Genomic DNA, 230686 nt, shown 5'->3' with positions numbered 1-230686 from the left:
CGGGCGAAGCCCCGCTCAACGCGTTTTACCCTTGATCCCGATGACACGCCGTACCGCTCCCCCGCCCTCCCCGCTCCCCCAGCGCGACGGGGTGGACCCGATGCGTGTGCGCCTGCCCGGCGAGGGCGGCTGGGCCACCGTGCGGGAGCATCTGGTGGAGCGGCTCAGTGGCGCGGGCGCCGGAGTCGTCGAGGGGATGTTCAGCCGGGGGCTGGTCGTCGGCGCGGACGGCGAGCCCGTGGCGCCGGACGCCTCGTACGTGCCGGGCATGTACGTGTGGTTCCACCGGGAGCTGCCGTACGAGGTGCCCGTGCCGTTCCCTCTGGAGATCGTGCACCGCGACGAGCACATCGTCGTCGTGGACAAACCGCACTTCCTCGCCACGACCCCCCGCGGCAGCCACATCACCGAGACCGCCCTCGCCCGGCTGCGCAGAGAGCTCGGCGTCCCGGAGCTCGGCGCCGCGCACCGGCTCGACCGGCTCACCGCGGGGCTGGTGCTGTTCACCGTACGGCCCGAGGAGCGGGGTGCGTACCAGACGCTGTTCCGGGACCGGCAGGTGCGGAAGGTGTACGAGGCCGTCGCGCCGTACGACCCGGCTCTCGCTCTTCCCCGGACCGTGCGGAGCCGGATCGTGAAGGACCGCGGGGTGCTGGCCGCCTATGAGGTCGAGGGCGAGCCGAATGCCGTCAGCCGGGTCGAACTCGTGGACCGGCGCGATGAGTTGGGCCTGTACCGGCTGACCCCGGCCACCGGCCGGACGCATCAGCTGCGCGTCCACATGAACGCCCTCGGCGTGCCCATCCTCGGCGATCCGCTCTATCCGGTCGTCGCCGCCCCCGTGCCGGCCGGCGAGTTCCGGCGACCGCTCCAACTGCTGGCGCGGGCGCTGGAGTTCACCGATCCGGTCACGGGTGTGGCGCACCGGTTCCGGAGCGCTCGGGTGCTGGAGGCCTGGGCCGGCCTCGGCGACCGGGCCGGTCAGTAACCGCGCCACCAGCGCAGGAAGCGGCGCCAGGCACCCATCGGGCGGGCCGGTTCGGGCGCGGGCACGGACTGCGGCGGGGCGGCGGGCGCCGGCTGCGGTTCGGCGGCCGCGGGCTGCGGCTGGGCCGTGCCGACCTGCCAGCTCGGCCGCTGCTCCGGCACGGGGGCATGGGCCGGCTTCTGCATGATGTCCTGCTGCGGCTTGGGCGCGAACCGGACCGGCAGTTCCACGAGGTGGCGTGAGGAGATCGACTGCCGCCACTCCAACTCGTCCTCGTCGCAGTCGAGCTGGACGTCGGGCAACCGCATCAGCAGTGCGTCCACACCGGTGTCGGCGATACCACGGGCGATGTCCTGGCCGGGGCATTCGTGGGGGCCGCCGCCGAAGGCGAGGTGCGAGCGGTTGCCCTGCATGTTGGCTTGGAGGTCGGGGCGCACGCGCGGGTCGACGTTGCCCGGTGCGATGCCGAAGAGGAGACCGTCACCCTTGCGGATGCGCTGGCCGCCCAACTCGGTGTCCTGCTTGGCGTAGTAGGCGAAGACGGTGCTGAACGGCGGCTCGTCCCACAGGGACTGCTCGACCGCCTGCGGGACCGTCATCTGACCGCCGTTGAGCTGGGCGCGGAAGCCGGGGTTGGTCAGTACGGCGCGCAGGACGTTGCCGATGAGGTTGACCGTCGCCTCGTAGGCCGCCATGAGGACGAGCCAGAGGTGGGTGGTGACCTCCTCGTCGGTGAGGTTCGCCGGGTGCAGGACGAGGTGGCTGGCGAAGTCGTCGTCGGGCTGCTTGCGGCGACGGGCGGCGAGGCCCTGGAGGACGCCCATGACGTACGCCTGGCTGGCGTTGGCGGTCTCGGTGCCCTTGAGCAGGTCGCGGGTGGCCTGGACGAGCCGGTCGTTGTACTCCTCCGGCATGCCGAAGATCTCGCACATGATGGCCATGGGCAGGTGCTCGGCGAACTGGCCGATCAGATCGGCCTCGCCCACTTCGCAGAACTCGTTGGCCAGGCGCTGGGTGTAGCGGTTGATGTGGCGGCGGATCGAGCGGTAGTTGATCGTCGACATGGCGCCCGTGACGGCGCCGCGCAGGCGCAGGTGCTCGTCGCCCTCGGCGTAGGAGCAGATGGGGGCCCAGGCGATGTGCGGCATCATCGGGTGGTCGGGCTTGACCATGCCCTCGATCTGCGGGGTCCAGATGCGGCTGTCCCGGCAGAAGTGCGAGGGCGTGCCGACCATGTGGAGGTTCTCGGCGTGGCCGAGCACGATCCACATCGGCACGTCGTCGTGGAGGAGCACGGGCGCCACCGGGCCGTGTTCCTCGCGGAGTTGCTCGTAGAGGCCTTCGAGGTCCTCCGCCTCGGGGCCGTACAGCCGGTGCAGTCCGCCGGGGCCGCGGCCGTGGGCGGGGCAGCCGGGGGGCGGGCCGGTCGTGGGGTCCGCACCGGTCAGGGAGTGGGATTCAGGCGTCACTGGGGTCGCTCCGAAGTGGATCCGGTTGCTGGGGAGTTGAGGTCGGGGCTCACCGCGGGCTCAGGTGAGCTGACCCGTCAGTGCGAGCGAGTGCAGGAAGCGCATCAGGGTCATCAGGGTGTCGCGGCTGGAGGCCCGGCGGCGCGCGTCGCACTCCACGATGGGGATCTCCGGGGCAAGGTCGAGCGCGCTGCGCAGGTCCGCGACGGGGTAACGGGGCCCGTCCGGGAAGGTGTTGACGGCGACGACGAAGGGCACGCCGCGCTCCTCCAGACGTCCTATGACGTCGAAGCTGACTTCGAGCCGGCGGGTGTCGACCAGCACCACCGCGCCCAGCGCGCCCTCGAACAGGCCGTTCCACAGGAACCAGAAGCGTTCCTGGCCCGGGGTGCCGAACAGGTACAGCACGAGCTGGTCGGTGATGCTGATACGGCCGAAGTCCATGGCCACGGTGGTGGCGGTCTTGGTCTCGGAGCCGTAGTTGTCGTCGACCCCGATGCCGGCCTGGGTCATGGTCTCCTCGGTGGTCAGCGGCCTGATCTCGCTGACCGAGCCGACCATCGTCGTCTTGCCGACTCCGAATCCGCCCACGATCACGATCTTCACCGCGGCCTGGGCCGTGTGCGGCAGATGATCCTCTTTGCGTGGTCCGGGGATGGTGTCAGAGCCTTTGAAGTCCATGCATCACCGCTTCGAGAAGGGAACGGTCGGGGAGCGACTGGCGGACGATCGGGGCGCGTGCCGTCACCAGTTCGGCCGTCAGCATCTCGGTGAGCAGCGCGGTCATCACACTGAACGGCAGGCTCAGATAGGCCGAGAGCTCGGCGACCGAGATCGGGGCCGTGCTGAGCCGGAGGATCGCCGTCTGCTCCGGGGTGGCGGAGGGCGGCGGGTCGGCGCGCGCCACGATTAACGCGACGAGGTCGAGGTCGGCTCGCTTCCCGTCCGGTCCGGCGACCACATAGAGCCGTTCCGGGGGGCGCTTTCCGTTGCCCTCGCCCGTGGGTTGGGGGGGCGGTTCTTCCGGCGTCTGGTTCGGGTATCGCCGTCGGCGTTGCGGAGGAGTCATACGGTCTGCCCGTTCCGCCGGGGCGGACTGGTGAGGTGGGCGCCGATTCTGACGACGAGGTCGCGCATGCGGTTGCTCATCAGACCGGGTTCGGCGACCACGTCGGACAGGACCGCGAGATAGGCGTTGGCGCCCGCGGCCATCAGATAGAAGTAGCCGCCGTTGATCTCGATGATGACCATCTTCATCCGGCCGTCGCTGTCCGGGATCTCGTGGGCGACGGCGTGGGCGAGGCTCTGGAGCCCCGCGCAGGCCGCGGCGACACGGTCGGCGGCGTCCGGGTCGCCGCCGTAGCGCGCGATGCGCAGGCCGTCGGCGGAGAGCACCACGATCATCTCGATGCCTGGTACCCCGTCGGCGAGATCCTTGAGCATCCAGTCGAAGTTGGCGCGCTGCTGGATCACGTGTGGTCCCTCTCGTCGTCGGCCTCGGTGCGGGCCGGCTCGGTGGTCTGCTGGGTGGGTGCGCTCGGGTCGGGGTCGCCCTTGAGTCCGTTCCAGAAGGCCTCCACCCACAGTCCGGGCTCGGGTTCCTTCTTGTCCGGCTCGGGGGCGGGGGCGGGCGTCGACCAGATGGTCGGCCTGCCCTCCCGCTCGGCCTTCTCGATGGCGGCCTGTTCGGCGATCCGCTGGCTGAGCGGGGTCTTGACCCGGCTGCGGCGCTGCGGCAGCCCGCCCGCGGTCCACTCGGTGACCACGGGGACGTCGTCCTCCATGGAGACACCGGCGGGGATGCGCGGGCTGGTGGGACGGCGCCGCTTCGGTGCGCGCTTGGGACCTTCGAGCGCACCTTCGGTCTTCGGCACGGCGCCGGCGCCGATGCCGTGGGCGAGTCCGGGGGCCGGATCGCTGGTCATCATCTCGCGCGGCACGATCAGCACGGCGCGGACGCCGCCGTAGGCCGAGGAGCGCAGCGAGACCTGCATGTTGAACTGGGTGCAGAGCCGGCCGACGACGGCCAGGCCCAGGCGTGGGGAATCGCCCAGGTCCTGGAGGTCGACACCGGCCTTGGCGCTCTCCAGCATGCCTTCGGCCCGGTTGCGGGCCTCCTCGCTGAAGCTGACTCCGGCGTCCTCGATCTCGACGGCGACGCCGGTCTGCACCTCGGTGGCGGTGACGTGGACCTTGGTCTGCGGCGGTGAGTAGCGCGTGGCGTTGTCCAGGAGTTCCGCGACGGCGTGGATGACCGGTTCGACGGAGATGCCGCGGATGTTGACCTGGGCGATGGAGACCAGCTTGATGCGGCGGTACTCGAGGATGCGGGACATGCCGCCGCGCAGCACGCTGTACAGGGGGACGGGGTCGGGCCACTGACGGCTGGGACGGCCGCCGCCGAGGACGGAGATGGAGTCGGCGAGGCGGCCGATCAGCGCGGTGCCGTGGTCGATGCGCAGCAGGTCGTCGAAGACCTCGGGGTTGCGGCCGTGGTCCTCCTCCATCTCGCGGAGTTCGTTGTTCTGCTGGTGCACGATCGCCTGCACGCGGCGGGCGATGGAGACGAAGGAGCGCTGGGTGGAGTCGCGGAGGGCTTCCTCGCGGTCGATGATGTCGAGCAGGGTCTTGATCAACATCATCTGCGGCTCGGGGAGTTCGCGGTAGGAGGGGTCGATCTCGCCGATGCGGCGAATCACCTCACCGGGCGAATTTCCGGATCGCAACCGGTGGATCGTGGCGGGCACGATCTCCTTGGCGAGCCGGTGCATCTCGCCCTCGTGGGCGGCGACCCGTTGATGCAGATACGCAGTGTCACGGGCATGTTCGGCCCGCAGCTTGCGCAGGGCCCGGCCACGGCGCACCACTTCGGAAGCCGTCGCGAGCACCAGGAGCATCCCGACGGTGCCGCACACGGCGACGGCCGTCCGGGCGGGCTCCGTGACAACGGCGGCTGCGGCTCCGGTGGCCGCGGCCATCGCTATCGCGGGCAGCAACAGCACGCGCGCGTAGGGAAGTTCACGGCGTACGGGTGGGGATTGAACACTCACCATGTAAGGCCCTCGGAAACAAATCGGCTTGGATGCGCATACATAGGGAACAAGCGCACGAATACATCTCAACTCGGTGCGCCGCGGGCGAGCTTAGTCCGACCGGATCATCGCTGTGTCATATTCAGCAAGCACCTGAAATGGGGTCCGGAGAAGGAGTACCCTCGACTCCATTTACACGCTGCGACTCCACTCGCACACGGTGCGTCACGGCGTACAGGCATGCGAAAAGCACTCACCGTGACGGGTGAAAGCACCCCCGGCCCGGCCCTCGTCCGGCCGGGCCTCAGATGCCGGCGATCCTCAGCGCCGCGTCCGCGGTGGCTTCCGCAAACACCGACACCGGCCGGTCGGGGTCGGAGCGGTGGACCAGGATGACGCCCTCGATCAGCCCGAAGACCAGATCCGTGCGCAGATCGAGCTCACTCTTGGCGAGCGCACCGCCGACCTCGGTCGCGGCCAGCAACTGCCGGTAGGCGTCCTTGAGTTCGGCGCGCACCGCATGGAAGCCGGCGAAGCGCTCGGCGCGCACCTCGGGCAGCAGATAGAGGCCGCCGAGGTTGTGCGTGCCCCCGCACAGCAGCTCCACGTCCGCACGGCACAGCTCCCACAGCCGGTCCTCGGCCGCGGTCGTGTCATCGGCGAGGAGTTCACGGGCGTAGCCGAGCGACGGGGTGACGGTGGACTCCAGGAGCCGGGCGAGCAGCTCCTCCTTGCCGGAGACGTAGTGGTACATCGACGCCTGGCGCATGCCCGCGCGTTCGGCGACGGCCCGGGTGGTGGTGGCCGCGTAGCCGCGGGTGGTGAACAACTCGGCGGCGGCGGCGAGCAGTTCGTCGCGCGGTTCGAGCCCGCTGTCCGGCCGCTGTGCGGCCCGCGGTCTGCCGACCCGCCGTCCACCTGTCGTTCCCATACGTCGATCCTCGCACAGCGTGTCTTGCGGTGATCTTCAAAAGCCGTCGGTCAGGACGGGTGAGGCGGCGGTAACCGGTCCGCAACGCCCGGGCAACCCGTACGACCCGCCCCGCTCCTAATTTCTGTCGCACGACAGAAATAGCACCGGAGCCGGAGGTCCCGCGATGGCGACAGAGACCACTTACGGAGCCCGCGATCACGCCCGCGCCCAGGAGGGCGCGCGGGCGGAGGCGATGCCCGTCGTCCCGGCGGCCGACTGGCCCGAGCCGCCCTGCGAGGCGGGGCACCTGGTGTGGGCCGAGACGGTGGCGGGCGGCAACTACACGCACCGCGTGCTGGCCCGCGGCACCGAACTGCGTCTGACCGACCTCAGCGGCGACGCCTGCGCGCATCTGCTGCTCTACGCGGCGGACCGGCCCTGGGAGCGGCTGAACGTCGCCGACACGGTGAAGGTCCAGTGGAACGCCTACCTCGGCGAGGGCGTGCTGCTCCTGTCCGACCAGGGCCGCGTGCTCGCCTCGGTGGTCGCCGACACCTCCGGGCGCCACGACGCGCTGTGCGGCACCTCCACCCTCGTACGGAACACCCGGCGGTACGGCGACGGCACCCCGCAGTCCCCCTCCCCGGCCGGACGGGAGCTGTTCAAGCTGGCGGCCGCGAAGAACGGGCTGGCGCCGCGTGATCTGCCGCCCTCGCTCTCCTTCTTCCAGGGCGTGGAGATCCGCGAGGACGGCGCCCTGGACTTCACCGGGTCGACGGGCCCGGGCGGGAGCGTGACCCTGCGCACCGAGCAGGACGTCATCGTCCTCGTCGCCAACGTGCCGCACCCGGCCGACCCACGCCCCGACTACCTCAGCACCCCGCTGGAGGTGCTCGCCTGGCGGGCCGCCGCGACCCGGCCGGCCGACCCGCTGTGGAACGCCACCCCGGAAGGCCGCCGCGCCTTCCTCAACACCGCCGAATTCCTCGCCGCGAGGGGGCTCGTATGACGTCCGTGGTTCCTGTGAGGACCGTCGTTCCCGCCCGGGCCGCCTGGTCCGCCGTCGTCCGCGCCGGGCAGACCCTCACCATCGCCGATCTGCACGGCAACCAGGCCGTCGACTTCCTCGTCTACGACGCCCACGACACCTCGGTCCGCTACAGCGCGCCCGACACCATCCACGCCCAGGGGAACGTCTTCCTCACCACGGGCAGTGTGCTGATGTCGAACGAGCACACCCCGCTGATGACGGTGGTCGACGACGAGGTGGGCCGCCACGACACGGTGGGCGGCGCCTGCTCCAAGGAGTCCAACACCCTCCGCTACGGCCACCACACCTGGTCGCAGCACGCGTGCGTGGACAACTTCCTCGCCGAGGGCGCGCGTCACGGCCTCGGCAAGCGGGACCTGGTCTCCAACATCAACTGGTACATGAACGTGCCGGTCGAGAAGGACGGCACCCTCGGCATCGTCGACGGCATCTCGGCGCCGGGGCTGAAGCTCACCCTGCGGGCGGAGACCGATGTGCTGGTGCTGGTCTCCAACTGCCCCCAGATCAACAACCCCTGCAACGGCTTCGAGCCGACGGCGGTGGAGATGACGATCGGGGCCGCCGGATGAGCTTCGACACGCTGCTGGTCGCCAACCGGGGCGAGATCGCGGTCCGGATCATCCGTACGGCACGGGAGCTGGGCCTGCGCACGGTCGCCGTGTACTCCGACCCCGACCGCTCGGCGGCCCACGTCCGGCTCGCGGACACGGCCGTGCGCCTCGGGCCCGCGCCCGCGAAGGAGTCGTATCTCGACGCCGACCTGGTCCTGAAGGCGGCGAAGGACACCGGCGCGGGCGCCATCCACCCCGGGTACGGATTCCTCTCGGAGGACGCCGACTTCGCGCGGCGCTGCGAGGAGGCCGGGATCGTGTTCGTGGGGCCGACGCCGGAGCAGCTGGAGCTGTTCGGCGCCAAGCACACGGCACGGGCGGCGGCCGAGGCGGCGGGGGTGCCGCTTGCACCGGGGACGGGGTTGCTGGGATCGGTGGCGGAGGCGCTGTCCGAAGCCTCCCGCATCGGCTATCCCGTCATGCTCAAGGCGACCGGCGGAGGCGGCGGCATCGGTATGTCGGCATGCCGGTCCGCCGGGGAACTGACGGACGCCTGGGAGCGGGTGCAGCGGGTCGCGGCCGCCTCCTTCTCCTCCGCGGGTGTCTTCCTGGAGCGCCTCGTCGAGCAGGCCCGCCATGTCGAGGTACAGGTCTTCGGCGACGGCGAGGGCCGGGTGGTCACCTTCGGCGACCGCGACTGCTCCCTCCAGCGCCGCAACCAGAAGGTGCTGGAGGAGGCACCGGCCCCGGGACTGCCCGACCGTGTGCGGGACCGACTCGCGTCGAGCGCCCGTGACTTGTGCGCCCGTGTCGGCTACCGCTCCGCCGGGACCGTCGAGTTCGTCTACGACGCCGCCCGCGAGGAGGCGTACTTCCTTGAGGTCAACACCCGCCTGCAGGTGGAGCATCCGGTCACCGAGGAGATCTACGGCGTCGATCTGGTCGCCTGGATGCTGCGGCTGGCCCGCGGCGAGCGCGACGTCGTCCGCGACCCCGGCACCCCGCGCGGCCACGCAGTCGAGGCCCGCGTGTACGCCGAGGACCCCTCCCGCGAACACCGGCCCAGCGCGGGCCTGTTGACGCGGGTCGAGTTCCCGCCCGGGGTGCGGATCGACGGCTGGGTGGAGACCGGCACCGAGGTGACGACGTCGTACGATCCGATGCTCGCGAAGGTCATCGCGTACGGCTCGGATCGTGCCCACGCGCTGGAGCGGCTGGACCGGGCGCTGGCCCGTACCCGGGTCGACGGGATCGAGACGAACCTGGGGCTGGTCAGGGCGGCGCTCGCGGACGCGCGGTTCGCGGCGGCTGTGCACTCGACGGCGACCCTCGCCGAGGTGCACGACCCGACGCCCCGGATCGAGGTCGTCTCCGGCGGCACCCTCACCACCGTGCAGGACTGGCCCGGCCGTACCGGCTACTGGCAGGTCGGTGTGCCGCCGTGCGGTCCGATGGACGACCGGTCGTTCCGGCTGGGCAATCTGGCGGTGGGCAACCACGAGGGGGCGCCGGGCCTCGAATGCACCCTCCAGGGGCCGTCGTTGAGGTTCAGCCACGCCACGACCGTGTGTGTGACGGGTGCGCCCGCCCCGGTCACCGTGGACGGCACACCGGTCGCCCGGTGGGAGCCGGTGACGGTGCCCGCCGGGGCCGTACTGGAGATCGGCCCGCCTGCCGAACACGGTCTGCGGACCTATGTGCTGTTCGCGGGCGGCCTCGACGTCCCCGCCTTCCTCGGCAGCGCGAGCACCTTCACGCTGGGCCGGTTCGGCGGACACGGCGGGCGGGCGCTGCGGACGGGGGACGTGCTGCACGGGGGTGCGCGGGCCGCGGGCACCCCGGTCACGGACCGGCCCTCGTTCGGCTCGGCCTGGCACATAGGCGCCGTCGAAGGGCCCCACGCGGCACCGGAGTTCTTCACCGAGGACGACATCCGCGACTTCTACGCCGCCGAATGGAAGGTCCACTTCAACTCCGCCCGTACCGGTGTCCGGCTGGTCGGCCCCAAGCCGCGCTGGGCGCGCACGGACGGCGGGGAGGCGGGCCTGCACCCCTCCAACATCCACGACACCCCCTACTCCGTCGGCGCGGTCGACTACACGGGCGACATGCCGGTGCTGCTGGGCCCGGACGGGCCCTCGCTCGGCGGGTTCGTGTGCCCGGCGACGGTGATCAGCGGCGAGCGCTGGAAGCTGGGCCAGCTGCGGCCGGGCGACACGGTCCGGTTCGTGCCGGTGGACGTGGACGGTGCGCCTCGGGAGGTGATCGTCGACGGCGGGGTGCTCGCGCGCGACGGCGATGTGACGTACCGCCGCAGCGGTGACGACAACCTGCTGGTCGAGTTCGGGCCGATGCAGCTGGACCTGGCGCTGCGCATGCGTGTCCACGCGCTGATGGAGTCGGTGGCCGAGGCGTGTCTGCCCGGGGTCACGGACCTCACGCCCGGTATCCGCTCGCTCCAGATCCAGGCGGACCCCCAACGGCTGCCGCAGCGCGAACTGCTCACCGCGGTACGGGAGATCGTCGGGACGCTGCCCCCGACGGACGAACTCGTCGTCCCCTCCCGGACCGTCCATCTCCCCCTCTCCTGGGACGACCCGGCGACCCGCGAGGCGATCGCCCGCTACATGGCGGGGGTGCGGGACGACGCGCCCTGGTGTCCCTGGAACATCGAGTTCATCCGCCGGGTCAACGGGCTGGAGTCGGTGCACGACGTCCACACCACGGTCTTCGACGCCGAGTACCTCGTACTCGGCCTGGGAGACGTGTACTTGGGAGCCCCTGTGGCCACCCCGCTCGACCCACGGCACCGCCTCGTGACCACCAAGTACAACCCGGCCCGCACCTGGACCGCCGAGAACTCCGTCGGCATCGGCGGCGCCTATCTGTGTATCTACGGCATGGAAGGGCCCGGCGGCTACCAGTTCGTGGGCCGTACGACGCAGGTGTGGTCGGGGTGGCAGCAGCGCGGCGCGTTCGAGCCGGGGTCGCCCTGGCTGCTCAGGTTCTTCGACCGGATCAGGTGGTATCCGGTGGACGCCGACGAACTCCTGGAACTGCGGGCCGACATCACCTCCGGGCGGTTCGTGCCGCGGATCGAGGAGGGGACCTTCTCGCTCGCCGAGTACCAGGCGTTCCTCGCCGAGAACGCCGAGTCCATCGGTGAGTTCAGGGCCCGGCAGCGGGCAGCCTTCGCGGCCGAGCGGGACGCCTGGGAGGCGGCGGGCGAGTTCGCCCGCGCGGAGGCGGTGTCGGCTCCGGCCGTCACCCCGGAGTCCGTCGAGGTGCCGGCCGGGGGCCGGATCGTCGAGGCCGAATTCGCGGCCTCCGTCTGGCAGTTGAACGTCGAGCCGGGCGACGAGGTGACCGCCGGTCAGCCGCTGCTGGCGCTGGAGGCGATGAAGATGGAGTCCAGGGTGCCCGCACCGATGGCCGGCGTGGTGGCTCGGATCCTGGCGAGGCCGGGCGACCAGGTGGAGGCGGGGACGGCGTTGCTCGTGCTCGCGCCCGTGGACCGAACGTCCGTGAACTGAGAGAGGTGCACATGCTGTCGAGAATCCGTGCCGCCTACGCGCGCATCGAGGCCGTGGACCGCCCCGAGATCTGGATCGACCTGCGCCCCGAGGACGAGGTCGAGGCGGAGGCACGTGCGGTGGCGGCGCGTGTGGCCGCCGGTGAGCACCTCCCCCTCGCCGGGCGCCTCCTGGCCGTCAAGGGCAACATCGACGTCGCCGGGCTGCCCACGACCGCGGGATGTCCGGCGTACGCCTACCGCCCCGAGGCCGACGCCCCGGTCGTGGCGCGGCTCAGGGCGGCGGGTGCGATCGTCCTGGGGACCACGAACCTGGACCAGTTCGCGACCGGCCTGGTGGGGACGCGCTCGCCGCACGGAGCGGTGCGCAACGCCTACGACCCCGAGTACATCAGCGGCGGCTCCAGCTCCGGCTCGGCCGTCGCGGTGGCCCTCGGGATCGTCGACCTCGCGCTCGGCACCGACACCGCGGGCTCGGGCCGGGTGCCGGCCGCCTTCAACGGCATCGTCGGCCTCAAGCCCACCCGCGGCCTGGTGCCGACGGCCGGGGTCGTCCCGGCCTGCGCCTCCATCGACTGCGTGACGGTCTTCGCCCGCACGCTCCCGGAGGCCGAGCAGGCGTTGTCCCACATGACGTCCGGCACGCTCCCCTCCCTCCCGGGTCGCCCGCCCGGCCCCTGGCGGATCGCGGTACCGGCGCGGGAGCAACTCGGCGAGCTGGACGAGGGCTGGGCGGAGGCGTACGAGGCGGCGATCGAGCAGCTCGTGACAGCGGGGGCGTCGGTGCGCGAGATCGACCTCACGCCCTTCACCGAGGCCGCGGCGATGCTGTACGAGGGCGCGTTCGTCGCCGAGCGCTACACGGCAGTGGGGAGCTTTGTCGACAAGCTGATCGAGGAAGGAAGTGCGGATCTAGACCCCACCGTCGCCGGCATCATCACCCGAGCCCGCGGCATCCCGGCCCACCAGCTCTACGCCGACCACGACCGACTGGCCGCCCTGCGCACCCGCGCCCTCGCCGGACTCGCCGACGCGGACGCCCTGTTGCTGCCCACCACGCCGGGCCACCCCACCCTCGCCGAGGTCGCCGCCGACCCGCTGGGCGTCAACGCCCGGATGGGCCGGTTCACCAACTCCACGAACCTCTTCGACCTGGCGGCGGTCGCCGTCCCCGCCAGCGAGGTGAGCGGCCTGCCGTTCGGTGTGATGCTGATCGGCCCGGCGTTCACGGACGAGCGGCTGGCGCGGATCGCGGGGCTGCTGCGGCCCGAAACCCGGATCGCGGTCGTGGGCGCGCACCTCACGGGCCAGCCCCTCAACCCGCAACTCCTCTCCCTGGGCGCCCGGTTGGAACGTACGACCACCACGGCCGATGCCTACCGACTGCACGCCCTGGCGACGACTCCGCCCAAGCCCGGTCTGGTCCGGGTCGGTCCGGACGGGGGCGGTGCCGCGATCGAGGCGGAGGTGTGGCGGCTGCCGGCGGAGGGGCTGGGCCGTCTGCTGGCGGCGCTGCCCCGGCCGATGGCGCTGGGGAGTGTGGAACTGGCGGACGGTGAGCGCGTCCCCGGCTTCCTGTGCGAGCCCGCCGCGCTCGTGGACGCCGAGGACATCACGTCGTACGGCGGCTGGCGGGCGTATCTGCAAGGCGATCCTGCTCCGCGACAGCCTTGACGGACGCCCCAACACAACCGCAATCGGCGCTTAAGCCCCGCCCGTCACCATCGGGTCCCCGTCAGCGACTCGGGAGGGGACGGACCGATGGCAGAGCGGCCCACTGGTCGGACGCAACCGCGAGCGCGTGACGGGGGTGGGAGGTACTGGGGCCGGGCCGTGACGGCCCGGCCCCGACTGCTGCTCCTGCTCGTCCTGGCCCTCACCGCCGCTGCCGCCGTGCTCGGCGGTAGCGCGGCGGACCGGATGAGCAGCGGCGGCTCGCAGATCCCGGGGGCGGAGTCGACGTACGCCACACGGGTGTTGGAGGAGCAGCGGCCCGCCTCGCAGCCGAATCTGCTGCTGATGGTCTCGGCGCGGGAGGGTGACGTCGACGGGCCCCAGGTGACCGCCGATGCGAAGGAGTTGGCGGCGCGGCTCGGGGCCGAGAAGTCGGTCGGCGGTGTCGTCTCGTACTGGGACGGCAAGGAGCGGGGGCTGCGCGCGAAGGACGGCGGCGAGGCGCTGATCACCGCGCGTATCGCCGGTGACGAGGACACGGTGGACGCCGTGCTGGAGCGCATCCTGCCCTCGTACGAGGGGCGGCACGGGTCGGTCGAGGTGCGGGTCGGCGGTCCGGCGGCCGTGCGGCACGCCTCGCAGGAAGTGATCGAGGAAGACCTGATCCGGGCGGAGATGATCGCCCTGCCCGTCACCCTCGTGCTGCTGGTGCTGGTCTTCGGCAGTGTCGTGGCCGCGCTGCTGCCGCTGCTCGTCGGGATCATGGCGATCCTCGGCACCAATGCCGTGCTGCGGGTGCTCACCGAGTTCACCGAGGTGTCGGTCTACGCCCAGAACCTCACCACCGCGCTCGGCCTCGGACTCGCCATCGACTACGCCCTGTTCATCGTGCGGCGCCACCGCGAGGAGGTCGCGACGGGCGCCGATCCGCGCACGGCGGTGGCGACGACCCTGCGGACCGCCGGGCGCACGGTGCTGTTCTCGGCCCTGACGGTCGCGGTGTCGCTGGCGTCGATGTTCGCCTTCGAGCAGTACTTCCTGCGGTCGTTCGCGTACGCCGGGATCGCGGTGGTCCTCATCGCGGCGGCGGCTTCGCTGATCGCGCTGCCCGCGCTGCTGGTCCTGCTGGGGCGGCGGGTCGACGCTCTCGACGCACGGAAGCTGCTGCCGCGGCGCGTCAAGGAGCGCCGTCGGGAGCCGGGAGCGGGCTGGGCGGCGCTCGCCCGGCTGGTGATGCGCCGGGCGCCGTTCTTCGCGATCGGCACGGTGGCGGTACTCGTCGCACTCGGACTGCCCTTCAAGGACGTGCAGTTCGGCACGGCCGACGACCGGCAGCTCCCCGCCGCCACGACCGCGCACGTGGTCCAGCAGGAGATCCGTGAGGAGTTCCCCGGCAGTCCCGGCAGCGCGCTCGCGGTACTGACGGAGGGCCACCGGGTCTCGGCGGGGACACTCGCCGACTTCAGCCGCACGGTGTCCCGACTCCCGGACGTGGTACGGGTCTCCGGCCCCGGCGGGCTGTACGTGGACGGCGCCCGGGTCCGTGCGGCCACACCCGCCGAGGCGGCTCAGGCGAGCGGCGGCACAGGATATGTGACGGTGCTGCCCAAGGGCGAGGCCACCTCGGCGTCTTCACTCGATCTGGTGACTGACATTCGGTCAATTCCGGTGCCGTTCAAGGCTTCTGTTACAGGCGCCGCCGCCGTCCTGGCCGACACCCAGCACGGCACCGCCGAACGGCTGCCCTGGGCGCTGGGCGCCATCGCGGTGACCACCCTGCTGCTGATCTTCCTGCTGACCGGCAGTCTGGTGCTGCCGCTGCTGGCGGTCCTGCTCAACGCCCTCAGTCTGACGGCCATGTTCGGGGCCGTGGTGTGGGTCTTCCAGGAGGGGCATCTGTCGGGGCTGCTCGGCTTCACCCCGACCGGGGACATCGAGACCGCGCTGCCGGTGCTGATGTTCTGCGTGGCCTTCGGACTCTCCATGGACTACGGGGTTTTCCTGGTCTCGCGGATCCAGGAGGAGTACGAGCGCTCGGGCGACCACCGCGCGGCCGTGGAGTTCGGCATCCGGCGCACCGGGGGTCTGATCACGGCGGCCGCGGTGATCCTGGGCTTCGTGATGGTGGCGATCGGGACCTCCCGGGTAACCAACATCAAGATGCTCGGCCTGGGGGTGGGGCTGGCCGTGCTGATGGACGCCATGGTCGTGCGCAGCCTGCTGGTGCCGGCGGTGCTGCGGCTGACGGGGCGCGCCACCTGGTGGGCGCCCGGTGTGCTCCGGCGCCTTCACCGTCGTATCGGAATCTCCGAATCGGAGCCCGCCACTGTGTCTGCCGTGGTTCCCGAGGAGCGCGGAGCCCAGGAGTCGCTCATCGGTTCCCATTCGGTGGAGCGCGCCTAGCGGAGCTCATGGCTGCTTTGCGGTGGCCTTCACCCAGAGGAATCAGAACGGTCATATGGGGCAGTTAGACTCCCGGGCTCGCGGGGTACTGCTGCCGTCCGGCCGACCTCTGGGGGGAATGTTGATTCGGATTCTGCTGGCGGAGGATGTGGGGATGGTTCGGGGCGCGTTGGTGGCGCTGCTGAATCTGGAACCCGATTTCGACGTCGTCGCGGAAGTGGCGGCGGGCGATGCCGTCGTGGGCGCGGCGCTGGCCGCCAGGCCCGATGTGGCGGTCATCGACATCCACCTTCCGAAGCTCGACGGCATCAGCGCCGCCGCCGAGCTCCGGGAGGCGCTGCCGGAGTGCCGCACCGTGATCATCACCAGCCTCGGCAAGCCGGGCACCCTGCGCCGGGCGCTGACCCAGAAGGTCACCGGGTTCGTCCTCAAGGACGCGCCCGCGGGCCGGCTGGCCGAGGCGGTGCGCCAAGTCGCCGCCGGGGAGCGGGTGTTCGACAACGAGTTGGCGCTGGCCGCCCTGGACACCGGGGACAGCCCGCTCACGGACCGCGAGACGGAGATCCTGCGGCGCGCCTCGCGCGGCGCGGAGGCGACGGAGATCGCGGCCGGGCTCCATCTGTCGGTGGGGACGGTGCGCAACTATCTGACGTCGGCGGTGACCAAGCTGGGGGCGCGCAACCGGCTGGACGCGGTGCGGATCGCGCAGGACGCGGGGTGGCTGATGTGAGGGCACGCCGTCCAGGCGTGAACTCGGGGGAACTTCACAGGACTTGAAGGGGGCCGGGCGCGCCGTCGAGTGCGGCGGTGGCGCCTCGGCCACCCCCGCTGCGAACTCGGGCGCGTTTCACATCTCTTGAACGGCGGCCGGTGCCGACGGCGCCTCGGCCACCACGCGGTACCAGCCGCGCTCGTCGGTGCCCACGACGAGCCGGCCACCGACGGCGGCCAGCCGCTCGGCGAGATTGCCGAGCCCACCGCCTCCACCCCCGCCCTGGCAGGAGCGCCCTGAGCTCTTCCGCACGCCGTCGTTGGACAGGGTGAACCGGATGAATCCGTCCCCCCGGTCACGCACCTCGATACGGCACTCGGTGGCCTTGCTGTGCCGGATCACATTGGTGACGCCCTCGCGCAGCACGGTCGCGAGCACGGTGCCCACCGGGTCCGGCACCGCACACCGCACATCGACACTGGCCCGGATGTCGGCGGCCGCGAGCAGCGAACGCGCGGACTCCGCCTCGACGGCGAAGGACAGTTCGCGGTGGCCGCGGGCCACGGCACGCACATCGCCGAGGGCCTGCTGGGCCACGTCCCGCGCACTGTCGAGCTCCGCCAGCGCACGGTCGGGCTCGCTGCGCACCAGCCGATGGGCGAGGTCGGTCTTGAGCGCGATCGCCGAGAGGCTGTAGCCGAGGAGGTCGTGCAGATCCCGGGCGAAGCGGTTGCGCTCCTGCGCGACGGCCCGCCAGGCGAACGGCTCCCGGGCGGCACGGGCGCGCACGACGAGTTCGGCGAGCCGGGTCGTGCCGTACAGGGCGAGCCCCACGGCCGCCGTCGCGGCCCCGTCGAACGCCCAGTCCCGCCAGTCGAGCCGGAGAAGCGCACCGGTCGCACACGCGCCGCCGACGACGACCAGGCCCGGCAGGGGTCCGAGCGCGAGCATCAGTGATCCGGCGAGAAAGCCGAACATACCGGGCCAGCTGAAGCCGGAGACGACGGGCGGGAGCAGCGCGAGCAGCGTCTGCGGCGCGAGGACCAGGGTGCCGAAGCGCTCACGCAGCTCCCTTGCCGCACAGACGAGTTGAAGCCCGCTCGCGCCGGCCAGACAGACCAGCGCAACCGCCGCGGCGCCCGCGTCGGGACGCCGGGCCAGAATGCCCAGCACCCCGAGGACGAGGAACCCGCCCAGCACCGGAAGCAGCGCCCTGAAGGCGGTGAGTTCCGGCCGGTCAGCGGCATCCGACATCCACTCACCCCCCTGGTCCGGGATGCTAGGCGAGGCCGGACCCGGTTCGCCGCATGCATGCGAACAACCACACAACGTGATGAATTCATGGACAGCTCGTGTCCCGAACACTTCTCCAGGTTCCCGTCAGACTGCCATCGTCTGTACAGCGGGACGTAAGCAGTGCATAAGCGGCAATCGAGTCCAGGGGGACGCGAGAAATGGAGATCGCCGTACTCGGACCGCTCGTGGCACGTCAGGAGCAGACCTCCGTCGTGCCGAGCGCAGCGAAACCACGGCAGGCACTGGCCCTGTTGGCACTCAACTCCGGCCGGGAGGTGAGCGTCCGCGCCCTGACCGACGAACTGTGGGGAGACCGGCCACCGCGCAGCGCCGCCGCCACCCTGCACACCTACGTCAAGCAGCTCCGCCGTCTGATCGCGGCCGCCCTCGGCCCCGAACCGGCCCGCGGCCCGAGGGACGTCCTGCTGCGCCGCCACAGCGGCTATGTCCTGGAGGCACCGCCGGACGACACGGACGCCGCCCGCTTCGAACGGCTCGCCAGGAGGGGACGAGCCGCACTGGAGACGGGCGACGCCACCACCGCCTCGGCTCGCCTCGATGAGGCGCTACGGCTGTGGCGGGGCCCGGCGTTGGCCGATGTGACCCCGGGCCGGGTGCTGGAGGCGGAGGTCCTGCGCCTGGAGGAACTCCGCCTCACCGCCCTGGAGGACCGCATCGCGGCGGACCTCCGACTGGGCCGGCACGACGTCCTGCTGGGCGAGTTGACCGGCCTGACCGCCCGTTTCCCCCTGCACGAACGCCTGCACGGCCAGCTCATGGTGGCCCTGTGCCGCAGCGGCCGGACCTGGCAGGCGCTGGAGGTGTACGGACGGTTGCGGGCGGCCTTCGTGGCGGACCTCGGCCTGGAGCCGTCACCGCAGCTGAGGCGGCTCCATCAGGCGGTGCTGGAGGGCGACCCGGCGCTGGAGCCGACGATGACCTCCGCGCCGGTCGTCCTCGCCGACCGCGGCACGCTCCGGTGAACGCCCCCTGCCGGCTCCTCTGCTTCCCGTACGCCGGTGCCGGTGGCTCGGTCTACGCCCGCTGGCAGCGCGGCCTCACGGAGCGGGGCTGCGTCGTGGAGGTGGTGCCGGTACGGCTGCCGGGCCGGGAGAGCCGCGCGCGGGAGCCCCGGTTCACCGAACTCGACACGCTGGTGCGTGCGTTGGACGCCGAGCTGGACGATGTGATGTCGCACCCTCACCTGGTGTACGGCCACAGCATGGGCGCCCTGGTGGGTTACGCCCTCGCCCTGCGCCGCCAGTCCCGCGGCGCGCCCCTCCCCCGCGCCCTGCTCCTCGGCGCCCACCGCGCCCCGCACCTCCCGGCCCCGCACATCGCCGAGGCCCACGCCCCGGATCCCGAACTGGCCGCCGCCCTGGCCCGGTTGGGCGGTCTGCCCCCGTTGCTCCTGGACCACCCGGAGTGGCTCCGCGCGCTGCTGCCCGTGGTCCGGGACGACCTGAGAGTGTGCGCGGACGTGGACTCCGTACGGCCGGACGCGGTGCGGGTGCCGCTGCATCTGTTCGCCGGGGAGGACGACGCCCTGGTGCGGGTGGCGGAGGTGATCGCCTGGCGCCGGTTCGCGGGACGGGGGTTCGAGGTGCGGACGGTGCCGGGCGGGCACTTCTTCCTGCGGTCGCACGAGGGGGCGGTGCTGGACGAGGTGGCCGCGCTGGTGCGGCGGTACGACCGTGTCATGCCGGACGCCGACGGGCCCCGCGCAGCAGTCCGAGCGTGGTCATACCGCTGAGGACGGCGAGCGGTACGTTCGCCCAGAACACCCAGCGCCATGAGTCGCCCGGTACGGCCGAACCGAGCAGGAGACCCACACCGAGCCCTCCGAGGATCACGGCACTCCAGGCGGGTCGGACTCGTACCGGCATCAGCATCAGCGCCACGGCGGTGAGCGCGGCGGCACCGGCACCTTGTACGCCACGAAGGGCGAGGAAGCCGTGCGGCGTGGTGACCAGGTGGGTGCCGATCACGACGGAGGACTGGACGAACATCCACAGCCCGCCGAGCAGGACGAGGAAGGGCCCGATGCGCCCGCACAGCCACCGGAACGGCAGCAGGAGAACGCCTAGCGCGAGGACGTAGACGATGACGGCCCAGGGAAGTGCGGTGGCAGAAACCCCCATGGCCGTCCGGAACCCCGGTCCGACAGTCGCGACGCTGCTACCGGCGAGGGCCACCACGAACTGGTTGAGCAGGAGAGCGACGGCGAGGATCGCGCCCCGGGAGGGACGCGGGGCTGTGACATGTGCGGCCCCACCGGCCCGCAGATCAACCACTACATCCCCACCTGCATCTTCGCGACCTGCTCCCCAGGCTCCTGCAACTGGAAGTACGCCCCGGCCAGCACCTTCCGCACCAGCCACGGACTACTGCTCACCACCCGGTAGAGCGACCGCCGCCAGGCCGCCCCCACAGCCCCGTCCAACGTGAAGAGCCGCTCCTGCCGAAGCTGAAGCGCACGGGACCGAGCAACAGACGCCTCCCGCTCCCGCTGGAACATCTCGGACGCCGAGAGCAGCGCCCCCGTCGACCCGCCCTCCCCCATCGCCTTCTCCACCAGCGGGGCGAGCGTCACCGCGTCGATGATCGCGTGGTTGACGCCCTGCCCCAGAATCGGCGTGAGGGTATGCGCCGCGTCGCCGATCAGCGTCAGCCCGGGCACCGCCCACCGAGGCACCACCGTCGTGAAGATGTCGAGCATCGACGTGTCGGACCAGCTCCGCACCTCGTCCCGCACGGCCCCCGAGAGTTCCGGCGCCAGCAGATCGAGCCGCTCGTACAGTGCCCCGAGCCCCTGCTGCCGCATCTCCCGCAGCCCGCCCTTGGGGATGTTGAACCCGACCCGCACGCTGTCGGGCCGTGTCGGAATGAACAGCCCGTGCTGATCGCCCCGGATCCGTACCCGGTAGGTGCGGTCGTCCCAGTCTCCGTACGGAAAGGGCAGCTTGAGCCAGATGACGTCCCGCTCCAGCGGAACCTTCCGGTACTCGATCCCCGCCATCTCCCGCACCTTGCTGAACCGTCCGTCCGCGGCGACGGTCAGCATCGCGCGAACCTCGGTCTCCCCCTCGGGCGTTCGGGCCCGCACCCCGGCGACCGCGCCCTCCCCGTCGTACAACAGCCCGGTCGCCGTGGCCCCTTGGAGGAGCCGGAAGCCGGTGAGTCCGGCACCGGCTTCCGCGAGTGCCGCGAGCAGCGTGGGCTGGGGCAGCTCGACGGGGAACGGGTGCGGATACCGGAAGTCCGAGAACTCCGCCCGGAACACGGTGTGTCCGGAGTCGGAGATCTCCATCCGGTGCATCTGGACGTACCCCCCGTCCAGCCGGTCGAGCAGCCCGAGCCGGTCGAGGAGCCAGACCGAGTCCGGGGAGACGGACTCGCCCCGGAAGCTGCGATTGAAGTGACCGCTCGCCTCCAGCACGACGACGGGCACGGACCGCCGGGCCAGTTCGAGCGCGAGGGTGAGCCCTGCGGGACCACCGCCGACCACGCACACGGACGTCTGAATCGTCATGCCGCGATGCTGTCCGCCGCCCCTTAAGCGCGCCTTGCACAAGACGGGCTTAAGGCGCACTCCGCAGGCTCCCGGCCATGACGAACGCCCTCCTCGACCGCCTGCGCTCCCTGCGCCGGTACGACCCCGAGGTGCCCGCCCTTCTCGCGGAACTCGCCGCCGGACCGGACCCGTTCGGTGCCCTGCAGTCGGCCGGCCGGATCCTCGCCCGCCCGGACGAAGAGCCCGCCGGGGAGCCGGCCGGGGAGCCGGAGCCGGTACGGGTCACCGTCGGCGGCAGCGGCACACTGGACGGCCTGACCGCCTCCCTGACCGCCGAGTTCGCCCGCCACGGACTGCGACTCGATGCACGGCAAGGGGACTTCGGCGCCTGGGAGCGCGACCTGCTCACCACGGACGGTCCCGTCTACGCGCCCGACACCGCCCTCTCCCTGTGTGTCCTGGACTCCTCGACGGTCTTCGACACCCTGCCCCGCCCCTGGACGGTCACCGATGTCGCCGAGGCGACGGCCGACCTGCTCGCCCGGCTCGACGCCCACGCGGCCCGGCACGGCGACCACGCCCGGGGGATGCTCGTCCTCAACACCCTCCCGCTGCTCCGCTCGGACGCCCACCAACTCGTCGACCTGCGCGCCCGTACCGAACTCGCGGCGCTCTGGCGGGACTTCAACGCGGGTCTCCTCCGGCTCGTCGGACGCCACCCCCGCACCCACGTCGTCGATCTGGACCCGCTCGTCGCCGAGGGCGGCCCGGTCCGCGACGCCCGGCTGTCGGCCTACGCCAAGGCCCGCCTCGGCTCCGAACTGCTCGCCCGGTACGCCCGCGAGATCGGCCACCTGACCCGCACCCTGCGCGGCCGCACCCGCAAGGTCCTCGTCCTGGACGCCGACCAGACCCTCTGGGACGGGGTGCTCGGCGACGTCGGCCCCGAGGGGATCGCCGCCGCCGGGACCGTGCGAGGAGAGGCGTTCGCCGGGTTCCAGCGGGTGGTCGGACAGCTCGCCGCCCAGGGCGTGCTGCTCGCCGTGTGCTCGAAGAACGACCGGGCACCGCTGCTGGCCGTGCTGCGCGAGCACCCGGACATGACCTTGCGGGAGCCCGACTTCGTACAGGTGCAGGCGAATTGGGGCCCCAAGAGCGAAGGGCTACGGCAGATCGCCGAGCGGCTCGGCCTCGGCATCGACAGCCTCGTCCTCGCCGACGACTCCGCCTTCGAACGCGGCCAGGTGGCCTCCGCCCTGCCCGGCGTGGCCCTCGTCCCCCTGGACGACGAGCCCGCGCTGCACACCGAACGCCTGCTGGCGGACGGCTGGTTCGACACACCCCAGCTGACCGACGCCGACCTGCAACGGGCCGACCGGTACCGCAGCGAGGGGGACCGTCATCGGCTCCGGGAGAGCGCGCGGTCGTACGAGGAGTATCTGGCGCGGCTCGACGTGGTCGTCGACGTCGCGCCCCTGCGGCCGGGCGAGGTGGCCCGGGTCGCCCAGCTGACCCAGCGGACCAACCAGTTCAACCTCACCACCCGACGGATGACCGGCCCGGAGGTGAGCGAGTACGCCGGGCGGGTCCTGACCGTCACCACCCGCGACAAGTTCGGCGACAACGGCCTGGTCGGCGCCGTGTTCCTGCGCGGCGCACCGGACGGCTGGCACCTGGACAACGTCCTGCTCAGCTGCCGGGTCTTCGGCCGGGGCATCGAACAGGCCGTGTTCGCGGCCCTGTTGGAGCACGCCAAGGCCTCCGGCGCCCCCGCCGTGCACGGCACCTACCGCCCGACGGCGAGGAACGGCCGGGTGCGGGACCTCTACCCCTCGCTCGGCTTCCTGCCCGAGCCGGCCCAGGCGCCGGGTCCGGAGCGCGCCTTCCGCCACCCCCTCCTCGACCTCCCCGAGGTCCCGTCGCACATCACGCTGAAGGGGACGTACCAGTGAGCAGCAGGACCTTCACCGAGGTCATCCTGGAGAACATGGCCGCCCACGCGGCCAAGGACGCCCTGATCCACCTCCAGGACGACACCGCCGAGCACGTCACGTACGCCGCCCTCGACACCCGGGCCCGCCGTATCGCCGTCTGGCTGCGCGCCCGCGGCGCGGTGGGCCGCCAGGTGCTGCTCCTCCACCCCTCGGGCACCGCCTTCACCGCGGCCTTCCTGGGCTGTCTGTACGCCGGTGCCGTCGCCGTCCCCGCCCCGGTCCCCACCGATCAGGGCCGCGGTCTGGCCCGGGTCACCGGCATCCTGCGCGACGCCGAGGCGGTCGCGGTGCTGACGTCCCCCGAGCTGGCCCCCGCCCTGGAGGCGTGGCTGGCCGCGGAGAACATGCCGCACGTCCACTGTCTGGGCACCGACGGCGAGGGCGACTTCGCCGACCCGGCGGACTGGCGGCCACCGGCCACCGGCCCGGGCGATCTCGCGTTCCTGCAGTACACCTCGGGCTCGACCAGCGACCCCAAGGGTGTGATGGTCACCCACGCCAATCTGCTCGCCAACGAGGCGGCCATCCAGGCGTGGACGGGGACCGGCCCGGACACCGTCGGCGGCGGCTGGCTGCCGCACTACCACGACCTCGGGCTCATCGGCCATATCCTCCAGCCCCTCTACGCGGGCGGCACCGCGGTCCTGATGCCGCCGACCGCGTTCCTCAAACGCCCGCACCGCTGGCTGAAGATGATCGACGACTACCGGCTGAGCGGCAGCGGCGGCCCCAACTTCGCCTTCGACCTGTGCGTACGCCGGGTCACCGACGAGCAGTTGGCCACCCTGGACCTGTCCGGCTGGCGGGTGGCCCCCAACGGGGCCGAGCCCGTGCGCGCCGACACCCTCCAGGCCTTCGCCGACCGCTTCGCCCCGGCCGGCTTCCGGCCCGAGACCTTCTTCCCCTGCTACGGCATGGCGGAGACGACCCTGCTGGTGACAGGCTGCCGCCCCAAGGCCCCGCCGGTGACCAGGCAGGTGGACGCCACCGCCCTGGAGCTGGGCGAGCTGGCCCCGCCCGTCGAGGGCTCCTCGGTGCGGACCCTCGCCGGCAGCGGCACGGTCCGCGACTGCGAGATCCGCGTCACCGACCCGGCCACGGGAGCCGACCGGCCCCCGGGAGCCGTCGGCGAGATCTGGGTCCGCGGCCCGAGCGTCACCCCCGGCTACTTCCGCAACCCGCGGGCCACGGCCGAGAGCCGCTCCCCCGACGGCTGGCTCCGCACCGGCGACCTCGGTGTCCTCGACGGCGGTGAGCTCTTCGTCACCGGCCGGCTCAAGGAGGTCATCATCCTCGCCGGGCGCAATGTGTACCCGCACGACGTGGAGCGCACCGTGCAGTCCGCGGACCGCTCGCTCGCCGCCGGCACGGGCGCCGCGTTCGCCGTGCAGAGCGCGGCGGGCGAACACCTGGTCGTCGTACAGGAGGTGCGGGCCGCGGCCGTCCCGGACGGCGATCTCCGCGCGGTCGCCACGGCGGTCCAGTTGCAGATAGGCCGTCAGTTCTCGGTCGCGGCGGGCAATGTGGTGCTCGTCCGCCCCGGCACGGTCCGCCGCACCACCAGCGGCAAGGTCCAACGCACCCTGATGCGAAGGCTGTTCCTCGAAGGCGCCCTCGTCCCGCTGTACGAGGTGCTCGAACCGGCGGTACGCGAGCTGGTCAGCGACGCGGCCGACCGGGCGCTGGCGCGGGTGAGCCCGGCATGACGATGGAGCACTCCCCGTACCGTCTCGCCGAGGAGCTGGAGCTCTACCTCGGCGACCCCGCCGACCCGCGCTCCCCCTTCTCCGACGCGGCCTCGGCCTCCCTCGACGCGCGCGAGGAGTTCCCGGCGGAGATCTGCCGGCTGCTGGACGACTGGGGGCTGCCCGACTACTACGTGCCCGCCCCGGTCGGCGGCCGGCTGCGCGACTACGAGCACGCCCTCCAGCTGCTGCGGACGGTGGCCCGACGGGACCTGACCGTGGCCGTCGCGCACGGCAAGACCTACCTCGGCGCGGTCTGCGTCTGGATCGCGGGCAGCGCCGAACAGGCGGCCCGGCTCGGCGCGGACATCCGCGCAGGGGTCCCGGTCGCCCTCGGTCTGACCGAGCGCGCGCACGGCAGCGACCTGCTCGCCGGGGAGGTGGAGGCGGTACCGGACGGGCCCGGGGCGTGGCGGGTGAGCGGTGAGAAGTGGCTGATCAACAACGCCACCCGGGGCAGTGTCCTGACCCTCCTCGCACGCACCGGCCCGGACGGCGGACCGCGCGGCTTCAGCGTCCTGCTCGCCGACAAACGCGAGCTGCCGCCCGGCAGTTACCGCCACCTCCCGAAGATCCCCACCCACGGCATCCGCGGCGCCGACATCTCCGGCATCGCCCTGCACCGCGCCCGCCTGCCCCGGACCACGGTCGTCGGCACCGAGGGCGGCGGCATCGAAACCGTCCTCAAGGCCCTGCAGCTGACCCGCACCATGTGCGCCTCCCTCTCCCTCGGCGCCGCCGACCACGGCCTCAGCCTCGCCCTCGGCTTCGCGGCCGAACGCCGCCTGTACGGCCGCCCGCTCGCCGAACTCCCCCAGGCGCGGCACGTCCTGGCCTCCGCGGCGGCCGACGTCCTCACCCACGAGGCGCTCTCCCTGGTCGCCGCCCGCCTGGTCCACACCGCGACCGGCGAGCTGAGCGTGGTCTCCGCCGTCACCAAGTACCTGGTGCCGACCGGCACGGAGGAGCTGCTGCGCGAACTGGCCGCCCTCCTCGGGGCGCGCGCCTTCCTCGCCGGGGCGGACCACTACGGCCTGTTCGAGAAGGTCGAACGCGATCACCGCATCGTCTCCCTCTTCGACGGCAACACCCTGGTCAACCTCAACTCCCTGGTGAACCAGTTCCGTTCACTGGTACGGCACTGGGGGCGGGGCCAGGCGGACGAACCGGTCGCGGCCTGCGACCTCTCCGTCCCGCTGCCGGAGTTCGACGCGAGGGGTCTCTCCCTGCTGTCCCGGTACGGGAGTTCGGTGCTCGGCGCGCTCCCCGCCTGGGTGGCCCGGGCGGAGTCCCACCCCGCCCTCGCCGCTGCCGCCCGGCGTCTGCTGACGGTCACCGAGAAGGTCCACGAGGAGATGGCGGCGCCCTGGGACCTGGCCGCCGGGGTCCCGTACGAGGCCTTCGAGACGGCGCGGCGCTACTGCCTGTGCTTCGCGGGCGCCGCCTGTCTTGGCCTGTGGCTGCACAACCGGCTGGTGGCGACCGACGGGGTGTGGCGCGACGGCGTCTGGCTGCGGGCGGCGCTCGACCGGCTGCTGGTGCGGCTCGGCGAGCAGCAGGGCCCGGCCGACCCGGAGGCGTACGAGCGACTGCTGGACGAGGCGTACGAGGCAGGGCGGACGGACCGGCTGTTCTCGCTGCTGCGGCTCGGTCTGGCGAGGGAGACGGTATGAACCGCGTCCAGGAACTGATCGGCCTGTTCGGCGATCCGGACGACCCGGCGAACCCGGTGGGCCGGTCGGCGCTGCTGGCGGCCGACGAGCGAGGCGAGTTGAGCGCGGCGGGCGAGGATCTCCTCGACCGCTTCGGGTTCGGCGCCGAGTTCGTCCCCACCGAACTCGGTGGCCGGCTCGACCGGTTGGACTCGCTGGTGCGGGTCGCCCGTGAGGTGTTCCGGCGCGATGTCGGACTGGGGCTGGGCTACGGCGTCACGTCCTTCATGGCCGCCGTGAACATATGGGCGGGCGGCTCGCCCCAACAGCGCAAGCACCTCGCCGGGTTGCTGCTCGACGGGGCCAAGGTGTCGGTGGCGTACCACGAGCTGGCGCACGGCAACGACTTCCTGCGCAACGAGTTCACGGCCCGTCGGATCCCGGGCGGCTATGTCCTCGACGGCACCAAGCAGGTCATCAACAACGCCGACCGCGCGGCCGCGTGGGTGCTGTTCGCCCGCACCGACCCGGCCCCGGGAGCGCGCAGCCACTCCGTGCTGCTCACCGGCCCCGAGGACTGCGGGGAAGGGCTGGCCTTCCTCCCCCGTTACCGCACCGCGGGCGTACGCGGCTGCCATCTGACCGGCCTGGACTTCCGCGACTGTGCGATCCCGGCCGGTGCGCTGGTCGGCGAGGAGGGCCACGGCGCCGAACTCGCCCTGCGCTCCTTCCAGATCACCCGCAGCGCCCTGCCGGGCATGGCGGTCGGCACGGTCGACACCTGTCTGCGCACGGTCCTGCGCTTCGCCCTCGGCCGCCGCCTGTACCGGGGCCGCGTCCTGGACCTCCCGCACGCCGCCACGACCCTGACCGGCGCCTTCACCGACCTCCTCCTCTGCGACAGCCTGGCGCTGGCCGCCGCGAGAGCGGTGCATCTGCTGCCGGGCCAGTCGAGCGTGACGGGCGCGGCGGTGAAGTACCTGGTCCCGAGGCTGCTGGGCCGCACCGCGGGCGACCTCTCGGTGATCCTCGGCGCCCGCTTCTACGTCCGCGAGGGCGAGCACGCGATCTTCGGCAAGCATCTGCGCGACCTGCCCGTCCTCAGCCTCGGCCACGCCGGATCCACCGCCTGCCTCGCCACCCTGATCCCCCAACTCCCGCGCCTGGCAAGGAATCCCGGTCCGCCGGCCCCGAACGACCTCTTCACACCGGGCGGCACACTCACCCCGGGCATCCCGTACGAGGCGCTCACACTGGCGGCCGACGGGGACGCCCTGGGCGGCGTACTGGATGCCGTGCCGGAGGTCCCGGACGCGTGCACGGCGGCGCTGCTGAGGCAGTTGGCCGAGGAGCTGGCCGTCGTACGGGCTGAGGCCCTCGCGCTGCCGCCGGCCGAACGCACACCGCTGGCCGGTCCGGCGTCCTTCCGGCTCGCCGACCGCTACGCGCAGTTGCTCGCCGCGGCGGCCGCAGCCGGGGTGTGGCGGGCGGCGTCCGACGGGTTCCTCGCGGACCCGGCGTGGCTCGCGGCCGCGCTGCACCGGACGGCGGCCCGCCTCGGACTGCGCCCCGCTCCACCGCCTACCGGCCTCACGGCCCGGGTGCGTGCGGAACTCCTGCGCCGCTACGACGAGCACCGGTCCTTCGACCTGTACGACCTCTCCCTGGACGGCTGACACCGATGGAGCATCCGATGACCGTGCCGAGCACCCACACCGAGCGGACGCTGACCGACTGGCTGGCGCAGCGCGTCGCCGAGTATCTGCGCACCCCGCCGTCCGAGATAGACCCGGCGGTGCCGCTCGCCCAGTACGGCCTGGACTCGGTGGCCGCGCTCAGTCTGTGCGGCGATGTCGAGGACGCGTTCGGGGTGCAGATCGATCCGACGGCGGCCTGGGACTATCCGACGGTCCGGGCGCTGGCCGGTCACCTGCTGAGCCGGCTGGAGGCGACCCCGTGACGGCGGACGCCATCGCGATCACGGGCATCGACTGCCGGTTCCCGGCGGCCGAAGGGCCTGGCGGCTACTGGGAGTTGCTGATGCGCTCCGGTGACACGGCCCGTCCGGTGCCGGCCGACCGGTGGGCGGCCTCGGACTTCCCGTGCGAGGCGGGCTTCCTCTCCGACCCGGACGTCTTCGACCACGAGTTCTTCTCCCTCTCGCCTCGCGAGGCCGGTTCCATGGACCCGCAGCAGCGGCTGATGCTGCACTGCGCGTGGCGGGCGGTCGAGGACGCGGGCATCGCCCCGCACCGACTGGCGGGGACACCGACCGGGGTGTTCGTCGGCGTGATGGGCAGCGAGTGGGCGCAGTTGACGCTCACGGACCTGTCCGGCATCACGGCCCAGATCGGCTCCGGCAACGGCTACTGCATGATCGCCAACCGGGTCTCGTACCACCTCGACCTCAAGGGCCCGTCCCTGGCGGTGGACACGGCGTGCTCGTCCTCGCTGGTGGCGGTGCATCTGGCGGCGAACTCGCTGCTGGCGGGCGAGTGCGACTGGGCGATAGCGGGCGGCGTCAACCTGGCCCTCACCCCCGCGCTCGGCATCTTCTACACCCAGGCGGGGCTGGCGGCGCCCGACGGCCGCTGCAAGCCGTTCAGCGCGGACGCGGACGGCATCGGGCGCGGCGAGGGCGTCGGGGCGGTGGTGCTGCGCCGGTACGCGGACGCGGTCGCCGACGGGCAGCCCGTGTACGCGGTCCTCCGCGGCACCGCCGTCAACCAGGACGGCCGCAGCAACGGCATCACCGCGCCGAACCGCTGGTGCCAGGAGGCGGTGGTGTCCTCGGCGTACCGTCGCGCCGGGGTCGAACCGTCGGACGTGACCTTCACGGAGGGCCACGGCACCGGCACGATCCTGGGCGACATGATCGAGACGAAGGCCCTGGGCGCCCTCCACTCCGGCCGCCCCCGCCCCATGGCCCTCGGCTCGGTCAAGGGCAACCTCGGCCACACGGAGGGCGCCGCCGGCATCGCGGGCCTCATCAAGGTCGCCCTCGCCCTCCACCACCGCACGGTCCCGGCCAGCCGCTTCTCGGCCCGTGAGAACCCCGCCCTGAACCTGCCCGACCAGGGGCTACGACTGCTGAAGGCACCGCTGCGACTGGGGGCCGGACCGGTGGTGGCGGGGCTGAGCAGCTTCGGGCTGGGCGGCACGAACGCGCACGCGGTGCTGGAGTCGGCGCCCCGAGGCCCGCACGCGCGCGCGGGCAAGGCGAGCCGTCCGAGCGACACCCGGGAAGGCTCCGCTCACGAAGGCACGCCCCTCGGCATCCCCGCCGACCGGAACCCCACCGACACACCTCCACCCCGCCCCTCCGGCCTGGGCACCCCGCTCTTCACCCTCACCGCCCCCTCCGAAGCCGCCCTGCGCCGCAACCTGCTCGCCCAGGCCGACTCGATCACCCGCCGCCGCACCCCCCTCGGCCCCCTCTGCTGGAGCTCCCACCGCATCAAGTCCGGCCACACCCACCGCTGCGCGGTCCCCGCCACCGACCCCACCGACCTGGCCGCGCGCCTGCGCACCGCCGCCGAGGCACCGGCACTTGCGGCCCCGCCCACCGAACCCCCCTTCACCGCCTGGCTGTTCACCGGCCAGGGCGCCCAGTACCCGGGCATGGCGGCCCGCCTGTACCGCGAATCCCCCCTGTTCCGGCACCACTTCGACGCCGTCGACACCGTGCTGCTCCCGCACACCGGCGGCCGCGTCCGCGACCTGCTGCTCGGCGCCGACCCGGCCGTCCACCGCACCGGCTGGGCCCAACCCGCCCTGTTCGCCGTCGGATACGCCCTCGGCGCGAGCCTCACCGAGCTGGGCGTACGTCCGGACCTGCTGCTCGGGCACAGCGTCGGAGAGTTCGCCGCCGCCGTACTGGCCGGGGCCCTCCCGCTGGAAGGGGCCGCACAACTCGTCGCCGTACGCGGTGCGTTGATGCAGGAGCTCCCCGAGGGCGGCGGCATGATCGCCGTACGGTCCCCGGCCGAGCCGCTGCGGGAGTACGTCGACCACGAGCCCCTGGTCGGTTACGCGGCGCTCAACGGGCCGGCCTCCACCGTGCTGTCGGGAGACCTGGCGGCGCTCGGGCGCATCGCCGAGGCACTGGAGCACCGCGGGACCCGGGTACGCCGCCTGGAGGTCTCGCACGCTTTCCACTCACCCCTCATGCGTCCCGTCCTCGAACCCTTCCACCGACTCGCCGAGCAGATCGGCGGCGGGGTCCCCGGTCTCCCCGTCTACTCCACCCTGCGCGGCAAGCTCCTGGAGTCCGAGCCGATGGACGCCACGTACTGGACGGAACACATCAGCGCCTCCGTCCTGTTCGCGGACGCGGCCGCACAACTCCTGGACGAGGGCCCGACCCATCTCGTCGAACTGGGCCCGAAGCCCGTACTCACCGCGCTGGCCCGCCAGTTGACATCGCACCGCCCCCATCCGGTGCACCCGCTCCCCGGCGAGCAAGCGGGCGCCCGAGACCTCGCCGAGGCCCTCGCCACCCTCTACCGGGCGGGCCTCGATCCCGACTGGGAGGCGGTCCACCCACCACAGGACCGTGTCCTGACCCGACTGACGCCGTACGCCTTCGCCACCGACCACCGCTTCTGGCACCGGGGTCTCCCCACGCCTCCGCCCGCACAACGTCCCAAGACGCCGGACCAGACCCGGCCCGCCGCTGCCACCGCCACCGACACCGCCGTCCTCGAAGCCGTGGCCCACGTCGGCGGCTACCACCCCGCCGACCTCTCCCCCGACGCCCGCCTCTACGAGGACCTCGGCCTCGACTCGGTCGCCGTGATGGAACTCAAGGCCCGTATCGAGCAAAGCCTCCCCGCCCTCGGCGAACTCCCGGTCCAGGAGCTGCTGTCCCGCCTCTCCACGCTCGGCGACCTCATCGCGTACGTGACGGAGCACCACATACAGGAACACCACGTACAGCAGCACCACATACAGGAGCCCACCCCATGACGCCCCCCGTCCCCCACATCGCCGCCGCCGGCTCCGCCCTCCCCGGCGACCCGGTCGACAACACCGCGCTCTCGGCCGCCCTGGGCATCAGCGCCGAGTGGATCGAGGTGTACATCGGCACCCAGACCCGCCACTTCGCCCGTGACCTGCTGACCGGCGAGATCCGGCACTCCCTGGCCGACCTGTGCGCACGGGCCGCGGCCCAGGCCATGGAGCGCTGCGCGGCCGAGCCCGCCGACATCGAGTTCCTGGTGCTGGGCACGGCCACCCCCGACCACCTGATGCCGACCACCGCGAGCCGGGTCGCCGACCTGCTCGGTCTCGACCAACTCCCCACCTACCAGCTCCAGTCGGGCTGCGCCGGCGCCGTACAGGCCCTCGACCTCGCCCGGCTCCTGATCACGGGCGGCGGATACCGCTGCGGCCTCGCCATCGGCGGTGACGTCTGCACCAAGCACCTGGACGTGGACCGGGACATGTCGGCGGCCGCACCCGGCGACCTCGTCAACGCCGTGCTGTTCGGAGACGGCGCCGGCGCCGCCGTACTCACCGCGGACCCTCAGGGCCCGGCCCTCCTGCGCACCCTCAACCGCTGCACCGGCCTCGGCCGTGAACCCGGTCAGATCATCGACTGGTTCGGCCTCGCCGACCGCCACGAGGACCGACAGGCGCTCACCGAGGACTACAAGGCGATCGAGGAGAACATCCCCGTCATGGCGGTGGAGATCCTCTGGGAGCTCCTCGACGACCTCGACTGGTCCCCGGACGACCTCGACTTCCTCCTCCCGCCGCAGCTCTCCGGCCGGATGACCCGCCTCATCACCGAGCAGCTGGCCGTGCCCTCCGCCCGGCCGATCTCCTGCGTCGACCGCACCGGCAACAACGGCAACGCCCTGCCCTTCCTCCAGATCGAGCAGCTGCTGCCCCAGATGTCCGGCGGCCAGAGGGCGCTGGCCGTGGCGGTCGAGTCCAGCAAGTGGATCAAGTCCGGATTCGCCCTGCAGAAACCCTGAGCCGACCCGCATCCCACCCCCGACACCGAGAGGCCGACATGACCTCCCCGACCCTGCCCTCCACCGACTTCCACCACCTGGTCCGAACCGAACTCGGACTCCCCCTCACCGACGCCCAGTTCGCCGCCGACTTCGACGAACTCCCCGACTGGGACTCCCTGCTGCTCCTCAAACTGGTCGTCCTCCTCGAACGCGCCACCGGCCGGCGCATCGCGGTCTCCCGCCTCCTGGAGGCCCGCAGCCTCCAGGAGATCTACGACGAGGTGGTGACCCCGTGACCCCCAGGAAACCCCCGGCCCACACCACCCACCCCGTCCGGGACCGCCGCCACACCCTGCACTTCCTGGAGTTCGCCGCCGCCCAGCGCCCGGTGTTCCTCGACACCGACATCGACATGACCCAGGCCCACGCCCACCGCGACCGCGCCGACCGCCACTACTCCACCGTCACCTACGTCCTGCATGCGACGGGCCGGGTACTGGCCCGCCACCCGGAGGCCAACGCGGTCCTCGGCCGAGGCCACCGCATCCTCCGTTTCCCGCAGGTGACAGCCAAGCTGGCGCTGGACGCCCGGGTCCCCGAAGGCGACCGCATCGTGCTGTCGGCGCTCTTCCCCGCGCTGGAGTCCGCCTCCCTGGACGACATCCAGGACGGCGTCGACCGCTACCGCGAGGCCCCGGACGTCACCGCCCTCCCCGAGTTCCGCGGTGCCCGCACCCTCGCCCGCCTCCCTGCCCGGCTGGGCCGGCTGGCCTTCGGCGCGGCCCTGCGCAGCGCCCGCCGCCGCCCCGCCCTGCTCGGCACGGTCTCCGTGAGCTCCCTGGGCCACCGCCCCGTGGACGGCTTCCACTCCACGGGCGGCACGGCCCTCACCCTCACCTGCGGCCGTACGGCGCCCCGCCCGGTCGTCCGCGACGGCGACCGGATCGAGGTGGCCCCGCTGATGCGGCTGGGCCTCGCCTTCGACCACCGGGTCCTGGACGGCGCCGCAGCGGCGGACGTACTGGCCGACCTCAAGTCGGCCCTGGAGGAGGACTGGCAGGCCGCGTCCCGTACCGGCCACCTCCGTGAGATCAAGGCCGAGCAGTCGACCGGGCAGGAGGCGAACCCATGGACCACCTCGGCGAGTTGAAGTCGTACGCCCTGCTGCACGCCCGCAACCAGGGCATGACCGCCAAGGCCGCGGCCCAGACCCTGGCCCGGATCCACAACGACGACGAGGGCGACGAGGCCTCCTGGGCCAGGGTGTGGTCGGCCCAGGGCGACACCCTCGCGGCCCGTGGCCGCCTCCTGGACGCCTGCCGCTGCTACGCCCTGGCCCGCTTTCCGCACCCGGCCGGGGACCCGGAACGCGGCCGCGCCCAGCAGGCGGGCGTGGCCGCGTTCGACAAGTGGCGAGGAGCGCGCCGCCGAGGCATCGTCCGCCTCGAACTCGACCACCCGGAGGGCCCGTTGGCCTGCTGGGCGGCAGGCCTGGACCGCGGCCGCCCCCTCCTCGTCCTGATGGGCGGCATAGTCAGCGTGAAGGAGCAATGGGCGCCCCTGCTGCCCAAACTGACACGCCTCGGCTATGCCGCGGTCGTGACGGAGATGCCGGGCGTGGGCGAGAACCCCCTGCGCTACACGGCCGACTCCTGGCGCCTGCTGCCCTGGATCATGGACCGGCTGTCCTCCCGCGCCCGGACCACCGACACCACGCTCCTCTGTCTGAGCTTCAGCGGCCACATGGCCCTGCGCGCCGCCGCCGAGGACGACCGCGTCGGCCGCGTCCTGACCGTGGGCGCCCCGGTCGCCCACTTCTTCACCGACGACGACTGGTGGCCCCGCGTCCCCACGATCACCGCGACGACCCTGCGCAGTCTGACGGGCGCGACGGACATCGCCGAACTGCGCTCACTGCTCAAGGAGTTCCCTCTGGACCCGGCGCAACTCCACGGCGTACGGGCCGCTGTGCGGTATGTGGCGAGCGCCCGGGACGAGATCATCCCGCCCCAGGAGCAGACCCTGCTGCGCACCGCGCTCCCCGACGTACGGATCAAGCTGTTCGACGATGTGCACGGCTCACCGGACCATGCCGGTGCCCTGCGCCGCTGGCTGGTCCTGAACCTGCTCCGCCCAGCACGTGGTCGTGCAGCCGCGTGAGCGCCGGGCCGGGCCCGATCCCGAGCTCCTCGTGCAGGGATCGCCGCACCGCCCGGTAGGCCCGCAACGCGTCGGAGGCCCGCCCGGACCGGTGCAGCGCCACGATGAGCTGGCAGTGCAGCCGCTCCCGCAAGGGATGCTCCACGGCCAGCTCCATCAGCTCCCCGGTGAGTTCGTCGTGCCGCCCGAGCTTGAGATCGGCCCCGATCCGCTGCTCCAGCACCCCGAGCCGCTGCTCCTCCAGGCGAGTGGCGGCGGACCGCAGCACGACCCCCTGCGGAATCCCGGACAGCGCGGGCCCGCTCCACAGACCGAGCGCCTGCCCCAAGGTCCGCGAAGCATCGGCATACCGCTCCTCCCGCACCTCGGCGCGCCCCCGCTCGCTCAACTCCTCGAACAGCCGCAGATCCAGCTCCCCCGGCTCGACGTGCAGCAGATACCCGGGGGCCCTGCTGACAAGGGGCCGCCCGGCCCCGCTCTCCGCGAGGGCTTTACGCACATGGCAGACGTACACATGCAGCGTGCTGGACGCGGTACGGGGCGGCTCATCGGGCCACAACTCGTCGATGAGCGCCTCACTGGAGACGACGGTGCCGCCCCGCACCAGCAGCGTGGCGAGCACGGCCCGGGGTTTGGCAGCGGCGGGCGTGCGCGGGTGAAGACGCACGGGGCCCAGAACACGGAATCGCATGGTGCAGCTCCCCTCGTATGGAACTGCACCAACCCAACCCAACCCCGCTGAAGAAGCGCGGGAGCCCTGTAGGAGAGGCGAACTGCAACGGGCCCAAAGGGGCGCGGGGAACTGCGCGACCAGCCACAATCCACCCGCACCCGCCAACGATTCCGTCACCCCACAGACGAGTAGGCCACAACCCCTCGCAGCAACTGATCAACCGCCTTGCGCGCATTCTTCGCCACGGTCGCCCCCTCCCCACCAGAAACAGGAGCCGCCGCGGAAATCTGCCCCAGCACGTCGATCACCTGCTTGCACCACCGCACGAAGTCCCCCGCCGGCATCTCCGCCTCACGCAACACCTCGTCGAGCCCCTTCCCGGAGGCCCACATGTACGCGGACCAGGCGAACCCGAGATCCGGCTCCCGCTGCCCCACACCCTCGCTCTGGGTGATCCGGAAGTCCTCCTCAAGGGCATCGAGCCGCCCCCAGATCCGCACCATCTCCCCGAGCGCGGCCTTGGCCTTGCCGGACGGCAGCTTCGGCGCCATCGCGTCGTCACCGACCCGCGCCTCGTACACCAACGCCGAGACACAAGCCGCGAGTTCCGCAGGAGCAAGCCCCTCCCACACACCAGCCCGCAGACACTCACTGGCAAGGAGATCGAGCTCGCCGTAGAGCCGGGCGAGCCGCTTCCCGTGCTCGGTGACCTCGTCACCCCGCAGATAGTCCAGCTCGGTCAGCAGCGCCACGATCCTGTCGAAGGTCCGCGCGATGGTATTGGTACGGCCCTCGATGCGCCGCTCCAGCTGCGAGGTGTCCCGCAGCAGCCGGTGATACCGCTCGGCCCACCGCGCGTGGTCCTCGCGCTCGTCGCACCCATGACAGGGATGCGCCCGGATAGCGGTCCGCAGCCGGGCGATCTCGCGGTCGTCCGCCGCCTGCGCCCGCTTCTTGCGGGCCCGCTCGGGCGGAATGTGCCCCGCCTTGGTGCGCAGCGCGGACGCGAGATCCCGACGGGACTGCGGCGACCGCGGGTTGAAGGACTTGGGGATCCGCATCCGCTCCAGCGGCTCGACCGGCACCGGGAAGTCCATCGACGCCAGCCGCTTGACCTGCCGCTCGGCGGTCAGCACCAGCGGCCGCGGCCCGTCATGGTGCTCGAACCCACGGTGTCCGTTGGAGCGCCCGGCGGGCAGCCCCGGATCGAGGACCAGCGCGAGCCCGGCGTACTTGCCCGTCGGCACATGGATGACGTCACCCGGCTTGAGCTTCTCCAGCGCCGTGGCCGCCTCGGCCCGCCGCTGGTTCGCCCCCTGCCGCGCCAGCTCGGTCTCGCGGTCCTTCAACTCCCGCCGCAGCCGCGCGTACTCGTCGAAGTCGCCGAGGTGGCAGGTCATGGACTCCTTGTAGCCCTCGAGCCCTTCCTCGTTGCGCTGCACCTGCCGCGAGATCCCGACCACGGACTTGTCGGCCTGGAACTGCGCGAAGGAGGTCTCCAGCAGCTCCCGCGACCGATGCCGCCCGAACTGCTCCACGAGGTTGACCGCCATGTTGTACGACGGCTTGAAGCTGGACCGCAGCGGATACGTACGCGTACCGGCCAGTCCGGCCAGATGCTCAGGGCTGCTCCCGCGCTGCCACAGCACCACGGCATGACCCTCGACATCGATACCGCGCCGCCCCGCACGCCCGGTCAACTGCGTGTACTCACCGGGTGTGATGTCCGCATGCTGCTCGCCGTTCCACTTGACGAGCTTCTCCAACACCACCGACCGCGCGGGCATGTTGATACCCAACGCGAGTGTCTCGGTCGCGAACACGGCCTTCACCAGCCCGCGGACGAACAGCTCCTCGACGACCTCCTTGAAGGTCGGCAGCATGCCCGCGTGGTGGGCGGCGATCCCGCGCTCCAGCCCCTCAAGCCACTCGTAGTACCCGAGCACATGCAGGTCTTCAGTCGGAATGGCGGCCGTGCGTTCCTCGACGAGGGCACGCACCTTCCCCCTCGCCTCGTCGTCGTTGAGCCGCAGCCCCGCGTACAGACACTGCTGTACGGCGGCCTCGCAGGCGGCACGGCTGAAGATGAAGGTGATGGCCGGCAGCAGCCCCTCGGCGTCCAGCCGCTCGATGACCTCGGGCCGCCCCGGGGTCCACACCCGCGACCGCTGTCTGCGCTCGCGCTCCCGGTCGGCCTCGCGCATCGCACGGCCGCGTCTGCGGTCCTGGTACGAGGGGCGCTGCGCCTCCATCCGCGCGAGCCGGGTGAGGTCGGGGTTGACGGCCTTCTTCTGGCCCTCGCCCTCCTCGAACAGGTCGTACATCCGCCGCCCGGCGAGCACATGCTGGAACAGCGGCACGGGCCGGTGCTCGGAGACGATCACCTGGGTGTCGCCGCGGACGGTGTCGAGCCAGTCGCCGAACTCCTCGGCGTTGGACACGGTCGCCGACAGCGAGACCAGGGTGACCGATTCGGGGAGATGGATGATCACCTCTTCCCATACGGCGCCCCGGAAGCGGTCGGAGAGGTAGTGCACCTCGTCCATGACGACATAGCCGAGCCCGAGGAGGGTCTGCGAGCCCGCGTACAGCATGTTCCGCAGCACCTCGGTGGTCATCACGACCACCGGGGCCTCGGAGTTGACGCTGTTGTCGCCGGTGAGCAGACCGACCTTCTCGGCGCCGTAACGGCGGCACAGGTCGGCGTACTTCTGGTTCGACAGCGCCTTGATGGGTGTCGTGTAGAAGCACTTCTTGCCCTGTTGCAGGGCAAGGTGGACGGCGAACTCGCCCACGATGGTCTTGCCGGAGCCGGTGGGGGCGGCCACCAGCACGCCCTTCCCCGCTTCGAGCGCCTGGCAGGCCTCGATCTGGAAGGGGTCGAGACCGAAGTCGTACATCTCGCGGAAGTCGGCGAGCGCGGTGGCCTGCTCGGCTGCGCGCTTTCGGGCAGCCGCGTATCGCTCGGCCGGTGAGAGGTCCTCTGTCATCGTGCTTTCGAGCGTACCGGGCCCCACTGACAACAGGACGATCATTATCCGGATCCCGTCTTGTCAAACTCCGGGTCCGTGCACTTCAGAGCCCCGCGACCCGCACCGCGCCCGGGATGCAACGCGCGGTCAGCGGCAGCGGCCCGAGCGGCTCCCCGTCCGCGTACCCGGTGATGTGTTCTCCCGGGGGATACCCCCGGACCCCCGCCTCCGTGCTGAGCTCGACCTTCGCGGCCCGGTGCACGCTGACCTTGGCGTGCTCGACGTGCGTGCCCCGGTACACGCTGGGAAACACCCTGAGCAGCGTGGCCCGGCTGCAGTCCCCGACCACGGTGATGTCGAACAGGCCGTCGGTGAGGTCGGCCCCGGGACAGATCCGCATGCCTCCGCCGTACGACGATCCGTTGCCGACGGCGACGAGGGTCGCCTCGATCTCCTGGACCTCGCCGTCGTCGAGCCGGAGCCGGTACGGGAAGGGCTTGAACGCGGCCAGCTCGGCGATCATCGCGATGTCGTACTTGAGGCGTCCCGCGGGCCGGCGCATCCGGTTGCCCCGGTCGTTGACGCGGGAGTCGAAGCCGGAGGCGAGGACGGTGCCGAACCAGCGGCCGCCGGCCTGTCCGAGGTCGATGTCGCGCAGGTCGCCGCCCTTGAGGGCCGCGGCGATCCGCCGTCCCGCGGTGGCCGGGTCCCGTACGGGCAGGCCCAGGGCGCGGGCGAGGTCGTTGCCGGTGCCGACGGCGACCAGGCCGAGCGGGGTGGAGGTGCCGGCGACGGCCTGGAGGGCCAGGTTGGCCATGCCGTCGCCGCCGACGGCGATCAGGGCACCCGTGCCGTCCGCGACGGCGGCACGCGCGCGCGTGAGGGCGTCGTCGGCGTTCTCCCCGAGGACCGTCCGCACGGAGAAGCCGGCCGCCCGCAGAGCGGAAGCGGCCGGCTGCGCCGCGTGGGCGCCCCGGCCGCGCCCCGCGGTGGGGTTGACGAAGAGGGTGATCTCGCTGGTCACGTCACTGACCCTACGAGCCGCTTCCCGATCTTCAGGTCACGTCGTCATAACCGTTGACCCGGTCCGTTCCCGACGACTGCTCGGGCAGTGCCCGGGCGGCGGAGACGGTCTCGACCTCGCCGATGTCCTCGGGGGTCAGGTCCAGGTCGGAGGCCTCGTCGTCGGCGGGGCCCGCGGCGTCGCGGCGACGTCGGCGCTTGTCGTTGAGCAGTGAGAACAGCGTCGCGCCGAAGTACAGGACCCAGATGGGACCGGCGAGCGCGAGCATGCTCAGCGGGTCCGTGCTCGGCGTGGCCACGGCGGCGAACACGGTGATACCCATGATCATTCCGCGCCACCAGCCGAGCATCCGCTTGCCGGTGATCATGCCGGTGAGGTTGAGCATGACCAGGAGCAGCGGCAGCTCGAAGGAGAGGCCGAAGACGATCACCATGCGGGTGACGAGCTGGAGCAGATCGTCCAGCGGCAGCAGGTTGTCGATGTCGCCGCTCGGTGTGAAGTCGATCAGTACCTTCGCGGTGGTGGGGAGCACCGAGTACGCGAAGTAGCCGCCGCCGACGAACAGCGGGGCGCCCGTGAAGACGAAGGCGTAGGCGTACTTCTTCTCGTGCCGGTGCAGACCCGGGGCGACGAACGCCCAGAGCTGGTACAGCCAGATCGGCGAGGCGATCACGATACCGGCCATCAGCGAGACCTGGAGAGCCAGGTTGAAGGGCGCGAGCAGGCCGTTGATCGTGATCCGGGCGCACTTCTCACTGGTCTCGGACGAGCTGGCGAGCTGCTCGAAGGTCTTGTCGCAGCCGATCGAGTCGAGGATCGGCTTCGTCAAGAAGTTGATGATGTCGTTGTAGAAGAAGGCTGCGACGACCGTCACGAGGACGATGGCCAGCAGCGCCTTCGCGAGCCGGTTGCGGAGCTCACGAAGGTGCTCCGCGAGGGGCATCCGCCCCTCGGGATCCTTCTCCTCTTTGCGGGCAGACTTCAGCAACCCACGTTCCCATCTCGTGCGGCGGGCCGGAGGTCACCGGCCCTGTGTCAGCGCTTGGTCGTGTCCGTCGGCTCGGTGACCGGGCGGGAGCTGGTCACATCACCGGGGGCGGCCTGGATGGTGCGCTGGACCTGGGGCTGCTGGTCGTCCTGCGGAGGGGCGGACGCGGCGGTCGTGTTGTCCTGGCCCTCGGACTTCATCGCCTTCGCCTCGCTCTTGAGGATGCGGGCGGACTTGCCGAGCGAGCGCGCCATGTCGGGAAGCTTCTTCGCGCCGAACAGCAGGATGATGACGACGAGGATGAGAATGATCTCGGGGGCGCCGAGCCTTCCGAACATAAGTCTTTACCTTCTCACCGAGGCGGCTGGGGTGGGGTGCTGTCCGACCGGTCGGACAGGTGTCCGAACGATCGTGTTGTCAGCGATCGTAACGCTCAGGGGTGAACGTGAGGCAATCCCCGTGCGTACTCCCGGTCCGCGACCCGGGCCTCGTTCTCCGGTCCGCGACCTGCAGCGTACCCGGCCAGGAGCCCGGGGTGACAGGGCGAAGTGACCCAAAACGCTTGCGGCGCAGGACTCACACGCGGTGCACAGCGGGTCTCACAGGGCGTCCACAGCGCGGGCGGTGCTCACGGCGGCCCGCTCCAGGTCCTCCGCGGCCCTGCTGATGCGCTGCGCCGAGTCGGAGACCTGGCGTCCGAGACGCTGCGCCTCCACGAAGACACGCACGGCGAGCACACCGAGAACGGTGAGACCCACAAAACCCACAGCGATCGCGAACATCGGCCAGAACATGCTGCCGAGCCTAGAGGGTCGAGTGCAGCCGCAAGGTCCTGACCCCGCCGCCGGTCAGCAGCTCCACGATCCGCTCCCCGGCCGGCTTGCGGACGGACGCTCCGCAGTCGGGGCAGGTGAAGGAGTAGAAGGTGGTCTTGCTGCTGGCTCCGATGGCCAGCCGCAGCGCCCCGGCGGCGAGCTCGAAGCGGCCCCGGCAGTCGGGGCAGCCCGCCCGGAACACCATCGGCGACACGCTTCGCATCCCGGCGAACGCGGACGCCACCGACATCTCCTGCACTCCAGGGGTCGCCGACTCGCTCAAAGCTCTTGCTCCTGCCTGTCGCCCTGCCCGCCGTACCGGCCTTCGTGCTGCCCGTCGTCGTCCGTGTGAGTTCGGTGTGAACCCTGCCGGGCTCGCGAGGAGCCCTGTGCCTCGACCCCGTCGTACGCCGCCAGCGCCTCGCGGGCCGCCTGCCGGGCGCTGTCCGCCAGCTCGGGCGGCGAGACGATCCGCCCGTCGCGGCCGAGCCGCAGCGCCAGACGCCGCAGGGACGCCGGGTCGGGGGTGCGCAGGGTAATACGCAGCCCGCCGTCGGGAAGCTCATCCGCACTGTCGTGCGGGTAGTATTCGGCGACCCAGCGCCCGCCCGGACCGACCTCGACGACGACCTCAGGGTCCTCGGCGGCCGGCTGCACCAGCGCCTCCGAGAGGTCCCGCAGCTCGATCTCGGGCGGCGCGGACTGCTCGTCCAGGATCTTGATCTCGGCGACCCGGTCGAGCCGGAAGGTGCGGCGCGCCTCGGAGCGGCGGCACCACGCCTCGACGTAGGTGTGGCCGACGCTGACCAGGCGGATCGGGTCGATCTCGCGCTCGGTGACCTCGTCACGGGCGGGCGAGTAGTAGCGGATCCACAGGCGGCGCCGCTCCGAGATGGCCCGGTCGACGTCCGCGAAGACCCCGCCCTCGGACTCGAAGGTCACCGACAGCCGCGCACTGGCGCCCGCCTGCTCGCCGGCCGCCGCCTCCACCTTCGCCGTGGCCCGCAGCAGCGCCTGCCGGTCGCCCTCGCGCAGCCCGGGCAGCGTCGAGACGGCCCGGGCGGCGACGAGCAGCGCGGTCGCCTCGTCGGCGGCGAGCCGCAGCGGCTCGGCGACGTCATCGGGGTTGTGCCACCAGATCCGCTCACCGTCGGTGTCGATGTCGAGGAGATCCCCGCCGCGGAAGCTGGTGCCGCACATGGGCAGCACATCGAGGTCGGAGACCAGTTCGTCCTCGGTGATCCCGAAGGCCCGGGCGACGTCCTCCACGCGGGCGCCGGGCCGCTCCTTGAGATACGTCACCAGGGACAGCATCCGCCGGGTCTGGTCGATGGCGTTGACGGGCCTGACCGGTTTGCCTGCCACTGTGTTTCCCGCTCCCCCTCAGCCCTTGGCCACGGCACGCAGCCGGTCCACCACATCGGCCCGCAGCTCCGCGGGCTCCAGGACCACTACGTCGGGCCCGAACTCCACCAGCCAGGCGTCCAGGCCATGGCCGTACGGGATCTCCAACTCGTCCCAGCCGTCGCCCAGTTCCCGCACCTCGGTGGCCTTCGCCCGTAGCGGGTAGCCCGCGTCCGTGCGCAGCCGGATCAGCGCGCTGCGGTCCGCGGTCTCCCCCGCCCAGCTCGCGACGGTCTCGCGGACGGTGACGACGTCGGGCACCTCGGCGGTGAAGCGGGTGCCGCGCGAGCGCACCTTGCCGGTGATCCGGGACAGCCGGAAGACCCGCTCGGCGTCCCGGTCGCGGTCCCAGCCGGCCAGATACCAGTGGCCGCGCCAGCACTCCAGCGCCCACGGCTCGACATGCCGGGTCTCCGGGCGGGCGGCGGTGGCCTTGCGGTACTCGAAGACCACCGGGCGGCGGTCGCGGCAGGCCAGCATCAGCGGCTCGAACGCGGCCTCGTGCACAGGGATCCGGGGTTCGAGGGCGCCATGGGCCTCGTACGGGTCCACGTCCTCGGGCAGTCCGGCCGCGCGCAGCTTCTGCAGGGCGCCGCTGGCCGCACCCGCGAGGCGGGCCTGCTGCCACACCTTGGCGGCGAGACCGAGGGCCGCGGCCTCCTCGGCGTCGAGCGTGATGGGCGGCAGCCGGTTGCTGTCCCGGCGGGCGAGATAACCGACCTCGCCGTCCAGGTTCTCCACGGTCTCGATGACGAGGCCGAGTTCGCGCAGATCGTCCTTGTCGCGCTCGAACATCCGGTTGAAGGAGTCGTCGCTGTTGGCTTCGAGGTAGGCCTCGATGGACTCACGCAGCTCACGCTTGCTGAGCGGCCTGCGCGTCCCCAGCAGACACAGCGCCAGGTTCATCAGCCGCTCGGCCTTGGCAATGGCCATCGACGCCCTTCGCCTCCCTATGGTGCTTACGGACGATGACCGTACCGCCCTGAGGTGGCGCGGCAAAAGCCGAGGGCCCATGCCTGGACAGGCATGGGCCCCAGCCGATCGAGAGTGATCGTACGACGATCAGACGCCGAGCAGGTCGACGACGAAGATCAGCGTCTCGCCGGCCTTGATCGCCGGGGTCGGGCTCTGGTTGCCGTAGGCGAGGTGCGCCGGGATGGTCAGCTGGCGGCGGCCACCGACCTTCATGCCCTGCACGCCCTGGTCCCAGCCCTTGATGACACGGCCGCCACCGAGCGGGAAGCGGAACGGCGTACCGCGGTTCCAGCTGGCGTCGAACTCCTCGCCGGTGCTGAAGGAGACACCCACGTAGTGCACGGTGACGGTCTGACCCGCCTGGGCCACCTCGCCGTCGCCCTCCCAGATGTCCTTGATCTCGAGGTCGGCCGGGGGCGCGCCCTCGGGGAAGTCGATCTCGGGCTTGTCGATGCTCACGTCACTAGCTCCTGCTTGTTCACGGAAAGGCAACAGGGACAGTCTTACACCCCTGACGGGTCACATCTTCGCCAGGATGTCGACGCTGAAGACGAGCGTCGAGTCCTTCTTGATGCCGCTGCCCTGCGGCGGGCTGTCGCCGTAGCCGAGGGACGGCGGGATGACGATGAGGACCCGGCTACCCACCTTCTTGCCCGTCAGTCCCTGCGACCAGCCCTTGACGACCTGCGTCAGCGAGAACGACGTCAGCGCCTTGCGGCTGTACGTCGAGTCGAACTCCTTGCCGGTGTCCCACAGCACACCCTTGTACTGGACGAGCACGCTGTCCTGGGCGCCGACCTCCTCACCGTCACCCTCGAGGACGTAGTCCGCCACCAGCTTGGTGGGCGCGTCCGACTTGGGAATGTCGATGGAGGGCGCCTTGCCGTCGGTGTTGGTGCCCACCTTCGGCAGGCCGGTGTCGTCCTGCGCGACCGTCTTGCCGTCGGCCGAGCTCTTGGCGTTGAAGGTGTTCTGGATGTCGACGACGAAGACCAGGGTGTCGGTGCCCTTGATGCCCGCCTGCGCGTTGCCCGTGCTGCCGTATCCCCACGCGGGCGGGGTGGCGAACAGGACGCGGCTGCCGGTCTTCTTGCCCGCCAGGGCGTAGCGCCAGCTGTCGATGATGCTGCTCTGGGCGAGCTGGATGATCAGCGGGGTCTTGCGGTCGTAGGAGTTGTCGAAGACCTTCGCCGTGCTCCAGATCTGGCCGAGGTAGTTGGCCTGGATGAAGTCGTTCTCCGCGACGGTCCGGCCGCTGCCCGCGATGACCGTCTTCACCGCGAGGTCCTTCGACGGCTCACCGCTGCCCTTGGCGACCGTCGGCTTCTCGTCGAACTTCGCGCCCGCGGTGATCGCCGGCAGCGGACCGTCCACGATCTTCGGCGCCGGCGCGCCGGACGTGGCCGAGGCGGAGGGCGAGGGGCTGTCGCTCGCCTCCGCCGAGCTGGACCCGTCGTCGTCGCCACACGCGGCGAGCGTGGCCATTCCTGCGGGTACGGCAATCAAGAGTGAGCGTCGGCGCACGGTGGGGGCCTCGTAATCGGTCGATCTTGTGGATGGCGTGCGCGCAACTCTACGGCGTGAGAAGGGCGCCGTACGGATAACGTACGGCGCCCGTGTGGCGTTCCGGCACTCGCGCGGAACGCATTGCTCACATGCCGGCGATCAGCTTCTCCACGCGATCGTCGACGGAACGGAACGGGTCCTTGCACAACACGGTGCGCTGTGCCTGGTCGTTGAGCTTGAGGTGCACCCAGTCGACCGTGAAGTCCCGGCGCTGTTCCTGGGCCCGGCGGATGAAGTCACCGCGAAGACGGGCCCGAGTGGTCTGCGGGGGCACGGACTTGCCCTCGAAGATCTTCAAGTCGTTGCAGATACGGGCGGCTTGGCCCTTCCTCTCCAGCAGGTAGTAGAGCCCCCTGCGACGGTGGATGTCGTGATACGCGAGGTCTATCTGTGCGACCCGCGGGTGGGACATGGTCATGTTGTGCTTGGCCCGGTACCGCTCGATGAGCTTGTACTTCATGACCCAGTCGATCTCGGTGCCGATCCGGTCGAGGTCCTCGGCCTCGATCGCGTCCAGCGTGCGGCCCCACAGCTCCAGGACCTGCTCGACGGTGCCGGTGCGGATACCGCGGCGCTCCACGAAGTCCACGGCCTTCTCGTAGTACTCGCGCTGCACCTCCAGCGCGGAGGCCTCCCGGCCGCTGGCCAGACGCACCTTGCGCCGGCCGGTGATGTCATGGCTGACCTCACGGATCGCCCGGATCGGGTTCTCCAGGGTCAGGTCACGCATCACGGTGCCCGCCTCGATCATGCGCAGCACCAGGTCGGTCGCGCCGACCTTCAGCAGCATGGTCGTCTCGGACATGTTCGAGTCGCCCACGATGACGTGGAGACGGCGGTAGCGCTCGGCGTCCGCGTGCGGTTCGTCACGCGTGTTGATGATCGGGCGCGAGCGGGTCGTCGCCGAGGAGACGCCCTCCCAGATGTGCTCCGCCCGCTGGCTGACGCAGTAGACCGCGCCACGCGGCGTCTGCAGCACCTTGCCGGCACCACACAGAAGCTGTCGCGTGACGAGGAACGGAATGAGGATGTCCGCGAGCCGGGAGAACTCCCCGTGGCGTGCGACGAGATAGTTCTCGTGACAGCCGTAGGAGTTGCCCGCCGAGTCGGTGTTGTTCTTGAAGAGGTAGACGTCGCCCGCGATTCCTTCCTCGTGCAGGCGTCGTTCGGCGTCCACCAGGAGTCCTTCGAGAATGCGCTCGCCTGCTTTGTCGTGCGTGACCAGTTCCGTCACGTTGTCACATTCGGGAGTCGCGTATTCCGGATGTGACCCGACATCGAGATAGAGGCGGGCGCCGTTTCGCAGAAAGACATTGCTGCTGCGGCCCCATGACACGACACGGCGGAAGAGGTACCGCGCCACCTCGTCGGGAGACAGGCGGCGCTGTCCCCTGAACGTACATGTGACGCCGTACTCGTTCTCCAGCCCGAAAATGCGGCGGTCCATGAGTGAACATTACGCCCGATCCCCTGTGCTGAAACGGGGTTCGACGCCACGGTTTGGATCATTTTCCGATGAAGCCGCAACCACCCCCCGCCCACCGGGAGCTGCGAGGACCCGCCCGGTGGCCAGCAGAACCAGCAGCGAGACACCCCCGGCGACACCCGGCACGGCGAACCCCCACAGCGCCCCTCCGGCCTCTACGACCGGCCCCGCAAGGCCCGTTCCGACCGACGCGCCCACGGTGAACGTCGTCACCAGCCAGGAGAACGCCTCGGTGACCGTGCCGCGCGGCGCGTGCCGGTCCACCAGCACGAAGGCACAGGCGATGGCGGGCGCCAGGAACACCCCGGCGACCACCGTGAGTAGCACCATCGCCACCACCCCGGGCATCAGCATCAGCGGCAGGTAACACACCGCCAGAAGGGCCACCAGCACCTGCAGTCGGCGGGCCGGCTCACCGGTCCACTGCCGCGCCCCGTACACGGTTCCCCCGACGAGGGCGCCCAGACCGATCGCGGCCATCAGCCAGCCGTACACCGCGTCACCGCCGTGGTCGTCGGCGTACGGCACCGAGGCGACCGTGATGGAGCCCAGCGCGATGCCGACGAAGATGAACGCCCCGAGCATCGCCAGCAGCCCGGGCGAGCGCAGCGCGCCGAGCCAGTGCGCCTCGCGCGGTGCCGAGCGCCACGCGCGCGACGGCGCCGAGACGACCACGGAGAGCGCGCCGAGCACACCGATGACGTTCAGCACGAGCAGCGCGGCCTGCGCGGACCACAGCGAGGTGCACAACGTCACCAGCAACGGCCCCACGGTGAACATCACCTCCTGCGCCACGGCGTCCATCGCGTACGCCGTGTGCACCCGCTCCTCCTTGCCCAGCACGCCCGGCCACAACGCCCGCAGACCGCCCTCCAGCGGCGGCGTGAACAGCCCGGCGACAGCCACGGCCCCGTAGGCCGCCGCGAGCGCCCCGGGGCCCGTGAAGGCGAACAGAGCCATCGCGAGAGCGGAGACGACCGCGGCGGGCAGCTGGACCCGCGGCTGCCCGTACAGATCCACCAGCCGGCCCAGCACCGGCTGCCCGACGGCATTGGCCACGCCGTAGACCGCCGCCAGCGCCCCGGCAAGGCTGTACGAGCCGCCCTCCGCACGGACGAACAGCACGATCGCGATCGCGGCGGTGGCATTCGGCAGCCTGCCCACCAGAGTGCCGACGAGCAGCCTGGTCGCATACCGCGTCCGGAGGATCTCCAGGTATCCCGCAGCCATGTCCCGCCTCCGAGTCATACGTATAACGTCCTCTGTCATACGTACCATGTGCGCTGTTCGCAGGTCCAGACGAAAGAGCAGGTCCACGGTGGCACGCAACAGCACGCGCCCGACCAGCCGGGACGTCGCGCTCGCAGCCGGGGTGTCCCAGGCGGCCGTCTCGCTGGTGCTGGGCGACAAATGGCGCGGCAGAGTCTCCGAGACCACCGCCGAGCGGGTCCGGGAAGCCGCCCGCGAGCTCGGCTACCGACCCAACCTCGCCGCCCGCAACCTCCGCCTGGGCCACACCCGCACCGTCCTGCTCGTCGTCCCGGCCCTCACCACGGAATTCTTCGCCGGCGTCTACACCGGCGCCGCACGCGTCGCAGCCGACCACGGCTTCGGCGTCGTCCTGTACCCCTCCCCCGAGGGCATCGGCCCGGCCCGGGACCCCTTCGCCTCCGCCCAGGCCGCCCTGGACGGCGTCATCGCCTCATCCATGGCCGCCGACGCCCTCACCGCGATCCGCGGCGACCAACTCCCCCTCGTCATGCTCGACAGCGACCCCACAGGCAGCCTCGGCGCCGCGACCGTCAACCTCGACATCGCCGACGGCGTCCGGCAGACCGCCGAGCACCTGCTCGGCCTCGGCCACCGACACCTCCTGCACCTCGCCGCGGACGTCGCGTCCTGGACCTTCGAGGTCCGCGCCCGCGAACTGCACACGCGTGTGAACGCCGTCCCCGGCACCACCCTGACGACGGCCCGCGCCCCCATCTCCATCGAAGGCGCCCAGCACGCCACCGAGACCGCCCTCTCCGCCCCCGGCCCCCGCCCGACCGCCGTGATCTGCGACGACGACAAACTCGCCGCAGGCGCCTACAAAGCCGCCCGGCGCCTCGGCCTCCGCATTCCCGAAGACCTCTCCGTCACCGGCCTCGACGACCTCGCCCTCGCCACCGCCATCGACCCCGAACTGACCACCGTGCGCCTCGACGCGGAACTCTTCGGCGAGCGCGGCATGCAAGCCCTGCTGGCCGTCCTGGACAACCGCGAACCGGAAGGCGACGACATCCCCGTCGAACTCGTCGTACGGGGCTCCACAGCCCCGCCCAGAGCCTCCTGAACGCCCTGTGCCCCGGCCGAACAGTCGGCCGGGGCACACAGAAAGGCGGGATGAGACGCGGGACTACTCCCCCTCGTCGGAGCTCTCCGCCTCGGTGGCGGCACCGTCGGTCTCCAGCAGCCGCGACAGCTGACGGCCCACGATCCGCTTGAACTTCCGCTGCTGAGGACGCGTACGGTCCAGCACCGCAACCTCCAGACGCTCCGCGGGAATCTCCCGCTGCGTGCCATTGGTGTCCCGGGACAGCGCCTGGACGGCCAGCTTCAGAGCCTCCGCGAGACTCATGCCGTCCTCATGACGCTGATCGAGATACCCGCTGATCTGCTCGGCATTGCCACCGACCGCGACCGAACCGTGCTCGTCCACGATCGAACCGTCATGCGGCAGCCGATAGATCTGATCACCGTCAGGCGTCTCCCCGACCTCAGCCACGACCAGCTCCACCTCGTACGGCTTCTCGGCCGCCGAAGAGAAGATCGTGCCCAACGTCTGGGCATACACATTCGCCAGACCACGCGCAGTCACGTCATCACGGTCGTACGTGTACCCACGAAGATCGGCATACCGCACGCCACCGATCCGCAGATTCTCGTACTCGTTGTACTTACCGGCGGCCGCGAAACCGATCCGGTCATAGATCTCGCTGAACTTGTGCAGCGCACGGGACGGGTTCTCGCCGACGAACACGATGCCGTCGGCATACTGCAGCACGACCAGGCTGCGACCGCGAGCGATGCCCTTACGGGCGTACTCCGCCCGGTCGGCCATGGCCTGCTGGGGGGAGACATAGAACGGCGTCGACACCGGTTATCCGTCCCTTTCTGTAGAAGTCACTGCGATCACCTCAACAAGAACAGAGCGCCCGCCGCCTACAGCAGCGCGGCCCGCGGACCGTCGGGCTGCTCCAGACGCCGCTCCAGAATCGAACGAGCGATCTCGGACGACTCCTCGTCGGAGATCCGACGGAAACCGTCCTCGGTGATCACGGTGACGATCGGATAGATCCGGCGGGCGACATCAGGACCACCGGTCGCCGAGTCGTCGTCAGCCGCGTCATACAGCGCCTGCACCACGAGCGTCGTCGCCTGCTCCGCGGTCAGATCGTCACGGAACAACTTCTTCATGGCACCACGCGCGAAGATCGAACCAGAACCGGTCGCCGCGTAGTTCAACTCCTCGGAACGCCCACCCGTGACGTCGTACGAGAAGATCCGCCCGCGCTCCCGATCCACGTCATAGCCGGCGAAGAGCGGCACCACGGCCAGCCCCTGCATGGCCATACCGAGGTTCGACCGAATCATGGTCGACAGCCGGTTCGCCTTGCCCTCCAGCGAGAGCTGCGCCCCTTCGACCTTCTCGAAGTGCTCCAGCTCCAGCTGGAACAGCTTCACCATCTCCACGGCGAGACCGGCGGTACCGGCGATCCCGACGGCCGAGTACTCGTCGGCGGGGAAGACCTTCTCGATGTCCCGCTGCGCGATGACATTCCCCATGGTCGCCCGCCGGTCACCGGCGAGCACGACACCGCCCGGGAAGGTCACGGCCACGATCGTGGTGCCGTGCGGCGCCTCGATCACGCCCTGCGTGGGGGGCAGTTGACGCTTACCGGGCAGCAACTCCGGCTGGTGCTCGGAGAGAAAGTCCATGAAGGACGACGACCCAGGCGTCAGGAAGGCAGCTGGTAGACGCCCGGTGCTACGAGTGTTGGCTTCCACGCGATTCCTTCCACGTATGTTGCAGCCCGCCTTATGACGTCGGGCCGATCCTTGAACTGCCCCAGCGCAGCGTTGCAGCTGAAGCACAGTACGCCTCGGACCCTACCCGTCTCGTGGCAGTGATCCACATGCTCGGGCAACGCCGCCAAACATATGCAGCAGACGCCCCCTTGAGAGGCGATCAACTCGTCCCGCTCGCCTTCGGTCATGCCGTACTGCCGCTTCAGATGATCCTGCCTGCCCTGGACCGCCCGGCAAGCTTTGGAGCGCGTCGACAGACCGTCAGAGGCCGTGGCATTGCGGTGCCACACACTGTGCGGCTTGACCTCGCCGCATGTCCGGCAGAGCTTGTGCCCAGCCGGGACCTCCACCTGCTCCCGAACCGACTTGCCCATGGCCTCCCGGCGCCGCCGGTAATGCGCGGCGCTGTACTCCGCCACACACTCCCGACAGTGCACCTGGAGGCCATCACGCCGATTCTCGTCCCGCGCGAATGCAGCAAGCGGCAGATCTCGCCGACACTTCCTGCACTGCTTGGCGTCCCGCTCCTCAACCACCCTGATCCCCCGCCACCTTCAATTCGAAGGCAAAGTGGCCAAATGAACTTTACTGTCCACCTTTTTGCACGAAGGAGCGCACGAAATCCTCGGCATTTTCCTCGAGTACATCATCGATTTCATCGAGAACCGAGTCCACGTCATCGCTCAGCTTCTCGTGCCGCTCCTTGAGGTCCTCCGAGCCCTGCGCCTCCGCAGTCTGCTCCTCGGCCTCTTCGGTGGAGCGTGTGGCCTTCTGCTGGCCGCCGCCGGTGTCCTTGGTTGCCATAACCCTCACCCCGCTCGTTTCGCCCGACATGGTCGCCAGGTCGGCTATCCGCCGATCGGTGATGATCAGACCCTACAAGCCGGGTCTGACATCGGCCCCGTAGTTTCCTCAACGTACGGGAGCCATCTCGATGATTCCCGGGCGCCGGGGTTTCCACCCTGTCCGGCGCCCTCGATCCGGGTACCCGCTCAGCCGCCGGACAGGACCCTGACCAGGTCTTCCGCGGTGCGACAGCGGTCCAGGAGCTCCTTGACGTGATTACGCGTTCCGCGAAGCGGTTCCAGGGTTGGAACGCGCTGGAGGGAGTCCCGGCCCGGGAGGTCGAAGATCACCGAGTCCCAGGAGGCCGCGGCGACGTCGTCGGCGTACTGCTCCAGGCAGCGGCCCCGGAAGTACGCACGGGTGTCCTCCGGCGGCTTCGTACGGGCCCGCTCGACGTCGGTCTCGTCCAGGAGGCGCTTGATGCGGCCGCGGGCCGCCAGACGGTTGTAGAGGCCCTTCTCGGCCCGTACGTCCGCGTACTGGAGGTCGAGGAGGTGCAGCTTGGCCGCGTCCCAGTCGAGGCCGTCGCGGCGCCGGTAGCCCTCCATGAGTTCGCGCTTGGCGACCCAGTCGAGTTCGCCTGCGAGGCTCATCGGGTCGTTCTCCAGGCGGTTGAGAGTGTCCTCCCAGCGGGCCAGGACGTCCTTGGTCTGGTCGTCGGCGTCGGAGCCGAAGCGTTCCTCGACGTATTTGCGGGACAGTTCGTAGTACTCCATCTGCAGCTGGACCGCGGTGAGTGTCCGGCCGCTGCGGAGTGTGACCAGGCGCTGGAGTGTGGGGTCGTGGGAGACCTGGTGGAGGGTGCGGACGGGCTGGTCCACGGCCAGGTCGACGGCGATGAAGCCGTCCTCGATCATCGACAGGACCAGGGCGGTCGTGCCGAGTTTCAGGTAGGTCGAGATCTCGGAGAGGTTCGCGTCGCCGATGATCACGTGGAGGCGGCGGTACTTCTCCGCGTCCGCGTGGGGCTCGTCCCGTGTGTTGATGATGGGGCGCTTGAGGGTCGTCTCCAGGCCTACCTCGACTTCGAAGTAGTCCGCGCGCTGGCTGATCTGGAAGCCGTGTTCGTGGCCGTCCTGGCCGATGCCTACGCGGCCGGCGCCGGTGACGACCTGGCGGGAGACGAAGAAGGGCGTGAGGTGGCGCACGATGTCCGAGAAGGGGGTCTCCCGCTTCATCAGGTAGTTCTCGTGTGTGCCGTAGGAGGCGCCCTTGTTGTCGGTGTTGTTCTTGTAGAGGTGGATGGGCTGGGCGCCGGGGAGCTGTGCGGCTCGTTCGGCGGCTTCGGCCATGATGCGTTCGCCGGCCTTGTCCCAGAGGACGGCGTCGCGGGGGTTGGTGACCTCGGGGGCGCTGTATTCGGGGTGTGCGTGGTCGACGTAGAGGCGTGCGCCGTTGGTGAGGATGACGTTGGCGAGGCCGATGTCCTCGTCGGTGAGCTGGCTGGAGTCGGCGGCCTCGCGGGCGAGGTCGAAGCCTCGCGCGTCCCGCAGCGGGTTCTCCTCCTCGAAGTCCCAGCGGGCCCGGCGGGCCCGGTGCATCGCCGCCGCGTAGGCGTTGACGATCTGGGACGAGGTGAGCATGGCATTGGCGTTGGGGTGGCCGGGGACGGAGATCCCGTACTCCGTCTCGATGCCCATTACTCGCCGTACGGTCATGCGGCCCTCCTTGCCCGGCGGCGCCCTCGGTCGGGGGCGGCGCTCAAGTACCGCTGGCGCTCCGGTGCGTGTGCGGTGCCCGTCCCCGCACTGCGCGACTCGGCGGTACCGAAGAGCCTAGAACGGCTTTGCGCTGGTGGGGAGATCATTTGCGTCATTGCCTTGCACGCCTTTTGTTCCGGTTAGTTGCCTGAAAAACAGTCGGCTGCGGGTACCCGGTGAGGGCACCCGCAGCCGCCCTGTTTTTACAGGTACTGGCCGGTGTTGGCCACCGTGTCGATGGAGCGTCCGGTGTCGGCGCCCTGCTTTCCGGTGATGAGGGTACGGATGTAGACGATCCGTTCGCCCTTCTTTCCGGAGATGCGGGCCCAGTCGTCCGGGTTGGTGGTGTTGGGCAGGTCCTCGTTCTCCTTGAACTCGTCCACGCATGCCTGGAGGAGGTGGGAGACGCGAAGGCCCTTGGAGTTGTGGTCGAGGAAGTCCTTGATCGCCATTTTCTTGGCGCGGCCCACGATGTTCTCGATCATGGCGCCGGAGTTGAAGTCCTTGAAGTAGAGGACTTCCTTGTCGCCGTTGGCGTAGGTGACTTCCAGGAAGCGGTTTTCCTCGGATTCGGCGTACATGTGCTCGACGGCCGTCTGGATCATGCTTTCGACGGTGGTCGTCTTGCTGCCGCCGTGCTCGCCGAGGTCGTCGGAGTGCAGCGGGAGGCGTTCGGTGAGGTACTTGCCGAAGATGTCCTTGGCGGCCTCGGCGTCGGGACGTTCGATCTTGATCTTCACGTCCAGGCGGCCGGGGCGCAGGATGGCGGGGTCGATCATGTCCTCGCGGTTGGAGGCGCCGATGACGACCACGTTCTGCAGGCCTTCGACACCGTCGATCTCGGCGAGGAGCTGGGGGACGATGGTGTTCTCCACGTCCGAGCTGACGCCGGATCCGCGGGTGCGGAAGAGGGATTCCATCTCGTCGAAGAAGACGATGACGGGTGTGCCCTCGGAGGCCTTCTCGCGTGCACGCTGGAAGACGAGGCGGATCTGCCGCTCGGTCTCGCCGACGTACTTGTTGAGGAGTTCGGGCCCCTTGATGTTGAGGAAGAAGCTCTTGCCCTGGGCCTGGCCGGTGACCTCGGCGACCTTCTTGGCCAGCGAGTTGGCGACGGCCTTGGCGATGAGCGTCTTGCCGCATCCGGGGGGTCCGTAGAGCAGGACGCCCTTGGGCGGGCGGAGTTCGTGCTCCTTGAACAGGTCCGGGTAGAGGTACGGGAGCTCGACGGCGTCGCGGATGGCCTCGATCTGGCCGCCGAGTCCGCCGATCTGCTCGTATCCGATGTCGGGGACTTCTTCGAGGACGAGTTCTTCGACCTCGCTCTTGGGAACGACTTCGTAGACGTAGCCGGAGCGGGGTTCGAGCAGGAGGGCGTCGCCGGGGCGGATGGTGATGTCCAGCAGTGGCTCGGCGAGCCGCACCACCCTTTCCTCGTCGGTGTGCCCCTGTACGAGGGCGCGTTCGCCGTCCTCGAGGATCTCCTTGAGGGTGACGATGTCGCCGACGCTCTCGAACTCCATGGCCTCGACCACGTTGAGTGCTTCGTTGAGCATCAGTTCCTGGCCGCGCCGGAGCTCTTCGAGTTCGACGCTTGGGCTGACGTTCACGCGGAGTTTGCGGCCTCCGGTGAAGATGTCGGCGGTGCCGTCCTCGTTGGCCTGCAGGAAGACTCCGAAGCCGGCCGGGGGCTGTGCGAGCCGGTCGACTTCCTCCTTGAGGGCCACGATCTGGTCGCGGGCCTCGCGGAGTGTGTTGGCGAGTCGCTCGTTCTGGGCGGACACGCCGGCCAGGTTGGTCTGCAGCTCGACGATCCGCTCTTCGAGAATCCTCGTGTGCCGCGGAGAGTCGGCGAGCTTGCGTCGCAGGACGGCGATCTCCTGCTCAAGGTAGGCAATCTGCCCGGCCGGGTCGTCGGACCCTCGTCCCGGGCGGATGCCGCGGTTCATGTCGTCGTCGTGGGCTGCCACGGTCCTCACCTCCTCCAAGGGGAGCTGGACGCTTCCAGACCCTACCTGGGTGGGTGTCGATTGAAACCCCTAGATCACAAAGAGTGTCAAGGTGTGTCGTCGGTCACCCTGCGCCATCCCTCACGCCGTGTGGATACCCAGTCAACGTGATTAAGAAGCCGACTGTTCCAAGGCAGGAGTGCTCGAAATCTTCCGCGGCGGGCGTGAGTTGCCCGCAGCGCCGCCGGTCGGGGGCATGTCGGGGGCGGGGCGCAGGGGCATGTACTTGTTCGAGCGGCTCTGCATCGGCCCCCGACCGGGTCCTGAGCGCGTCCGGTGCGGGCTGACGGAGCGTGTGCGGGTGAGCACGTTCCGGGCGGGCTTGGCGGGCGGGGAGGCGCGGGTAGGGTCGAGGTGACCGACATGGGGAACGACGGGAGCGATGAGCGTGCAGCAGGAAGCCGTGGTCGACGGTGGGGCTCTGGAGGTCTGGATCGATCAGGATCTCTGTACCGGCGACGGCATCTGTGTGCAGTACGCGCCGGAGGTCTTCGAGCTGGACATCGACGGGCTGGCCTATGTGAAGGGTCCGGACGACGAGCTGCTCCAGGACAAGGGCGCCACGACGCCCGTGCCGCTGCCGCTGCTCACGGACGTGGTGGACTCGGCCAGGGAGTGCCCGGGTGAGTGCATCCATGTGCGCCGGGTCGCGGACCGGGTCGAGGTGTACGGGCCCGAGGCCGGCTGATCCGGCGGGCGGGCGCCGGGTGCGCCCGCCTCAGACGCTCTGGGCGCCCGCGGGGGTGGAGCGGACGAACGCGCCGTTCTTCCACTGCCACTTCGCGCTGCTGTCGACGTCGGGGCAGCAGCGGGGCACGGAGTCGGAGGAGTAGCCGATCATGTCGGCGGTGACCGTGGCGTCGGAGACGGTGAGTGTCCTGACGGTGATCTGGTCCTTGGGGGCGATCAGGGTGGCCACGACGCGGGGGGCTTTGGCGTCGGCGGCCTGGGTGAGGACGTAGACGGCGTCGGGCGGGGTGCCCATGGGGGCGTCGCAGTGGACGACGGCCACGGTTTCGGGCCTGCTGTCGCCGTCGAGGTCTCCGGATGCCTTCTTGACCACGAGCGCCTTGACGGGGCCGCAGTCGATCGGGAAGTCGACGTCGGCGGGGTTCGGGGCGGTGGCGGTCGCGGGGGCGTGCTGCGACCGGGGGCCGGCGGCCTGGGCGGCGGTGGCCGGATGCGGTTGGAGGACCGAGGAGAGGGCCACGACGCCTGCGACTGCCGTGGCGGTGGCGACCCAGTGGATCGGACGGGTGTGGGTGTGAGCGAGTTCCGGAACTGCGGATTGCTGCACTAGGGGTGACTCCCGGGAGGGCTGGTGCCGGTGGGGGTGGCCAGCATGGTGCCACACGTCACAGGGCAGCGGAACGGCGGGGTCACCGCGTCGTCTCGCGGCCTTGCGTTTTCTGGCGTGGTGTCAATGAAGTGGTGTCAATGAAAAGGCGCCGTGGTGGAGTTCCCGAAAGGTTTCGGGAACTCCACCACGGCGCGGTTGCGTTGTACGCGGCACGGGGCCGCCTCAGCGGCCGGTGCCTCCGTCGGCGTTGGGGCCGGCGTAGTCCTCGCCGTAGGCGCCCTTGGCGGGGCGGCGGCGGCGCATGGGCGGCTCGACGCCGTCGGCGAGGCGGCGGGCGGTGAGCAGGAAGCCGGTGTGGCCGATCATCCGGTGGTCCGGGCGGACGGCGAGGCCCTCGATGTGCCAGTTGCGGATCATCGTCTCCCAGGCGGTCGGCTCGTTGAAGGAGCCGATCTCGCGGATGGACTCGACGGTCCGGGCGAGCTGGGTGGTGGTGGCGACGTAGCAGCACAGGATGCCGCCGGGGACGAGGGCCTTGGAGACGGCCTCCAGGCACTCCCAGGGGGCGAGCATGTCGAGGATGACGCGGTCGACGTCGGTGTCGGACAGGTTGTCCTGGAGGTCGCCGACGGTGAGCTGCCAGGCGGGGTGGGGGCCGCCGAAGTAGCGCTCGACGTTCTGCTGGGCGATCTCCGCGAAGTCCTCGCGGCGCTCGTAGCTGTGCAGCATGCCCTGGTCGCCGATGGCGCGCAGCAGGAAGCTGCTGAGCGAGCCGGAGCCGACGCCGGCTTCGACGACGCGTGCGCCGGGGAAGATGTCGGCGAAGGCGAGGATCTGCCCCGCGTCCTTGGGGTAGACCACGGCGGCGCCGCGGGGCATGGACAGGACGTAGTCGGGGAGCAGGGGGCGCAGCGCGAGGTAGGCGACGTTACCGGTGGTGCGGACAACGCTGCCCTCGGGAGCGCCGATCAGCTCGTCGTGGGGGAAGGAACCCTTGTGGGTGTGGAAGTTCTTTCCCTCTTCGAGCGTGAACGTGTAGTGGCGGCCCTTGGGGTCGGTCAGCTGAACCTGGTCCCCGACCTTGAAGGGCCCGCGCCTGCGGGCGGCACCGGTCGGTTCGGACATGTGAACAGACTACCGGGGTTTGTGGAGGCCGCCGACCACTAGGACGGTCTGGCCATGGCCTTCACGAAGGCGCGCTCGACGTCCGCGGCGGACAGGACTCCGTAGATCTCGCCGGTGTCCTCGACCACCAGGTATTCGGTGGCGGGGGTGGCACGGAGGGCGTCCAGGAGGTCCTCGCCGGCGAGTTCGGCGGAGACGCGCATGCCGTCGGTGAGGTCCTGGGCGAGGCCGCTGACGGCGACCCAGGGGCGGCGGTGTTCGGGGACGCCGACGATGGCGGCCTCGCGGACGAGGGAGAGGGGTTCGCCGTCGGCGTCGACGACGACGAGGGCGCGGGCGCCGGCTTCGTTGGCGCGGCGCAGGGCCTCGGAGAGGGGGGTGTCGGTCTCGACGGGGACGGCGCGGCGGGTGAGGTTGCGGGCGCGCAGCTCCGGGAGGTGTTCGCGGAGGCGGGCCATGCGGAGGCTGTTGCCGGCGCCGGTCCAGATGATCGCGGCGAGGATCGCGGCGAGCAGGGCGTCCATGACGGTGTCCATGCCGACGTTGTCCTCGGCGTTGGAGCCGAGCGCCCCGGACTGGGTGAGCAGCGGGAGGCCGATGAGGACGGAGACGGCGAGGGCGCGGCCGACCCAGGCGGCGGCGATGGTGCCGCTCATGGGCTTGCCGGTGATCTTCCAGACGACGGCGCGGAGCATGCGGCCGCCGTCGAGGGGCAGGCCGGGCAGGAGGTTGAAGGCGGCCACGATGAGGTTGGAGATCATCAGGCCGGCCAGCAGGACGCCGGGGACGGTGCCGGGTTCGACGGGCTGCAGGGCGAGGTAGAAGAGGCCGGCGAGGACGAGGGAGAGCAGCGGGCCGACGAAGGCCAGGACGAACTCGCGTCCCGGTGTCTCGGCTTCCTTCTCGATCTCGGAGACGCCGCCGAAGAACTGGAGCTGGATGCGGCGTACGGGGAGTTTGAAGCGCAGGGCGGCGACGGTGTGGGCCAGTTCGTGCACGAGCACGGAGGCGTAGAAGGCGACCGCGAAGAAGAGGGACACGAGGTAGCGGGCGACGCCGAGTTCGGGCAGGACCCGTTCCAGCTGGCCGCCGAACACCCAGGTGATCAGCGCCGCGACGAGGAACCAGCTGGGCGCGACGTACACGGGCACACCGAAGGGCCGCCCCATGAGCAGTCCACCGCCGGGCTCCTTGGGGCGCTGGGGCGGACGACGGCCCTTGACCACGCCGGACTGGGCGAAGGGGCGGTCGGCGTGGGGGTCGGCAGCGGCAGGCGGGAGCGCCGACGGGGTGTCGCCGGCCCGGGAGCCCTGACCGCCGTCACCGGAGCCCGCCCTCTCACCCGTACTGGATGTGCCGCTCCCCGTGGCGCTGTCGGACACCTCGCCCGACGCCGCCCGACCGGACCGCCCGTCACCGCCGTCCACGTCGCGCGACTGCCCGGGGGCGATGTCCCCGACGTGCCCGGGTGAGGCGCCCGCGGAGGGCTGGCCCGGCGCGGAGTCCGCAGCAGGCTGATCCGACCCTGCACCCACAGCGGGCACGTCCGACACCGCGGCCGCCGACGGCTGGCCCGGCGTGGTCGCCTCGGACCGGGCGGGCTCATCCGTCAGCGGGCCGGTCGGGTCGGTCTCCCGCCTCGGTGTGCCCGGGTGCGCCGCGTCGTCGGCTTCGGGGGTCTGCTCGTCCGTCTGGTCGGTCGCTTCGGGCTCCCGGTCCTGCGGCGCGGGTGCCCGGCGCGAGGCGTCGGTCTTCCGGGCCGGGGCGTCATCCGGTCGGTCGGGCGTGCGGGTGTCCCGGTCGGTGGGTTCCCCGAGGGCGGGGTCCGTGGCCGGGGCCGCTGGACCTGCGTGGTGCTGGGCCGACTCGTCGGTGCCGGACCGCGGCTGCCCGCTCCCGCCGCTCTCGTCCACGATGTCCCCTCGTTCAAAGCGTCTTCCGCGCCTGCCGGCGGAAGGGTCTGGGGTCGATGGTATGCGGCGGTCGCGGCGCGTTACGCCCCGGCACCCCCTCTGTTTTCTCTGTTGTCGCAGGGGCTCGGCCGCGGGTGGGTCACTGTCAGTGGCGGGCCGTAAGGTCTGTGGTCATGGAGACGAGCACAGAGGGCACGGCCGAGGCCTCCGGCAGCGGGGTCGCGGAAGTGGATCCACCGGTCACGCCGGCCGTACCGGTGGTAGCGGTCGCACCGGTCGTGGGCGAGCAGGCTGCGGCGACGCAGGACCCGGCACCGGCTGCCGAGCCGACCGTCGCCATAGCGCCCGCCTCGCTGTCTCCCTCGCGTGCCAGTGACTTCATGCAGTGCCCGCTGCTGTACCGGTTCCGGGTGATCGACCGGCTGCCGGAGAAGCCGAGTGAGGCGGCGACCAGGGGCACCTTGGTGCACGCGGTGCTGGAGCGACTCTTCGACGCGCCCGCGGCCGAGCGGACGCCGCCGCGGGCCAAGTCGCTCATCCCCGGCCAGTGGGACCGGCTGCGCGAGACCCGGCCGGAGGTCGTCGAGCTGTTCGCGGACGATCCGGAGGGCGAGCGGCTGGCGCGATGGCTGGGTGAGGCCGAGCAGCTCGTCGAACGGTGGTTCAACCTGGAGGACCCGACCCGGCTCGAACCGGCCGAGCGGGAGCTGTTCGTGGAGGCCGTGCTGGAGTCGGGGCTGAAGCTGCGCGGCATCATCGACCGCGTCGACGTGGCGCCGACAGGCGAGGTGCGGATCGTCGACTACAAGACGGGCAAGGCGCCGCGGCCGGAGTATGCCGAGGGTGCCCTGTTCCAGATGAAGTTCTACGCCCTGGTGGTGTGGCGGTTGAAGAACGTGATCCCGCGCCGTCTCCAGCTCGTCTACCTGGGCAGTGGTGACGTTCTGACGTACGACCCGGTCCTCGCCGACCTGGAGCGGGTCGAGCGGAAGCTGCTGGCGCTGTGGGAGGCGATCCGGGAGGCGACGGAGACGGGCGACTGGCGGCCGCGCCCCACGAAGCTGTGCGGCTGGTGCGACCACCAGGCGCACTGCCCGGAGTTCGGCGGTACTCCCCCGCCCTATCCGCTGCCGGTGAGGGCGGCCGAGTCCGGTGACCCGGCGCAGGGCAGAATGGGGCCGGGCTAGCGAAGGAGACTCACGTGGCCATCCGCGTCCTACTGGTCGACGACCAGCCGCTGCTGCGTACCGGCTTCCGGATGATCCTGGAGGCGGAGCAGGACATCGCTGTCGTCGGTGAGGCCGGGGACGGCCTCCAGGCGCTCGACCAGGTGCGGGCGTTGCAGCCCGACGTGGTGCTCATGGACATCCGTATGCCGCGGATGGACGGTGTCGAGGCGACCCGGCAGATCACCGGCCCCGGCCGGGACGGCCCGGCGAAGGTGCTGGTGCTGACCACGTTCGACCTCGACGAGTACGTGGTGGAGGCGTTGAAGGCGGGGGCCAGCGGGTTCCTGCTGAAGGACGCGCCGGCCAACGAGCTCGTGCAGGCGATCCGTGTGGTGGCGGCCGGTGAGGCGATGCTCGCGCCGAGCATCACGCGCCGGCTGCTCGACAAGTACGCCACGCATCTGCCCTCCGGCGACGAGCCCGTCCCGGACACCCTGCACACGCTCACCGACCGCGAGGTCGAGGTGCTGAAGCTGGTGGCGCGCGGGCTGTCGAACGCCGAGATCGCCGCCGACCTGTTCGTCAGCGAGACCACCGTGAAGACGCACGTGGGTCATGTGCTGACGAAGCTGGGGCTGCGGGACCGGGTGCAGGCCGCGGTGTACGCGTACGAGAGCGGGCTGGTGCGTCCCGGCGCGCAGTAGGCCTTACGACGCGCAGAGGGCGCTCCTTCACCGAGGTGAAGGAGCGCCCTCTGCGCGTGAGCCGTCTGCGGGTGAGCCGTCAGCCGGCAGCTGTCGCTGTCAGCCCTTGCTGATCTCCCAGAAGCGGAAGACGGTCGAGGCGTCGAGGCAGTACTCGAGGCCGTACACGTCGTCGCGGACGACGGCGTACTGCTTGGCCTGCCAGATCGGGATGATCGGGACGTCCTCGGCGACGGCGTCCTGGAGGCGGCCGTAGTCGTCGTCGGTGGCGGAGCGGTCGCTCTGGGCGGCGGTGCGCGGGATGAGCGTGTGGGTGATCATGCCGTTGGTGTAGTTGTTGCTCAGCACGTTGCCCTTGCCGAAGAAGGGCGCGGTGAAGTTGTCGGGGTCCGGGTAGTCGGGGACCCAGCCCTTGACGTAGACGCCGTACTTGCCGTCGGCTATGTCCTTCTCGTACTGCTCGAAGTCGACGGACTTGACGTCGGCGTCGAACAGGCCGCTCTTGTTGAGCTGTCCGGCGATGGCCTTGAGCTCCTGGTCGGTGGCGGGGCCGTAGCGGGTCGGGGTGGACCAGAGGGTCAGCTTGACCTTGCCGGTGATGCCGTCGGCCTCCAGCGCCGCGGCGGCCTTGGCCTTGGAGGGGCTGGCGCCGTAGGTGTCGAAGAAGGCCGTGTTGTGGCCCGCGATACCGGCCGGGATGATCGAGTACAGCGGGGTGGCGGTGCCCTGGTAGACCTCGCTCATGAGGGCTTCGCGGTCGAGGAGATGGGCGATGGCCTTGCGGACGCCGGGCTGTCCGGTGACCGGGTCGTCCATGTTGAAGACCAGGTGCTGGACCTCGGCGCTGGTGCCGTCGACGATCTCGACGCCGGCGTCGTTGCCGGCGGCCTCGATGTCGGCGATGTCGCTCGCGCTGAGGCCTCGGTAGGCAATGTCGATCTTGTTGTCGGTGAGGGCCTTCTTCAGCTCGTCCTGGTCGCCGTGGAAGAACTTCAGGGTGACGCGGCTGTTCTGGACGTCGGCGGTGCCCTCGTAGTTCTCGTTGACGGTGAAGACGGCCTCGTCGTCGCCGAACGACTCCAGCTTGTAGGGGCCGGAGCCGACCGCCTCGCCGTCCTCGCGCAGCCCGCTGTCGTCGTACTGGCGGTGGTCCACGATGGAGCCGGCGCCGGAGGCGATCTTGCTGGGGAAGGTGGCGTCGGGGGTGTTGAGCTGGAAGACGACCGTCTTCTCGTCCGGCGTCTCGACCTTGTCCAGCATGGGGAACATGATCGCGGGACCGGCGTCGTCGTTGATCTTCAGCATGCGGTCGAAGGAGAACTTCACGTCCTTGGACGTGAGCGAGTCACCGTTGCTGAATTTCAGGTCGTCCTTCAGCGTGCACTTGTAGACCTTGGTCTCGGTGTCGCTGAACTCGCAGTTCTCTGCGGCCTCGGGGACCGGCTCCGTGCCGCCCTTGGGGAAGCTCAGCAGCGACTGGAAGACATTGTTGAACAACAGCCAGGAGCCGGGGTCGTAGCCTGACGCGGGGTCGGTGGCCAGGACGTCGTCGGACATTCCCATGACGATGCCGGAGCCGTCGCTCCCCGAGTCTCCGCCCTCCGTGCCGCAGCCGGTCAGCAGGCCGGAGGCCAGTCCCGCCATGATGGGCAGGACCGGCCACTGGTTACGCATATTCACTTGCGAGTGCCTTCTCGTCGGTAGGTGAATCCCGGAGCCGTCCCGGGCCCGGGGAAGGACGGATCAGCCGGATCAGCCGCTCACGCCACGGCCGAGCTCCCACAGCTGAAGGGTGGAGGAGGAGTTGAGGGCGTAGGCGGTGCCGGTGATGTCGTCGCGGGCGGCGACGTACTGCTTGCCCTGCCACAGCGGCAGCACGGGGACGTCCTGGGCCACGATGTCCTGGATGTCGGTCAGGCTGGCGGAGGCGGACTGCCGGTCGGCCTCGCGGCGGGACTCCGGGATCAGGGTGTTGCGGATCTTGCTGTTGGCGTAGGGCGAGCCGAGGAAGTTGTCCTTGTCGAGGAAGGGCGCGAGGTAGTTGTCGGCGTCGGGGAAGTCCGGGAACCAGCCCATGCCGTAGACGTCGTACTCGCCCTTCTGCTCGGCGGGGCGGAAGGTCTCCCAGGGCGAGCCCTCGATGCCGACGTCGAACAGGCCGCTGCCGTTGAGCTGCTTCTGCAGCTGCTCGAACTCCTGCTTGGTGGCCGAGCCGTAGTGGTCGGTCGTGTAGTGCAGGGTGAGCTTGACCGGGGTGGTGATGTCCGCGCCGGCCAGCAGCGCCTTCGCCTTGGCGACGCTCGGGTCGCCGTACTTGTTGAAGAACGAGTTGGAGTGGCCGATGATGCTCGCCGGCACCAGCGAGTACAGCGGTTCGGCCCCGGTGCCGTAGACCTTGGAGACGAGCTCGCTGCGGTTGACCAGCTGGGCCATGGCCTGGCGCACGGCCTTGGTCTTCACGGTGTCGGCGTCCGTGTTGAAGGCGAGGTAGCGGATCTCCAGACCCGGCATCTCGACGAGGTCGATGTCGCCGTCGGAGGACGCGGAGAGCTTCTCGATCTGCTCCGGCGACATGTTGCGGGACATGACGTCGATGTCGCCGTCGTCGAGGGCCTTGCCCATGGCGTCGGCGTCCGCGAAGGAGCGCAGGGTGACCTTGTCGTTGTTCACCTTCAGCGTCCCCTTGTAGTTGGGGTTCTTGGTGAACACGGCGTCGACGAGCTCGGTGCCGTTCTTGACCTCGGACTGGAGCGTGTAGGGGCCCGAGCCGTCGACGTCGAAGCCGTCGCGCAGGCTGCCCCGCTGGTAGTCGTCCGGGTTGACGATGCCGGCGACCGGGGTGGACAGCTTGTACGGGAACGTGGCGTCGGCCGTCTTGAGGTGGAAGATCACCGCTCGGTCGCCCTTGGTCTCGACGGTGTCGATGGTGGACAGCAGGGCGAACACACCGCTGTCGGCCTTGAGGGAACGGGCGCGGTCGATGGAGTACTTGACGTCCGCGGCGGTGACGGCGTCGCCGTTCGCGAACTTCAGGTCCTTGCGCAGGGTGCAGCTGTAGCGCTCGTTGCCGGTGTCGGTGAAGGTGCAGCTCTCGGCGGCCTCGGGCACGGGCTCGCCCTCGCCGCGCGGCTGGATCATCAGGGTCTGCACGGTCTGGCGCAGGATGTTCCAGGTGCCCACGTCGTAGGCGTACGCCGGGTCGAGGGGCGCGGGAGCGGCCTTCGTGGCGGTGAACCGGTCCGTGGTGCCGACGACGATCGCGTCCCCGCCGCTGCCGCTGTCGGACCCGCCGCACGCGGCGAGCACCGGCGCGAGCAGGCCGATGACGGCCGGCAGCACCAAAGTCTTGCGGTTCATGCTCGAGTTTCTCCAGAGCTGTCAGGTCCGTGTATCCGGCATGCATGGGTGGTGCGGCGGATCACGGGGGTTGCGGCGATGTTCTCGCGACGAGATTAGTCCGCGCTCGCAGGGCGGTTCGCAGGCACCGGAGTTGAAGTGCCATCACGCAGCGAAACCGGGCGTGGACAGTCCGAAAACCCGACAGCGGAAGGATTCGTGCAGGGTCCCATCAATCGGGACACAAGGGCACGTCCCAGCCCTGTGAACCGGCGCGATCGGCACAGGCCGCGTCACCTGTCGATCCCTCGCAAAGTGGGGAACGTCACATTCTCAACAGCGTGCTGCGGTACCGGAATTCAGCCATCCACCAACGATCGAATTCCCTTGTTCGCGGACCCGGGAATTCCCCGGTTATAGGCGTCGCACGCTGGGTGAACGCTCAGCGCATTTCCGTCATCAGGCCGCGCAGAAATGCCAGGTCGACCTCCTCAAGCGAGGTCACGACGGTGCGCCGGACGGCCGGGGCGATGGGCGCCACGGAGGGCACCGCCACGACATGGCAGCCCGCGGCCTCGGCCGCCGCGACGCCGGTCGCGGTGTCCTCGACGACCGCGCATCTGGCCGGATCCACGCCGAGACCCGCGGCGGCGAACAGATACGGGTCGGGGTGGGGCTTGGTGCGGGCCACCTCGTCGCCGGCGACGGTGAGCGCGAAGTGCTGGGGCCCCAGCGAGGTGAGCACCCGGTCGATGATGCGCCGGTGCGAGGCGGAGACCAGGGCTGTGGGGACCTCGTACTCGGCGAGTTCGGCCAGCAGCCGGGCGGCGCCGGGCATGAGCGGCAGGGCGCGGTCGATGCGGTCCTCGAAGCCCTCGTTGAGCAGCACGGTGAGTTCGGCGAGGGTGATGTCGGCGCCGGTGGCCTCGATGAGGAAGCCCGCACTGCGGGTCATGGGGCCGCCGACCACGACATGGCGCCAGGAGTCGTCGAGGGTGTGGCCGAGGCCGGCGAAGATCTCGACCTCGACGTCCCACCAGAAGCCCTCGGTGTCCACGAGGGTGCCGTCCATGTCGAGGAGCACCGCCTGCAGGGCTGAGCCTTCGGCCGTACGGGTTCCTAGCGCGGGGACCGTGCTGGTCATCCTGGCGCACCTCCTTGAGGGACGATCAGGCCGGTTCCCGCGCGGGGAACCGGCCTGCAGTGGACCGTCCAGTGTACGGCTGTCGCGGAGGAAGCGCCTTGTTTATCCGACGTGCTCCGGGGCACATCTCAAGTACCGCCCGGGGCCGTCTTGAGCTGCGCTTTTCTCTGTCTCCAGCGGTTTTCGAAGCGTGTGCCTCAGCGGGCGTTGAAGTACTTCGCCTCCGGGTGGTGGATCACGATCGCGTCCGTGGACTGCTCCGGGTGGAGCTGGAACTCCTCGGACAGCTGGACGCCGATGCGCTCCGGCTGGAGCAGGTCGGCGATCTTGGCGCGGTCCTCCAGGTTGGGGCAGGCGCCGTAGCCGAGGGAGAAGCGGGCGCCGCGGTACTTCAGGGCGAACATGTCCTCGATGTCGCTGGGGTCCTCGCCGGAGAAGCCCAGTTCCGAACGCACGCGCGCGTGCCAGTACTCGGCGAGTGCCTCGGCCAACTGGACGGACAGGCCGTGCAGTTCGAGGTAGTCGCGGTAGGAGTTCGACTCGAAGAGCTTCGCCGTCTCCTCGCCGATCCGGGATCCGACGGTGACGACCTGGAGGCCCACGACGTCCGTCTCCCCCGACTCCTCCGGGCGGAAGAAGTCGGCCAGACAGAGCCGGCGGCCGCGGCGCTGGCGGGGGAAGGTGAAGCGGGTGCGCTCGTTGCCCTTGTCGTCGAGGATGATCAGGTCGTCGTCCTTGGAGACGCACGGGAAGTAACCGTAGACGACGGCCGCTTCGAGCAGGTTCTCCGTCTGGAGCTTGTCGAGCAGTCCGCGCAGCCGGGGCCGGCCCTCGGTCTCGACGAGCTCCTCGTAGGTCGGGCCGTCGCCGGTGCGGGCCTGCTTGAGACCCCACTGGCCCTTGAAGAGGGCGCCCTCGTCGAGCCAGGCCGCGTACTCCTTGAGCTGGATGCCCTTGATGACGCGGGTGTCCCAGAAGGGCGGTGTGGGCACGGGGTTGTCGACGGCGACGTCGGAGCGGACGTGGCCCTCCGAGCCCGCGGCGCCAGCCGCTGATGTCAGAGCCTCCTCGGCGGCGGCGCCCGCGGTGGCGCGCACCCGGCGCTGCTTCAGCTCGGGCAGCTTCGCGCCGGGCACGCCGCGCTTGACGCCGATGAGGGCGTCCATGAGGCGCAGGCCCTCGAACGCGTCGCGGGCGTAGCGGACTTCGCCCTCGTAGATCTCGTGCAGGTCCTGCTCGACGTACGCGCGGGTGAGGGCCGCGCCGCCCAGGATGACCGGGAAGTCGGCGGCCAGGCCGCGCTGGTTGAGCTCCTCCAGGTTCTCCTTCATGATCACCGTGGACTTGACGAGGAGCCCGGACATGCCGATGACGTCGGCCTTGTGCTCGGCGGCGGCGTCGAGGATCGCGGAGACCGGCTGCTTGATGCCGAGGTTGACGACGTTGTAGCCGTTGTTGGACAGGATGATGTCGACGAGGTTCTTGCCGATGTCGTGGACGTCGCCGCGGACGGTGGCGAGGACGATGGTGCCCTTGCCGTCGTCGTCCGTCTTCTCCATGTGCGGTTCGAGGTAGGCGACGGCGGTCTTCATGACCTCGGCGGACTGCAGGACGAACGGCAGCTGCATCTGGCCGGAGCCGAACAGTTCGCCGACGACCTTCATGCCGTCCAGGAGGGTGTTGTTGACGATGTCCAGGGCGGGGGTGTCCGTCAGGGCCTCGTCGAGGTCGGCCTCCAGGCCGTTCTTCTCGCCGTCGATGATGCGGCGCTTGAGGCGCTCCTCCAGCGGGAGGGCGGCCAGTTCCTCGGCCTTGCCCGCCTTCAGGGACTTGGCCGTGGCGCCCTCGAACAGGGCCATCAGCTTCTGCAGCGGGTCGTAGCCCTCTGCGCGGCGGTCGTGGATGAGGTCGAGGGCCGTGGTCACCTCCTCCTCGGTGAAGCGGGCGATCGGCAGGATCTTCGAGGCGTGCACGATCGCCGAGTCGAGGCCGGCCTTGACGCACTCGTCGAGGAAGACCGAGTTCAGCAGGATGCGGGCGGCCGGGTTGAGGCCGAAGGAGATGTTCGACAGACCGAGGGTGGTCTGTACGTCGGGGTGGCGGCGCTTGAGTTCGCGGATCGCCTCGATGGTGGCGATGCCGTCCTTGCGGGACTCCTCCTGACCGGTGCAGATGGTGAAGGTCAGGGTGTCGATGAGGATGTCCGACTCGTGGATGCCCCAGTTGCCGGTGAGGTCGTCGATGAGCCGTTCGGCGATCTCGACCTTCTTCTCCGGGGTGCGGGCCTGGCCCTCCTCGTCGATGGTGAGGGCGATGAGCGCGGCGCCGTGCTCCTGGGCGAGCTTGGTGACCTTCGCGAAGCGGGACTCGGGGCCGTCGCCGTCCTCGTAGTTGACGGAGTTGATGACCGCGCGGCCGCCGAGCTTCTCCAGGCCGGCCTGGATGACGTCGACCTCGGTGGAGTCGAGGACGATCGGCAGGGTGGAGGCGGTGGCGAAGCGGCCGGCGAGTTCCTGCATGTCGGCGACGCCATCGCGGCCGACGTAGTCCACGCACAGGTCGAGCATGTGCGCGCCCTCGCGGATCTGGTCGCGGGCCATTTCCACGCAGTCGTCCCAGCGGGCCTCCAGCATGGCCTCGCGGAACTTCTTGGAGCCGTTGGCGTTGGTGCGCTCGCCGATCGCCATGTAGGAGATGTCCTGGCGGAACGGGACGGTCTGGTAGAGGGAGGCGGCGCCGGGCTCGGGGCGCGGGTCACGTGCGGTGGGCGTGAGGTCGCGGACGCGTTCGACGACCTGGCGCAGATGCTCGGGGGTGGTGCCGCAGCAGCCGCCGATGAGGGAGAGGCCGTACTCGCAGACGAAGTTCTCCTGCGCGTCGGCGAGCTCGGGGGCGGTCAGCGGGTAGTGGGCGCCGTCCTTGGTGAGCACGGGCAGGCCCGCGTTCGGCATGCACGACAGCTGGATGCGGGAGTGCCGGGCCAGATAGCGCAGGTGCTCGCTCATCTCGGCGGGGCCGGTCGCGCAGTTCAGGCCGATCATGTCGATGCCGAGGGGCTCCAGCGCGGTGAGCGCGGCGCCGATCTCGGAACCCAGCAGCATGGTGCCGGTGGTCTCCACCGTGACCGACACGATCAGGGGGACGTCGTAACCGGCGGTCTCCATGGCCCGGCGGGCGGCGATGACGGAGGCCTTGGTCTGGAGGAGGTCCTGGGTGGTCTCCACCAGGAGCGCGTCGGCGCCGCCGGCCAGCAGGCCCTCGGCGTTCTGCTGGTAGGCGTCGCGGATGGCGCCGAAGGTGGTGTGGCCGAGGGTGGGCAGCTTGGTGCCGGGGCCGACGGAGCCGAGGACCCAGCGCTGCCGGCCGTCGCGGGCGGCGTACTCGTCTGCGGTCTCGCGGGCGATGCGGGCGCCCGCCTCGGACAGCTCGACGATGCGCTCGGGGATGTCGTACTCGCCGAGGGCGGTGAGGTTGGCACCGAAGGTGTTGGTCTCGACGCAGTCGACTCCGGCGTCGAAGTAGGCGGAGTGCACCGAGCGGACGATGTCCGGGCGGGTGACGTTGAGGACCTCGTTGCAGCCCTCCAGCTGCTGGAAGTCCTCCATGGTGGGCTCCTGCGCCTGGAGCATGGTGCCCATCGCTCCGTCGGCGACCACCACCCGGGTGGCGAGGGCCTCGCGGAGTGCGGACGCGCGGGTCCGGCTGTCGGCGGAAGGGGTCGGTGGCAACGAGGCCATGAAGGGGCTCCCTGTAGGTGCGACGGCTGTCGGCTTTGCGTCCTGCCGCGGACCTTCCCACGGCGGGCGCACGCCGCCAGGGTAGCCGGGACCGACCCCGGATGGTCCATGCGTCCACGGGACGGACGAGGATGACGAGCAGGTCACCAGCGGGATACCAGTGACGCAATACTGCGCGTCGAGTGGCGAGAACGTGTCGTACGACCATTGGCGGTCGGTCGGCATGGGCTAGTAGTGTTCGACATTGCCGAACGGCGGCAGCGACGTCGCGGGTCGACGGCGAAGGGGACGGAGGCAGGGACGGCGATGGCACGGAACATCCAGTCGCTCGAACGGGCGGCCGCGATGCTGCGGCTGCTCGCGGGCGGCGAGCGTCGGCTCGGCCTGTCGGACATCGCCTCCGCCCTGGGCCTTGCCAAGGGCACCGCGCACGGCATCCTGCGCACCCTCCAGCTGGAGGGGTTCGTGGAGCAGGACGAGGCCTCCGGGCGCTATCAGCTGGGCGCGGAGCTGCTGCGCCTGGGCACCACCTATCTCGATGTGCACGAGCTGCGCGCGCGTGCCCTCGTATGGACCGACGACCTGGCCCGTTCCAGCGGCGAGAGCGTCTATCTGGGCGTGCTGCACCAGCAGGGCGTGCTGATCGTGCACCACGTCTTCCGGCCCGACGACAGCCGGCAGGTGCTGGAGATCGGGGCCATGCAGCCGCTGCACTCCACCGCGCTGGGCAAGGTGCTGTCCGCCTACGACCCGGTGGCGCACAGTGAGGCGATCGAGGCGGACCGCAAGGCGTTCACCGATCGCACGGTGTGCGAGCTGGACTCTTTCGAGAACGTCCTCGACATCACGCGCGCGCGTGGCTACTCCGCGGACGTGGAGGAGACCTGGGAGGGCGTGGCCGGGGTGGCCGCGCCCATCCACGACCGGCGGCGGATGCCGGTGGGCGCGGTCGGCATCACGGGCGCCGTGGAGCGGCTGTGCCGGGACGGCGAGCTGCGGCCCGAGCTGATCGCGGCGGTGCGGGACTGCGCCCGCGCGGTGTCGCGGGACCTGGGCGCCGGGCGCTTCTAGGGAGAACTCGGCAAGAGCCACCGGGACGCCGTTACGGCATTCCGGTCCTTGCCATACCCTGAAGTGGACATATCGGACGGGACCGCACTGCAGCCCCGCCCGAAGATCGTCAGCTCACAAGCAATCAATAACGATCGCGTTTCCGACAACAGGACTCTTGACGCACATGTAACGGCGGGGTGAGACTCCCGTCCATCGGTCGGCATTGTCGAACACCTACCGGCAATACGCGCTAGAGTGTGACAACGCCAGAGGCCGAAATCGCCCTCACCCCCGAGGGCACGCGAACCACCGGAGGGACCCGGGGTTCTGCTTCCCCTGGACGAAGGACAAAGGAGTCGCGGGTGTCCAGCTCCGACATCTTCATCGGCGAGACCATCGGTACCGCCATACTCATCCTGCTCGGCGGCGGCGTCTGCGCGGCCGTCACGCTGAAGGCCTCCAAGGCCCGTAACGCCGGTTGGCTCGCCATCACCTTCGGGTGGGGTTTCGCCGTTCTCACGGCCGTCTACACCTCCGCGCCGCTCTCCGGCGCCCACCTGAACCCCGCCGTCACCCTGGCGCTCGCGCTGAAGAAGGACGGCATCTCCTGGAGTGACGTCCCGGTCTACTGGGGCGGGCAGCTGCTCGGCGCCATGATCGGCGCGGCACTGGTCTGGGTCGCCTACTACGGCCAGTTCCTCGCGCACCTGACCGACAAGGAGATCGTCGGCGCCCCCGGCGCGCAGGCCACCGCGGCCAAGGCCGTCGAGGCGCAGGAGAAGGGCGCGGGCCCGGTCCTGGGCATCTTCTCCACCGGTCCCGAGGTCCGGGTCGCCTGGCAGAACGTCGCCACCGAGGTCATCGGCACCATCGTGCTGGTGCTCGCCATCCTCACGCAGGGCCTCAACGACGGCGGCAACGGCCTGGGCACCCTGGGTGCGCTCGTCACCGCACTGGTCGTCGTCTCCATCGGTCTGTCCCTCGGCGGTCCGACCGGTTACGCCATCAACCCGGCCCGTGACCTCGGTCCGCGTATCGTGCACGCCCTCCTGCCCCTGCCCAACAAGGGCGGTTCCGACTGGGGCTACGCCTGGGTCCCGGTGGTCGGTCCGCTGATCGGCGGCGCGATCGCTGCAGGCATCTACAACATCGCTTTCGCTTAGAAGCAGCACGCGTACAAGCAGTCGTAGACAGACCCCTATTCACGGAACCCCAGGAGCACACAGTGACCGACGCGCACACCGCCGGCCCCTTCATCGCCGCGATCGACCAGGGCACGACCTCTTCCCGCTGCATCGTCTTCGACCGCGACGGACGCATCGTCTCCGTCGACCAGAAGGAGCACGAGCAGATCTTCCCCAAGCCGGGCTGGGTCGAGCACAACGCCACCGAGATCTGGACCAACGTCCAGGAAGTGGTCGCCGGAGCCATCGAGAAGGCCGGCATCACCCGGGACGACATCAAGGCCATCGGCATCACCAACCAGCGTGAGACGACGCTGCTGTGGGACAAGAACACCGGTGAGCCCGTCCACAACGCCATCGTCTGGCAGGACACCCGCACCGACGCCCTGTGCAAGGAGCTCGGCCGCAACGTCGGCCAGGACCGCTTCCGCCGCGAGACGGGCCTTCCCCTCGCCTCGTACTTCGCCGGCCCCAAGGCCCGCTGGCTGCTGGACAACGTCGAGGGCCTGCGCGAGCGCGCCGAGGCCGGGGACATCCTCTTCGGCACCATGGACACCTGGGTCATCTGGAACCTGACCGGTGGTGTCAACGGCGGCAAGCACTACACCGACGTCACCAACGCCTCCCGCACCATGCTGATGAACCTCCACACGCTGGAGTGGGACGAGAAGATCGCCGAGTCCATCGGCGTGCCGCTCGCGATGCTGCCGGAGATCCGCTCCTCCGCGGAGATCTACGGCGAGGTCACCGGCGGCAAGCTGGGCGAGCTGCTCGGCGGCATCCCGGTCGCCTCGGCGCTCGGCGACCAGCAGGCGGCCCTGTTCGGCCAGACCTGTTTCTCCGAGGGCGAGGCCAAGTCGACGTACGGCACCGGCACGTTCATGCTCATGAACACCGGCGAGAAGATCATCAACTCCTACTCGGGCCTGCTGACCACGGTCGGCTACCGCATCGGCGACGACAAGCCGGTCTACGCCCTGGAAGGCTCGATCGCCGTCACCGGTTCGCTGGTGCAGTGGATGCGCGACCAGATGGGCCTGATCTCCACCGCCGCCGAGATCGAGACGCTCGCGCTCTCCGTCGAGGACAACGGCGGCGCGTACTTCGTGCCGGCCTTCTCCGGTCTGTTCGCCCCGTACTGGCGCTCCGACGCCCGCGGTGTGATCGCCGGTCTGACCCGGTACGTCACCAAGGCGCACCTCGCGCGTGCCGTCCTGGAGGCCACCGCCTGGCAGACCCGTGAGATCACGGACGCCATGACCAAGGACTCGGGCGTGGAGCTCGCGGCCCTCAAGGTCGACGGCGGCATGACCTCCAACAACCTGCTGATGCAGACCCTCTCGGACTTCCTGGACGCCCCCGTGGTCCGTCCGATGGTCGCCGAGACCACCTGCCTCGGCGCCGCCTACGCCGCCGGTCTCGCCGTCGGCTTCTGGACCAGCACCGACGACCTGCGTGCCAACTGGCGCCGGGCCGCCGAGTGGACCCCCCGCATGGACGCGGAGACCCGCGACCGTGAGTACAAGAGCTGGCTCAAGGCCGTGGAGCGGACCATGGGCTGGCTCGAGGACGAGAGCTGAGCGAGCCCCCCTCCACAGCTCTGATGAGGAGTAAGAACCCGACATGACCAGTCAGTCCACCCTGCAGTCCGTGCCTGCCCTCGGTACGCGCCCGGCCTCCGGCTCCAACCCGAGCCGCGCCGAGACCCGGGAGCAGCTCTCCAAGGCGTCGTACGACCTTCTCGTGATCGGCGGCGGCATCCTGGGCATCTCCACCGCCTGGCACGCCGCGCAGTCCGGCCTCAGGGTGGCTCTGGTCGACGCCGGCGACTTCGCCGGCGCCACCTCCTCCGCCTCCTCCAAGCTCCTCCACGGCGGTCTGCGCTATCTGCAGACCGGCGCGGTGAAGCTGGTGGCGGAGAACCACTTCGAGCGCCGTGCGGTGTCCCGTCAGGTGGCTCCTCACCTGGCGAACCCGCTCACGTTCTACCTCCCCGTGTACAAGGGCGGGCCGCACGGCGCTGCGAAGCTCGGGGCGGGTGTCTTCGCCTACTCCATGCTCTCCGCGTTCGGTGACGGCGTCGGCCACCTCCTGTCCCCCGCCAAGGCGGCGCAGGACGTGCCGGAGCTGCGCACCGACAATCTCAAGGCCGTCGCGGTCTACGGCGACGACCAGATGAACGACGCCCGCATGGCGCTGATGACGGTCCGTGCGGCCGTCGAGGCGGGCGCGGTGGTCCTGAACCACGCCGAGGTGACGGGCCTGCGCTTCACCAAGGGCCGGGTCACGGGCGCCGACCTGCGCGACCGCCAGTCCGGCGACGAGTTCGGTGTCAACGCCCGCCTGGTGCTCAACGCGACCGGTCCGTGGGTCGACCACCTGCGCAAGATGGAGGACCCGAACGCGGCTCCCTCCATCCGTCTGTCGAAGGGCGCGCACCTGGTCCTGAAGCGGACCGCGCCGTGGAAGGCCGCGCTGGCCACCCCGATCGACAAGTACCGCATCACCTTCGCCCTCCCCTGGGAGGACATGCTCCTGCTCGGTACGACCGACGAGGAGTTCGAGGGCGACCCGGCGGACGTGCAGGTCACCGAGAAGGACACGGCCCAGATCCTCGACGAGGCCGCGTTCTCCATCCGCGACCAGCAGCTGTCCCGTGATCTGATCACGTACTCCTTCGCCGGTCTGCGGGTGCTGCCGGGCGGCCCCGGTGACACCGCGAAGGCCAAGCGCGAGACCGTGGTCACCGAGGGCAAGGGCGGCATGCTGTCCGTCGCGGGCGGCAAGTGGACGACCTTCCGGCACATCGGCCGTACGGTCATGCAGAAGCTGGAGTCGCTGCCGGGCGCTCCGCTGGGTGACGACTACGAGCCGATCTCGTCGCTGCCGAAGAAGCTGCCGCTGCCTGGCGTCGCCAACCCGCGTGCCGTTGCGCACCGGCTGCTGGTGGACAACCCGGCGCCGGGTCCGCGGATGGCGGCCGACACGGCGAAGCACCTTGCCACGCACTACGGTTCACTGGCCTTCGACATCGCCCGACTCGCCAACGAGAACCCGGAGTTGGGTCAGCGGGTGCACCCGGACGCCCCGGAGATCTGGGCGCAGGTCGTGTACGCCCGGGACAACGAGTGGGCCGAGACCCAGGACGACGTGCTGCGCCGTCGCACGACGCTGACGATCCGGGGCCTCGCCACGGACGAGGTCCGCGCCAAGGTCCAGGACCTGCTCGACAAGAAGTAGACCTCGGGCCGGCCCCTCCCGACCGGGGCCGGCGCCGCCGGGTGACGGCCCCTCTCCCCTATGGGGGCCGTCACATGAGAGGGGCGGCTCCGCGCCGACGGAGCCGCCCCTTTCGTGTGTCCTGGTTGTCAGTGGCGGGTGGTTCGACGCCAGGTCAGCCCCGTGAGGCCACGACTCAGCCCAGTGAGGCGACGACCTGGCGTACCGCGTCCGGGGAGGACAGCTCCTCGCGCCTGACGATCAGTTCGCGCCCGAGCAGCAGCGCCCTGCGGGAGGCCGGAACCGGGTCGGGCAGGGTCGTGAGATCCGTCAGGTGGGCGAAGCCGATGATCCTGCGGATGATCTCCGTGCCGGCGAAGCCCAGGGACTCCGTCCAGACCTTTGCCAGGAAACGGTCCAAGTACGCGTCGTCGAAGAACGTGTCCACCCGGGCCGGCCACAGCCGGCGGAACTCCGTCTCGAACGCCTCCCAGGACAGCCGGAGTTGGTCCGCGTGGTCCGTCAAGCGGCCCAGAGACCGCGCCCGTTCCTCCGACACCAGCGCGTTCGCCCAGTACAGGCCGAGGTCGAAGCCGATGGGCCCCACGAAGGAGAACTCCGGGTCGAACACCCGCACCACATGGGCGCCTTCGCGTACGCCGACCATGATGCTGCCGGTGTGGAGGTCACCGTGCAGGAGTGCCTGGGCGCTGGTCATGAAGACGTGCCGGAGGGCGGCGACCTCCGTGCGCAGGCGCGCGTCGGCGCGGAACTCCGCCGCCAGGTCGGCCACGCCCTCGTGCCAGTGGTTGTGCTCGTGCTCGATGTACGGCTCGGAGAGGACCACGTCCTCGGTGATCTTGCAGAGCTCGGGGTTGACCGAGACCGCGATCAGGGCCTTGCGCTCGGCCGACGGCATGCCGAAGTCGCTCGTCGTGAACGAGAGCCGGGCGACCAGGCGGCCGATCTGCGGGGAGGTCTCGGGGCCGTAGGAGGCGCCCTCGTTGAGGAGGGTGCGCAGGACCTCCAGGTCGGAGAGGTCCTCCATGACCAGGGCGTAGTTCTCGGGGTCGTAGCCGTGGATGCCGGGGATCTCGTCCGGGGTGACCTTGGCGAGCTGCTCGTAGGCGCGGGCCTCGGCGTCGGCGCGGTCCGGGCTGAGCGGCCAGGAGGGGCCGGCGACCCGGACCCAGGGCAGCGCCTGCTTGAGGGCGAGGCTGCGGGTGCCGTCGGCGCTGGACGCGAGGAAGACCCGGTTGACGTTGCCGTCGGAGACCTCGCGGACATGGATGTCGCTGACGTCCTCCCAGTGGCCCCGCTCGTGCAGGTACGCCGGGATGTCGTCGGTCTCCAGGATGCGGTAGCCCATGGTCGGTGAACTCCCTTATGCGGTGCGGCGCTTGGACAGGGTGAAGCTGAAGACCAGGGCGAGGATGAGGACCGCGCCCTCGACGACGTCCTGCGTGTAGTACGGCAGGCCCTTGATGGTCAGGCCGGTGGTGATGATGCCGATCAGGACCGCGCCGAGAGCCGTGCCCCAGACGTTCGGGCGGCCTCGGCCCAGGACCGACGTACCGACCAGGGCGACCGCCACCGCCTCCAGGAGCTGCGAGGTTCCGGCGGACACATCGCCCTGGCCGATGCGGGAGGCCAGGATCAGGCCGCCGACGGAGGCGAGGACGCCCGAGATGACGTAGGCGAGCGAGCGGTACGCGCCTACGCGGATGCCCGCCAGGCGGGAGGCCTCCGGGTTGGCGCCGATGGCGTACAGGACGCGGCCCCAGCGGGTGCGGGCGAGGAAGACCCAGGCGGCGATGGTCAGACCGCCGAAGATCAGGACCGACACGGGGATACCGAGGACCGTGCCGCGGTCGATCTTCAGGAAGCCGTCGGTGAACCTGCCGGGCGCGGTGCTGCCGTCGTCCAGGGTCATGCCGGGGGTGATCGACTGACCGTCCACCAGGATGAGTTTGGTGCCCTGGATGACGAACATGGTGCCGAGCGTGGCCAGCATGTCGGGAATCTTCAGGACCACGATCAGCAGGGCGTTCAGCAGGCCCGCCAGCGCACCCGCCGCGATCACGGCGATGATCGCGACCGCGCCGATCTGGTTGTGGACGACCATCGTCTGGGCGGCGACCGAGACGCCGAGGCCGGCGACCGCGCCGACGGACATGTCCATTCCGCCGACGGCCATGGTGAGGGTGACGCCGAGGCCGAGGATGGCGGCCACGGAGACATAGCGCAGGGTGTCGAGGAGGGTCGCCGACTCACGGAAGGAGCCCTCGCTCAGCGCGAAGTACAGGAAGAGCGCGACCGTCACGAAGATGAAGCCGTACTTGATGACGGCGTTCTGGACGCGCACGCCGGTGGAGGTCCCGGGCGGGATGGCCGCCTTCGTGGGGACCTCGGTGCTCTGCTGGGTGGTCATGGTGCTTCCTTCGGCGGCGGGCGGCCAGGTCAGACGGACGCCGAGATGGTCTGGATCACGCGGTCGCGTTCCGCGTCCTCGCCGTAGGCGTCGAGGTGGATCTCACCGGCGGCGAGTACGACGACCCGGTCGGCGATCTCGAGGATCTCGTCGACGTCGGCGGACAGGACGAGCACGGCGGCGCCCTCGGCGGCCAGGGAGCGGGCGCGGCGGCCGATGTCCCGGCGGGCACCGATGTCCACGCCTCGGAACGGCTCGTCCAGGATGAGGACTCGGGGGGTCTTGGCGAGCCAGCGGCCGACGACGACCTTCTGCTGGTTGCCGCCGGACAGCTCCTCCACCGCGCTGCGCTCGTCGCGGGCGACGACACCGAGGGCCTCGATGGTGTCGCGGCCGAGGGCGTCCTCCTTCGCCGTGTTGACGAGGCCGAGCCGGGAGAAGGACTTCAGGAACGGCAGGGAGATGTTCTGGGCGAGCGACCAGCCGGGGACGAGGGCGTCGGCATGCCTGTCCTCGGGGACCAGATGGACGCCGGCCCGGATCGCGTCGGACGGCCGGCGGGGCGCGAAGTCCTCGCCGTCGAGTTCGACGGCGCCCGCCGTGAAGGGCTCGGCGCCGAAGAGGCCACGGGCCAGCTCGGTCTTGCCGGCGCCCAACAGGCCCACGACGCCGGTGACTTCGCCGGTGCGGACGTCCAGGTCGAGAGGGGTGCGGCCCTCGAAGAGCCGGACGCCCCGCAGGGACAGCACGACTTCGCCGGACGCCCCTTCCCGCACCGGGCGGGCCGTCGTCGCCTCCTGTGCCTGGGCGAGCATCGCGCGCAGCGCCGCGTCCCAGTCGAAGGGCTTGGCCTGGTCCTCGGTGAGACGGCCGTCCCGCAGGACGACCAGACGGTCGGCCAGGGCGTCGATCTCGCCGAGGCGGTGGGAGACGTAGAGCACGGCGATGCCGTCGTCGCGCATCTTCTCGACGAGTGTGAACAGGCGCTCGGCCTCGGCGGCGGAGAGCGCGGAGGTCGGCTCGTCGAGGACGAGGAGCCGGGGGCGGGTGGCGAGGGCGCGGGCGAGGATGAGCAACTGGCGGTCGGAGATGCCGAGTTCGGTGACATCGCGCTTCAGCAGCGAGTCGCTCCAGTCCAGGCCGAGACCGGCCTGGATCTCGCGGGCCCGGGCCAGCAGCCTGCCTCCGTTCAGGAAGGGGTTGCCGCGGCTCTGGGCCAGCTCCTCGAAGACCAGGTTCTCGGCGACCGTGAGGCCGGGCACGATGCCCTCGCCGATGCGCTGGTGCACGGTCTGGATGCCCAACTGCCGGGCGGCCAGCGGCGACTGGAGAGCCGCGGGTTCCCCGGCGACCCGCACCTGGCCGCCGTGGTCGGTGTGCACGCCCGAAAGGATCTTGATCAGCGTGGACTTGCCGGCGCCGTTCGCGCCGAGCAGCGCGACGACGCTGCCCGGTGCGATGTCCAGCGAGACGGAGGCGAGGACGGTCCTGCCTCCGAAGGCCATGCTGACGTCGGTCAGGCTGACGGCCGGGGTGACCCCCGACGCGGCCGTCTCAGTGGGCGACATTCGAGATCCAGTCCGCGGTCGAGACCTGGGACAGGTTCAGCGCGGGCAGCGCCTCACGCAGCTGGTCCATGTTCTCGATCTTCTTCTCGCGCAGGAAGTCCTGGGTGATGGCGACGGCCGGGAACTCGACGGAGGTCTTGTTCAGTTGACCCGCCAGCTCGAGTGCGGTGGTGCGGACGACGGCGGCGCCGACCGCGGACGGGTCGGTGCCTGCGGTGGCGACCCACGGGCTGCCGGCGGCGGTCATCTGCTGGATGTCGGCGTTGGAGACGTCCGCGCCGAAGACCTTCACCTTGTCCTGGAGCTTCTTGTTCTGGACGGCGAGGACCGTGCCCTTGGCGAGCTCGTCGTAGGGGGCGAAGACGCCCGCCACGTCCGAGTGCTGGGTGAGGGCGGCGGAGACCAGGGGAACGTTGTCGGTGGCCGTGGAGTCGGTGACCTTGCCGACCTTGAACTCCTGCTTCCAGCCCTGCGCGGCGAGTTCCTTCGTCCAGACGGTGTCGCGCTTGTCGAGGGCGGCGTAGCCGGCGACGTTGACGTATCCGACCCTGGCGTCCTTGCCGACCTCCTTCGCCATCACGTCGAGGACGGCCTGGGCCATGCTGGCGTCGTTCTGCCTGGTGGAGACGACACCCTTCGTGGGCGTCTCGACGTCGTAGACAACGACCTCGATGCCCTTCTTCACGGCCTTGTCGATCTCCGGCTGGATGGTCGCCGGGAAGCCGTGGTCGATGATGATCGCCTTCGCGCCCGAGTTGATGGCCGAGGAGAGGTCGGTGGCCTGCTTGGCGTTGTCGGCCTGGGCGTCGTACACCGTCAGGTCGATGCCGAGGGCCTTGGCCTGGGCCTTGGCGCCGTTGCCCCACTGCTCGAAGTAGTCGCCGGCGCCGCTCTGCCGGACCAGGGCGACCTTGACCGCGCCCTCGCTGAAGGGGGCGGGCTTCTTGCCGGTGGCGGCCGAGGCGGAGGCGGTGGTGTCGCCGGTGTTCTTCGAGGCGTCCGTGGACTGCGAGCAGCCGGAGAGCGCGAGCGCGGAGACGGAGGCCAGCGACAGCACGGCAAGGGGCAGACGGGTGCGGGACATGAGGGGGCTCCAGGTGCGGGGTGGTGCAGAGCGGATGAAGGGGGTGCCGGGCCCGGAGCGCGAGCAGAAAGGGAATGCGCCACCGCCGAAAAGGGCAGGGCGGGGCTCCGGGTGGGGTCAGCGACAGCTGGCGGTGGTCGTCCGGAGCAGGTCCACGTACAGCCGCCGCACGAGCAGCAGCGTCTTCATACGCAGATCATGAGAACGATTTCAGCCATACGTCAAAGGAACGGAAGCGGTTTCTCAGCACGTGAGACGACGAGTACGTCACACCCGGTTGACCGGACATGGCGGGTTACGATCGCGGGACCGGCACCCGACCCGGCACAGTGAGGCCCCGATGACGACACCCCGCGCGAAAGCGATGCGTATGCCCTGCATGCGCCGCTGTTGTCGCGCGCTGTGTCGCGGCTGACCGACTGTCCCGCCGCGTTTCGCCGCCGTCCCTCTTCCTCCCCGCCCGTCCGGTGCTTGTCTCGGTATCCGGACTTTCCTTCCAGACTCCTGGAGTTGTTCCCATGACGCTGCTGACCACCTGGTCCGAGTCCGGCCCCGAGACGCAGGTCCGCCGCACCTCGGACCCCGCCGAGATCGCCGAGGCGCTTCTGCCGCTCGGTGTGCGCTACGAGCAGTGGCCGATCCGCGAGGACGTGCCCTTCGACGCCGACAGCGACACGGTGTTCGCCGCGTACGGCCCGGAGATCGAGAAGCTGAACGCCGAGGAGGGCTTCACCACCGTCGACGTCCTCGGTCTGCACCCCAGCGACGACCCGGGGTTCCCCGCGAAGGCGAAGGCCGCGCGGGAGAAGTTCCTCCAGGAGCACACGCACGACGACGATGACGAGGTCCGCTTCTTCGTCTCCGGCTCCGGCATCTTCTACCTGCACGTGAACGGCGAGGTGCACGCGGTCTTCTGTGAGAAGGGCGACCTGCTGGGCGTGCCACGCGGCACCACCCACTGGTTCGACATGGGCACCAGCCCCTCCTTCACCGCGATCCGCTTCTTCCACGAGGAGGACGGCTGGATCGGCAACTTCACCGGCTCGACGATCGCCTCCCGCTTCCCGGACTACGACACGATCGCGGCGGGCTACGAGGCGGACAAGGCCTCCGCATGAGCCTGCTGTGCGACGTGGACGCCGTGGTGCTCGACATCGAGGGCACCACGAGCGCCACGGGCTTCGTCGTCGACGTGCTCTACCCCTACTCGCGCTCGCGTTTCGGGACGCTGCTCGCCGAGCGGGGCGACGATCCGGACGTGGCCCGTGCGGTCGCCCAGGTCCGCGTAGAGCTCGGCGACCCGGACGCCGACGCGGCGGCCGTCGAGAAGGCCCTGAACGCCTGGCTCGACGACGACATCAAGGCGACGCCGCTCAAGACGCTCCAGGGCATCATCTGGTCCGAGGGCTTCGCGCGCGGCGACCTGGTCTCGCACTTCTACGACGACGTCGTACCGCGGCTGCGCACATGGCACGCGGCCGGCACCGGCCTGTACGTCTACTCGTCCGGCTCGGTGGCCGCCCAGCGGGCCTGGTTCACCAACAGCCCGGAGGGCGACCTCACTTCACTCGTCTCCGGTCTGTACGACACCGAGAACGCGGGCCCCAAGCAGGAGCCGGAGTCGTACCGCCGTATCGCGGAGTCGGCCGGCATCGGGCCGGCACGGCTCCTCTTCCTCTCCGACCGCCCCGGCGAGCTGGACGCGGCCCGCGCGGCCGGCTGGCACGCGGTCGGCATCCGGCGGCCCGGGGAGCCGTACTACGAGCAGGGCGTAGGCGACCACGCCGAGGCGGGGGCGTTCGACGAGATCACCATCAGCACCACCGGGAGTACCGCATGACCGCCGAGATCACCGAACTCGACCTGGAGGAGGCGGGGGCGGTCCTCGCCGCCGAGTCCGCCCGCTTCGCCGGCTTCGGCTGGATGCGGGGCACCTCCGGGAATCTGTCCGTGGTCCTCACCCGGGATCCGCTGCGGCTCGCGGTGACCGCGAGCGGCCATGACAAGGGTGAACTGACGCCTGCCGACGTGGTGTTGGTGGACGGCCAGGGCGCCGCCGTGCGGGGCGGCAGGCCGTCCGCGGAGGCCGAGCTGCACGCGCGGGTCGCCGCGCTGACCGGTGCGGGGGCCGTGGTGCATGTGCACACGGTGGCCTCCGTGGCGATGGGACGGCGGGAGCCCGGCGGGATCGTGTTCAAGGACCTGGAGATGCTGAAGGGCGTCGGGCAGCCCGCCCACGACGTCGAGGTGACGCTGCCGGTCATCGCCAACAGCCAGGACATGAAGGTGCTCGGGGACCGTCTGGAGGCCGCGCGGGATCCGCGGATGCCGGCCGTGGTGGTCGCGGGACACGGCCTGTACGTGTGGGGCGCCGACCCGCGTCAGGCCCGGCACCACACCGAAGTCGTGGAGTGGCTGCTGGAGTTGGAGCTGTCGCAGCGCTGAGCCGCACGAAGAAGAAGCTGAGCCGCACGCAGAAGAAGGGGACCCCCGAGCTCGGGGGTCCCCTTCTTCTGCGTACCGCAGGCTCTACTGAAGGTGGTCGCCCGGCAGTTGACCGGCCGACACCTCCAGCACACCCCGCTCCGTCACCAGCCCCGTCACCAGGCGGCCCGGCGTCACATCGAACGCGGGGTTGTGACCGCGCGACCCGGCGGGCGCCGTCCGTACCCCGCCCCACTCCAGCACCTCGTCCTCGCCGCGGAGTTCGATGTGGATCTCGTCGCCGGTCTTGGTCGACAGGTCCACGGTCGTCGTGGGCGCCGCCACCAGGAACGGGATGCCCGCGTCGGCGCACGCCAGCGCGACCCCCACCGTGCCGACCTTGTTCGCCGTGTCACCGTTCGCGGCGATCCGGTCCGCGCCGACTATCGCCGCGTCGACCTCGCCGCGCAGGATGGTCCCGGCCGCGGCTCCGTCCGCCTGGACGTAGTGCGGGATGCCTTCCTGGGCCAACTCCCAGGCGGTGAGCCGGGATCCCTGGAGCAGGGGGCGCGTCTCGTCGGCGTAGACGACCTCAAGGCGTCCACGCGCGTGGAGTTCGCGGATGACGCCGAGTGCGGTACCCCAGCCGGCCGTCGCGAGGGCGCCGGTGTTGCAGTGGGTCAGGATGCGCAACGGCCGGTCCTCGCCGACGAGTTCGAGGAGCCAGTCGGCGCCGAAGGCACCCATCGCCCGGTTCGCCTCGACGTCCTCACGCTGGACGGCGCCGGCCTCTTCGAGGACCGCGTCGAGGCCCTCGTCGAAGCGGGTCATGACGCGGTCCACGCACACCATGAGGTTGACGGCGGTGGGGCGGGCCTCACGGACCCGGGCGACGGCCGCGCGCACCTCGTCCAGCGACCAGCCCTCGCGCTCCCCCTCGATCAGCGCGAGCGCGACGCCGTACGCGCCCGCCGCGCCGATCGCCGGCGCGCCACGCACCACGAGGCGCTGGATCGCGTCGACCAAGGTGTCCACATCGCGGACATCCATCGTCTCGGTGCGCTGCGGCAGCAGTGTCTGGTCGATGAGGGCGAGGCTCTCCCCGGTCCACTCGACCGCGCGCAATTCCTGGGGCATATCGGGACACTCCTGATGTTCCGGTGGTCTCCGCCACCGTACATGACCTGCGCGAACCACAGTTCGAGACAGTCGAGCAGGTGTCCGGAAGCGGATGCTACTGTCCAGCGATCAGTCCGCAGACCGAGACGAAGGAGGAAAGCCCGTGCTGCTGACCAAGCGCCGCTTCCTCGACTTCGGCCGGTGTGCCGGCGACGGCTGTCGACGCTGACCCGTCCCGGAAGCGTCCCCCTCGCCCTCATCCATCCTCACGCGCTCCCGGCGGAGCGCGCATCGCCGTATCCGGAAGGCCCTCCCGATGCTCCGCAGATCCCGTCGTACCCTCCAGGTCGCCGCCGCCACCGCGCTCATGGTCACCGCGGCCACCGCCTGCAACGCCGCCGCCAAGGACGACGCCTCCGACGGCGCGAGCGGCGGCAGCGGCAAGTCCTTCACGCTCGTCACACCCGACGCCGTCGGCCAGAACGAGTTCCTCAAGCTCGCTGTCAGCGGCGTCAAGGACGCGGCGAAGCAGCACGACGCCTCGCAGAAGGTCTACGAGTCCACGGACACCGCCTCCCAGCAGCAGAACGTCCAGGCCGCGGTCGACGCGAAGCCGGACGTCATCGTGCTGGTCGGCTTCGAGTTCGCCGACATCGTCGCCCAGCAGGCGGAGAAGAACCCGAAGCAGCAGTTCCTGATCGTCGACGCCTGCACCACGAAGACCTTCGAGAACGTCAGTTGCGCGGTCTTCCGGGAGCACGAGGGCGTCTACCTCGCGGGCGCCGAGGCCGGTCTGCTCAGCGAGTCCGGCAAGGTCGGCGCGGTCGACGTCCTCGACACGCCCCAGTTCCGCCGCTACAGCGACCCGTTCGCGGCCGGCGCCAAGGCGGTCGCCGCCAGGACGGAGACGTCCACGCGCTTCGTCGGCGGCCAGTCCCCCTTCGACGACTCGGCCCGCGCCAAGGAGCAGGCGAACACCCTGCTCTCCAAGGGCTACGACCAGATCATGGCGGCTGCCGCGGCCGGCAACTACGGCGTCTTCGAGGCCGCGAAGGCCAAGGGCGCCTACGCGTACGGCGTCGACGTCAACCAGTGCGTCTCGGCGCCCGGCACGGTCGTCGACAACGTGATCAAGCGCACCGACGTCGCCGTGGAGAAGGGCATCGAGTCGGTCCTGGCCGGCAGGACCGGCACCGTCTCCTACGGCCTGAAGGAGGGCGGCATCAGCCTGACCGGCCTGGAGGACGGCGTCGAGACGTCGAAGTGCGTCATCGCCGACCACACGGACGTCCTCGCGAAGGTCAAGGAACTGCGCGACCAGATCGTGTCCGGGAAGCTGACGGTCGATGACCCCGCCGCGAGCTGACGCCGAGGGCGCCGAGGGCTTCGCTGTCGAACTCCGGGGAATCACCAAGCGGTTCCCCGGCACGCTCGCCAACGACTCCGTCGACCTGACCGTCCGCCACGGCGAGATCCACGCCCTGATGGGCGAGAACGGCGCGGGCAAGTCCACGCTGATGTCGGTCCTGTACGGCATGGAGCGCGCCGACGCGGGCTCGATCCGCATCGACGGCCGTGCCGTCGGATCCGGGTTCGCCAGCCCGGGCGACGCGATGGCCGCCGGGCTCGGCATGGTCCACCAGAGTTTCAAGCTGTTCGACTCCCTCACGGTCGCCGAGAACATCGTCTACGCCGCCGAGCCGCGCCGCTTCGGCCTGGTGGACCGGGCCGCGGCCCGCCGCCGGGTGCGGGAACTCGCCGAGGAGCACGGCCTGGCCGTCGACCCGGACGCCCGGGTCGGCGACCTGCCCGTGGGCCTGCGCCAGCGCGTCGAGATCCTCAAGCTGCTGCACCGCGGCGCCCGCACACTCATCCTCGACGAGCCGACGGCGGTGCTCACCCCGGCCGAGGCGGACGCCCTGTTCGCGGTCCTCAAGTCGCTGGCCGCACAGGGCCGTACGGTCATCCTCGTCACGCACAAACTCCGCGAGGTCCTGGAGGGCAGCGACCGTGTGACCGTCCTGCGGGACGGCAAGGTCGTCGCCCGTCTCGTCACCGCGGAGACCTCCGCCGACGAGATCGCGGCCGCGATGACCGGCCGCGCGGTCGAACTGGACCGCGTCCACGAGCCCGGCACGCCCGGTGACGTGGTCCTGGACGTCGCCGGCCTCGCGACCGACGGAGTGCACGAGGCCGGACTCACCGTCCGCGCGGGCGAGATCGTCGGCATCGCGGGCGTCGCCGGCAACGGCCAGAGCCAGCTCGTCGAGGCCCTGGCCGGGCTGCGGGAGACGACCGCCGGGCGCGTCACCCTGCGAGGCGGCGACATCACCCACGCCTCGGCCACCGAACGCCGCCTCAAGGGCCTGGCATACGTCCCCGAGGACCGGCACGCGGTGGGTACGGCACCTGCGGCGTCCGTCGCCGACAACCTGGCGATGGGCCACCACCGTACGACGCTGTCGTCCCGCGGCCTGCTGCCGCCGGCGTCGGTCCGGGCGCACGCCGCGCGGATCGTCGAGCGGTTCGGCATCAAGGCACCGGCCCCCGAGGCCCCCGCCACCGCGCTGTCCGGCGGCAACCTCCAGAAGCTGCTGATCGGCCGCGAACTCGCCCACGACGCCCCGCTGCTGCTCGTCGAGCAGCCCACGCGCGGTGTCGACATCGGCGCCGTCCAGAACATCCACGACCAGCTGATCGCCTACCGCGACGCCGGTCACGCCGTCGTCCTCGTCTCGGCCGAGCTGAGCGAGATCCGCGGCCTGGCCGACCGGGTGCTGGTCATGTACGAGGGCCGGATCACGGCGTCGTACGACAAGAACGAGGCGGACGAACGGACCCTGGGCCTCGCGATGGCGGGCGGCACCACTCCGGGAGCCGCCTCCCCCGGAGCCGCCGTCCCGGTGGAGGCCGTCGACTGACATGAACAACCGGATATCCGGAGCCCTGCGCTCCCCCATCACCTTCTCCGTGCTCGCGGGCGTCCTCATCGGCGCGCTCTTCCTGGTCGGCACCGGCGCGGACCCGGTCGCGGCGTACGAGGCGGTCCTCACCGGCTCCCTCGGCGCCGACGGCATCGGCGCCACGCTCACCACCGGGACCAGCGTGCTCGGCATGGCCCTCGCGCTGGCGATCCCGCTGCGCGCCGGGCTCATCAACCTCGGCGGCGACGGCCAGATGGTCCTCGGCGGCATCACCGCCGCCGTGACCGGCCTGTACTCGCCGCTGCCGACGCCCCTCACCGCCGTACTCGCCCTGCTCGCGGGCATGGCGGCGGGCGCCGCCTACGCCGTCCTGGCCGCCCTGTGCGAGAACCACTTCGGTGTCCCGCTGCTGGTCAGCAGTCTGCTGCTGAGCTACCCGGCGGTGTCGCTCGCCTCCTATCTGGCGCGCTACCCGCTCAAGGAGCCGGGCTCCAGCCTGCCGCAGACGCGGGCGCTGCCCGAAGGGGTGGCGCTGCCCGCGTTCGGTGACTCCACGGTCACCCTCGGACTGGTTCTGGTCGTACTCGCGGCGGCCGCCTACTGGTTCACGGACAAGCGGACCGCGGTCGGGTACGAGATACGCATGACCGGTCTCAATGCCCGCTTCTCCGCGTACGCGGGCGTCGAACGCCGGGGTCTGACGCTGAAGTTGATGTCCGTGTCCGGGGCGATCGCCGGACTCGTGGGCGCCATCGGCGTGTTGAGCTTCCCGTACCGCTTCGTCGACGGCTCGCTGACCGCACCGGGCTACACCTGGACGGGACTCACTGCCGCGCTGCTGGCGGCAGCGGCCCCGCTCGGTACCGTGATCGCGTCGTTCTTCTTCGCGGTGCTCTCGGTCGGCGGGCTCGCGATGGAGCGTACGACCGAGGTGCCGCGCGAGCTGACGCAGGTGCTCCAGGCCATCGTGATCGTGTTCCTCGCGGCCCGACTGGCCCTGCCCCGCCGGTGGTTCGACCGTCGCAAGGAGGCGGTGTGATGTTCTTCGACTCCGATCTCCTGATGTCGGCGCTGCGCGCGCTGACCCCGATCCTGCTGGCCGCGCTCGGGGGTGCGATCTGCGAGCGCGCGGGCGTCTTCAACATCGGCCTCGAAGGCATGATGCTGATGGGCTGCTTCACGGCGGTGGCGACGAGCTGGTTCACCGGCAGCCCGTGGCTCGGCGTCCTGGCGGCGGCCCTCGCGGCGGCGGCGTACTCGCTGATCCTGGCCGTGGGGACCGTGACGCTGCGCGGGGACGCGGTGGTTCTCGGCATCGCGATGAACCTGCTGGCCGTCGGCCTGACCAGCTTCCTGCTCCGTACGGTCTTCGGTGTGCAGGGCACCTTCGACGACCCGTCCCTCGCCGGACTGCCGCTGATCGGCGGCCTCAGCCCGCTCGCCTATCTGTCGTGGGCGGCGGTCGCGGTGGCCGCCGTGCTGCTGTCCCGGCACGTGTGGGGACTGCGGCTGCGCGGGGTCGGCGAGGCACCGGACGCGGCGGCCACGCTCGGTGTGAGCCCGGTGAAGTACAAGTACGCGGCCGTGCTGGTCTCAGGTGTGCTGTGCGGTCTCGCGGGCGCCCAACTCGCCCTCGGCAACGTCACGTTGTTCACCGAGAACATGACCGCGGGCCGCGGCTGGATCGCCGTGGTCGCGGTGATGCTCGGGCGCGCCCTGCCGCTCGGCGTGCTGCTCGCCGCGCTGCTCTTCGGCCTCGCCGAGGCCGCCGGATTCCGTCTCCAGGGCCTCGGTCTGCCGCAGCAGGCGACCGACGCCGCGCCGTACGTCGTCACGCTCGGCGCCCTCTTCCTCACCACGGCACGTCGTCGCCGTGTCCGCCCGTCCACCGGAGCCGCCTCATGACGCAGGACCTGCTGCCCATCACCCGCATACCCCGCACCGGCCTGCCGGCCCACGCGGTCGTCGTCGGCGACCCGGCGCGCGCCGCGGCCGTCGCCGCGCTGCTCGACGGTGCCGAGGAGGTGTCGTACCACCGCGAATACCGTGTGTTCAGCGGCAGTTGGAAGGGCCTGCCGGTCGTCGTCGCCTCGCACGGGGTCGGCGCTCCGGGCGCGATCCTGCTGTTCCAGGAGCTCGCGGACGCGGGGGTGCGCACGATCCTGCGGTTCGGCACGGCGGGCGCGATGAAGCCCGGCATAGGCGACGGCGACCTCGTCATCGCCGAGGCGGCCGTGCGCGACGACGGCGTCACCCAGCAGCTGCTGCCGCCGGAGTACCCGGCCGTCGCCTCCCCCGAGGCGGTCATCGCGCTCCAGCGCGCGGCCCGCGAGACCGGCGCCCCGCACCACCGCGGCCTCGTCTGGACCCGGGCCGCCTTCCAGCCGGGTCTCCTCCCGCTCTTCTCCTACGCCGGTGCCGGCCTCGCCGCCATCGAGATGGAGCTCTCCGCGCTGCTGGTCACGGCGTCCCTGCGCGGGCTCGTCGCGGGTGGCGTGCTCGTCATCGACGGGGCGAACGCGGACGAGCTGGTGGACGACGAGGGCGCCAGCGTCTACGACCCGCATCGCGATGTCGTCGCGGAGGGTGTCGAGCGGGGTGCGGTGGTGTCGCTGGAGGCGCTGCGGCTGCTGGCGGAGGGGTACCGGGCGTGAGCATCGATCTGCTGGTCCACGGCGGCGACGTACTGACCGTGGACGACGAGGGAAGTGTCGTACAGGACGGCGCCGTTGCCGTCCACGAGGGCGAGATCGTCGCCGTGGGTCCCGCCGAGGAGCTGTGCACGCGCTTCACGGCCGCCGAGTCGATCGACGCGTCCGGCTGTCTCGTGCTGCCCGGACTGGTCAACGCGCACACCCACCTGGCGATGACCCTGCTGCGCGGTCGCGCCGACGACGTCACCCTCCAGGGCTTCCTGGAGCGGGTGCTGCCGGCGGAGGCCGAGCTGCTGACGCCGAAGAACGTGGCGGCGGCGGTGCGGCTGGCGGTCGCCGAGAGCGTACGGGCGGGGGTGACCTCGGCGCTCGACATGTACTGGTTCCACGAGGCGGCCGAGCAGGCGGCACGGGAGGCGGGCTGGCGACTGCACACCGGGCCGACCTTCATGGACGTACCGGAGCCGCCGGACGCCATCGCCTACGAGGACCGGCTGGAGTGGGCGCGCGGTGACCTTCAGGCCAGGGGCGCGGCCCGCCCCGGCGCCCGGCCGGTCGTGTTCGCGCACTCCACCTACACCCTGAGCCCCGGCCAGCTGACCGGGATCTTCGCGCTGGCCCGGGAGTTCGGGGCACTGATCCACATCCACGCGTCCGAGAACGCGACCGAGGTCGCCACCGTCGAGGTCAAGTACGGCAAGCGCCCGGTGGAGTTGCTCGACTCGCTCGGTCTGCTCGGCCCGGACGTGCTGCTCGCGCACGCCGTGGACCTGACCGGCCCGGAGATCGCGGCGCTGGCCCGCACGGGCACGTCGGTGGCCCACTGCCCGGTGTCGAACCTGAAGCTGGGCTGCGGGATCGCGCCGGTGCCGCGGCTGCTGGGCGCCGGGGTGAGAGTCGGGCTCGGCACGGACGGAGCCGTCAGCTCCAACACGCTGGACGTGCTGGGCGCCGTGCGGCAGGCGGCGCTGGTGCACAAGGCGGGCGGTGACCCCACGGCGGTCGGTGCCGGGCAGGCCGTGCGGATGGCGACGATCGAGGGTGCGCGGGCGCTGGGGCTCGGGGAGCAGCTGGGTTCGCTGGAGGCCGGGAAGCGGGCCGACCTGATCGTGCTCGACCTCGACGCACCGCATCTGCGGCCGCTGCACGACCCGTGGTCGACGCTGGCGTACGCGGCGCACTCGGCGGATGTGCGGGACACCGTCGTGGACGGGCGGGTGCTGATGCGGGACCGGGTGCTGACGACACTGGACGAGCGGGCCGCGATCGCCGACCTGGAAGCGCTGGTCTGACAGAAGCACCTATCTGGCGGGCAGCCCGTGCCTGAGCGGGGCGTTTGGCCTCCCGTCCGGGCAGTCGGCCTCCATAATGGCGTAAGACATCGGATGTCTTTGACAGGCATGCGGGAACCACAGGGAGGCCGGCCATGGCAGTCACCGACGAGGCGATCGAGAAGATCAAGGGCATGATCGTCTCCGGCGCCCTGCGCCCCGGCGACCGGCTCCCCAAGGAGAGCGAGCTCGCCGCCGAGCTCGGGCTGTCCCGCAACTCCCTGCGGGAGGCGGTGCGCGCCCTGTCGCTGATCCGGATCCTGGACGTGCGGCAGGGCGACGGCACGTACGTGACGAGTCTCGACCCCCAACTCCTCCTCGAGGCACTGAACTTCGTCGTGGACTTCCACCGCGACGACACCGTCCTGGAGTTCCTCGCCGTGCGCCGCATCCTGGAGCCGGCCGCGACCTCGATGGCGGCGCTGCGGATCAGCGAACAGCAACTGGACGCGCTGTCCGCACAGTTGGACAAGCTGGGCTCCGATCCCTCGGTGGAGGAGCTGGTCGCCTGCGACCTGGAATTCCACCGGGGCATCGTCCAGAGCTCCGGCAACTCGGTCCTGTGCTCCCTCCTCGACGGCCTGTCGGGCCCGACGACCCGGGCGCGGATCTGGCGCGGTCTGACCCAGGAGGACGCGGTCAGCCGCACCCTCCACGAGCACCGCATGATCCTCGCCGCGCTGCGGGACCGGGACGCGGAGGCGGCGCGGTCCTGGGCGACGGTGCACATCGCGAGCGTGGAGCAGTGGCTGCGGGCCTCACTGTGAGTCCGTGAGGGAACAACCGCACTGGTCATCGGACGTCTCCCGGTCATCCGACGTCTACCCGGGTCACTCGCTCCGGTGGGCGACAGGTGTGCCGGGTGATCCGGTACAGATCCGAGGAATGGGGGGTGTTCCGGGGTGGCTAATGGGGCAGTGATGCGTTCACTCCCCCGTGCAAGGGGGCTGCGGACGCCCCGGCCCGACGCCGTAAGGTTGGGGCGTACGTGAGGGCACGTCGGAAGGAGGCACTGGGTGATCGAGCTCGAGGGGGTTCCCGAGCTGATCGACCCGGTCATGGTGGCCGCGTTCGAGGGCTGGAACGATGCCGGCGACGCCGCCTCCACCGCGGTCGCGCATCTGGACAGGGAGTGGAAGGGCGAGGTGTTCGCGGCGCTGGACGCCGAGGACTACTACGACTTCCAGGTGAACCGCCCCACGGTGTGGATGGATGCCGGAGTACGGAAGATCACATGGCCGACGACCCGCCTCTCGGTGGTCCGCGTCGGCGGCGACAAACCGCGTGATCTCGTACTGGTCCGAGGTATCGAACCCTCCATGCGCTGGCGGTCGTTCTGCAACGAGTTGCTCGGCTTCGCCCATGAGCTGGGCGTGGAGCTGGTCGTGATCCTGGGCGCCCTGCTCGGCGACACCCCGCACACACGTCCGGTCCCGATCAGCGGGACCACGTCCGATTCGGACCTGGCCCAGCGCATGGACCTGGAGGAGACCAAGTACGAGGGCCCCACGGGCATCGTCGGCGTCCTCCAGGAGGCGTGCACGCACGCGGGCGTACCGGCGGTCAGCCTGTGGGCGGCCGTGCCGCACTACGTGTCGCAGCCGCCGAACCCGAAGGCGACGCTGGCCCTGCTGAACCGGCTCGAGGACCTGATCGACGTGCGTATCCCGCTGGGCGAGCTGCCCGAGGACGCGCGCGCCTGGCAGGTGGGCGTGGACCAGCTGGCCGCCGAGGACAGCGAGGTCGCCGAGTACGTCCAGACGCTGGAGGAGGCCCGGGACACGGCCGAGCTGCCGGAGGCGTCGGGTGAGGCGATCGCCCGGGAGTTCGAGCGGTATCTGCGCAGACGGGACGGCGGCGGTCCGACCCCGCCGGGCGGGCACGCGACCGAGGGCGGCGACAGTACGTCGTATCTGCGGGACAACCCCAGCGGCCGGGTGCGGCCGCCGAAGCCGCCGAAGGCGGGCGGCACCAGCGGCGCGGACAGCACGGACGGCGCTGATGGCGCGGGCGACGAGGAGTCGTCGGAGGAGTGAGACCGGGTGAGGGCGGTGCGCGTCGCGCGCACCGCCCTCGTCGTCATACGGAGCCGGTGATCACACCTGCGGTACCGCCACCACGTCGTACTCCGTGGTGGGCGTCGGCTCCACGTCGAAGCGGGCGTTGGGCAGATAGATCCGGTCGCCCCAGGCCGCGGCCGTGGTCGGGATGCGGAAGCGCGGGTCGGTGATCCGGGTGATCGCCGTGCCCTTGGTGCCGGCCGCGTTCAGCCGGAAGACGTCCACGGCGTTCTGCGCCTGCTGGACCACGTAGAGGGTCCTGCCGAGCAGCAACAAGCCGTCGCCGTTGGGGATTCTGGACGCGCCGAGGTCGACGGCGGCCGCGGCGCCGGTGCGCGGGTCGACCCGCTCCAGGGTGCCGCCGTTCGCGAAGGCGTTCACCACGAGCAGGGCGCGGCCGTCGGGGGTGCGCTCGATGCCGTTGGCGGTGAAGTCGTCGCCCTGGATCCAGTCACCGGTCAGCGGGACGGTCTCCACCGTGCCCGGACATCCGTGCTTGTCGAGGGTCAGCCGGTAGAGCTGGGGCTTGAAGGAGTCGGTGAACCAGGCGGCGCCCGGGGTGAGGATCACGTCGTTCACGAAGGTGCCGCCGGTGGCGTACACCTTCTCGATCTCGCCGGTGCGGGCGTCCACCGTGCGGATCTCGCCGCTGCTGCCGCCGGCGAGGAAGAGCCGTCGGCCGGGCCGGTCGATCTTCAGGCCGACGGTCTGGTGCCCGGCGCCCGGGCCCTTGCTGATGACGGAGCCGCGGCCGGTGGCGAGGTGGGCCCGGTAGATGTCGCCGTTGTCCAACGACCCGAAGTAGGCGAAGGGTCCGGTGCCGATGGTGATGCCCTCGGGCTGGAAGCCGTCGGGCAGCGGGAACTGGTCAGGCCAGGCGGCTTTCGGCGTCCCGGCCGCGTGGGCCGTACCGCCGAGCAGCGCTGCTCCCGTCAGCGCCGCGGTCGCGGTGAGCAGTCTTCGACGTGCGAAGGAACGGTCTGTGGGTGCCACTGTGCGTCCTTCTGCCAAGGGGCCGGCGGGTGGCCGGCCGAACGGTCAACAGACGTCTGCCACCTCATCACACGACTGCCGCCTCCGCAGTCTTTGGCCGGATTGTTGCGTGACATCTGTTTCAGGACGGATTGCACACGTTACCCAATTCAACTGATTCCAAACCGAGTTCACGAAACGGGGGGTGGACGGGAGGCCGACGGAGTGCTTGGTTGTCCTGCGGAGGCGCACCACCCCCGCAACCAGGCACCCGCAAGGACCGAAGGGAGCGGTATCCGATGACGGACCAGGCACAGCCGGCGCAGGGCCCGGGGGCCTCCGGGCCGGGGCCCGACGGAGCGGGATTCACCTATCGAGGGGCCGAGCAGGAACTGATCGTCGTCGCCCGTCCCGAGGCCCGGCTGCGCGCCCGGGCCGAGGGCGTCCGGTCGGCGGCCGGAGCGGACGTCTCGGCCCTGAACATGTTCCTCAGCGACGAACAGCTCGTTCTCGAGCCGCTGTTCGGAAGCGAAGAGAGGTTGCAGCAGTCGGCGGCGGCCGGCCCGGAGGACGTGCCCGATCTCGCGCTGTTCTACCGGGTCCGCGGCGACCACAGCCGCGCCCAGGAGCTGCGCTCCCGGATCGCCGCGCTGCCGGGCATCGACACGGCGTACGTGAAGCCCGGCGCCGTCCCCGCGAGCCTCGGGCAGATGGGCGAGGAGAGCGGGCGGCTGAAGGAAGGCGGCCCGGTGACCCCGGACTTCAGCAGTCGGCAGGGCTATCTGCGGCCCGCGCCCGAGGGCATCGACGCCCACTGGGCGTGGCAGCGGCCCGGCGGTGCCGGTCAGGGCGTGACCGTGATCGACGTCGAGGGCTCGTGGCAGCTCGGGCACGAGGACCTGTCCGCCAAGCTGGCCGGGGTCGTGGTCGGCACCCCGCTGACGGATGTCGCCTGGCGCAATCACGGCACCGCCGTGATCGGCGTGATCGGCGGCGACCTCGGCGAGCACGGCGTCACCGGCATCGTGCCGGAGGCGACCACCGCGGCGGCGTCCTTCCAGGGCATCGGCACCGCGGCCGCGATCCACGCGGCGGCGGACCGGCTGGGCCCCGGGGACATCGTCCTGGTCGAACTCCACCGCCCCGGACCGAGGTTCGAGTTCGCCGAGCGCGACGACCAGCGCGGCTATGTCGCCCTCGAATGGTGGCCGGACGACTTCGCGGCCGTCCGCCACGCCACCGCCAAGGGCGTCATCGTGGTGGCGGCGGCCGGCAACGGCGGCGAGTCCCTCGACGACGCGGTCTACGAGCGCCGCCCGGACGAATTCCCGGAGTCCTGGCGCAACCCGTTCAACCCGTCCAACCAGTCCTCCGGTGCGGTCCTGGTCGGCGCGGGCGCACCCCCGCCCGGCACGCACGGCCGCGATCACGGCCCGGACCGCTCCAGGCTGGCGTTCTCCAACTACGGCGCCCGCGTGGACGCCCAGGGCTGGGGACGTGAGGTCACGACCACCGGCGGCTTCTGGGACAAGCCCGGCGACCTCCAGGGCGGCCCCGAGGAGATCACCTGGTACACGGACACGTTCTCCGGGACCTCCTCGGCCTCCCCGATGGTGGTCGGCGCCCTGGCCGCGCTGCAGGGCATGCTGAAGGCGGCCGCCCAGGCGCCGATGTCGCCGGAACGGGCCCGCGCGGTCCTGCGGGCGACCGGCTCCGCGCAGCAGGACGCACCGGGCCGGCCGGCCTCGCAGCGGATCGGCAGCCGGCCCGACATCAAGGCGGCGGTGACCCATCTGCTGCCGCACGCGGTCGGCTCGGGCCAGGCCGAGAAGTACTGGGACGAGCTCCTGCCGTACCCACGTGAACTCCCGCCCAGGCTCCGGCTGTTCGTGGCCGGCGGCTGGCGGAACCTGAACCGTCCGTCCCCCGAGATCCGCCAGGCGGTGCACTCCGCCTTCGCGGGGGGACGTCCCGACGTCCGCGTGTGGTTCGCGGACGACGAGATCGTCGGCCTGGTCGTCACGGGCTGACGGTCGGTACATCCCAACCATCAAGGGAAGGTGGCACCCGCATGAGCACCACCCCGCAGATGAGCCAACTGGGACAACAGCAGGGACAGCAGTTCCCGAGCACCTCGCCGTTCCAACAGCAACAGCAACAGCCCTTCGGGCAGCAGAACTTCGGACAGCAGGGCCAACAGGGACAGCAGGGACAGCAGGGACAGCAGCCGTTCGGCTCGGGCAGTGGCTCGCTGGAGCAGCTCCAGCAGCTCGGCCAGCAGCAGCCGTACCAGCAGCTGCTCCAGCAGCTCGGCCAGCAGCCCTTCGGGCAGCAGCAGGGCTACGGACAGCAGCAGATGGGCCAGCAGCAGCAACAGCAGGTCGAGCAGCAGGTGCAGCAGCATCTGCAGCAGATCGCCCAGATCGCCGTGCAGTACATCCAGCAGCAGGTCCAGCAGCAGGCTTTGCAGGCCGGTGTCGCAGGCGGCTACATCGACGTCGTGCAGCCGCTGCCGGGGCAGCCCAGCCTCATCGCGCTGGTCATCGACAACCAGGTCAGGGTCCTGTTCAACCCGAACGCCCAGACCCACGACCAGGTCCAGGAGGCCTTCGCCTTCGGCCACCAGGTCATCGGCATCTGGGACTCCCAGACCCCGCAGATCCTGCGCAGCATCCAGATCCGCAAGCTCTGACGGGCACCAGGTGACACGAAGGGCGCTTCCTCCGCGGGGAGGAAGCGCCCTTTCGCTGGGGTGTCCTTACAGCGCGACGCCGAGCAGCGCGTCCACGGCCCTCGATACGAGACCGGGGGCGCCCTCGTCGGAGCCGCCCTGCTCCTGCTGCAACGCCGCCCAGCGGTCGACGGCGGCAAGGGCGGTCGGGGCGTCGAGGTCGTTCGCGAGGGCCTCGCGGATCTCCTCGACGAGGGCGTCGGCGGACGGGCCGTCGGGCCGGGAGACGGCGGCACGCCAGCGTCCGAGGCGGGCGACGGCGTCTTCGAGCACCTGGTCGGTCCACTCCCAGTCGGCCCGGTAGTGGTGGGCCAGCAGCGCGAGCCGGATGGCGGCCGGGTCGACGCCGTCGTAGCGCAGCTTCGAGACGAAGACCAGGTTGCCCTTGGACTTGGACATCTTCTCGCCGTGCAGGGCGACCATGCCGGCGTGGACGTACGCCTTGGCCATGGGGAACTCGCCGGTCAGCACCTGGGCGTGGGAGGCGCCCATCTCGTGGTGCGGGAAGGCGAGGTCGGAGCCGCCGCCCTGGACGTCGAAGCCCATCCCGAGGTGGTCGAGGGCGATGGCGACGCACTCGATGTGCCAACCGGGCCGGCCGGGGCCCAGCGAGCCGCCGTCCCAGCTCGGCTCGCCGTCGCGGGCGGCCATCCACAGCATCGGGTCGAGCGGGTTCTTCTTGCCCGGACGGTCCGGGTCGCCGCCGCGCTCGGCGGACAGCAGCCGCATGGCGGCGGCGTCCAGGCCCGAGACCTTGCCGAAGTTCGGGTCGGACTCGACGGAGAAGTAGACGTCGCCTTCGAGCTCGTAGGCGGCGCCCGCGTCGCGCAGTCGTTCGACCAGCGGGACGATCCCTGGTATCGCCTCGACCGCGCCGATGTAGTGCTTCGGGGGGAGCATCCGCAGGGCCGTCATGTCCTCGCGGAAGAGGGTCGTCTCCTTCTCGGCGAGGGCGGCCCAGTCGACGCTGTCCCGCGCGGCCCGCTCCAGGAGCGGGTCGTCGATGTCGGTGACGTTCTGGACGTAGTGAACCTGCCGCTTGGTGTCGAGCCACACGCGCTGCACGAGGTCGAACGCGTTGTAGGTCGCCGCGTGTCCCATGTGGGTCGCGTCGTACGGCGTGATGCCGCAGACGTAGAGACGGGCGACGGGACCGGGGTCGAGGGGGATCAGACCACCGGTCGCGGTGTCGTGGATCCTCAGGTCGCGGCCCTGACCAGGCAGGGCGGGGACCTCGGAAGCGGGCCAGGCATGCATGTCATGAGCCTAACCGGACGGATGTTCCGTATACGAACCGGACCGGGCCGGATGGCCGGTAAGGCCTTCTTGCGCACAACCGGCCCATGTGCAGGGACACGGCCAGTGTGCTCCTACACCGGCGGCCAGGGAATGGCCGGCCACTCCCCGCTCGGCTCCGGGTGCTTTCCGGAGGTCAGCAGGACCTCGACACGCGCGCGCGTGGCGTCGAGTTCGGCGGGCGTGATCAGTGCGGCCAGCCGGGTGGCCAGCTCCCCCGTCAGGGCCTCCTTGAGGCCTTTGAGCACGTCGACGGCCTCGCCCGGCAGCGGTTCGCCGGCCCAGCCCCACAGCAGGGTGCGCAGCTTGTTCTCGGTGTTGAAGGTGACGCCGTGGTCGATGCCGTAGAGGCGCTCCCCGGCGGGCAGCAGATGGCCGCCCTTGCGGTCGGCGTTGTTGATCACCGCGTCGAGGACGGCGAGGCGGCGCAGCCGGTCGTCGTCGGCGTGCACCAGCAGGGCCGTCTTCCCTTCGCCGACCTCCGCGAAGCCGATCGCCTTCCAGCCCGCCTCCGGCTCCTCGGTGTCGACGAGCGCCAGCAGCTCGGGGCCGGGCTCGGCCTCGATCCACAGCTGGACCATGCCCTCGCCGTACGGGCCGTCGCGGAGCACGGTGGGCGGGACGAGGCCCCAGCCGGTCGCCTCGGAGACCTCGTACGCGGCGACCTCGCGCTGGGCGAGGGTGCCGTCGGGGAAGTCCCACAGGGGGCGCTCGCCGCGGACCGGCTTGTAGACGCAGGCGGCCTCCTGCCCCTCGTGGGCGACGGAGCAGTACAGCACGGCGTTGGACGCCTCACGGATCTGTCCGCGCACGGTCAGTTCACCGCGGGCGAGCAGCTCAGGGGTGATCACGCTCCGCGGCGGTATCCGTTCTGGCGCGGACATACGTGTCCTTCCGGGTCGAGCGGGAGGCTGCACAGCGGACACGGCGGCCGCCCCGCGTTGACGACGTCCAGGGCACGCTTGGCGAAGGCTCTCGCCTGCGCGCCGGTGAGCCGGACCCGCAGCATCGGGGGGCCGTTCTCCTCGTCCTGGAGGAGCCGCTCCTCGGCCTCGGCGAGGTCCTCCTCGGAGTCCGCGTCGAGCTCCACGAGGGCCTGCGCCTCGACGATCATGCGCTGTTCGTCACCGTCCCAGGCCAGCGCCATGGTGCCGACGCGGAACTCCTCCTCGACGGGGGTGTCGAGCGGGGCGGCGTCGGAGATCTCGGTGGGCGCCATGGCCGGGACGGAGGCGCTGCCGCCGCTGCGCCGCACCACCTCGTCGAGCAGCTCGTCCATCCGCTCGGCGAGCGCGGCGACCTGGGTCTTCTCCAGGGCCACGCTGGTCACCCGGGAGCCGGCGGAGGCCTGGAGGAAGAACGTACGGCGTCCGGGCAGCCCGACCGTGCCGGCCACGAAACGCTCCGGTGGGTCGTAGAGGAACACCTGACGGGACACGTCCTGTCTCCATTGGAATCGTGAGTACGTGAACGTCCATACGTGAACGTGCTTGTGCGGACCGCTTCACCCTACTGCGCCCGACGATCACGGTGCGCCCGCACCGCCCCCGACCGGAGCGTCGCCGCCCGGGGGCGCCTCGCGCGGGGCGAGGGAGGTGAAGTCACCGGTGTCGCCGAGGCGTACGAGAAACGGCCGCAGTCGTGTGTAACGGATCGCGGTGATGGAACACGGTTCGACGGAGATCCTCTGGAAGAGGTCGAGATGAAGCCCCAGTGCGTCCGCCACCAACGACTTGATGATGTCGCCGTGCGAGCACATGAGATAGACGGCGTCGGCACCGTGATCGCGCTCCACGCGCGCGTTCCATTCGCGTACGGCCTCGGCGGCGCGGGTCTGCATCGCCCGCATCGACTCGCCGCCCGGGAACGCGGCCGCCGAGGGGTGGGCCTGGACGACCTCCATGAGCGGCTCGTCCATGAGCTCGGCGAGCTTGCGGCCGGACCAGTCGCCGTAGTGGCACTCACCGATCCGTTCCTCGGTGTGCGGGCTGAGTCCGGGACGGGCGTCGAGCAGCGGCTGAATCGTTTCCTGGCAGCGCTGGAGCGGGCTGGTGACGATCTCCGAGATCGGCAGCCCGGCGAGGCGCCCGGGCAGCGCGGCGGCCTGCGCGCTCCCGCGCTCGTCCAGGGCGACACCGGGCGTCCAGCCGGCGAGCAGTCCCTCGGTGTTGGCGGTGGATCGTCCGTGCCGGACGAGGATCAGCGTGGGCATGCGGCCCAGCGTAGGCGCACGCGCCCGGCCGCAGGGGCGCGCCGGTGCCGGGAGGCGGCGCGTGCGGAGGCCCGGAGGGCCGGGCACGGCCGGGCTGCCGACACCGGCTGGAGCACCCCGGCGGCGAAAGCGTCGCTGTGCGTCGGCCGACGAACGACGGGAGAATACGCAGCGTGATCGTCGACTGTGCCATCTACCGGGACGGGCACCGGACCGAGGGCCCCGAGGACCTCTCCGACGCCCTGGACGAGGCGCGGGCCGCGGGCGGGTTCGTGTGGATCGGGCTGCATCAGCCGTCCGAGAAGGAGTTCGACCTGGTCACCCAGGAGTTCGGGCTGCACCCACTGGCCGTCGAGGACGCCTTGAAGGCCCATCAGCGGCCCAAGCTGGAGGTCTACGACGACTCCCTCTTCGTCGTCCTGAAGCCGGTCGTGTACGAACCGAAGAGCGACCAGGTCTCCACCGGCGAGGTCATGCTCTTCCTGGGCGACGGCTTCGTGGTCACCGTGCGGCACGGCGAGGGCGCCCCGCTCAAGGCCGTGCGGCAACGCCTGGAGCAGGAGCCGCAACTGCTCGGCAAGGGGCCCACGGCGGTGCTGTACGCCGTCTCGGACGCCGTCGTCGACCACTACCTGGACGTGGCGACGGAGCTCCAGACCGACCTGGAGGAACTGGAGGCGGAGGTGTTCTCGCCGGACGGCGGCGGCTCGCGCCACACCGCGTCCCGGATCTACACCTTCAAGCGGCAGATCCTGGAGTTCCGCCGGGCCACCGGGCCGCTCGCGCTGCCGCTGAACCGGCTGGCGGCGGTCGGACAGTTCGGTTCGGGCGTGCCCTTCGTCAACGAGAAGGCGCGGCCCTTCTTCCGCGACGTGAACGACCACCTCACGCGCGTGAACGAGTCCGTGGAGGGCCTGGACCGGCTGGTGTCGGACATCCTGTCGGCGCATCTCGCGCAGATGAGCGTCCGGCAGAACGACGACATGCGGAAGATCTCCGCGTGGGCGGCCATGGCCGCGGTCCCCACGATGATCGCGGGAATCTACGGCATGAACTTCGAGCACATGCCGGAACTGCACTGGGTGTGGTCGTATCCGGCGGTGATCGCGGTCATGGCCGCCCTGGAGGTGCTGCTGTACCGGCTGTTCAAGAGCCGGGGCTGGCTGTAGGACTCGTTGTAGGACCGGCTGTAGGGCTGTCCGCCGGGCTCACGCGAACTCGGGTGCGGAGCCGGCCGGTCCGCCGAGGGCGTTGCGCCGCTCGGGCATCCTCAGGGAGACCATCCGGCGCCAGCCCGCGGCGCGTTCGTAGGCGTACACCGCGTGGATGCCCGCCGCGAGGACGGCCGACTTCGCCGTCGGCCAGCCCAGGATGCGGCCCATGTGGGCCATGACCGCGAGGCTGACGTCCCGGTAGATGCGGATCTCGGCGAGCGCACACTCCCTGAGCGTGCGCTGGATGTCCCGGCCGTGCCCCGCGGCCGCGAAGCGCAGCAACTCCTCGTGGCAGTAGGCGAGGTGGTTGTCCTCGTCGCCCGAGATCATCTTCACCGCGCGGCCGAGCTCGGGATGGTCGGCGAAGTGCTTGCGCAGCAGCTCCATCTGCTCGGAGGCGCGCTGCTCGGTGACCCGGCTGTGGGCGAGGTAGGTCACGATGTCCTGCACGGTCAGCGGTTGGTCGGCCTTGAGCTTGTCGTGGGCGAGACCGATGCCGCGCTTCTCCAGGAGCATCGTGTAGTCGGTGTCGGGCGGTACGGGGACGGGTTCGAGGCCGCGCTTCTTCATCAGGGCGTTGAAGATCCGCCCGTGCTTGTCCTCGTCGGCGCCGTGCCGGGTGATCTTGGGGGCGAGTGCGCGCTCGCCGTCGGGGACGAGCGCGGCGATCCGGGCGTTCTCCCAACCGCCCTGCGACTCGCCGCTGGCCGCGATGGAGCAGAACAGCCGGAAGGACTCGTCGTTGTCGAGGATCTCCTGGAACAGGCTCTTGGCCGAAAGCATCGTGGGCACCTCTCAGCAGGACTCCGCTGCACTCCGCAAAGAACGAGTCAAATGCTGCGCGAGAGGTGCTGCAACAGCTGTGTCGGACAACTCCGCCAAAAGGAGGACCCCGCGGGTCACGACAGGGGCGTAACCGAGCGGGCGCCGGCGCGTTGTTCTGCGTGACGGCCGTGGCGGGGAAGACCCCCGAGCCCCCACCACGGCCGCAGAAACCTCCGGCGCTCCCCGCCGTGCGTCACGCGAGCCCGGCGCGCTCCAGGGCCTCGGTGCCGGCGCGGAGCGAGGCGATCCGCTCGTCGAGCGTGAAGCCCGCGGGCGCCAGACTGAGCGTGGTGACACCGGCGGCCGCGTACTCCTTCATCCGGTCCGCGATGCGGTCCACGGAGCCCAGCAGCGTCGTCTGGTCGATCAGGTCGTGCGGGATCGCGGCCGCGGCACCCTGCTTGTCACCGGACAGGTACTTCTCCTGGACCTCGGCGGCGGCCGCCTCGAAGCCCATGCGCTGGGCGAGCTGGTTGTAGAAGTTCTGCTTGGCGCTGCCCATGCCGCCGACGTAGAGGGCGGTGTAGGGGCGGAATGCGTCGGCGAGGGTGGCGACGTCCTTGTCCTCGCCGACGGCGAGCGGGAGCGTCGGGTGGACGTCGAACCCGTCGAGGGTCTTGCCCGCCTTCTCGCGCCCGGCCCGCAGGTACTTGATCGTGGTCTCCTCCAGGTGGGCCGCGGAGGGGAAGATCAGCAGCGCGCCGTCGGCGATCTCACCGGTCTGCTCGAGGTTCTTGGGCCCGATCGCGGCGATGTACAGCGGGATGTGCTCGCGCTCGGGGTGCACGGTGAGCTTGAGCGGCTTGCCGGGGCCGCCGGGCAGCGGCAGCGTCCAGTGCCGGCCCTCGTACGACAGGCGCTCGCGGGTCATGGCCTTGCGGACGATCTCGACGTACTCACGCGTGCGTGCCAGCGGCTTGTCGAACTTGACGCCGTACCAGCCCTCGGAGACCTGCGGTCCGGAGACGCCGAGGCCGAGGCGGAAGCGGCCGCCGGAGAGCGAGTCGAGGGTGGCGGCGGTCATCGCGGTCATGGCCGGCTGGCGGGCCGGGATCTGGAAGATGGCCGAGCCGACGTCGATGCGCTCCGTCTGCGCCGCGACCCAGCTGAGCACGGTCGCCGCGTCGGAGCCGTAGGCCTCGGCGGCCCAGCACACGGCGTAGCCGAGGCGGTCGGCCTCCTGGGCGACGGCGAGATTGTCCGCGTCCATTCCGGCGCCCCAGTAACCGAGGTTGATGCCGAGCTGCATGGCCGATTCCCCTTACCCATCAGTAACGTCCCTGGTTTCCCGACCTTAGCGTGGGGTGTGCGGATCGGGGCAGCTGGCGGTCGTGTTCTTCCGCCCACATGAACGGGTGTGCCGATGCGGGAAACTGGTCGTCCACAGGCCCCCACACCACTGGTTCCGGCCAGTAATGTCGGCGTTCATGGAGCAGAGGCATCTCGGCCGCACCGGCCTGCGCGTGTCCCGTATCGGTCTGGGCACCCTCACCTGGGGCAGGGACACCGACGAGCACGACGCCGCGGACCTCTTGAAGACGTTCTGGGAGGCGGGCGGGACCCTCGTCGACACCGCGGACGTGTACGGCGACGGGGAGTCCGAGTATCTGCTCGGCCGCCTCATAGAGGGCCTGGTCCCGCGCCGGGACCTCGTCATCTCCACCAAGGCGGGCAGCGTGCCCGACCCGGACCGCCGCTTCGACGGCTCGCGCGGCCATCTGCTCGCCGCGCTGGACGCCTCCCTCGCCCGCCTCGGCACGGACTACGTCGACGTGTGGCAGGTCCACGCCTACGACCCGGACACCCCGCTGGAGGAGACCCTCCAGGCCCTCGACCTCGCGGTCGGCAGCGGCCGCGCGCGGTACGCCGGGGTCTCCAACTTCTGCGGCTGGCAGCTCGCCAAGGCCGCGACCTGGCAGCTGGCGGCGCCGGGCACCCGGACCCGGCTCGCGGCCACGCAGCTGGAGTACTCCCTCCTGCAGCGCGGCGTCGAACGCGAGGTGCTGCCCGCCGCGCTGGACCTCGGCATCGGTCTGCTCCCCTCCTCGCCGCTCGGCCGTGGCGTCCTCACGGGCAAGTACCGCAACGCCACGCCGGCCGACTCGCGCGGCGCCTCGGAGCATCTCGCCCCCTTCGTCGCCCCCTACCTCGACGACACGGCGAGCCACATCGTCGACGCCGTCCAGACCGCGGCCGACGGACTCGCGGTGACCCCGCTCCAGGTGGCCCTCGCCTGGGTCCGCGACCGTCCCGGCGTCACCGCGCCCATCGTCGGCGCGCGCAACGCGCAGCAGCTCACGGCGGCATTGTCAGTGGAGGCCCTTAGTCTTCCTGACGAGATCTGCCGGGCGCTCGACGATGTGTCGGCGCCCGTGCACCGCTATCCCGATCACGACTGGAGCACGCTGTGAGCACGGAGCCGGAGCCCACGGAGGAGACCGAGCCGGAATCGCCGGACACCGTGGAGGAGACGGTCGCGGGGGCCGACGACACCGGGGCGGGCAAGGACGAGCCCCGGGGTGGGCCTTCCGAGGGCGACAGCGGACAGAGCGAGGTGGCGGGCGAGATGCCCGACACCGACACCGACGACGGGGAGAGCGGGACCGGGGACGGTGCGGCCGGGCACCCGGGCCTGGAGAGCGACGGGGCGGCGGAGCCCGGGGCCGCCGCGGGCGACGGGGCCGACAGGGCCGACAGGGCCGACAGGGCCGACAGCACAACTGAGGCCCGGACCGCCGCAGCTGACAAGGCCGACGGCGCTGCTGAGGCCCCGGCCGCCGCAGGCGACGAGGCCGACAGCACCGCTGAAGCCCCAGCCGCCGAAGAGGACGAGGCCGACGGCACGGCTCAGTCCGAGTCCGCCGGAGGCGATGGCGCCGCCGCGGCCCAGCTGACCGAGGCGCAGGCCGAGCTCGCCGCGCAGAAGCTGGAGCGGGAGCGGATCGAGCGGCGCAGGGCCGAGAAGCAGGGGCCCGTCGCGGCCGGGGCGAAGCTCAGCGGGAAGGCTGCCGATCTGCTGGCCGCCGTACGGGCCGTCGAGAGCGGGGCGAAGCCCGTGGCGGCTGTCTTCGCCGAGCCCGAGGCCCCGCGCCGGTCGGCGCCGGAGCCGGAGCGGCGGCCCCAGCCGGTGGTGGCGTCGCCCGACGTGCCCGTGGCTCCCGCGGCGGAGACCGTCGAGTCCGTGCGGCGGGTCCTGGCCGAGGGCGGCGCCCCGGAGTCCTTCGGACCGCAGGTCGCCGCCGCGCTCGGCGAGAGCGCGGCCGGGCAACTGCGGGACGACCCCTGGCAGTTGCTGCGCGTCGCCGGTGTACGGCCCGAGCAGGCCGACGGGTTCGCGCGGGCGCTGCTCGGCGCGGAGTGCGGGCCGGACGACGAGCGGCGGGGGCGGGCGATGACCGTCTGGCTGCTGGAGCAGGCGGCCGTGGCCGGACACACCGCGCTCGAACTGCCCACGCTCACCGCCGCCCTGGCCAAGCAGGGCGTGCCGGACGCCGACACCGCCGTGCAGAACACCCTCGCGGAGGCCGAGGCCCTGGTCTTCCAGGACGCCCTCGACCCACGGGCTCCCGAACCGGAGGAGGGCGAGGAGCGGCCGGTCCGTGTCCTGGCCGGACTGGAGCGGTACGCCCTCGCCGAGGAGAGCCTCGCCGACGGACTGGCCCGGCTGATCAACTCCGTACCGAAGCAGGACGGTTCGGCAGCGGACTGGGAGCGCGCCGCGAGCTCGGCCAAGGGCTCCGCCGGTGAACTGATTCGCGCGGTCGGGGACCACGGCCTCGTGCTCCACACCGGCGGGGAGGCGTCCCTGGCAGAACCGGCGGCGCTGCTCGCCGCGGCCCGCGAGCTCGGTCTGCGCGCCTGGGCGGCGGCTCACGGCCCACTGGGCCGGGATCGCTTCAGGGCACTGACGGGCGGACCCGGCGACGCGGCCGCGTTCGAAGGCTCCGGCGCGCCGGACCACCCCGCTCCCGCTGCCACCGTGACCGGCCTCCTCTCCGGTGCCGAAGGCCCTGGCCGGGACGCGGACGGTGCCCTCGATCTCGATCTCCTCGTGGTGCTCGACGCGCCTCAGCTGGACGTGGAGACGGCGGCGCTGCTGACGGAGTCGTTGCCGGACGGAGCGCGGCTGGTGCTGGCCGGGGACCCGGCGGTGCTGTGGTCGGCGGGGCCGGGGCGGGTGTTCGCCGATCTGCTGGCCGCCCGTGTCTGCCCGCAGGTCGCCTCCCGCCGCCCGGACCCGGGCCCCCTCGGCGAACTGGTCTCCGGCATCGGCATCGGCGAGCTCAACCAGGTCGAGGCCCCTGGCAAGGAGGTCGTGATCGTCCCGGTCCGGGACGCGGGCGAGGCCGTGCACCGCACCGTGCAGCTGGTCGCCGACTCGGTCCCGCGGGCGCTCGGCGTCCCCGCCGACCAGACCCAGGTCATCACCCCGGGCCACGGCGGAGCGGCGGGCACCCGCGCACTGAACGCGGCCCTCAAGGACCGCCTCAACCCGGGCCCGGGCCGTTTCGGCGGCTTCGACCCGGGAGACCGCGTCGCCTACTCCCCCACCCCGGGGCGCACCCTCCCGGGCCGCGTGGTGAAGGCCGACGCGGAGGGCCTCCACCTGTCCTGCGCCGGCGAGGACATCGTCGTACCGAAGGAGCGGGTGGAGCAGTCCGTGCGTCACGGCTGGGCCCTGACCGCCCACCAGGCGGCGGCAGGCCGCTGGCCCGCGGTGGTCGTGGTGCTGCCGGGAGACGCGGCCCGGTCCCTGACCCGGCCGTGGGTCTACACGGCGTTCAGCCGGGCGGAGCGCCATTTGTCCGTGGTCCACGGCGCGGACCAGGCCCTGCCGAGGGCGGTGGCGGAGATCCAGGCGAAGCCGCGCACGACCCGCCTGCCCGTCCTGCTCGCCACACAGGTCCCGGCGGCGGGCTGACCCGTCTGACGGGGCGTGGGGCCGTGACGCGATGTGCGGCTCCGCCGCGGGCAGCCCCCGCCGCCCCCGGCGGAGCCGACGGCCCGCAGACACACGACGGCGGCGGTCACGGAATCCTCCGTGACCGCCGCCGTCCGTGATCAGCGCTCGGAGTCCAGCGGTTCCAGATCCTCGTCCTCGTCCAGATCCGTGTCGAGGTCGTCCAGCTCGTCGTCGGACTCGTCGTCGAACACCGCACTGACGTCGAACCGGCAGACCACCCGCTGCGGATCGATCTGCTCGAACGGTCCCTCCAGCCACTCCCCGGGATCCGCCGGCTCGTCCGCCGCGGTCACCCACAGCGTGGAGTCGCCCTCCTCCAGCCCGAACTCCTTGTGCCGTGACGCGATCTCGTCCGGCTCGAACTCCCCGAACAGGATGCCCAACGCTCCGTGCACGGTGCCGGAGGCCTCCGCACCGTCGTCGTAGTCCGCCGCCTCGATCCGCTGTGCCTGCGCCAGCAGCCGCTGCGGCTCGGCCACCGCGTAGTCACGGCGGATCAGCACGCTCACCGCGTGCGGCTCCTCGGGACCCGCGTAGGGCGGCAGATCCTCCGTGCCGGGAATCTCGAAGGGCGTGACCTCGTCATAGCGGTCGTAGAGCAGCTCGTCGTACGCCTCGGCGGCCGCGGCAAGTTCGTTGAACGCTTCGTAGACGGTCGGGTCGTCCTCCCCCGACCGGCGTTCGACCGCCGCCAGGTGGCGGTCGAGCGCGGTCTTGACCGCCTCGGCGGCGGCACGTACCTCGGCAGCGGTGGGCTGCACAGCATCAGACATAGTGCAGACGCTATCCGTACCGGGCCCCAGCCCGCACAATAGATGCGATGCCGGAATACGAATTTGTCGACGTGTACGTACCGCGGGGGGTCTCCCGCAAGGACGCCACACGTCTGCTGACGGACCATGCCGAGTACGGACACTGGGAGTTGGACCGCCTGAGCCTGCTGCGTGACGGAAGCCGCAAGGTGCGGCTGCGCCGCAGGATCATCCGCCAGGTACGCGCCACCTGGTGAGATGACGCGACCGGAAACGGAGCGGGCCCCGCCGAGGCGGGGCCCGCTCCGTCATGCGCTGTGTCCCCTACGCGGATGCCCGTGCCTTGCGGTAGAGCACCGTTCCGGCCAGCAGCGCGCCCGCGCCGGCCGGCAGGGTCAGCCCCAGCGGCAGTTCGCTGCCGGTGTGGGCGAGCTGGGCCCCGCCCTGGGGCTGGGTGACCGACTGGGCGCCCGGCTGGTTGGGGTGCGTGGGACGGCCCTGCCCCTTCCCGTCGTCCGAGGACGGCGGCGTGCTCGGGGAGCCGGGCTCACCCGGCTCGACAGGGTTGCCGGGGTTGTCCGGGTTGCCTGGGTTATCCGGGTTGCCCGGCTGGTTCGGGTTACCTGGCTCGTTCGGGTTCCCCGGCTGGTTCGGGTTGCCCGGCTCGTTCGGGTTGCCGGGAGGCGGCGTCTGGTCTCCGCCGCCGGGCGGCGTGCTCGGGTGCCCGCCGCCGGAGCCGCCACCGTTCGAACAGTCGTTGCCGGTGGTGGAGTTGCCGATGCCGATGACGTCGACGCTGTTGCCGCAGACGTTCACGGGGACGTGCACAGGGGCCTCGACATGGTTGCCGGAGCCGATGCCCGGCGAGTCACTGGCGTGCCCGTGGGCGGACGAACCGCTGCCTCCGGAGCCGCCGTGCCCCCCGGACGACCCGCCCTGGTTGGTGCAACTGTTGCCGCTCGCCGGGTTGAGCACCCCGACGGCGTTCACCGTGTTGCCGCACACATTGACGGGCGCGTGCACCGGCGCCTGCACCGTGTTGCCGGACAGCACACCTGGCGAGTTCGAACTGGAGCCGCTCGCCCCTGAGTCCGCGTGGGCGGCACCGCCCACCGCGGCGATCACGCCGGACGCGGCCGCCACGGTCATCAGGCCTTTGCGGGTGACCTGTCGCATCGCTGGATTTCCCCCTGCCTTTCCGATTTCGGTCTGCATTTCGAGCTCTGCATCGTGGTGAAAAGACCGGTCGGCCCCGGAGCGCGTGGCTCGCGCTCCGGGACCGACGGACGTCAAACGACCCTCAGCGGATCGGCGTCACTTGTTGATGCAGGTGTTGCCGAAGGCAGGGTTCAGCAGCCCGATCACAGAGATGGTGTTGCCGCAGACGTTCACCGGGACGTGAACCGGAGCCTGAACGACGTTGCCGGACAGGATGCCGGGCGAGTGCACGGCAGCACCCTGGGCACCCGAGTCGGCGACGGCCATGCCCGCACCCGCGAGAACCAGACCACCGGTGGCGGCCGCAGCGGCGACAACCTTCTTGAGCATTTTTCCTCCTTGTTGGCAAAAGCGATCTCGTGTTGCTGATCGCATCACCTGTAACGAGGAGGAACTAATGAAGCTACGAGCCGATGAGCGTGTTCACTCTTCTCAGTCGCTCCCGCACGCGCAGCCGATTACCGGCGTCAAGACGCGTCGATGAACCGGTCGAGCACCCGCACCCCGAACTTCAGCCCCTCCACGGGCACCCGCTCGTCGATGCCGTGGAACATGCCGGCGAAGTCGAGCTCCGGCGGCAGTTGCAACGGCGCGAAGCCGAAGCAACGGATGCCGAGGTCGTCGAAGGACTTGGCGTCGGTGCCGCCGGAGAGCATGTAGGGCACGGCCTTGGCGATCGGGTCCTCGGCGCTCAGCGCGGTCTGCATGGCGTCGACGAGCTTGCCGTCGAAGTCGGTCTCCAGCGCCTTGTCGCCGTGCACGTCCTCGCGGCGCACCCGCGGGCCGAGGATCCGGTCGAGGTCGGCGAGGAACTCCTCCTCATAGCCGGGCAGGAAGCGCCCGTCGACGTGAGCGGTGGCCTGGCCGGGGATGACGTTGACCTTGTAGCCGGCGCCGAGCATGGTGGGCGCCGCCGAGTTGCGCAGCGTGGCCCCGACCATCTTGGCGATGCCGCCGAGCTTGGCGAGGGTCTCGTCCATGTTCTCGGGGTCGAGCTCGGTGCCGAGGGCGTCGGAGAGCTCGTCGAGGAAGGAGCGCACGGTCTTGGTGACCCGCACCGGCCACTTGTGCCGTCCGAGCCGGCCGACGGCCTCGCACAGTTCGGTGATGGCGTTGTCGTCGTTGGTCATCGAGCCGTGTCCGGCGGTGCCGTCCACGGTGAGCCGCATCCAGTGCATGCCCTTCTGGGCGGTCTCCACCAGGTAGAGCCGCAGGTTCTCGTTGACGGTGAAGGAGAACCCGCCGACCTCGCCGATCGCCTCGGTCACGCCCTCGAAGAGATCGGGGTGCTTGTCGACGAGGTACCGGGCGCCGTACGTGCCGCCCGCCTCCTCGTCGGCGAGGAAGGCGAGGACGATGTCCCGCGGCGGCTTGCGGCCGCTGCGCAGCCGGTCGCGGACGACCGCGAGGGTCATCGCGTCCATGTCCTTCATGTCGACGGCGCCACGGCCCCACACGCATCCGTCGGCGACCTCGCCGGAGAAGGGGTGGTGGGTCCAGTCCGCAGCGTTGGCCGGTACGACGTCGGTGTGGCCGTGGATGAGCAGAGCGGGCTTCGAGGGGTCCTCGCCCTGGATACGAGCGACCGTGGAGGCGCGCCCCTGGTGCGACTCGAAGATCTGCGGTTCGAGCCCCACCTCCGCGAGCTTCTCGGCGATGTACTCGGCGGCCTTGCGCTCACCCGGGCCCGAGTGGTCGCCGTAGTTGCTGGTGTCGATCCGGATGAGCTCGCGGCAGAGGTCCACGACCTCGTCCTCGCCGGTGACGTGCCTGGTCGTGTCCGTCCCGCTCACGCTGGTTCCTCCCGCTGTCACTGCTGGTGGTTCCCCTCATCCTCCCTCTCCCCCGGGTCACGCCCAAGACCGGACCCGGCCCGTCACACGCCGTTCACGCGGGGGCGAGGGGGTGATCGGGGCACCTCGAAAGCCTGGTAATGTTTCCTCTGTCGCCGCGAGGGAAACCCCGCACGACAGACACCTTGTCCGGGTGGCGGAATGGCAGACGCGCTAGCTTGAGGTGCTAGTGCCCTTTATCGGGCGTGGGGGTTCAAGTCCCCCCTCGGACACCAGCGAAACCCCTGCTGAGCAGGGGTTTTTTGCTGTCTCCGACCGACAGTGCCGGACGAAGCCCGCACCGACCGGAACGCAATGTGGGGCATGTCTCGCCCTGTGTATATAACCGCAGGTCAGCGGAGACGAGGTGGGCCCGGCAAGGCACCCGGACGGGTCTCTCCGGTCGCTGCTCAAAGGGCGCGGGCCTAGCGTCGTACTAAAATTTCCGGCTTGTTACGGAGCTGGAGCCGGACAACCCCAGGCAGACCTGCGGGCCCGCCAGCGCCCCGGAGGTTTCCGGGATCGAGACGCGAGGACCGATGGCAGCCATACACGAGGGCAGCGCTCTCGGCCTGCTCGAGGAAGAGATCCGCGAGCGGTTCGGTGATACGGCACGTTTCTCCGGGGGCCCGGCGGCCTCCCCGCGCACGCTCGTCGACATCCTCGACGCGTCCGTGCGGTCGTTCCCCAACGAGCCCGCGCTGGACGACGGTACGACCTGTCTGACCTACCGTGCGCTGGCCGTGGAGGTCGAGCGGCTGCGGCGCCGGCTCGGTGAGGCCGGGGTCGGGCTCGGCGACCGGGTGGGCGTGCGGGTCCCCTCCGGGACCAATGAGCTGTACGTCGCGATCCTCGCCGTCCTGGCCGCCGGTGCCGCGTATGTGCCCGTGGACGCCGAGGACCCGGACGAGCGGGCCGAGTTGGTGTTCGGGGAGGCGGGCGTACGCGCCGTCGTGGGGGCCGGTCACGAGCTGACCCTCACCGGGCGCAGCGAGGTCCCCGCCGCGCGGCCCGGCGTCGGGCACGACGCGTGGATCATCTTCACCTCCGGGTCCACCGGGAAGCCCAAGGGTGTCGCCGTCAGCCATCGCAGTGCCGCCGCGTTCGTGGACGCCGAGGCCGCGCTGTTCCTCACGGACGAGCCCATCGGTCCGGGTGACAGGGTCATGGCGGGCCTGTCGGTGGCGTTCGACGCGTCCTGCGAGGAGATGTGGCTGGCGTGGCGGTACGGGGCCTGTCTGGTGCCGGTGCCGCGCTCGCAGGTCAGGAGCGGTGCCGATCTCGGGCCGTGGCTGGTGGAGCAGGAGATCACCGTCGTCTCGACGGTGCCGACGCTCGCCGCGCTCTGGGAGCCCGAGGCTCTGAGCGACGTACGACTGCTGATCTTCGGCGGTGAGGCCTGTCCGCCCGAGCTGGCGCAGCGGCTGGTGACCGAGGGGCGCGAGGTCTGGAACACGTACGGGCCGACCGAGGCGACCGTCGTGGCCTGTGCCTCGCTGATGAGCGGTGCGGAGCCGATCCGGATCGGGCTGCCGCTCGACGGCTGGGAGCTGGCCGTCGTCGACGAGGCCGGGGAGCCCGTGCCGATGGGCGCCAGCGGGCAGTTGGTGATCGGCGGGGTCGGGCTCGCGCGGTATCTGGACGCCGAGAAGGACGCGGAGAAGTACGCGCCGCTGGAGTCGCTGGGCTGGGAGCGGGCGTACCGCAGCGGTGACCTCGTGAAGGCCGAGCCGGAGGGGCTGGTCTTCCTCGGGCGGGCCGACGAGCAGATCAAGCTCGGCGGACGGCGGATCGAGCTCGGTGAGGTCGACGCCGCGCTGCAGGCGTTGCCGGGGGTCGCGGGTGCGGCGGCCGCCGTGCGTACCGCCCGGGGCGGGAACCAGCTGCTCGTCGGGTACGTCGTCACGCAGAACGGCTGGGACCACGCGGTCGCCGTCGAGAAGCTGCGCGCCGAACTGCCCGCCGCGCTGGTGCCGTTGCTCGCGCCGGTCGAGGATCTGCCGACGCGGACATCGGGCAAAGTAGACCGAAACGCGCTGCCGTGGCCCCTCGAAGGCCTCGAAACCAGCGGTCCCGCCGAGCAGTTGTACGGCACCGAGGCGTGGCTCGCGGAGCAGTGGAGCGAGGTGCTCGGCATTCCCGTGTCGAGTGCGCGGGACGACTTCTTCGCGATCGGCGGCAGCAGTCTTGCCGCGGCCCAGCTGACCACGCGACTGCGGACCCGGTATCCGAGCGCGGCCGTGCTCGACATCTACCAGCAGCCGGTGCTGCGGAAGTTGGCGCGGCGCCTTGAGGAGTCGACGCAGGACGACGGGGCGGCGCGGGTCGTCGCGCCGGTTCCGACGCGGGCGAAGGTGATCCAACTTCTGCTGCTGGCACCTCTGTTCACGCTGCTGGGACTGCGCTGGACCGTGGTGCTGGCCGCGCTGGGGAACGTACTGCCGTACGCCTGGCTGCCGACCGCCTCCTGGTGGGTGATCGGGGCGGCTGCTCTGGTGCTGTTCAGTCCGCCCGGGCGGCTCGCCGTCGCCGCCGGTGGGGCACGGCTGCTGCTGCGGGGTGTGCAGCCGGGGCGGTATGCGCGCGGCGGAAGTGTGCATCTGCGGTTGTGGACCGCCGAGCGGCTGGCCGAGTTCAGTGGGGCGACCTCGCTGACCGGGGCGTGGCTGGAGCGGTATGCGCGGGCGCTCGGTGCCAAGGTCGGGCCGGATGCGGATCTGCACTCGCTGCCGCCGGTGACCGGGATGCTCAAGCTGGGCCGGGGGGCCGCCGTCGAGTCCGAGGTGGATCTGTCCGGCTGGTGGCTGGACGGGGACCGGCTGGAGGTCGGCCAGGTCAAGGTCGGTGCGCACGCGGTCGTCGGGACGCGCAGCATGCTCTTCCCGGGCGCGCGGGTCGGCAAGCGGGCCGAGGTGGCGCCGGGGTCGGCGGTCACCGGGCAGATCCCGACCGGTCAGCGGTGGGCGGGGGCGCCCGCGGTCAAGCTGGGCAAGGCCAAGCGGAACTGGCCGAAGGAACGGCCGCGCAAGGGCACGTACTGGCGGGTGATGTACGGCCTGACGGGCTTCGGGCTGACCGCGCTGCCGGTGCTGGCGGGCGTGGCCGCGTTTCTCGCGGGGCGGGTGTTCTTCACACCGGACCGGCCGCTGCAGGGCGCCCTGATCGCCCTCGTGCCGGCCACGCTGGCGTTCGGGGCGGCGTATGCGCTGCTGATCCTCGTCGGCGTACGGCTGCTGAGCCTGGGGCTGCGGGAGGGGACGCATCCGACCCACAGCCGGGTCGGGTGGCAGGCCTGGACCGTGACCCAGCTGATGGACCGCTCACGGGAGACGCTGTTCCCGCTGTACGCCGGGCTGGTCACGCCGGTGTGGCTGCGGCTGCTCGGGATGCGGATCGGGCGGGGCGCCGAGGTGTCGACCGTGCTCGCGCTGCCGAGCCTGACGACCGTCGGTGAGGGCGCGTTCCTCGCCGACGACACGCTGACCGCGCCGTACGAGCTCGGTGGTGGCTGGATGCGGATCGGGCGGGCCGAGATCGGGCGGCGGGCGTTCCTCGGGAACTCGGGGATGACCGCGCCCGGGCGGTCCGTGCCGGACGGCGGGCTGGTCGGGGTGCTGTCGGCGACGCCGAAGAAGGCGAAGAAGGGCAGCTCGTATCTGGGGCTGCCGCCGGTGAAGCTGCCGCGGAACGCCGCCGGCGGCGACCAGAGCCGGACGTACGACCCGCCGGCGCGGCTGCTGTGGGCGCGTGGACTTGTGGAGCTGTGCCGGATCGTGCCGGTGTTCTGCTCGGCGGCGCTCGCGGTGCTGACGGTGGCGGCGCTGTGCGCGCTCGGCGTGTGGGCGTGGCCGCTGGCCGGGCTCGTGCTGCTCGCCGCGGGCGCCGCGGCGGCGCTGGTGTCGATCGCCGCGAAGTGGCTGCTGGTCGGACGGCATCGCAGCGGGGAGCATCCGCTGTGGAGCTCCTTCGTGTGGCGCAACGAGCTCGCGGACACCTTCGTCGAGGTCGTGGCGGTGCCGTGGCTGGCCGGGGCGGTGCCGGGGACACCGGTGATGACGGCATGGCTGCGGGGACTCGGGGCGCGGGTCGGCAAGGGTGTCTGGGTGGAGAGCTACTGGCTGCCCGAGACGGATCTGGTGACCCTGGAGGACGCGGCGACGGTGAACCGCGGCTGCGTGCTGCAGACGCACCTCTTCCACGACCGGATCTTGCGGACGGATACTGTGGTCCTCCGTGAGGGCGCGACGCTGGGTCCTGGCGGGATCGTGCTGCCCGGCAGCACGATCGGGGCCCGTACGACGCTGGGTCCCGCGTCGCTCGTCATGGCCGCGGAGTCCGTTCCGGACGACACCCGTTGGCTCGGCAACCCGATCGAGGCATGGCGTCCCTGAGCGCGGGCCACTCGGACCGGGAGGGCGGTGCGTCCGGACGGAGTGGTGGCATGGCACAGGGAGTAGACACAGCGGTGGCGGTTCAGCAGGCGGCGGGGTCGGACCCGTATTTCCCGGAGCACGGTGACGCTCGGTACCGGGTGCACCGGTACGAGCTCGCGCTGGAGTACCGTCCGGGCCCGAACCGGCTGTCCGGCACGGCCCGGATCAACGCCATAGCGGGACGGTCGCCGCTCGCCGAGTTCTTCCTGAACCTCGCCGACTTCAAGGTCGGGCGGGTGCGGGTGGACGGCCGCCAGCCGCACTACACGCACCGCGGCGGCAAGCTGCGTGTGCGCCCGGCGAAGCCCGTGCGTCCCGGTGCCGCGTTCACCGTCGAGGTGCACTGGGCGGGCAATCCCAAGCCGGTCAGCAGCCCTTGGGGCGGCCTCGGTTGGGAGGAGCTGGAGGACGGGGCGCTGGTGGCGAGCCAGCCGATCGGGGCTCCGTCCTGGTACCCGTGCAACGACCGGCCCGCGGACAAGGCGTCGTACCAGATCTCGATCACCACGCCGTCGGCGTACGCGGTGGTCGCGGGCGGCAGACTTCTGACCCGTACGACGCGTGCGTCCACGACGACCTGGGTGTACGAGCAGTCGGCGCCGACGTCCAGCTATCTGGTGGGGCTGGCGATCGGGAAGTTCCAGACGGTGCTGCTGGGCGACCCGGGGCCGGGCGGGGTGCCGCAGCACGGGCACATCCCGGCGCATCTGCTGCCGCATTTCTCACGGGACTTCGCCCGTCAGCCGCAGATGATGGATGTCTTCCAGGAGCTGTTCGGCCCGTACCCCTTCGAGGAGTACGCGGTCGTGGTGACCGAGGAGGAGCTCGATGTCCCCGTCGAGGCACAGGGGTTGTCGCTGTTCGGCGCCAACCATGTGGACGGGGCGCGGGGTTCGGAACGGCTGGTCGCGCACGAGCTGGCGCACCAGTGGTTCGGCAACAGCGTGTCCATCGCGGACTGGCGGCACATCTGGCTCAACGAGGGGTTCGCGAAGTACGCCGAGTGGCTGTGGTCGGAGCGGTCGGGCGGGCGGACGGCGCAGCAACTCGCCGCGGCCGCGCACCGGTTGCTGTCGGGGCTCCCGCAGGATCTGCGGCTGGCGGACCCGGGCCGCAAGTCGATGTTCGACGACCGGCTCTACGAGCGGGGCGGGCTGGCCGTGCACGCGGTGCGGTGCGCGATGGGCGACGTGGCGTTCTTCCGGATGCTGCGGGGGTGGGCGGGGCTGCACCGCAACGGGGCCGTGACCACGACGACGTTCACGGCGCACGCGTCCCGCTTCTCGCCGGAGCCGCTGGACGAGGTGTTCCGGGTGTGGGTGCACGGGACGGAGCTGCCGCCGCTGCCGATGCCGGAGACCCGGCAGGCCGTCTAGCACAATGGCGGTCATGAGCACCCGTCCCTGCCCCTGCGGCCTGCCCGACCCCTACGCCGAGTGCTGCGGCCGCTATCACTCCGGTGCGGCCGCCGCTCCGACCGCCGAGGCGCTCATGCGGTCCCGGTACAGCGCGTTCGTACAGGGGGACACCGCCTATCTGCTGCGGACCTGGCATCCGCGGACCCGTCCGGCGCGCCTCGGCCTCGACCCGGGGATGCGCTGGACCGGTCTGGAGATCCTCGGCACGAGCGACGGCTCGGCGTTCCACTCCGTGGGGACGGTGACGTTCCGGGCGTCGTTCCGGGGCGGGTCGCTGCACGAGCGGAGCCGGTTCGAGCGGGTGGACGGGGCGTGGGTGTATCTGGACGGGGAGTTCCTGGAGGACTGACCTGGTGGGCTCAGGGCGCCAGGATGTCCAGCTCCTGCAGCGCCCCCACCGTGATCTCCCGGGTCAGGGCCTCCGCGCGGACCGCGTCGCCCGCGCGGACCGCCTCGGCCACCTGGACGTGGAGGGTGACCGCGGCCGGGTCGGGGTCCTCGAACATGACCTCGTGGTGGGTGCGGCCCGCCAGGACTTCCGCCACGACGTCGCCCAGGCGGGCGAACATCTCGTTGCCGGAGGCCGTCAGGATGACCCGGTGGAAGGCCATGTCGTGGATGAGATAGCCCTCCAGCTGGTGGCCGCGTGAGTGGGCGACCATGCCCAGGGCGCACTCCGTGAGTTCCGCGCACTGTTCGGCCGTGGCGTGTTTTGCCGCCAGGCCCGCCGCGACGGGTTCGATCGCCGACCGCAGGACCGTCAGGGAGCGAAGCTGCTGGGGTCGGTCGGCGCCCGCGAGGCGCCAGCGGATGACCTGGGGGTCGTAGACGTTCCAGTCGGACTTCGGGCGGACCGTCACGCCCACGCGGCGGCGGGACTCGACCAGGTGCATGGATTCCAGGACGCGGACGGCCTCGCGCATCACCGAGCGGGAGACGTCGAACTCCTGGGCCAGTTCGTCCGTGCGCAGGACGCTGCCCGGCGGGTACTCGCCCGCGGTGATCGCCGGGCCGAGGGTTTCCAGTACTTGGCCGTGCAGGCCCCGGCCCGGTGTGCTCATGCACTCAGCGTACGCGTCAGATCACGGCCTCAAAAAGTCAGACTTATTTGTCACGGGCTCTTGAATTCGTCGTACCTAATGGGTTTCAGTTGCGTCGACATCACGTCAACGAAGACAGGTAGGCAGCGATGAACACCCCCCATGTCGTCGTGGTGATGGGCGTCGCGGGCACCGGCAAGACCACCATCGGTCCGCTGCTCGCCGCCCGGCTCGGCGTCCCGTACGCCGAGGGCGACGACTTCCATCCGCCGGCCAACATCGCCAAGATGTCGGCCGGCACCCCGCTCACCGACGAGGACCGGTGGCCCTGGCTGGACGCCATCGGCGACTGGGCGCACGGGCGGGCGGGACTCGGCGGGGTGGTCAGCTGCTCGGCGCTGAAGCGGTCGTACCGCGACCGGCTGCGCGCCGCCGCTCCCGGGCTCGTCTTCGTGCATCTCGCGGGCGACCGCGCCCTCATCGAGGACCGCATGTCCCACCGGCAGGGGCACTTCATGCCGACCGCGCTGCTCGACTCCCAGTTCGCCACCCTCCAGCCCCTGGAGAGCGACGAGGCGGGAGTCGTCGTGGACGTCGCCGGCAGCCCCGAGGAGATCACCGCCCGGGCCGCCGAGGCCCTGACCGAACTCCCTTAGCCCCCTGCCTCCCCGCAGCACCCCTCCCCCGTCCCCGTACCTGCAAGGGAAGACCCGTGACCAGACTCAGCGTCGAGTTGCTGGCAGCGGACCCCGTCGAGCCCATCACCTCGGCCGGTCACGCTCAGCTGGGCATCGCAGTCCTGGCGGGCATCGCCGTCATCGTCCTGCTCATCACCAAGTTCAAGCTCCACGCGTTCCTCTCGCTGACCATCGGCTCGCTGGCGCTGGGCGCGTTCTCCGGAGCGCCGCTCGACAAGGCCATCGCCAGCTTCACGACCGGCCTCGGTACGACCGTCGCCGGCGTGGGCGTGCTGATCGCGCTCGGTGCGATCCTCGGCAAGATGCTCGCCGACTCCGGCGGCGCCGACCAGATCGTCGACACCATCCTCGCCAGGGCCGGTGGCCGGTCGATGCCGTGGGCGATGGTGCTCATCGCCTCGGTGATCGGTCTGCCGCTGTTCTTCGAGGTCGGCGTCGTGCTGCTGATCCCGGTCGTGCTGATGGTCGCCAAGCGCGGCAACTACTCGCTCATGCGCATCGGCATCCCGGCCCTCGCCGGTCTGTCCGTGATGCACGGCCTGGTCCCGCCGCACCCCGGCCCGCTGGTCGCGATCGACGCGGTCAAGGCCGACCTGGGTGTCACCCTGGCGCTCGGCGTCCTCGTGGCGATCCCGACGGTGATCATCGCCGGTCCGCTGTTCTCGCGGTACGCGGCCCGCTGGGTGGACGTCCCGGCCCCGGACAAGATGATCCCTCAGCGGGCCTCCGAGGACCTGGAGAAACGTCCCGGCTTCGGCGCCACGCTGATCACGATCATGCTGCCGGTCATCCTGATGCTCTCCAAGGCGCTCGTCGACATCGTCATCGACGACAAGGAGAACACCACCCAGCGCGTCTTCGACGTCATCGGTTCGCCGCTGATCGCCCTGCTCGCCTCGGTCCTGCTCGGCATCTTCACGCTGCTGCGTCCCGCGGGCTTCGGCAAGGACCGGGTCTCCGGCCTGGTGGAGAAGGGCCTCGCACCCATAGCGGGCATCCTCCTCATCGTCGGCGCGGGCGGCGGCTTCAAGCAGACGCTGATCGACACCGGCGTGGGCGCGATGATCCTCGACATCTCCGAGGACTGGTCGATCCCGGCCCTGCTGCTGGCCTGGCTGATCGCGGTCGCCATCCGGCTCGCGACCGGTTCCGCGACGGTGGCCACGGTCTCCGCGGCCGGTCTGGTCGCCCCGCTGGCCGCCGACATGTCGACGACCCACGCGGCCCTCCTGGTCCTCGCCATCGGCGCCGGGTCGCTCTTCTTCAGCCATGTCAACGACGCCGGGTTCTGGCTGGTCAAGGAGTACTTCGGCCTCGACGTCGGCCAGACGATCAAAACCTGGTCGGTCATGGAGACGATCATCTCGGTCGTCGCCGGCGGTGTGGTCCTGCTGCTCTCGCTGATCATCTAGGGATACGGGGATCACGACGATGAGTCACCCTCTGTTCGACATCAGCGGCCGGACGGCGCTGGTCACGGGTTCCAGCCGGGGCATCGGCCTCGCGCTGGCCCGTGGCCTCGCGGAGGCCGGCTGCACGGTGGTCCTCAACGGGCGCGACGGGGACCGGCTCGGCAAGGCCGCCGCCTACCTCGAGGCCGCCGGCCTGCCCGGAGACATCCACACGGCCGTGTTCGACGTGACCGACGGCGCCTCCGTTGCCGCAGGGATCGCCGACGTCGAGGAGCGGGTCGGCCCGCTCGACATCCTGGTCAACAACGCGGGCATGCAACTGCGCGCCCCGCTCCTGGAGTTCACGGACCCCGACTGGCACCGCATCCTGGACACCAACCTGACCAGCGCCTTCCTGGTCGGCCGGGAAGCGGCCCGCCGGATGACGGAACGCGGCCACGGCAAGATCGTCAACATCTGCTCGCTGCAGAGCGAGGTGGTCCGCCCCGGCATCGCGCCCTACGCCGCCACCAAGGGCGCGCTGAAGATGCTGACCAAGGGCATGTGCGCCGACTGGGGCCCGCACGGCGTCCAGGTCAACGGCCTCGGCCCCGGCTACATCGAGACCGAGCTCACCGGGGCCCTGGTCGCGGACGAGGAGTTCAGCGCCTGGGTACGTCGCCGCACCCCGGCCGGCCGCTGGGGCCGCACCGAGGACCTGGTCGGCGGGCTGCTCTTCCTCGCCTCGCCCGCCGCGGACTTCGTCAGCGGGCAGATCCTGTACGTCGACGGCGGAATGACGAGCGTGCTGTGATGACGGTCGGTTGTGTGATCCACGGGCAGGGCGACCTGCGGGTCGAGGAGCTGGCCGCCCCCGCGCCCGGCCCCGGGCAGGCGCTGGTCGCCGTACGGTACGGCGGGGTCTGCGGCTCCGACCTGCACTACTGGCGGCACGGCGGGGTCGGTGACTTCCGGCTGAGGGAACCGATGGTGCTCGGTCACGAGGTGGTCGGGACGGTCCTCTCCTACGGCGCCGGCGCGTCAGGTCCCGTCCCCGGTACGGCCGTTGCGGTGCACCCGGCCACGCCCTGCGGGGTGTGTCCGGAGTGCTCGGACGGGCGGCGGAACGTGTGCCGGGACACCCGGTATCTGGGCAGCGCGGCACGCTTCCCGCACGTCCAGGGCGGGTTCGCGGCCCAAGTGGTGGTGCCCGCGGAGCAGTTGAGGGCGCTGCCGAAGGGTCTCGGACTCCGCCGAGCCGCCCTGGCCGAGCCCCTGTCCGTCGCGCTGCACGCCGTGCGGCGCGCCGGGGAGGTCGCCGGGAAGCATGCCCTCGTCACCGGTGCCGGACCCATCGGGTGTCTGGTGGTCGCGGCGGCGAAGGCGGCCGGCGCGGCACGGGTGACGGTGACGGATCTGCTGCCGGAGGCGCTGCGGTACGCCGGGGCCGCCGGCGCCGACACCGTCGTACGGGCCGATGATCCGGAGGATGCCGGGTGGCCGTCCGAGGTGGATGTGGCGGTCGAGGCTTCCGGGGTCGCGGCCGGGTTGGACACGTGTCTGCGGCTGGTGCGGCGCGGTGGTGTGGTCGTGCAGCTCGGGATGCTGCCGCCGGGGCGGTCGGCGTTCTCCGGGAATCTGGTCGTGAGCCGGGAGATCGAGCTGCGGGGGGCGTTCCGTTTCGACGGGGAGTTCGACGCGGCACTGCGCCTGCTCGCCGCCGAGTCGTCGTTCGACGGGCTGGTCAGCGCGGTGGTGCCGGTGCGGGAGGCGGAGTCGGCGTTCGCGCTGGCGGCCGACCGGAACGTGTCCTGCAAGGTGCTGCTGGACTTCGGGGACTGAACCCGGCCTCGGCTCCCTCGCGGACTTCGCGGCTGAATCCGCTTCCTTCCCGGCGCGGGCGGCCCGATGATAGGAGGCCCCTGGGAACGGTGGCCCAGGGGCGGACCGTGTCGGGGGGCGTCATGGCGGTTTCCCTCGGGATGCGTATCTCGGGGCTGCTCGTCGTCGGAGCGGTGGCGGTGGCCGCCGCGGCCTTCACCGGTGACAGGAGTGACGGGCCGGGCAGGGGCGAAGGCGGGGGAAGAGTCGTCACGGCGGGTCCGTCGGACGTCGCGCCCACGGGCGGCACCGCGACGCCGGGTGCGTCCGGCACTCCCGCGCGGCCCAAGGCGGACGGGCATGTGAGCAGTCCCGCCGACGTGCCCACGCCGATCGTGCCCGGGATCACTCCCCCGGCCGCCCCGGCCCCCACTTCGCCCTCCCCCTCGCCGAGCGCCAAGGCACTGGAGAGCCCGCCGTGGCTGCCGTCCGGCCCCTACTCCCCCGACACCGACAGCACCCCCGACCCCTCCAGCGTCTACGACCGGCTGCGCGCCCCCGCCGAGTGCGGCCGCGTCCTCGAGGTGATCCCCGAGCAGCCGGCGGACGAGGAGTGGCGGCTGCTGCGCGGACTCGCCTCCGCCTGTCTCGCCGTACAGGGCAAGGGCGGCAGCTGGGAGACGGCGGCGCGGGAGTTCACCGCGTCGGCCGGGAAGTCCGGGACCTGCAAGGGGCGGGCCGTGTACAGCGTGCTGGGGGGACTGCTCGACTTCCATCGGCGGCATCCTTCCGCGACCGTGCAGCTGAAGTCGTCGTCCGGCGGCTCGCCCGCGTGCGCCTACGGGATCGCCCGGGTGGACTCCGGCGGTGACGGGGAGGCGCGGCCCGGGGAGACGGTCGGGATCGAGCTGGCCGGGACGTACTTCGACCATGCCGAACTGCTGCGGGACGGGAGGGTGTTCATCGACGGGCGACAGCTCGACGGGAGGCCCGTGCTCGCCTCCGGGTCCGGTGACCGTCTGGTGCTGAACGTGGTGGTGCCGGTGGTGGAGGGGCTGCCGAAGGCCGTGGACGTGGCCGTCCGGTTCGGGGGTGCCGAGGTGCGGGCGGAGGACGCCTTCACCGTCGTGGGGCCCGCTCCGGCGGTGTCCGGGTCGGGGTCGCCGGGTGTCTCGGTGGCGCCGTCCGGTTCGGTGCTGCCGTCCGTGTCCGTGCCGCCCGCCGCCGACGTGCCGCCGTCCGCTTCAGTGCCGCCACAAGGAGTGTTCCCGCTCGGCCCATTCCCGGCTCACCGTCCCGGTCCGCAGGCCTCGGCGGGCCTCGGGGTCGCCGAGGGCCATGCCGATGTGGCCGGCGAGGACGATGCCGATGGTCAGGGCCAGCCAGTCGTGGACGAAGGTCGCGCTGGTGCGCCACTGGATCGGGGTGAGGTGGGTGAACCACATCAGCAGGCCGGTGCCGAGCATCACCAGGGTGGCGCCCGCGATCCAGGCCGCGTAGATCTTCTGTCCGGCGTTGAACTTGCCCGCGGGGCGGGACGCGCGGCGCTTGTCGCGTCGTAGGGCCGCGCGCAGCCAGATCCTGTCGTGCGGGCCGAAGCGGTTCAGGAAACCCAGGTCGGCGCGGAAGTGGCGGGAGGCGAGGCCCGCCAGAGCGGGCAGCGGCAGGGCGAGGCCGGACCACTCGTGGACGCGGACCACCAGCTCGCGGCGGCCGACGAGTTCGGCGAACTCGGGGATGTAGAGGAAGGCCGCGGTGAGCACGCAGACTCCCATCAGGGCGGCGGTCGTGCGGTGCACCCAGCGCTGGCTGCGGCCGAAGCGGCGTACGCGCGTCTCCGGCGGCGCCTCAGCTCGTAGGCTCATCGTCCCGTCCGTTCGACCTGCCGACCCAGGCGTCGACGTCGTAGCCGCGGTCCTCCCAGTAGCCGGGCTCCACGTCCTCGGTGACGGTGATGCCGGAGAGCCACTTGGCGGACTTGTAGAAGTACATGGGGGCCACGTAGAGGCGGACGGGGCCGCCGTGGCTGTGGCCGAGGTCCTTGTCCTGCATGCGCAGGGCGACCAGGACGTCGGCGCGGCGGGCCTGGTCGAGGGTGAGGCTCTCGGTGTAGGTGCCGTCGAAGCAGCTGAAGCGGATCGCGGTGCCCTTGGCCTGGACTCCGGCGGCGTCGAGGAGATGGGAGAGGCGTACGCCCTCGAAGGGGGTGTCCGGGACGCGCCAGCCGGTGACGCACTGGACGTCCTTGACCATCCGGGTCTGGGGCATCGCGCGCAGGTCGTTCAGGGTGTAGGTGGCCGGGCGGTCGACGAGGCCGTCGATCCTCAGGCGGTAGTTCGCGGCGTTCTTGTGGGGGACGGAGGAGGCGACCGAGTAGTAGCGGAAGCCGCCGCCGTTGGGGAGCAGGCCGGTGAGGCCGGTGGGGTCCTTGTCGGCGGCGCTGCCGAGGAAGGCTTCCAGGCCGCGTTGCAGGGTGGGGGCGGCGACCACGCCGAGGGCGCCCAGGCCGAGGGTGCCGAGGAGGACGCGGCGGCCGACGGGCCTGCCCTGTTCCTCGGGTTGTCCGGAGTTCACTCACCCATTCGAACACCCGCGGGCCCTGGCGGACCAGGGTTCGCGGGTGCCCGTCAGACTTCCGTAACCACTTCTCACGTCCTCCGAGGAAGAGCACGTCCTCTCAGGAAGAGGCCGCCTTCTCCAGCTGGAACGCCTCGTTGCCCAGGCCGATCCGGGCGTGCGCCTCGGGCGAGCGGGCCTTGAGGAGCAGTCCCTGGATCACGCCGACGACCAGGGCCAGGCCGATGATGCCGGGGAGGATCCAGCTCAGGGACGAGTCCGGTCCGGCGCCCACGAGGACGTCGAAGTCCTTCACGGTGTAGCCGGCGATGACGAGCAGGGCGATGCCGGCGAGCACGGAGGTGACCAGTCGCCAGGCCTGGGCGCCGGCGGCACCGCGGCGGACGAAGAAGACGACGACCGAGAAGGAGGCCGCGGCCATCAGCACGATCACACCGAGGGCGCCGATGTTGCCGCCCCAGGTGAACAGGTGCAGGACGGGCTCGGTCGGGTCGCCGGTCGGCTTGTCGTCGGCGATCGCGAAGGCGACGACGATCACCACCGAGACGGCCGTCTGGAGCAGGGACCCGGTGGCGGGGGCGCCGCTGGCGCCGTTCGTGCGCCCGAAGGCCGCGGGGAGCAGGCCCTCGCGGCCCATGGCGAAGGCGTAGCGGGCGACGACGTTGTGGAAGCTGAGCATGGCGGCGAACATGCCGGTCACGAACAGGACGTGCAGGACGTCGGTGAAGGTGCCGCCGAGGCGGGACTCGGTGAGGCCGAAGAGCAGTCCGGCGCTCTGCTTCTGGGACTCGCCGACGATCGCGGAGGGGCCGGTGGCGACGGTGAGGGCCCAGCTGCTGAGCGCGAAGAAGACGGCGACCCCGCCGACGGCGAGGAACATCACGCGGGGCACCAGGACGTGCGGGCGGCTGGTCTCCTCGGCGTAGACGGGCGCCTGCTCGAAGCCGAGGAAGGCGGCGATGCAGAAGCAGAGCGCGGTGCCGACGCCCGCGCCGGTGAGGGTGTCCGGGTTGAAGGCGTGCAGGGACAGGCCCTCCTTGGCGGGGTCGGCGACGGCCGCGATGTCGAAGATGACGACCAGGGCCACCTCGATGACCAGCAGGACGCCGAGCACCTTGGCGTTGACGTCGATCTTCAGCCAGCCGAGCGCGCCGACGGCCAGCGCGGCGACCAGGGACGGTATCCACCAGGCGATCTCGACATCGGCATAGGTGGCGAAGAGGCCGGAGACCTCGAAGCCGAAGATGCCGTAGATGCCGACCTGGAGGGCGTTGTAGGCGACGAGGGCGACCAGGGCCGAGCTCGCGCCTGCGGTGCCGCCGAGGCCGCGGGAGATGTAGGCGTAGAAGGCGCCGGCGTTGTGGACGTGCCGGCTCATCTCGGCGTAGCCGACGCTGAAGAGGATCAGGACCACGCCGAGGACGACGAAGAGCAGGGGCTGTCCGACGATGCCCATCACCGCGAATGTGGTGGGCATGACACCCGCGACGACCATGAGGGGGGCGGTCGCGGCGAGGACGGAGAGCAGCAGGCCGCCGGTGCCCAGGCGGTCGGCGCGCAGGGCCCGCTCCTGGCCCTTGTAGGTACTGATGCCGTCGCCGGCGCTGGTTCTGCTCGTGGTCATCGGGACCGTCCTTAGCTGGGTTCGGGGGCGTTACGCCGTGCCGAGCACGCTGTCGCGGGCGGCACGGAAGGCGGGGTACGGGTCCCGGTCGGGGTAGGACCAGGGGGCCGGGGTGGCGTGCTCGCCGATGCGGTGGAAGAGGGCGGCGGCCTCGGCGCCCCTTCCCTCGCAGACCTTGGCGTGGGCGAGGAAGTTCAGGTCCACCAGGCGGCGCGGGTGACCCTCGTGCTCCCATTCCAGCCACCAGTCGAAGGCGGCCTTCAGGACCTGCCGGGCGCGGCGGCCGACCCAGTGGCCGGAGGAGGCCGGGTCGGGGGGTTCATGGCCCGCGACGGCGAGGACGCGGTAGCGCTCGGCGTGCGCGATGACCGGGAGGATGGCGAGGGGGGAGTCGGCGGGGGCCTGTTCGGCGGCCCAGGTGGCGAAGTCGTAGACCTCGTGGAGCGGGTCCGGACCGGCTTCGGCGCGGTGCTCGGCGAGGCGGGCGACCATCAGATGGTGGGCGTGGTGGTGGTCCGCGTGGCGCCGCCGCACCTCTTCGAAGATCCGGACGGTGTTCGCGCCCCCGAGCGATCCCTGCTCCAGGAGCAGCAGGCCGAGCCAGGGGGTGGGGTCGGCGGGCACCCGCTCGGCGGCGGCGCGGCAGGCCTCGCGGGCCTTCTCCGGCTTCTCCTTGCCCGCCACGGCACGGTGGACGAGGGCCAGGGCGAGCAGGACGGCGGCGTCGGCGGACTCGGGTTCGGCGAGCAGCCAGTCGCGGGTCCAGGCGGCGCTGTAGGGCTCCATGGCGAGGCCGGTCACCCGGTGGCCGCGCAGGTCCCACTCGTCGCCCGTGTGGGCGAGCAGGGAACGGGCGGCCTGCCAGCGGCCCTGGGCCAGGGCGGAGCGGGCGGAGACGAGTTCGGCGTCGTCGAGAGCGGCGTCGAAGACCTGGGCCGCGCGTCTGCGGCCGCGGCCTAGCGGGGGCGGGGGTGGAGACACCGCGGAGACTTCCTCACGCGACGCAGCTCGACGTCGTAGTTCGGTTGTGTGGGCAGTTGGTCACGGACAGCAAAGCCGCAGCCAACGCTCTTCGTCAAGGTTCCACCGGGTGTTAAACGTGTCAACTTCCGTTATGGAAGAGGCAGTTGTGATCACTTGGACCGGTCGGCAGGGGGTGCATGTGGCGTACGCCATGGCGCCGGGCGGGTCCCTGTCGGACCATGACGGCACGGTCGTACGGGGTGACCGAGTCAACTGCCCGGATCCGGGTACTCCCGGGAGCGTGCCGGGCCCAAGGACGCTACAGTCGGCCTCCAACGCACCCCGTGGCCCGGCCGAGTGATCGAGGTACGCAGCGTGTCGGTTCTGGTTCTGGTTCTCGCCGTGAGCGCCGCCTGCTGCCTGGGCTTCGGATTCGTCCTCCAGCAGAACGCCGCTCAGCGGGCGCCGCTGAACGACTTCCTCTCCCCCCGCCTGCTCCTGGACCTGATGAAGGTGCCGCGCTGGCGGGGCGGTATCGGGCTGATGGTGGCCGGCATGGTCCTCGGCGCGATCGCGCTGGGCCAGGGCGAGATCTCCCTGGTGGAACCCCTGCTGGCGACGAACCTGCTGTTCGCGATGGCCCTCTCCCGCCATCAGACCAAGCAGCCGCTGGGCCGTCAGGGCTGGGCGGGACTGCTGCTCCTCGCGGGCGGCGTCACCGCGTTCATCGTCGCGGGCGAGCCGCGCGGCGGCACGGCGGTCAGCGACCCCTTCCGGCACTGGCTGATCATCGGCGCGATGATCGGGCTCGCGCTGCTGCTGACGACCTACGCGAAGCGTTCCCGGCTGGTCGCGGGCCCGGCGCTGCTCGCGGTGGCGGCCGGACTGCTGTACGGCGTCCAGGACGCCCTCACCCGGGTCAGCGGCGAACGCTTCTCCGAGGGCGGCCTCGTGCACGTCCTCACCGGCTGGCAGCCGTACGCGGTGCTCGCGCTCGGCGTCACCGGCCTGGTCCTGGTCCAGAGCGCCTTCGAGACGGCGTCCCTGCGGATGTCCCTGCCGGCCCTGACCGCGGCCCAGCCGCTGGCGGGGATCATCTGCGGTGTGGGGTTCCTGGGCGACCAGCTGCGCATGGACGCGGGCGCGCTGGCCTGGGAGGCGGCGGGACTGGCGGCGGTCGTGACGGGGATCGTGCTGCTGGGGCTGCATCCGGCGATGCCGTGCGGCTCGGCGGAGCGGCCGGTGCGGGCGACGGCCCGGGATCTCCAGCCGAACTGATCCTCGTGGGGTGCGGATCGGCCGTCCCCGGGGCCCTGCTTGGATGACCCCATGAGCTCTGCTGACGAGATCCTCGACATCGTCGACGAGAACGACCAGGTCATCGGACAGTCGCCACGCGGCAGGGCGTACGCCGAGGGGCTGCGCCACCGGTGCGTCTTCATCCAGGCCCGGGACGCGACGGGCCGGCTCTTCGTGCACCGCCGCACCCCGACCAAGCTGGTGTTCCCCTCCCTGTACGACATGTGGGTGGGCGGGGTGGTCGGCGCGGGCGAGTCCTACGACGAGGCGGCACTGCGGGAGGCCGAGGAGGAGCTGGGCGTCAGCGGCCTGCCGCAGCCGGTCTTCCTCTTCAAGTTCCTCTACGACGACGGGGCCGGGCAGACCTGGTGGTCGTCGGTGTACGAGGTGCGCTGCGAACTCGCGGTGAACCCGCAGGTCGAGGAGGTGGCCTGGTACGGGTTCCTGGACGAGGAGGAGGTGCAGCGGCGGCTGGCGCAGTGGGAGTGGGTGCCGGACGGGCTGGACGCGTACGAGCGGCTCAGGGAGTTCCGGAAGGGGAACTGAGCAGGCCCGCAGCGGCGGCCCCGCGCGGGCGGCCCGGTAGGGTCCCTGGCGTGATCGATTTCGCACGGAACGCCCGGCTCTGGTTCGCACCCGGGGAGGTCCGCAAGGAGGGCAGTACGCCCGACTACCGGTTCTCCCTCGCCAACGAGCGCACCTTTCTGGCCTGGCTGCGGACCGCGCTCGCGCTCATCGGCGGCGGGTTCGCGGTGGACCAGTTCCTGCCGGATCTGCGGTGGGGGTGGCGGGTCGGGCTGGCCCTCGCGCTGCTCGGCGCCGGTGTGCTGTGCTCGCTGCGGGCCGTCAATCACTGGATGCGGTGCGAGCGGGCCATGCGGCGCGGGGAGGATCTGCCGGTGTCGCGGTTCCCGGCGGTGCTGAGCCTCGTCGTCGCGGTCGTCGCCGTCGCGATGGTCGTCGTCGTGCTCGTCGGGTGGGAGGGGTGAGCGCCGGAGCCGACGCCGCCGAGGAGGAGCGGGACCCCGGTCTCCAGCCCGAACGCACCCGACTCGCATGGCGCCGCACGACCCTCTCCGGCACCGTCGCCGCCGTGCTCGCCGTGAAGGCCGCGCTGCAGGGCGGGCCGTCCGCGGCCGGGGTCGTCGCCTGTGCCCTGTGCTGTGTGCTGTGGCTGGGCTTCCTGTTCCTCGCACACCGCCGCATCGGCGAGCTCGCGTACACCGGAACCCCGGCCGCGCTCGCGCCGCGCCACGCCACGCTGGCGGTGCTGTGCACCATGGCCATGGCGGTCTGCGGCGCCGCCCTGGTGCTCTAGTCCGCCGCCGCCTCCACCTCTGCCGCCTCGGCCTCCGCTTCCGCCTCCCAGTCCACCGTCACCACGATCTTCCCCCTCGTCCGCCCCTCCTGGCTCAGCCTCTGCGCCTGCGCCGTCTGTTCCAGCGGGAACGTCTCCGAGACATGCACCGACACCACGCCCTGCTCGGCCAGTTCGGACAGCCGCTGGAGGTCGTCCGCGTCCGGGCGGACCCAGAAATAGCGGCCGCCGTAGCTCACGACCTCCCCGTCGGCGATGGACACCAGACGGCCCTCGGGGGCGAGGAGGTTGGCCGAGACGGTCAGGGTCTCGCCGCCGATCGTGTCGAAGGCCGCGTCGACGCCCTCGGGGGCCAGTCCGCGGACCCGTTCGGACAGGCCCTCGCCGTATTCGACGGGCTCGCCGCCCAGGGCGCGTACGAAGTCGTGGTTGGCCTTGCTCGCCGTACCGATGACCCGGGCGCCGAGGTGGCGGGCCAGCTGCACGGCGATGGAGCCGACCCCGCCGGCCGCCGCGTGCACGAGGACCGTCTCCCCGCGCTTGACCTGGAGGGCCTTCACCAGCACCTGGTACGCCGTGAGCCCCACCAGCGGGAGTCCTGCCGCCTCCTCGAAGGAGAGGTTGCGCGGCTTGCGGGCGAGGGTGCGGACGGGGGCGGCGACGTACTCGGCGAAGGTGCCGCGGGAGAGGAAATCCTCCCGGACGTAGCCGATGACCTCGTCGCCGACCGCGAACTCCGTGACGGACACCCCGAGGCCGACCACCACGCCGGAGACGTCCCAGCCGGGGACCACCGGGAAGACGGGGTCGAGGATGCGGTCGAGGTGGCCTTCGCGCGCGTGCCAGTCGACCGGGTTGACCGCCGCCGCCCGGACCTTGACCAGCACCGAGTCGACGCCGACCTTGGGGTCGCGCACCTCCCCGTATGCGAGGACCTCGGGGCCGCCGTAGCGTGAGTAGCTGATGGCCTTCATGGCACCGACCCTCCGGGGTAGCCGGACGCCACGCAAGCGGGATGCCCGGATATGCGGCGTTCGCGTGGCAGCCTGTCCGTCGTCATCGTCAAGACCCCCGGTTTCTCCGAAGGTGAGCACCATGAGCACCACCCTCCACCAGGAACACATCTCCCACGAGCACACCCACGGCCCCGACTGCGGACACACCGAGGTGCAGCACGGGGACCACGTCGACTACGCGCACGGCGGGCATCTGCACCGCGAGCACAGCGGCCACTGGGACGAGTGCGAGCCGAGCGGACACGTCGCCCATGACGGCCATGAGCATCAGCACGGAGACTCTTGCGGCCACGAGAGCGTGCTCCACGGCGACCACGTCGACTATCTGCACGACGGCCACCGGCACGCCTCGCACGACGGCCACTGGGACGACCACTGAGCGGGCCGTGACCTGACCGAGAAGCATCGCCGACGGCTCCCCGCCGCACCGCGCGGGGGGCCGTCGGCCTATCGTGGTTCAGATCACGTTCGCGCCCCGCACTGGACGGCATACCGACCGGTCGGCATGATGAGTCATGTCCCGTTCATCTGCCCGTAGGAGCGATGTATGAGCCCCGACCATCCGCCCGGCCTCGACCTCGACCGGCTCCGCGGTCTGCTCGACCGAGAGCGGCCCGGTCTGGTCCAGGGCTCCCTCACCGGCCGGCTGATCGAGGGCGGACGGTCGAACCTGACGTACGCGGTCTCCGACGGCACCTCGAAGTGGGTCGTACGGCGTCCTCCGCTCGGCCATGTCCTGGCCACCGCGCACGACATGAAGCGCGAGCACCGGGTGATCAGCGCGCTGCATCCGACGCAGGTGCCGGTGCCCCGGCCGGTGCTGCTGTGCGAGGACGAAGATGTGCTCGGATCGCCGTTCTACGTCATGGAGTTCGTCGAGGGCACCCCCTACCGCACCGCCGACCAGCTGGTCCCGCTCGGTCCTGAGCGCACCCGGGGCGCGGTGCTCTCCCTGGTCGACACCCTGGTCGAGCTGCACTCGGTGGACCCCGCCGAGGTGGGGCTCGCGGACTTCGGGCGCCCGGAGGGCTTCCTGGACCGGCAGTTGCGCCGCTGGGGCAAGCAGCTGGACGCCTCCCGCAACCGTGAGCTGGCCGGCATCGACGAGCTGCACGCGGCGCTGGGGCGGCAGTTGCCGGCGTCCCCCGCGGCGACCGTGATCCACGGCGACTACCGGCTCGACAACGTCCTCATCGGCGAGGACGACCGGATCAGGGCGATCCTCGACTGGGAGATGTCGACCCTCGGCGACCCGCTCACCGATCTGGGGCTGCTGGTCATGTACAGCATCCCCCTGGAGCTGCCCGACTCCCCCGTCTCCACGACGGCCACCGCACCGGGGCACCCGGATCCGGCCGAACTCGTCGAGCGGTACGCGGCCCGTTCGGGGCGCGACGTCTCCACGGTCTCCTGGTACACGGCGTTCGCATGGTTCAAGCTCGCCGTGATCCTGGAGGGCATCCACTACCGCTACACCCTGGGCCAGACGGTCGGCCGCGGCTTCGACCGCATCGGCGATCTCGTCCCCGTCTTCATCTCGCACGGCCTGACCACCCTTCAGGAAGGCTGACCCGCCATGGACTTCGCGTTCGACGCACGCACCGAGGAACTGCGCGCCAAGCTGCTCGCCTTCATGGACGAGTACGTCTACCCGGCCGAGGCCGTCGCCGAGGAGCAGCGCGCGCGGCTGGCCTCGCCGTGGGACACCCCGGCCGTGGTCGAGGAGTTGAAGGCCGAGGCGCGCAGGCAGGGCCTGTGGAACCTCTTCCTGCCGGACGCCGAGTACGGTGCCGGGCTGACCAACCTCCAGTACGCCCCGCTCGCCGAGATCACCGGGCGTTCCCCGCAGTTGGCGCCCACCGCGCTGAACTGCGCGGCGCCGGACACCGGGAACATGGAGGTGCTCACCCAGTTCGGGGACGAGCAGCAGAAGAAGCAGTGGCTGGAGCCGCTGCTCGCCGGTGAGATCCGCTCGGCGTTCGCGATGACCGAGCCGGAGGTGGCCTCCTCGGACGCCACGAACATCACGACGTACATCGAGCGCGACGGCGACGAGTACGTCATCAACGGGCGCAAGTGGTACATCTCCGGGGCGATGAACCCGGACTGCAGGATCTTCATCGTGATGGGCAAGACGGACCCGGACGGCGAGGACATCCGCCGTCAGCAGTCCATGGTGCTCGTCCCGCGCGACACCCCGGGCGTCACCGTCAAGCGCGCGATGCAGGTCTTCGGCTACGAGGACCACTACCACGGCGGCCACGCCGAGGTGATCTTCGACAACGCGCGCGTGCCGGTGTCGAACCTGATCGGCGAGGAGGGCGGCGGCTTCGCCATCGCCCAGGCCCGCCTCGGTCCGGGCCGGATCCACCACTGCATGCGGCTGATCGGCATGGCCGAGCGGGCGATCGAGCTGATGTGCAGGCGGGCGGTGTCCCGTACGGCCTTCGGCAAGGCGCTGGCCCAGCAGGGTGTGGTGCACAACTGGATCGCCGACGCGCGCGTGACGGTCGAGCAGCTGCGGCTGCTGGTGCTGAAGACGGCCTGGCTGATGGACACCGTCGGCAACCGGGGTGCCCACACCGAGATCCAGTCCATCAAGATCGCCACGCCGCGCGCGGTCGTCGACATCATCGACCGGGCGATCCAGCTGCACGGCGCGGGCGGGGTGAGCCAGGACTTCCCGCTGGCCGAGCTGTATGCGGGGGCGCGGACGCTGATGATCGCGGACGGGCCCGACGAGGTGCACCAGCGCTCGCTGGCGCGGCAGGAGTTGAAGAAGTACCTCGGGAACTGAGGGGGTCCGGGCAGCCGCGAGGGCCGGTGGGGCGTGCACGCCCCACCGGCCCCGCTCCCCCGAGGTGATGGTCAGCTGGGCTGGGTGGTCGCGCTGAGCGTCCAGCCCTGGCGGCAGGAGTGGCCGAACACGCCCACGTCGCAGCCCTCGACACGGAAGGTGTAGGCGCCGGTGGTCTGCTGCCGCACCCGCACCCGCCCGGACGTCCCGCCGCCCACCTCACGCTGGGTGCCGTTCGGGTCTGCGGCGCTGGTCCAGCGGACCAGGAAGCGGTCGTAGGAGTACGGGCTGGTCGTGCCCCAGTTGAAGTAGGCGTAGCCGCCGTCCTGCCACGCGGCGACGACCATGTTCCGCCCCTGGCGCGGCGACCAGGTGACGGTGCCGTAGTCGAAGTACTGGCGCTTTCCGGCGTAGACGTTGTTCAGGTACACGTCCCTGGTGCCGGTCGTCGGGCAGCCCAGCCAGCCGTCGGCTCCGCCGAGGGCGTCCCAGCGCTTGTAGATGTGCGGCTCGGTCACCGAGATGGAACAGGCGGCCCGCGCCTGCGACGGCGTGGCGTCGGTCTGCGCCGCGGCCGGTACGGCGGCCGTACCGCCCAGTGCGAGCAGCGAGCCCAGGACGACGCCGGTGAGGCGCCGGTTCAGTGACAGCTTGGTCATTTCGTTCTCCCCCGTGGTCTTCGGTCCTGCCCCTTGAGCATCGCGTCCCGGGCGGCCGGGAGTGGAGAGGGATCCGCCGGGCGCCGCCCGGAAGTTCTCCCGGGTGGACCGGGAACGGTTCCCATGACACCCGGGCGGTCGGGCCGGGACGATGGGGGCATGAAGGACCGGCAGGGGCGAACCCGGCGGCGCACGGTGGCGGCGTACGCCCTGCTCGGGCTGGCGCTCGCCCAAGTGGCGGCCGGAGCGGGGCTGTTGGTGGTCGCGGACGTCTCGGCACGGGACCTGGTCCGCTACGACATGGTCGTCGATCTGGCGGTCGGCTTCGCCTACCCCGTCTGCGGTGCCGTCATCGCACTGCACCGGCCGCGCAACCCCATCGGCTGGCTGCTGATCGGATACGGGCTTGGCCATGCCTTCACGGGACTGTCGATCGCCCTCGGCGTCGAGGGGCTGCGGCTGGGCTGGTCCCCGGAGTTGCTGCACGCGATCACGACCGTGGGGCGGCACACCTGGATCGTCGGGAGCTCGTGGGCGTTCGTCTTCGTGTTCTTCCTGTTCCCCGACGGGCGGCTGCCCGACCGCCGCTGGCGCTGGGCACTGGTGCTCCAACTGCTGTCCTCGCCGCTCGACTTCGTGGTCTGGGCCCGGGCCGACTGGGGGCTGTTCAGCGGTACGGCGGCCCAGCCGTCGTACCTCCCGGTGCCGGCCGGATGGCTGCCCGTGCTGCAGCACGTCGAGACCGCCAAGGGCTTTCTCGTCCTGGCCGCGGTGTTCGCCGTCATGACCATGCGCTACCGGCGGGGCGGGGAGCAGGACCGGCGCCGCATGCTGTGGCTGATCGCCGGGATGACCCCGCTGGCGCTGAGCGTGCTGTTCCAGGCCTTCGGCTTCCCCCCGGTCTACACGTCGTTCTGCACCCTGGCGCTTCCGGTCGCCATCATGATCGCCGTGCTCCGTCACGAGCTGCTCGACATCCGAGTCGTCGTCTCGCGGAGCCTGCTGTACGGTGCGCTCACGCTCGGCGTGATCGCCGCCTACGTCGGCCTCGTCGCCTTCGTACAGTCCCAACTGGCCCCGGTCCCCGAGCTTCTCGGCCCCGCGCTGGTCACGGTCACCCTCGCGGTCGCCTTCGAGCCCGCCCGGCGCCGGCTGCAGCGCATGGTGGACCGGACCCTCTACGGCGACCGGCACGACCCGGTGCGCGCGGTCTCCCGCATCGGCGAGCGGCTCGCCGGTACCGGGGTGGGCGGGGTGCCGGAGGCGGTGGGCGAAGCGCTGCGACTGCCGTATGTGTCCGTCGAGTCCAGGTCGGGGGCCGCGAGCGGGAGTTGGGGCACCCCGGCAGGGCCCGTGCACACCGTGCCCCTGGACTACGACGGCCGTACCGTCGGCGGGCTGGTCGTCGGTCTGCGGCCCGGTGAGCAGCAGCCGGCGCCCGCCGATCTGGCCGTCCTGGAGCTGCTCGCCGTCCCGTTGGCGGCCGCGCTGCACGCCACCGATCTGACCCGGCAGCTCCAGCACTCCCGCGAGCGGATCGTCGCGGCGCGGGAGGAGGAGCGCAGACGCATCCGCCGGGATCTGCACGACGGACTGGGTCCGACACTCGCCGGGGCGGCCTTCCAGGCGGACGCGGTACGCAATCTGCTCGCCTTCGACCAGGAGCGGGCGGCCGGTCTGCTCGCGGAGCTGCGGGCCGAGATCGGGGGCGCGGTCGGTGAGATCCGCCGGCTGGTGGACGGGCTGCGACCGCCGGACCTGGACCAGTTGGGGCTGCTCGGGGCGCTGGAGGAGCGCGCGGCGCGGCTGTCCTGGCGGGCGGACGGCATTCCGCTCCAGGTGCGGATCCAGGCTCCGGAGCGGCTGCCGGCGCTGCCCGCGGCGGTGGAGGTGGCCGCGTACCGGATCGCGGTCGAGGCACTCACCAACGCGGCCCGGCACGCCCGGGCCTCGCAGGTGGAGCTGCGGATCGAGATCGGCGAGGGCCTGCGCCTGGAGGTGCGCGACGACGGCGCCCCGGTGAACGGGGAGAGCGAGTGGCGGCCGGGCGTGGGCATCACCTCGATGCAGGAACGCGCGGCCGAACTCGGCGGACGCTGCGTGGCCGACCAGGGGCGGGTGACGGCGACGTTGCCGCTGGGAGGGAGGGCGTGATGGCGGGGGCGGCGGATGGGGCCGGTGAGTGCGCGAGGGCGCGGCCGGCGGTAATGCCGCGCGAGGGGGTGAAGGCGGGGTCGGCTGAAGGGACCGGCGAGGGCGCGAGGGTGCAGCCGATGGCGAGAACCCGCGAGGACGCGAGGGCGGGTGCGGCGGAGAAAACCCGCGAGGGCGTAATGGCGGAGGCGGCGGAAGAAAGCGGCGACGGCACGAGGGCGCAACCCGCGGAGAGACCGCGCGAGGGTGTGAGGGCGGAGGCGGCGGAAGGTACCGGTGAGGGCGCGAGGGCGCAGCCGACGGAGAAAACCCGCGAGGGCACGCGGGCGGGGCGAGCGGAAGGGGGCGGCGATGCCATGAGTGGGGAGACGGCGGAGGGGGGCGGCAGCGACGCGCTGCGGGTCGTGCTGGCCGACGACCACCCCGTGGTCCGTACCGGGCTCGCCGCGCTGCTGGAGTCGGTCCGGGACGGGAGTCCCCCGGTGCGGGTCGTCGGGGTGGCGGCCAGCGGGCGGGAGGCCGTACGGGCCGCCGTGACGCTGCGCCCGCAGGTGATGGTGATGGACATCCGGATGCCGGACCAGAACGGCATCGAGGCGACCCGGGAGATCGCCCGGGTCGCCCCGGCCGTGGCCGTCCTGATGCTCACCATGGTCGAGGAGGACGACTCGGTCTTCGCGGCCATGCGGGCCGGCGCCCGGGGCTATGTGCTCAAGGGGGCCGGGCAGGACGAGATCGTCCGGGCGATCCGGGCGGTGGCCGCCGGTGAGGCGATCTTCGGGCCCGGGGTGGCACGGCGGGTGCTCGGCCAGCTGGGGCGGCCGCTGCCGCAGCCCGATCCGTGTCCGACGCTCACCCCCCGGGAGCGGGACGTGCTGACGCTGATCGCGGAGGGGCAGCCCAACGGGGTGGTGGCCGCGCGGCTCGGACTGTCCCCCAAGACGGTCAGCAACCACATGTCGGCGGTCCTGGCGAAGCTCGGCGTCGCCGACCGCGCGGAGGCGGCGGCCTGGGCCCGGGAGGCCGGGCTGGGGCCTGCCACGGAGACCTAGGGGCCTGTCACGGAGACCTGGGCGCCCATCGGGAGGCCTTGGAACCGTCACCGAGACCTGGGCGCCCGTCAGGAGGCCTCGGGCCCGTCAGGGAACCTGGGCGCGGGAAGCGGTTGGGGCCCGTCAGGGGACGCTGAAGAGCCTGGGAGGGGACCTGGGCCCCAGAACGAGGCCCCGGCCCCGCCAAGAACCCGCGTGCGGGAAGAGGCCTCGGACCGTCAGGCAACCCGGGCGCGGGAAGCGGTTGGGGCCCGTCACGGGACGCTGAAGAGCCTGGGAGGGGACCTGGGCCCCAGAACGAGGCCCCGGCCCCGCCAGGAACCCGCGTGCGGGAGGAGGCCTCGGACCGGCACGGAACCCGCGTGCGGGAAGGGGCTGGGGCCCGTCACGGGACGCTGGAGAGCCTGGGAGGGAGCCTGCTGGCCCGGGGACGGGACCTGGAGCCCGGGAGGAGGGCTCGGGCCAGGGGCGAGGCCTCGGACCCGTCAGGGGCGCAGGGCTCTGAGCAGGAGGTCTGCCAGGTGGTCGGCGACCTCCTGGGGGCTCATCGGGCCGTCGGGGCGGTACCAGGTCGACAGGTGGTGGACCGAGCCGAAGTGGTAGTCGACGACCAGGTCCGCGGGGGTGGCGGTGGAGAAGACGCCGGTCGCCTGGCCCTCCTCGACGAGCGCGCGGAACTGCTCGTGGTAGCGCCGGCGCTCGGCGCGGACCTGCTTGTTCTTCTCCGGGCTGAGGTGGTGCATGGAGCGGAAGAAGATCATCGCGTCGTCGAGGTTCTCGATCGTCGTGACGACGACATCCGCGGCGGCACCCCTGAGGCGCTTCTCGATCGGCTCGTCGGAGCTGGAGAAGGCGTCGAGGCGCTCCTGCTGGACGCGCAGCACGCGCGCGTACACCTCGTGCAGGAGGTCGTCCTTGGAGCCGAAGTAGTGGTACAGCGCCCCCTTGGTGACGCCGGCCGCCTCGACGATCTCCTGCACGGAGGTGCGGTCGTAGCCCTGCTCGGCGAAGAGCCGGGTGGCGGCGGCCAGCAGCCGCTGCGGGACGGGCGTACCGTCCCCGTCCGTCGTCCTGGCCACTTGGTCGCCACCTGCCCTTCCGTTCGTGCTATTGCTCGTTCTGCCTGCGCGAACGCAGTTCCCGCCGGAGGATCTTCCCACTTGCCGTCTTCGGCAGGTCGGACAGGATCTCCACCTGCCTCGGGTATTTGTAGGCGGCCAGTCTCTCCTTGCAGTACACCGCGACTTCATCCGGGTCCGTGTCGGCACCCGGACGCAGGCTGATGTACGCCTTCACGGTCTCCCCGCGGTACCCGTCGGGCACCCCGACGACGGCCGCCTCGCGCACCGCCGGGTGGGTGTACAGCACGTCCTCGACCTCGCGCGGCCACACCTTGAAGCCGGACGCGTTGATCATGTCCTTCTTGCGGTCGACGACGTACAGCCAGCCCCGCTCGTCCATGAACCCGATGTCGCCGGTGCGCAGCTCGCCGTCCGGGAAGGTCTCGGCGGTGGCGTCGGGCCGCCGCCAGTAGCCGGGCACGACCTGCGGCCCGCGCACGAGGATCTCGCCCTGCTCGCCGAAGGGCACCTCGGCGCCCTGGTCGTCGACGATCCGTACGACCGTCTGCGGTCCCGGCACACCCACGGCCAGTGTCCCGGAGGCCGGGTCGACGGGCGCCTCCAGCTGGGGCGGCACGGAGGCGCAGGGGGCACTGCACTCGGTCAGCCCGTAGCCGTTGCGGATGTACGGCCCGAAACCCGCCCGGAACTTCTCCACCAGGGCGGGCGGCACGGGCGCGCCGCCGGAGGAGATGTTCACGAAGGACGAGAAGTGGTCCGGGGTGGCGTCCGGGTGGGCGGCCAGCGCCATGAAAGCGGTGGAGGGGCCGACCGTGTAGTGCGGCCGGTGCTCGGCGAACGCCTCCAGCACGACTCCCGCCTCGAAGCGGTACGTCAGCACGAGCGTGCCCGCGCTGTTGAGACACGCCCCGAGCTGGCAGACCATCCCGGTGATGTGGAACAGGGGCGCGAGCGCGTGGTAGACGGGCGCGTCCGGCAGCGGGAGGCCCGTCCGCTGCCGCTCGGCGTTGTACATGATGTTGGCGTGGGTGTTGGTGGCGCCCTTGGGGGTGCCGCTGGTGCCCGAGGTGTAGCTGATGAGCGCGATGTCCGACGGATCGGGGTCGCGGTGCGCGGGCGCCCGGTGCCCCGCGCGGGCCACGCTGGTCAGGTCGTCGGCGTCGGCGGCCTGTGGCAGCCGCTCGAAGGCCAGCACGCGCGCGTCACCGCGAGTTTGGAAGTCCAGCTCACACCCGGTGAGCACGATCCGCACCGGCGAGTCCGCCGCCGTCTCGCGCAGATACGACTCCCAGGCCCGGTCGGAGCAGATCAGCGCGGCCACGTCGGCGTCCCGCAGCACGTGGGTCACCTCGCCCGACTTGTACATGGGGTTGACGGGCACGACGGTCGCTCCGGCCTTCCAGGCACCGAGGAGGGCGAGCACGAAGAGCGGGGAGTTCTGCAGCAGGACCGCCACCCGGTCGCCCCGCTCCAGGCCGCGGGCGGCGAGGTGCCCGGCGACGGAGTCGCTGAGCTCGTCGACCTCGGAAAAGGTGAGACGGCCGTCGAAGTAGGCGAGGAAGTCGCGGTCCGGGGTCGTGGCGACGACGCGGCGCAGGGCGTGCACGAGGGAGTCGTCGGGGTCGATCGGGGCGCGCTGGGCGTCGCTGAGCAGGGCCACCCAGGGCTTGGCGGCGTACCGGGACCCGGTCACTGCAGCTCCTCCCACTTCTGCTGGAGGTGGTTCATGTTGCCGAGCCAGCGGTCGGGGTCTGCGGCCCGGGCCTGGTAGTACTCGGCGACCTCGGGGTGCGGCAGGATCAGGAACCGGTCCTCGGCGATGCCCTTGAAGAGGGCCTCCGCGACATCGTCCGGCTCGACGGCCGTCGGCTTGAGGACGAGGTCGCCCGCGCTGCCGGTGGCGCTGAGCATGTCGGTGCGCACACCCTGCGGGCAGATGGCGTGGACCTTGATCCCCCGGTGCCGGTACGTCAGCGACAGATACTCGGCGAAGGCGTACGCCCCGTGCTTGGTGACGCTGTAGGGCGCGGCCCCGATCATCGTGAGCAGTCCGGCGGCGGAGACGGTGGACACGAACCGCCCGTGGCCGCGCTCCAGCCAGGCGGGGAGCAGTGCATGGGCGGCACGCACGTGTGCCATGACGTTGACGTCCCAGGACAGCTCCCAGGCCCTGGCGTCGGCGAGGTCGTCGACCTCGGGGCCGCCGAAGGCGACACCGGCGTTGGCGCAGTAGACGTCGACGGTGCCGCCGAGGGCGGAACGGGCTTCGCCGACGACGGTGGAGGCATCTCCGGGAACCGCGATCCCGCCGATCTCACCGGCGACGGCCTCGGCCTTGGCGGCGTCCAGGTCATTGACGACGACGCGGGCCCCTTCGGCGGCGAACCGCCGGGCAAGGGCAGCGCCGATGCCCCCTCCGGCCCCCGTGACGACGACACCTGCGCCCTGAACGGCTTCCACCATCGGTCTCCTTCGACTGCGGCTCTGCGGAGACGGCCAGACTAACCGGTCGGTATGTTCACAGGAAGGGGGTCGGGTCATTCCCCGCGACCCGCGGGAGCAATACCGTGCACCTCATGCGCCTATCCAGACGAGCTCTCCTCGCAGCGACCACGGCAGCAGCCTCCCTCACCTCCACTCCCCCGGCCGCCGCGAAGCCCCACCGCTTCCGAACCGGCTTCGAGAACCTCACCGCATCCGGCTACGCCCGGCTCAGCGGCCGGCGCGTCGGCATCGTCACCAACCCCACCGGCATCACCCGCGACGCCCGCCACATCGTCGACGTGATGCACGCCGACCCGAGGGTGAACCTGACGGCCGTCTTCGGCCCCGAGCACGGCTTCCGGGGCACCGCCCAGGCCGGCGGCTCCGAGGGCCGCTACGACGACCCCGCGACCGGGCTCCCGGTCTACGACACGTACCTCAAGAGCGGTCAGCCGCTCGCCGACATCTTCACCGCCGCCCCCGTCGACACGGTCGTCTTCGACATCCAGGACGTCGGCGCCCGCTTCTACACCTACATCTGGACGCTGTACGACTGCATGGAGGCGGCCCAGCTGGCCGGCAAGCGGTTCGTCGTGCTCGACCGGCCGAACCCGGTGACCGGACGCGCGGCCCAAGGGCCCGTCCTGCACAAGGAGTTCGCCACGTTCGTGGGACGGCAGCCCGTCTCGCAGGCGCACGGCATGACCGTCGCGGAGCTGGCGCGGCTGTTCAACGGCGAGTTCCTGACGACGCCGGTCCCCCTGGAGACCGTGCTGATGTCGGGGTGGAAGCGGTCGGAGTTCTACGACGCGTCCGGGCTGCCGTGGGTGCCGCCGAGCCCCAACATGCCGACCCCGGACACCGCGTTGGTGTACTCGGGGACGTGCCTCTTCGAGGGGACGAACCTCTCGGAGGGACGGGGGACCACGCGCCCCTTCGAACTGCTCGGCGCGGAGGGCATCGACGGGCGCTGGGCGGCCGCCGCAGGCGAACTCGGCCTGCCCGGTGTGCACTTCAGGGAGGCGTACTTCGCGCCCACGTTCTCCAAGTTCCAGGGGAAGACCGTCGGGGGTGTGCAGATCCATGTGCACGACCGGGCGGCGTACGACCCGGTCCGCACCGGGATCGGCCTGCTCGTGACCGCCAAGCGGGTGTGGAGCGGCTTCGCCTGGCGCGCCGACAACTGGATCGACAAGCTCACCGGCTCCACGCAGGTACGCACCGCGATCGACGCGGGTGCCGCCCCGGACGAGGTGGTGGCGGGCTGGCAGGAGGAGCTCGCCGCGTTCCGGGCGACCCGCAGGGAGTACCTCCTGTACAGATGATCCCCCGGCGACAGAGACGTGAAGTATGGCCAACTTCGCCCCTCGGTAGGACGATGCGACCGCATCGCACCACTTCGGGGGACAAGGGGGCCTGCCATGGCGGATCCGGCGATGAGTGTGAGTCCGTACTGGGAGCTGACGTTCGACGCGGACGGCGACCCGGACGGCAGGCGGCGGGACCGGCTCATCGCCGGGGTCGCGGAGCACGGCGTCAAGGATCTGATCGTCTTCGCGCACGGCTGGAACAGCGACCGTTCCGGCGCGACACGGCTCTACAACCGCTTCTTCGCGCCGATCCCGGAGCTGGCGCCGAACGCGAAGCTCGGGTTCGCGGGTGTGGTGTGGCCGTCGATGCGGTTCTGCGACGAGCCGATCCCGGACTTCCCGCGGTCCGTGGCCGCCGAGTCGGTCCGGCGCCCGGCGCTCGACAAGGACACCCGGCACGCGCTCCTGGACACCTTCCCTGGGCGGGCGACCGTCGTCGACCAGATCGCGCGGCTCCTCGACCAGCAGCCGCGCGAGGAGGCCGAGTTGGAGGAGTTCGGGCGGCTGGTGCGGATGCTGGTCGAGCCGGTGCCGCCGGGGCCGCAGGCGCTGTTCGGGGCGGACACGCTCGCGGAGGGGGTGCCGCAGAGCGAGCCGGACATGTTCTCCGGATCGGTGGCGGCGGTCTGCGAGGACTTCGCACACGCGCTGATGCGGCTGGAGTCGCCGGACGCGGACGCCACGGCGGGGTTCACGATGCCCAACCTCTGGGACGGCGCGCACGAGTTGCTGCGGCAGGCGACGTACTACGCGATGAAGCGGCGCGCGGGGACCGTCGGCGAGCGTGGGCTCGGGCGGGTCGTCGGGCAGCTCGCCGCGAAGGCACCCGGGGTGCGGGTGCATCTGGTCGGGCACAGCTTCGGCGGGCGGCTGGTGTCGTTCGCGCTGCGCGGGCTGCCCGAGGGGGTGCGCACGGTGAAGTCCGTGACGTTGCTCCAAGCGGCCTTCTCGCACTACGCGTTCGCGACCCGGCTGCCGCACGACGCACGCGCGGGAGGGGTGCTGCAGGGCCAGCAGAACCGTATCGACGGCCCGTTGGTGTGCTGCTTCTCCCGGCACGACTCGGCGCTGAGCACGATATATCCGCTGGCCTCCCGGATGGCCGGGAGCGCCCAGGGGATCGCCGGGGTCGACATCGCGCGGATGCTGGGCGCCAAGTGGGGCGCGATGGGCTTCGACGGGGTGCAGGCGGTGCCGGGTACGCGCGCGTGGAAGCTCGCCGAGGCGCTCAGGACGACGTTGCCCGCCTCGGGGTGCGTCAACATCGACGTGGCCGAGGTGGTCAGACGGGGCGGAGCGCCGACCGGGGCGCACAGCGACATCGTGCACCGGGAGCTGGCGCAGGTGGTGCTGGCGGCGGGCCGCATCAAGTGACCCGCCGCCGCTGACCGTCACCTGTGTGACGTGAACTCCACGACCTGCTGGTAGGTCGGCCGGTTCTGCCAGCTGATGTTGTAGTGCTTGATGCCGCCGAGGGTGCGCTGGACGATCGAGTCGGCGCACCACTGGTTGCCCGCCGAGCACAGGTCGTCACCCGGGTAGACCTGGGCCGCGGTCTTGCCGGCCGCCGTCTTCAGGGTGCTGATCAGGATGTCCCGGCAGGCGCTGAGGCTGCCGCCGCCGCAGTACTTGTTCGCGAGCGGTCCCTGCACGGTCTCGCCGAGCACCGCGCGGATGTCCTTGTCGACATAGGACCACCAGCCGTACTGGAAGGCGCTTCCCGCGTGCGAGCCGGTCGGGCCGTGCGCGGCCGAAGGCGACTCGTCGACGGGCAGGTTGGCCTGGAAGGCGGTGAACAGGTCGCTGCCGAGGCCCGGTTTGAACTCGGCCTCCACCAGCAGCGGCCACCAGGCGTCCAGGATGCGGATCGCGTCCGCGTGGGCGTACGTCTTCGAACCCGCCGACGTCTCCGTGCGCTTGCCGCCCGCGGTGAGCCAGGTCTGGAGCTTGGTCACCGCCGCGGCGGCCGTGGAGTCGGTGACCGTACTGCTGTTGATGACCTTCAGCAGGTCCGGCAGCACGTCCTCCGCGCGCAGGTCGGCGATGGCCGCGTCTGCCATGGCCTTCACCAGCGAGACCCGGGTGACACCGCCCGCGGCGACGAGTTTCTTCACGCGGTCCTCCAGGAGGTTGCCGCGATGCACCGAGCCGTCGCCCCAGGGTGCGGTCGTGTAGTCCTTCGCCTGTTTGTTGTTCCAGGAGATGTAGTAGTCCTGGTCGATGGAGTTGGGGTGGGCCGAAGGCGCCGTGTAGTCGGCGGTGTTGGTCGTCGGGTTCCAGTTCCTCCACTCGTACGCCGCCTGCGCCCGCACCGGGAACTCGGGGTCGACGCCGCTCGCGCGCACGGGGTTGTCGCCGCTGTTGTAGTACGCGGTGTGCGTGGAGTCGGCGTAGAACCAGTTGAAGGTGTAGTTGATGTGCTGCACCGCGCTCTGGAAGGTCTGCGGGCTCTTGACGTAGTCGGGGTCGTTCAGCATCTGGAAGCCGATGATCGAGTCGGCCTCGTGCATGTACGACGAGCGCAGGGTCGTGTAGGCGACCTTCTTGCCGCCGACGGTCGCCCGGTAGGCGACGGGGCCGTACTTCGTCTTCCAGACCCGCATCGTGTACGACCCGGCGGCGGTGCCGTCGGCCGTGGTCGGGGCCCAGGAGTTCTTCTGTTCGATCTTCTCCATGGCCGTGCAGGTGCCGTGGTACAGGTAGTGGTAGTCGTCCTGGCACAGCTCGACGGCGTAGGTGTCGATGATGTCCTGGCCGGAAGTCGTGGCGGACCACGAGTAGTCCTGGCCGCGGCCGAGTTCGACGTACATGCTCAGACCCGCGAAGGAGGCGCCGCGGGCGCTGATGCCCGGGCCCTGGATCTCCTGGAGCATGAGCAGCTGGGGCGCGAAGTAGCCGGTCTGCGGGCCGAAGACGGCGACCGGGTGGCCGCTCGCGGTGTGGGCGCCGCTGACCACGAGGGCGTTGGACATGCCGCGCTTGGCTGAGGTGAGGGCGTTCGCGGTGGCCGTGGCGGCGGCCTCGGTGGCGCTCTGGTCGCCGCCGGTGCCGGTCGGGTCGTAGACCAGCGGCTCGGTGGCCACGGAGCCGGCGTCGGGCAGGGCCTCGCCCTGCGGGGTGGTGGGCTTGGTGGCGTACGGGAAGCTCTCGCCGTTGTGGACGGTGAGGACCGCCTCGGGGTCGTTGCGCTCGCGGAAGGACTCCCAGACCTCGGTGCCCTTGGTCACGCCGTACTGCTCCTGGGCGGCGAGCAGCGATATCGCGTTGTTGACCTCGCCGCCGCCCCCCGAGCCGAACAGGGCGCCGATGACGGAGGCCAGCGCGACCAGGTCGGTGAGCTTGAAGTGCTCGATGGTGCCGGCGTTGGTGATGGAGTCCTTGTGGCCGGTCAGGACGTACTCGCCGGGGAAGTAGCGGCCGCTGTCGGAGGCGTCGATGTAGGCGTTGATGCCCGCGATGTAGGCGTTGGCATCGGCGAGGGCCTGCCGGCCGCGGGTGCCGTTGCTGGCGACGGCGTTGTCGATCTGCGCCTGGAGGTCGGCCTCGCTGTAGGGGGCGTTGCGCCAGAACTGCTGCTCAAGGCCCTGGTTGGAGGGGGCGCCGCCCGCGAAGGTGGTCAGCTGGCCGCGGCCGACATGGCGGAAGACGTCCATGAGCCACAGGCGGTCCTGAGCAGCCGCGTAGCCCGCTCCGTACTCAGTGCCGTATCTGGTGGTACCGGTGATGTGCGGCACGCCCGTCTTCTTGTCGCGGACGATCGTCACATCGGTCCGGCCGCCCGGCTTGAGCGTGGAGGCGACTTGATCGGACGGGACGCCGAAGGAGGCGTCGTTGAAGAAGTTGTTGATCGTCGCGTTGGTGAGCGACGGATAGCCCTTGGCCAGGTTGGCGTAGGGGCCGAGCTGGTCCTCGGCGTGCTCGGGCTGGCTGCCGAAGGCCTGGTTGAGGAGGATCTGGGCGAGGGTGGCGTTGCCGTTCTGGCCGGGCGGCAGGATGTCCGAGCACTGACTGCCGCAGTAGTCGTTCGCGGCCGCCGCCTCGGCGGCCGCGGCCGTTTGGCCAAGAGGGGACAAAAGACCGGCAATCAGGGCGCATACGGATGCGGTCTTCAGGAACCCGCTGACTGAACCGGGAGTTCTCAGTCTGTCGAGTGCGGTGCGTGAGGTGCGCCGTGGCATGGCAGCTCCTACCGACGGGAGTTGAGTCGGACGTTACCGCCGGTATCCCCGGGTTCGAAGATGAACATGCGTCAAGTTTTGGTAGCCGATCCGGAGGCTGATGGGAGGCATCGGAAATCGGATGGAGCCGAATCGCGTGTCGATACGTCTATTCGGCGACGTCCGAACGACGACGCCGAAGTGACCGAAGTACAGGTGCAGGTGTGACGGAGGTGCAGGGCGATGGCCGGTTTCCGGAGTCTGGCGAGACAGGTGCGAGATCCGCGGTGCGATCTGGCACTGCGGAGGTACTCGCTGCGGAAGTGCCTGGAGCGGTTCGCTCCCTACGGGCACAGGGCGACCTGGGACCACTTGTGCTCCCGGGCCGGGTTCGGTCCTGAGGACCGGTCCCCCGATCCTGCGCGGCTCGTGGCCGCGTTGGACGAGCTGGAAGAGGCGCGTTCGGTCTGGCTGGCCTATGAGGTCGAGTTCGCCGAGCGGCGCAGGAAGGAAAAGCACGACGGGCTGCGCAGGCCGGGCAGTGTCGACGACTGGCACCGGCTGACCTGGGGCGGTTTCGGAGTGGCGTGGTGCGACGACCCGCGGCTCCACCCCCGTGAACCGCTGGCCGAGGTGCTGCGCAGGCTGATCTCCGCGTTGGAGCGTGAACCGGGTTCGGTGTGCCCGGTGTGCCGCGGAGAGCGGTTGAGCTGGAAGTACGACCTGGCCCACGAACCCTCCTCGGGCCCGGTCTGCACGGACTGCGGGATCGTGGTGCCGCGTCCGGTGCTGACGTCCGAGGCCCTGGCGGCGTCCAGGCGTGGACGGTTGCTGGTGTCCGCCTGAGCGAGTGGTGCGACCGGGGGTGCGCCGGGGATGCCGCACCCCCTCTTTGACTCGTCCCGCCACACCTTGTCAGTGGCGGCTGGCACCATTTGGGCATGGTTCAGGTGTGTCTCAACGGGGTCCGCGGGGCCGTCGACGGGGCGGCCGTGCCGTTGTCGCCGGAGGCGATGGCCGAGGCGGCGGCTGCGGCTGTCGCGGCCGGGGCCACGGACATTCACGTACACCCCAAGTCTCCTTGCGGAAACGACACCTTGTCGCCTCGGGTGCTCGCGGTGACCCTGGAGGCGATACGGGCCCGGGTGTCGGTGCCGGTGGGAGTGACCACGGGGGTCTGGGCCGAGCCTGATCCGGTGCGGCGGCTGGAGCGGGTGCGGGGCTGGACCGTGCTTCCCGATCATGCCTCGGTGAACTGGCACGAGGCGGGGGCCGAAGAGCTGGCCGCGCTGCTCATCGAGCGGGGCGTGGGGGTCGAGGCGGGGATCTGGTCCGGGACGGACGGGGCCGCCCGGTTCGCCGTTTCGCCGGTCGGGGGGCGGGTGCTCCGGGTGCTGGCCGAGGTGACCGACACGTCGGCGGTGAGTGCGCAGGACACGGCGCGGGAGCTGTTGGCCGAGGTGGGGGACGCTCGGGGGCGGCCTGTGCTGCTGCACGGTGAGGACGGTGGGGCCTGGCCGGTGCTGCGGTTGGCCGGGAGGTTGGGGCTGGCTACGCGGATCGGGCTGGAGGACACGTTGGTCCTGCCGGGCGGGGAGTCTGCGTCGTCCAACGCCCAGTTGGTGGCCGCGGGGTTGGTGCAGTACGGGTGGGCGCGGCGGTCTTCGTAGCGCGGGCACGGAGTTCGGGACGGTAGCAGGGGGAATTCCGGTGGTTCCAGTCGTTTCGGGTGCGGAGAGTTGGGGGCGATGAAAACGCACCTGAGTTGAGGAGTCCCTCTGATGTCGACGCTGCGCGTCACCGCCGAAGTGCTGACCGTCCATGAGCATCCGAACGCCGATGCGCTCGAACTGGCCCAGGTGGGGCTGTATCGGGCCGTCGTCGCCAAGGGCGCGTACCGCACCGGTGATGTGGCCGTGTACATCCCCGAGCAGGCGGTGCTGCCGAGCGGGCTCATCGAGGAGTTGGGGCTGACGGGGCGGCTGGCGGGCAGTGCGGCGGACCGGGTCAAGGCGATCCGGCTGCGCGGTGAGCTGTCGCAGGGCATCGTGTGCCGGCCGGAGGCGCTCGCGGGGGTGGACCTCGGACGGGCGGCCGCCGACGGGACGGACTTCGCGGAGCGGCTCGGCATCGTCAAGTGGGTGCCGCCGGTTCCGCCGACCATGAACGGGGACGTCGAGTCGGCGCCGGATCTCGTGCCCTGGGTGGACATCGAGAACATCCAGCGGTACCCGGACATCTTCGCCGCCGGTGAGCAGGTCGTCGTCACCGAGAAGCTGCACGGTTCGGCGTGCCTGGTGACCTATGTCGCGGACGAGTCCCGTGTGTACGTCTCGTCCAAGGGCTTCGGCGCCAAGTCGCTGGCGCTGAAGGAGGATCCACGCAATCTGTACTGGCGTGCGGTGCGGGGGCACGGGGTCGCCCCGGTCGCGGAGCGGCTCGCCGCGCGGCTGGGGGCACGTCGGGTGGGCATCTTCGGGGAGGTGTACGGGGCGGGGGTGCAGGACCTTACGTACGGTGCCGACGGGCGGCGGGACACGCTGGGGTTCGCCGTGTTCGACGTGGCCGCGGAGATCGACGGGGTCGTGCGGTGGCTGGACGCGGGGGAACTGCTGGGCGGGGAGCTGCCGTTGGTGCCGCGGGTCTTCGAGGGGGCGTACGACGTCTCGGTGGTGATGGCGCTTGCGAGTGGGCGGGAGACCGTGTCCGGGCGGTCTCTGCATCTGCGGGAGGGGGTTGTCGTTCGGCCTGTTGTCGAGCGGTACAGCGCTGTGACCGGGGGGCGGGCCATCGGCAAGGCGGTGAGTCCTGCGTATCTGACGCGTAAGGATGGGACCGAGTTCGAGTGAGCGCCTGTGCCTCCGGCGGTGGGGCGGGGTGCCTGCGGCGGCCTGCGCGGGTGGGGTGGGGTTCGCGTCGCGCACTGCTCGCCATCGGGGGTCGGGGCCGCGCCGGGGGGTGTCCGTCCTCGGTCGGGCGGCTCGGCAGCTCCAGACGTAACGGTGCCGGACGCCCGCCGCTGCGGGCGGACACCCCCCCGACACGTCCCCTGCTCGCCGTTGCGCCGGCGCGGCTCCGTGGCCCCTCCGGGCCCATGGGCCGTCCGGCGCCCCGTGGCCCTCAGTTGCAGGGGGTTGCGTCCTGCCGGCAGGGCTCCGTGTGTTCGGCCGGCTTGCGTTCCACCAGCAGTCTTGAACCCGACTGGCGTTGGCCGAACACGTCGTCCGGGTTGGACAGGACGCAGGTGGCCAGGGAGAGGCAGCCGCAGCCGATGCAGTCGGTCAGGTGGTCTCTCAGACGGTTGAGCTGTTTGATGCGCTCGTCCAGTTCCGCGCGCCAGGCCTCGGAGAGGTGGGCCCAGTCCTCGCGGGTGGGGGTGCGTCCCTCGGGGAGTTCGGCCAGGGCCTCGCGGATCGTGGCCAGGGGGATGCCTACGCGCTGGGCGGCTCGGATGAAGGCGACCCGGCGGAGCGTGTCACGGGTGTAGCGGCGCTGGTTGCCGGTGGTGCGACGGCTGTCGATCAGGCCCTTGGACTCGTAGAAGTGCAGGGCGGAGACGGCGGCGCCGCTGCGGGCGGCGAGCTGGCCGACCGTGAGCTCGTGGATCTTCTCGGGAATCTGGGGCACCCCTCGAACCCTACCCAGCGGCGGGGGTCCGGTCCGTTGACATCGGAATCCGGGACTAGCATGCTAAGCAGTCGCTTAGATGTGAGGACGGCATGGGAGGCCGGGACATGGCGGAGCCGAGGGTGTTTGCAGGGGCCGATGGACTGAAGGCCGCGGTGGGTGAGCAGTTGGGGTACACCGACTGGCTGGAGGTCGATCAGAAGCGGATCGATCTTTTCGCGGAGGCCACTGGCGATCATCAGTGGATTCATGTCGATCCTGAGAAAGCTGCTGCTGGGCCTTTTGGGACCACCATCGCGCACGGGTATCTGACGCTGTCGCTGCTTCCGCTGTTCGGGCCTCAGCTGATCAAGGTCGAAGGCGTGAAGATGGGCGTCAACTACGGGACCAACAAGGTGCGGTTCCCCTCGCCCGTGCCGGTCGGGTCGCGGCTGCGGGCCACCGCCACGATCAACGGCGTGGAGGACGTGGCGGGTGGCGTTCAGGTCACCGTCGGCTTCAGCGTGGAGCGCGAGGGCGGGGACAAGCCGGTGTGTGTCGCGGAGTCCGTGTCCCGGTACTACCTGTAGCTACTTGATGCCCACCATCCGCAGGACCAGGTCGGCGTAGAGCGCACCGACCTCTTCCGGGGTCATGGGGCCCTCGACGGTGAACCAGCGGGCCACGTCGATGCAGAGGGAGAGGACGGCGAGGGTGGTGCCCTTGACGTCCAGGACGTCGAACTCGCCCGAGGCCACGCCGTCCTCGATGATGCTCCGGACCTCGGCGTCGCACTGGCGGCGCAGGGCGAGGATCTCGGCGCGGGCGTCCGGGCCGAGGGAGTCCAGTTCGTACTGGACGACGCGGGCGGTGGTGCGGCCGCCCGCGTGCCAGCCGACGAAGCTGCTGACCGCGTCCGCGAGGCGCTCGGCGGCCGCGCCCTCGCGGCGGGACGCCGTCTGGAGGATCTCCAGGGCCTTCGCGTGGCCGATGCGGCTGATGCGGTGCAGGAGTTCTTCTTTGGTCTTGTAGTGGATGTAGAGCGCCGCCGGGCTCATACCGGCCCGGCCCGCGATGTCGCGGGTCGTGGTGGCGTGGTAGCCGCGCTCGGCGAAGGCCTCCACCGCGGCGATCAGCAGCCTCCTGGCCGCGTCGGGCGTGACCTCGCCCCACGCCGACGTCTCGCCACCGGCCGTCTCCTCCGCCGTACTCATCGCTTGGTGCCCCTCTCCACTGACAGAGGCACCACCATACCGCCGAAGGTGAGCGGGCGCTTAGCCTGGCCGCTCAGAGCTTTTCGAAGGGGTCGTGTTCGGCGAGCAGCTTCTCCAGCCGCGCCTGGTCGACCCGGCTGACGATCTGGCCGGCCTCCTGGCGGTCCCGGATCACCTTGGCGAGGGTGAAGGCGGAGGTGACGAGGTAGAGGACGGCGATCGCCAGGAAGGCACGCACCCAGGCGTCGGCGTGCAACTGGTAGATACCGACGCTCGTCGCGACCATGGCGATGACGAACGAGGCGACGGCCTGGCCGTAGAAGGCGGCCGTGCTCTGCTGCTTGACCGGTGTGTCACTCATGGCGCCATGATTCGGCGGCAGTGGCCTGCGCCACATCCGTCGAGGTACTCAGAAACGTACTCAGAAGGCCGAAACTCCGGTGAGCGCGCGGCCGATGACCAGTTTCTGGATCTGGCTGGTGCCCTCGTAGAGGGTCATGACGCGGGCGTCGCGGAGGAGTTTGCCGGCCGGGTACTCGTCGATGTAGCCGTAGCCGCCGAAGACCTGGAGGGCGTTGTTGGCGGCACGGACCGCCGCTTCGGAGGCGAAGAGTTTGGCCTTGGAGGATTCCGTGGCGAAGGGCTGACCACGGTCGATGAGGTCGGCCACGCGCCAGGTGAGCAGGCGGGCCGCGTCGACGTCCACGGCTATGTCGGTGATCAGTTCCTGGACGAGTTGGTGGTGGGCGATGGTCTTGCCGAACTGTTCGCGTTCGCCGGCGTACCCGAGCGCCGCGTCGAGGGCAGCCTGGGCTATGCCCACGCAGCCTGCCGCCACCGACATCCGGCCCTTGGCCAGGGCGGACATCGCGACCGAGAAGCCCTTGCCCTCGGGGGCGAGCATGGCGCTCGCGGGGACCCGTACGTCCTCCAGGACCAGTTCGGCCGTCGCCTGGCCGCGCAGGCCGAGCTTGCCGTGGATGGTGCGGCGGGTCAGGCCGGGGGTGTCGGTCGGTACCAGGAAGGCGGAGACGCCCTTGTGGCCGGGGGCGTCCGTGGAGCGGGCGAAGAGGAGGACCACGTCGGCCCAGGTGCCGTTGGTGATGAACATCTTGGTGCCGTTGATGACGTAGCCTCCCCCACTCTCGGCTCCGCTCGAGCGGGAGGGGCCCCCATCGTCGCGTACGGCACGGGTGGTGAGGTTGCCCGCGTCGGAGCCGGTGCCGGGTTCGGTGAGGCCGAAGCAGCCGACCAGTTCGCCGGAGGTGAGGCCGGGGAGCCACTGGCGCTTCTGGGCCTCGCTCCCCCAGGACGCGATCGTCTTCGCGACCAGGCCGAGGGAGACGGAGACGATCCCGCGGACCGAGGAGTCGCCGCGGCCCAGCTCCTCCGTGACCAGGCAGTACGCGAGGTGGTCGCCGCCCGAGCCGCCGTACTCCTCGTCGAGGGTCAGGCCCAGGAAGCCGACCTCGCCGAGCTTCTTGACGATCCCGCGGTCCACTTCCTCGGCGCGGTCCCAGGTGATCACATGCGGGGCGATCTCCCGGTCCACGAAGTCCCGGGCGAGCTGCCGTACGGCCTGCTGCTCCTCGCTGAGACCCAGGTTCACCACGCGATCACCCCACTTGAGAGCCGGTCGCGGCCGCTTGCCGCCACTTGAAAGCCGTACATTTAAATTAGCACTGCTAGTTTCCAGTCGCAGCCCTACTATGTGCGCCATGGCCCGACCGCGCAAGCCCCTTCTCAGCACCGACCGGATCGTCGGCACGGCCCGCGCGCTCGTGGACACGGAGGGCCTCGCGGCCGTCTCCACGCGACGGCTCGCCGCGGAGCTCGGAGTGAGCGGACCCTCGCTCTACAACCACTTCCGCACGAAGGACGAGATCCTGGAGACCGTCGCCGACTCGGTGAGCGCACAGGTCGACCTGTCGATGTTCGAGGACGGACGGGAGTGGCGGACCGCGCTGCACGACTGGGCCGTGTCGTATCGGGCCGCGTTGCGCGACCATCCGAACATCGTCCCGGTGCTGGCCCGGGGGCCCGGACGGCGGCCCGCGGGGCTGCGGCTCGCGGACGCGGTGTACGGGGCGATGGTCGACGCCGGGTGGCCGCCCGCGCAGGCGACGTCGATCGGCGCGCTGATGCGGTACTTCATCATGGGATCCGCGCTGGGGTCCTTCGCCGGAGGCTTCGTCGACGACCAAAGCGCGTACGACCCCGCCGACTATCCGCATCTCGGGCAGGCCCATCTGCTGGCCGAGCAGCAGGAGAAGATCGACGAGCGGGCGTTCGAGACAGGGCTCGCGGCTTTGCTGGACGGGCTTGCGCAGCAGTACGAGCAGGTACGGCGGGACGCCTAGGACGGTTCGGCCGGCGCCGAAGTGTCCGGGGCGCATGCTGTGAGACATGACTTCCAGAACCACCGGGACCGCGAGGAGCCCTCAGGCGGCCGAGCTGGCCCGCCTCGCCGGGCTCCTCGCCGACGAGACGCGTGCCTCGTGTCTGCTGGCGCTGCTCGACGGGCGGGCCTGGACCGCCAGTGAGCTGGCGCGGCGCGCGGGGGTCGCGGCGTCGACCCTGAGCGAGCATCTGGGCAAGCTCGTCGCCGGTGGGCTGCTGGCCGAGGAACGGCAGGGGCGGCACCGGTATGTGCGGCTCGCGGATGCGCGGGTGGCTCAGCTGGTGGAGGAGCTGGCGTCTCATGTGACGCCGCAGGCGGTCGTACGGCCGCGGAGTCTTCGGGAGGCGAGTGCGGGGTCGGCGATGGCTCGCGGGCGGACCTGTTACGACCATCTCGCGGGGCGGCTGGGGATCGCGGTGACGGATGCGATGACGGCACGTCGACTGCTGTCGCAGGACACCGGGTTCGCGCTCACGGAGGCGGGGCTGGCCTGGTTCGACGTGACGGGTATCGCCCTGGAGAGGAAAGGGCGCAGGCCGCTGGCTCGCGCCTGCCTCGACTGGACGGAACGGCGACCTCATCTGGCGGGGGTCGCGGGGGCGGCGTTCTGCCGGCATGCGCTGGAGGAAGGGTGGTGCGTGCGGATCGGGTCCGAGAGGGCGGTGAAGGTGACGGCGGCGGGAGAGCGGGCGCTGGCGGAGCTGCTGGGGATCGAGGCGGGGGTGTTGCAGTGACTCCCGCCACCCGCCTGCGGCTGCGTCGTGGCCGGTCACACCCGCGACCCTCCGGGGCGCCGCCGGCACCGCGCCCGAAATCCGCGAGCCTTTTTTCGCCGTTCTTCCTAACCTCAGGAGCATGATGAACCCCCGCCGCACCGACCTCCTCGCCGCCGGCGCAGCCACCGTCACCGTCGTCCTGTGGGCCTCCGCCTTCGTCTCCATCCGAAGCGCCGGAGCCGAGTACTCGCCGGGCGCCCTCGCGCTCGGGCGGCTGCTGGCGGGAGTCGTGACGCTGGGTGCCATCTGTGCCGTACGGCGGGAAGGGCTGCCTCCTCGCGCCGCGTGGCCCGGCATCCTGGTCTCCGGGATCCTCTGGTTCGGCATCTACATGGTCGTCCTCAACTGGGGCGAGCAGCAGGTGGACGCCGGAACCGCCGCGCTCGTGGTGAACGTCGGCCCCATCCTCATCGCGCTGCTGGGCGCACGGATACTCGGCGACGCGCTGCCGCCGAGGCTGCTCGCGGGGATGGCGGTGTCGTTCGCCGGAGCCGTCGCCGTGGGGCTGTCGATGTCGGGCGAGGGCAAGTCCTCGGTGCTCGGGGTCGTGCTGTGTCTGCTCGCGGCCGTCGCGTACGCGGGCGGCGTCGTGGCGCAGAAGCCCGCCCTCGGCTCGGCGAGCGCGCTGCAGGTGACGACGTACGGCTGTCTCGTCGGGGCCGTGGTCTGTCTGCCGTTCGCCGGGCAGCTGGTCCACGAGGTCGCGGACGCGCCCGTGTCGGCGACCCTCAACATGGTCTATCTGGGCGTCTTCCCGACCGCGCTGGCCTTCACCACCTGGGCGTACGCCCTGGCCCGTACGACCGCCGGGCGGATGGGCGCGACCACCTATGCGGTGCCGGCACTCGTCGTGCTGATGTCGTGGGTGGCGCTCGGTGAGGTGCCGGGGCTGCTCACGCTGGCGGGCGGGGCGCTGTGTCTGGCCGGTGTGGCGGTGTCCCGGTCCCGGTCCCGTTCGCGGGCCGCGGCTGTCGGACCGCGGCCCGCGAAGGTCACCGAGTCAGCGTGAACGCGCCCTGTCCGCAAGGACCTTGATGGAGATCAGGGCGATGACGGAGAGGCCGATGATGTAGGCGGACACCGACATCGACGTGCCGGTGGTCTCCAGGAGCAGCACCATGACGAACGGGGCGAGTCCGCCTCCTGCGACCGCCGCGATCTGGTAGCCGAGGGAGGCGCCGGTGTAGCGCATCTCCGGGGTGAACAGCTCGGCGAACAGGGCGGCTTGGGGGCCGTACATGATGCTGAGGAAGCAGCTGGCGACGAACGTGCCGACGGCCAGCCACAGCAGTGAGCCCGTGTCGATCAGGAGGAAGAGCGGGATCGCCCACAGGGCTATGCCCACCGCGCCCAGGGTGTAGATCCGGATGCGGCCGTAGCGGTCCGAGAGGGCGGCCGCGGCCGGGATCAGGATCAGCTGGGTGAGGCTCACGCAGAGGGAGACCGTGAGGACCGCGCTCTTCTTCATGTCCAGTTCGCGGGTCGTGTAGTCGAGGACGCCCGTGATGAGGATGTAGAAGGTCGCGGTGTTCACGGCGAAGGAGCCGCCGGCCAGCAGGACCGTGCCGAGGTGGTCGCGCAGGATCGTGCGCAGCGGGGAGCTCTCCTGCGACTTCTCCTTCTCGGCCAACGCCCGCTCCGCGTCACGGAATTCGGGGGTCTCCTCGACCTTGGTGTGGATGTACCAGGCGAGGCCGAGCACGAACAGGCCGATGAGGAACGGCACGCGCCAGCCCCAGGCCGCGAACTGGGTGTCCGTGGTGAAGGCGCCGGCCAGCAGGAAGACCGTGTTGGCGGTCACCACGCCGATGGGGACGCCGAGTTGGACCACGCTGCCGTAGACACCGCGCTTGCCCTCGGGGGCGTACTCGGTGGCCAGCAGCATCGCGCCGCCCCACTGGGCGCCGACCGCGATGCCCTGGAGGACGCGGAGGGCGACCAGCAGGATCGGGGCGGCGACGCCGATGGTGTCGTACGTGGGCAGGAGGCCGATGCCGGTCGTGGCGAGGCCCATGAGGGTGAGCGCGAGGACCAGCATCGGCTTGCGGCCGCGCTTGTCGCCGAGCTGGCCGGCGACGATGCCGCCGAGCGGACGGGCCAGGAAGCCCACGGCGAAGGTCGCGAAGGAGGCGAGGACTCCGGCGGTGGAGCTGCCCGCCGGGAAGTACAGGTCGCCCAGGACGAGGGCGGCGGCGATGCCGAAGACGAAGTAGTCGTACCACTCGACGGCTGAGGCGAGCGCGGCGGCCGTGGCTACGCGGCGGCGGTTGACCGTGGGGAGGGCGGTCGGGGCGAGGGGCTGAGCGGAGGGGGCCATGTCCATGCGGTGCACACTCCGATGGGTGCGGTGGGGACGTTGGCGGCGAACATACTAACCGGACGGTATGGAGGCAACGGTTGTGTCGGAAGGTTGCCCGGAGCACTCAAAGGGCTGGTGAGCATGGCGATGACCCCGGCCTCGAGGCGAGGTCGGGGTCTACGACAACCGGACGAAGGGGGCCAGGCCTGTCCGACGGACAGGCCTAGAAGACGACCAGCGCCCTGCCGCCCTTGCCCGCGAGCATGTTCTCGAAGGCCGCCGGAATGCCGTCCAGGGCGATCCGTTCCGTCACCAGCGCACCCAGGTCCAGGCGGCCCGCGCGGATGTGTCCGGCGAGCACCGGAAGGTCCTCGGCCGGGTTGGAGTTGCCGTAGACGCAGCCGGAGAGGGTGCGGCCCCAGTGGAAGATCTCCAGGGCGTTGAAGGTGACCTGCTGGTCCTTGCCGCCGATGCCGACGACCGTCGTACGGCCGCCGCGGCGGGTGGAGTCCCAGGCGGTGCGGATGGTGGTGGCGCGGCCCACGCACTCGACGGCGACGTCGACGCCCTGCTTGCCGGTGAGGGCGCGGATCTCGCGGGCCGTGTTCTCGGAGGCGACGACGTAGTCGGTGGCGCCGGCCTCGCGGGCCAGTTCCTCCTTCGCCGGGGAGACGTCGACCGCGACGATCTTCGCGGCGCCCGCGATCCGGGCGGCCTGGAGCGCGGCGAGACCCACTCCCCCGACGCCGTACACGGCGACCGTCTCGCCCTCGCGGACCTTCGCGGCGTGGTGGACGGCGCCGTAGCCGGTGAGGACGGCGCAGCCGAGGAGGGCCGCGTCCGTGAGGGGGATGCCCTCGGGGAGGGGAAGGACACAGGACGCCGGCACGACCGTCTCCTCGGCGAACGCGGCGACGTTCAGGCCCGGGTGGAGGTCGGTGCCGTCGGCCGTGCGGGCGTGGACGTCGGCGGCGCCGTTGAGGGCGTTTGCGCACAGCCATACCTCGCCGAGCGAGCAGGCGTGGCAACTGCCGCAGGACGGGGCCCAGTTGAGGACGACCCCGGCGCCGGGCGAGACACCGGTCACGCCCTCGCCGACGGCCACGACCGTGCCCGCGCCCTCGTGGCCGAGCACCGCCGGGACCGGCACCCTCATCGTGCCGTTGGACAGGGACAGGTCGGAGTGGCAGACGCCGGCGGCGGCGAGGCGGACGCGGACCTGGCCGGGGCCGGGGTCCGGGAGCTCGATGTCGGTGACCTCCAGAGGAGCGCCCACGGCGGGAAGGACTGCTGCGCGAACCACGGAAACGCTCCTAGAACTGCAGGGACTTGGTCTGGAGGTACTCGGCGAGACCGTGTGGGCCGAGCTCGCGGCCGACGCCGGACTGCTTGTAACCGCCGAACGGGGCGAGGGGGTTGAAGCGGCCGCCGTTGATGTCGACCTGGCCGGTGTCCATCCGGCGCGCGAAGGCCACCGCCTCCGCCTCCTCGCCCGCCCACACGGCGCCCGCGAGGCCGTACACCGTGCCGTTGGCGATGCGCAGGGCGTCCTCCTCGTCCTCGTAGCCAAGGACGCAGAGGACCGGGCCGAAGATCTCCTCCTGGGCGACGGTCATCTCGGGCGTCACATCGGCGAAGACCGTCGGGGACACGAAGTAGCCCTGCTCGCGCGGGGATTCCGGGCCACCGGCGACCAGCCGGGCGCCCTCGGCGACGCCCTTCTCGATGTAACCCCGCACCCGAGCCCGCTGCTTGGCGTTGACGACCGGGCCGATGCGGTCGCCGTACTTGGCGGCGGCGGTGGCGGCGAGTTTGACCGCCTCGTCGTACTGGTCCCGGTGGACCAGCATGCGGGTCCAAGCGCTGCATGTCTGGCCGGAGTTGGACATCACGTTGGCGACGCCCACGTTGACGGCCCTCGCCAGGTCGGCGCTCGGGAGGATGACGTTGGCGGACTTGCCGCCGAGTTCCAGGGCGACCTTCTTGACGGCGGCGCCGGCCGTGGCGCCGATTTGGCGGCCGACGGCGGTGGAGCCGGTGAAGGAGACGAGGTCGACGCCCTCGTGCTCGGCGAGGGCCTGGCCCGCGACCGGGCCGAGGCCCGTGACGAGGTTGAACACCCCCGCCGGGACGCCCGCCTCATGGACCGCCTCGGCGAAGAGCTGGGCGACGAGCGGGGTGTCCTCGGCGGGCTTGAGGACGACCGTGCAGCCGGCCGCGAGGGCCGGGGCCACCTTGGCGACGATCTGGTGGAGGGGGTAGTTCCAGGGGGTGATCGCGGCGACCACGCCGATCGGTTCCTGGCGGACGACCGAGTTGCCGACCCGCTCCTCGAAGGCGTACGTGGCGGCCAGTTCGGCGTACGAGCCCGCGACGGCGATGGGGACGGCGGCGTGCACGTTCTCGGAGAACTTCAGCGGCGAGCCGAGTTCCGCGGTGACCGTCTCGGCGATCTCGTCCTTGCGGGACACCAGGACGTCCCGGAGTGCGGCGAGGCGGGCCGCGCGCTCGGCGGGGGCGGTCACGGACCAGGCCGGGAGGGCGGCACGGGCGGCCCGTACGGCGGTGTCGACGTCCTCGGCGGTGCCGGCCGGGACATGGCCGATCACCTGCTCGTCGACCGGGTTCACGACCTCGATCGTGTCCCGGCCGGCGGCGGGGCGCCACTCGCCGTCGATGTACATGCCGTCGTGTGCCTTCATCGTGCTTCCTCCCGGCGGTGCCGTGTCGTCGTCCGGCGCGGTCCGGTTCATAAACTAGCGACGATAGTTTTCGCGCGCCAGACGCCCCGGTACGTGACTCATGCCATCAGAAGTCGACCCGGGCCCTGTCGTCCACCCTCCCCACGGACTCCTGGCGGCCGGTCCGGCGGAGTCGTACGTCGATGAGGGCCTGACCCGCTTCAGGCGGGAGCGGCGTCCTGGGCCCGGCAGGCCCGGGTCACCGCATCCTCACGCACGCCCGAACACCCACCACGCGCACCGCCGGAATATCGCCCCCTTCCCTCCACCCCGCTGGAGAGGCCGCCGCCCGGGCTCACTCCTCCAGGTCCGGCAGCCTGGCCGGGGCCGGGCAGATGCGTTCGCCGTGCTGGTCGAAGACGAACAGGTGGGCGAGGTCGACAAGGAGGGGCACCTGCATGCCGTGGCGGAAGTCGATGTCGGGGGTGGTGCGGACGATCAGGTCGCCGGGGAGGCGGCCGTCGGGAGGCGTGACGGGGGCGGGGGCCGGCGGTTCGTCGAGGACCACCACCGGGCCCGCGCGCAGGGCGTCCGCGCGTTGCCGCAGACGGTCCAGGACGCCGGTGGTGCCGTCGCGGCGGCGGCGCCGGGTGGGGCGGGCCGCCGGGCGTGGGGCCTCCAGGTCGGGGACGACGGCGGGGCTGGAGCCGGTGTTGAAGTGGACGAGGACCTCGTGGCCCTGGAACTCCACGTGCTCCACCAGACCGGTGAGCGCCATCTCGCCGGGGCGGGCGGAGGACGGTCTGGCGATACGGATCGCCTCCGAGCGCAGGCCCACGATGACCTCCCGGCCCTGCTGGACGCGGAGCAACTGGTGGTCCAGGGAGAGGGGTTCGGGCAGACGGAGGTACTGCTTGCCGAGGCTGATGGTCATCGCGCCGTCGAGCGGGGCGCGGACCAGACCGCGGAGGAGGTTGATGCGCGGGGTGCCGATGAAGGCGGCGGCGAAGACGTTGCGGGGCAGGGCGTAGACCGAGCGTGGGGTGCCCACTTGCTGGAGGACCCCGCCGCGCAGGACCGCGACCCGGTCGCCCAGCGACATCGCCTCGGACTGGTCGTGGGTGACGTAGACCGTGGTGACGCCCAGCTCCCTTGTGAGCGCGGAGATCTCGGCGCGCAGATGGTTGCGGAGTTTGGCGTCGAGGTTGGACAGCGGCTCGTCCATCAGGAACGCGGAGGGGTGGCGGGCGATGGCCCGGCCCATCGCGACGCGCTGGCGTTCGCCGCCGGAGAGCTGGCCCGGGAAGCGGTCGAGGAGTTCCTCGATGCCGAGCATGCGGGCGGTGGCGTCCACGCGCGGGCGCGGGTCGGCGCCGGGGGACTCGATGCGGAGCGGGAAGCCGATGTTGTCGCGGCTGGTCATGCTCGGGTACAGGGCGAAGTTCTGGAACACCATCGCCATGTCCCGGCCCGAGGGCGGCAGGTCGTTGGCGTACTCGCCGTCGAGCAGCAGCTCGCCCTCGTCGATCTCCTCCAGCCCGGCGATCATCCGCAGGACCGTGGACTTGCCGCACCCGGACGGTCCGAGCAGGACGAGGAATTCGCCGGGCGCGATGTCCAGCGACAGCCGGTCCACCACTCGGGTGCCCCGGGTGTAGCTCTTGCTCACGTCGTGCAACGAGATGGCGCGTGTCATGGCGGCTGCCCCCGAGGGCTGACGGAGCGCCAGGGCCTGTCCGGCGGATCGAGCCGACGGACACGGGGAAGACGGACCGGCCCTGCCGCTTCCCCCGACCTGATCCGCCGAACAGACCCTGTGCATGAGGTCGGATGCCCCGCGCGGTTCGCAAGGGGCTTGTGAGTCACGGAAGTTAACGGAATGTGCGCACCCTGGGGAAGGGGATCGGCCGGATCGGACGTCCCCGTCCAGCAGGTGAGAAAACGGACGTCCGGATTCAGGGCCTGGGGGGTGGGGGCGGGTGGATTGCCGGGGGCGAATGCGGGTCGGGTGACTCGGTGCGGGATGGCGGGTGCGGGTGAGCTGCCGGCGGCGGGCTCGGGTAAGGGGGCAGGGGCCGACGGCGGGTGCGGGGGGCAGTGCCGGGCGGCGGGCGCGGGTGAACCGCCCACGGCAGACCGGGCAGAGCCTGCACCCGAAGACGCGCCGAGGGGAAGCGCCGGACGACAAGCGCAGGTGAACCGCCCACGGCAGACCTGGCAGAGCCAACGCCAGACAGCAGACGCCCGGGGGACAGCGCCAGACGGCAAGCGCCGGTGAACCGCCGACGACACACCAGGCAGAGCCATCGGCCGACGACGGGCCGGGGCGAGCACCGGACGCCAACCGCCGAGGCCGGCGCCGGACGACGGGCCGGGAGGGAAGCGCCGGGCGGCCACCGCCGGGGACAGTGCCGGACGGGGCAGCCGCCCGCGTCAGCGCCGGCGGGCCGGCTCGCGGGTCTCGGTCAGGTGGGCGAAGACGACCACGTTGCCCGAGTAGCCGGTCCTGCGGTCGAAGTCGCCGCCGCAGGTGATCAGCCGTAGTTCGGGGCGACCCCGGGCGCCGTACACCTCGCGGTCGGGGAACCGGTCCTTCTCGTACGACTTCACCGCGTCGACGGAGTAGACCGCGACCCGTCCGTCGGCGCGGGTCACCTCGATCAGGCGGCCCCGTTGCGCTTCGCTGAGGCCGGCGAAGACGGCCGGGCCGGTGTCGGTGTCAAGGTGGCCGACGGCGACCGCGGTGCCCTGCTGGCCGGGTGACGGGCCGCCCTCGTACCAGCCGACCAGGTTCGCGTCGTCGTCCGGCGGTGCGGGCAAGCGGCGGTTGCGGTCGAGGCGGAGGCTCATGACCGGGGCGTCGATGTCGAGGAAGCGGATGACGAGGCGGGTGGCGCGGGAGCGCGGGAGGAGTCGGGGTGCGGCCGTGGGGCGCCGCGGCGTCAGGGCCGGTCGACCGGGCGCCGGCGCGCCCGTGCGGGGCGGTGCGGCGAGGCCGGGCGCCCCCGGGGCACCGGGACGGTTCGGAGCCGCCCCGCCGACGCCCGGCGGCCGTACGCCGGGACGGCCCGCGGCCGCTTCCCCACTGCCCTGCGGGCCAACGCCGCCGGGACGGTTCGCGGTCCCCGCCCCGCCGCCCTGCGGGTCCACGCCGGGACGGTTCGCCGCACCCGTCCCGCCGCCCTGTGGGCCTACGCCAGGACGATTCATTGCACCCGCCCCGCTCCCCTGCCGGCCAACGCCAGGACGGTTCACGGTCCCCGCCCCGCTCCCCTGCGGGCCAACGCCAGGACGGTTCGCCGTACCCGTCCCGCCGCCCTGCGGGCCCACGCCCGGTCCGCCCTGGGCCCGCTCCCCCGTACCGCCGCGCTCCTCGCCCCGCCGCATCGCACCGCGTGCGTCGGCCCCGTCGGTGCGCGAGGCCGCCGGGGAGCCGGGCCGGGCGGCCTCGGTCGCCCCGCCGGGCTCCTCTCCCTGGGCCCACGAGACGCCGCCGACCACCAGCGAGACGGTCACCAGGATCGTCCTCGCGAGGCGGTAGGCGCGCGTCCGGCGCCAGGGCCTGTGCGGGTGACTACGCGCCATGCGGGCGACGACGGAGCCGGAACCACATCACCCCGCCGACCGCGGTCAGGCCGACGGCCGCACCGGCGACCGGGGCGAACGCGTCACCGCGGGCGAGCCCGCCGCCGCCGGCCGGCGGACCGCCGTTCGGACCGCCGGGGCCACCGGGTCCGCCGGGCGGGCAGTCGACCCAGAACACCTTGTGCTTGCCCGCGCCGTGGCCCTTGTCGGTGAGCCACGTGAGCTTGTAGTGCCCGTTGGACAGCGCGATCACGTCGGTGGTGCCGCCGCCGCCGGCGTTGAGGGTGAGGTCCCCTTCCTCGGCCGAGCCGCCGGCGGACGGGGGCTGGCCCGCGATCTTCCAGTGGACCTTCTCCCCCGCGTCGAAGTTGAAGGCATCGAGGTAGAAGCTGCAGACGTGGGGGTCGTTGTCCGGCTCGGCGTCCGGCTTGAACTCCACGTGGATCTTGACGTCTCCGTTGTCCCCCGGAGGGGCGGCGACCGCGGATACCGCGGTCAGGGCGCACCCCGCGAGGGCGAGGGTCGCGACGGCGGTGGCACGGCGTCGGCGGGCCGTAGTGAGCATGAAGTCCTCCGAGTCAGACGATTATCGTATAAATCATGCTTCGCCTGACTCTTTGTCACATTCCGTTCGCCGGTGGCGGGAGGCCCGCGCCGCAGCCCGTCACTCTTCGCTCTTTCGGCCCAAGGAAGCGCCGGACCGGCGAGGCCCGGCCTGCTCACCGGACCCCGCGGCCGGCTTCGCCGGTGAGCGCAGTGCCACGCCCGAGGAGAGCAGCAGCAGCGCGCCCAGCATCACGAAGGGCGCCGCCACCCCCGCCACGCCGGCCACCAGGCCCGCCGTCGCCGGCGCCGCCACCTGGCCCAGCCGGTTGCCGGTCAGGCGCAGGGCGAGGGCCGTGGAGCGGGCGCCGTCGGGGGCCGCCTGGACGACCGTCGTCATGGACAGCGGCTGTCCGACACCGAGGCAGAAGCCGAGGACGGCGAGCATCACGGCCAGCGCCCACACCGGGACCGGCAGGGCGATCCCCGCGCACAGCAGGGCGCCCAGCAGACAGGTGACCGTCAACAGCAGGCTCCGCCCCAGCAGTCGCAGCAGCGGGGTCAGGACCAGGCGGCAGGCGATCGTGGCCGCCGCACGGAGGCTGAGCAGGAGGCCGATGACGGACGGGGCGATCCCCCGGTGCTCGCCGACCACGGGGAGGTAGGCGGTGAGGATGTCGGTCGCGGAGAGGACGGCGAGGCTGATGAAGATGCCGGCGGGCACGCCCCGGGCACGCAGGATGCGCTGGACGGGGACGCGATCACCTTGCCCCGTACGGGACTTCGTCGCCGTATCGCGATGCTCTATCCGCCACAACGACGTGAACGCGACCGCGCCCCCCGCCCCCGCGACGAGCAGCGCGAGCGCACTGGTGCCCGCCATGTCCGGCCCGCCGATCAACGCGCCGGCGGCGATGGGGCCGACGAGCTGTCCGAGGGAGGCGCCGATGGTGAAGTGGCCGAAGTTGCGGTCCTGTTCGTGCGGGGCGGACTGGCGGGCGACGAGGGACTGGGCGCCGATCACGAAGCAGAGGTGGCCGAGGCCCATCACTCCGCTCCAGATGGCCATCGCCCAGAGGGAGCCCGCGATGCCGCTGAGCGCACAGCCGCCGGATATGAGGACCACGCCGACCGGCAGGAGGGGCGCGCACCGGCCGTGGTCGGTACGGCGGCCCAGCGGGACCGCGGCGAACAGCGGGAGCAGGGCGTAGACCCCCGCGATCACACCGATCGCCCGCTCGTCCGCGCCCAACGCGAGCGCCCGGTAGGAGACGGCGGGCCGGGCCATCGACACCGCCCCCTGCGCGAAGCTGAAGGCGATGACGAGGCGGAGCAGCCAGCCGCGGTTCCCACCGGGCGCCATGAACATGCCCTCCTGGAAGGGTAGTTGCGGATCAGATGATGCCGAACAGGATTCCCGACGCGAGGATGATCAGGCAGGTCAGCGCCGCCCACTTCACCACGAACCTGGTGTGGTCGCCGAACTCGACCTTGGCCATGCCGACCAGGACGTAGACGGCCGGGACGAGCGGGCTCGACATGTGCAGCGGCTGGCCGACGAGGGAGGCGCGGGCCATCTCCAGCGGCGTGACGCCGTGGGCGGCACCGGCCTCGGCGAGGACGGGCAGGACGCCGAAGTAGAAGCCGTCGTTGGACATGAAGTAGGTGAGCGGCAGGCTCAGCAGACCGGTGACGAGGGCCATGTGCGGGCCCATGCCCTCGGGGATGACGTCGACCATCCAGCGGGCCATGTGGTCCACCATGCCGGTGCCCTGGAGGACGCCGGTGAAGACGGCGGCGGCGAAGACCATGCCGGAGACGTTGAGGACGTTGTCGGCGTGGGCGGCGAGCCGGGCCTTCTGGTCGGGGATGTGCGGGAAGTTGACCGTGAGGACGAGCGCGGCACCGAGCAGGAACAGCACCGGGATCGGCAGCCACTCCATGATCATGGCGGTGAGCAGGGCGATCGTGACGCCGGCGTTGAACCAGTAGAGCTTGGGGCGCAGGGTCGGGCGGTTCGGGTCGAGGACCGTGAAGCGCTTCTCCTCGTCGTCGTCCTCGGCGTCGGTGCCGGAGCCGGAGCCGGAGCCGCCGGTGGCCTTCTCGGTACCGGACGCGCCGGAGCCGCCGCCGGCACCCACGAGAACCGTCTCGGACTCCTTCTCCTCGACCTTCTCCTCGACCAGGACCTCGCCCAGCGTCAGCACACCGAGGCGCTTGCGCTCGCGCAGGCCCAGGAAGTACGAGAGGACGAAGACACCCAGCAGACCGACGGCGAGGGCCGGGATCATCGGCACGAAGATGTCGCTGGCGTCGACCTTCAGCGCGGTCGCGGCGCGGGCGGTCGGGCCGCCCCACGGCAGGGTGTTCATCACGCCGTTGGCCATGGCGGCCACACCGGTCATCACCACCAGGCTCATCTTCAGGCGCTTGTACAGCGGGTACATCGCCGAGACCGTGATCATGAAGGTGGTCGAGCCGTCGCCGTCGAGCGAGACGATCGCGGCGAGGATCGCCGTACCGACGACGATCCGCATCGGGTCCGCCTTGGCGAACTTCAGGATCCCGCGCACGATCGGGTCGAAGAGGCCGACATCGATCATCACACCGAAGTAGACGATCGCGAACATGAGCATCGCCGCGGTGGGGGCGAGGCTGGTGACGCCTTCGATGACGTAGTCACCGAGGTTGGCGCCCTTCCCGACGAAGACGCAGAACAGTGCCGGGATCAGCACGAGCGCCGCGATCGGCGACATCTTCTTCATCATGATCAGGACCAGGAAGGTCGCGATCATGGCGAAGCCAAGGATGGTCAGCATGTGTGGATACCTAACGTTCGCCCTTGAACTCCCACCGGAGTCGGCAGTGCGTTGACGTTAGGGCCGTTCAATCGGCGTTAACAAGACGTTGACGTGCGAGCAATAAGCGCAAAATACCAGGTCACAGCTTTGCGCTGCTCACAGCGCCGACACGGTGGCCGGTTTTACGGGGAACAGCAGCACCGGTACGCCGTTCAGGACCGCGTTGCCCGACAGGGGATCGAGCAGGCTGCCGTCGAGGAGCTGGTTGACGTTGACGCCGGGGTCCACCGCGGCGTGGCTCAGCCGGGTGCCGGGCCGGTCGTGCCCCCAGCCGTGCGGCAGGCTGACGACGCCCGGGCGCACGCCGTCCGTGACCTCGGCGGGCGCGGTCACCTCTCCCCCGGCCCCCTTGACCCGTACGGCCGTCCCGTCCGCCACACCGAGCCGCTCGGCGTCCTCGGGGTGGATGTGCAGGGTGCAGCGGTTGGTGCCGCCGGTGAGGGCGGGGACGTTGTGCATCCAGCTGTTGTTGGAGCGCAGATGGCGGCGGCCGACGAGGACGAGCCCGTCCGGCCGCTCGGCGAGGGCCTGCCGCAGCCGCGGAAGATCGTCGACGATCGGCTGTGCCAGCAGCTCGACCTTCCCGCTGCGCGTCTTCAGCGGCTGCGGCAGCCGCGACGCGAGCGGTCCGAGATCGATGCCGTGCGGATGCGCCAGCAGCCTCTCCAGCGTCAGCCCGTCCGGTCGTACGCCGAAGCCGTCGCCGTAGGGACCGAGCCGGAGCATCATGTCGAGCCGCCGCTCGGGACCGCTGACGCCGGTGAGCAGCCCGCTGAGTTCCTTCGGGTCCCGGCCGAAGACCGGCGACCAGGTCTCCTTGACCGCCTTGCCGAGGGTCTGCCCGATGACCAGGTCGTCGACGGCCGACGGGTCCGCGCCGTGCATGCCGGTCGCGGCGAGGATCAGCCGGGCCAGGATCTCGGTCTCGGCCATCCGGCCGGGCTCCAGCGGGACGGCGGGCCGGTTGTAGCGGACCTGGTTGCGCACGGCGAGGGTGTTGAAGGCGAAGTCGTGGTGCGGGCTCTGCGAGGGCGGGGGCGGGGGCAGTACGACGTCGGCGTGGCGGGAGGTCTCGTTGAGATAGGGGTCGACGCTGACCATGAAGTCCAGCCCGTCGAGCGCCTTGTCGAGCCGGTCGCCGTCGGGCACGGACAGCACGGGGTTGGTGGCGACGGCGACGAGCGCCCGGATCGGCTCGCCCTCCGGTGTCGCGGTGTCGATCTCCTCGGCCAGCGCGGAGATCGGCAGCTCGCCCTTGGCCTCGGGGTACCGGCTGACCCGGGAGTGCCAGCGGCCGAGCGCGAAGCCGTGGCTGGGCCCGGCGGGGCGGGGCGTACGGTCGGTGGCCGCCTGCGGGAAGAGCGCGCCGCCCGGGCGGTCGAGGTTGCCGGTGAGGATGTTCAGTACGTCGACCAGCCAGCTGGCGAGGGTGCCGTGCGGGACGGTGCAGCTGCCGATGCGGGCGTAGACGGCGGCGGTGGGGGCGGCGGCGAGCTCGCGGGCGAGGGTGCGGATGGTGCCGGCGTCGATGTCACAGGCGCCGGCGACGGCTTCGGGGGTGAAGTCGCCGAGTTCTTCCCGGAGTTCATCGATCCCGAGGAGGTGGGGCGCCAACTCCCCGGTGTCCACGAGGTCTTCCTCGAAGAGCGTGTACGCCATCGCCGCGAGGAGCAGTGCGTCCGTGCCCGGGCGGATCGCGAGGTGACGGTCGGCGAGTTTGGCGGTGCGGGTGCGGCGGGGGTCGATGACGGTGAGGGTGCCGCCGCGGGCCCTGAGCGCCTTGAGCTTGCCGGGGAAGTCGGGGGCGGTGCACAGACTCCCGTTGGATTCCAGCGGGTTGGCGCCGATCAGCAGCAGGTGGTCGGTGTGGTCGAGGTCCGGTACGGGGATCGCGCCCGCGTCGCCGAAGAGCAGTCCGCTGGAGACGTGCTTGGGCATCTGGTCGATGGTGGAGGCGGTGAAGATGCTGCGCGTACCGAGCCCGGCGAGCAGCACCGGCGGATAGAGGGCGCCGGCCATGGTGTGCACGTTGGGGTTGCCCAGGACCACACCCACGGAGTTGGGCCCGTACCGCTCGACGACCGGCCGGATCCCGGCCGCGACCGCATCGAAGGCCTCCTCCCAGGTGGCCTCGCGCAGCTCGCCGTCCTTGCGCACGAGCGGGGTGCGCAGCCGGTCGGGGTCCCCGTCGACGGCACCGAAGGAGGCGCCCTTGGGGCAGATGAACCCCTTGCTGAACACATCGTCCCGGTCACCACGCGCGCCGGTGACGCTGGTCCCCTCGATGGTCAGCGTGAGACCACAGGTGGCCTCGCACAGGGGGCAGATTCGCAGAGCGGTGCGGGACACGGGTCCTCCCGGGGCAACGGTGCCTGTCGCGGTGAGCATACCGACCGGTAGGCATGGCGGGGAGGGGCCATGAGGCGTCACGTCGGAAAACCGCGCGCGACCGCTCAGTCGAGCATCCGCGCCAGATACGCCCGCAGCATCTCCCGCGCCTCCTCGATGATCTTCTCGTCCCCCTCCGGCGCCACCCGGAACGCCAGATGGACCAGGGTGTCCGCCGTCTCCACCGCGATCAGGAACGTCCGTCGCAGGTCCTCGTCCGGCTCCCGCTCGATGTACCCGGAGAGCAGGTCCGTGAGCCGGTCGGCGACGCGGTGGTTCGGTTCGGCGTGGCGGGCGCCGACGGGGATCTGGTTGCCGAAGTCGACGAGGGAGAAGCCGGGGGCGGTGCGTTTCATGGAGAGGTACTCGTCGAGTACGGCGTCCATCGCGGCCCGCCAGCCGCCGCCCGTCGCCTCCTTGAGGCGCTCGGTGACGTGGGTGGTGAAGCGTTCGAGGTTGCGCTGGGCGAGGGCGTCGGCCATCTGCCGCTTGTTGCCGAAGAAGCGGTAGACGGAGCCGATGGGGACGCCGGCCCGCTGGGCGACGGCCCGCGTGCTCAGGTCGTCGTAGCCGACCTCGTCGAGGAGGTCGGCGCAGGCGTCGAGGATCCTGGTCAGCCGTTCGGCGCTGCGCCGCTGCACGGGCGCTCGGCGTAGCGATGTCGCGTGGGGCACGGACTTCATGATGCCTTTCCGCCGGGGTCCGGTGAACCTCGCCCCCCGGTACGGAAAAAGGTGCCAGGTGCACTCAGTGCGGAGGGCGTGGTGGAGGCCTCGGCTCCCGACGCCGTGATGTCGGCCGCGCTCTCGACGGGGTCTCCGTCGACCACCCATACGGTGCCGTCGTCGGCGTACAGCCGTACGGTGACGGTGTGCGTGCCGCGCGGGACGAGGTGGGCCGGGATGCGGCAGTCGAGGGTGCGCTGCCTGGAGACCAGTGTGCCGTCCACGAAGATGTACGCGAGGCCCCGGCCCTCCACCGCCTTGGGCTTGACGCCGGCCGGCGAGAAGCGGAAGTTCCGCACGGTCAGCCGTACGTCCCAGCTGGCGTCGGTGTCCGGCTGCACCTCGATGTCCACCTCGGGCGCGTCCTTGTCGTCCACCTCCCGGTAGTGCCGCCCGTCCTCGTCGGTGTCGTCGAGGACCTTGCCCACCGGTGAGGGCGAGGCCATGTTCTCCGGGTTCTCCGGTTCCCTGGGTGCGCCGGAGCCGCAGCTCACGGTTCCGGTCAGCACAAGGACACAGACCGCGAGCGCGGCCAGAAGTGCCCGCGTCCACGTCATGCCCCGGAGACTAGAACAACGGTCCGAAAGTCGGATCCCCCTGAAGTCGGGTTCTCCTCCTCCCTGATGAGGAGGTCCACCCGCGGAAAGCGGCCGGGAAGCGGCCGAAAAGCAGACCGAAGGTGCCCCGACGGCCCTCTTGCACCCTCGAAACCGCAATCCTACGGTGATACATAGGAATCGGTGCGGGCCAGGAATTCCTGGTCAGGGATCCGGAGTCGCAAGGGAGCGATCGATGAGCGGGGACAAGCGGAAGACCGCCGAGGGCCTGACCCACCTCTCCGGTTTCGGCAACGAGCACAGCTCGGAGGCCGTCCCCGGCGCCCTGCCCGAGGGGCGGAACTCACCCCAGCGGGCTCCCCTCGGCCTCTACGCGGAGCAGCTCAGCGGTTCGGCGTTCACCGAGCCCCGCGCGCACAACCGCCGCTCCTGGCTGTACCGGATCCGCCCCTCGGCCGCCCACCCGGCGTTCACCCACACCCACAACGGCTGGATCCGTACGGCCCCCTTCACCGAGTCCGTCCCGGACCCGAACCGCCTGCGCTGGGACCCCCTGCCCGAGCCGGCCGAGGGCACCGACTTCCTGGCCGGCCTGTGGACCCTGGGCGGCAACGGCGACGCGGCCCAGCGCACCGGCATGGCCGTGCACCTCTACCACGCCACCGACTCGATGGACCGGGTCTTCAGCGACGCCGACGGCGAGCTCCTGATCGTCCCGGAGCAGGGTGGCCTGCTGCTGCGCACGGAGTTCGGCCTGCTGCACGCCGAGCCCGGCCACGTGGCGCTGATCCCGCGCGGGGTGCGCTTCCGCGTGGAGCTCCTCGACCCCTCCGCCCGCGGCTATGTCTGCGAGAACTACGGCGCCCCCTTCCAGCTCCCCGACCTCGGCCCGATCGGCGCCAACGGCCTGGCCAACGCCCGTGACTTCAAGGCCCCCGTCGCCGCGTACGAGGACGTCGAGGGGCCGGTCGAGGTGGTCAACAAGTTCTGCGGCAACCTCTGGTCGGCCACCTACGACCACTCTCCCCTCGACGTCGTCGCCTGGCACGGCAACCACGTCCCGTACGTCTACGACCTGCGCCGCTTCAACGTCATCGGGACGATCTCGTACGACCATCCCGACCCGTCGATCTTCACCGTGCTGACGTCCCCGTCGGACACCCCGGGCCTGGCCGGCGTGGACTTCGTGGTCTTCGCGCCGCGCTGGCTGGTGGGCGAGGACACCTTCCGGCCGCCGTACTTCCACCGGAACGTGATGAGCGAGTACATGGGCCTGATCGAGGGCGCGTACGACGCGAAGACGGCCGGGAAGGGCGGCTTCGTGCCCGGTGGCGGCTCGCTGCACAACATGATGTCGGCGCACGGTCCGGACCGGGAGACGTTCGACCGGGCGAGCGCGGCCGAGCTCAAGCCCCAGAAGGTCGACGACGGCCTCGCGTTCATGTTCGAGACCCGCTGGCCGGTGACGCTCACCGCGCACGCGGCCCAGGCGGAGCACCTGCAGCGGCACTACGACGACGTATGGCAGGGCCTCGAACGTCACTTCCGGGCGCTTCCATGACTTCGTTCGCGGCTCGCTCCGTTGCACTGATCGTCGACGACCGGTACGGATAACCCGTGACCTCCTTCGCCCCTGACTCGATCGTCCTGAACCGCAAGCTGCCGCTCTGGTACCAGGTCTCGCAGTCGCTGCGCGCCTCGATACTGGGCCGCTCGCCCCGGGATCCGCTGCGGCTGCCCACCGAGGAGCAGTTGGCGGGCCACTACGGGGTGAGCGTGCTGACGATGCGGCAGGCGCTGAAGGAGTTGGAGGACGAGGGGCTGATCTCGCGTCACCGCAGGCGCGGCACGTTCATCGAGCCGGGCGCGCTGCGGGGCGCCCCGGTCCGCCTGCTCGGCTCGGTGGACGCGATCGTGGCCCAGCAGTCGGGCATGGCCACAGCACTGCTCGACCACGGCAAGGGCCCCGTTCCGGCCGAACTCGCAGAGTACTTCCCGGATCTCGACGAGGTGGCGACGTATCACCGGCTCCGGAACGACGAGAAGACGGGCGAGCCGACCAACCACGCCCGCAACTGGGTCCGTCCCGAACTCGGCGCCCGTATCGACCTGGACGACCTCGCCCGCTGGCCGATGACCAAGGTGCTGCGGGATGCCGTCGGGGCGGACATCAGCCGCATCACGGACACGGTGGAGGCGAGGCTCGCCGACCCGGAGACGGCTCGGCTGCTCCAAGTGCCGCTGCTGAGCCCGATCCTGCACTACACGGGGGTGACGTACGACGGGGCGGGGCGGGTGCTGGACGTGGCGGTGATCCACTACCGGGGCGACCGCTTCTCCTTCACGGTGACCTTGGAGGCCAACTGACCCCGCTGCCCCCACTGCCTGTCGGCCGAACGTCGTACGATGCCCAGCGTGACGCACGACGACGCTCCGCTGCTCGCGGACCTCATGCCGTGGTCCGTCGCACCGCCGCGGCTCGGCCGGGGGTGGCCGACGGGCCCCGACCCGGCATCCCTGAAGGCCCGCTGGGACGCGCTGCTGAAGGCCGAGGGCCCGGACCGTGAGGCCCTGTTCGAGCCGACCCGGTCCCGCACGCTGCGCTCCGCGGTGGGGCAGCTGCCGGGACAGCCGGGCGGCACGGAGAAGCTCGCCCGCGCCACCGGTCCCTGCCCCGAGCCGGTGCGCGTCCTGCACGCCCCCTTCGACGAGCACTGGCTGATCCCGGACCACCGGCTGATCGACACCGCCCGGCCGGAGTTGTGGCGGGTCGCGGACGAGCAGCAGGTCTTCGTGGCCGAGACGGCCGGCGGTCCCGGCCCGGTCCTCGTCGCCACCTCCCTGCTCCCGCTGCTCCGCCCCGGCCGGATCCGCCCGCTGTACCGCCGGCCGGGCGGCGAGGAACCGAACCTGGCGCCGGGGCTGCCGGAGTACCTGGGGGAGCGGCTCGGCCGGCCGGTCGCCCCGGCGGATGTCCTCGCGTGGATCCTCACCGCCGTACGCCCCGACCTCACCGTCCCGCTCACCGACGACCCCGAACTCTGGGCCCGGGGCATCGAGTTGGGCCACCGCCTGCTGTGGCTGATGCGCCGCGACGGCGACCGACCCAAGCTCCCCGGCGGCCGCCGCCCCTACGTCCGCGCCCCGCTCCCGACCCGGCCCCTCGGCCTCCACTACGACCGCGACGAGGAGACCCTCCACCTCGACGAGGGCCGCGTCTCCCCCGTGCCGCCGGAGGCCTGGGACTTCGAGGTGGGCGGTGTGCGGGCCCTGGAGGAGTGGTTCACGGCGAGAACGGCGGAACCGGAGCCGGGCACCCTGGCGGCGATCCGCCCGGCGACCTGGCCGCAGACCTGGACGTCGGAACTGCTGGAGCTGATCACGATCCTGGCGCTGACCGCCGAGGTGACCCAGCAGCAGGACGAGTTGACGGTGACGGGCCGGATCGCGTCGGCGGAGCTGCGGAAGGCGGGGGTGTTCCCGGTACCGGAGTCGGCACGGCGGCCGGCCTCGGTCCTCGACCACCACGAGGAAGGCCCGGAAGGGCAGTTGGGGCTGATCTAGTTCTTGGGCTCGAAGGAGTCCAACAGTCTCATCAGCATGCGGTCGAACGCCGCCTCCGGATCATCCGGCGGAGCCACTCCCCCCGCGAACAACGCAGCCAGGTGCGGATACGCCCCTGTCCCGACCTGCCTCATCATGTACGCGCCCCGCACGGCCTGCTCCTGCTCCGCCGACCACGGCACCGACCGCGTCCGCTCGGCGATCGCCTGCTCGTTCGCGACGTATGTCATGACCGACCCGTTGACCATCCCGAACAGTTCGAGCTTGGTGCCCGCCGGCAGGTCGAGGTCCTCCAGACAAGCCAGGACCCGGTCGAGGACACGCAGGGCGTTCGGGCTGACGGCATAGACGGTGGACATGACCCGCACCACCCAGGGATGCCGACGCATGATGCCGCGCGCCTGCCGGGCGAAGTCCATCATGTCCGCCCGCCAGTCGCCGCAGCCCTCGGCAGAGAACTCGTACTCGCCGCTGATCAGATCGACCATCAGCTCGTACAGGTCCTCCTTGCGCGGCACGTAGTTGTACAGCGACATCGTGCCGCAGCCGATCTCCGCCGCCACCCGCCGCATCGACACCGCGTCCAGCCCGTCGGCGTCGGCGATACGGACCGCCGCCGCCGCGATGTCGGCACGGCTGTACGCCGGTTTCGGGCCTCGGCCCGTGCGCTCGGGGCGCGCCCAGATCACCTCGGGTTCGGCCGTTCGGCCCGCCATTGATCATCACCTCCCCACCATCGTAGTTACGTACAGCGTACGTAGTGGGGTACCGTGGCCACATGACTTCTACGTACGCTGTACTTAGTGAAGGTCTGGAGCGTCGCTTCCGCGATGTCCACGCGCTGCGCGGGCTGGATCTCGCGGTCGAGAAGGGCACCGTCTGCGGACTGCTCGGACCGAACGGCGCGGGGAAGACGACCGCGGTCCGGGTGCTGACCACGCTGCTGCGACCGGACGCCGGGACGGCCCGCGTCGCCGGGTACGACGTGGTGCGCGAGGCCGCGCAGGTGCGCCGGCGGATCGCGGTCACCGGGCAGTACGCCTCGGTGGACGGCGACCTCACCGGCGCCGAGAACCTCCGCCTGTTCACCCGCCTGCTGCGCGCCCCGCGGACCCGCGCCGAGGAACTCCTCGAACGGTTCGGGCTGACCGGCGCCGCCGACCGTCCGGCACGCACCTACTCCGGCGGGATGCGCCGCCGCCTCGACCTCGCCGCGAGCCTCGTCACCCGGCCCGCCGTGCTCTTCCTCGACGAGCCGACGACCGGCCTCGATCCGCACAGCAGGAACGAAATCTGGGACGTTGTACGGGAGTTGGTGAGCGAGGGCACGACCGTGCTGCTGACCACGCAGTACCTGGAGGAGGCCGACCGGCTCGCCGACCGTGTCCTGCTGATCGACGAGGGCCGCACCGCCCACCAGGGCACCCCGGCCGAGCTCAAGGCACAGACAGGGCGGTACGCCGAGGTGGTCGTCGACGGGGACGGCGGCACCCCCGCGCTGCACGCGGCCGCCATGGTCCTCGACCAGCTCACCGGCGCCCGGCCGGTGCTCGACCCCGAGCGGCGCACCGCGGGCGCGATCGTCCTCGACCCGACGCTCACGCTCCCCCGCATCGTCCGCGAACTCGACGCCGGCCGGGTACCGGTGGTCGACGCGAGTCTGCGCCCGCCCACCCTCGACGAGGTGTTCCTGCGCCTCACGGCACGAGAGGAGGCCGCCGCGTGAACGCGGTGCTCCACGACGGTACGGCGGTGCTGGGCCGGCATCTGCAGAAGGTCCGGCACGCGCCCGCGATCACGGTGATGACGCAGACGATGCCGATCGTCTTCCTGCTGTTCTTCGGCTATGTCTTCGGCAGCGCGCTCGCGATGCCGGGCGAGGAGTACCGGGCGTTCCTGGTGCCGGGGATGCTGGTGGCGACGGTCGCGAACGGGATCATGACCGGGATGTTCACCGCCGCCGCGGACTCCCACCGCGGGGTGATGGACCGCTTCCGCACGCTGCCCATCAGCCGCTCCGCGATCCCGGCGGGGCAGGCGGCGGCCGATCTGCTGGTGACGGCGGTCGGGCTGGTACCGCTGCTGCTGGTGGGGTTCGCGATGGGCTGGCGGGTCGAGGGCGGGTGGCTCGCGGCGCTGGGCGCCTTCGGGCTGCTGCTGCTCTTCCGGCTGGCCGCGACCTGGGTGGGGATCCTGCTCGGGCTCGCCTCACAGAGCGAGGAGGCGGCCGGGCAGCTGGGCGGCGCGACCTTCATGCTGCCGCTGCTGTCGAACGCGTACATCCCCGTCGACGGAATGCCCGGCTGGCTGCGCACCCTCGCCGAGTGGAATCCGATCAGCGCGGTCACCACCGCCGTACGGGATCTCTTCGGCAACGCGCCGATTCCCGAGGGGGCTTCCTGGCCGGTGGCACACCCGGTCGCCGGGTCGCTCGCGTGGTGTGCGGTGCTGATCGGGGGGTGCGCGCCACTGGCCGTGCGCCGGTATGCACGGGGAGAGCGCTGAACTACTGCTGCTCAGGCATCCGTTCGGCACGGCGGCGAGCCAACTGGTGGACCCTGGTGGGTGAATTCGAGCGGGGTGGGGTGGGGTGTACCCGCGTCCGGTGGACGTACCTGGTGCTGCCGCATGCCGTGGGGATGACGGACGGGATCGCGGCGGGGCGCCGAAGCGGTACGGCCGACCGGGCGCGGGTCGGAAACGTCTGAGCGTGCGGGCTAATGCCCGCCGAACAGCGACCGGCGCAGACGACGCAGCGGCGCGAAGAGGGAGACGCGACGGACGCGCGCACCCCTGTCGCTGCGGTTCTGCGCGGGTTCACGCGCGGTCAGCTCACGCATCAGCAAGGTCGCCTCGGCCGTCTTCTGCTGCGGCACGGCGGGACCCGCCAGCACCGAGAGATGGCGGTCGAGGCGCGAACTGGTCGCACTGCTCCCGCAGGTGATCGCAGGGACCCTCGCCCTGCTGCGCACTGTTATCTGTTCCATGTCACTCCCCACCCGTACGAGTCCACCCGGCCCGGGCAGGGTAACCCTATCGCCCCCAGGGGGCACTCGTGTATCGCGGTCACAGGATTCACCTTCCCCGTAAGGGGGTTGACGACCCCTCCGTGGTTACTCTCCGAATCCAACCGATTTCAGGGCGAGTTGGACAACTGGCTGGCTGGTGGGTTGCGCTGATCCGCCGTCGGGCTCGACGGTCACAGCCAGTGACGTAGCGGACTTCTCCAGACCGGATGTGACCAAGGGCGTGTCGGCGTCGAAGAGCCCGAGGGAGCGCGGCTCAGCGCCGGGGCGCATGAGCCACAGCTGGTTCACACGGCCGTCCGGGATGTCGTCGTATCCGCTGAGGGTGACGACCGCACGGCCCTCCGATGCGGAGGCGATGACTCCGATACTGCGGCCCTGCGCGTCCTTGCCCGTGCTCGCGCGAGCGTCGGGAGCTGCGAGAACGTGGGCGATCTCACTCGCCCTGGCCTTCTCCGCGTTCAGCTGGTCCCGGGTGTCATTCGCCTGTACGGCGAACAGTGAGGCCACCACGAGGGCCGCGGCGGCCGTGGCCGTGGCGAACGGCACGAACAGCGGGCGGCGCTCACGGGGCGCACGGGAGCGTGCCGGCGGCGCCTGCGTGCCCCAGACATGCGGCGGCAGCTGCGGCTCTCCCCCACTGCCGAAAGCGTGGGAGGGGCCCCCAGCCCTCACCTGCCGCGCCGGCTGCTCCTGCGCGGTGGTGCGCACGGCGGCCAGCACCCGGTCGCGCATCGCGGCCGGCGCCGGGGCGGCCGTCGACCAGGCGAGGCGCACGGCGTCCTCGGTCAGGGCGCGGACCTCGGCGGCGCAGACCGGACAGGTCTTCAAGTGCTTCTCGAACCGGGCCCGCTCGGCGGGCTCCAGCGCGTCGAGCGCGTAGGGAGCGGCCAGCGAGTGGGGGCCCTCACGGCGGAGCAGTTTGTCGAGCAGGCTCACGCCACACCTCCCAGGCACTCGCGCAGCCGGGTCAGTCCGTCGCGCATCCGGGTCTTGACGGTGCCCAGCGGCAGCGAGAGCCGCTCGGCCACTTCACGGTACGTGTAGCCGTCGTAGTAGGCGAGGGTCACGGACTGCCGCTGCAGATCGGTGAGGCGGTCCAGGCAGCGGCGCACCCACTCGCGCTCCAGTCCGGCCTCGACCTCCTCGGTGACATGGTCGAAGGCCGGGCCGCTCGCCCGCCGGGCCACCCGCAGCTCGCGCTCGCCGGCCGCGCGGGCGCTGCGCACCCGGTCGACGGCCCGGCGGTGGGCGAGGGTGAGGATCCAGGACAGGGCGCTGCCCCGGCCGGGGTCGAACCGCGCGGCGGACCGCCAGGTCTCGAGCAGCACTTCCTGTGACACCTCCTCCGACTGGGCCGGGTCCCGCACCACGCGCCGCACCAGTCCGTACACCGGTCCCGAGACCAGGCCGTAGAGCTCCTCGAAGGCCTTCTGGTCACCGCCCGCGACAAGGACCAGCAGCTCGTCCGCTTCCAAGTCGCCTCCCCCTCCTGCAAAACCACATCTGGGCCGCCCGGCCCCACGAGGTATTCGCAACGAACACACCTCCGGATGGGATTACGGATCAGCGGGCCGAAAACGCGGGTCGCCTTCGATGAAACATGATCCTCAATCCGCCGTAAGAACGTTTGGGATTCGACCAATCCGCCCTGCCGACCGCTCCGAATCAGCGTTCGTCAGGCAAGTTGGGACTGAGGACGGACGGCATGACAGCTATCTCCAGGAGCGGTGCGGGGCGCAGGAGCGTCGCGACCCTCATATGCGCTTCGCTGGCCGCCGGGGGGCTCGCAGCCGCCGGTGTGGCCACGCTGGAACCGGGGGCGGCGAACGCCTCCAGTCACCGGGAGGCCCCGCTCATCTCCGGGGACCCCCAGTACGACAACACCGACGTGTACGCGTTCGTCAGCCCGGACAAGCCGGACACGACGACGATCATCGCGAACTGGATCCCGTTCGAGGAGCCGGCCGGCGGACCGAACTTCTTCACGTTCGCCGAGGACGCCCAGTACGACCTCCACATCGACAACAACGGTGACGCACAGGGCGAGCTGGTCTACCGCTACACGTTCAAGACGCACGTCAAGAACGACAAGACCTTCCTGTACAACACCGGTCCCGTCGAGAGCCTCGACGACCCGGACCTCAACATCACGCAGACCTACGACATCGACCTCATCAAGCTGAAGAACCAGAAGGTGCTGTCGAAGACCAAGGTGGCCGACGACGTGCCCGTGGCGCCGTCGAACGTCGGCAAGGCGTCGATGCCGGACTACAACAAGCTGCGCAAGCAGGCGATCCACCAACTGCCGGGCGGCGCGACGACGTTCGCCGGTCAGGCCGACGACCCGTTCTTCCTGGACCTGCGCGTCTTCGACCTGCTGTACGGCGGCAACCTGTCCGAGGTCGGCCGGGACACCCTCAAGGGCTACAACGTCAACTCCGTTGCCCTGCAGGTGCCGACGAACATGATCACCGAGTCGCACGAGCAGCCGATCGTGGGTATCTGGTCGACGACCCAGCGCAAGAACGCGCAGGGGTACTTCACGCAGGTCTCGCGCCTGGGCATGCCGCTGGTCAACGAGGTCGTCAACCCGCTCAAGGACAAGGACAAGTTCAACGCGTCCGCGCCCTGGAACGACGCCGACTTCCTGAAGAACGTCACCAACCCCGAGCTGCCCAAGCTCATCGAGGCGATCTACAAGATCAAGGCGCCGGCCGAGCCGCGCAACGACCTCGTCGACGTGTTCCTGAAGGGCGTCAAGGGGCTCAACCAGCCGCCGTACGTGCGGCCGGCGGAGGAGCTGCGGCTCAACACCTCCATCAAGCCGACGAACGACCCCAAGCGGCTCGGTGTCCTCGACGGTGACAACGCGGGCTTCCCGAACGGGCGTCGCCTCTCCGACGACGTGCTCGACGCGGCGCTGCAGGTCGTCGAGGGTGAACTGGTCGGTGCCAAGAACGACTTGGGCGACGCGGTCGACAAGAACGACAAGAAGTTCGGCAAGTCCTTCCCGTACCTGGCGAACCCGACCTCGGGGTCGCGGGGGGCGCTGGCCAAGGGGACGACCCAGGGTGCGGATGTCCGTAACCAGCTGGGTGACGCGCTGCAGCCGGCGGGTTCCTCCGGAAGCGGGATGGACGACACCACGCTGGTCGCCGCGTCCGCCGGGGCGGGGGCTGCGGGTATCGCCCTCATCGGCGCCGGGCTCATGTGGTGGCGGCGGATGCGGACCCGGCCGTACTAGGCCGAACACCCACCGCCCGCTCTGACTGGCGCGGCCCGCTCGTACTCATCCCCCACGGCGCGGGCCGCGCCGCACATCCGTAACCGATCTCCAGGAGAGGGTCATGGTCCCGGGTTCGAACGACGACGAGACGGCAGCCGGTGGGCGGCGGCTGCGGGCGCTGCAACTCGGCGGTTCCGCCGTTCTGTTGGCCATTGCCCTCACCGCCGGCTCCATCGCCGTCGGGGCCCTGCGGGACGACGGCGGTACGAGCGTCGCGGCCGCGCCGAGTGCCGTGTCGCCGGCGATCCTCTCCAGCGGGGATCTCGACGCGAGCATCGCGTCCCTGCAGGCCCATCTCCGGTCCCAGCCCAGGGACTTCGGCGGCTGGGCCACCCTCGGCCTCGGCTATGTCGAGCAGGCCCGCACCAAGGGCGACCCCTCCCGCTATCCGCAGGCCGAGAAAGCCCTGAAGCGGTCGCTGGAGCTGAGGGCCGACAACGAGCAGGCCCTCGCGGGGCGTGCCGCGCTCGCCGCGGCCCGGCACGACTTCACCGACGCCCTGAAGTACGCGGACCGGACACTGAAGCAGAACCCCTACAACGAGCGCGCCCTCTCCTCCCGTATCGACGCCCTCGTCGAGCTCGGCCGGTACGCCGACGCGGCGAAGGCCGCCGACACCGCCGACTCCCGCAAGCCGGGCATCCCGGTGTTCACGCGGTACGCGTACGTCCGTGAGCTGCGCGGCGACGTGACCACGGCGGAGCGGGTCCTGAAGCAGGCCCTCACGAGTGCGTCGACGCCCGGAGACATCGCGTACGTCGCCGGTCAGCTCGGTCAACTCGCCTGGAACCAGGGCCAGTACGAGAAGGCCCTCACCTACTACGCACGGGCGCTGGCCGCCGACGAGGACTACCTCCCCGCCCTTGAGGGCCGGGCCCGGGCGCAGGCGGCGAGCGGTGACCGCAAGGAGGCCGTGCGCGGTCTGGAGCAGGTCGTCGCCCGCTATCCCCTGCCCGGCCCGCTCGTCGAGCTGGGCGAGCTGTACGAGCAGGGCGGCGACAAGGCCGGGGCCGACGACCAGTACGCCCTCGTCGACGCCTGGACCGCCCTCGCCCGCGCCAACGGCGTCAACGCCGACCTGGACACCGCGCTCGCCGCCGCCGACCACGGCGACCGGAAGGCGGCGCTGCGGGCGGCCCGCGCCGAGTGGGAGCGCCGGCACACCGTGCACACGGCGGACGCCCTCGCCTGGGCCCTGCACGTCAACGGCAAGGACGCCGAGGCCCTGCCGTACGCGAAGCGGGCCACGGCGACCGGCTACCGCAACGCCGCGTTCCTCTACCACCGCGGCATCATCGAACGCGCCACCGGACACGAGAAGGACGCCCGCACCCACCTCAAGGCGGCTCTGAAGCTGAACCCCGGCTTCTCGCCCCTGGGTGCCGACGCGGCCCGCGAGGCGCTCAAGGATCTGGAGGCGGCCAAGTGAGGTCCCGTCGACTGTTCGCCTCCGGTGTGGCCGTCCTCACGGCCGCGTGCGCGCTCGTGCTCCTCCCCTCCGGAGCCGCGAGCGCGCACCCCCTCGGCAACTTCACCGTCAACCGGTACGACGGTCTCGTCGCCGCCCCGGGACAGCTCCGCGTCGACCATGTCGAGGACCTGGCGGAGATCCCGGCGACCCAGGCGAAGCCGGACATCGAGAAGCAGGGCATGACCGACTGGGCCGCGGCTCGGTGCGCCGAGGCCGCCAAGGGCAGCGAGGTCACCGTCGACGGCCGTACGGTCGCCCTGGCCGTCCGGAGCAGCAAGGCCCAGGTGCGCCCCGGGCAGGCCGGGCTCGACACCCTGCGCGTGGAGTGCGAACTGACGGCACCGCTCCCCGAGGCCGCCACCGCGGACCTCGGCTTCCGCAGCGCGGGCACGGACTCCGGGCCCGGCTGGCGGGAGATCACCGCGCGCGGCGACCGGATGACGCTCACGGCGTCGGACGTGCCGAAAACGTCGGTGTCCCGCAAACTCACCAATTATCCGCAGGAGTTGCTCTCCTCACCGGCCGACACCGCCACGGCCGAACTTCGTATACGACCCGGCGGCCCCGCCCTGTCCGAGGAGCGGGAGGACGCCCCTGCGGCCTCCGTCCTCCCCCGTGGCGCCGACCGCTGGACCCGGGCGCTGGACTCGCTGGTCGCCCGGCACGACCTCACCTTCGGTTTCGCCGCGCTGGCCGTCCTCATCGCCGTCGCCCTCGGCGCGCTGCACGCGCTGGCCCCGGGCCACGGCAAGACCCTCATGGCGGCGGTCGCGGCGGCCCGCGGCGGCAGGGCCCGCGTCAAGGACGTCATGCCGCTCGCCGCGTCGGTCACGGTGACCCACACCCTCGGCGTGGTCGCGTTGGGCCTGCTGGTGACGGCCGGCTCGGGCGCGGCGCCCTCGGTGATCACCTGGCTGGGGATCGCGAGCGGCGTGCTGGTGACGGGGGCCGGGGTGACGCTCGTACGACGGGCCTGGCACCAGCGGAAGCATGCGCAGGGGCACGGGCATACGCACGGGGACTCCGCCGGGCATGACCACGGGCACGGACACTCCAACGGGCACGGACACTCGCACGGGCACGATGACGACGGCGGGCATGGGCACGGGCACTCGCACGACCACGATCACGAGCACGACCACGAGCGCTCCGAGGCTCCCGAGCGCGAGCTGGCCCTGGTCGCCGCACACACGCACACGGCGGCCGAGCACGCCGCGCACGAGCACACCGCGCACGAGCACGCCCCGCACAGCCACACCCACGACCACCCGCACGAGCACACTCACGACCACGATCACGACCACCCGCACGAGCACACCCACCCCCACCCCCACCCCCACTCCCGCCCGGGCACCCTCGTGCACACGCACGGCGGCTTCACCCACTCCCACTCCATCGCCCCCACCGTCCGCGGCACGATCCTGCTCGGCTTCGCCGGAGGGCTGGTCCCCAGTCCGTCCGCCGTGGTCGTGCTGGTCGGGGCCATGGCGCTCGGGCAGGCCTGGTTCGGGTTCCTGCTCGTCGTGGCGTACGGCGTCGGGCTGGCGCTGACCCTCACGGCGGCGGGGTTCGCCGTTGTGAAGCTGGGTACCGGGATGAATCGGCTGCTGGACCGGCGCCCCCGCTGGACCACGCATCCGCTGGCGGCGCTGGTGCGCAGGTCCGCGCCTTTGATGTCGGCGTTCCTCGTCGTAGCGCTCGGGGCCGGATTGGTGCTCAAGGGGGCGGCATCCGCACTTGGCTGAGCTACTTTTGGGGAGAAATCACGCGAAGTCATGCGGAGTTGCGAATGGGGGACGCCCGTGTCCGAAGTACCGGGCAGTGAACGTCTGATCGCGGGCCGCTACCGCCTCATGTCCCCGCTCGGCGAGGGCGGCATGGGAACCGTGTGGCGCGCCCGTGACGAGGTGCTGCACCGCGAGGTCGCCGTCAAGGAGGTACGCGCGCCTCAGGGACTGGCGGGGTCGGACGTCGAGCGGATGTACGCGCGACTGGAACGCGAGGCATGGGCCGCGGCCCGGGTCTCCAACCGCAATGTGGTGACGGTGTACGACGTGGCCACGCAGGACGGCCGCCCGTGGATCGTGATGGAGCTGGTCCGCGGGGTCTCCCTCGCCGAGGTCCTGGACGCCGAGGGGCCGTTGTCCCCGCAGCGGGCCGCGCACATCGGCGCCGAGGTGCTCTCCGCGCTGCGCGCCGCGCATGAGGCGGGGGTGCTGCACCGGGACGTGAAACCGGCCAACGTGCTGCTGTCGAACGACGGCCGGGTGGTGCTCACCGACTTCGGGATCGCCCAGGTGGAGGGCAGTTCGGCGCTCACCATGACCGGCGAGGTCATCGGCTCCCCCGAATTCCTGGCCCCCGAGCGGGCGTTGGGGCGCACCCCCGGACCCCAGTCCGACCTGTGGTCGCTGGGCGTGCTGCTGTACGCCGCGGTCGAGGGCAACTCCCCGTTCCGCCAGAACACCCCGCTCAGCACCCTGCGCGCCATCGTCGACGAGGAGCTGCCGACGCCGTACCGGGCCGGACCGCTCGCCCCCGTCATCGAGGGCCTGCTCCGCAAGGACCCGGCGGAGCGGCTCGCGGCCGACCGCGCCGAGCAGGAGCTGCGGATCATCGGTGCCGGGGGCACACCGCGCGCGGACACCCCGCCGCCGCAGATCCCGTACACGCCGACGATCGCCGGATATCAGGAGGAGCCGCCGACGGCCCCCTTCCGCAACACGGCACCGACGGCCGCCACCACTCCGGCGTACACCGGCCCGGCCACCAGGCCCGTCCCCGAGCCGCCCGACCGCAACCGCCGTGCCGCCTTCGTGCTGATCGCGGGCCTCGCCGCCCTCGCGCTGGCGATCGCGGGACTGACGTACGCCCTGCTGAACGGTGACGATGACGGGGGCAAGCAGGGGAACAACGAGACGAGCCGGTCGACGGGCGAGAGCACGCCGACGGCGACGGACGAGGACAGCGAGGAGCCGCCGCCCACGAGCTCGCCGAGCAGCGGTCCCACGAGCGAGCCGCCGCCTCCGCAGACCGTGAGCATCGCCCTCACCGGGGCCAACACGGAGTACGCGGGGACCTGTCCGCCCCCTCAGGCCGAGGCGCCGTCCTTCACCGCGACGATCACGGTGAGCAGGCTGCCGGCGGAGGTGACGTACCGATGGAAGTCCAAGGACGGCAAGGTCATGGACCAGGGGTGGAAGACGCTGTCGTTCCCGGAGGGCGGCGGCACCTCGAAACAGGACTCGGCGTTCGTGACGACCTACGACGACAGCGGGACCTTCGAGAACGAGATCAGCGTCGAGGTGCGGGAGCCGGAGCACAAGACGTCCAACTCGGTGCCGTTCTCGGTGACGTGTGAGACGGAGACCCCGACGGACGGGGTCTCCCCTTCTCCTACGGGTACCGAGTGATTCCTACGGGTACCGGGTGACGGTTCAGGCCGCGCTGTTCAGTACGGGCAGATAGCCGCCGGACTGGCCGGCCGCGGTGGGGTGGTACGACTCGCCGATGTTGAGCCAGTTCAGGCTGTGCAGCCAGGAGCTGCCGGAGCAGATCTCGTGGCCGGTGAAGGTGCCACGGACGTCACCCCAGGTGAAGCCGTGGTCGGCGGCGCGCTTGGCGATGGCGGCGTCGAGGTAGTCGGCGGCGTCGTTGATCGCCTTCCGCTTGGTCTCGGAGAGGCCGACACAGCTGGTGCCGAGCTTGTAGAAGCGCGGGTAACCGAGCACGACGACATGGGCGTTGGGGGCCCGGGTGCTGATCGCCGAGTAGACGCTGTCCAGTCGGCCGGGCAGCGTCGAGTCGACGTACGCCTTCGCGGTGTTGATGCGGGAGAGACAGGAGCTGTCGGACTGCAGCACACAGGTGGTCATGACGTCGGAGAAGCCGGCGTCGTTGCCGCCGATGCTGATGGAGACCAGTGCGGTGGCGCTGTTCAGCGGGGTCAGCTGGTTGGCCAGAACATCACCCGTTCGAGCGCCCGAGCAGGCCGTGAAGCTGAACGACGAGGGTGAGTTGGCGGCGGCCCAGAGGTAGGGGTGCGCCTTCGTGCTGCGCTTGCAGTCGCCGCTTGAGGAGATGTAGCTGCCGGCGCCGACTCCGGAGGAGTAGGAGTCGCCGAGGGCCACATACGGGCCGGGTGCGGCCTGTGCGTGGCCGGCCCCGGCGAGGGTGGCGCCGACGGCGAGGAGGAGCGAGGCGACGTATACGGCAAGTCGGGAACGTCTCATGGAACCTCCCTTTAGCAGGATCTCTGCCACAACTGTCGTAGCAACTACGCGCATCGACGGGAAGTGCACATGCCAAGAACGCTGAAGATTTCGTGAACATGACAGGTTTGTTGACGAGTGCTCAACACTCTTGATCTACCCCCGTAGTTGGATCAGCCTTTACTGCAGCCGGAGCGGAACGCGACGTTCCCGGCCGTGTGCGCGATCACGCGCACATCCCCCACGGACGCGCGCCCGACCCAGGCGCACGTCGCCAATGAGGAGGACTCCCTCGTAATGGCACAACTGCGTAGCAAGAGACTCCGGTTCGCCGCCATAACCAGCCTGGCGACCGCCGCCCTCGTCGGCGGGCTCACCGCCCTCCCGGCCCAGGCCGCACCGGCCGAGGGCAAGATCCTTGCCGCCGACTCCCCCACGGCGATCAAGGGCAGCTACATCGTCACGCTCAAGAAGGGCGCCGCCGGCCTCAAGGCGTCCTCGGCTGACGGCAAGAACCTGGTCAAGGAGTACGGCGGCACGGTCAAGCAGACCTTCGGCACCGTGCTGAACGGCTACTCGGCCACGCTCTCCGAGAGCGAGGCCAAGCGTCTGGCGGCCGACCCGGCGGTGGCCGCCGTCGAGCAGAACCAGATCTTCAAGGCGGACGCCACGCAGACCAGCGCCCCCTGGGGCCTGGACCGCATCGACCAGACCGCGCTTCCGCTCTCGGGCACCTACACCTACCCGGACTCCGCGGGCAGCGGCGTGACCGCGTACGTCATCGACACCGGCGTCCGTATCACCCACTCCGAGATCAGCGGCCGTGCCAGCTACGGCTACGACGCGGTCGACGGCGACACCACCGCCTCCGACGGCAACGGCCACGGCACCCATGTGGCCACCACGATCGCGGGTTCCACCTACGGTGTCGCCAAGAAGGCGAAGATCGTGGCGGTCCGGGTGCTCGACAACAGCGGCTCCGGCACCACGGCGGGCGTCATCGCGGGCATCAACTGGGTGACCAACAACCACTCCGGCCCCTCGGTCGCCAACATGTCGCTCGGCGGCTCCGCCTCCTCCTCGCTGGACACGGCGGTCTCCAACTCCATCGCCAGCGGCGTGACCTACGCGGTCGCGGCCGGCAACAGCTCCGCCAACGCCTCCTCGTACTCCCCGGCCCGCGTCGCCTCCGCGATCACGGTCGGCGCGACCACCAGCTCGGACGCCAAGGCGAGCTACTCCAACTACGGCTCGACCCTGGACATCTTCGCGCCGGGCTCCTCGATCACGGCGGGCTGGTACACCAGCGACACCGCGACCAACACCATCTCCGGTACGTCGATGGCGACGCCGCACGTCGCCGGCGCGGCCGCGGTCTACCTGGCCGGTCACACCTCGTCCACCCCGGCCCAGGTCGCCACGGCCCTGGTGAACGGCGCCACCACCGGTGCGGTGACCAGCGCGGGCTCCGGTTCGCCGAACCGCCTCCTGAAGCTCGTCTCGTAACGCTCGGGACAGGCACCGTCTGAACGACCGTTCCCCGGAGGCGGCTTCCGCCTCCGGGGAACACCTGTCTCAATGTCTGTACCAGCAACGTCACACGGCTCACCCCCGTCTTGACGGCCGCCTCACCCCTGAGCGACATTGAAGCCTCGCATCCGGCGCTTCGGGGGGCAAAGTCGCCAATGCAGACGATACATACCAGGACATCATCAACAGACCTGTCGCCGCTGCTCATGGGCGCCGCGACGGGCATCGGCGGGCTGGGCGCGATTCTCGCGCTCGCCGGCTCGGACTCGGCGCTGCGCGGTCCGTTCACCCTGTTCTTCCTGCTGGCGGCGCCGGCCGTGGCCGTCGCCGCCGCGCTGCGCGGCCTGGATCCGCTCGGCCGGATGCTCGCCGCGCTCGCGTGCTCGGTCGTGCTCAACATGCTGGTGGCCCAGGGCATGCTGGCCACCCACCGCTGGTCCTGGCGCGGCGGGATCGTCGCCGTGACCGTCATCAGTTCCCTTCTTCTCCTGCTGGTCCAGGTGCGGCGACGACGCGGCCGTACGACGACGGGACGGACTCCCTGACGTGGACATACGCGTATACCGCCCCGGCGAGCTGAGTGCGGCGGACCGGACGGCATGGACGTCGCTGCAGTCCAAAGCCCATCTGCAGGGATCGCCGGAGCTGGCGAACCCGTTCCTGTCCCCCGAGTTCGCGCTCGCGGTGGGCCGGTGCAGGCGGGGCGTACGGATCGCGGTGGTGCGCGAGGGCGGGGAGCCCGTCGCGTTCTTCCCGTACCAGAGAAGCGCCACCGGCATCGGGCGGGCCGTCGGGCTCGGCGTCTCGGACGCCCAGGGTCTGGTGCACCGGCCCGGGTTCGAGTGGGACGCGCAGGAGCTGCTGCGCGCCTGCGGGCTCGCCCTGTGGGAGTTCGACCACCTGGTGGAGGGCCAGGAGCCGTTCGCCACGGGGGCCACCGGCAGTTTCGCGTCACCGGTCATGGACGTCGACCAGGGCTACGACGCCTATCTGGCCCATCTGCGCGCCCAGGCACCGAAGTTCACCAGGACCACGCTCGCCAAGGAGCGCAAGCTCGGCAGGGACGCAGGCGAGGTCCGCTACGTCCACGACGAGCGGGATCCGGCGGCGCTACGCACCCTGATGGGCTGGAAGTCCGCGCAGTACCGCAGGACCGGGCGCAGCGACCGGTTCGCGCACGAGTGGATCACCCGGCTCGTGGAGCAGCTCTTCCACACCCGTGCCGAGCCGTTCGCGGGGATGCTGTCGGTGCTGTACGCGGGCGGCAAGCCGGTCGCGGCGCACTTCGGGCTGCGCAGCGAACGCGTCCTGGCCTGCTGGTTCCCGGCGTACGACCCGGCGTTCTCGAAGTACTCGCCGGGCCTGGTGCTGCACTTGCGGATGGCGGAGGCGGCGGCCGCCGACGGGATCGCGTACCTCGATCTCGGGCGGGGGCAGAAGGAGTACAAGGACTCCCTCAAGACACGGGAGATCTCCGTGTCGGAGGGGTGGGTGACCAGGCGTCACCCGGTCGCACTCGGACACCGGGCGCGCCGCGCACCGGTCCGGGCGCTGCGCAACACGGTCCAGTCGCGGCCGGAGCTCTTCGAGCCGGCGGACCGGATCCTGAAGAGGATGGGCAAGTTTCGCTCTGGCCGCTCGCACAACCAATAAGGCTGCGTAACGGTCAAACCAACAAAAACGTGAGGCCTGGTTCCAGGTCTTGCCATACGGGTTCAATCATCAATACCGTCGTACATCTCACCCGCATCGGAACGTCATCCAGCGGTACTAGGGGAGGGCTCAAGGACCGCGGCGGACCGGGGCGGGGCGCGGTAGGGGGGTGCCGTGCTCGGTGACCGCACTTGTGACCGAGTCGTGCCGCGCGACCGACGGCCGTATCGGTCGTCGGCCGGCTTTGCCAGCTCACCCGGGCTTGCTCGGAGATCCCTTTCGGCTTGCCGTAGGTGAAACAAACCCCCCTTTCGAACCGGACACGAAGCCGGACCGCCCAGGGGCGGGCGGTCCGACCGGACGAGAGGGAACCAGACTCATGAGCTCTGTTCTGCGCCCGGCGACCAGGGGCCAGGAGCCGCCGTCGACAGCCGGTAAGTACCGGCCCGTCTCCACTCACCTGGCCATCGCGCCGCCGGTGAGTGTCGTGATCCCCGCCATGAACGAGGCGGAGAACCTTCCATACGTCTTCAAGACACTGCCCGACTGGATCCACGAAGTGGTCCTGGTCGACGGCAACTCCACGGACAACACCGTCGAAGTGGCCCGCGAGCTGTGGCCGGAGGTCAAGGTCGTCAAGCAGCGCGGCAAGGGCAAGGGGGACGCGCTCACCAGCGGGTTCGAGGCCTGCAGCGGCGACATCATCGTGATGATCGACGCGGACGGCTCGGCCGACGGGCACGAGATCCTCAGCTATGTCTCCGCCCTGGTCTCGGGCGCGGACTTCGCCAAGGGCTCCCGCTTCGCCAACGGCGGCGGCACCGACGACATGACCTTCATCCGCAAGCTCGGCAACTGGGCGCTGTGCACCATCGTCAACCGCAAGTTCGGCGCCCGCTACACGGATCTCTGCTACGGATACAACGCGTTCTGGCGGCACTGCCTCGACAAGATCGACCTCGACTGCACGGGCTTCGAGGTGGAGACCCTGATGAACATCAGGGTGGTCAAGGCCGGGCTGAAGGTGCAGGAGATACCCAGCTACGAGTACCTCCGCATCCACGGCGCGAGCAATCTGCGGGCCGTGCGGGACGGGTTCCGGGTGCTCAAGGTGATCCTCGGCGAGCGCTCCAACCGCCGTGAGCTGCGCCGGCAGGCCCATCACTCCCCGATGCTCGACTCGGTCCGGGGAGAGGTGTCTTGAGCAGTCCCGACATCTCCGTCGTGATCTGCGTGTACACCGAGGACCGCTGGGAGGACATCCTCGCGGCGGTCGCCTCGGTGCGGGCGCAGTCGTGTCCGGCGCGGGAGACGCTGCTGGTCGTCGACCACAACGCGGCGCTCCTTGACCGGCTGACCAAGGAGTACAAGGAGTCCGAAGAGGGCACGGTCGTGCGGGTGCTCGCCAACGCGGGCCCCCGTGGTCTGTCCGCGGGCCGCAACACCGGGATCGCCGCCTCGCGCGGCGAGGTGATCGCGTTCCTCGACGACGACGCCGTCGCCGAGCGCGACTGGCTGCGCCACTTCGCCGCGGGGTACGCCGACCCGCGGGTGATGGCCGTGGGCGGCCGTACGGTGCCGATCTGGGCGTCGGGGCGCCGGCCGGCCTGGTTCCCGGAGGAGTTCGACTGGGTGGTGGGCTGCACCTACAAGGGCCTGCCGCGCGGTCTGGTCCGGGTCCGCAACGTCCTCGGCGGCAACGCCTCGTTCCGGCGTACGGCGTTCGACGCGGCCGGTGGTTTCGCCACCGGTATCGGACGGGACGGCGACAAGCGACCGCTCGGCTGCGAGGAGACGGAGCTGTGCATCCGGCTCACCCGGGCCAGACCGGACGCGGTGCTCCTGATCGACGACCGGGCCGTGATCCACCACCGGGTGCCCGAGGCGCGTGAGCACTTCGGGTACTTCCGCACGCGCGCCTACGCCGAGGGGCTGTCCAAGGCGCTGGTGGCCCGAAGTGTCGGCGCCGACAAGGGACTTGAGTCCGAACGCCGGTACACCACGCGGGTGCTGCCCGCCGGGGTGGTGCGCGGGCTGCGCGACGCCGTACTGGCCCGGCCGGGCGGCGCGGGACGTGCCGGTGCGATCGTCGCCGGGGTGCTGACGGCCGCAGGTGGGTACGTGGTGGGCACTGTCCGGGCGCGCAAGACAGACACCACGTTCCAGGTGGCGCCGATCGAGAGGCGGGCTGAGGGGGATGCACATGAGTGACGCACCCGTGCCGATTCTCATGTACCACGCCGTCGCCACCGACCCGAACGAGGCGACCCGCGAGCTGTCCGTGACGCCGGAGTCCTTCGCCCGGCAGATGGAGATCATCGGGGACCTGGGGCACACCCCGGTCACCACCGCCCGGCTGGCGGCGCACTGGCGCTCGGGCCGTCCGCTGCCCGAGCGGCCGGTCCTGGTCACCTTCGACGACGGCTACGAGGGCGTGCACCGGCACGCCCTGCCCGTGCTCGCCAAGCACGGCTTCGCGGCCACGGTGTTCGTCTCCACGGGGTGGCTGCGCGGACCGCACGACAACGGCGGCGCCCTGGACACCATGCTGGACTGGACCCAGGTGCGCGAACTCGCCGCGGAGGGCGTCGAGATCGGCGGGCACAGCCACACCCACCCGCAGCTGGACCAGCTCGACGACGACGCGCTGCGCCGTGAGCTGATCCTCTGCAAGGAGATCGTCTCGGACGAACTCGGCACCGTCCCGGCCTCGTTCGCCTACCCCTACGGCTACTCCAGCCGCCGGGTGCGCGAGAAGGTCCGCGAGACGGGGTACGACCAGGCGCTCGCCGTCGGCAACGGGCTCGCCCGCCGCCGCCAGGGCCCGTACGCGCTGCTGCGGGTCACCGTGCGCCGCAGCACGGACGCCGAGGAGTTCCGCCGGCTGATCGAGGGCCGGGCCATCGCCCGGAACTTCGCCAGGGACCGCGCGTTCACCAAGGGGTACGCCATGGTCCGAAGAGCACGACAGGTACGCCGGAAGGCCATCCGTTCCCGTGTCTGACACGAAGAGCCCGCCCGAGGCCTCCGAGCCCGCGACCGAGGCGCCCGAGCGGTCGGGGCGCCGGTTCCGTCTGCCCGGCACGGGCCGCTCGCCCGGCGGCAGCCAGCTGTTCCGCAACGCCTACGCCCTGATGCTGAACACGGGGATCTCCGCCGTGCTCGGCCTCGGCTACTGGCTCGTCGCGGCCCGCTACTACTCCGAGGCCGCGGTCGGCCAGGGCTCCGCCGCGATCGCCGCGATGAAGCTCCTCGCGGGACTGACCGCGGTGACCCTGACCGGCGCCCTGGCCCGCTTCATACCGGTCGCGGGCCGGGCCAGCGGCCGGATGATCTTCCGTACGTACGCGGGCAGTTCGGTGATCGTGGCGCTGGCCGCGGGCGTCTTCCTGCTCACGCTCGGCCTGTGGGGGCCGTCGTACGGATTCCTCAACGACCCCTCGCACGCCCTGTTCTTCGTGCTGGCGGTCGTCGCCTGGTCGGTGCTGACGCTTCAGGACGGGGTGCTGACCGGGCTGCGCAGCGCGCTGTGGGTGCCGGTGGGCAACACCGTGTTCTCCGCGGTGAAGCTGGTGCTGCTGGTCGCGTTCGCCGCCGCGATCCCCACGATGGGCGTCTTCGTGTCGTGGGTCGCGGCCATCGCGGTGTCCGTGCTGCCGCTGGGCTGGCTGGTGTTCCGCCGGCTGGTGCCCCGGCATGTGGAGGCCACCGAGGACCACGCCCGGCCGCCGTCGATGAAGGAGATCGGGCGCTTCCTCGCGGGCGACTACACCGGCTCCCTGTTCTCGCTCGCCGTGGTCTATCTGGTCCCGGTGATCGTGGCCGCACAGGTCAGCGCCGAGGACAACGCGTACTTCTACATCACCACCACGATCGGCGGCACGGTCAATCTGCTCGCCATCAACATGGGCGCCTCCCTCACGGTCGAGGGCTCCCACGACCCGGGCCGGCTCGCCGCCAACACCCGGGCCGCGCTCAAGCGCATGGCCCGCATCATGCTGCCGGTCGCCGCGGTCCTGTTCTTCGGGGCGCCCTGGATCCTCGGTGTCTTCGGCGCGGGCTACGCCGACGCGGCGACCCCGCTGCTGCGCTGGTTCGCGGTCGGCGCGGTGCTGCGGGTCGTCATGGAGACGTACTTCGCGGTACTGCGCGCGCAGAGCCGCACCGCCGGACTCGCCTGGTTGCAGGGCCTGTTGTGCGCGCTGGTGCTCGGTCTGACGCTGCTGCTGCTCCCCCGCATGGGGCTGACCGGCGCGGGCGTCGCCGAGATCTCCTCGCTCGCGGTGATCGTGGCGATCGCCGCCCCCAAGCTGTACAAGACGGTCAGGGCCTCGGCGGCCGGTGCCGTCCCCGAGGAGGCCGCGCCCGACGGCGACCTCGCCGACCTGGGGGCGCGCGAGGCCACCGTTCCGCTGCGGCCCCGCAAGCGGGGACCCGCCTGGGCGCTCGACCAGGACACCCTCGCCCTCGGCGTCCACGTCGACTTCGACCACCTGGAGCGCCGTCCGGACGTCCGACCCGGACCTGGCACCCCGCCCACCGGGATGCCCGTGGTGCGTCCGGTCCCCCGCCAGGAACCGCCGCACCGGCCGACCTGGGCGAAGCTGCCCGAGGTGGGCCTGCCGGTCGAGGAGCGGGAACCGGGCACGGAGGCGTCCCTGGGGCCGGCCGAGACCGAGGTCGACGCCCCCTTCGAGAACACGCTCGACCTGAGCGGAGAGGGCGAGCGGGAGGCCGTAGAGGAGTCCGTACAGAAGTCCGTACAGGAGGAGACCGCCGTACGGAAGGAGACTGCCGTACGGGAACAGGGGCCACCGGGGTCCGAGGGGCCACCGGCGTCGTGGTGGGAGCGGGCGCAGCCGAGCCGGGTCGGGGTGGTCCTCGGCTGTCTGCTGACCGCGTCGCTGCTGCTGTACTGGGTGCCCGCGCTACGCCTCGGCGAGGCCGACCTCGACGAGATGGGCGGGCTCGGGCTGATCTCCGTGCTGCCGCTGCCCACGCTGGTCGGGGCGGCGCTGCTGGCGGTGGCCTTCGCCTCGTTGCTGTGGCTGGGCCGGGAGCACAAGGCGCTGCTGCTCATCACCCTCCTCGCGACGGTGGTGTCGCTGCACGCGCTGCCCGCGGTGATCGAGACGGAACCCCGGTTCGCGACCGCCTGGCAGCATCTGGGCTTCCTCGACTACATCGACCGCACCGGGTCGGCCGTGCCCGACCTGGACGCGCGCTGGAGCTGGCCGGGCTTCTTCGCGGCGGCCGCGTTCGTGGCGCAGGCCTGCGGGGTCACCGACTTCACGGACCTGATCCGCTGGTGGCCGCTGGCCATCCAACTCCTCTATCTGGCGCCGATGTTCCTGCTGGTGCGCCATATGCGGGCGAGCTGGCGGGCCAAGTGGACCGGTCTGTGGGTGTTCGTGCTCAGCGGCTGGGTCGGCCAGGACTACTTCTCCCCGCAGGGCTTCACCTATCTCCTCTACCTGGTGTTCGCGGCGCTCCTGCTGGTCTACTTCCGCGCCCCGCGCGTGATCTGGACCAAGAAGCGACCGGGCGAGGCGGAGGTCGAACCGACGAACCGCCGTCAGCGGGCGGTCCTGCTGATGGTCGTCATAGGGCTGTTCGCGGCGAGCGTGCCGGCCCACCAGCTCACCCCGTTCGTGATGCTGGGCGTGCTGACGGCCCTCGTCGTGATCGGCAAGTCCGAACTGCGCGGTCTGCCCATCCTGTTCGCCGTCCTGGTGACGGTGTGGGTGGGCTTCATGGCCGAGCCGTACTGGTCCGGCCACTTCGACGAACTCTTCGGCGGGGTCGGCGGCGTGGGCAGCAATGTGCAGTCCTCGGTCGGCGGCCGTATCGAGGGCGGCAGCTCCACGCACAAACTCGTCCTCTACACCCGGGTGCTCCTGGCCGGCGGGGTCATGGCCTTCGCCTGCTGGGGCTGGTGGCGCCGCCGCGACCACCACTACCGGGAGCGCTCACTGCTCGTCCTGACCTTCGTGCCGTTCCTGGGCTTCGGCATGCAGTCGTACGGCGGTGAGATGGCGCTGCGCGTCTTCATGTTCGCCCTGCCCGGCGCGGCCCTGCTGATGGGCCTCGCCCTGTTCCCGCGCACCGGGATCACGGAGAAGGAGCGCGACAAGGACCGGGTGAGCCTGGCCCCGCTGGCCGCGCTCATGGCGGGTCTGCTCCTCATGGGCGGCTTCCTGGTCGCCCGCTGGGGCAACGAGCCGTTCGAGCGGATCCGTCCCGGCGAGGTCGCCGCCATGGAGTACGTGTACGCCCATGACGATCCGACGGTACGGCTGCTGTGGCTGAGCAACGACACGGTCGACAACGTGACGCCCGCGATGCCCTGGGGCTCCCGTGACATGGAGAAGGTCGAGTACCTGCCGACACTGGCGCCGACCGACCCGGTCCTGGTGTCGAGTCTGGTGAAGGCGCTCAGGGACGCCGGGCCGAACTCGTATCTGATGATCAACCGCAGTCAGGTGACCTATCTGGAGATGGACGTCGGCTACTCCAGGTCCTGGGAGCCGCGGCTGATCCAGAACCTCGACAAGCGGGCCGAGTTGAAGAAGGTCTTCGTCAACACGGACGTCACCATGTACGCGCTGGCCGAGCAGCCCGCGGGCAAGGCACCCAAGGCGGATCCGGGCCCGATCGGACCGCAGGTGACCTGGACGCCGTGGTCGGTGGTCGGCGGTCTCGCGGCCCTGGCGCTGATCGTGCTGCTGACGGCTCGCGAGGTGGTCCGGGTCGCGGTCAGGCCGGGGGTGCGCCAACTGCGGTGGCTGCAGAGCAGCTTCTGGTTCTCGCTGCCGCTGCTCGCGGTGCTGCTGGCCTCGCTGGTGCAGCGGTTCCTGACGATGAAGTGATGAAGTGAGGTCTCAGTGGCTCGTCCGGATCACCGGGTGAGCCACTTGACCTCGTAGGCCGCCATGTCGAAGGTCTTCCCGTCGATCTTCGCGTTGATCTGCCGGTCGAGGGTGTTGACCACCAGGACCGTCCTGTCGGTGGCGAGGACGCGGACGTCGGGCACGTCGTCGGCGGCGACGGAGACCGTCTTGTACTCGCTGCCCGGCGGGAAGGCCTTGCTGAACCGGCTGACGAGATCGAACATCGGCAGCTGCTGCCCGCCGTCCTTGCCGCTGGTGGGCGTCCACAGGCAGCCCGGGCAGTCCGTGCCCTTCTCGTTCTCCGGGTTCCAGTAGAAGGCGGAGGTGGTGCCGCCCTTGGCGAGCGCCATCATCCCGGCGGCCTGGACGGCGACCCGGCGGTCCTCGGACCAGCCTTCGCGTTCGTCCCTGCTGTCGGCGGGTTCGACGTAGTACTCGGCCCACCACAGCGGCAGGTCGCCGGTCTGCCTGCGCACCCACCGGCTGACCGCGGTGAACTTGTCGGTCGCCGCGAACTCGTCGGGCAGCAGCTCGTCGTCGTTGGTGTAGCTGGAGCCGTCGACGACCACGAAGTCGGCGCCGGCCTTGTTCTTGTTCCAGTGGTCGAAGGCATCGAGGATCCGCTGGTCCATCGCGCCCCACGGGCCCTTGAAGGTCGCCGAGGCGTCCTCGGAGCGCGGGTCGAGGCTGTCCATCACGAGATACGGACCGCCGACCATGATCTCCGGGTTGACCTTCTTCAGCGCCTTGTAGACCAGGTTGTACAGCTGCGTGTAGCCCTCGTAGTCCCAGCGGGCCTCGGCGTCGTTCCAGAACCCCTTGAACTCGTTCCAGACGATGAAGTGCCGTACGTCCGGATACCGCTTGGCGACCGTCGCGGCGAGCGCGGCGAAGTCCTTGAAGTGCGCGGGCTCCGGCGCGGTCTCCAGCGCGGACTGGCTCCAGTCGGTGTTGCCGACGCCGGACTCGCCGCCCTTCATCCAGTCCGGGGCGCAGCACAGGGTGACGACCGGGGTCGAGCCGGAGGCGCGGATGAAGTCGATCCGGCGGTCCATGTCCTCGAAGTCGTAACGCCCCTTGACCGGCTCGGGGTTGTCGGCGCCCCAGCCCATGATGTGCTGGTTCTGCGGCAGCCCGCCGGCGTCCGCGAGCCGTCCCTCGACCCGCTCGACGGCGGTGGCGTCGCCCTCGTCGGCACTGAACTGGGTGTGGGTGAAGCCCCAGCCCACCTCGGGGGTCTCCGCGTCGGGCGTGCTCGTCGGTGTGCCGTGCGGCTTGCCGCCGTCGGCGGAGGTGCCGTCGGTGCTCGCCCCGTTCCCGGGAAGCGTGTTGAGGAGGGTCACGACCAGCGCCAAGGCCGCCGCGCCCACACCGAGCAGCGCGGTGAGCCGCCACCGCCGTGCCCCCGAATTCCACCCATGACGTCCCATCAAGGGTCACAGTAATCGCGGGAGGGGCGGTTGCGGCAGGTCTTCGATATGTACAGCTCTGTAACAGGACGGACGCCGCACAAGCGGTCTCATCCGACACTCCGGACGCACTACGGAAACCGGGTGCATGCGGCGCCCCCGTGCCGGATCATGGCGAGCATGTCTGCGAACCCTTACGACGCTCTGCCGATCCGGCTCACCGTCGACGACGGCGACTCGCCCTCCGACGTCGTCGACGCGCTGTTCCTCGGCCGCTTCGCGACGGGCGAGCAGCCGTACTCGCATGCGGCGAACATCGACCGCGTACGCTCCGGCGCGACGCTCCTCCCGGACAACGCCCGTGTGCTGCGCATCGCCCGTGACGACGACCGCAGCGCCACGCTCGCGGAGGGCGAGGGCTGGACCCTGCTGATCTCCCGCTGGAACCGCGGCGCCGACGTCACCGTCACCGCGACCAGCGCCGAGCTGGCGCAGAAGATCCTCGACCAGGCCACGGAGGGCGCCTCGGACGAACCCGAGCCGCAGCCGGAGAACGTGACCATGGGGTTCTGGTACTACTCCCCGCGCCGCGGCCCGCACCGCACGACCCGGCAGATCGCCGCGGGCACCTGGGACGAGGTGCGGCAGAACTACACGGCCCCGGTCGCAAACGCGATGACCGGCCTGATGGCCACGACCCCGGAGGACATCGCCGGCCGTCTCCTGCTGCTGCACGGACCGCCGGGCACCGGGAAGACCTCGGCGCTGCGGACGCTGGCCCGGTCCTGGCGGGACTGGTGCCAGGTGGACTGTGTGCTGGACCCCGAGCGGCTCTTCTCCGACGTCGGGTATCTGATGGACATCGCGATCGGCGAGGAGGACTCCTCGGGCAAGGGCCGCTGGCGGCTGCTGCTCCTGGAGGACTGCGACGAACTGATCCGCGGCGAGGCCAAGCACACGGCGGGCCAGGCGCTCTCCCGGCTGCTGAACCTCACCGACGGCCTGCTCGGCCAGGGCCGCAATGTCCTCGTCGGCGTCACCACCAACGAGGACCTGGAGCGGCTCCACCCCGCCGTCGTCCGCCCCGGCCGCTGTCTGGCCCGCATCGAGGTGGGCCCGCTGACCCGCCACGAGGCGGTCGACTGGCTCGGCACCGAGGAGGGCGTGGGCCGCGAGGGGGCGACACTGGCGGAGCTGTACGCGCTGCGCCGGGGCACGTCACCGACGTCGCTGCCGGAGCCGCGGGGCGGTGCGGACGCAGGGCTTTACCTCTAGGTGTTTTGATGGGTGTATGACCCTGTTCGTCGGCACGTCGGGGTGGCAGTACAAGGACTGGCGGGGCGTCCTCTATCCGGCCGGGTGCCCGGTGCGGCTCTGGCTGGAGGAGTACGCGCGGCATTTCCCGACGGTCGAGATCAACAACGCCTTCTACCGGCTGCCGTCGCGGGAGAACTTCGCCGCCTGGCGGGACCGGGTGCCCGGGGACTTCGTGATCGCGGTCAAGGCGAGCCGCTATCTGACCCACATCAAGCGTCTGAAGGACCCCGAGGAACCGGTCCACCGTCTGATGACCCACGCCGAGGGCCTGGGCGACCGCCTGGGCCCGGTCCTGCTCCAGCTCCCCCCGACGCTCCGAGCGGACACCGGGCTGCTGGACGCGTGCCTGGCCTGCTTCCCGCCCTCGACGCGGGTCGCGGTGGAGCCCCGGCACGACTCCTGGTGGACCCCGGAGGTGCGCGGCGTGCTGGAGTCCCGGGGCGCGGCCCTGTGCTGGGCCGACGTCCGGGCCCGCCCGGTCGCCCCCCTGTGGCGTACGACGGACTGGGGGTACGTCCGCTTCCACGAGGGCCGCGCGAAGGAGTGGCCGAGCTATGGCAGGCGGTCGCTCAAGACGTGGGCGGAGCGGGTCACGGACACCTGGGCCGGGGGCGAGGACGTGTACGCGTACTTCAACAACGACCCGAACGCGGCGGCGGTCGAGAACGCACGGACCTTCGAGAGGATCCTCCGCGGCTGAACTCCTCCGCTGATCTCCTCCGCTGAACTGCCCCGCTGAACTGCCCCGCTGAACTGCTCAGTCCCCGTAGGCCGCCCGCAGGGCATCCCGGACCGCCGCCAGCGCATCGGCCTCCGTCTGTCCGAGCCGCCGCGCCCGCTCGACGTACGCCTGCGCCGCCGACGCCAGCTCCCGCTCCGCGGCCGAGCCGGCGGCCGCCACGAACGTGCCGTTGCGCCCGCGTGTCTCGATCACCCCGTCGGTCTCCAGCGCCCGGTACGCCTTGGCGACCGTGTTCGCGGCCAGCCCCAGGGACTCGGCCAGTCCGCGCACCGTCGGCAGCCGGTACCCCACCGGCAGCACTCCCGACCGTGCCTGTTCGGAGATCTGCGCCCGCACCTGCTCGTACGGCGGTGCACTGTCGTCGATGTCGATCTTCAGGGTCACGCTGTCGATTGTCCCGCACCCGCTGTCCCACACCCACCGGAAAATGAGAGGCAGCGGGGCGCCTCTCCCCCGTAGCGTCCGATCACATGACTGTGATCGTGCGCGAGCTGCGCCCCGATGTCCGCACCGACCTGGAGGACTTCGTCCGCGTACGCGACCGCGCCCTCCCCTTCATGATCTACACCCCGGACTCCATCGGCTACGACCTCGCCCATATGCACCCCGACGCCCGCTACCGCCCCCTCCTCGCACAGGAGGACGGCGAGGTGATCGGCACCGCTCAGGTCGGCCTCGTGCACGACAGCACGGAGCCCGGGCAGGGCTACGTCAATGTGTACGTGGACCCGGAGCGGACCCGTCGGGGCGCGGGCGCTCTGCTGGTGCGCACCGCCGAGGAGTACCTGGCGGGTCTCGGTGCGACGAGGCTGTTCGCCTGGGTCCTGGACGAGCCGGGCAACCGCGCCTTCGCCGAGCGGCACGGCTACCGGGGCAGCCGCTCCGCGCACTTCCTCCGCCTGGACCTCGCCGACGGGGAGCTGCCCCCGCTCCAGGACCTGCCGCCGGGCGTCGAGCTGCGCACGGGTGCCGACTTCGCGGCCGATCCGCGGCCGCTGTTCGAGCTGGACGCGGAGACCCTGCTGGACGAACCGAGCGATGTCGACTACGAGTTCACGGACTACGAGGCCTGGCTGCGGGAGACCTGGCGGCATCCGCTGATCAGCCACGAGCTGACCACGGTCGCCGTGGTCGACGGCCGCCCCGCCGCCTTCAGCCTGGCCCGCACCAACGGCGGCACCCGCTACGGCACTGCCATGACCGGCACGGCCCGTGCCCACCGCGGCAAGGGCCTGGCCAAGCTCGCCAAGAACGACTCGCTGCACCGCGCCCGCGCCGCCGGGTGCACGGAGGCGTTCACGGGCAACGACACCGGGAACGGCCCGATGATCGCGATCAACAAGTGGTTCGGGTACGAGATCTGCGCGACGGAGGTGCGGTATGTCCGCGAACTCGGCTGAGTCCGTGGGCTTGTCGGAGGTGGTCCTGGTCAAGGCGGGCCGTACCAAGATCCGCTACCCGGCCGAGCTGCTCGCCGACGACGGCAACCACGTCACGGTCCGTGCCGCATGGGCGGGCGAGGGTGTGCGTGACTTCGGCTTCGTCCGCTTCGAGCCCGGGGACGTCTTCACCGAGCACTACTGGCGGGACCGCTGGTACGCGGTGAAGGAGGTCCGCGCGGCCGACGGCACCCTCAAGGGCTGGTACTGCGACATCACCCGCCCGGCTGTCCGGTCCGGTGCCGAACTGGTCGTCGAGGATCTCGACCTGGACCTGTGGTGCTCGGCCGACGGGACGGACGTACTGCGTCTGGACGAGGACGAGTTCGCCGAGAGCGGCCTGGCGCAGACGGATCCGCAGGCCGCTGCCGCCGCCGTGGCCGCGCTCGACGAGCTGGAGGTCCGGGCCCGCGCCGAGGGGTTCGAGGCGCTGACCGTCTAGATCGTCGCCACCACCGCGTACCGCTCGTCCGCCACCGTCTTCCCCCACAGCGCGGGGTCGTCCGACAGCCGCTCGACGCGCACCTGGCCGGCGAGCGGCTCGACGAGGGCGGTGAGCCGGTCGGCGGGTATGCCGACCGGGCTGACGGTGCCCCAGACACCCTCGACGAGCACCAGCCGGCCCTCGGGTCTGAGCAGCTCGCGCCAGTGCCGCAGGGCCCGGCCGGGGTCGGGCAGCGCCCACACCACATGCCGTACGAGGACGGTGTCGAAGCGCTGCTCCCCCACCGGCGGCGCCGCCGCGTCACCGACGAGGAACGCCGCGTCACGGCCGGCCAGCTTGGCGCGGGCGAGATCGATCATCGCCGGGGAGCGGTCCACGCCGGTGACGCGGTGTCCCTGCTCGGCCGCGAGGAGCGACAGGCTGCCGGTGCCGCAGCCGAGGTCGAGGATGTCGCAGGCCCGGCCGGGCAGCCAGGAGCGCAGCCGGTGTGCCCAGGCGGCGCGCACCTCGGGGTCGCGCAGGCCGTGGTCCGGCTCCTCGTCGAAGGAAGCGGCCTGCGCGTCCCAATCCACGTCCGCGTCGGCCTCGAATGTCCTGTGATCCGTCATGGGCACCAGCGTGACATCTGCCACTGACAGTCGAGCGGCGCCGGAGTCCCGGTGGAGTCACCGGAGCATCACTCGAAAGTCAGTCGAAATCGTGATGGTGGCCACTGACAGATCGCGACCGATGAGGAACTCTCCCCAAAAGGGTCTACCTCCGTGAGAACGCGGAACTCGGTAGGTCCTGAAGGAGGCAGCCATGCGCCGTACTACCGTGCAGAAGCCCCTGAAGAGGACGGACTCCCGTCGACTCCGCGAGGAGGCCGACGAACGCCCTGCGGGACGCCCCGAGGTGCGAAAGGACATCGCACGCACCTGGTGGCCGGACGGCTGACGGCGGCTGCCGTGCCGTTCAGATCGTTCAGACCATCGCGTTGGTGTAGAGCCTGACCTCGGACAGGCCGAGCGCACGCGCGTGTGCGTCCACGAACCGCAACAGCCGTCCCCCCACGCCCGTTCCCTGGGCGTCGGGGTGGACGGCTGTTGTCGAGGTACAGATGGTCCGGGTACTCCTCGACGACCACCAGGCCGACCACGGGGTCCCCGGTGACGAACACCTGCCCCGCGGCCACGTTCGCCGCGTGGTCCCGTTCCATGGGCTGCGGCACCATTCCGATGCGCTCGATGTAGTGGTGGTAGGCAGCGTCGGTCACGGCCTTCACCCTCGGCACATCGGCCGAAGTGGCCGGTCGTATCTCCTCGTTCGTCATGCGCGCACGCTACCTACCTGATCTCAGCCTCAGCAGCCCCTTAAGAGGGCCATAAAGATCGTTCCCGGCCGCCACAAGCGGGGGATTTCACGGTTTCTTGGATCCGGCACCCGTCAGCACCGCTTCCGAGGAGTCCCTCCATGCCCGCACGCCGCAAGGCCGCCGCCGTCGCCGCCCTCGGCCTGACCCCGCTCGCCCTCACCGCGCTGGCCGCCGCGCCCGCGTCGGCGCACGGCACGCTGGGCGACCCCGTCAGCCGGGTCGCGCAGTGCTACGCGGAGGGTCCCGAGAGCCCCAGGTCGGACGCCTGCAAGGCGGCGGTCGCGGCTGGGGGTACCCAGGCGCTCTACGACTGGAACGGCGTCCGCATCGGCGACGCGAACGGGCGGCACCAGTCGCTGATCCCGGACGGCAGGCTGTGCAGCGCGGACAACGCCGAGTTCAAGGGCCTGGACCTGACCCGCGCGGACTGGCCCTCGACGCGCGTGAGCAGCGGCTCGTACACCTTCAAGTACCGTGTGACGGCCCCGCACAAGGGCACGTTCAAGGTGTACATCACCAAGGCGGGCTACGACCCGGCGCAGCCGCTCGCCTGGGACGACCTGGACCTGGACAACCCGGTGGCGACGGCCACCGACCCGAGCGCGACGGGCGGCTACTACACGTTCTCCGGCACGCTCCCGGAGCGTTCGGGCGCCCAGCTCCTGTACGGGATCTGGCAGCGCTCGGACAGCCCGGAGGCGTTCTACTCCTGCTCGGACGTGACGTTCGGCGGCGGTGACAGCGGCGGTGCCGGCGGCGACGGCAGCGGTGGTGGTACGACGACCAGCCCGGCCCCGAGCGCCTCCGCCCCCTCCGAGGAGCAGATCGAGGAGGGCGCGGACGAGTCGACGGTCGAGCACGGCGGCCATGGTGACGACGACGCCGGTACGTCCGCGGAGCCGGCCGCGGCGGAGACGACGGAGGCGACGGAGGCGGAGACGTCCGCCGCCGCTCCCGTCAACGACGTGAAGGCGGCCGCCGCCACGGAGGACCTCGCCGAAACCGGCGGCGACAGCAGCACCCCGTATCTCGCGATGGGCGGCGCGGCCGTTCTCGCGGTCGGTGCGGCGATCCTGTTCGGGTCGGTCCGGCGGCGCGCGATGAGCGGCGGCCGGCACAGCCGTTAGCCGCACCACGGGGGGCGGGGGTGTCCGGCGGCTCAGGCCGGACACCCCCCGAACACGCGTTACACGTGTTACTGCTGACTATTTACTGCTGACTATTCGAAAACGGACGCGCAGGTGGTCGGGGTGGCGTGCGCCGGGTCGAGCGCGTTGAGCACCTCGTGGAAGGCGATCAGGTCGAGCAGTCCGATCGCGGCGTGCTCGGAGAGGTCGAGCGGGCACAGGTCCTGGACCAGGACGTTGTTGACGTTCGCTCCGCTGAGGAACTGGCTCCGGTACGGCGTGACCACCTCGTCGTACCTGGTGGCGAGGACCGTGTACGTCACGCCGGGGACCGTGTCGCCGCCCTCGTTGAGCTTGGTGAGGAAGGGCGAGCCGACGACCTGGTCGGCGAGGGCCGGGGTGTTGGTGGAGAGCAGGTCCGCGGCGCCCGGGAAGTAGTCGAGGAGCTGGGTGAGGCCGTTCAGGGTGGTGCCGTGGTTGTCGGGCGCGATACCGACGAGGGCGTTCACCTTCGCGGCGCCGCCGAGGAACTTGAGGTAGTAGCGGGGCATCATGCCGCCCTGCGAGTGGCCGACGAGGTCGGTCTCGGCGGCGCCGGTCGAGCCGAGGACCTTGTCGACGAAGGCGGACAGCTGCTCGGCGGACTTGTCGATGGGGCCGAGGCCGTGGAAGACGGGGACGCCCGGCAGTTGGCCGTAGTCGAAGGAGTAGACGCAGTAGCCGCGGCCCTTCAGATAGGGCGCGAGGCCGAGCCAGTTGTCGACGGAGTTGGCGAAGGTGCCGTGCACGAGGACGACGGGGCGGGGATGGGCGGCGGACGGCTTGCAGGAGTAGTCGTTCCAGCCCCTGCTGGGAGCGTCGGCGGCTTGGGCGGTGGTGGCGGGGACGACCGCGACCGTGGCGGTCAGCAGCAGCGCGGTCAGGGGTCTGAGCAGTCGTTTCCAGGGCAGCATCGTGTGATCTCCTTGCGGCTCAAGGGAGTTGCGACGGACTTACGCCCTGTGATCCGGATCACGAGGATGCTGTTCATTCGTCAAGTTACGAGCGAGTAGCCCAAGTGTGAAGTTACGCGTCGGTAAAAAGTCACCAGGCAGGCCTGATGGGACCATAGGGCGCAATGCGCACCAAGTGATCACGCAACGCCCGCACTTCACCCTCACCGATCAATTCGACCCACACCCGGACGGCCTCCGCGGCAGCCTCCTCCGCGGCCCGGGTGCAGGCCCAGCCCCGCTCGGTCAGCACGACGAGCCTGGCCCGCGCGTCATCGGGGTGCGGCCGCCGCTCGACGTACCCCTTCCGCACGAGCTCCTCGACGAGCTGGCTCGCGGCCTGCTTCGTCACCCCGAGATGGGCCGCGAGATCGGTGACGGTGGCCCCGCCCCGGGAGAGCCGGGTGAAGGCGAACCCGTACGCGGGCCGCCCCTCGAACCCGCGGGCGACGACACCGTCATTGATACGCCGGGTCAGATCACCGGCGGCGGCGAGCAGGGCGGCGGTCAGAGAAAGGGCTTCGGAGTTCTGCACGAACGGATTATAGTCAAGCCGCTTGACCATCTAGACCCGTCCGGAACCATCCATCAGTCGACCCGGAGGTCCCGCATGCCCGTCATCCGTTCATCCGACGCCGTCACGCACGAGATCCACGGCGCCCGCTTCGTCTCGTACGCCACTCCCCTCACCGGTTCGAAGGAACTGTGCGCCTGGCGCGGGGAGATCCCGCCCGGTACCAAGGCGCCCGCTCACACCGTCAGCCGCGAGGAGATCCTGCACATACTGGTCGGGGAACTCCTGATCACCCTCGACGACCGCACCGACCGGGTCACCGCGGGCGACACCCTGATCATCAACCCCGGCGCGACGCTCGCCGTGGAGAACCCGACCGAGCACACCGCCCTCACCTGGGTCACCACATCCATCGGCCTGTCGGCGGAACTGGCCGACGGCACGGTCATCACGCCCCCGTGGGCCAACTGAGCTCGGACCGCACCAACTCCAGCAGCCGGCCGACCCAGTTGCGGCCGCCTCGGGCACCGGCGTCCCGCCAGTAGGGGGACTCGTCGTGGTCGATGTAGCTGAGCGTCGCGTTGCCGGTGTCGAGGAGGAACTCCGCGAGGTCGGGGTGCTGGGTGAACTTCGCGCGCAGCAGCCCGGCCATGACGGCGAGCCGTACGTCGGGCCAGTCGTCGCCCTGGTGGCGCTCGGCCAGGGTCCAGTAGGCGTCGTGCACGGAGGAGTAGGTGGCGCCGGCGTAGTGGATCTCGGCGGGGTAGTTGTTGCGCAGCACGAAGAGGTCGAGTTCCTCGGGCCAGCCCCGGGGATAGACGATGTTGTGCAGGACGATCGGTGCCGGGACGGCCTCGACCGGGTCGTCCGCGTACACCGGCGCCTTCCGCTCCGTGACTCCGTGGTCGCCCTCGTCGAAGTACTCCAGAACGTCCCGGTGCATCTGCTCCGTCACCACCGGGCCGTCCCCGTCCACGGCCTCGCCCACGTCGGTGAGCAGGATCCGCAGGGGGCGGTCCTGGCGGTCCATGTCGCCCAGGACATAGACCCGGTTGTGCGCCGGAATGGCCAGGTACGCCTCGCGGAGCGCCTCGCGGCTCTGTTCGGTCGGCTCCTGCCGGTAGTGCCGGATCGCCGCGTGGCAGCGCTGTGCCGTGGTCGGCCTGCCGCTCAACTCGTCGATGCGGTCGGCGACTTCGAGGAGGAAGGACTCCGGGGTGCACAGCTGGTACCGGGCGCCCCACCTGGACGGCGGCTCGTCAGGCGGCGCCCCGGGGTCATGCACCGCGACGGCGCCCTTGGCCAGCCGGCGCTCCAGCCCGGCCAGGTCGATGAGATCGGGCCCCCCGCACTTGATCGCACCGTCCGCGTACACGAAGAGGTCGTCCACGTAGTACACGTCGCTCAGCGGATACCGGCGCCACACATGGCACCAGACCCCGTCGACCCGCTCCCCGTCCACCGTCCGATGCGTCGGCCCCCGCCATGTCATGCGGGCACCCTATGTCACGCCGCCAGCGCCCCCGGCACCACCGCCCGCGGTCCGAACCTGGCCCGCACCCGGTCCGCGACCTCCTCGATCCGGCGGAGCTTCTCGTCGGCGGGGTCGAAGGTGAGCTGGTGCGAGGCCTGTTCGGCGGGGCCGAGCGCCTCGGCGCGCAGGGACATCGCACGCACCCGGGCACGTTGCAGCCCGAGCGCCTCGTACATGCCGTACGCCGTCCTGGTGAGCGCCGCCGAGTGCGCGGTCGGCTCCTTCAGGGTGCGGGTACGGGTGGTCGAGGAGCGGTCGGCGTAGCGGACGGTGAGGGTCAGGGCGCCGCAGACCTTGTCGAGGGCGCGCAGCCGGGCGCCGAGTTCATCGGCGGCGGAGAGCAGGGCGCGCCGATGCCGGTCGGAGTCCAACTCGTCGCGGTTGAAGGGGCGTTCGGTGGCGAGGGATCGGGAGATCGCGTTCGGGACCACCCGGCCGCGGTCGATGCCGTTCGCCTTCTCGTGCAGTTCGCGGCCGACCCGTACGCCCACCAGCCGCTGGAGCGTGGACAGCGGTGCGGCGGCGACCCGGCCGAGGGTGTCGAGGCCGTACTCGCACAGGGTGCGGGCGGTGGCCGTGCCGACGCCGGGGAGTGCGGCGACCGGCTTCTCGGCGAGGAAGTCCACGGCCGCCTCCGCGGTCACCGCGCGGGTCAGTCCGGGCCGCGCGTCCTTCATCGCCATCCGGGCCAGCATCCGCCCCGGCCCGGCGCCGATCACACAGTCGACGCCGTGCAGCGCGAGGGCGCGGACCCGGATCACCGAGGCCAGTTCGACGGCGTCCCGCCCGAAGTACCGTTCGGCGCCGTGTAGATCGGCCAGCGCCGCGTCCGGCGGCAGCGCCTCGACGACCGGCGTGAACTCCTCCAGCAACCCGAGCAGCCCCGGCAGGGCCGCCTCGCCCGACGGCGGCAGCTGGAAACGTACGCAGAGGATGGTCATCCCGCACTCCCCGGACTCTGGTGCCACAACTTCCGTATCTGTGAAGGCTCTTGACCCGCAGGTCGCAGATCGGCCCACGGATGCAGTTCGTATCCCGTCGGCATTTGGATGCGCCGGCCGCCGGTCGGATCCTCACTCGCCCCACCGGCACCTTCCGGCACCGGCTCCGCCAGCCGCGCCGCCACCGCGTCGAGCCCCTGCCCGGCGCGCAGTTCGACCAGTTCGGCGAGGTTCCAGGCGGCGGTGCCCACCACGCTGAGGCTGCGCGGGCCGCGCCGCTGCACCACCCCGCGCACCAGCAGCAGCCAGGAGTGGAAGACGGTGTGGGCGCAGGCGTCGTGGGAGTCGTCGAAGAAGGCGAGGTCGACCAGGCCGGTGCCGTCGTCCAGGGTGGAGAAGATGACCCGCTTGCCGGACCGGATCGGCGGCGTCTGGGTGGCCGCCTTGGCGCCCGCGACGAGCACCGTCTCGCCGTGCCGCGCGTCCCGCAGCCGACGGGCCGACACCACGCCCAGCTCGTCGAGGAACTCCCGGTGGTCGTCCATCAGATTGCGCGAGGCGTCCATCGACAGCACTCCCAGCTCGGCGCTGAGCTTCTCGGCGGCGGACAGGTCGGGCAGCCCGGCGGGAGCGGTCTTCCGCCCGCCCGCCAAGGGCAGTTGGCCGCCTCCGGCACCCCGCGCACCCCGCTGCAGCTCGGTCAGGTGCAGTTGCAGATCACGCCGGTTGGCCCCGAAGGAGTCCAGCGCACCGACCTGCGCCAGCCTTTGAGCGAGCGGCCGGCTCGGCCGCGCCCGCTCCCAGAAGTCCAGCAGTGAGGCGTACGGCTGTCCGTCCGCGATCCGTGTCGCCTCGGCCTCGCTGATGCCGTGCACATCGGAGAGAGCGAGGCGGAGCCCCCACACACTTTTCGATTCAGACACCAGTTCGATACGGTGGGCGACCGCCGACCGGTTCACGTCCAACGGCAGGATCGGCACCCCCCGCCGCCGCGCGTCCGCCAGCAGCAGCCGCTTCGGATACATCCCGGGGTCGTGCGTGAGCAACCCCGCGTAGAAGGCGGCCGGGTGGTGCGCCTTCAGCCACGCCGACTGGTACGTCGGTACGGCGAAGGCGACCGCGTGCGCCTTGCAGAAGCCGTACGAACCGAAGGCCTCGATGATCTCCCAGGTCCGCTGAATCGTTTCCGCGGAGTACCCCTTCGCCGCCGCGTGCTGCGCGAACCAGAACCGGATCCGCCCCTGCGACTCCGGGTCGGACAGCCCACGCCGCACCCGGTCCGCCTCGTCCCGCCCGCAGCCGGTCATGATGTCGACGATGTCGATGATCTGCTCATGGAAGACGACGACACCGTACGTCCCCTCCAGCGGCCCCGCCAGATCCGGGTGCGGGTACCGGACGGGCGCCCGCCCGTGCCGCGCCTCGATGAACGGCCGCACCATGTCGGCGGCGACCGGCCCCGGCCGGAACAGCGAGATGTCGACGACGAGGTCGTGGAAGGTGGCCGGCTGGAGCCGTCCGACGAGGTCCCGCTGCCCCGGCGACTCGATCTGGAAGCAGCCCAACGTCTCGGTGGAACGGATGAGTTGATACGTCGCCGGGTCGCCCGGCGGTACGGCGTCCAGGTCGATCCGGTCCCCCGTCGCCCGCTCCACCTCCGCGACCGCGTGCGCCATCGCCGACTGCATCCGCACGCCCAGCACGTCGAGCTTGAGCAGCCCGAGGTCCTCGACGTCCTCCTTGTCGAACTGCGACATGGGGAAGCCCTCGCCGCTGGTCGGCATGACCGGCGTACGGCTCAACAGGAACGCGTCGGAGAGGAGCACCCCGCACGGGTGCATGGCGACTCCGCGCGGGAGGGCGTCGAGGGCCTCGGTCAGTTCCCAGAGCCTGCCGTAGCGGTCCATCTCCCCGGCGAGCGCCTTGAGTTCGGGCAGCTCCTCCAGGGCCGCGCGGGCGTCGCGGGCGCGGATGTGCGGGAAGGACTTGGCGATGCGGTCGATGTCGGCGGGGTCCATGGACAGGGCCGCGCCCACGTCCCGGATCGCGTGCCGCACCCGGTAGGTCTCCGGCATCGAGACCGTCGCGACGCGCTCGGTGCCGAACCGGCCGATGATCGCGCGGTAGACCTCGAGCCGGCGCGCGGACTCCACGTCGATGTCGATGTCGGGCAGCACGAGCCGCCGTTTGGACAGGAACCGCTCCATCAGCAGCCCGTGTTCGACGGGATCGGCGTGGGCGATGCCGAGGAGATGGTTGACGAGGGACCCGGCGCCGGAGCCGCGCGCGGCCACCCGGATGCCCATGTCCCGTACGTCGTCCACCACTTGAGTGACCGTCAGGAAGTAGGAGGCGAAGCCGTGGTGGGCGATGATGTCCAGCTCGCGGTGCATCCGCTCCCAGTAGGCGTACCGGTCGGCGTATCCCTTCAGCACCATCCCGGCCGCCGCCCGGGAGGCGAGGGTGCGCTGGGCGGTGCGGCGGGCCGCGCCGACGAGGTGCGGCTCGGGGAAGTGGACGCTGCCCATGCCGAGGTCGTCCTCGGGGTCGACCAGACACTCGGCGGCCGTCGCCCGGGTCTGCTCGAGGAGCCGGTGGGCGGTGTCGCGCCGGAAGCCCGCGGCCTCCACGATCCGCTCGGCCGCCGCCAGCATGGCGTCCGCGTCCTTGAGCCAGGCCTCGCCCGAGTCCAGCTCCTTCGTCGGGTCGACGGGGACCAGCCGGCGGGCGGCGTCCAGGACGTCGGCTACCGGGCCCTGGCCGGGGTCGGCGTACCGGACGGCGTTGCTGAGCACGGGACGTACCCGCTGTTCGGCGGCGAAGCCGACGGTGCGGGCGGCGAGGCGCAGGGAGCCGGGGCCGGTGCCCTCGCGGCCGTGCCAGACGGCCTCCAGGCGGAGGGCGTCGCCGTAGATCTCGCGCCAGGGGACGAGGAGGCGGGCGGCCCGGTCCGGGCGGCCGGCGGCGAGGGCGCGGCCGACGTCGGAGGCGGGGCCGAGCAGGACGGTCAGACCGTCGCCCCGGTTGTCCGCCCAGGGCAGCAGAGGCGTGCCCTCCGCCCCCTTGTCGCGGTGCGCCGCCGTGACGAGCCGGCACAGATCGGCCCAGCCGCGGGCGCCGTCCCGGGCGAGGAAGGTGACACGGGGGGTCGACTCGTCGATGAAGGCACCTCCGCGGACGGGGGTACGGCGCCTTTCAGGTCGTACGGAATCGCCCTGCCGCACGGAAGTGCCCCGCTGTGCGGGCTCATGCTCCGCGACCGCCAGCTCCGTACCGAACACCGGCCGGACCCCCGCCTTCGCGCAGGCCTTGGCGAAGCGGACCGTGCCGGCGAGGGTGTCGCGGTCGGTGAGGGCGAGGGCGTCCATGCCCCGTTCGGAGGCGCGCTCGGCCAGCCGCTCCGGGTGGGAGGCGCCGTAGCGCAGGGAGAACCCGGAGACGGTGTGCAGATGCGTGAACCCGGGCATCCGCGCACCTCCATTTTCGAACATCAGTTCCCGACTGCCACACCCCCACCATAGACCAAAATCCGAACGCATGTACGACAACCGTTCGGCCGCCTCCCACCTGCGGAAACGTCTCCCGCCCCTGGCCCTCGGCGCGGTCGCCCGAAGCGGTGGCCGACGAGGCGACAGACTTCGACGGGCTCTCGGCCTTCTACCTGGTCGTCGGCTGGTGCGTGATCTTCGGGATCACCGGCATCGCGATCCTGCTCGCGGTGATCGCGGGCAACCCGAGCGCGGGCGGCGCCTTCCCGCTGCCGATGCTGCCACCGTTCCGGCAGGCGATCGAGGGCAACGACACGACCGCCTCCCTGCCAGCGCTGTCGGCATGGGCGGCGGTCGGGATCGTGGTCACCCTGCTGATGGCGGGGCCGCGCGAGCGGCGCGGAGGCGAGCGCCTGCCGACACACGTGTCATAGGCAGAAGGTCCCGCCCCCGGAGGGGCGGGACCTCACGCGCAACGAACCGGTCAGCCGATCGACGTCCCGGTCGCCGACAACGCCTCCGTCACCGGCTGGAAGAACGTCTCCCCGCCGGAGGTGCAGTCACCGCTGCCACCCGACGTCAGCCCGATCGCGCTGCTCCCGGAGAACAGCGAGCCCCCGCTGTCCCCCGGCTCCGCGCACACGTCGGTCTGGATCAGCCCGTTGACGATGTCGCCGTTGCCGTAGTTCACGGTGGCGTCGAGGCCGGTGACGGTCCCGTCGTGCACCTGGGTCGTGGACCCGCTGCGCGTGACCTTCATGCCGACCGTGGCCTCCGCAGCGCCCGTGATCGCCTGCGAGGACCCGTCGTACAGGTTCACCTCGCTCGGGTGATCGACGTCCGCGGTGTACTTGACCAGCCCGTAGTCGTTGTCGGGGAAGCTCGACACCTCATTGGTCCCGATCTCGTTCCCGCTCGAGTCCGACCACGTGGAGATGGACTCCGTGCAGTGCCCGGCGGTGAGGAAGTAGGGCTCCCCGCCCTTGACCACGTTGAACCCGAGCGAGCACCGCCCGCTGCCGCCGGTGATCGCGTCACCTCCGGCGACGAAGGGCTTGAACTCCCCCTTGGTCCGATGGAGTTCGGCCGTACCGCCGAGTCCGTCGACGACCTTCGTGAGCTTGGCCCACTCCGCGTCGGAGACCGTGCGGTCGGCGGTGACGACCACCTTGTTGGTGGTCGGGTCGGTCACCCAGGACGTACCCGGGACGGTCGCGTCGTCCTTGAGTGTCGTACGGGCGCTTCTGAGCTCGGCGAGGGAGTTCTCCACGACCCGGGCCTTGGCGCCGGCCTCCTCGACGACCGAGGCCGCCGCCTCGTCGAGGACGTTGACGACGAGGGCCTTGCTCTTCGCGTCGTAGTACGTTCCCGCCGCGTCGGCGCCGAGTTCCTTGTCGAGCGTCGAGGCGAGGTTTCCGGCCGCGAGGGCCGAGAGAACCTTCGGCGTGGGGTCGTTCACGGGCTCGCTGGCGTTCGCAGTCTGGAAGGTGACTCCCGCGGCGACCAGTGCGGCGATGCCCGCACCTGCCGCGGCGGCCCGCCGCCTGGGTATGCGTCGGTGCTTCAACTCGCGTCCTCCTGTGGGGGGTCGGCCCGGTCGGTTGTGGGGACCTTGTGGGCCGGAAGGCTGGTTGACGAGCCCTTACTCTTCCGAACCCGGTAGGGAGCGCACAAGGTTGAGTTCCGGACGCGCGTAGAACGCGGTTGCACGCCCCCTTGAGATTGACCGTGCACAGTCACACCAGGCAAATTCGCAGTGCAAACACTACGTGCGGGTAACCCATGACCAGCCTGTGAGGTCTAGTCCTGTCCTGAATTCGACCCCTCTTGGCCAGGAGTCAAGCGAGCCGCAGGGGGCGGAAGTTGCTCCTGCACCGGTTGCGGTGCCGCCGGAGCCGCCGGCTGCTGCACCACCCCGTGCCCCTGCTGCGCCTTCTCCAGGAACCGCAGCAGCTCCACCGGGAACGGCAGCACCAGCGTCGAGTTCTTCTCGGCGGCCACCGCCACCACCGTCTGCAGCAACCGCAGTTGCAGCGCGGCAGGCTGCTCGGACATCTCCTTGGCCGCCTCGGCGAGCTTCTTCGACGCCTGGAGCTCGGCGTCGGCGTTGATGACCCGGGCCCGCCGCTCCCGGTCGGCCTCAGCCTGCCGGGCCATGGACCGCTTCATGGTCTCGGGCAGGGAGACGTCCTTGATCTCGACCCGGTCGATGGTGACGCCCCACTCCACGGCCGGGCTGTCGATCATCAACTCCAGCCCCTGGTTGAGCTTTTCGCGGTTGGACAGCAGATCGTCCAGCTCGCTCTTGCCGATGATCGACCGCAGGGACGTCTGCGCCATCTGCGCGACCGCGAACCGGTAGTCCTCGACCCGGACGACAGCCTCGGCCGGCGAGGTCACCTTGAAGTAGACGACGGCGTCCACCCGTACCGTGACGTTGTCCCGGGTGATGCCCTCCTGCCCGGGCACCGGCATGGTCACGATCTGCATGTTGACCTTCCGGAGCTTGTCGATGCCCGGAACGATCATCGTGAACCCCGGTCCGCGCACCTCCGACCGGAGTTTGCCGAGGCGGAAGACCACGCCCCGCTCGTACTGCTTGACGACCCGTGCCGCCGCCATCACGTACACCGCTCCGGCGGACACGAGCGTCACTCCCGCTGCCACCAGCTCCTCGACCATGCCGGCCCCCAGGGTCCGAATCAGGTGCTCAAGGTGTGCACTTCGACGGTAACTCCGCGATGTACACGAAGGGGAGCCCCCGCACGGCGCGCGCGTGCGAGGGCTCCCCAAAGGTGCCGGCTGCGATCAGACCGCTGACGGACCTAGAAGACGCTGACGCCGTAGGCGCTCAGAGCCTCGGTGACGGGCTGGAAGAAGGTCGTGCCGCCGGAGGAGCAGTTGCCGCTGCCGCCGGAAGTCAGACCGTAGGCGACGGTGCCGGCGTACAGCGGACCGCCGGAGTCGCCGGGCTCGGCGCAGACCGTGGTCTGGATCATGCCGTAGACGACGTCGCCGCCACCGTAGTTGACGGTTGCGTTGAGGGCGGTGACCCGGCCGCTGTGCGTACCGGTGGTGGAGCCGCGCCGGTACACCGTGGTGCCGACGGAGGGCGTGGCGGCACTGGCGATGTCCTGGCCGCCCACGCTGCCCGAGATCGAGGACACGGGGTAGCTGGACGCGTACCGGACGATGCCGTAGTCGTTGGTCGGGAAGCTGGACCCGGCGGTCGCGCCGAGCAGTGACGTACGGCCGGAGTTGGACCACCAGTTGCCTGCGCCGTCGGTGCAGTGACCGGCGGTCAGGAAGTAGTAGGTGTTGCCGCTGCGGACGTTGAAGCCCAGGGAACAACGCCAGCTACTCGCATAGATGGCGTCGCCGCCGGAGATCAGCTTGCTGAACTTGCCCGGCGTCTTCTTGATGGTCAGCGCGTCGGCGTTGGCGCCGGCCTGCCGCTTGATCTTGGCGATCTCCGCCTTGGAGACCGTGCTGTCGACGGTGACGACGACACGGTTGGTCTTGCTGTCGACGGCCCAGGCGGTGCCCGGGATGTCGGCCTTGAGTACCGAGTTGCTGGCGCTCTTCAGCTCGGTGGAGCTGAAGGTGGACACGTCCGAGGCGTTCGCGTTGGGGATCGCGATCGCGGCGGCGGCCACGAGTCCGGTGGAAACGGCGATCAGCCGGGTCCGTCTCGTAATGCCGCTGCGGGGGGTGGTGCGCTTGATCCTCACGTTTCGTTCCCTCCCAGGGGAATTCGGGGGCCCGCGTGGGGTCGGGGCCCGTGAGGCGCAGCCAGCGGCACATATGTCCGGATTCCGAACATGCCGTGCCCCTGACAAGCGCTGAGGGGGAGTATTCGGCCGAACGACCGGTAGCCGCAAGGGCGCCTTTCGGCCGCCGACCCTTGAACCACCCATGCACCGCCGAGGATTGCCCCCTCCCCAGGCCAGATGCGCTCCCCCGCCTCGGTGGCGGCACCCAGCGTATTCCCGGATGGCTGGAAGGGGCAGATGAAATGGCCGGAAAAGAAACACGGCGAACGGCGCTCACCCTTTCCATACCGGTTCGGAGAGCCCCAGGTGCGAGCGGAGCGTGGTGCCCTCGTACGCCGTACGGAACACCCCGCGTTCCTGGAGCAGCGGCACCACCCGGTCCACGAACTCGTCGAGTCCGGCCGGGGTGAGATGGGGTACGAGGATGAAGCCGTCGGCGGCGTCGCGCCGCACGAACTCCTCCAGCTCGGCGGCGACCGCCTGCGGGGTGCCGGTGAAGAACTGCCGACCGCCCGCCTCGATCACGGTCTGCCGGATGGACAGCCCTTTCTCCTTCGACACGCCCGCCTCCCCCACTCTCGAACTTCGCTCGAGCGGGGGGACCCCCATCTCGGCGATCGCGACGGTGTCCCCGCGCCGGGTCCGCCCCTGCGTGATCCCGGACTCGGGCACCGGGTCGGTCTCCGGGAGCGGTCCGTCGGGGTCGTACCCCGACAGGTCGGTGCCCCAGATCTGCTCCAGCGTGAGGATCGCGGTCTGCGGAGAGGTCTGCTGCCGACGGATCTCGGCGGCCCTCTCCTGTGCCTCGGCCGCGGTGTCGCCGAGGACCACGGCGACCCCGGGCATGATCTTCAGGTCCTCGGGCGCACGGCCGTACTTGGCGAGCCGCCGCTTCACATCGGCGTAGAAGGCACGTCCGGTCTCCAGCGAACTCTGCCGCGTGCTGTGTCCACCTGGGGGACAACCCCCAGACCCCCAGCCGGAAAAGATCACATCGGCCGTGGCGGCGGCGAACTCACGCCCCTCGTCGGAGTCCCCGGCCTGGATGACGACCGGGTGCCCCTGCGGCGAGCGCGGCACGGTGAACTCGCCCGCGATGTCGAAGTGCCGCCCGCGGTGGGCGAAGGGCCGGGACACTCCGTCCGGGGTCCAGGAGTCCCACAACTCCCGCGCGGTGGCGACGAATTCGGCGGCCCGCGGGTACCGGTCGGCCCGGTCGAGGAACCCGCCGCGCCGGAAGTTCTCCCCGGTGAACGCGTCGGAGGAGGTCACCACGTTCCAGGCCGCCCGGCCACCGCTCAGGTGGTCCAGCGTGGCGAGTCTGCGGGCGAGTTCGAAGGGCTCGTTGAAGGTCGCGTCGACCGTCGCGGCGAGCCCCAGACGCTCCGTGACGGCCGCGAGCGCGTTGAGCACGGTGAGGGGCTCGGGCCGCCCGACCACGTCCAAGTCGTGGATGCGGCCCTTGTGTTCGCGCAGCCGCAGCCCTTCCGCGAGGAAGAAGAAGTCGAACAGACCGCGTTCGGCGGTGCGGGCCAGATGCTCGAAGGAGGAGAACTCGATCTGGGACCTCGACCGCGGATCGGCCCAGACGGTGGAGTTGTCGACGCCCGGGAAGTGCGCCGCGAGATGCATCTGTTTCAGCTGTTTCAGCGGTCGTCCGGTCATGACACCTCCCCCGCGTACCGGCTGACGGGCCTGGCCAGGCCCAGGTGGTCCCGGAGCGTGCTGCCCGGATAGAAGGTGCGGAACAGTCCGCGGTGCTGAAGCAGTGCGACGGTGCCGTTGACGAGTCGCTCCAGGTCACGGCGCGGCTGAGTGGGTGTGAGGTGGAAGCCGTCGACGACGCCCTCCCTGTGCCAGGCGGTGATGAGCTCCGCGAGGTCGACGGGCCCGCCCCGGTACAGCGGCCCCTGCGCGGTCTGCCGCGGGCCGCCCCCGCCGTGTCCCGGCTCGGCCGCGTGCTCCCCGTCACCGAGATCGACGACGAGGCTCGCAAAGACCCGCAGTTCAGCGGGGTCACGCCCGAACAGCCGGGCCCTCTCGCGCAGTTGCTCCCGTACGGCACGGGCGTGCGCGGCGCTGACGGAGCGGACGAGGGCCACGTCGGCGTACCGGGCGGCGGTGCGCCGGGCCTGTCCGTCGGTGGCGTCGACCGCCCGGACCGGGTGGCCCTGCGGGGGCCGGGGCACGATCGACGGGCCCCTGACGGAGAAGCCGGTGCCCTCGAAGTCGACGTGGTGCAGCTTGTCCCGGTCGATGAAGCGGCCGGTCGGCACGTCCCGTATCTCGGCGTCGTCCTCCCAGCTGTCCCACAACTTGGCGGCCACGTCGGCGACTTCACCGGCCTCCTGCCACAGGGCGTCGGCGGGGGCGGCGTGCCGGCGGCCGAAGAGCCGGGCCTCGCCCTCGGTCGTCGACACGTCGAGCCGCCAGCCGGCCCGGCCGCGGCTGACCCAGTCGAGGGTCGCGACGGCGGCCTGGACATGGAAGGGCTCGGTATGGGTGGTGGTGACGGTGGGGACCAGGCCGACCCGTTTCGTGCCCGGCGCCACCCGGGACAGCACGGCGAGCGCGTCGAGCCCGGGGCGGGCGAAGCTGTCGTCCAGCGTCACGAAGTCCAGGACGCCCTCTTCGGCGAGGCGGGCCAGTTCGACGTAGGAGCCGGCGTCGTGAGCAGACGGTTGGTCGACGGCGGCGGATAGATGCAGCATGGGATCCCTTGTGATCAATCATGGGTTGCCCGCGGACACACGCGGACGGAAACCGGCTCACTCAGCGGAGCGCTCACGCAGCCGCACGCCCCGCGAGGCCCGCGAAGAACTCCAGCGCCGCCCGTGCCGTCGCGTCGTTCTGCCGGAACGCCGGTCCGCCCGTGCGTGGCCGGGTGAAGGCACCGGAGGCCCGGCCCTCGGTGAAAGGGCCGATCGCGAAGCGCCGGGGGTGCGGATGGCCGTTCCGGTCGAGGATCCGCCCGTCGCCGGGGTCCACCCGGAGCAGTCCCTCCGGGGTCTCGGCGATGGCCCCTTCCTCGTACAGCTCGCGCAGCAGGGCGTCGCGGGCCCGCCCGATCGTGGGCTCGGGCAGCCGCGCCTCGACCAGCGCCCGCGCCTCGACGCAGACCCCGGGCAGGCTCGCGCTGGTCGCCCGGAACACCCCGTCCTCGGCGGCCACCGAGACGTCCGCGCCGAGGAACTTGACGACGCCCGCCCGTGACAGGGCCAGCAGCTGCCGCAGCCGGGGCCCGGGCGGCCCGGAGGCCAGATAGCTGAAGAAGCCGTGCCACCAGGGCCCGATGTCCCCGAGCCGGACCAACTGGCCGTAGACGGAGAGCAGTCCGAGGAAGACCGCCAAGTCCGGGCTGTACGAAGGATCGTGACGTCTGCTCAGATCGTCCTCGACATACCCCCGCAGACCCTCCTGGAGTTCCTCGAACGACCCGTACCGCACCCCCTCCAGCGGACGGTCGAGCGCGTCCGGATCGAACCGGTCGGCGGGGTCGGGCACGGCGGACACCACCAGCGCCCGGATCTCCGCCCGGGTGCCGGCCGCGTACTTCTCCTCGAAGTCCGCCCAGGAGATCGCGGTCCGCTCCGGATGCACCGTGAACAGCCGGTGGTAGTGCGCGAACCCCAACTCCTTCTCCACCAACGGCCACACGTCCCGCCGGAAGTCGAACCCCGAGGGCCGGGCGAGGAGCCCGTCGACCTCGGCGGGCCCGAAGAACCTCGGCAGCGGCGGCCGCTCACCGGTCCAGTCGTAGCCGATCTTCGAGTGGTACGGCACTCCGCGCCGCGAACCGACGTAGAGCACCGGCTCCTGCCCGGACGGCACATAGGTGTCCCCCTCGTACCGCCCGCCCCGCCCCTCGGTCAGCAGCACCATCAGGTCGACGAAGGCCAGTCCGAAGCCCCGGACGAGGACGTGAGAGCCGGGCGTGAGCACGGACAGGTCGCTGTCGGCGGTGAAGTCGGGCGGGAGGTGGACGAGTTGGTGGTCCGCCGCGTAGGCGGTCAACTCGCGCTGCTCCTGGTCCGGTTCGGCGTCGAGATGACCGACGGCGAGGACGACGAGGTCGGCCAGGAGCGGTCGCGGGCGGCCCTCCAGCCACACCTGCTGCCGCCCCTCGCGCGGACCGCTGACCCGCAGGGCCCGCCGAGGATGGTGGTGCACCCGGATCGACGGGGGCAGCGCGGCGACGGCCCGCTCGTGCACCCAGCGCAGATAGCCGCCCTGGAGCTGCCGGTCCGCGAAGGTGGCGCCGTCGATGCCGGCCCACTCGTGCAGCGTGGGCCCGGGACGCACGGGTCCGGCCATGGCCACCGTCTCGTCGGTGAACATGGTGGTGTCCTCGGCGTGCGAGTTCATCCACAGCAGCGGCGACTGGGCCTCCCGCCAGATACGCCCGGACCCCGGTGGATACGGGTCCACCAGATGGATTTCCAGTGCCGAACCCCCGTACAGCTCAAGGGCGTTGGCGGCGATCCGCTCGATCAGACCGGTCCCCCGCGGCCCGGCCCCGACGATGACCAGTTGCGGGACGAGCCGCGGGGAATCCGGGTGCTCCGGTATGTCCGGTGCGGGAGACGGTGTGGCGAGGGGGTCGGAGGACATACGAAGGCTCCGTGGCAGCGAGTCGTGTCGAACTCGGACGGGTGCCTTCACACACACGCGCCGCGCGGCGCGGGACGCGGCCGAGCCCCTCAGCAAGGCCGCTCCTTGAGACTACGTTGGCGTTTCCCTTCACTGTCAAGGCTGTCCAGACTGTGAGCAGTACGTCTCAAGTCAGTTGACGGAAAACCGGATGCCTGTTCCACTTGGCCCATGCATCCACAGCAGTGGCTGGTCAAGCGCTCCCACATCGACCTCGGTCGAGTGTGGTCCTCTTCCTGTTGAGCTGACCCACTGCGCGCCCTGACTCTCCGGGGCGCCGCGTCGCGTTCCCCTTCTCCGCCTTCACACGCGCCTTCCCCTCACCAGCGGGCGCCGCTCACTTCGGTCAGCACCCGCAGTCACATCCGCAGTCGCACCCGTCGCAGCAGTTCCCACAGCAATCGCCGCATTTCCCGCAACAGTCACAGCAATCGCAGCAATCACCGCAGTCGGCCTGATTGCACAGCCCTTCCCTGCGCTGCCGGCTCCACGGATCCTCGAACTCCCCACAGCACATCTGACACGTGCAGGCCAGCCCCAGCCACACCGCGCACCCCGCCAGCAGCCCGCGCCTGTCCCGGCGAGGCGGCTCCGGGGGCGGCGGCATGCCCGGACCGCCAGGGCCGGTAGGCGCGTAGGGGTTCGACAGTTCGGCCGGGTGCCCGCAGGACGACGTACCGAAGGCCCGGTCCACGGACGTCCGCAGTTCGTGCACGAGCAGCACATGCGCGAGGTTCTGATCGCTGCTGTGCTTTTCACTGCTGTGCTTCTCCGGGGAGCCCCCGGACCCCCAGGCGACTTCCCGCAACGCCAGCCGAATCCCGTGCACGGCATCATCGGCGAGCCGCCGGGCCTCGACCAGGGACGTGCCCGTCGCCGTCAACGGATTCCACGCCCCCGCCGCGGCGTCGGCCTCCCTGTCCTCCACGGCGTCCAGCAGATGTGCGAGCCGCCCGAAGAGCCGCCCCGCCTCGGCCAGCGGCTCGGCGTTGCCCGGCCGCCCGGCGAGGACGGCCGTATGCGCGAAGGCGGCCGCGGTGGCCGTCTCGGTCGGCTCGGTGACAGTCAGGATCGGCGTCCCGGGCCCGGCCAGCGTCTCGATACCCAGCTGCCGGTCCACCGCATCGACCAGCACCGCCGTGTCGAACCCGACCGCCAACCCGCTGCGCGCCCCCGCCGCACCCCAGCTCGACGCCACGCGACGCGCCGCGAGCGCCACCGGCTTCCGCGCCAGCAGCCCGTCCCCGTCGGCGACATGGTCCCGCACCTTGGCGGAGGCGAGCACCAGGGAGACGGCGGCGGAGAGGCGCGCCCCTTCCCCATTGGCCACGGACGCGGTCCGCATCCCGCGCAACGGGCACGGCCCCGCCGTACGACGGCCCGAGGAACCCCGCTCGGCCTGAGCCTCCGTCAGAACCGATATGAGCAGCCCGTCATAGTTCGTCACGATCCGCGCGAACTGGCCGTGGTCCTTGCGCAGCGCGAGACACAGCCCGCACAAGTGCGCCATCCACTGGGTCTTGAGACTTTCGCCGAGGCGATGACGGCAGGGCCTGACGATTCCGAACATGGCGATCCCCCGTGAGCAGTGCGACGTTGAGCGGCCGCATCGTATCCACCCGGCCGTTCACCCGTACGCCCCGCCCGTCACCCATACGCCGCGAAGAATCATATTTCACTCACAGTCAGCAGCCGTATGGGGAACGGCCCTTGTGAATGCCGGGCTCTCGACGAATGCGCTGTGCACCAGTACCGTCACAAACCCCCCGCGCGGCGTCTATCCACATGGCGCGTCATCCGCATCATGGATGACGATAGGGATACGTAAAGCGAGAAAGACCGCTGTGAGAGGAGGCGTCCATGGGATCGGTGCGCAAGGCGAGTGCCTGGCTGGGCCTCGTTGACGACAACGATGACGAGCGTTACTACGACGACGACGGCTACTCCGAAGGAACCGAGCCCGGGGATGCCTGGGTCACCGACCCGCGGGTCAAGGTGGCCTCGGATGTCGCCGAGGAGAAGGGCCGTCGCATCGGCACGGTCACTCCGGACAGCTTCCGGGACGCGCGCGCCATCGGCGAGCTCTTCCGGGACGGGGTGCCCGTCATCATGAACCTGACCGCGATGGAGGCCGCCGACGCCAAGCGGGTCGTCGACTTCGCGGCCGGCCTGATCTTCGGGCTGCGCGGTTCCATCGAGCGCGTGTCCACGCGCGTGTTCCTGCTGACCCCCGCCAACACGGAGATCGTGAACGGCGACCCGGCCGCGCACCGCACGGACGGCTTCTTCAACCAGAGCTGAGGCAGGGCCGCTCACCGGCCCTGCCCCTGCGCAGGGTTCACCGAAAGGCTTCGACGAAGAGGCTTACCGGAACGCGTCGAGCCCGGTGAGCGCCTTGCCCAGCACGAGCTGATGCATCTCGACGGTGCCCTCGTAGGTGAGCACCGACTCGAGGTTCGTCGCGTGCCGCATGACGGGGTATTCGAGCGAGATCCCGTTGGCACCGAGGATGGTGCGCGAGGTCCGGCAGATCTCGATCGCCTCCCGTACGTTGTTCAGCTTGCCGAAACTGACCTGCTCGGGACGCAGGCGTCCGGCATCCATCCGCCGCCCCAGATGATGGGCGAGCAGAATCCCCTTGTGCAGCTCGACCGCCATGTCGGCGAGCTTGGCCTGGGTGAGCTGGAACCCCCCGATGGGCCGCCCGAACTGCTCGCGCGACTTGGCGTAGTCGACCGCCGCCTCCAGACAGGACCGCGCCGCCCCCATCGCCCCCCAGACGATCCCGTACCGGGCGTGCGACAGACAGCTCAGCGGGCCCTTGAGCCCGACCACCTCCGGCAGCACCGCGTCCGCGGGCAACCGCACGTCGTCGAGGACGAGTTCACTGGTCACGGAGGCCCGCAGCGACCACTTGTGCTTGATCTCGGGCGCGGAGAACCCGGGGCTGTCGGTGGGCACCACGAACCCGCGGATCCCCTCGTCGGTCTGCGCCCACACCACGGCGACCCCGGCGACCGACCCGTTGGTGATCCACATCTTGCGCCCGCCCAGAACCCAGTCCGTGCCGTCCTTCTTGGCGTACGTCCGCATGGACGCGGGGTCGGAGCCGTGGTCGGGCTCGGTCAGCCCGAAGCAGCCGATGACCTCACCGGCGGCCATCCGCGGCAGCCACGTCTGCTTCTGCTCCTCGGAGCCGAACCGGTGGATGGCGTACATGGCGAGCGAGCCCTGCACCGAGACGAGCGACCGGATCCCGGAGTCGGCGGCCTCCAGCTCCAGACAGGCGAGCCCGTACTGCACGGCACTGGCCCCGGCGCAGCCGTAGCCCTCCAGCGACATCCCGAGCGCCCCGATCCCGCCGAGCTCCCGGGCGAGTTCCCGGATCCCGGGCAGTTCGCCGCTCTCGTACCACTCGGCGACGTACGGCAGCACCCGGTCCCCCGCCCAGGACCGCACGGTGTCCCGGACGGCGAGGTCCTCCGGATCCAGCAGGTCGTCGATGCCGAGCGGGTCGGCGGGGTCGAACGGGGGCAACTTCGAGGACGCGGACATGGAGAACACCCTCCGGCATACAGAAAACTAGCACCGCTAGTTACGACTCGGTGCCGACGTTACGGTGCAGTGTGATGCACGTCCAGTAGGTGCGCCCACGCACGGGGAGCCCACAACGGCGCACAGCCCGCGCAGCCCGCAGCCGACGGCGGCGATGTAGCCCCACAGGAGACGTTCCCCTCCAGTCGGGAGCAACGTGCGGTGCGTGGGTGGGAGACGGTTCAAGCTGAGACGCGAGACTCCGCGACCTCGCGAGGGGCGGGCACCTCGACAGCCACCGGCTCGCACTGCATGACCCGCGGCAACCGCAGCGCCATCACCGCCCCGAGCAGCAGCAACCCCGCGCTGACCAGCAACGTCACATGCAGCCCGTACACGAAGCAGTCCCGCGCGGTGCGTCGCAACGTCTCCCCCGCCGTCCCGCCCAGCCGCCCGGCGATCTCGTACGCCTCGCCCAGCGAGTGCCCCGCCGCGGCCGAGTCGCGTGCCGGAACGCCCTGCACCGACGACAGCCCGGGCGCGTACGCCGCGTTCATCACGCTGCCGAGCAGGGCGATACCGATACCGGCACCCAGCTGGTAGGAGGTCTCGCCGATCGCCGCGGCCCCGCCCGCCTGCTCCGGCGGCGCCTCGCTCAGCATCGACTCGTAGGCCCCGAAGAGCGTGGTCTCCAGACCGAAGCCCAGCAGCACGAAACCGAAGAGCAGCAGCGGGGCGTTGTCCTCCCCGCCCATGGCCAGCAGCGTCAGTACGGCGACCGCCGTCAGACAGAAGCCGAAGCACACCATCCGGCGCGGCCCGAACCGTCGCAGCATCCGCGCGCCCGCCAGTCCGGACGCCATCGCCGCAATGGTCAGCGGCAGCAGCCGAAGGCCGGTCTCCAGCGGCGAGAGCCCCAGCACCAGCTGGAGATACTGCGCCGCGATCAGCTCAAGGCCCACCAGCGCGAGCATCGCCAGCACGATGCAGCCGACGGAGGTGCTGAAGGCCGGACGGGAGAACATCCGCAGGTCCACCAGCGGATGCGTACGGCGCCTCTGCCGTCGTACGAAAAGCACCAGCAGCGCGGCGCCCGCGGCCAGTGGCAGGGCCGTGATGCCGTCGAGTTCGCCGCCGCCGAGCCGCTTCACGCCCAGCACCAGGCCGAACAGGCCGGCCGCGGCCATCAGCGCGCCGACGACGTCCCAGGGGCCTTCGCCGCTGCCCTTCGACTCGGGGAGCAGGAGGCGGCCCACCGGCAGGCTGACCAGCATCAGCGGGATGTTGACGAGGAAGACGGAGCCCCACCAGAAGTGTTCGAGGAGGAAGCCGCCGAGGAGCGGGCCGACCGCGGCGCCCACGGCGGCCACGGCGCTCCAGATGCCGATGGCGAGCGCGCGCTCGCGCCGGTCGGGGAAGACCTGGCGGAGGATCGAGAGGGTGGCGGGCATGATCATCGCGCCGCCGACGCCGAGGAGGGCGCGCGAGACGATCAGGACCTGGGCGTTGTCGGCGAGGGCGGCCATGCCTGAGGCGACGCCGAAGAGGGCGTAGCCGAGCAGGAGGATGCGTCTGCGGCCGACGCGGTCGCCGAGCGTGCCGAAGAGGATCAGCAGCGAGGCGCAGACCAGCGGGTAGACGTCGACGATCCAGAGCAGCTCTATCGCGCCGGGCTTGAGGTCCTCGGTGACGGCGGGGACCGCCACGTGCAGCACGGTCGCGTCGACCGCGACCAGCAGCAGGCTCACACAGAGGACGACGAGGACGACCCAGCGGTTGGCACCGGCCCCGGCCGCCCGACGGCGCAGCTCAGCGGCGGCCGTGGTCGTCCCGGACATGTACGTACCTCCCAGATGTTCCCTCGCGTTCGGCGGGCACACGGGGTGGGGACTCCCCATGATCTCGGCCGGAGTGGAGCGGTCGTCTCCGGCCCGCGCAACGAAGGCGAGTGACACGTCAGCGTACGCGAGTTCACGCCTCGGCCAAGTGGTGGACCTCTCAGACTCCGCCGAGAACACGTGTGGCGTACGCCACGCTCCCCTCTTTGCCGTCCCCCTGCCAACACGCCCCGCCGGGCCGCGCGGTTCAGCGCACGGTCGATAATCGGACCCGTGACCGATCTTGAAACGCGCGCGACGCCGGTGGCGAACGCCCTGCGCCGGGCGGCCCCGGCCCTCCTCGGGTACGCGGCCGTCCGCGCCCTGGGCCTGCTCACCCTGGCCCTGTGGAGCGCCGCGCGCGACAAGAGCGCGTACACCTTGCTGACGGCCCGCTGGGACTCCCTCTGGTACACGAGGGTCGCCGAGCTGGGATACGGCTACGAGGTCCGCCTCCCCAACGGCGACGTCCACTCGAACCTGGCCTTCTTTCCGCTGCTGCCCTGGCTGGAGCGCGGCATCGCGGCGGTCTCTCCCCTGTCCTACGCCGACGCGGGCTTCGCCGTCAGCCTGGTCGCCTCGCTCGCGGCGGCGTGGGGCATCTTCGCCGTCGCGGATCATGTGTACGGCCGCAGGGCCGGGGTCTGCGCGGTGCTGGTCTGGGCGGTGCTGCCGGTCGGTGTCGTCCAGTCGATGGCGTACAGCGAGTCCCTGTTCACCGCGCTCGCCGCGTGGTCCCTGTACGCGGTCCTGACGGGCCGCTGGGTGCTCGCGGGCACCCTCGCCTCCCTGGCGGGCCTGACCCGGCCGGTGGGACTCGCGGTCGTCGCGGCGGTGTGGGCGGCGGCGATCGCCTCGCACCTCCGGGACCGGGCCGTGCCGGCTTCTCCCTCATCCGGACGGGACCGGGCCGCTACGGGGGCTCCCTCGTCCGAGCGGGAGAGAAGCGCGGCCCGGGCAGCCGGCGCGAGCGCCGGGGAACGCGCCCCTGAACCGGCGGCAGCGAGCCGTCACCGGCGCGACGGGACACCGAGCAGCGCCCGCTCCTCACCGCACGCCCCACAGCCGGCGACCGGCACCCTGGCCCCGCGGCCCCCTCTCCTCCCCCGCGTCGTCGGCATGCTCATCGCCCCCCTCGGCGCCGCCGGCTACGTCCTCTGGGTCGGCCGTCACACCGGCAAGGGCCCCCTCGGCTATCTCGACGTCCAGGCCGGCTGGCGCAACGGCTTCGACGGCGGCTACGCCTTCGCCCGCTTCGTCGGCGAGAAGTTCACGTCGTTCCCGTCGGCCCTGGCGGGCGTGGGACTGATCGTCGGGGTCGGCCTCGTCGTGTGGCTGTACGTCATCGGCGTACGGCAGCGTCAGCCGTTGCCGCTTCTGGTGTACGCGGGGGTCGTCACCGCGCTCGCGCTGTGCGCGTCGAGCTACTTCGGCTCGAAACCGCGCCTGTTGCTGCCCGCCTTCCCCCTCCTGTTTCCCCTGGCCCTGGCGCTCGCGAGGCTGCGTACGTCCAGATCCGCGCTGGTGGTGGGCGGTATCGCCGTCGCGTCGGCCGTGTACGGGGCGTTCTGGCTGAACGGCTCGGGCCCGCCATGATCGACTCGCGGGCGTCCATGAGCGAGCGGAGAATTCCACCCCATGATTCGGTGAACGAATTCATAAGCGGCAATAAACCGGAACCTGAAATGATCAAAGGAATTGAAGGGGGCAGCGCGGCCGGATAGTGGATTCCTCGGAAATAAACCTCTTCCTGAGAGGAATCCCACATCACATCGTCATCACAAAGCCGTGGATTCGAGGGGGTTCCGAGCTCACTCGCTGTAACGTCGATTGAGTGCGTACCGAACGAAAGCTCACCCGTCTGGACCGGGTGTTCGCCAGGCTGGACCGTGAGCCGGAACGACCGGCTCATCTCGACGTGCCGAGGATGTCCCGGCACCGGGTCGCGCTGCTCGCCGGAACCCTGGTGTTCTACCTGGCGATCGTGTGGCTCGTCGTCGACACGTCATGGCTGGTCCGCCTGGACTGGCAGGTCATGTTCTTCCGGCCGTACCAGCAGTGGTCGGAGATCCACTGGTTCGTGGACTACTACGTCGTCCTCGGCCAGCGCGGTCCCACCGCGGTGATGATCGCGGCCTGGCTGGGCTGGCGCTCCTGGCGGCAGCACACCATCCGTCCGCTGCTCACCCTGGCCACCTCGCTGCTCCTGCTGAACATCACGGTCGGCGCCGCGAAGATCGGCATGGGCCGGCTCGGCCCGCACTACGCGACCACCATCGGCTCGAACGAGATGGGCCTGGGCGGCGATATATTTCCCAGCGGCCACACCGCGAACGCCGTGGTGACCTGGGGCATCCTGGCCTATCTGGCCTCCACCCCGAGAGCCCGCAGATGGCTGTCCGCCGTCTCCGCGGTGACCTCCCTCGGTGTCGGCCTCGCCACCGTCTATCTCGGTACGCACTGGCTGAGCGACGTCCTTCTCGGGTGGGCCGCGGGGCTGCTGATCCTGCTGGCCCTGCCGTGGTGCGAGCCGCTGATCGCCCGCACCGAGACCGCGATCTTCGACCTGCGCGACCGCTGGCGGGCCCGCCGTACCGCTCCCGCGGCCGTGCAGCCCGTCGAGGTCCCGGTCCCGCTCAAGCCGCGCACCGCTCCCCAGAGCGAGCCCGCGGCCCGTTCGGCCCGGACGCCCGCCTATCTGGCACCGGGCCCGCACACGACCCGCTCGGAGCGCACCCCGGTCACCCCGGTCGGCCCTCGCCGGCCGCCCCATTCCGACCGCGTCGCACGCGGCACGGCCTCGGCGGCCCGCCCCCTGACAGGCGGCTAGCCGGCGGACAGCGGGGACGGTACGCACACACCCACCCCGCAGCGACGGCCCCGGTTCCTTCCCAGGAGCCGGGGCCGTCGTCATGGATCAGGAGCGGTGTCCAAGGTGCGCCCGAGGGGGGTCTCAGCCCTTCCAGGCGCGGGCCACCAGGCCGTCGCGCACCTCGAAGTTCAGCCGTCCCACGCGGTACTCCATCGTGATGATCGCCCCCGGCGGCAGCGAACGGACCGTCGACCAGCCCTTCTCGCGGGCGAGCCGTTCGGCGCGCGCCGAGTCCAGGCCGACGTACGTGTCCGGGCTGTCGTTGGGTTCGGCGGAGGGTTTCGGTATCGGTGCCATACGGCCACGCTAGGCCCTGTCCACGGGGCGGGGCCAGGGATCAGGCCACTGTGGGTCACTGATCCCCCTGCGGTCACGCTTCTGTCACAGGATCACGACAGCCGTTTCAGCGCCGCTTTGTCACTCCTACGAGCGGTTCCGTACGCCTTCCGCGCGCAATCGAACGTAATTCCCGCGTGTCGCGATCACTCCTCGAATAATCAGGCGGAAAGGTTCCGGGAGATGTACCGCCGGAGCCTTTCCATTCCGATTCGGCGCGGGCTCGCGGAAGCTGACGCCACATAGGAAATGCACGCTTCCCGCACAGAACCCCCGTACGCCCCCTGTCGCTGTGCGCGGCGACGCGAGCATCATGACGGCGGACCCGGCACGCGACGAGCGAAGGGCGAGCGAGCGATGGGGACCCAGACCGTGCAGACGACGGCGCCAACCGTGCGGAGCAGGAGTCACGGCAGGGTGATCGTCGACTGGCTGACCACCACCGACCACAAGAAGATCGGGCATCTCTACCTGATCACGTCGTTCGTGTTCTTCCTGATCGGCGGGGTCATGGCGCTGATCATGCGCGCCGAACTCGCCCGGCCCGGTATGCAGCTGCTGGACAATCAGCAGTTCAACCAGCTGTTCACCATGCACGGCACGATCATGCTGCTGCTGTTCGCGACGCCGATGTTCGCGGGCTTCGCCAATGAGCTGATGCCGTTGCAGATCGGCGCGCCCGACGTGGCGTTCCCGCGGCTGAACATGCTCTCGTACTGGTTCTTCCTGTTCGGCGGCCTGATCGTGATGGGGTCGCTGATCGTGCCGTCGGGGCCCGCCGCGTTCGGCTGGTTCGCCTATGCGCCGCTGAACAGCATGGAGCGCTCGCCCGGCGTCGGCCCCGACCTGTGGATCATGGGCCTCGCGCTGGCCGGCTTCGGCACGATCCTCGGCGCGGTCAACTTCATCACCACCATCATCGGGATGCGCTGCCCCGGCATGACGATGTTCCGGATGCCGATCTTCACCTGGAACACGCTGTTCACGTCGATCCTGATCCTGATGGCGTTCCCGGTCCTCGCGGCCGCGCTGCTGTGTCTGGAGGCGGACCGCCGGTTCGGCAGCATGATCTTCGACTCGGCGAACGGCGGGGCGCTGCTGTGGCAGCACCTGTTCTGGTTCTTCGGCCATCCCGAGGTCTACATCATCGCCCTGCCGTTCTTCGGGATCATCACGGAGATCCTGCCGGTCTTCAGCCGCAAGCCGCTCTTCGGCTATCTGACGCTGGTCGGCGCGACGATGGCGATCACCGGTCTGTCGATCGTGGTGTGGGCGCACCACATGTTCGTCACCGGCGCGGTGCTGCTGCCGTTCTTCTCGTTCATGACCTTCCTGATCGCGGTCCCCACGGGCGTGAAGTTCTTCAACTGGATCGGCACCATGATGAAGGGCTCGCTGTCCTTCGAGACGCCGATGCTGTGGGCGTGCGGCTTCCTGGTGACGTTCCTGTTCGGCGGGCTGACCGGGGTGATCCTGGCGTCGCCGCCGCTGGACTTCCATGTCTCCGACTCGTACTTCGTCGTCGCGCACTTCCACTACGTCGTCTTCGGCACGGTCGTCTTCGCGGTCTTCGGCGGCTTCTTCTTCTGGTGGCCCAAGTTCACCGGCAAGATGCTCGACGAACGGCTCGGCAAGATCCAGTTCTGGACGCTGTTCGTGGGCTTCCACACCACGTTCCTGGTGCAGCACTGGCTGGGCGCGGAGGGCATGCCGCGCCGGTACGCCGACTATCTGGCCGCCGACGGGTTCACCGCGCTCAACATGATCTCGACGATCGGCGCGTTCCTGCTCGGCGCCTCGACCCTGCCGTTCCTCTACAACGTCTGGAAGACCGCCAAGTACGGCGAGAAGGTCGAGACCGACGACCCCTGGGGATACGGCCGTTCCCTGGAGTGGGCGACCTCCTGCCCGCCGCCCCGGCACAACTTCAACACGCTGCCGAAGATCCGCTCCGAGTCCCCGGCGTTCGATCTGCACCACCCCGAGTACGCGGCGCTGGCTCCTCAGCCCGAGCCAGAGAGCGAGCAAGCCGATCCCGAGCGGTCCTGATCGCCTCGGTCAGCTCGGCGGGTTCCAGCACCTCGAACTCGAAGCCCATCAGCATGACGTGAATGACCATCACGTCGAGGCTCGCGGCCCCGGTGCGCAGGATGCAGGCGTCGGGCCCGTCGGGCTCCAGCTGCCCCGCGCTCGGTGAGATCCGCTCGATGGCCTCTTCGAGGGGCACCAGGAGCCGTACGACGGCATGCGCGGCGTACGCGCGCGTGGAGACGCCCTCGGAGACGAATGCGGCGAGATCCTCCGCCGGGGGCGTGCGCGGGGTGAAGCGCGGGCCGTGCGGCGGCCTGGGGGTGATGCGGTCGACGCGGAAGGTCCGCCAGTCGTCGCGGTCGAGGTCCCAGGCGACCAGGTACCAGCGGCGCTCGGTGCAGACCAGGCGGTGCGGTTCGACGGTACGGCGGGTCAGGTCGCCGATGGGGGTCCCCCCGCTCGGGTCTGTTCGAGAGTGGGGGCGGCTGCGGTACTCGAAGCGCAGCCGCTCGGCGTCCCGGCAGAGGTTGGCGAGTTCGGTCAGCACGGCCGGGTCGACGGCGCCCGCCTGCGGGCCGCGCAGCATCGGCACGGTGAACGCGTTGAGGGCGCCCACCCGGCGGCGCAGCCGGTGCGGCAGCACCTGCTCCAGCTTGGCGAGGGCCCGCACCGAGGTCTCGCCGATGCCCTCGATGCCCTGCCCGGCGGCCGTGCGCAGCCCTACGGCCACGGCGACGGCCTCGTCGTCGTCCAGCAGCAGCGGCGGCAGCTCGGCGCCCGCGCCCAGCTGGTAGCCGCCGCCGGTGCCGGGGCTGGCGTTGACCGGGTAGCCCAGTCCGCGCAGCCGGTCCACGTCCCGGCGCACGGTGCGCGGGGTGACGCCGAGGCGGTCGGCGAGGTCGGCGCCGGACCATTCGCGGTGGGCCTGGAGGAGCGAGAGCAAACGCAGGAGTCGTGCCGAGGTCTCCAACATGAATCCGAGTCTCGCAGCAATTGCGGACCGTCGCTGTCCGCAA

At 71.0% G+C, this 230686-nt stretch carries 198 protein-coding genes, 1 tRNA gene and 4 pseudogenes; 98 read left to right on the top strand and 105 right to left on the bottom strand.

Annotation, left to right across the window (positions count from 1 at the left end):
* The first annotated feature begins 40 nt into the window (after positions 1–40).
* Positions 41–988 carry an RluA family pseudouridine synthase gene (locus tag PH203_RS10125; protein ID WP_289918803.1) on the top strand — a complete coding sequence of 316 codons (948 nt, stop codon included), beginning with the start codon at positions 41–43 and terminating at the stop codon, positions 986–988.
* On the opposite strand, the gene PH203_RS10120 is transcribed toward PH203_RS10125, so the two are convergent.
* The 6 genes from PH203_RS10120 to PH203_RS10095 form a co-directional block, all read right to left on the bottom strand.
* Complete coding sequence (locus tag PH203_RS10120; protein ID WP_289918801.1) at positions 982–2457, bottom strand: cytochrome P450; 1476 nt, start codon at positions 2455–2457, stop codon at positions 982–984. The two genes, PH203_RS10125 and PH203_RS10120, sit on opposite strands and share 7 nt — an antisense overlap.
* A 60-nt stretch (positions 2458–2517) precedes the next feature.
* On the bottom strand, positions 2518–3138 hold the full coding sequence (locus tag PH203_RS10115; protein WP_289918799.1) for an ATP/GTP-binding protein: 621 nt from the start codon (positions 3136–3138) through the stop codon (positions 2518–2520).
* Positions 3119–3526 (bottom strand): DUF742 domain-containing protein, encoded by a 408-nt coding sequence (locus tag PH203_RS10110; RefSeq protein WP_289918796.1) that lies wholly within the window; start codon positions 3524–3526, stop codon positions 3119–3121. The genes PH203_RS10115 and PH203_RS10110 overlap by 20 nt, the downstream gene beginning before the upstream one ends.
* Complete coding sequence (locus tag PH203_RS10105; RefSeq protein ID WP_046261836.1) at positions 3523–3930, bottom strand: roadblock/LC7 domain-containing protein; 408 nt, start codon at positions 3928–3930, stop codon at positions 3523–3525. Before PH203_RS10105 ends, PH203_RS10110 begins: the two co-directional genes overlap by 4 nt.
* Complete coding sequence (locus tag PH203_RS10100; protein ID WP_289918786.1) at positions 3927–5510, bottom strand: ATP-binding protein; 1584 nt, start codon at positions 5508–5510, stop codon at positions 3927–3929. The genes PH203_RS10105 and PH203_RS10100 overlap by 4 nt, the downstream gene beginning before the upstream one ends.
* Positions 5511–5793: 283 nt before the next feature.
* Positions 5794–6420 (bottom strand): TetR/AcrR family transcriptional regulator, encoded by a 627-nt coding sequence (locus PH203_RS10095; RefSeq protein WP_289918783.1) that lies wholly within the window; start codon positions 6418–6420, stop codon positions 5794–5796.
* A gap of 166 nt (positions 6421–6586) precedes the next feature.
* On the opposite strand from PH203_RS10095, the gene PH203_RS10090 reads away from it, so the two are divergent.
* The 6 genes from PH203_RS10090 (at position 6587) to PH203_RS10065 (ending at position 16343) form a co-directional block, all read left to right on the top strand.
* A complete protein-coding gene (locus PH203_RS10090; protein WP_289918779.1) occupies positions 6587–7411 on the top strand; it encodes an urea amidolyase associated protein UAAP1 in 825 nt (274 codons plus the stop codon).
* The gene (locus tag PH203_RS10085; protein WP_289918778.1) at positions 7408–8022 is read left to right on the top strand and encodes an urea amidolyase associated protein UAAP2; all 615 of its coding nucleotides are present in this window, start codon (positions 7408–7410) and stop codon (positions 8020–8022) included. The genes PH203_RS10090 and PH203_RS10085 overlap by 4 nt, the downstream gene beginning before the upstream one ends.
* Positions 8019–11537 carry a 5-oxoprolinase/urea amidolyase family protein gene (locus PH203_RS10080; RefSeq protein ID WP_289918775.1) on the top strand — a complete coding sequence of 1173 codons (3519 nt, stop codon included), beginning with the start codon at positions 8019–8021 and terminating at the stop codon, positions 11535–11537. The genes PH203_RS10085 and PH203_RS10080 overlap by 4 nt, the downstream gene beginning before the upstream one ends.
* Before the next feature lie 11 nt (positions 11538–11548).
* Complete coding sequence (atzF, locus tag PH203_RS10075) at positions 11549–13210, top strand: allophanate hydrolase (protein ID WP_289918772.1); 1662 nt, start codon at positions 11549–11551, stop codon at positions 13208–13210.
* 87 nt (positions 13211–13297) lie between these two features.
* Positions 13298–15613 carry an MMPL family transporter gene (locus PH203_RS10070; RefSeq protein WP_289918771.1) on the top strand — a complete coding sequence of 772 codons (2316 nt, stop codon included), beginning with the start codon at positions 13298–13300 and terminating at the stop codon, positions 15611–15613.
* Positions 15614–15731: 118 nt separating this feature from the next.
* Positions 15732–16343 (top strand): response regulator transcription factor, encoded by a 612-nt coding sequence (locus PH203_RS10065; RefSeq protein WP_289918768.1) that lies wholly within the window; start codon positions 15732–15734, stop codon positions 16341–16343.
* A gap of 117 nt (positions 16344–16460) precedes the next feature.
* On the opposite strand, the gene PH203_RS10060 is transcribed toward PH203_RS10065, so the two are convergent.
* The gene (locus PH203_RS10060) at positions 16461–17579 is read right to left on the bottom strand and encodes a histidine kinase (RefSeq protein ID WP_289918767.1); all 1119 of its coding nucleotides are present in this window, start codon (positions 17577–17579) and stop codon (positions 16461–16463) included.
* 200 nt (positions 17580–17779) lie between these two features.
* Here PH203_RS10060 and PH203_RS10055 point away from each other — a divergent pair, with 200 nt between their 5' ends.
* Both PH203_RS10055 and PH203_RS10050 read left to right on the top strand, forming a co-directional pair.
* Entirely contained in the window at positions 17780–18604 is an 825-nt protein-coding gene (locus PH203_RS10055; RefSeq protein WP_289918765.1) for an AfsR/SARP family transcriptional regulator, read from the top strand.
* Positions 18601–19374: an alpha/beta fold hydrolase gene (locus tag PH203_RS10050; protein WP_289918762.1), complete on the top strand. Its 774-nt coding sequence runs from the start codon at positions 18601–18603 to the stop codon at positions 19372–19374. Before PH203_RS10055 ends, PH203_RS10050 begins: the two co-directional genes overlap by 4 nt.
* Here PH203_RS10050 and PH203_RS10045 read toward each other — a convergent pair.
* Complete coding sequence (locus tag PH203_RS10045) at positions 19319–19915, bottom strand: MFS transporter (RefSeq protein WP_289918761.1); 597 nt, start codon at positions 19913–19915, stop codon at positions 19319–19321. The two genes, PH203_RS10050 and PH203_RS10045, sit on opposite strands and share 56 nt — an antisense overlap.
* Positions 19915–21153, bottom strand: a complete 1239-nt coding sequence (locus PH203_RS10040; protein ID WP_289918758.1) for an FAD-dependent monooxygenase — start codon at positions 21151–21153, stop codon at positions 19915–19917. Before PH203_RS10040 ends, PH203_RS10045 begins: the two co-directional genes overlap by 1 nt.
* Before the next feature lie 77 nt (positions 21154–21230).
* Between PH203_RS10040 and PH203_RS10035 the strand changes: the two genes are divergently transcribed.
* From PH203_RS10035 to PH203_RS09990, 10 genes are read left to right on the top strand one after another with little or no spacing between them, the layout of a single operon-like run.
* Positions 21231–23087 (top strand): HAD-IIIC family phosphatase, encoded by a 1857-nt coding sequence (locus PH203_RS10035; RefSeq protein WP_289918756.1) that lies wholly within the window; start codon positions 21231–21233, stop codon positions 23085–23087.
* A complete protein-coding gene (locus tag PH203_RS10030; RefSeq protein WP_289918754.1) occupies positions 23084–24835 on the top strand; it encodes a fatty acyl-AMP ligase in 1752 nt (583 codons plus the stop codon). Before PH203_RS10035 ends, PH203_RS10030 begins: the two co-directional genes overlap by 4 nt.
* Complete coding sequence (locus PH203_RS10025) at positions 24832–26547, top strand: acyl-CoA dehydrogenase family protein (RefSeq protein ID WP_289918752.1); 1716 nt, start codon at positions 24832–24834, stop codon at positions 26545–26547. The genes PH203_RS10030 and PH203_RS10025 overlap by 4 nt, the downstream gene beginning before the upstream one ends.
* Positions 26544–28202, top strand: coding sequence for an acyl-CoA dehydrogenase (locus PH203_RS10020; RefSeq protein WP_289918750.1), 1659 nt, complete (start codon positions 26544–26546; stop codon positions 28200–28202). Before PH203_RS10025 ends, PH203_RS10020 begins: the two co-directional genes overlap by 4 nt.
* Positions 28203–28219: 17 nt before the next feature.
* Positions 28220–28486 carry an acyl carrier protein gene (locus PH203_RS10015; protein ID WP_289918748.1) on the top strand — a complete coding sequence of 89 codons (267 nt, stop codon included), beginning with the start codon at positions 28220–28222 and terminating at the stop codon, positions 28484–28486.
* Positions 28483–31494 carry a beta-ketoacyl synthase N-terminal-like domain-containing protein gene (locus tag PH203_RS10010; protein ID WP_289918746.1) on the top strand — a complete coding sequence of 1004 codons (3012 nt, stop codon included), beginning with the start codon at positions 28483–28485 and terminating at the stop codon, positions 31492–31494. The genes PH203_RS10015 and PH203_RS10010 overlap by 4 nt, the downstream gene beginning before the upstream one ends.
* Positions 31491–32507: a 3-oxoacyl-ACP synthase III family protein gene (locus tag PH203_RS10005; RefSeq protein ID WP_289918745.1), complete on the top strand. Its 1017-nt coding sequence runs from the start codon at positions 31491–31493 to the stop codon at positions 32505–32507. Before PH203_RS10010 ends, PH203_RS10005 begins: the two co-directional genes overlap by 4 nt.
* A gap of 38 nt (positions 32508–32545) precedes the next feature.
* On the top strand, positions 32546–32785 hold the full coding sequence (locus PH203_RS10000) for a phosphopantetheine-binding protein (RefSeq protein ID WP_289918744.1): 240 nt from the start codon (positions 32546–32548) through the stop codon (positions 32783–32785).
* Entirely contained in the window at positions 32782–33639 is an 858-nt protein-coding gene (locus tag PH203_RS09995; RefSeq protein WP_289918743.1) for a 2-oxo acid dehydrogenase subunit E2, read from the top strand. Before PH203_RS10000 ends, PH203_RS09995 begins: the two co-directional genes overlap by 4 nt.
* Entirely contained in the window at positions 33618–34649 is a 1032-nt protein-coding gene (locus tag PH203_RS09990) for an alpha/beta hydrolase (RefSeq protein ID WP_289918742.1), read from the top strand. The genes PH203_RS09995 and PH203_RS09990 overlap by 22 nt, the downstream gene beginning before the upstream one ends.
* Here the strand turns inward: PH203_RS09990 and PH203_RS09985 are convergent.
* From PH203_RS09985 to PH203_RS09925, 13 genes are all read right to left on the bottom strand, one after another.
* Positions 34543–35340 carry an AfsR/SARP family transcriptional regulator gene (locus tag PH203_RS09985; protein ID WP_289918741.1) on the bottom strand — a complete coding sequence of 266 codons (798 nt, stop codon included), beginning with the start codon at positions 35338–35340 and terminating at the stop codon, positions 34543–34545. The genes PH203_RS09990 and PH203_RS09985 overlap by 107 nt on opposite strands.
* 155 nt (positions 35341–35495) lie before the next feature.
* Positions 35496–38357 (bottom strand): DEAD/DEAH box helicase, encoded by a 2862-nt coding sequence (locus tag PH203_RS09980; RefSeq protein ID WP_289918740.1) that lies wholly within the window; start codon positions 38355–38357, stop codon positions 35496–35498.
* Between the two features lie 40 nt (positions 38358–38397).
* On the bottom strand, positions 38398–39318 hold the full coding sequence (locus PH203_RS09975) for a diacylglycerol kinase (protein WP_289918739.1): 921 nt from the start codon (positions 39316–39318) through the stop codon (positions 38398–38400).
* Positions 39319–39349: 31 nt separating this feature from the next.
* On the bottom strand, positions 39350–40306 hold the full coding sequence (gene tatC, locus PH203_RS09970) for a twin-arginine translocase subunit TatC (RefSeq protein WP_289918738.1): 957 nt from the start codon (positions 40304–40306) through the stop codon (positions 39350–39352).
* Between the two features lie 47 nt (positions 40307–40353).
* Entirely contained in the window at positions 40354–40644 is a 291-nt protein-coding gene (gene tatA / locus PH203_RS09965; RefSeq protein WP_289918737.1) for a Sec-independent protein translocase subunit TatA, read from the bottom strand.
* 261 nt (positions 40645–40905) lie between these two features.
* The gene (locus tag PH203_RS09960) at positions 40906–41100 is read right to left on the bottom strand and encodes a hypothetical protein (protein ID WP_289918736.1); all 195 of its coding nucleotides are present in this window, start codon (positions 41098–41100) and stop codon (positions 40906–40908) included.
* Between the two features lie 10 nt (positions 41101–41110).
* Positions 41111–41404, bottom strand: a complete 294-nt coding sequence (locus PH203_RS09955) for a hypothetical protein (protein WP_289918735.1) — start codon at positions 41402–41404, stop codon at positions 41111–41113.
* Positions 41401–42486, bottom strand: coding sequence for a WYL domain-containing protein (locus tag PH203_RS09950; RefSeq protein WP_289918734.1), 1086 nt, complete (start codon positions 42484–42486; stop codon positions 41401–41403). Before PH203_RS09950 ends, PH203_RS09955 begins: the two co-directional genes overlap by 4 nt.
* A gap of 18 nt (positions 42487–42504) precedes the next feature.
* Positions 42505–43458: a WYL domain-containing protein gene (locus tag PH203_RS09945; RefSeq protein ID WP_289918733.1), complete on the bottom strand. Its 954-nt coding sequence runs from the start codon at positions 43456–43458 to the stop codon at positions 42505–42507.
* 129 nt (positions 43459–43587) lie between these two features.
* On the bottom strand, positions 43588–43959 hold the full coding sequence (locus PH203_RS09940; protein WP_289918732.1) for an FKBP-type peptidyl-prolyl cis-trans isomerase: 372 nt from the start codon (positions 43957–43959) through the stop codon (positions 43588–43590).
* 60 nt (positions 43960–44019) lie between these two features.
* Positions 44020–45024, bottom strand: a complete 1005-nt coding sequence (locus tag PH203_RS09935) for an FKBP-type peptidyl-prolyl cis-trans isomerase (protein WP_289918731.1) — start codon at positions 45022–45024, stop codon at positions 44020–44022.
* 127 nt (positions 45025–45151) lie between these two features.
* Positions 45152–46513 carry a Pup--protein ligase gene (gene pafA, locus PH203_RS09930; RefSeq protein ID WP_033531667.1) on the bottom strand — a complete coding sequence of 454 codons (1362 nt, stop codon included), beginning with the start codon at positions 46511–46513 and terminating at the stop codon, positions 45152–45154.
* Between the two features lie 9 nt (positions 46514–46522).
* Entirely contained in the window at positions 46523–47782 is a 1260-nt protein-coding gene (locus tag PH203_RS09925; protein WP_289918730.1) for an MFS transporter, read from the bottom strand.
* An 88-nt stretch (positions 47783–47870) separates the two neighbouring features.
* Between PH203_RS09925 and PH203_RS09920 the strand changes: the two genes are divergently transcribed.
* A complete protein-coding gene (locus PH203_RS09920; protein WP_289918729.1) occupies positions 47871–48887 on the top strand; it encodes a LacI family DNA-binding transcriptional regulator in 1017 nt (338 codons plus the stop codon).
* Positions 48888–48950: 63 nt separating this feature from the next.
* On the opposite strand, the gene prcA is transcribed toward PH203_RS09920, so the two are convergent.
* The 6 genes from prcA to arc form a co-directional block, all read right to left on the bottom strand.
* Positions 48951–49691 carry a proteasome subunit alpha gene (gene prcA / locus PH203_RS09915; protein ID WP_289918727.1) on the bottom strand — a complete coding sequence of 247 codons (741 nt, stop codon included), beginning with the start codon at positions 49689–49691 and terminating at the stop codon, positions 48951–48953.
* A gap of 65 nt (positions 49692–49756) precedes the next feature.
* On the bottom strand, positions 49757–50602 hold the full coding sequence (gene prcB, locus PH203_RS09910; RefSeq protein ID WP_289918726.1) for a proteasome subunit beta: 846 nt from the start codon (positions 50600–50602) through the stop codon (positions 49757–49759).
* Positions 50554–51159, bottom strand: coding sequence for an endonuclease VII domain-containing protein (locus PH203_RS09905; protein WP_289918725.1), 606 nt, complete (start codon positions 51157–51159; stop codon positions 50554–50556). Before PH203_RS09905 ends, prcB begins: the two co-directional genes overlap by 49 nt.
* 49 nt (positions 51160–51208) lie before the next feature.
* Positions 51209–51427 (bottom strand): ubiquitin-like protein Pup, encoded by a 219-nt coding sequence (locus tag PH203_RS09900; RefSeq protein WP_289918723.1) that lies wholly within the window; start codon positions 51425–51427, stop codon positions 51209–51211.
* A gap of 188 nt (positions 51428–51615) precedes the next feature.
* Positions 51616–53127, bottom strand: a complete 1512-nt coding sequence (gene dop, locus PH203_RS09895) for a depupylase/deamidase Dop (protein WP_354671238.1) — start codon at positions 53125–53127, stop codon at positions 51616–51618.
* A gap of 245 nt (positions 53128–53372) precedes the next feature.
* Entirely contained in the window at positions 53373–55139 is a 1767-nt protein-coding gene (gene arc, locus PH203_RS09890) for a proteasome ATPase (RefSeq protein ID WP_289918721.1), read from the bottom strand.
* Positions 55140–55560: 421 nt separating this feature from the next.
* On the opposite strand from arc, the gene PH203_RS09885 reads away from it, so the two are divergent.
* On the top strand, positions 55561–55866 hold the full coding sequence (locus PH203_RS09885; RefSeq protein WP_289918718.1) for a ferredoxin: 306 nt from the start codon (positions 55561–55563) through the stop codon (positions 55864–55866).
* Between the two features lie 30 nt (positions 55867–55896).
* Here PH203_RS09885 and PH203_RS09880 read toward each other — a convergent pair whose 3' ends face one another.
* From PH203_RS09880 to PH203_RS09870, 3 genes are all read right to left on the bottom strand, one after another.
* On the bottom strand, positions 55897–56475 hold the full coding sequence (locus PH203_RS09880) for a hypothetical protein (RefSeq protein WP_289918716.1): 579 nt from the start codon (positions 56473–56475) through the stop codon (positions 55897–55899).
* A 225-nt stretch (positions 56476–56700) separates the two neighbouring features.
* A complete protein-coding gene (locus PH203_RS09875) occupies positions 56701–57603 on the bottom strand; it encodes a tRNA (adenine-N1)-methyltransferase (RefSeq protein ID WP_123759663.1) in 903 nt (300 codons plus the stop codon).
* A 38-nt stretch (positions 57604–57641) separates the two neighbouring features.
* The gene (locus PH203_RS09870; protein ID WP_289918710.1) at positions 57642–59516 is read right to left on the bottom strand and encodes a site-2 protease family protein; all 1875 of its coding nucleotides are present in this window, start codon (positions 59514–59516) and stop codon (positions 57642–57644) included.
* Positions 59517–59689: 173 nt separating this feature from the next.
* On the opposite strand from PH203_RS09870, the gene PH203_RS09865 reads away from it, so the two are divergent.
* Together PH203_RS09865 and PH203_RS09860 are read left to right on the top strand one after the other, a co-directional pair.
* The gene (locus PH203_RS09865) at positions 59690–60703 is read left to right on the top strand and encodes a RecB family exonuclease (protein ID WP_289918709.1); all 1014 of its coding nucleotides are present in this window, start codon (positions 59690–59692) and stop codon (positions 60701–60703) included.
* Positions 60704–60717: 14 nt separating this feature from the next.
* A complete protein-coding gene (locus tag PH203_RS09860) occupies positions 60718–61389 on the top strand; it encodes a response regulator transcription factor (RefSeq protein ID WP_062722719.1) in 672 nt (223 codons plus the stop codon).
* 99 nt (positions 61390–61488) lie between these two features.
* Here the strand turns inward: PH203_RS09860 and PH203_RS09855 are convergent, their stop codons facing one another.
* From PH203_RS09855 to metH, 4 genes are all read right to left on the bottom strand, one after another.
* Entirely contained in the window at positions 61489–63069 is a 1581-nt protein-coding gene (locus PH203_RS09855) for an ABC transporter substrate-binding protein (protein WP_289918706.1), read from the bottom strand.
* A 72-nt stretch (positions 63070–63141) separates the two neighbouring features.
* Entirely contained in the window at positions 63142–64746 is a 1605-nt protein-coding gene (locus PH203_RS09850) for an ABC transporter substrate-binding protein (protein WP_289918705.1), read from the bottom strand.
* A 421-nt stretch (positions 64747–65167) separates the two neighbouring features.
* Entirely contained in the window at positions 65168–65869 is a 702-nt protein-coding gene (locus tag PH203_RS09845) for an HAD family phosphatase (protein ID WP_289918704.1), read from the bottom strand.
* 197 nt (positions 65870–66066) lie between these two features.
* Positions 66067–69606 carry a methionine synthase gene (metH, locus tag PH203_RS09840; RefSeq protein WP_289918702.1) on the bottom strand — a complete coding sequence of 1180 codons (3540 nt, stop codon included), beginning with the start codon at positions 69604–69606 and terminating at the stop codon, positions 66067–66069.
* Positions 69607–69912: 306 nt separating this feature from the next.
* Between metH and PH203_RS09835 the strand changes: the two genes are divergently transcribed.
* The 4 genes from PH203_RS09835 (at position 69913) to PH203_RS09820 (ending at position 75083) form a co-directional block, all read left to right on the top strand.
* Positions 69913–70677 (top strand): IclR family transcriptional regulator, encoded by a 765-nt coding sequence (locus tag PH203_RS09835; RefSeq protein WP_289918701.1) that lies wholly within the window; start codon positions 69913–69915, stop codon positions 70675–70677.
* A 344-nt stretch (positions 70678–71021) separates the two neighbouring features.
* On the top strand, positions 71022–71822 hold the full coding sequence (locus tag PH203_RS09830) for an MIP/aquaporin family protein (protein WP_289918698.1): 801 nt from the start codon (positions 71022–71024) through the stop codon (positions 71820–71822).
* A gap of 62 nt (positions 71823–71884) precedes the next feature.
* Positions 71885–73423: a glycerol kinase GlpK gene (glpK, locus tag PH203_RS09825; RefSeq protein WP_289918696.1), complete on the top strand. Its 1539-nt coding sequence runs from the start codon at positions 71885–71887 to the stop codon at positions 73421–73423.
* 43 nt (positions 73424–73466) lie between these two features.
* Positions 73467–75083 carry a glycerol-3-phosphate dehydrogenase/oxidase gene (locus PH203_RS09820; RefSeq protein ID WP_289918694.1) on the top strand — a complete coding sequence of 539 codons (1617 nt, stop codon included), beginning with the start codon at positions 73467–73469 and terminating at the stop codon, positions 75081–75083.
* 175 nt (positions 75084–75258) lie between these two features.
* Here the strand turns inward: PH203_RS09820 and mtnK are convergent, their stop codons facing one another.
* Genes mtnK through PH203_RS09800 form a run of 4 tightly spaced genes read right to left on the bottom strand, consistent with a single transcriptional unit; the run spans position 75259 to position 80145 of the window.
* Positions 75259–76431, bottom strand: coding sequence for an S-methyl-5-thioribose kinase (mtnK, locus tag PH203_RS09815; RefSeq protein WP_289918692.1), 1173 nt, complete (start codon positions 76429–76431; stop codon positions 75259–75261).
* Positions 76432–76446: 15 nt separating this feature from the next.
* On the bottom strand, positions 76447–77493 hold the full coding sequence (locus PH203_RS09810) for an ABC transporter permease (protein WP_289918689.1): 1047 nt from the start codon (positions 77491–77493) through the stop codon (positions 76447–76449).
* A gap of 29 nt (positions 77494–77522) precedes the next feature.
* Positions 77523–79061, bottom strand: a complete 1539-nt coding sequence (locus tag PH203_RS09805) for a sugar ABC transporter ATP-binding protein (RefSeq protein WP_289918687.1) — start codon at positions 79059–79061, stop codon at positions 77523–77525.
* Positions 79048–80145, bottom strand: a complete 1098-nt coding sequence (locus tag PH203_RS09800; RefSeq protein ID WP_289918686.1) for a substrate-binding domain-containing protein — start codon at positions 80143–80145, stop codon at positions 79048–79050. Before PH203_RS09800 ends, PH203_RS09805 begins: the two co-directional genes overlap by 14 nt.
* Before the next feature lie 518 nt (positions 80146–80663).
* Here PH203_RS09800 and PH203_RS09795 point away from each other — a divergent pair.
* Genes PH203_RS09795 through mtnB form a run of 3 tightly spaced genes read left to right on the top strand, consistent with a single transcriptional unit; the run spans position 80664 to position 82590 of the window.
* Entirely contained in the window at positions 80664–81263 is a 600-nt protein-coding gene (locus tag PH203_RS09795) for a cupin domain-containing protein (protein WP_289918683.1), read from the top strand.
* Complete coding sequence (mtnC, locus tag PH203_RS09790; protein WP_289918682.1) at positions 81260–81985, top strand: acireductone synthase; 726 nt, start codon at positions 81260–81262, stop codon at positions 81983–81985. The genes PH203_RS09795 and mtnC overlap by 4 nt, the downstream gene beginning before the upstream one ends.
* Positions 81982–82590 (top strand): methylthioribulose 1-phosphate dehydratase, encoded by a 609-nt coding sequence (gene mtnB, locus PH203_RS09785; protein WP_289918681.1) that lies wholly within the window; start codon positions 81982–81984, stop codon positions 82588–82590. Before mtnC ends, mtnB begins: the two co-directional genes overlap by 4 nt.
* Positions 82591–82674: 84 nt before the next feature.
* On the opposite strand, the gene mtnA is transcribed toward mtnB, so the two are convergent.
* On the bottom strand, positions 82675–83706 hold the full coding sequence (gene mtnA, locus PH203_RS09780) for an S-methyl-5-thioribose-1-phosphate isomerase (protein ID WP_289918680.1): 1032 nt from the start codon (positions 83704–83706) through the stop codon (positions 82675–82677).
* Positions 83707–84004: 298 nt separating this feature from the next.
* Here mtnA and PH203_RS09775 point away from each other — a divergent pair, with 298 nt between their 5' ends.
* The 8 genes from PH203_RS09775 to PH203_RS09740 all read left to right on the top strand — a co-directional run bounded on the left by PH203_RS09775 (position 84005) and on the right by PH203_RS09740 (position 92633).
* Entirely contained in the window at positions 84005–85054 is a 1050-nt protein-coding gene (locus PH203_RS09775) for a BMP family ABC transporter substrate-binding protein (protein WP_289918678.1), read from the top strand.
* Positions 85035–86609, top strand: coding sequence for an ABC transporter ATP-binding protein (locus tag PH203_RS09770; RefSeq protein WP_289918676.1), 1575 nt, complete (start codon positions 85035–85037; stop codon positions 86607–86609). Before PH203_RS09775 ends, PH203_RS09770 begins: the two co-directional genes overlap by 20 nt.
* Position 86610: 1 nt before the next feature.
* Positions 86611–87651 (top strand): ABC transporter permease, encoded by a 1041-nt coding sequence (locus tag PH203_RS09765; RefSeq protein WP_289918674.1) that lies wholly within the window; start codon positions 86611–86613, stop codon positions 87649–87651.
* Positions 87651–88517, top strand: coding sequence for an ABC transporter permease (locus PH203_RS09760; protein WP_289918672.1), 867 nt, complete (start codon positions 87651–87653; stop codon positions 88515–88517). The genes PH203_RS09765 and PH203_RS09760 overlap by 1 nt, the downstream gene beginning before the upstream one ends.
* The gene (locus PH203_RS09755) at positions 88514–89266 is read left to right on the top strand and encodes a nucleoside phosphorylase (protein WP_289918670.1); all 753 of its coding nucleotides are present in this window, start codon (positions 88514–88516) and stop codon (positions 89264–89266) included. Before PH203_RS09760 ends, PH203_RS09755 begins: the two co-directional genes overlap by 4 nt.
* Positions 89263–90558 (top strand): amidohydrolase, encoded by a 1296-nt coding sequence (locus tag PH203_RS09750; RefSeq protein WP_289918668.1) that lies wholly within the window; start codon positions 89263–89265, stop codon positions 90556–90558. The genes PH203_RS09755 and PH203_RS09750 overlap by 4 nt, the downstream gene beginning before the upstream one ends.
* A gap of 134 nt (positions 90559–90692) precedes the next feature.
* On the top strand, positions 90693–91364 hold the full coding sequence (locus PH203_RS09745) for a FadR/GntR family transcriptional regulator (protein ID WP_289918667.1): 672 nt from the start codon (positions 90693–90695) through the stop codon (positions 91362–91364).
* A gap of 249 nt (positions 91365–91613) precedes the next feature.
* Complete coding sequence (locus PH203_RS09740) at positions 91614–92633, top strand: PAC2 family protein (protein WP_289918664.1); 1020 nt, start codon at positions 91614–91616, stop codon at positions 92631–92633.
* A 60-nt stretch (positions 92634–92693) separates the two neighbouring features.
* Here PH203_RS09740 and PH203_RS09735 read toward each other — a convergent pair whose 3' ends face one another.
* Positions 92694–93650 carry a superoxide dismutase gene (locus PH203_RS09735; protein WP_289918663.1) on the bottom strand — a complete coding sequence of 319 codons (957 nt, stop codon included), beginning with the start codon at positions 93648–93650 and terminating at the stop codon, positions 92694–92696.
* 278 nt (positions 93651–93928) lie between these two features.
* Here PH203_RS09735 and PH203_RS09730 point away from each other — a divergent pair, with 278 nt between their 5' ends.
* Positions 93929–95659, top strand: coding sequence for a S8 family peptidase (locus PH203_RS09730; protein ID WP_289918662.1), 1731 nt, complete (start codon positions 93929–93931; stop codon positions 95657–95659).
* A gap of 20 nt (positions 95660–95679) precedes the next feature.
* Here PH203_RS09730 and PH203_RS09725 read toward each other — a convergent pair whose 3' ends face one another.
* Positions 95680–96033, bottom strand: coding sequence for a hypothetical protein (locus PH203_RS09725; protein ID WP_289918661.1), 354 nt, complete (start codon positions 96031–96033; stop codon positions 95680–95682).
* On the opposite strand from PH203_RS09725, the gene PH203_RS09720 reads away from it, so the two are divergent.
* The gene (locus tag PH203_RS09720; RefSeq protein ID WP_289918658.1) at positions 96022–96321 is read left to right on the top strand and encodes a hypothetical protein; all 300 of its coding nucleotides are present in this window, start codon (positions 96022–96024) and stop codon (positions 96319–96321) included. The two genes, PH203_RS09725 and PH203_RS09720, sit on opposite strands and share 12 nt — an antisense overlap.
* A 66-nt stretch (positions 96322–96387) precedes the next feature.
* On the opposite strand, the gene mshC is transcribed toward PH203_RS09720, so the two are convergent.
* The 4 genes from mshC to PH203_RS09700 form a co-directional block, all read right to left on the bottom strand.
* The gene (gene mshC / locus PH203_RS09715) at positions 96388–97617 is read right to left on the bottom strand and encodes a cysteine--1-D-myo-inosityl 2-amino-2-deoxy-alpha-D-glucopyranoside ligase (RefSeq protein ID WP_289918656.1); all 1230 of its coding nucleotides are present in this window, start codon (positions 97615–97617) and stop codon (positions 96388–96390) included.
* 113 nt (positions 97618–97730) lie between these two features.
* Positions 97731–98540 (bottom strand): SCO1664 family protein, encoded by an 810-nt coding sequence (locus PH203_RS09710; protein ID WP_289918654.1) that lies wholly within the window; start codon positions 98538–98540, stop codon positions 97731–97733.
* A complete protein-coding gene (locus PH203_RS09705) occupies positions 98504–99094 on the bottom strand; it encodes a DUF3090 domain-containing protein (RefSeq protein ID WP_289918651.1) in 591 nt (196 codons plus the stop codon). Before PH203_RS09705 ends, PH203_RS09710 begins: the two co-directional genes overlap by 37 nt.
* A gap of 87 nt (positions 99095–99181) precedes the next feature.
* Positions 99182–99868: a histidine phosphatase family protein gene (locus PH203_RS09700; protein WP_289918650.1), complete on the bottom strand. Its 687-nt coding sequence runs from the start codon at positions 99866–99868 to the stop codon at positions 99182–99184.
* A 173-nt stretch (positions 99869–100041) separates the two neighbouring features.
* Between PH203_RS09700 and corA the strand changes: the two genes are divergently transcribed.
* Positions 100042–101037: a magnesium/cobalt transporter CorA gene (gene corA, locus PH203_RS09695; RefSeq protein ID WP_289918647.1), complete on the top strand. Its 996-nt coding sequence runs from the start codon at positions 100042–100044 to the stop codon at positions 101035–101037.
* A 39-nt stretch (positions 101038–101076) separates the two neighbouring features.
* On the opposite strand, the gene PH203_RS09690 is transcribed toward corA, so the two are convergent.
* Complete coding sequence (locus PH203_RS09690; protein ID WP_289918646.1) at positions 101077–101865, bottom strand: ferritin-like domain-containing protein; 789 nt, start codon at positions 101863–101865, stop codon at positions 101077–101079.
* A gap of 235 nt (positions 101866–102100) precedes the next feature.
* Positions 102101–103156 carry an LLM class F420-dependent oxidoreductase gene (locus PH203_RS09685; RefSeq protein WP_289918645.1) on the bottom strand — a complete coding sequence of 352 codons (1056 nt, stop codon included), beginning with the start codon at positions 103154–103156 and terminating at the stop codon, positions 102101–102103.
* A 178-nt stretch (positions 103157–103334) separates the two neighbouring features.
* On the opposite strand from PH203_RS09685, the gene PH203_RS09680 reads away from it, so the two are divergent.
* Together PH203_RS09680 and PH203_RS09675 are read left to right on the top strand one after the other, a co-directional pair.
* Entirely contained in the window at positions 103335–104318 is a 984-nt protein-coding gene (locus tag PH203_RS09680) for an aldo/keto reductase (RefSeq protein ID WP_289918642.1), read from the top strand.
* Entirely contained in the window at positions 104315–106828 is a 2514-nt protein-coding gene (locus tag PH203_RS09675; protein ID WP_289918641.1) for a helix-hairpin-helix domain-containing protein, read from the top strand. Before PH203_RS09680 ends, PH203_RS09675 begins: the two co-directional genes overlap by 4 nt.
* A gap of 140 nt (positions 106829–106968) precedes the next feature.
* Here PH203_RS09675 and PH203_RS09670 read toward each other — a convergent pair whose 3' ends face one another.
* The gene (locus PH203_RS09670) at positions 106969–107643 is read right to left on the bottom strand and encodes a hypothetical protein (protein ID WP_289918638.1); all 675 of its coding nucleotides are present in this window, start codon (positions 107641–107643) and stop codon (positions 106969–106971) included.
* Between the two features lie 47 nt (positions 107644–107690).
* On the opposite strand from PH203_RS09670, the gene PH203_RS09665 reads away from it, so the two are divergent.
* Positions 107691–107879, top strand: a complete 189-nt coding sequence (locus PH203_RS09665) for a DUF5703 family protein (protein ID WP_030053310.1) — start codon at positions 107691–107693, stop codon at positions 107877–107879.
* A gap of 67 nt (positions 107880–107946) precedes the next feature.
* On the opposite strand, the gene PH203_RS09660 is transcribed toward PH203_RS09665, so the two are convergent.
* The 3 genes from PH203_RS09660 to PH203_RS09650 form a co-directional block, all read right to left on the bottom strand.
* On the bottom strand, positions 107947–108798 hold the full coding sequence (locus PH203_RS09660; RefSeq protein ID WP_289918613.1) for a chaplin: 852 nt from the start codon (positions 108796–108798) through the stop codon (positions 107947–107949).
* 138 nt (positions 108799–108936) lie between these two features.
* Positions 108937–109170: a chaplin ChpH gene (gene chpH, locus PH203_RS09655; protein ID WP_289918611.1), complete on the bottom strand. Its 234-nt coding sequence runs from the start codon at positions 109168–109170 to the stop codon at positions 108937–108939.
* Between the two features lie 137 nt (positions 109171–109307).
* Entirely contained in the window at positions 109308–110633 is a 1326-nt protein-coding gene (locus tag PH203_RS09650; RefSeq protein WP_289918610.1) for a M20/M25/M40 family metallo-hydrolase, read from the bottom strand.
* Positions 110634–110820: 187 nt separating this feature from the next.
* On the opposite strand from PH203_RS09650, the gene PH203_RS09645 reads away from it, so the two are divergent.
* The 4 genes from PH203_RS09645 (at position 110821) to PH203_RS09630 (ending at position 116872) form a co-directional block, all read left to right on the top strand.
* A tRNA-Leu gene (locus PH203_RS09645) sits at positions 110821–110908 on the top strand.
* A gap of 303 nt (positions 110909–111211) precedes the next feature.
* A complete protein-coding gene (locus tag PH203_RS09640; RefSeq protein ID WP_289918608.1) occupies positions 111212–115063 on the top strand; it encodes a Pls/PosA family non-ribosomal peptide synthetase in 3852 nt (1283 codons plus the stop codon).
* A gap of 74 nt (positions 115064–115137) precedes the next feature.
* Complete coding sequence (locus PH203_RS09635) at positions 115138–116481, top strand: M1 family metallopeptidase (RefSeq protein ID WP_289919430.1); 1344 nt, start codon at positions 115138–115140, stop codon at positions 116479–116481.
* A 13-nt stretch (positions 116482–116494) separates the two neighbouring features.
* Entirely contained in the window at positions 116495–116872 is a 378-nt protein-coding gene (locus tag PH203_RS09630; protein ID WP_289918605.1) for a YchJ family metal-binding protein, read from the top strand.
* A 10-nt stretch (positions 116873–116882) separates the two neighbouring features.
* Here PH203_RS09630 and PH203_RS09625 read toward each other — a convergent pair whose 3' ends face one another.
* On the bottom strand, positions 116883–117584 hold the full coding sequence (locus tag PH203_RS09625; RefSeq protein WP_289918604.1) for a FadR/GntR family transcriptional regulator: 702 nt from the start codon (positions 117582–117584) through the stop codon (positions 116883–116885).
* A 128-nt stretch (positions 117585–117712) separates the two neighbouring features.
* On the opposite strand from PH203_RS09625, the gene PH203_RS09620 reads away from it, so the two are divergent.
* From PH203_RS09620 to PH203_RS09605, 4 genes are read left to right on the top strand one after another with little or no spacing between them, the layout of a single operon-like run.
* On the top strand, positions 117713–118219 hold the full coding sequence (locus PH203_RS09620) for a gluconokinase (RefSeq protein ID WP_289918603.1): 507 nt from the start codon (positions 117713–117715) through the stop codon (positions 118217–118219).
* Between the two features lie 56 nt (positions 118220–118275).
* Positions 118276–119673 carry a gluconate:H+ symporter gene (locus PH203_RS09615; protein WP_289918602.1) on the top strand — a complete coding sequence of 466 codons (1398 nt, stop codon included), beginning with the start codon at positions 118276–118278 and terminating at the stop codon, positions 119671–119673.
* Between the two features lie 19 nt (positions 119674–119692).
* Positions 119693–120466: an SDR family oxidoreductase gene (locus PH203_RS09610; protein WP_289918601.1), complete on the top strand. Its 774-nt coding sequence runs from the start codon at positions 119693–119695 to the stop codon at positions 120464–120466.
* Entirely contained in the window at positions 120466–121494 is a 1029-nt protein-coding gene (locus PH203_RS09605) for an L-idonate 5-dehydrogenase (protein WP_289918600.1), read from the top strand. Before PH203_RS09610 ends, PH203_RS09605 begins: the two co-directional genes overlap by 1 nt.
* Before the next feature lie 817 nt (positions 121495–122311).
* On the opposite strand, the gene PH203_RS09600 is transcribed toward PH203_RS09605, so the two are convergent.
* From PH203_RS09600 to PH203_RS09580, 5 genes are all read right to left on the bottom strand, one after another.
* Positions 122312–122596: a hypothetical protein gene (locus PH203_RS09600; protein WP_289918599.1), complete on the bottom strand. Its 285-nt coding sequence runs from the start codon at positions 122594–122596 to the stop codon at positions 122312–122314.
* 121 nt (positions 122597–122717) lie between these two features.
* Positions 122718–123338, bottom strand: coding sequence for a cytochrome b/b6 domain-containing protein (locus PH203_RS09595; RefSeq protein WP_289918598.1), 621 nt, complete (start codon positions 123336–123338; stop codon positions 122718–122720).
* Complete coding sequence (locus PH203_RS09590) at positions 123322–124047, bottom strand: molybdopterin-dependent oxidoreductase (protein ID WP_289918597.1); 726 nt, start codon at positions 124045–124047, stop codon at positions 123322–123324. Before PH203_RS09590 ends, PH203_RS09595 begins: the two co-directional genes overlap by 17 nt.
* Positions 124048–124150: 103 nt before the next feature.
* Positions 124151–125674, bottom strand: coding sequence for an APC family permease (locus PH203_RS09585; protein ID WP_289918596.1), 1524 nt, complete (start codon positions 125672–125674; stop codon positions 124151–124153).
* A 30-nt stretch (positions 125675–125704) separates the two neighbouring features.
* Complete coding sequence (locus PH203_RS09580; protein WP_289918595.1) at positions 125705–126655, bottom strand: hypothetical protein; 951 nt, start codon at positions 126653–126655, stop codon at positions 125705–125707.
* Positions 126656–127012: 357 nt separating this feature from the next.
* On the opposite strand from PH203_RS09580, the gene PH203_RS09575 reads away from it, so the two are divergent.
* Genes PH203_RS09575 through PH203_RS09560 form a run of 4 tightly spaced genes read left to right on the top strand, consistent with a single transcriptional unit; the run spans position 127013 to position 129254 of the window.
* Positions 127013–127915: a DMT family transporter gene (locus PH203_RS09575; RefSeq protein ID WP_289918594.1), complete on the top strand. Its 903-nt coding sequence runs from the start codon at positions 127013–127015 to the stop codon at positions 127913–127915.
* Positions 127916–127966: 51 nt separating this feature from the next.
* Entirely contained in the window at positions 127967–128482 is a 516-nt protein-coding gene (locus PH203_RS09570) for an NUDIX domain-containing protein (RefSeq protein WP_289918593.1), read from the top strand.
* A gap of 50 nt (positions 128483–128532) precedes the next feature.
* Positions 128533–128925 carry a DUF202 domain-containing protein gene (locus tag PH203_RS09565; protein ID WP_289918592.1) on the top strand — a complete coding sequence of 131 codons (393 nt, stop codon included), beginning with the start codon at positions 128533–128535 and terminating at the stop codon, positions 128923–128925.
* Positions 128922–129254 (top strand): DUF202 domain-containing protein, encoded by a 333-nt coding sequence (locus tag PH203_RS09560; RefSeq protein WP_289918591.1) that lies wholly within the window; start codon positions 128922–128924, stop codon positions 129252–129254. The genes PH203_RS09565 and PH203_RS09560 overlap by 4 nt, the downstream gene beginning before the upstream one ends.
* Here the strand turns inward: PH203_RS09560 and PH203_RS09555 are convergent.
* Positions 129251–130228: an NADP-dependent oxidoreductase gene (locus PH203_RS09555; RefSeq protein WP_289918590.1), complete on the bottom strand. Its 978-nt coding sequence runs from the start codon at positions 130226–130228 to the stop codon at positions 129251–129253. The two genes, PH203_RS09560 and PH203_RS09555, sit on opposite strands and share 4 nt — an antisense overlap.
* A gap of 121 nt (positions 130229–130349) precedes the next feature.
* Here PH203_RS09555 and PH203_RS09550 point away from each other — a divergent pair, with 121 nt between their 5' ends.
* The 3 genes from PH203_RS09550 (at position 130350) to PH203_RS09540 (ending at position 133067) form a co-directional block, all read left to right on the top strand.
* Positions 130350–130649: a hypothetical protein gene (locus tag PH203_RS09550; protein WP_289918588.1), complete on the top strand. Its 300-nt coding sequence runs from the start codon at positions 130350–130352 to the stop codon at positions 130647–130649.
* Between the two features lie 168 nt (positions 130650–130817).
* A complete protein-coding gene (locus PH203_RS09545; RefSeq protein WP_289918586.1) occupies positions 130818–131840 on the top strand; it encodes a phosphotransferase family protein in 1023 nt (340 codons plus the stop codon).
* A 6-nt stretch (positions 131841–131846) separates the two neighbouring features.
* Positions 131847–133067: an acyl-CoA dehydrogenase gene (locus PH203_RS09540; RefSeq protein ID WP_289918582.1), complete on the top strand. Its 1221-nt coding sequence runs from the start codon at positions 131847–131849 to the stop codon at positions 133065–133067.
* 71 nt (positions 133068–133138) lie between these two features.
* Here PH203_RS09540 and PH203_RS09535 read toward each other — a convergent pair whose 3' ends face one another.
* Positions 133139–133726 (bottom strand): hypothetical protein, encoded by a 588-nt coding sequence (locus tag PH203_RS09535; protein ID WP_289918581.1) that lies wholly within the window; start codon positions 133724–133726, stop codon positions 133139–133141.
* Positions 133727–133885: 159 nt separating this feature from the next.
* Between PH203_RS09535 and PH203_RS09530 the strand changes: the two genes are divergently transcribed.
* Entirely contained in the window at positions 133886–135880 is a 1995-nt protein-coding gene (locus PH203_RS09530; protein ID WP_289918577.1) for a histidine kinase, read from the top strand.
* A gap of 356 nt (positions 135881–136236) precedes the next feature.
* Positions 136237–136932, top strand: a complete 696-nt coding sequence (locus tag PH203_RS09525; RefSeq protein ID WP_289918576.1) for a response regulator transcription factor — start codon at positions 136237–136239, stop codon at positions 136930–136932.
* A 485-nt stretch (positions 136933–137417) separates the two neighbouring features.
* Here the strand turns inward: PH203_RS09525 and PH203_RS09520 are convergent, their stop codons facing one another.
* The 3 genes from PH203_RS09520 to PH203_RS09510 are packed head-to-tail and all read right to left on the bottom strand — an operon-like array spanning position 137418 to position 140477.
* Entirely contained in the window at positions 137418–138011 is a 594-nt protein-coding gene (locus tag PH203_RS09520; RefSeq protein ID WP_289918575.1) for a TetR/AcrR family transcriptional regulator, read from the bottom strand.
* A gap of 28 nt (positions 138012–138039) precedes the next feature.
* A complete protein-coding gene (locus PH203_RS09515; protein WP_289918574.1) occupies positions 138040–139707 on the bottom strand; it encodes an AMP-binding protein in 1668 nt (555 codons plus the stop codon).
* Entirely contained in the window at positions 139704–140477 is a 774-nt protein-coding gene (locus tag PH203_RS09510) for an SDR family oxidoreductase (RefSeq protein ID WP_289918571.1), read from the bottom strand. The genes PH203_RS09515 and PH203_RS09510 overlap by 4 nt, the downstream gene beginning before the upstream one ends.
* Before the next feature lie 113 nt (positions 140478–140590).
* Between PH203_RS09510 and PH203_RS09505 the strand changes: the two genes are divergently transcribed.
* Both PH203_RS09505 and PH203_RS09500 read left to right on the top strand, forming a co-directional pair.
* On the top strand, positions 140591–141823 hold the full coding sequence (locus PH203_RS09505; RefSeq protein ID WP_289918568.1) for a DUF1343 domain-containing protein: 1233 nt from the start codon (positions 140591–140593) through the stop codon (positions 141821–141823).
* A 96-nt stretch (positions 141824–141919) separates the two neighbouring features.
* Positions 141920–143242, top strand: a complete 1323-nt coding sequence (locus PH203_RS09500) for a serine-threonine protein kinase (protein WP_289918566.1) — start codon at positions 141920–141922, stop codon at positions 143240–143242.
* 17 nt (positions 143243–143259) lie between these two features.
* Here the strand turns inward: PH203_RS09500 and PH203_RS09495 are convergent, their stop codons facing one another.
* Positions 143260–146046 (bottom strand): penicillin acylase family protein, encoded by a 2787-nt coding sequence (locus PH203_RS09495; protein WP_289918564.1) that lies wholly within the window; start codon positions 146044–146046, stop codon positions 143260–143262.
* A gap of 222 nt (positions 146047–146268) precedes the next feature.
* Between PH203_RS09495 and PH203_RS09490 the strand changes: the two genes are divergently transcribed.
* The 3 genes from PH203_RS09490 (at position 146269) to PH203_RS09480 (ending at position 148874) form a co-directional block, all read left to right on the top strand.
* Positions 146269–146871, top strand: a complete 603-nt coding sequence (locus PH203_RS09490; protein ID WP_289918563.1) for a hypothetical protein — start codon at positions 146269–146271, stop codon at positions 146869–146871.
* A gap of 95 nt (positions 146872–146966) precedes the next feature.
* Positions 146967–147695: a 3-keto-5-aminohexanoate cleavage protein gene (locus PH203_RS09485; RefSeq protein WP_289918560.1), complete on the top strand. Its 729-nt coding sequence runs from the start codon at positions 146967–146969 to the stop codon at positions 147693–147695.
* Positions 147696–147806: 111 nt separating this feature from the next.
* Positions 147807–148874: an RNA ligase (ATP) gene (locus PH203_RS09480; RefSeq protein ID WP_289918558.1), complete on the top strand. Its 1068-nt coding sequence runs from the start codon at positions 147807–147809 to the stop codon at positions 148872–148874.
* A 271-nt stretch (positions 148875–149145) separates the two neighbouring features.
* On the opposite strand, the gene soxR is transcribed toward PH203_RS09480, so the two are convergent.
* Complete coding sequence (soxR, locus tag PH203_RS09475; protein WP_289918556.1) at positions 149146–149652, bottom strand: redox-sensitive transcriptional activator SoxR; 507 nt, start codon at positions 149650–149652, stop codon at positions 149146–149148.
* A 107-nt stretch (positions 149653–149759) separates the two neighbouring features.
* Here soxR and PH203_RS09470 point away from each other — a divergent pair, with 107 nt between their 5' ends.
* Positions 149760–150221 (top strand): MaoC family dehydratase, encoded by a 462-nt coding sequence (locus PH203_RS09470; protein ID WP_289918555.1) that lies wholly within the window; start codon positions 149760–149762, stop codon positions 150219–150221.
* Here PH203_RS09470 and PH203_RS09465 read toward each other — a convergent pair whose 3' ends face one another.
* The 3 genes from PH203_RS09465 to PH203_RS09455 form a co-directional block, all read right to left on the bottom strand.
* Positions 150222–150845: a TetR/AcrR family transcriptional regulator gene (locus tag PH203_RS09465; RefSeq protein ID WP_289918554.1), complete on the bottom strand. Its 624-nt coding sequence runs from the start codon at positions 150843–150845 to the stop codon at positions 150222–150224.
* Positions 150846–150918: 73 nt separating this feature from the next.
* A complete protein-coding gene (locus PH203_RS09460) occupies positions 150919–151206 on the bottom strand; it encodes a YiaA/YiaB family inner membrane protein (RefSeq protein ID WP_289918552.1) in 288 nt (95 codons plus the stop codon).
* A gap of 60 nt (positions 151207–151266) precedes the next feature.
* Entirely contained in the window at positions 151267–152454 is a 1188-nt protein-coding gene (locus tag PH203_RS09455) for an acyl-CoA dehydrogenase family protein (RefSeq protein WP_289919429.1), read from the bottom strand.
* A gap of 109 nt (positions 152455–152563) precedes the next feature.
* Here PH203_RS09455 and PH203_RS09450 point away from each other — a divergent pair, with 109 nt between their 5' ends.
* The 3 genes from PH203_RS09450 (at position 152564) to PH203_RS09440 (ending at position 155031) form a co-directional block, all read left to right on the top strand.
* On the top strand, positions 152564–153205 hold the full coding sequence (locus PH203_RS09450; protein ID WP_289918550.1) for a TetR/AcrR family transcriptional regulator: 642 nt from the start codon (positions 152564–152566) through the stop codon (positions 153203–153205).
* 46 nt (positions 153206–153251) lie between these two features.
* Positions 153252–153980, top strand: coding sequence for a metalloregulator ArsR/SmtB family transcription factor (locus PH203_RS09445; RefSeq protein WP_289918548.1), 729 nt, complete (start codon positions 153252–153254; stop codon positions 153978–153980).
* Between the two features lie 121 nt (positions 153981–154101).
* Positions 154102–155031, top strand: coding sequence for a DMT family transporter (locus tag PH203_RS09440; RefSeq protein WP_289918546.1), 930 nt, complete (start codon positions 154102–154104; stop codon positions 155029–155031).
* On the opposite strand, the gene PH203_RS09435 is transcribed toward PH203_RS09440, so the two are convergent.
* The 11 genes from PH203_RS09435 to PH203_RS09385 form a co-directional block, all read right to left on the bottom strand.
* Positions 155023–156345, bottom strand: coding sequence for an MFS transporter (locus PH203_RS09435; RefSeq protein ID WP_289918544.1), 1323 nt, complete (start codon positions 156343–156345; stop codon positions 155023–155025). The genes PH203_RS09440 and PH203_RS09435 overlap by 9 nt on opposite strands.
* A 199-nt stretch (positions 156346–156544) precedes the next feature.
* Entirely contained in the window at positions 156545–157624 is a 1080-nt protein-coding gene (locus tag PH203_RS09430) for a Zn-dependent alcohol dehydrogenase (RefSeq protein ID WP_289918543.1), read from the bottom strand.
* Positions 157625–157634: 10 nt separating this feature from the next.
* A complete protein-coding gene (locus tag PH203_RS09425; protein ID WP_289918541.1) occupies positions 157635–159023 on the bottom strand; it encodes an aldehyde dehydrogenase family protein in 1389 nt (462 codons plus the stop codon).
* A gap of 334 nt (positions 159024–159357) precedes the next feature.
* Positions 159358–160698, bottom strand: coding sequence for an ABC transporter ATP-binding protein (locus PH203_RS09420; protein WP_289918539.1), 1341 nt, complete (start codon positions 160696–160698; stop codon positions 159358–159360).
* Between the two features lie 737 nt (positions 160699–161435).
* Positions 161436–162212, bottom strand: coding sequence for a class F sortase (locus tag PH203_RS09415; RefSeq protein ID WP_289919426.1), 777 nt, complete (start codon positions 162210–162212; stop codon positions 161436–161438).
* A 364-nt stretch (positions 162213–162576) separates the two neighbouring features.
* The gene (locus PH203_RS09410; protein WP_289918537.1) at positions 162577–163152 is read right to left on the bottom strand and encodes a hypothetical protein; all 576 of its coding nucleotides are present in this window, start codon (positions 163150–163152) and stop codon (positions 162577–162579) included.
* A 99-nt stretch (positions 163153–163251) separates the two neighbouring features.
* Complete coding sequence (locus PH203_RS09405) at positions 163252–164493, bottom strand: MFS transporter (RefSeq protein ID WP_289918536.1); 1242 nt, start codon at positions 164491–164493, stop codon at positions 163252–163254.
* Between the two features lie 31 nt (positions 164494–164524).
* Positions 164525–165949 (bottom strand): citrate:proton symporter, encoded by a 1425-nt coding sequence (locus PH203_RS09400; RefSeq protein ID WP_289918535.1) that lies wholly within the window; start codon positions 165947–165949, stop codon positions 164525–164527.
* 138 nt (positions 165950–166087) lie between these two features.
* The gene (locus tag PH203_RS09395) at positions 166088–168340 is read right to left on the bottom strand and encodes a molybdopterin oxidoreductase family protein (RefSeq protein WP_289918533.1); all 2253 of its coding nucleotides are present in this window, start codon (positions 168338–168340) and stop codon (positions 166088–166090) included.
* Positions 168341–168444: 104 nt separating this feature from the next.
* On the bottom strand, positions 168445–169062 hold the full coding sequence (locus PH203_RS09390; RefSeq protein WP_289918529.1) for a TetR/AcrR family transcriptional regulator: 618 nt from the start codon (positions 169060–169062) through the stop codon (positions 168445–168447).
* Positions 169059–169661 (bottom strand): hypothetical protein, encoded by a 603-nt coding sequence (locus PH203_RS09385; protein WP_289918527.1) that lies wholly within the window; start codon positions 169659–169661, stop codon positions 169059–169061. Before PH203_RS09385 ends, PH203_RS09390 begins: the two co-directional genes overlap by 4 nt.
* 235 nt (positions 169662–169896) lie before the next feature.
* On the opposite strand from PH203_RS09385, the gene hmgA reads away from it, so the two are divergent.
* The 3 genes from hmgA to PH203_RS09370 are packed head-to-tail and all read left to right on the top strand — an operon-like array spanning position 169897 to position 173225.
* A complete protein-coding gene (hmgA, locus tag PH203_RS09380) occupies positions 169897–171222 on the top strand; it encodes a homogentisate 1,2-dioxygenase (protein ID WP_289918525.1) in 1326 nt (441 codons plus the stop codon).
* 56 nt (positions 171223–171278) lie between these two features.
* On the top strand, positions 171279–172028 hold the full coding sequence (locus tag PH203_RS09375) for a GntR family transcriptional regulator (RefSeq protein ID WP_289918523.1): 750 nt from the start codon (positions 171279–171281) through the stop codon (positions 172026–172028).
* 39 nt (positions 172029–172067) lie between these two features.
* On the top strand, positions 172068–173225 hold the full coding sequence (locus tag PH203_RS09370; RefSeq protein ID WP_289918520.1) for a type ISP restriction/modification enzyme: 1158 nt from the start codon (positions 172068–172070) through the stop codon (positions 173223–173225).
* On the opposite strand, the gene PH203_RS09365 is transcribed toward PH203_RS09370, so the two are convergent.
* Positions 173222–173941, bottom strand: coding sequence for a TetR/AcrR family transcriptional regulator C-terminal domain-containing protein (locus PH203_RS09365; RefSeq protein ID WP_289918518.1), 720 nt, complete (start codon positions 173939–173941; stop codon positions 173222–173224). The two genes, PH203_RS09370 and PH203_RS09365, sit on opposite strands and share 4 nt — an antisense overlap.
* Positions 173942–174003: 62 nt before the next feature.
* On the opposite strand from PH203_RS09365, the gene PH203_RS09360 reads away from it, so the two are divergent.
* Positions 174004–174951, top strand: coding sequence for an ATP-binding cassette domain-containing protein (locus PH203_RS09360; protein ID WP_289918517.1), 948 nt, complete (start codon positions 174004–174006; stop codon positions 174949–174951).
* Complete coding sequence (locus PH203_RS09355; RefSeq protein ID WP_289918515.1) at positions 174948–175730, top strand: ABC transporter permease; 783 nt, start codon at positions 174948–174950, stop codon at positions 175728–175730. Before PH203_RS09360 ends, PH203_RS09355 begins: the two co-directional genes overlap by 4 nt.
* Before the next feature lie 212 nt (positions 175731–175942).
* Here the strand turns inward: PH203_RS09355 and PH203_RS09350 are convergent, their stop codons facing one another.
* From PH203_RS09350 to PH203_RS09340, 3 genes are all read right to left on the bottom strand, one after another.
* Positions 175943–176212 (bottom strand): hypothetical protein, encoded by a 270-nt coding sequence (locus PH203_RS09350; RefSeq protein ID WP_289918512.1) that lies wholly within the window; start codon positions 176210–176212, stop codon positions 175943–175945.
* 126 nt (positions 176213–176338) lie between these two features.
* Positions 176339–177190 (bottom strand): anti-sigma factor, encoded by an 852-nt coding sequence (locus tag PH203_RS09345; RefSeq protein WP_289918511.1) that lies wholly within the window; start codon positions 177188–177190, stop codon positions 176339–176341.
* Positions 177187–177729, bottom strand: a complete 543-nt coding sequence (locus tag PH203_RS09340) for a sigma-70 family RNA polymerase sigma factor (RefSeq protein WP_289918509.1) — start codon at positions 177727–177729, stop codon at positions 177187–177189. The genes PH203_RS09345 and PH203_RS09340 overlap by 4 nt, the downstream gene beginning before the upstream one ends.
* A gap of 230 nt (positions 177730–177959) precedes the next feature.
* Here PH203_RS09340 and PH203_RS09335 point away from each other — a divergent pair, with 230 nt between their 5' ends.
* The 4 genes from PH203_RS09335 to PH203_RS09320 all read left to right on the top strand — a co-directional run bounded on the left by PH203_RS09335 (position 177960) and on the right by PH203_RS09320 (position 184424).
* Positions 177960–179498 carry a DUF4331 domain-containing protein gene (locus tag PH203_RS09335; protein ID WP_289918507.1) on the top strand — a complete coding sequence of 513 codons (1539 nt, stop codon included), beginning with the start codon at positions 177960–177962 and terminating at the stop codon, positions 179496–179498.
* A gap of 103 nt (positions 179499–179601) precedes the next feature.
* Entirely contained in the window at positions 179602–180969 is a 1368-nt protein-coding gene (locus PH203_RS09330; RefSeq protein WP_289918505.1) for a tetratricopeptide repeat protein, read from the top strand.
* Positions 180966–182756, top strand: coding sequence for a sulfite exporter TauE/SafE family protein (locus PH203_RS09325; protein WP_289918503.1), 1791 nt, complete (start codon positions 180966–180968; stop codon positions 182754–182756). Before PH203_RS09330 ends, PH203_RS09325 begins: the two co-directional genes overlap by 4 nt.
* Positions 182757–182813: 57 nt before the next feature.
* Entirely contained in the window at positions 182814–184424 is a 1611-nt protein-coding gene (locus PH203_RS09320) for a serine/threonine-protein kinase (protein WP_289918501.1), read from the top strand.
* 24 nt (positions 184425–184448) lie between these two features.
* On the opposite strand, the gene PH203_RS09315 is transcribed toward PH203_RS09320, so the two are convergent.
* Positions 184449–185243, bottom strand: coding sequence for an SGNH/GDSL hydrolase family protein (locus PH203_RS09315; protein WP_289918499.1), 795 nt, complete (start codon positions 185241–185243; stop codon positions 184449–184451).
* Between the two features lie 276 nt (positions 185244–185519).
* On the opposite strand from PH203_RS09315, the gene PH203_RS09310 reads away from it, so the two are divergent.
* From PH203_RS09310 to PH203_RS09280, 7 genes are all read left to right on the top strand, one after another.
* On the top strand, positions 185520–186728 hold the full coding sequence (locus PH203_RS09310) for a S8 family peptidase (protein WP_289918496.1): 1209 nt from the start codon (positions 185520–185522) through the stop codon (positions 186726–186728).
* 179 nt (positions 186729–186907) lie between these two features.
* Positions 186908–187297, top strand: coding sequence for a hypothetical protein (locus PH203_RS09305; RefSeq protein ID WP_289918494.1), 390 nt, complete (start codon positions 186908–186910; stop codon positions 187295–187297).
* A 1-nt stretch (position 187298) separates the two neighbouring features.
* Positions 187299–188405 carry a GNAT family N-acetyltransferase gene (locus PH203_RS09300; RefSeq protein ID WP_289918493.1) on the top strand — a complete coding sequence of 369 codons (1107 nt, stop codon included), beginning with the start codon at positions 187299–187301 and terminating at the stop codon, positions 188403–188405.
* A 379-nt stretch (positions 188406–188784) separates the two neighbouring features.
* On the top strand, positions 188785–189609 hold the full coding sequence (locus PH203_RS09295) for a glycosyltransferase family 2 protein (RefSeq protein WP_289918491.1): 825 nt from the start codon (positions 188785–188787) through the stop codon (positions 189607–189609).
* Entirely contained in the window at positions 189606–190616 is a 1011-nt protein-coding gene (locus tag PH203_RS09290) for a glycosyltransferase family 2 protein (RefSeq protein WP_289918489.1), read from the top strand. Before PH203_RS09295 ends, PH203_RS09290 begins: the two co-directional genes overlap by 4 nt.
* Entirely contained in the window at positions 190609–191409 is an 801-nt protein-coding gene (locus PH203_RS09285) for a polysaccharide deacetylase family protein (protein ID WP_289918487.1), read from the top strand. Before PH203_RS09290 ends, PH203_RS09285 begins: the two co-directional genes overlap by 8 nt.
* Positions 191402–195274 carry a lipopolysaccharide biosynthesis protein gene (locus PH203_RS09280; protein ID WP_289918485.1) on the top strand — a complete coding sequence of 1291 codons (3873 nt, stop codon included), beginning with the start codon at positions 191402–191404 and terminating at the stop codon, positions 195272–195274. The genes PH203_RS09285 and PH203_RS09280 overlap by 8 nt, the downstream gene beginning before the upstream one ends.
* Positions 195275–195303: 29 nt before the next feature.
* Here the strand turns inward: PH203_RS09280 and PH203_RS09275 are convergent, their stop codons facing one another.
* On the bottom strand, positions 195304–196725 hold the full coding sequence (locus tag PH203_RS09275) for a xylan 1,4-beta-xylosidase (protein ID WP_289918483.1): 1422 nt from the start codon (positions 196723–196725) through the stop codon (positions 195304–195306).
* A 159-nt stretch (positions 196726–196884) separates the two neighbouring features.
* On the opposite strand from PH203_RS09275, the gene PH203_RS09270 reads away from it, so the two are divergent.
* Both PH203_RS09270 and PH203_RS09265 read left to right on the top strand, forming a co-directional pair.
* Positions 196885–197979, top strand: a complete 1095-nt coding sequence (locus PH203_RS09270) for a DUF5925 domain-containing protein (RefSeq protein WP_289918481.1) — start codon at positions 196885–196887, stop codon at positions 197977–197979.
* A gap of 16 nt (positions 197980–197995) precedes the next feature.
* Positions 197996–198721, top strand: coding sequence for a DUF72 domain-containing protein (locus PH203_RS09265; protein WP_289918479.1), 726 nt, complete (start codon positions 197996–197998; stop codon positions 198719–198721).
* 57 nt (positions 198722–198778) lie between these two features.
* Here the strand turns inward: PH203_RS09265 and PH203_RS09260 are convergent, their stop codons facing one another.
* On the bottom strand, positions 198779–199147 hold the full coding sequence (locus tag PH203_RS09260; RefSeq protein ID WP_289918478.1) for a GntR family transcriptional regulator: 369 nt from the start codon (positions 199145–199147) through the stop codon (positions 198779–198781).
* Between the two features lie 86 nt (positions 199148–199233).
* Between PH203_RS09260 and PH203_RS09255 the strand changes: the two genes are divergently transcribed.
* Positions 199234–200163 (top strand): GNAT family N-acetyltransferase, encoded by a 930-nt coding sequence (locus tag PH203_RS09255; protein ID WP_289918476.1) that lies wholly within the window; start codon positions 199234–199236, stop codon positions 200161–200163.
* The gene (locus tag PH203_RS09250; RefSeq protein ID WP_289918475.1) at positions 200144–200644 is read left to right on the top strand and encodes a DUF402 domain-containing protein; all 501 of its coding nucleotides are present in this window, start codon (positions 200144–200146) and stop codon (positions 200642–200644) included. Before PH203_RS09255 ends, PH203_RS09250 begins: the two co-directional genes overlap by 20 nt.
* On the opposite strand, the gene PH203_RS09245 is transcribed toward PH203_RS09250, so the two are convergent.
* A complete protein-coding gene (locus tag PH203_RS09245) occupies positions 200641–201255 on the bottom strand; it encodes a class I SAM-dependent methyltransferase (protein WP_289918474.1) in 615 nt (204 codons plus the stop codon). The two genes, PH203_RS09250 and PH203_RS09245, sit on opposite strands and share 4 nt — an antisense overlap.
* 193 nt (positions 201256–201448) lie before the next feature.
* On the opposite strand from PH203_RS09245, the gene PH203_RS09240 reads away from it, so the two are divergent.
* Positions 201449–201583: a hypothetical protein gene (locus tag PH203_RS09240; protein ID WP_289918472.1), complete on the top strand. Its 135-nt coding sequence runs from the start codon at positions 201449–201451 to the stop codon at positions 201581–201583.
* 30 nt (positions 201584–201613) lie between these two features.
* On the opposite strand, the pseudogene PH203_RS09235 reads toward PH203_RS09240, so the two are convergent.
* A pseudogene (locus PH203_RS09235) lies at positions 201614–201959 on the bottom strand (GNAT family N-acetyltransferase); the annotation flags it as partial.
* Between the two features lie 140 nt (positions 201960–202099).
* On the opposite strand from PH203_RS09235, the gene PH203_RS09230 reads away from it, so the two are divergent.
* Positions 202100–203128 (top strand): lytic polysaccharide monooxygenase, encoded by a 1029-nt coding sequence (locus tag PH203_RS09230; protein WP_289918470.1) that lies wholly within the window; start codon positions 202100–202102, stop codon positions 203126–203128.
* A gap of 92 nt (positions 203129–203220) precedes the next feature.
* Here PH203_RS09230 and PH203_RS09225 read toward each other — a convergent pair whose 3' ends face one another.
* Entirely contained in the window at positions 203221–204081 is an 861-nt protein-coding gene (locus tag PH203_RS09225) for an alpha/beta fold hydrolase (RefSeq protein ID WP_289918468.1), read from the bottom strand.
* 130 nt (positions 204082–204211) lie between these two features.
* On the bottom strand, positions 204212–204655 hold the full coding sequence (locus PH203_RS09220) for a MarR family winged helix-turn-helix transcriptional regulator (protein ID WP_289918467.1): 444 nt from the start codon (positions 204653–204655) through the stop codon (positions 204212–204214).
* Positions 204656–204730: 75 nt separating this feature from the next.
* On the opposite strand from PH203_RS09220, the gene PH203_RS09215 reads away from it, so the two are divergent.
* A complete protein-coding gene (locus PH203_RS09215; protein ID WP_289918466.1) occupies positions 204731–205105 on the top strand; it encodes a cupin domain-containing protein in 375 nt (124 codons plus the stop codon).
* Here the strand turns inward: PH203_RS09215 and PH203_RS09210 are convergent.
* The 3 genes from PH203_RS09210 to dnaE are packed head-to-tail and all read right to left on the bottom strand — an operon-like array spanning position 205083 to position 210576.
* Positions 205083–206126, bottom strand: a complete 1044-nt coding sequence (locus PH203_RS09210) for an NADAR family protein (protein ID WP_289918465.1) — start codon at positions 206124–206126, stop codon at positions 205083–205085. The genes PH203_RS09215 and PH203_RS09210 overlap by 23 nt on opposite strands.
* Positions 206127–206140: 14 nt before the next feature.
* Positions 206141–207109, bottom strand: coding sequence for a hypothetical protein (locus PH203_RS09205; RefSeq protein WP_289918464.1), 969 nt, complete (start codon positions 207107–207109; stop codon positions 206141–206143).
* Entirely contained in the window at positions 207106–210576 is a 3471-nt protein-coding gene (gene dnaE / locus PH203_RS09200) for a DNA polymerase III subunit alpha (protein WP_289918462.1), read from the bottom strand. Before dnaE ends, PH203_RS09205 begins: the two co-directional genes overlap by 4 nt.
* 167 nt (positions 210577–210743) lie before the next feature.
* Between dnaE and PH203_RS09195 the strand changes: the two are divergent.
* A pseudogene (locus PH203_RS09195) lies at positions 210744–211031 on the top strand (hypothetical protein); the annotation flags it as partial.
* A gap of 50 nt (positions 211032–211081) precedes the next feature.
* Here PH203_RS09195 and PH203_RS09190 read toward each other — a convergent pair.
* From PH203_RS09190 to PH203_RS09160, 8 genes and pseudogenes are all read right to left on the bottom strand, one after another.
* Positions 211082–212164: a S1 family peptidase gene (locus PH203_RS09190; RefSeq protein WP_289918460.1), complete on the bottom strand. Its 1083-nt coding sequence runs from the start codon at positions 212162–212164 to the stop codon at positions 211082–211084.
* Positions 212165–212397: 233 nt separating this feature from the next.
* Complete coding sequence (locus PH203_RS09185; protein ID WP_289918458.1) at positions 212398–213279, bottom strand: slipin family protein; 882 nt, start codon at positions 213277–213279, stop codon at positions 212398–212400.
* 143 nt (positions 213280–213422) lie between these two features.
* Positions 213423–214328, bottom strand: coding sequence for a S1 family peptidase (locus PH203_RS09180; protein WP_289918456.1), 906 nt, complete (start codon positions 214326–214328; stop codon positions 213423–213425).
* Between the two features lie 221 nt (positions 214329–214549).
* A pseudogene (locus PH203_RS49655) lies at positions 214550–214633 on the bottom strand (DUF1684 domain-containing protein); the annotation flags it as partial.
* A 10-nt stretch (positions 214634–214643) separates the two neighbouring features.
* Positions 214644–216035 carry an NtaA/DmoA family FMN-dependent monooxygenase gene (locus PH203_RS09175; protein ID WP_289918454.1) on the bottom strand — a complete coding sequence of 464 codons (1392 nt, stop codon included), beginning with the start codon at positions 216033–216035 and terminating at the stop codon, positions 214644–214646.
* A complete protein-coding gene (locus tag PH203_RS09170) occupies positions 216032–217081 on the bottom strand; it encodes an LLM class flavin-dependent oxidoreductase (protein ID WP_289918452.1) in 1050 nt (349 codons plus the stop codon). The genes PH203_RS09175 and PH203_RS09170 overlap by 4 nt, the downstream gene beginning before the upstream one ends.
* A 73-nt stretch (positions 217082–217154) precedes the next feature.
* The gene (locus PH203_RS09165) at positions 217155–218981 is read right to left on the bottom strand and encodes an FAD/NAD(P)-binding protein (RefSeq protein ID WP_289918451.1); all 1827 of its coding nucleotides are present in this window, start codon (positions 218979–218981) and stop codon (positions 217155–217157) included.
* A 385-nt stretch (positions 218982–219366) separates the two neighbouring features.
* Positions 219367–220590 (bottom strand): DUF5685 family protein, encoded by a 1224-nt coding sequence (locus tag PH203_RS09160; RefSeq protein ID WP_289918450.1) that lies wholly within the window; start codon positions 220588–220590, stop codon positions 219367–219369.
* 290 nt (positions 220591–220880) lie between these two features.
* Between PH203_RS09160 and PH203_RS09155 the strand changes: the two genes are divergently transcribed.
* Entirely contained in the window at positions 220881–221321 is a 441-nt protein-coding gene (locus PH203_RS09155; protein WP_289918448.1) for a cell division protein SepF, read from the top strand.
* Between the two features lie 63 nt (positions 221322–221384).
* On the opposite strand, the gene PH203_RS09150 is transcribed toward PH203_RS09155, so the two are convergent.
* Positions 221385–222575 carry an acyl-CoA dehydrogenase family protein gene (locus PH203_RS09150; RefSeq protein WP_289918446.1) on the bottom strand — a complete coding sequence of 397 codons (1191 nt, stop codon included), beginning with the start codon at positions 222573–222575 and terminating at the stop codon, positions 221385–221387.
* 221 nt (positions 222576–222796) lie between these two features.
* Positions 222797–224392, bottom strand: coding sequence for an MFS transporter (locus PH203_RS09145; protein ID WP_289918445.1), 1596 nt, complete (start codon positions 224390–224392; stop codon positions 222797–222799).
* A 273-nt stretch (positions 224393–224665) separates the two neighbouring features.
* Here PH203_RS09145 and PH203_RS09140 point away from each other — a divergent pair, with 273 nt between their 5' ends.
* Both PH203_RS09140 and PH203_RS09135 read left to right on the top strand, forming a co-directional pair.
* Positions 224666–226027 (top strand): glycosyltransferase family 39 protein, encoded by a 1362-nt coding sequence (locus tag PH203_RS09140; RefSeq protein ID WP_289918444.1) that lies wholly within the window; start codon positions 224666–224668, stop codon positions 226025–226027.
* Positions 226028–226265: 238 nt separating this feature from the next.
* Positions 226266–227261, top strand: a complete 996-nt coding sequence (locus PH203_RS09135) for a phosphatase PAP2 family protein (protein ID WP_289918442.1) — start codon at positions 226266–226268, stop codon at positions 227259–227261.
* A 123-nt stretch (positions 227262–227384) separates the two neighbouring features.
* On the opposite strand, the gene PH203_RS09130 is transcribed toward PH203_RS09135, so the two are convergent.
* Complete coding sequence (locus PH203_RS09130) at positions 227385–227600, bottom strand: I78 family peptidase inhibitor (RefSeq protein WP_289918439.1); 216 nt, start codon at positions 227598–227600, stop codon at positions 227385–227387.
* 396 nt (positions 227601–227996) lie between these two features.
* On the opposite strand from PH203_RS09130, the pseudogene ctaD reads away from it, so the two are divergent.
* Positions 227997–229670, top strand: a pseudogene (gene ctaD / locus PH203_RS09125) (cytochrome c oxidase subunit I); the annotation flags it as partial.
* On the opposite strand, the gene PH203_RS09120 reads toward ctaD, so the two are convergent.
* A complete protein-coding gene (locus PH203_RS09120) occupies positions 229567–230643 on the bottom strand; it encodes a YafY family protein (RefSeq protein ID WP_354671237.1) in 1077 nt (358 codons plus the stop codon). The pseudogene ctaD and the gene PH203_RS09120 overlap by 104 nt on opposite strands.
* Positions 230644–230686: the final 43 nt, after the last annotated feature.

Origin of the sequence: Streptomyces sp. S.PB5, assembly GCF_030403745.1 — a bacterium.
Lineage (GTDB): Bacteria > Actinomycetota > Actinomycetes > Streptomycetales > Streptomycetaceae > Streptomyces.
The sequence above is the reverse complement of the archived record's forward strand: the minus strand, read 5'-3'. Positions and strand labels throughout refer to the sequence as shown.

Excerpts from the sequence above, each read along its gene's own strand:
- PH203_RS10125 (WP_289918803.1), top strand. The coding sequence starts at position 41 with ATGACACGCCGTACCGCTCCCCCGCCCTCCCCGCTCCCCCAGCGCGAC.
- PH203_RS10115 (WP_289918799.1), bottom strand. The coding sequence starts at position 3,138 with ATGGACTTCAAAGGCTCTGACACCATCCCCGGACCACGCAAAGAGGAT.
- PH203_RS10110 (WP_289918796.1), bottom strand. The coding sequence starts at position 3,526 with ATGACTCCTCCGCAACGCCGACGGCGATACCCGAACCAGACGCCGGAA.
- PH203_RS10100 (WP_289918786.1), bottom strand. The coding sequence starts at position 5,510 with ATGGTGAGTGTTCAATCCCCACCCGTACGCCGTGAACTTCCCTACGCG.
- PH203_RS10095 (WP_289918783.1), bottom strand. The coding sequence starts at position 6,420 with ATGGGAACGACAGGTGGACGGCGGGTCGGCAGACCGCGGGCCGCACAG.
- PH203_RS10090 (WP_289918779.1), top strand. The coding sequence starts at position 6,587 with ATGGCGACAGAGACCACTTACGGAGCCCGCGATCACGCCCGCGCCCAG.
- PH203_RS10085 (WP_289918778.1), top strand. The coding sequence starts at position 7,408 with ATGACGTCCGTGGTTCCTGTGAGGACCGTCGTTCCCGCCCGGGCCGCC.
- PH203_RS10080 (WP_289918775.1), top strand. The coding sequence starts at position 8,019 with ATGAGCTTCGACACGCTGCTGGTCGCCAACCGGGGCGAGATCGCGGTC.
- atzF (WP_289918772.1), top strand. The coding sequence starts at position 11,549 with ATGCTGTCGAGAATCCGTGCCGCCTACGCGCGCATCGAGGCCGTGGAC.
- PH203_RS10070 (WP_289918771.1), top strand. The coding sequence starts at position 13,298 with ATGGCAGAGCGGCCCACTGGTCGGACGCAACCGCGAGCGCGTGACGGG.
- PH203_RS10065 (WP_289918768.1), top strand. The coding sequence starts at position 15,732 with ATGTTGATTCGGATTCTGCTGGCGGAGGATGTGGGGATGGTTCGGGGC.
- PH203_RS10060 (WP_289918767.1), bottom strand. The coding sequence starts at position 17,579 with ATGTCGGATGCCGCTGACCGGCCGGAACTCACCGCCTTCAGGGCGCTG.
- PH203_RS10055 (WP_289918765.1), top strand. The coding sequence starts at position 17,780 with ATGGAGATCGCCGTACTCGGACCGCTCGTGGCACGTCAGGAGCAGACC.
- PH203_RS10040 (WP_289918758.1), bottom strand. The coding sequence starts at position 21,153 with ATGACGATTCAGACGTCCGTGTGCGTGGTCGGCGGTGGTCCCGCAGGG.
- PH203_RS10035 (WP_289918756.1), top strand. The coding sequence starts at position 21,231 with ATGACGAACGCCCTCCTCGACCGCCTGCGCTCCCTGCGCCGGTACGAC.
- PH203_RS10025 (WP_289918752.1), top strand. The coding sequence starts at position 24,832 with ATGACGATGGAGCACTCCCCGTACCGTCTCGCCGAGGAGCTGGAGCTC.
- PH203_RS10020 (WP_289918750.1), top strand. The coding sequence starts at position 26,544 with ATGAACCGCGTCCAGGAACTGATCGGCCTGTTCGGCGATCCGGACGAC.
- PH203_RS10015 (WP_289918748.1), top strand. The coding sequence starts at position 28,220 with ATGACCGTGCCGAGCACCCACACCGAGCGGACGCTGACCGACTGGCTG.
- PH203_RS10005 (WP_289918745.1), top strand. The coding sequence starts at position 31,491 with ATGACGCCCCCCGTCCCCCACATCGCCGCCGCCGGCTCCGCCCTCCCC.
- PH203_RS10000 (WP_289918744.1), top strand. The coding sequence starts at position 32,546 with ATGACCTCCCCGACCCTGCCCTCCACCGACTTCCACCACCTGGTCCGA.
- PH203_RS09990 (WP_289918742.1), top strand. The coding sequence starts at position 33,618 with ATGGACCACCTCGGCGAGTTGAAGTCGTACGCCCTGCTGCACGCCCGC.
- PH203_RS09985 (WP_289918741.1), bottom strand. The coding sequence starts at position 35,340 with ATGCGATTCCGTGTTCTGGGCCCCGTGCGTCTTCACCCGCGCACGCCC.
- PH203_RS09980 (WP_289918740.1), bottom strand. The coding sequence starts at position 38,357 with ATGATCGTCCTGTTGTCAGTGGGGCCCGGTACGCTCGAAAGCACGATG.
- tatA (WP_289918737.1), bottom strand. The coding sequence starts at position 40,644 with ATGTTCGGAAGGCTCGGCGCCCCCGAGATCATTCTCATCCTCGTCGTC.
- PH203_RS09960 (WP_289918736.1), bottom strand. The coding sequence starts at position 41,100 with ATGTTCTGGCCGATGTTCGCGATCGCTGTGGGTTTTGTGGGTCTCACC.
- PH203_RS09945 (WP_289918733.1), bottom strand. The coding sequence starts at position 43,458 with ATGGCCATTGCCAAGGCCGAGCGGCTGATGAACCTGGCGCTGTGTCTG.
- pafA (WP_033531667.1), bottom strand. The coding sequence starts at position 46,513 with ATGGACCGCCGCATTTTCGGGCTGGAGAACGAGTACGGCGTCACATGT.
- PH203_RS09925 (WP_289918730.1), bottom strand. The coding sequence starts at position 47,782 with ATGGCTGCGGGATACCTGGAGATCCTCCGGACGCGGTATGCGACCAGG.
- PH203_RS09900 (WP_289918723.1), bottom strand. The coding sequence starts at position 51,427 with ATGGCAACCAAGGACACCGGCGGCGGCCAGCAGAAGGCCACACGCTCC.
- dop (WP_354671238.1), bottom strand. The coding sequence starts at position 53,127 with ATGACCGTACGGCGAGTAATGGGCATCGAGACGGAGTACGGGATCTCC.
- PH203_RS09885 (WP_289918718.1), top strand. The coding sequence starts at position 55,561 with ATGAGCGTGCAGCAGGAAGCCGTGGTCGACGGTGGGGCTCTGGAGGTC.
- PH203_RS09875 (WP_123759663.1), bottom strand. The coding sequence starts at position 57,603 with ATGTCCGAACCGACCGGTGCCGCCCGCAGGCGCGGGCCCTTCAAGGTC.
- PH203_RS09865 (WP_289918709.1), top strand. The coding sequence starts at position 59,690 with ATGGAGACGAGCACAGAGGGCACGGCCGAGGCCTCCGGCAGCGGGGTC.
- PH203_RS09850 (WP_289918705.1), bottom strand. The coding sequence starts at position 64,746 with ATGAACCGCAAGACTTTGGTGCTGCCGGCCGTCATCGGCCTGCTCGCG.
- PH203_RS09845 (WP_289918704.1), bottom strand. The coding sequence starts at position 65,869 with ATGACCAGCACGGTCCCCGCGCTAGGAACCCGTACGGCCGAAGGCTCA.
- metH (WP_289918702.1), bottom strand. The coding sequence starts at position 69,606 with ATGGCCTCGTTGCCACCGACCCCTTCCGCCGACAGCCGGACCCGCGCG.
- PH203_RS09835 (WP_289918701.1), top strand. The coding sequence starts at position 69,913 with ATGGCACGGAACATCCAGTCGCTCGAACGGGCGGCCGCGATGCTGCGG.
- PH203_RS09820 (WP_289918694.1), top strand. The coding sequence starts at position 73,467 with ATGACCAGTCAGTCCACCCTGCAGTCCGTGCCTGCCCTCGGTACGCGC.
- mtnK (WP_289918692.1), bottom strand. The coding sequence starts at position 76,431 with ATGGGCTACCGCATCCTGGAGACCGACGACATCCCGGCGTACCTGCAC.
- PH203_RS09810 (WP_289918689.1), bottom strand. The coding sequence starts at position 77,493 with ATGACCACCCAGCAGAGCACCGAGGTCCCCACGAAGGCGGCCATCCCG.
- PH203_RS09805 (WP_289918687.1), bottom strand. The coding sequence starts at position 79,061 with ATGTCGCCCACTGAGACGGCCGCGTCGGGGGTCACCCCGGCCGTCAGC.
- PH203_RS09800 (WP_289918686.1), bottom strand. The coding sequence starts at position 80,145 with ATGTCCCGCACCCGTCTGCCCCTTGCCGTGCTGTCGCTGGCCTCCGTC.
- PH203_RS09795 (WP_289918683.1), top strand. The coding sequence starts at position 80,664 with ATGACGCTGCTGACCACCTGGTCCGAGTCCGGCCCCGAGACGCAGGTC.
- mtnC (WP_289918682.1), top strand. The coding sequence starts at position 81,260 with ATGAGCCTGCTGTGCGACGTGGACGCCGTGGTGCTCGACATCGAGGGC.
- mtnB (WP_289918681.1), top strand. The coding sequence starts at position 81,982 with ATGACCGCCGAGATCACCGAACTCGACCTGGAGGAGGCGGGGGCGGTC.
- mtnA (WP_289918680.1), bottom strand. The coding sequence starts at position 83,706 with ATGCCCCAGGAATTGCGCGCGGTCGAGTGGACCGGGGAGAGCCTCGCC.
- PH203_RS09775 (WP_289918678.1), top strand. The coding sequence starts at position 84,005 with ATGCTCCGCAGATCCCGTCGTACCCTCCAGGTCGCCGCCGCCACCGCG.
- PH203_RS09770 (WP_289918676.1), top strand. The coding sequence starts at position 85,035 with ATGACCCCGCCGCGAGCTGACGCCGAGGGCGCCGAGGGCTTCGCTGTC.
- PH203_RS09765 (WP_289918674.1), top strand. The coding sequence starts at position 86,611 with ATGAACAACCGGATATCCGGAGCCCTGCGCTCCCCCATCACCTTCTCC.
- PH203_RS09760 (WP_289918672.1), top strand. The coding sequence starts at position 87,651 with ATGTTCTTCGACTCCGATCTCCTGATGTCGGCGCTGCGCGCGCTGACC.
- PH203_RS09755 (WP_289918670.1), top strand. The coding sequence starts at position 88,514 with ATGACGCAGGACCTGCTGCCCATCACCCGCATACCCCGCACCGGCCTG.
- PH203_RS09745 (WP_289918667.1), top strand. The coding sequence starts at position 90,693 with ATGGCAGTCACCGACGAGGCGATCGAGAAGATCAAGGGCATGATCGTC.
- PH203_RS09730 (WP_289918662.1), top strand. The coding sequence starts at position 93,929 with ATGACGGACCAGGCACAGCCGGCGCAGGGCCCGGGGGCCTCCGGGCCG.
- PH203_RS09725 (WP_289918661.1), bottom strand. The coding sequence starts at position 96,033 with ATGCTGCTGCACCTGCTGCTCGACCTGCTGTTGCTGCTGCTGGCCCAT.
- mshC (WP_289918656.1), bottom strand. The coding sequence starts at position 97,617 with ATGCATGCCTGGCCCGCTTCCGAGGTCCCCGCCCTGCCTGGTCAGGGC.
- PH203_RS09710 (WP_289918654.1), bottom strand. The coding sequence starts at position 98,540 with ATGTCCGCGCCAGAACGGATACCGCCGCGGAGCGTGATCACCCCTGAG.
- PH203_RS09700 (WP_289918650.1), bottom strand. The coding sequence starts at position 99,868 with ATGCCCACGCTGATCCTCGTCCGGCACGGACGATCCACCGCCAACACC.
- PH203_RS09690 (WP_289918646.1), bottom strand. The coding sequence starts at position 101,865 with ATGCTTTCGGCCAAGAGCCTGTTCCAGGAGATCCTCGACAACGACGAG.
- PH203_RS09685 (WP_289918645.1), bottom strand. The coding sequence starts at position 103,156 with ATGCAGCTCGGCATCAACCTCGGTTACTGGGGCGCCGGAATGGACGCG.
- PH203_RS09680 (WP_289918642.1), top strand. The coding sequence starts at position 103,335 with ATGGAGCAGAGGCATCTCGGCCGCACCGGCCTGCGCGTGTCCCGTATC.
- PH203_RS09670 (WP_289918638.1), bottom strand. The coding sequence starts at position 107,643 with ATGTCTGATGCTGTGCAGCCCACCGCTGCCGAGGTACGTGCCGCCGCC.
- PH203_RS09665 (WP_030053310.1), top strand. The coding sequence starts at position 107,691 with ATGCCGGAATACGAATTTGTCGACGTGTACGTACCGCGGGGGGTCTCC.
- PH203_RS09660 (WP_289918613.1), bottom strand. The coding sequence starts at position 108,798 with ATGCGACAGGTCACCCGCAAAGGCCTGATGACCGTGGCGGCCGCGTCC.
- chpH (WP_289918611.1), bottom strand. The coding sequence starts at position 109,170 with ATGCTCAAGAAGGTTGTCGCCGCTGCGGCCGCCACCGGTGGTCTGGTT.
- PH203_RS09640 (WP_289918608.1), top strand. The coding sequence starts at position 111,212 with ATGGCAGCCATACACGAGGGCAGCGCTCTCGGCCTGCTCGAGGAAGAG.
- PH203_RS09630 (WP_289918605.1), top strand. The coding sequence starts at position 116,495 with ATGAGCACCCGTCCCTGCCCCTGCGGCCTGCCCGACCCCTACGCCGAG.
- PH203_RS09625 (WP_289918604.1), bottom strand. The coding sequence starts at position 117,584 with ATGAGCACACCGGGCCGGGGCCTGCACGGCCAAGTACTGGAAACCCTC.
- PH203_RS09620 (WP_289918603.1), top strand. The coding sequence starts at position 117,713 with ATGAACACCCCCCATGTCGTCGTGGTGATGGGCGTCGCGGGCACCGGC.
- PH203_RS09610 (WP_289918601.1), top strand. The coding sequence starts at position 119,693 with ATGAGTCACCCTCTGTTCGACATCAGCGGCCGGACGGCGCTGGTCACG.
- PH203_RS09605 (WP_289918600.1), top strand. The coding sequence starts at position 120,466 with ATGACGGTCGGTTGTGTGATCCACGGGCAGGGCGACCTGCGGGTCGAG.
- PH203_RS09595 (WP_289918598.1), bottom strand. The coding sequence starts at position 123,338 with ATGAGCCTACGAGCTGAGGCGCCGCCGGAGACGCGCGTACGCCGCTTC.
- PH203_RS09585 (WP_289918596.1), bottom strand. The coding sequence starts at position 125,674 with ATGACCACGAGCAGAACCAGCGCCGGCGACGGCATCAGTACCTACAAG.
- PH203_RS09570 (WP_289918593.1), top strand. The coding sequence starts at position 127,967 with ATGAGCTCTGCTGACGAGATCCTCGACATCGTCGACGAGAACGACCAG.
- PH203_RS09555 (WP_289918590.1), bottom strand. The coding sequence starts at position 130,228 with ATGAAGGCCATCAGCTACTCACGCTACGGCGGCCCCGAGGTCCTCGCA.
- PH203_RS09550 (WP_289918588.1), top strand. The coding sequence starts at position 130,350 with ATGAGCACCACCCTCCACCAGGAACACATCTCCCACGAGCACACCCAC.
- PH203_RS09545 (WP_289918586.1), top strand. The coding sequence starts at position 130,818 with ATGAGCCCCGACCATCCGCCCGGCCTCGACCTCGACCGGCTCCGCGGT.
- PH203_RS09540 (WP_289918582.1), top strand. The coding sequence starts at position 131,847 with ATGGACTTCGCGTTCGACGCACGCACCGAGGAACTGCGCGCCAAGCTG.
- PH203_RS09535 (WP_289918581.1), bottom strand. The coding sequence starts at position 133,726 with ATGACCAAGCTGTCACTGAACCGGCGCCTCACCGGCGTCGTCCTGGGC.
- PH203_RS09530 (WP_289918577.1), top strand. The coding sequence starts at position 133,886 with ATGAAGGACCGGCAGGGGCGAACCCGGCGGCGCACGGTGGCGGCGTAC.
- PH203_RS09525 (WP_289918576.1), top strand. The coding sequence starts at position 136,237 with ATGAGTGGGGAGACGGCGGAGGGGGGCGGCAGCGACGCGCTGCGGGTC.
- PH203_RS09510 (WP_289918571.1), bottom strand. The coding sequence starts at position 140,477 with ATGGTGGAAGCCGTTCAGGGCGCAGGTGTCGTCGTCACGGGGGCCGGA.
- PH203_RS09505 (WP_289918568.1), top strand. The coding sequence starts at position 140,591 with ATGCGCCTATCCAGACGAGCTCTCCTCGCAGCGACCACGGCAGCAGCC.
- PH203_RS09500 (WP_289918566.1), top strand. The coding sequence starts at position 141,920 with ATGGCGGATCCGGCGATGAGTGTGAGTCCGTACTGGGAGCTGACGTTC.
- PH203_RS09495 (WP_289918564.1), bottom strand. The coding sequence starts at position 146,046 with ATGCCACGGCGCACCTCACGCACCGCACTCGACAGACTGAGAACTCCC.
- PH203_RS09490 (WP_289918563.1), top strand. The coding sequence starts at position 146,269 with ATGGCCGGTTTCCGGAGTCTGGCGAGACAGGTGCGAGATCCGCGGTGC.
- PH203_RS09485 (WP_289918560.1), top strand. The coding sequence starts at position 146,967 with ATGGTTCAGGTGTGTCTCAACGGGGTCCGCGGGGCCGTCGACGGGGCG.
- PH203_RS09480 (WP_289918558.1), top strand. The coding sequence starts at position 147,807 with ATGTCGACGCTGCGCGTCACCGCCGAAGTGCTGACCGTCCATGAGCAT.
- PH203_RS09470 (WP_289918555.1), top strand. The coding sequence starts at position 149,760 with ATGGCGGAGCCGAGGGTGTTTGCAGGGGCCGATGGACTGAAGGCCGCG.
- PH203_RS09465 (WP_289918554.1), bottom strand. The coding sequence starts at position 150,845 with ATGAGTACGGCGGAGGAGACGGCCGGTGGCGAGACGTCGGCGTGGGGC.
- PH203_RS09460 (WP_289918552.1), bottom strand. The coding sequence starts at position 151,206 with ATGAGTGACACACCGGTCAAGCAGCAGAGCACGGCCGCCTTCTACGGC.
- PH203_RS09450 (WP_289918550.1), top strand. The coding sequence starts at position 152,564 with ATGGCCCGACCGCGCAAGCCCCTTCTCAGCACCGACCGGATCGTCGGC.
- PH203_RS09445 (WP_289918548.1), top strand. The coding sequence starts at position 153,252 with ATGACTTCCAGAACCACCGGGACCGCGAGGAGCCCTCAGGCGGCCGAG.
- PH203_RS09440 (WP_289918546.1), top strand. The coding sequence starts at position 154,102 with ATGATGAACCCCCGCCGCACCGACCTCCTCGCCGCCGGCGCAGCCACC.
- PH203_RS09435 (WP_289918544.1), bottom strand. The coding sequence starts at position 156,345 with ATGGACATGGCCCCCTCCGCTCAGCCCCTCGCCCCGACCGCCCTCCCC.
- PH203_RS09425 (WP_289918541.1), bottom strand. The coding sequence starts at position 159,023 with ATGAAGGCACACGACGGCATGTACATCGACGGCGAGTGGCGCCCCGCC.
- PH203_RS09420 (WP_289918539.1), bottom strand. The coding sequence starts at position 160,698 with ATGACACGCGCCATCTCGTTGCACGACGTGAGCAAGAGCTACACCCGG.
- PH203_RS09415 (WP_289919426.1), bottom strand. The coding sequence starts at position 162,212 with ATGAATCGTCCTGGCGTAGGCCCACAGGGCGGCGGGACGGGTGCGGCG.
- PH203_RS09410 (WP_289918537.1), bottom strand. The coding sequence starts at position 163,152 with ATGCTCACTACGGCCCGCCGACGCCGTGCCACCGCCGTCGCGACCCTC.
- PH203_RS09405 (WP_289918536.1), bottom strand. The coding sequence starts at position 164,493 with ATGGCGCCCGGTGGGAACCGCGGCTGGCTGCTCCGCCTCGTCATCGCC.
- PH203_RS09400 (WP_289918535.1), bottom strand. The coding sequence starts at position 165,949 with ATGCTGACCATCCTTGGCTTCGCCATGATCGCGACCTTCCTGGTCCTG.
- PH203_RS09390 (WP_289918529.1), bottom strand. The coding sequence starts at position 169,062 with ATGAAGTCCGTGCCCCACGCGACATCGCTACGCCGAGCGCCCGTGCAG.
- PH203_RS09385 (WP_289918527.1), bottom strand. The coding sequence starts at position 169,661 with ATGACGTGGACGCGGGCACTTCTGGCCGCGCTCGCGGTCTGTGTCCTT.
- hmgA (WP_289918525.1), top strand. The coding sequence starts at position 169,897 with ATGAGCGGGGACAAGCGGAAGACCGCCGAGGGCCTGACCCACCTCTCC.
- PH203_RS09370 (WP_289918520.1), top strand. The coding sequence starts at position 172,068 with ATGCCCAGCGTGACGCACGACGACGCTCCGCTGCTCGCGGACCTCATG.
- PH203_RS09365 (WP_289918518.1), bottom strand. The coding sequence starts at position 173,941 with ATGGCGGGCCGAACGGCCGAACCCGAGGTGATCTGGGCGCGCCCCGAG.
- PH203_RS09360 (WP_289918517.1), top strand. The coding sequence starts at position 174,004 with ATGACTTCTACGTACGCTGTACTTAGTGAAGGTCTGGAGCGTCGCTTC.
- PH203_RS09350 (WP_289918512.1), bottom strand. The coding sequence starts at position 176,212 with ATGGAACAGATAACAGTGCGCAGCAGGGCGAGGGTCCCTGCGATCACC.
- PH203_RS09335 (WP_289918507.1), top strand. The coding sequence starts at position 177,960 with ATGACAGCTATCTCCAGGAGCGGTGCGGGGCGCAGGAGCGTCGCGACC.
- PH203_RS09330 (WP_289918505.1), top strand. The coding sequence starts at position 179,602 with ATGGTCCCGGGTTCGAACGACGACGAGACGGCAGCCGGTGGGCGGCGG.
- PH203_RS09315 (WP_289918499.1), bottom strand. The coding sequence starts at position 185,243 with ATGAGACGTTCCCGACTTGCCGTATACGTCGCCTCGCTCCTCCTCGCC.
- PH203_RS09310 (WP_289918496.1), top strand. The coding sequence starts at position 185,520 with ATGGCACAACTGCGTAGCAAGAGACTCCGGTTCGCCGCCATAACCAGC.
- PH203_RS09305 (WP_289918494.1), top strand. The coding sequence starts at position 186,908 with ATGCAGACGATACATACCAGGACATCATCAACAGACCTGTCGCCGCTG.
- PH203_RS09295 (WP_289918491.1), top strand. The coding sequence starts at position 188,785 with ATGAGCTCTGTTCTGCGCCCGGCGACCAGGGGCCAGGAGCCGCCGTCG.
- PH203_RS09285 (WP_289918487.1), top strand. The coding sequence starts at position 190,609 with ATGAGTGACGCACCCGTGCCGATTCTCATGTACCACGCCGTCGCCACC.
- PH203_RS09275 (WP_289918483.1), bottom strand. The coding sequence starts at position 196,725 with ATGGGACGTCATGGGTGGAATTCGGGGGCACGGCGGTGGCGGCTCACC.
- PH203_RS09270 (WP_289918481.1), top strand. The coding sequence starts at position 196,885 with ATGTCTGCGAACCCTTACGACGCTCTGCCGATCCGGCTCACCGTCGAC.
- PH203_RS09265 (WP_289918479.1), top strand. The coding sequence starts at position 197,996 with ATGACCCTGTTCGTCGGCACGTCGGGGTGGCAGTACAAGGACTGGCGG.
- PH203_RS09255 (WP_289918476.1), top strand. The coding sequence starts at position 199,234 with ATGACTGTGATCGTGCGCGAGCTGCGCCCCGATGTCCGCACCGACCTG.
- PH203_RS09250 (WP_289918475.1), top strand. The coding sequence starts at position 200,144 with ATGTCCGCGAACTCGGCTGAGTCCGTGGGCTTGTCGGAGGTGGTCCTG.
- PH203_RS09245 (WP_289918474.1), bottom strand. The coding sequence starts at position 201,255 with ATGACGGATCACAGGACATTCGAGGCCGACGCGGACGTGGATTGGGAC.
- PH203_RS09240 (WP_289918472.1), top strand. The coding sequence starts at position 201,449 with ATGCGCCGTACTACCGTGCAGAAGCCCCTGAAGAGGACGGACTCCCGT.
- PH203_RS09230 (WP_289918470.1), top strand. The coding sequence starts at position 202,100 with ATGCCCGCACGCCGCAAGGCCGCCGCCGTCGCCGCCCTCGGCCTGACC.
- PH203_RS09225 (WP_289918468.1), bottom strand. The coding sequence starts at position 204,081 with ATGCTGCCCTGGAAACGACTGCTCAGACCCCTGACCGCGCTGCTGCTG.
- PH203_RS09215 (WP_289918466.1), top strand. The coding sequence starts at position 204,731 with ATGCCCGTCATCCGTTCATCCGACGCCGTCACGCACGAGATCCACGGC.
- PH203_RS09210 (WP_289918465.1), bottom strand. The coding sequence starts at position 206,126 with ATGACATGGCGGGGGCCGACGCATCGGACGGTGGACGGGGAGCGGGTC.
- PH203_RS09205 (WP_289918464.1), bottom strand. The coding sequence starts at position 207,109 with ATGACCATCCTCTGCGTACGTTTCCAGCTGCCGCCGTCGGGCGAGGCG.
- dnaE (WP_289918462.1), bottom strand. The coding sequence starts at position 210,576 with ATGCCCGGGTTCACGCATCTGCACACCGTCTCCGGGTTCTCCCTGCGC.
- PH203_RS09185 (WP_289918458.1), bottom strand. The coding sequence starts at position 213,279 with ATGGTCGAGGAGCTGGTGGCAGCGGGAGTGACGCTCGTGTCCGCCGGA.
- PH203_RS09175 (WP_289918454.1), bottom strand. The coding sequence starts at position 216,035 with ATGACCGGACGACCGCTGAAACAGCTGAAACAGATGCATCTCGCGGCG.
- PH203_RS09170 (WP_289918452.1), bottom strand. The coding sequence starts at position 217,081 with ATGCTGCATCTATCCGCCGCCGTCGACCAACCGTCTGCTCACGACGCC.
- PH203_RS09165 (WP_289918451.1), bottom strand. The coding sequence starts at position 218,981 with ATGTCCTCCGACCCCCTCGCCACACCGTCTCCCGCACCGGACATACCG.
- PH203_RS09160 (WP_289918450.1), bottom strand. The coding sequence starts at position 220,590 with ATGTTCGGAATCGTCAGGCCCTGCCGTCATCGCCTCGGCGAAAGTCTC.
- PH203_RS09155 (WP_289918448.1), top strand. The coding sequence starts at position 220,881 with ATGGGATCGGTGCGCAAGGCGAGTGCCTGGCTGGGCCTCGTTGACGAC.
- PH203_RS09150 (WP_289918446.1), bottom strand. The coding sequence starts at position 222,575 with ATGTCCGCGTCCTCGAAGTTGCCCCCGTTCGACCCCGCCGACCCGCTC.
- PH203_RS09145 (WP_289918445.1), bottom strand. The coding sequence starts at position 224,392 with ATGTCCGGGACGACCACGGCCGCCGCTGAGCTGCGCCGTCGGGCGGCC.
- PH203_RS09130 (WP_289918439.1), bottom strand. The coding sequence starts at position 227,600 with ATGGCACCGATACCGAAACCCTCCGCCGAACCCAACGACAGCCCGGAC.
- PH203_RS09120 (WP_354671237.1), bottom strand. The coding sequence starts at position 230,643 with ATGTTGGAGACCTCGGCACGACTCCTGCGTTTGCTCTCGCTCCTCCAG.